Here is a 230,686-nt window from a genome sequence, read left to right as displayed (position 1 = left end):
GTCGATCTTCAACACTCATGTTGGCATCGTTCGCTGAAAGCTCGCGAAAGCGAACAATTAAGTGAATCGTGAGTGACATGGTCATTATGAGTAGTAGAGCGATAAAGTTTGAAGAAATGACGGTCGCAGGCCAATCGAGCCACCCCAAAAGGCCAACCATACCTAAGACGGCAATTGAACAAATGCCAAGTGGTAGCACGATCCAATGCAATTGTCGGAATATGAGGGTTAAGATAAGAATTAAAATGATAAAAATTGCACTACCAAAGACGACCAAATCATTTTGTACATATTCCATTAAGTCATGAGCTATCATCGGAACACCACCGAGAAATAGTCTGGTATCTTCGGGGCCCTCAGCAATTATTGTTCTAACTTTGTTAATAACGTCAGCAGTAACTTGACTGTAAGCAGAGTTTTCTGCCCCAACTTTAGCTTGAAGTGCTTGCTTTTCGAGTAATTGAGATTCGGTAAGCTTGGTATTGGCATGCTTGACTTGGAATTGAGTTAATTCTCGAATGCTTGATTTCAGAGATTGGGGAACATCCAGGTTTATTTGTAACGCTGTTAGAGAGCCATCTTCTGAGAGAATAAGGTTCTTATAGATAGGATTGTTGACCAATATTTCTTTTGCCTGTTTTAAATCGAACTCACCTTCTCGTAAAGTCGTTGTTTTATTTTCAACAGTAAAAATATCGGCTTCTTCTGGATCATAAAGCGGAATATCGAGAATAGATGTTACCGATTCAACGGCACCGATAGATACAATTTGTTTTTGCAAGTTAGCGAGGACATCAAGATTTTTCTGTTGAAATAGCTCATCTTTGGGCTCGAATAATAGAAAGAGATAATCATCGCTACCATATTCTAAATAGGTTTTGCGGTATTCTGTTAGAGATGGGTCGTTTTCCAGAAGCAATGAATCTGCGGAGGCATCGAGTCGAAAATCACCCAGCTTAATGGTTAATCCAGCAACAGCTAGCACAAGAAAAAATAAAGTCAGGGCAGTTTTCTGAATTGTTAATTCTGCAATCCAGTTACCAAGTTTTGAACGAAAATCCATCAAAAGTTCCTAATGTTGGAGTGATGCACCCCAAGTTATTAAATTTTTGTATGCTCAATTGGTCGAACGTTTTTACGCCGGCTATTTTAAGCGCTAACCGTGATTCTTGTAAATTCATACTGAACCTAAACTGAACGGTCGTGCAGGAAGGAGTCAAAGTCAGATTTTTAGCTCAATTCAGGATATAGAGGTATTGATCCCGACGATCATTTATTATCGACAGATATTTCAAATTGGCAGGAGCGTGATTCGCGGATTTAATTTTATTTTGATGCGAGTGGTGTTTTATTTAAGCAGCTCTGACTTGATTTCTACCTTGGTCTTTAGCATTGTATAAAGCTTGGTCAGCCCGATGAAAGAAAGTATTTCCTGATTCTCCTACTTGCCATTCAGAGATCCCAAGACTTGCTGTGACATCAATTTCAATACCTAGTGCAGTTATTTTGGTTGCTTCTAGTTCCATGCGGATTCGCTCTGCGGTCAAGCGTGCGCTCGGGAGATCTGTCGCACTCAGTAAGACGACAAACTCTTCACCACCGTATCGAAAGACCCGGTCTTCCTTACGTACGGCATTACCCAGTAAACTGGCAACTTGACGGAGTACTTCGTCGCCTGCCAAATGACCATAGGTATCATTAATCCGCTTAAAGTGATCGATGTCGACGACTAACATGCATAAATTGTGACGATGTCGCTCTGAACGACTTATCTCCGTATCCATCGCGTGATCGAAAGCATAGCGATTAGCCAGGCCCGTTAGAGGATCTCGCTGAGCATTTTGAATGGCTTCGCTGTACATTAATGCATTTCTCAATGGAAAGAGAAGAATACTAATAAGATGTTCGAGGCGAATTAAGTCGGTTTCGGAAAAAGATTTATGCGATGAGCACTCGATTTCGCCCAAAACCTGCTCTTCAATTGCCAAAGAGTAGCGACATAAATTTTCGTGTTTCTCACCATGATAGACAAACAATTGTTGCTCATCATTTCTAAAGGCGACGCTCTGGCATGGCACAATGAGTGATGCCTGTTCGCAAAAAGTTGTGAGAAGAACTTCAATATTCAGTGTTTGCTGTAATTTATACGCCAATAATTGACCTGAGGCGAGAAGCTCGTCTGACGGTTGGTCCATGCGCGGCGCTAGATATTCTAGCTTTGTCGCTTCTGAACCAATCGTTTTATGAAATGCGTGTTCCATAGTATTTACTTAAATCTAATTAACCTGGATTTGTATCTGCGAATTGCGTGCCAGTCTTATGCATTTAAGAATTTCTATAATTTAAACAAAGGGTTGGAGTGCTATTTGTTCTTACTGAATTAGATAGAGTCAATAATTTGACTGCTTCTTATTGGATTGTGTCGAGAAATTTGGCTGAATCTTGGGAAGAAGTGTCGGGATTGTGTCGAAAGCGGCAACTCAATGCCGCTATTCGTTATACTCAAACTTGAGATTATCCATCAAACCGTTGATTAGTAACTGATTTACTGTCTTCGGCCATTAAGTAGGTGTAAAGGGGCATCAGTGCGTCGGCTGTTTTTAAATCACCGGGATTTTCTGCCGGAAAAGCTGCTGCTCGCATTTTTGTTCTTGTTGCACCCGGATTAATAATATTCACTCGGATTGAAGTATTTTCCAACTCATCGGCCAGTACCTGTGCGAGTCCTTCTGTTGCAAATTTTGAAACGGAATAAGCGCCCCAATAGGCTCGACCTTTATTGCCGACTCCCGAGCTTGTAAAAATAATCGAACCTGAATCTGCTTTACGTATCACCGGTATTAAAAAGCGAGTCAATAAAAAGGTGGCATTGACATTGACCTGCATAACATTTTGCCAAGTTTCAATGTTATAAGCTTCTATCGGCGATAAGTCACCTAATTGACTGGCGTTATTGAGTAATCCATCCAATCGTCCAAATTCTTGATCGATAGTTTCAGCGATTTGCTGTGCTTGCTCAGCTGACATGTGTAAAAAGTTAATTGGTATGATAGCCGGCTGTGGTCCGTTAAAGGCCTCGATTTCGTCGTAAACTTCTTCTAACTTTTCGGTAGTACGACCAACAAGAATAACGGTTGCGCCAAGTTTGGCATAAGTCAGTGCTGCTTCTCGGCCAATGCCATCGCCAGCACCCGTCACCATAATTACTTTGTCTTTCAGGCATTGCTCTTTAGGTTGAAAGTCGACCGTCATGAATTAAAGACCTTACATTTTAATCTGCTTTGTATGAACTACAGTTTAACATTCTTGTTTAACGGTCGCACGATTTGTCAGGCAATATGGATGAGAAATTATTCGGTAAATATATCTGATTGAAATGTTTTAATTTTCCATGATGTCCAAAGTTTTCTGATGCCACTCAGTTCGTAAAACCGTTGTTCTTCGATACAACGTTTGTTCAATTTTCTCCAATCATACGCAAATTGAAAAAAAATCTTTGCCGGTAGTTGGCTCAGTTTAACTTGACTTTTATGAATAGGAAATGTGAGAAAAGAAGTGATGGACTCGTGTGATAATGCCGCCAACTGATGATTTAAAATACAGCGCTTGATGATCCAGTATTGTCCAAGAAATTTTGAGACTGGGATTAATTGCTCTTTTTCGTTTTGTGATGGAATGGCATGATTATTTAAAATGGCCAACAAGCTTTTGCCCAATATGTTGACTAGTGAATCATTGAGTAGCAGCTTGTCGTGACTCGAACACTTTAGCAACTCGAAAATAAGAGACATGATTAGCTCTATTACAATGTTAGTGTCGAGAGGTGCTAAAAAATTCAGTAAAGGGTGAGAGGATTCTTGTTGTTGAATGGCATGCAACCACCACTGTAGCTTTGCTTGATAAACATCCGGTTCAGAAGATTGAATACGACTGTTGGAAATTGCATCGACGAGTGCCAACTGTGTCCAAATGTCAGTGTTATTTTTTAAATAGAGCATCGCATAATATTCTTCACTGCCTGTTGGAAAATGTTCATTAATGCAATACTGAATTATATTCAAGTTGTCACCGATGATTGTTTTAGAGTGGAGTGTACCTTTTTCTGGTAAGCCTAACAAAAAAAGGGCAAGTTCACGATGTGATTACTTACCCAAAGGGGTGGAGAGGATAGTTTTTACTTTCTTTGAAAGGCTCCTTTAATGTTGGTTAGAGTTACTCGTTAGCCGCGAATGTCTGGTCTGATTGTGGAAAAAATCGAATACTAACGCGGCGTTCAAGTGCGTAGGCATCATAATCACCTTCGGGAGCTACCGAGCTTTTTTCGCCGTGAGCGGCTGAAATGATGCGTTCTTCGTTGATACCTTGCTCCATAAGTAAACTTTTTACAGATTCGATCCGTTGTTCTGATAATTTTTGATTTTCTTCCTGATTTCCTCGAGGATCGGCGAACCCATCTAACTTAATGGTCAATTGAGGATATCTCACTAAAAAGCTTGCAAGTTGTTCAATTCGTGAACGGTCTGTATCGTCGAGGCCCGTTTCTTTGGTAGAAAATAACAAGTCCATTTGCAGCATTTCCGATCCCTCAAAACTCGACTCATTGTGTGTTTGACTTTTTAGCTCCGATAGTTCGCGCTCTAGTTGACTGTTCTGAATATCTTTTTCTGTTAGCTCTATTTTCAAATCGTCGACTTGATTGGCTTTTCCAACTTCTTCTCCCAATAAACCTCCTATGGCAGCACCGATGACGAAGCCAACTGGGCCGCCAGCTGCCGCTCCAACCGCTGCTCCACTTGCTATGCCGATGCCTTTTTCTTTGTCGTGCTCAGCATGCGCTGAAGGTGCTTGAGTTAACGTTGCTAATACCATGGACGTGATAACTAGTGCTTTTTTCATTGTCTTTTCCTCTTTCAATCTGTAAAAATGTTCTCAAAATTTAATAGGGCCTTCCCTGGCTTATGGCGAAACTGGTTGAGGTTCCGCTATCCTTACTGTGGGTCGGTTATTGGTGCCTTATTGCTTGGCACAGGTTTATTAAAACGAATTCAGCGGGCTTTTTTATGGTTGTAAAGTGGCGAACCACTGGGAAATTGTGGCAAGAATATGGCGTCACATTGATGAGGGCAGAGAACAATGGCTAAACGAGTCGCCTTGGTCGAGGATGAGGCTGCAATTCGAGAGAATTATACACAAGCGTTAGAAAAATACGGATATCAGGTCGAAACCTATGCGAGTTTAGAGGAAGCTAAAACTGGGTTATCTCAGCGACTGCCTGATCTTGCTGTGTTAGATGTGGGACTTGGCGACGAACCGGAGGGCGGGTTTAAGTTATGCCAGTGGTTAAGGCAGCAATCAGAGTCTTTGCCTATTGTGTTTTTAACTGCTATGGACTCTGACTTTGATGTTATTTCTGGACTTCGTCTCGGAGCAGATGACTATATTACGAAGGATATTAGCTTACCTCACTTTATGGCTCGAGTTGCAGCTTTGTTTCGTCGTATTCAGGCGTTGGCAATGAAAGAAGAGCAATGTGAACAATTATCGGTTGGACCTTTGACCCTAGATTTAGATCGTATAAAAGCGTTTTGGAATGAGCAGCTGATTGATTTAACACTCACTGAGTTCTGGATGGTTCATGCTTTGGCAAAGTCTCCCGGTCATGTAAAAACTCGAGAGCAATTAATGGATACTGCGAATGTTGTCGTTGATGATTCGACAATTACTTCACATGTAAAAAGGATTCGAAAAAAATTCGCTCAGTTTGACTCGAGTTTTGATTGTATCGATACCGTGTATGGAATGGGGTATCGTTGGAAATCTTAGTTGATGATTAAACGATTCTGGACACTAAAACGAAAGCTGCTCGTTTTTTCAGTAGCGTTGGTTTCGATACCATTTTTAAGTATTGGTTTTTTAAAGCAACTTGAACAAATTTTGGTGGATAATCTGCTCAATAATTTATCAAGTTATGCCTCGTCAATTGCTTTTTCACTGAACGAGCAATCTTTCGCAGAACAAGAAGGCGTCAAGCCAGCAAATGAAACACATCGCTTTTTTGTCTCTTCTGTAGAAAACACGATTTCAATTGATGGCTTTTTAGAAGATTGGTTACCCATTGAAGGTTTTTCTCATTCATTTTCTGGCGTAGAGCCAAGCTTAAATAATAAAAAACTGAATAATGAATCGAAGTTTACTGTAAATTTTGTCAGTGACGATCAGTATTTGTTTGGTATGTTGCAAGTTCGTGATAAATCTATTGCTTACCGAGAAGCTTTAGAACACGGCTCGGTAAGTGATAAAGCTATTATTGAGCTTTTCAATTCAGAAGGTAAACGGATCAAGCTAACATTTTCTCCCTTTGCCGTTGGTGGTCTTCGTCCAATTATTGAGAATCCTGACAAAATTACGTTTTGGGTGTCTGGTGCACAATGGCAAGAGTTTTCAGACGGTTATATTATTGAGTTTAAAGTACCTCTGTTGCAGCAGTGGAGAGGCGTTCGAATTACCGTTTCAGATTACGATTCACAGTCTCAAAAGCGAGAGCTTTTTTCATCTGTTTTATCGGAGCAAAAAAGTAATTACGCATCTTCTATAAACTTATTTGTTTGGCCCGACAAACAGCTTGAGGAAAAACTGGAAGAATTACAGGTCGATAAAGGAAAACGCGTTTGGGTTTTGGATGCGAACGGACAAGTACAAGCACGTCGCGGAAATTTGATTCCTGATGTTGAGATGACAAAAGTTAACCCTTTAATACATTTTTTATTGGCTCCCCCCCTAAGTGGTTTTGCTGATCCCAGAGCAAGAGCTATTGAATTGAATAATCCTTCAGTTGAAAAAGCCTTAAAAGGTGAGGTCGGAAGAGAGTTAGAGTCTATCGCTGGAGCTGAAGCCGCTATTGCATTTGTTGCTTATCCGATTCAAGTTGATGAGAAAGTGATGGGAGTAGTCGCTGTTGAAGAAACGGTTGCCGCAATACAAATGATACAACGACGGGCAATGAATATATATGTTAATACGACGCTCGTTATTTTGCTTATTGTGATTGTTAGTTTAATTGTGGTGGCTTCGCGCTTAACTCACAGAATTATGCGACTTAATAACAGTACTATTAAGGCTGTCGATGAGCATGGGCGTATCAAGGCAACCATTCACCCAGAAACTGCATCTGACGAGATAGGCGAGCTCTCAAGAAGTTTTGCACAAATGAGTTTGCGATTAAAAGAATATAATGAATACATGGAAAAACTGGCGGCGCGATTGACTCATGAGTTGCGAACGCCCATCGCAGTGGTGCGATCTTCGATTGATAATATAGCTCTATCAGAAGATGAGTCAATTAGAGATGCCGTTATTCGAGCACAAAGTGGAATTGACCGATTAAGTGATTTGATTTCTAGAATGCGAGAAGCTGCTCGACTGGAACAGAGCGTTCTTTCTGCAGAGCGTGACAAGCTAAAGTTAGCGGAGTTTGTTAGTGAGTACATAAATCAAGTCTCAAGCCTTTTCACCGAACATCGACTGGTATTTTCGAGTCGAGGTCAGGAAAAACCATTATTATCATCACCCGAATTGATTGCTCAGCTATTGGATAAGCTTATCTCGAATGCTCGTGATTTTGCGCCTGAAAACAGTGACATTGAAGTTGCTTTGAGTTTCGAATCGAAGAGGGTTTCACTTGCTGTGATTAATGAGGGCTCTCAATTACCGGACGCGACAGTGGATGAGTTATTTTCGTCTATGGCTTCGAGACGCAGTGAAAAATATCGCAAACCCGATCAAACCCATCTAGGATTGGGGTTATATATTGTTCGTTTAATTGCAGAAGCACATCGCGGAAAATATTTTGCTCGTAACTTAGAGGAAAGGCGTGGTGTGATGATTGGTGTTGAACTGCCGTATCTCTAGCAGCATTTAAAGGTTTACCTAAGTAGAAAAATGAAGCTGAAATTAAAGGGACTTTGTCATTTTCTAATCATTGTCATTGCTGGAAGAGAATCGTTTGAAAGAGTACAATGCTGCACATTCAATCAATCAATTAATTATATTTTTTAGTGGAGCCCGATAATATGTTTGAGCGATTAAAAGCACTCCCTGCTGATCCTCTACTCGGATTAATAACTCTTTATCGTGATGACCCCAATCCTAATAAAGTTGACTTGGGTGTTGGTGTGTATCGAGATGAGCAAGGTCATACCGCGATAATGAAAGCCATACAACAAGCGCAGAAAACACATTTATCGACTGAAGACTCTAAAACTTACATTGGGCCAATGGGTGTACCTGGCTTTGTTGATGGAATTAAAAAGTTAATTTTGGGAGAGTCTTCAAAAGCGCTGAGTGCTGGAGCTGTGGCAGGAATACAAACTCCAGGCGGTTGTGGTGCCCTTCGTGTAGGATTTGAAACCTTACGACGGCTTGGTGATGACTTAACGGTTTGGGTAAGCGATCCAACTTGGGCCAATCACATTCCAACCATTCGAGCTTCTGGTTTTGAGACGCAAGCGTATCCTTACTTTGATGCAAATACTGGCTTGGTTAACTATGAAGCGATGGATGAACAACTCGCCAAACTTGGCAAAGACGATATCGTTTTGCTTCATGGCTGCTGTCATAATCCGACGGGCGCTGATTTAAGTTTTGAGCATTGGCAACGTATAGCGGAGCGTGCGGTAAAGCAGGGATTTATCCCCTTTGTTGATATTGCCTATCAAGGATTAGGCGATGGCTTAGAATCCGATGTTAAAGGCGTTCGTCATCTCTCGGAACAAGTCGATGAGATGGTTATAGCGTCATCGTGCTCAAAGAACTTTGGTTTGTATCGTGAGCGGACGGGCTGTTTAATTGTTCAAACGGAAAATCAAGAACGATCGGCAGCGCTTCAGTCTCAAATACAAGATGTTGCTCGAGCCAATTATTCTATGTCACCTGCCTATGGCGGCTTTCTCGTTGATCTAGTTTTAAGCTCTCCTGATTTACGAACAAGTTGGGAAGATGAATTAAACGCAATGGCTACCAGGGTAAAGTCGTTACGAGAAGGATTGCTCGCTGAAATAAAACAACGAAATGTGAGTCAAGATTTCGACTTTATTACTCAGCAAAAAGGGATGTTTAGCTATTTAAATATTACTAAGGAGCAAGTGCGACAGATGAGAGATGAGTTTAGTATTTATATGGCGGACTCAAGTCGCATTAATGTGGCTGGCTTAAACTTATCGTGCCTTGGTTATGTTGCTGATGCTCTGAAAAAAGCGTGTGGTTAAAAAGTTTTTGCGGGGCTACAGCCCCGCAATATTGTTTTAAATGTAATATATCTTAGTTACTTTAATAGCGTACAGAGCTAGTTTCTTTTATTAAATTTTAGTCGGTAACTGCTTAAGATAATTTAATAAAGCAGTTGCATCAGAAAAACAAAGCGTCGCTTTCCAGTTTTCGGGATTTTCTTTTTTAGAAAAATAGCCCCAAAGTGCGGCAACCGATGTCATCTTTGCGGCATTTGCGGCGATGACATCGCGCTCATCATCTCCCACATACCAAACATTTTGTGGTTCAATATTGATGATTCGACAAGCTTCGAGCAGGGGCATCGGGTGTGGCTTTTTTTCACTAAACGTATCGCCACTAATCACCACGCTGGCTCGTTCTTCCAAGCTTAATTGTTTAATGAGCGGTGTTGTTAAAAACTCGGGTTTATTAGTGACAATTCCCCATGGTAGACCATTTTTTTCGAGATACTCGATGGTGTCTTCAATGCCTTTAAATAAAACCGTTTTGCGGCATAGGTTTCTTTCGTAAATTGTTAAAAGACGATCACGTAAAATGTCATATTCACGATCGCCTGGATTTAAATTGAAGCCTAGCTTTAGTAAACCAGGAGCTCCTTTTGAAACGACCGGTCGAATCAACTCAAAAGCCAGCCGCTCTTTTCCTTGTGAATTTAATACTTCATTCAGGGCGAACGCCAAGTCTTGCGCCGTGTCAGCGAAGGTTCCATCAAGATCAAATAAAATAGCATCTGGTTGCAGCATATTAATTTCCATTAACTCTTATAGTGGCACAAATAGTTAACATCCACATTGCTGTCTGATAGCCAATAATTTTGAGTCAAAGGGTTAAAGTGCATACCTGTTAGGGTTTTTAATTTTAAGCTAGATTGTCTTGCCCATCGATCAAGTTCGGAAGGCTTTATGAATTTAGCGTATTCATGGGTTCCTTTTGGTAGCATTTTTAATACATATTCGGCACCGACAATGGCAAAGAGAAAACTTTTCGGATTTCGGTTTATTGTTGAAAAAAAGACATCACCTTCGGGTTTGACTATATTTTTGCATGCAGCAATAACTGATTCTGGTTCAGGAACATGTTCCAACATTTCGAGACAAGTTACGATATCAAATTTGTTTGCGTGCTCTTTAGCAAATTCTTCCGCTGTACTTTTATGATATTCAACATTTTGCTTTGATTCTAACTGGTGAAGACGTGCAACCGATAAGGGAGCTTCTCCCATATCAATTCCAGTCACTTCTGCACCCATGGCACTAAGAGCATCCGCCAATATTCCACCACCACATCCGACATCAAGAATTCTCTTACCTTGAACACCGCCTGAATGTTTTTGAATGAAATCTACACGCAATGGGTTAATATCGTGTAGGGGTTTAAATTCGCTGTTTTTATCCCACCAACGTTCAGCGAGATCTTCAAACTTTTTAATTTCACCTAAATCTACATTTTGATTTTGCATAGTTGTGCTCTATTAATGATTTAACTCTTTTCGCATGCGTGCTTGCCAGTGCTCGATAATATTTAGTAAGTCATTGTACTGAATATCCGTAAATTCACCATCGTTAAGCTGAAGCTTCCCCGACGTCCAAACATGACTGACTTGATCGCGCGAAGCAGCGTAAACTAGTTGTGAAACAGGATCGGTGACTGGCTGAGTTGCAATGTGGTTTAAGTTAATGGCACACAAATCTGCTGCTTTACCCACTTCAATACTACCGCAAACACTTTCTAAGCCAAGTGCTTTTGCGCCACCCAGTGTTGCCGCATGTAACGCGTCGTGTGCTGAAAAGCAACTTGCATCACCAGCCGTTACTTTCGCCAGTAATGCAGCCGAGCGCATTTCTCCAATCATATCAAGGTCGTTATTGCTGGCACAGCCATCGGTGCCTAACGCAATGTTGATGTTGCTTCGCTGAAATTGAGCAATGGGAGAGAAACCGCTGGCGAGTTTCATGTTCGACTCTGGACAATGCATGACGTGGACACCGTTGTCTTTAACCAGTTTTAAATCGTCGTCATTGATGCTGGTCATATGAACTGCTTGAAAAGAGGGTGATAATAACCCCAGTTGATGAAGTCGTGCGAGTGGACGTTCACCATGCTTATCGATAGATTCATTCACTTCGTGCTCAGTTTCGTGCACGTGCATATGAATACCAATATCGAGTTGATTGGAAAGAGTTGCTATTTTTTGTAAGGTTTCGTCGGAAACTGTATAAGGGGCATGAGGCGCTAAACTGAAGCTAACTAAGTTTTCACCTTTGAATTCATCGTAAACGGCGAGCCCTTTATGGAGATATTCTTCAGCATCTTTTGCCCAGGCTGTTGGAAATTCTATTATGGTGAGTCCAATCACGGCACGCATTGAATGATTGATAGCAGCTTGTGCTGCTTTGTTAGGCATAAAATACATGTCATTAAAGCAAGTGGTTCCACTTTTAATCATTTCTGCGATAGCCAATTGTGTACCCTGATAAACAAATTCGTCACTCATCAACTTAGCTTCGGCGGGCCAAATATGATTTTGCAACCATTCCATTAAAGGGAGGTCATCGGAATAGCCTTTCAGCAAGTTCATTGCTGCGTGAGTGTGTGAATTTACGAAACCCGGTACAAGAAGGTGGTCGGAAAGATCATACGTATTTTTTGCAACGAATTTTTGTTGCAATGTCTCTTGTGAATCAAGGGCGACTATCTTGCCCTTATCGATCGCGACACCGAAATGTTCATGGACGGTTTGGTTTGCATTTACCGGAGCAAGCCATCGACTAAATATTAAAGAATCAATCGGTTGAGTCACAACAATTTTCCATTATCGAGTAATAATTTTGCCGGAGTATATCATCTGTCTTCGTTGCGGCTAAAATTACTTTGTGTACTGAATAATAAACCTTTTTACGATGGTCATTTCTCGTTAGATTGCGCGTTAATTTGAACAAATTTTTGCATTTGAACAATTAATAATCAAGGGATGGCTTTTTTTGTGCAAAAAGAGTCCGGATACGCAAAAAACTCGGTACCGATGCTGCGAATCATGGTATAATCCGCCCTGTTCAAGGATTGGTCAGCTAACAATAACTAACTGAAAATAAAGGTTTTTTTGTATTTATGGGTGAGTTTGCAAAAGAAGTCCTTCCGATTAACATCGAAGATGAATTAAAAAATTCCTATCTAGACTACGCAATGAGCGTTATTGTCGGGCGAGCATTACCTGATGTGCGCGATGGTCTGAAGCCTGTACATCGCCGCGTACTTTATGCGATGAACGAATTAGGCAATGATTTTAACAAGCCGTATAAGAAATCAGCGCGTGTTGTTGGTGATGTGATCGGTAAATATCACCCTCATGGTGATACCGCTGTTTATGACACAATCGTCCGAATGGCTCAGCCGTTTTCGTTGCGATATATGTTAGTCGACGGGCAAGGGAACTTTGGTTCCGTTGATGGGGACTCTCCGGCGGCAATGCGATATACCGAAGTTAGAATGGCCAAAATGGCACATCGATTGTTGGCAGATCTCGATAAAGAAACGGTCGATTTTGAAGAGAACTACGATGGCAGTGAATCTGAGCCGACAGTTTTGCCAACTCGCGTTCCTAACTTATTGGTTAATGGTTCATCTGGAATCGCCGTTGGTATGGCAACCAACATTGCGCCACATAATTTAACTGAAGTTATTAATGGATGTTTGGCCTTAATAGATAATCCTGAAATTGAATTATCCGAATTGATGGAGCATATACCCGGACCTGACTTCCCTACCGCCGGAATTATTAATGGGCGAGCAGGCATTCTTGAAGCTTACCGTACTGGTCGTGGACGAATTTATATTCGAGCGCGAACTCATATCGAGACTGACGAAAAGTCAGGCAAAGATAGCATTATTGTTACAGAATTACCTTATCAGGTTAACAAAGCCCGACTCATTGAAAAAATAGCTGAGCTCGTCAAAGACAAGAAGATTGAGGGGATCACTGGACTTAGAGATGAGTCCGATAAAGATGGAATGCGAATGGTTATTGAACTTCGCAAGGGCGAAGTGCCAGACGTCACTTTAAACAATTTATATGCTCAAACGCAGCTGCAAACTGTGTTTGGTATTAATATGGTTGCTCTGGAAAATAACCAGCCACGAATCTTTAACTTGAAAGATATGCTAGATGCTTTTGTTAAGCATCGTCGTGAAGTGGTAACTCGTAGAACTATCTATGAGTTAAGAAAAGCACGAGAAAAAGCACACGTACTTGAAGGCTTGGCGATTGCTTTGGCCAACATTGATGAAATTATCGCGTTGATCAAGAAGTCTCCTAGCCCTGCGGTGGCGAAGGAAGAATTAGTTGCAAAGCCTTGGGCTCCTGGTCAAGTTGTCGATATGTTGGAGCGAGCAGGAACTGATGCCTGTCGTCCTGATGGCTTAGAGTCTCATTTTGGATTGGTTGATGGTCAATATCACTTATCACCAGAACAAGCTCAGGCAATTTTGGATTTACGATTGCACAAGCTGACTGGCTTAGAGCACGAAAAAATCATTGCTGATTATCAAGAATTGTTGGCAACGATAGCTGAGCTTCTAGCAATTTTGTCGAGTAATGAGCGATTACTCGAAGTGATACGTGAAGAGCTTGTTGCGATTCTTGATGAGTTTGGTGATGAGCGAAGAACCGAAATTACCGATAGTAGTGCTGACTTATTAATTGAAGATCTTATCACGGAAGAAGATGTGGTTGTAACATTGTCGCATCAAGGGTATGCCAAGTATCAACCACTAGCGGATTACCAAGCTCAACGCAGAGGTGGGCGAGGTAAGTCTGCCACTAAAATGAAAGATGAAGATTTTATTGAAAAGCTAACGGTCTGTAGCACACACGACACGATTTTATGTTTCTCTAGTAAGGGTAAAGTTTATTGGTTGAGAACCTTTGAGTTGCCTCAAGCGGGCAGAGGTTCACGCGGAAAACCCATCGTTAATGTGTTACCTCTCGATCCCGATGAGCGCATACAATCAATATTACCCGTTGACGGTTATGATGAAGACAAGTACGTCTTTATGGCGATGGCTTCTGGTACTGTTAAAAAGACGTCACTTGAGCAGTTTTCTCGTCCTCGTAAAGGCGGAATTATTGCCGTCAGTTTAGATGATGATGACGCATTAATAGGAACCGTCATTACAGAAGGCGATGACCAGTTAATGTTGTTCAGTGACGCTGGAAAAGTGATTCGATTCAGTGAGCAAGATGTTCGAGCGATGGGGCGAACAGCGCGCGGTGTTCGTGGTATGAAATTACATGAAGGACAAACCGTTGTTTCTTTGGTTAAAGCATCGCATGAAGGTGAAGTGCTGACAGCAACAGAAAATGGCTACGGCAAACGTACAGCCATGGACGATCATCCGGTGCGTGGTCGAGGTGGTCAAGGTGTTATATCTATCATTGCCAGTGACCGAAATGGAAAAGTTATCAGTGCAGTTCATTGCTGCGATGGTAATGAGATTATGTTAATTACCAGTAACGCTACTTTGGTAAGAACACGTGTTGATGAGCTTCGAGTGATGGGAAGAAACACTCAAGGTGTGCGTCTTATTCGATTGGATGATGGTGACTCATTGGTTGGCATGGAGCGTATAGAAGAGCTTGAAGATGCTGCTGATATTGAAGCGTTGGAAGACAATGAATCTTCAGCTGAAACTAATAATGACACAGCTGGTAGTGACGCGGAGTCAGGTGAAGAGAATTAAATAATTGTAGTGGTGATTTAATTCAAAGAATGCCGTAGTTCATGTCCTATTGATATTTAGGAATTGGATTTTATGAGGCATAATTAAAGAGTCGTTTTTTAACGACTCTTTTTTGTTTCTCGCTAAAAATTATTGAGTAAGTGAATATGCAAAAACATTGGCCTCCTTTTAATTTTAGTGCCGGACCTGCTATGTTGCCGAAAAAGGTTATGCAGATTGCACAACAGGAGTTTTTAGATTGGCATGGTACTGGACTATCGGTGATGGACTTTAGCCATCGGGGTAAAGAGTTTGCTTCCATTGCCGAAAAGGCTGAAACCGATTTAAGAGAGTTAATGTCCATTCCCGACAACTATAAAGTTTTGTTTTCGGCCGGTGGCGCTAGCTTGCAGTTTGCAATGGTTCCTCTAAATTTTTTAAGAACTCAGGCCGTTTACGTTAATACTGGAATTTGGGGCAAAAAAGCGATTGGTGAGGCAAGTAAATTCGGCAACGTGTCTGTTGTAGAAGCGTTGCAAAGTGATGATGGATTGCTGTCTATCGTTCCCGAAAAGCAGTGGGCTTTCTCTGACACTTTTGATTATTTTCATTTAACGACGAACGAAACTATAGGTGGCGTTGAGTTTTTAAATTTTCCTAAGCATGGAAAGGGTCGCTGGATTGCGGATATGTCATCGAATATCCTTTCTAAGATAATAAATATCGAAGATTTTGCTTTAATCTATGCCGGCGCACAAAAAAACATAGGGCCGGCAGGGCTCTCGATCATTATTGTCCGTGATGATTGGCTTCAAAAAGAATTGCCACCCACTGTTCCCAGTTTAATGCAATATAAAGTTTTGGCAGAAAATGACAGTATGTACAATACTCCTCCCACTTACTCATGGTATTTGGCGGGACTTGTTTTTGATTGGATAAAGCGCCAGGGCGGAGTTGAAGAAATGGAACGTCGAGCCGATGAACGATCGACGATCTTGTATGAATACATCGATAACAGTGAGTTTTATCGTAATCCCGTTAAGCCTCATTGCCGTTCGCGAATGAATATTCCTTTTATACTACAGGATGAATCTTTGAATGAGATGTTTTTGGCTGAAGCAGAGCAATTTGGATTGGTTAATTTAAAAGGTCATCGAAGTGTTGGTGGAATGAGAGCCAGTTTATACAATGCCATGCCCATTGAGGGTGTTGAGGCTTTAGTTGAGTTTATGAAAGACTTTGAAAAAAGAGCTTAGCACCGAATTTTGATTTAGGAATATTCCGTTTACTACTTGTGTTTTAACTCGGTTTGATTAAAATGGCGCCACTTTTTAAACAACTGGTGTGGCCATGTCGAATTCTCCGGTGATTACAATTGACGGACCTTCAGGTTCTGGAAAAGGAACAATTGCATTTCGTTTATCGAAAACTTTAGGTTGGCCGATCTTGGATAGTGGCGCAATTTATCGAGTGCTCGGTTTTGCTGCACACCGTTCGAATCTAACTCCTGACCAAACTGAAGAAATTACCGAGCTTGCCAGAAATCTTCCACTTGAATTTAAAACTGACGATGCATCTAACGAAGTTATCGCATATCTTAATGACGAACCCGTTGGTGATTTAATACGCACAGATGAAGCTGGTCAAAGAGCCAGTCAAGTTGCATCGATTCCAGAAGTTAGAGAAGCCTTACTGCAAAAACAACGTGATTTTAATAGGGCTCCTGGTTTAATAGCTGATGGAAGAGATATGGGAACTATCGTTTTTCCAGAAGCTGAAGCGAAAGTGTTTCTCACCGCAAGCGCCGAAACACGGGCGTCTAGGCGGTATAATCAGTTGAAACAAAAGGGAATTGATGCTAATCTAGCCGCCATTTTAGAAAGCATAAAAGCACGCGATGAGCGTGACCGCACTCGCACCGTGGCCCCACTGGTACCCGCGGGGGGTGCTTTTGTTGTTGATAGCTCATCTTTATCGGCTGACGAAGTCTTCTCACAAGTGCTTGATTATGTGACAGAAAAACTTCAGGAGAGTTCCTGAAGTTAACATTGAATTTTGGTACTCGCTGCACGGACGATAGTGAGTTTTTAAACAGCCCCGGTTTTTCAGGATGTGACTAACTGGACGAAACAAGGTCACTTTTTTACTAGTGACTCAACAATCTAGGAATCAGGTAATGAGCGAAAATTTCGCAGAACTGTTTGAACAAAGTCTTCAAGAAGTAGAAATGCGCCCAGGCGCAATCGTGACAGGTACTGTTGTTGCTATCGACAGCGAAATGGTAACTGTAAATGCTGGCCTCAAGTCTGAAGGGGTAATCCCTCGCGATCAATTCACTAACTCAGCGGGTGAATTGGAAGTTGAAGTTGGTGATGAAGTTGAAGTTGCATTGGATGCCGTTGAAGATGGCTTCGGTGAAACTCGATTATCTCGTGAGCGCGCGAAGCGTTTCGAGACTTGGAAAGAACTTGAGAAAGCTCACGAAGCGGGCGAAAAAGTTAATGGTGTTATCACTGGTAAAGTTAAAGGTGGTTTCACAGTTGAAATTAACAAGATTCGTGCGTTCTTACCCGGTTCTTTAGTTGATGTTCGTCCTTTAAGAGACACAACTCACCTTGAGAATAAAGAATTAGAATTCAAAGTTATTAAGCTTGATCAGAAGCGAAATAATGTTGTTGTTTCACGTCGTAGCGTTATCGAAGATGAAAACAGCGCAGAAAGAGACGAGTTACTTGCTAAGCTGAATGAAGGAGCTGAAGCAAAAGGTATCGTTAAGAATCTTACTGATTATGGTGCATTCGTTGATTTGGGTGGTGTCGATGGTCTATTGCATATCACTGACATGTCTTGGAAGCGTGTTAAGCACCCATCTGAAATTGTTCAGGTTGGTGATGAGATAAACGTTAAAGTTCTTAAGTTTGATAAAGACAAGCAACGCGTTTCTCTAGGTCTGAAGCAGCTTGGTGAAGATCCATGGGTTGATATCGCGCGTCGTTATCCTGAAGGAGCACGAATTTATGGTCGTGTTACTAACTTAACTGATTACGGTTGTTTCGTTGAAATTGAAGAAGGCGTTGAAGGTCTTGTTCACGTTTCTGAAATGGACTGGACTAATAAGAACATTCACCCAAGTAAGGTTGTTAGTCTTGGTGATGAAGTGGAAGTATTGGTTCTTGATATTGATGAAGAGCGCCGTCGTATTTCTCTTGGTATCAAACAATGTAAAGTTAATCCTTGGAATGAGTTTGCGTCTAAGCACGACAAGAATGACCGTGTTTCTGGCAAGATTAAATCAATCACTGATTTCGGTATTTTCATCGGACTTGACGGTGGAATCGATGGTTTGGTTCACTTGTCTGATATTTCTTGGAGCCTACCAGGCGAAGAAGCTGTTCGTGATTTCAAGAAAGGTGATGAGGTTGAAGCCGTTGTTCTTGCTGTCGATGCAGAGCGTGAGCGTATCTCGCTAGGTATTAAGCAAGTTGATGAAGATCCTTTCTCTAGCTACATGTCAGGAAACTCTAAAGGCTCGATTGTTAACGGTAAGGTTACTGAAGTTGACGCTAAAGGCGCTAAAATCGAGTTATCTGATAATGTCGAAGGATACCTTCGAGCTTCTGAAATCAGTGCAGAGCGTGTCGAAGACGCTTCTAAGCACTTGAATGTAGGTGATGAAGTTGAAGCTAAGTTCATCGGTGTTGACCGTAAAAACCGTGTAATTAACTTGTCTATCAAGGCAAAAGATCACGCCGAAGAGCAACAAGCAATTAAAGACTTCAGCAAAGAGCAAGGCGATGAGTCTGCTCCAGCGACTCTTGGTGACCTGTTGAAAGAAAAAATGGATCAACAAGACGCCTAATTACCTCTCTAATTGAGATTAAATGCACTTAATCCTTTGATTAGGTGCATTTTTTTTTGATCTCAAGGCCCGTTTTGTACTATTTTAAATAGACATAACCTTTTGAATAACAAAGGAAACGGGTTTTCCAATGACCAAATCTGAATTAATTGAACGTTTAGCCGCGCATCAGACGCAGCTTTCAGCTAAAGACGTTGAGTTGGTAGTTAAAAGCCTTTTAGAGCATATGGCTCAAGCCCTCGCTCGAGGTGAGCGGATTGAGATTCGAGGATTTGGCAGTTTCTCGCTCCATTTCAGGGCTCCTCGGACGGGCAGAAATCCTAAAACAGGCGATGCAGTGCGTCTTGCTGGCAAATACGTTCCTCACTTCAAGCCCGGTAAAGAGTTGCGTGACAGGGTTAATGAAAGTCTCCAGAATAATTAAATCACCGTTTATGTGAAATACATAAGGCATGTCATTGACCTGCCTTTTTTTATACCTGAAAATTACATTATTTATTCAATCAGGAGTTTTGTGTGCGAGGCGTCATATATTTTTTTATTTTCTTATTAGTTTGCACACTTTCTATTCTATTTTTTGCCCAGAATGATCAAGAAGTAGTATTAAGTTATTTTATTGGTCAAAGTAATATTCCACTCGCTTTTATTATGGTGGGATTTTTAGTGCTTGGTTATTTAGTTGGCTGGATAAGTTTAAGTGGCACCATGCTAAAGCATAAAATTCAAATCCGGCAATCTAAGCGTCAATTAGAGCAAAAGTCGAAAGAAGTAGAAAACTTACGCTCATTGCCCATCAGGGATGACTATTAGATGGCAGAAATGTGGTTTTATCTGTTGGTAGCTCTTTTGCCTGTTGCTGCGTACAGTGGATTCCGGTTCGGTCGTAAAAGTGCAGAACGAAAACTTCATAGACAAACAGCTGGCTTGTCTCGTCAGTATTTTGATGGATTAAACTATTTATTGGATGAGCAACCCGATCGAGCGATTGATACCTTTGTCAAAATGTTAGAGGTTGACTCTGAAACGGCTGAAACTTATTTAGCGCTTGGAAATATGTACCGAAAACGTGGTGAAGTCGATTTAGCAATACGGTCTCATCAGGTATTAATTGCTCGTCCCTCGCTTGATTCAAAAACTCGAAAAAAAGCGCTATTGGAATTAGGTCTCGACTACATGGCTGCTGGATTGTTTGATCGCGCAGAGAGTATATTTAAAGACTTAATTCAAGAGTCGAGACACAAGGCGACCAGTTTGCGACAGTTGATGCAAATTTATCAGCAAACGAAAGATTGGAGTAACGCAGTAACTGTCGCAGAGCAATTGCAAACGGTTGACAATAAAGATCATGCTGCAGAAATCGCTAACTTCTATTGTGAGTTGGCACAACAGCAAGTGTCTCAGAACCACGTTAAGGCAGCTTTTCAGTCATTAAAGAGAGCGATTAACATTGACTCAAAATGCGTCAGAGCGAATATGATTAGAGGGGAGCTATCGATTCAGGAAGGGCAATATAAACAAGCCCTCAAGTATTATCGAGAGTTAGTTAAGTTTAATCCAGAATTTGTCTCTGAAGTTTTAGAAGCTATAAAGTCATGTTATGAAAAGCTAAATGATCTGAAAGGCTATAAAAGCTTTCTTAGAAACACTTTACCTTATAGTGTCAGTGTTTCTGTAGTGCTTGCTTATGCTGACTTACTTAGAGAAGAAGAAGGAGAAGCAAAAGCGGCACAATTTATTTCGGATCAATTAGAGCAAAAACCTTCACTCAAAGGTCTTCTATCATTAATAGACATTCAGATGTCGCAAATTGGTTCTGCGGCTCGATCCTCTTTAGAAGTTTTGCATCGAATCATTCAACGCTCATTTGATTCAAAACCAACTTATCGATGTAGCCACTGTGGGTTCAGTGGTAAAACACTATTTTGGCAGTGTCCAAGCTGTAAATATTGGGGAGCCGTAAAACCCATTGTTGGCTTGGAAGGAGAGTAAATTAAAATGGCACAATCTTCAGACCCGAGCATTATTGTTGCATTAGACTTTAATCAAGAAAAATCAGCTTTCGATTTAATTGAGCAACTTGATCCTGAGCGTTGTCGCTTAAAAGTCGGTAAAGAAATGTTTACTCTTTTTGGGCCACAATTTGTGAAGCAACTTGTTGAAAAGCAATTTGATGTCTTTTTAGATTTAAAGTTTCATGATATTCCAAATACAGTTGCCAATGCGTGTAAAGCTGCTGCTGACCTTGGAGTATGGATGGTGAATGTTCATGCATCCGGTGGCGCGAAAATGATGACTAAAGCGAAAGAGGCGCTAACATCGTACGGTGAAATGAAGCCCAGACTTATTGCGGTCACTGTACTCACCAGTATGTCTCAGGATGAATTGGCTCAAACAGGAGTTAATCGAGCTCTGCAAGACCAGGTTTTAAGCTTGGCTGAGTTGTCGAAAGAATCTGGATTAGATGGCGTGGTTTGTTCTGCTCAAGAAGCTCGAATACTCAAATCACGTTTAGGAGCCGATTTTAAGTTAGTTACACCTGGAATTCGACCCGCAAATTCAGCTAAAGATGATCAGACAAGAGTTCTAACACCCGAACAAGCGATTACCCAAGGGGCGGACTATCTTGTCATTGGCCGACCTATCACTCAGTCTGGCAATCCGCTTAAAGCATTGTGCGATATTTCTGATTCTATTCAATCGCTATTGTCAGAGTAATATCTCATCAATACAATAGCGCCATCTGTTTGGAGATAAACAGATTTAAGTTGTTAACTATTGAAAGGGAATATTTATGAAACTTTTAAAATCTTTATTTTTAGCTGGAATGTTAACTTTGGGCGTGTCTATGCATGCTGACGCCAAGGATGTGGCAAATACTGATGTGGTTCAATCTGAAATCGTTCAGGTAAATATAAATACTGCGACACCAGAAGAAATATCAGAGTTATTGTCTGGAATAGGTGAAAAGCGAGCGCAAGCTATAGTTGAGTTGCGAGAGCAATTAGGTGGATTCGAGCGAGTTGAGCAATTACTTGATGTAAAAGGAATTGGTGAAGCTACTTTGAATAAAAATAGAGCAGCAATTAAACTTTAATTACGTCAAATTGAGAAAAAGGCCCAGTTTGGGCCTTTTTCATTTCTAACCCGATAATAATTAAGTTAATATTATTTGAAAGGTTGTACAAAGCAAGGACGTATTATGAAACTTTATCCTGTCATTCTTTCTGGCGGTGCAGGTACTCGATTATGGCCTGTTTCTCGTGATTTATTCCCTAAGCAGTTAGTTAATCTGACTGAGAATTCCAGTTTATTTCAAAAGACTTTAGAGCGCTGTGAGCTACTGAAATCGGTGAGTAGTCAATTTTCGATTGAACCGCCGGTTGTAGTCTGTAACGAGCAACATCGTTTTCTGATTGCTCAACAAGCACAGGAGCTGGGATGCGAATTAACCTCGATTATATTAGAGCCTTCTGCTCGGAATACTGCGCCGGCTTTAACTCTGGCCTCTGTTTTTTTGTCTAGTAAAGATCCTGATGCATTGATGCTTGTTTTACCGGCTGATCATGCTATTGAGGAACCATCTATTTTTGCAGAGAGTATCATTAAACTCTCGTCTGAAATTTCACAGCAAGCGAGTATAGGTGTCTTTGGTATAAAACCAGCATGGCCGCATACTGGATACGGTTATATTGAAGCAACAGAAAAATCAGGTAGCGAAGTTTTCGCTGTATCCTCTTTTAAAGAAAAACCCGATCAAGCTACCGCTGAATCTTATTTAAATGCAGGAAACTATTTTTGGAACAGCGGTATGTTTGTGACTAAAGCATCCGTTTGGAACCAATCCATAGAAGCTCTACAGCCTAAAATATTAGAAGCCTGTTCCAAATCTATGAAGGGTGCTCAAGAAGATTTAGATTTTGTGCGAGTTGATCAGTCTTCTTTTGAGGCATCTCCTTCTGATAGCATTGATTATGCTGTTATTGAAAATATCGAGTCACTTAAGAAGCTAAATATTTCTGTTCATATGATTTCTCTTGATTGTAGTTGGACGGACTTAGGTGCATGGTCAAGTGTATCGGATTATATGAGTGCTGATGAAAAAGGAAATGTTTCCGTTGGTGATGTGATGCAAGAGGATAGCACTAACACATTTGTTATGAGTCAAGAAAGACTTGTGGCAACACTGGGTGTTGACAATTTAGTGGTTGTTGAAACCCCTGATGCTGTGCTTGTTGCAAATAAAGATAAAGCTCAAGACGTTAAAAAAATTGTTGCCCGTTTGAAGTCGGAAAATCGGGATGAACATTTGGTTCATCGCCGTGTCTATCGCCCTTGGGGGAATTATGAAACAGTTGATTTTGGTGAGCGCTATCAGGTAAAGCGAATTGTCGTAAATCCAGGAGCCTCCTTATCGCTACAAATGCATCATCATCGAGCAGAACATTGGATTGTCGTTCATGGTACCGCAGAAGTAACCTGCGATGATAAAACGTTTTTGTTGACGGAAAATGAGTCAACCTACATTCCAATTGGTTCAACTCATCGATTGGTTAATCCTGGTAAATTTCCACTCGAATTAGTCGAAGTTCAATCAGGTAGTTATCTCGGAGAGGATGATATTGTGCGCTTCGATGATGTATATGGTCGTCAGAATGAGAAGGTTATTGGTTAACTTTCTCAAATCATAAAGTTAGTCTCTATTCGCAAATTCTTCTGAGCGGTTTTGGTTGGTATAGAACAGATAAATTATGCCAACAGCGAAGCCGCAGATTGCGCCCCAAAGATGTGCATCAATAGCAACATTGGATTGGATTAGTTCTTTTATCGATTCTGAGCTGCCATAAACTTGCTCATAGCCCAGTTTCATTGTCACACCAATGACTAGCAGAACAGATAGCAATTTGTTCTTTCTAAAATCGGCTAAGCCAAAAGCCACTATGGTTCCATGTAGCCCACCGGATAAACCAACATAACCCTCAAGATCGGGAGAAAAAGCGAACAGTAATAGTGTACATCCTAGAAGAGGCGTTAATAAAAATATCCATTGCCAAAGGGGGTCGCCAAGATCATTGTAGACAAACCAGATCAAAAACAAGCCTCCAATGTTCAATAATAAGTGTGGCCAGTTGGAGTGTAAAAAATTTCCGGTGACTAGTCGCCAGAGCTCACCGTCTGAAATCAAACTGCGTTGGTAGGAAAGAACTTCATGTAGCTGTTGATTAAAAGCAGCAAGCAATATTGCGATTGAAGCGATGATTAACGGTATTTGATATTGCCGAAGTAGTTGGCCCATGGCTTATCTCGCTTATCTGTTGAAATATTGATAATACTGTATGAAATTTTCTTACGGAAACAAAAAAGGCCGCAATAAGCGGCCTTTTCTAATTTGGCTCCCCCTCCCCGATTTGAACGGGGGACCTGCGGATTAACAGTCCGTCGCTCTAACCAGCTGAGCTAAGGGGGAATTGTCCGTCCCTCTCGGAACGGAGCGCAATATTATAAGATGACTTTGGGCGGGTCAACAGGCAATTTAAGAAAAATGCGAAAAAATTTAAATTTGTCGACAAATAATACACATTTGACCAAAAGATGATCGGAAATTATGAGTGTGTCTCGATGAGTGGTGACTGCTTAAGTTATAATGCAGGTCTATTGTGAAAATGTGAGTGCTTAATCGCGGATGTCGAAACCTTACAAGCTAAATACGCCTTTTAAACCCGCCGGTGATCAGCCAAAAGCAATTGAGCGGCTACTAGAGGGGTTAGATGATGGCTATGCGCACCAAACTTTGTTGGGTGTCACAGGTTCAGGTAAAACTTATACCATGGCAAATGTTATCGCTCGTTCTGGTAGGCCTACGTTAATCATGGCGCCGAATAAAACACTTGCTGCTCAGCTATACGGTGAAATGAAAGAGTTTTTTCCAGAGAATGCCGTCGAGTATTTTGTCTCTTATTATGATTATTATCAACCTGAAGCCTACGTTCCGACTACGGACACGTTTATCGAAAAAGATGCATCGATTAACGACCACATTGAACAAATGCGTTTATCTGCAACTCGGGCGATTCTAGAGAGAAAAGACGCCATAATTGTAGCCTCCGTTTCTGCAATTTATGGATTAGGAGATCCTGAGAAGTTTCATTCAATGGTGATGCATCTCAAAGTTGGTGATGAAATCGATCAACGTGGAGTCTTACACCGGTTAGCCGAACTACAATACACGAGAAATGATTTGGATCTTCAACGGGCGACTTATCGAGTCAGAGGTGACGTGATTGATATTTTTCCTGCTGAATCCGAGCGAGATGCGATTCGAGTAGAGTTGTTTGATGATGAAATTGAGCAAATCAGTCAGTTCGATCCTTTGACAGGTGAAATTATTAAAAAGATGCCAAGAGTTACTGTGTTTCCTAAAAGTCACTATGTTACAGGTCGACAAACGGTATTGGATGCGATTGAAGAAATAAAGGAAGAGCTTAAACAGCGTCTTACGACATTTGAAAAGGAACACAAGCTCATCGAAGCACAGCGTATTGATCAAAGAGTGAAGTTTGATATTGAAATGATGATGGAGCTTGGTTACTGCTCGGGTATTGAAAACTATTCCCGTTATTTATCTGGCAGAAAACCAGGTGAAGCACCTCCGACTTTATTGGATTATTTGCCGGATGATGCATTAATGATTATTGATGAATCTCATGTGACGGTCCCACAAATTGGAGCCATGTTTAAGGGCGATCGTTCTCGTAAAGAAACATTGGTTAATTACGGCTTTCGTTTGCCATCGGCGTTGGACAATCGTCCGCTCAAATTTGATGAATTCGAAAGAATCGCACCGCAAATAATATTTGTTTCGGCAACTCCCGCCGATTATGAAAAGGAGCAATCCGGACAAATTGTCGAGCAGGTAGTTCGTCCGACCGGCTTGCTCGATCCTGAAGTTGAAGTGCGACCCGTTTCAACGCAAGTTGATGATTTACTGTCTGAAATACAAAAGCGAGTGGCCATTAATGAACGAGTATTAGTCACAACCCTTACGAAGCGAATGTCAGAAGATTTAACGGATTATCTGATGGAGCATGGCGTTAGAGTCCGTTATTTGCACTCAGATATTGATACTGTGGAAAGAATGGAGATTATAAGAGATTTACGGCTCGGAGAATTCGACGTTTTGGTTGGTATCAATTTGTTAAGAGAAGGGCTCGATATGCCCGAGGTGTCTCTTGTTGCTATTTTAGATGCCGACAAAGAGGGATTTCTTAGATCTGAACGTTCTCTAATTCAGACAATCGGTCGTGCTGCTCGAAATTTAAATGGAAGAGCCATTTTGTATGGTGATCGTGTAACAAAATCAATGCAAAAAGCCATTGATGAAACAGAGCGTCGAAGAACAAAACAGAGACAGTTTAATAAAGAGCAAGGTATAACACCGAAGGGAGTAAAACGTGCAATTGCCGATGTAATGGAAATTGGCGGTTCTCGAGAGAGAGGAAAAGTTCGTCTGCAGAAGGTTTCCGATAAGAAAGGTAGTTATCGAGCTATGACCCCTGCACAGGCTGAAAAAGAGATTAAAATACTTGAGAAACAAATGATGGAGCATGCGAAAAACTTGGAGTTTGAGCAGGCTGCATCGGTCCGTGATAAAATTACGCAATTACGTGAACAAGCTTACGTTCACTAGTTAATGGTTTGGATATTGAGTTAAGAGTGAGGGAATCGTCATGAAGTCTGTGCTAGTTACTGGAGGAACCGGTTATATTGGGAGTCATACCGTTATTCAATTAATTGAAGCGGGGTTTGAGGTGGTTATTATCGATAATCTCTCTAACTCGAAAGAAGTCGTATTGGATCGAGTCGAATCCATAACGGGTGTTCGTCCAATATTTTATCCTTACGATATTCGGAATTTCGACGCACTAAGAGAGCTTTTTGATCAATATGATTTTGAGTCGGTCATTCATTTTGCGGGCTTGAAAGCAGTCGGTGAGTCTACTGAAATTCCCCTAAAATATTACGATAATAATGTTTCAGGCACAGTTACTTTATGTGAAGCGATGGCCGAAGCCGGATGTAAGAATATTGTTTTTAGCTCTTCTGCAACGGTTTATGGTGATCCCGCTTCTGTTCCAATACTTGAAAATTTTCCCACCAGCACGACCAACCCATATGGCTCGAGTAAGCTCATGGTTGAGAATATTTTACAAGACTTGCAGGCTTCAGATCCTGAATGGACGGTTTTTCTATTACGTTACTTTAATCCGATCGGTGCCCATAAAAGTGGGACTATTGGTGAAGATCCTCGAGATATTCCAAATAATCTTCTTCCCTATGTGACACAGGTCGCTGTAGGTAAGCTGGAGCAGTTAGCTATATTCGGAGACGACTACCCAACGAAAGATGGAACCGGAGTAAGAGATTATATTCACGTAGAGGATTTGGCTTCTGCCCATGTAAAAGCAGCACAACAGGCCTCTAATTTTAAGGGAACTAACATTTATAATTTAGGTACAGGGAGAGGATATTCTGTATTAGATATTGTTAAAACTTTTGAAGAAGTTACAGGACAGTCGGTCAATTATAAAATTTCCGAAAGGCGGCCTGGAGATATTGCTGAATGTTGGGCTGATCCATCTCTGGTTGCAAAAGAGTTAGGGTGGAAAGCTCACCGAGAATTGTCAGAGATGCTTGAAGATGCTTGGCGATGGCAATCTAACAATCCAAACGGTTATGATTCTTAGATAATAATTTTATGACTACAAATTAGACGTAATTATTTGAAAGTTATCGAGAAAATAAAAAGTGCTTGCAAGCACTTTGGCTTCTAGGTAATATACGCGCCTCTTTTGAGAGTCCTTCTCAATAGGCGCGTAGCTCAGTTGGTTAGAGCACCACCTTGACATGGTGGGGGTCGTTGGTTCGAATCCGATCGCGCCTACCATTTATCCCTTTAAAGCCAAACAATTACAAGTATCGTATAGGCTCGAGAGTTTTCCATATCAGTAAATGTCGCTCCCTCTTGGTTCAAGTTCAATTTCTTAGCTTCATTGCTTAATAATTGTTCATCGCTGTTTGCAAGTAATTTCAAGAATCAACAATTCCCGAAAAATGCCTCATTAAATGATACAAAAGTACAAATTAATTCTAGGTCATATTTACAAATTTTATACTGAATATTTACTACGTTGTCAGCTCGTATAGAGATATTGTGCGCCTCCCCAATAAGTTTTTGTTAAGAGGAATTAAATATGTTTAAGGAAAAGTGTTTCGCCGGTTTGGTATCACTATTTATATTAAGCGCATGTTCGGATGGTAATACTCCAGGAACCACTTCTGATGAATCCGATGATAATGATGTAACTTTGGAAAGCGTTTGGTCTGAAATTTCTGGTGTCTGGGCCACAGGGGTTGTTGTTGACGGGATAGATGTTTACATGTCTATTGAAAAGGGTAAAAAGAATTTAGTGTTTCATAATTCTGCAGAAGGATGTTATCTCTCTATTGACACAGAATTAGAGCATGAGTACGCAAAAACTTATGCTTGGTTGAAGGAATACGACTATCAGGAATATTTAGATAAACTGGAAGAAATGGCGTATGAGGGAGAAATCCTTCTTTCTAAGGCGGATTTTTCGAATGGCGAACTTGATGTGAAAGAAATTGAAGAGATTTGGGTCGAAGAAACTGAGCTAACCGTACGTCCTCTAGGAATAGAAATAAAAGATTTTTATTACGAAGCAACTGAAATAGGTATGTATAGTCTGGTCAAGTCGGATATACAGTCTTTCAGCGAGATGCCTATTTGTAACCTAGGTGATTTTGATATTTCGTTAGTAACACAGCACTTTCCCCAATAGTGTGTTAATGATTTTAGTGCCTAGAAGCCCAAGTATTTGGAATTCTAATTACTTGGACTGTAATAAGAGTAAAATACTTATTACTGCTAATTAGAGTTATAATACAGTTCTAATGGTTTTGAAAAAACTGAATTTAAACAAAGAGATAGCTTTAAGGGAAAGGTCATTTTGATACCGTGAGGGGACATTGGTTCGAATCCGATCGAGACTTCCATTTATCCCCTATATAACTGAATTTTCTTAGGGAAAAGTAGTCTCAGGTTTCTGTTAAAACCAGACAATTTTATGGTACTTGATATGAGTAAAGTGGTTTTGAGTATCATTTCAGTGAATTGCTCTGGTCATCGAATTTTGAGCTGTTATTTGATAGAATCTCAGAATTCAGTAATCCTCCGAATTTACGAGACTATTTGCAGATGAAAAAGCTCCTCCTAGCATTGATTCTTTCTTGCGGATCTTTATGCGTATTTGCAGATAAGGATGTAGAGAAAGTATTTGAACAGCAGCTTGAGTCGATTTTCAATGAGCTTAAGTCGAGCCCTCGTAAATATCAGTCAGCAACAGAATTAAAGCGATTGGCTGAGGATAAGATTATAAGTCGTTGGGACATTGAGGCGACTCTGCTTTTAATGATTGGCCGATCGCAATGGGCCGCGTTGACGGACTCTCAAAAAACACAATTATCTCGTTCTTTTAGTGATACCTTGACACGCTATTTTATGGAAGCTTATGGATTTTATGATGGGCAAACCGTTGCTTTGTCCTCGGTAAAGCTCAACAACGACAGAACTAAAGGTTGGGTTTCGATTAATATAGAGCTTGATTATATGCCTGATTTGGTAGTCGACTTAAGTATTGTGAATCGCTCAGAACGATGGTTACTCAGAGATGTTCGATTTCAAGGGATACACTATACGCACATGAAAAGAGACTATTATCAGGGAATGATTCAAAAGTTTGGCGTGGAAAAGTTGGTGGCCGATCTGAACAAGAAAAATAGGGATTATTTTAGCGCTTTAGGGATGAATTCAGATTCATGAGTAAGAAAGATTGGTATTTAGTCGCTACAAAGCCAAAACAAGAATCTCGAGCAAAGGAGCATCTTGCAAATCAAGGAATAGAGTTTTTTTTACCCGAGGTGGAGATTGAAAAGGCTGCAAGAGGCAAAAGAGTCGTCCGCAAAGAACCTCTTTTTCCTGGATATGTTTTCGTTCTTTTGTCCGATTCAGATGCCTTATGGAGTAAAGTTCGCTCCACGCGAGGGCTCCGAGATTTCATTCGATTTTCAGGTCGGCCTGCAAAGGTTGCCAGTTCAATAGTCGAACATCTTAAACTCGAATTAGATAGCCGAGACTTGAAGCTTTCCCAGATACCGCAAAAAGGCTCAAAAGTACTTTTAACAAGTGGACCTTTTCGAGGTCTGGAAGCTATTTTTGAGGTTTTAGATGGTGAGCACAGAGCTATTATCTTGTTGGAATTGTTAGGGAAAGCGCAGCGTATTACAGTTGAGTTAGGCGAGCTCAACGTCGGTTGAAGGATTTTCCTCATTTCTTTTGTTAATTATCCACGAATCAGTAGTTTGGCGTTTCATTGTTGTGAGACTTTCATTACAATAGCGGCTCGCAAAATGTCTCGTTTCGAGGTGCTCTGATAGCCTAAATTCAGGGGCGGTAGCGTGCCTAAACTACTGTGATTTGCTGCTTTTAGAAGTCTAGAAGGCGATAATAGAGTCTGAATAATTTAAGTTGAAGGCAAATAAACACTGCATGAAAAATATGAAAATTTTAAAAATTGGATTTTTGTTGGCAATAGGACTTTCCTCTTCGATTGCCGAAGAAATAGATGTTGCTAAGGCACAGCAAATGTGTCAAAACGCAACTGCTCAACAGAAGCAAATGGCAAAAGCAGCGGGCTATGACCTTGACTCATTGTGCTCTTCAGTAGCCAATTCTGCAAAAACCGAAACGCTTGATAATCCAAAGCTGGTTAATCCTAGAACTTCGACTACACGCAATACCGACACCAATTTAAATATTAACCAGAGTCCTTTGGGGCTATTCACTCCTGAGCAGATTGCTGCAATGTCTCCCGAGCAACTGTTGGAGATCACGCGACAAGCTCAAGATTCAAACCCAACTTTAAAATCAGAAAGTCCGTTGGACCTTCAACCTTTCGGATACGATTTATTTGCGGGTGAGCCGACCACCTTCGCACCGGCAACGCAAATCCCTGTTCCGGTAAACTATATCATTGGCCCGGGCGACACTCTCGAAATTCAATTGTTTGGAAAGATGAGTCAGCAATTGTCTTTGCTGGTCAATCGAGACGGTCAAATTAATTTTCCTGAATTAGGACCCATTTCTCTCACTGGATTGTCGTTTAGTGAAGCAAAGCAATTACTTCATAAGCGAATTAAAGAACAAATGATTGGTGTCGATGCAGCGATTTCTTTAGGTGAATTGCGGTCTATTCAAGTGTTTATATTAGGTGAAGCCTACAAACCGGGCTCTTATACAGTATCCTCTTTATCTACGATGACTAATGCGTTATTCGTTAGCGGTGGTATTAATGATATTGGTTCATTGAGAAATATTCAGTTAAAACGTAGTGGTCAACTGGTTTCATCGCTCGACCTATATGATTTATTGATGCGTGGAGATACTTCTAATGATGCGCGACTTTTTCCAGGAGATGTAATTTATATTCCTCCTGTTGGAAAAACTGCATCGATCAATGGCGCGGTAAAACGTCCTGCGATTTACGAACTTAAAAATGAGAAAGATGTAAAAGACTTGGTTCGTTTAGCGGGTGGATTGAGTGCTACTGCGTATAAGAATGAAGCTCAGTTAACACGAATTAATGAGAGTGGTTTTACTACGGTTTTAGAAGTAAACCTACCTCATAAATCGACCTTAGACCTAAAGTCAGGTGACTCCTTAGTTGTACAAGAGCGTGTGGATGTCAATCGTCAATCCGTTAAATTATCTGGCCATGTTTATCGTCCCAAGAAAGTAGCTTGGCGACCTAATTTGAAGGTGTCTGATTTAGTTCAAAGCTTTGATACTTTTAAACCTTTACCTCAACTGGATAGTGCGATTTTGCTTAGAAAAACATTGCCTCTTTATTCTCTTGATATTGAAGTTGTTAATTTATCTGAAGCGTTATCCAATAAAAGTTCTACCGCAAATAAAGTTTTGAATCCACAAGATGAGCTAATCATACTTGGCTATAGTGAGGAACGTGATTCAGTTTTAGAGCCTGTCATAGAGATGCTGAAAAAGCAGGCCAGCTCAAAGCACTCGACTAAAACTATTTCTGTTTCGGGCATGGTTCGTTATCCAGGGGAGTACCCTCTCGCTAATAATATGACAGTCTCAGAATTAATAAAGCTGGCAGGTGGTCTAGCTGAGTCTGCCTATACATTAAGTGGCGAAGTGACTCGAGTTTCACTTAAGGACCCAGAAAAGACATCGATCAAACACTTTGTTATCTCTCTTGATCAAGGATCGAATGAAAGTGAGTCGTTTATTTTACAGTCGAGAGATGTTTTAAATATTCGCCAGCGCCCTGAGTTTAGAGAGTTCGCTTCTGTTGAAGTCATGGGAGAAGTTAAGTTTCCGGGAACTTATCGAATTAAAAAGGGTGAGACATTAAAAGACTTGATGAAACGAGCCGGAGGTTTTACTGACTTTGCTCATATCGAAGCTGCTGTGTTTACTAGAGTTGAGTTGAAAGAACGTGAAACAAAGCAACTTAAAGAATTAAGAGAGCGACTTAAGTCTGATATTGCTAACTCACAGTTAGAGCAATCAAACACTGGTAAAAATGCAAACTTAAGTTCACTAGAGCAGCTTATGGAATCTCTCGGTACAACTGAAGCTCTAGGTCGTCTCGTTGTTGACTTAAAGGAAATATTATCTAGTGATAGTGAAAATGTTATTTTGAAAGATGGTGACATCTTAGTGATTCCTTCCTTTAGACAAGAAGTGAGTGTTGTCGGTGAAGTTCAGTATCCTACTTCTCACTTATACAATTCAGATTTAAGTTTTGAAGAATATATTGAACGAAGTGGTGGAGAAACAGACAAAGCCGATGACGAACGCATATATATTGTGAAAGCCGACGGCTCGGTCGTTCTTCCCTATAAATCTGGATGGATTAATGCAACAGGTGTATCTATTGAACCCGGTGATACGATTGTTGTCCCCCTCGATGTTGATGCGACTAATGATTTGGCGCTGTGGACAAATGTCAGTCAAATCGTTTATCAGTTGGCGCTTGGTGCTGCTGCATTTTCGAGCTTGTAGTCGGGGTGTTAAAGTTTTGAATATTTTAGTTATAGTTGTGAAAATCCGTTTAAGATTACTCATATCAATTTTTTTGATGAGTGTTTTTGTAAATTCTTACGCGGAGCCTTTTATTAAAACAGACGACATGTGGTTGAGAGCCGATATTGAAACTCTAGCAAATGTTGGAATAATTAGGTCTCCGATAACAACATGGCCTTTAACTTGGGGACCTATTTTAAAAGACTTAAAGAATGTTAAGTTAAATGAAGTCCCAGAAAGGTATCGCAGTGTTTTATTACGAGTGTTAAGGGAAGGCAGACGATCAACAGGACGAGACTCTTTTCTTACCGAGTTTAGAATGCATGCCGGACAGGAATCACAGCTGTTTCGATATTTTGGTGATAAAGCTCGTGATAAGCGCGAACTTTCAACTCGTACAGCAGGGATGACCAGTAACTTCGCATGGAATCTTGAGGTCACATTAGCCCCTGATTCTGTTGATGGTGATGATAAGCGATTTGATGGTAGCTACATATCTGCAATAGGGGGGAATTGGATTTTTGCTGTGGGGCAAATGGAGCAATGGTGGGGGCCTGGATTTCAGCATTCTTTAATTCTTTCCAACAACGCGAAGCCAGTACCGGCTATTTATTTAAAAAGAAATTATGCTGAGAGTTTTGAAACACCGCTTCTTAACTGGATTGGTCCATGGACGTTCAATGTTTTTGCTGGTCAACTAGATGATGCAAGAACGATTAATAATGCTAAGTTACTAGGAATGTCAGTCGCGTTTAAACCCATTGACTCATTAGAGATCGGACTAAGACGTACTGCTCAATGGGGCGGCGATGGTCGGCCAGAAAATTTTGACTCTTTTTTAGATATGTTAACAGGACTAGATAATTGTGATGAAGGTGGAAATACTTGCGATGATCGAGCTACTGAACCTGGCAATCAATTAGCCGGAATTGATCTAACCTGGCGTCCACATTTATCTATTCCCTCAAGTTTTTATCTACAAACCGTTGGAGAAGATGAAGCAGGTTATGCTCCTTCAAAAAAATCTTGGCTTTACGGTGTAAACTTTCAGCTTTCTGTTGGAGGTAATCCGTTAAGTGTAAATTTAGAATATACGGATACTAGTGTCGATGGAGATGGTAACATCCCAGGTGAAGAATTCAGTGGATATAATGTTTTGTATGAACATAGTCTTTATCGACATGGCTATCGATATCGTGGTCGAAGCATCGGTTCAACAATAGATAATGATTCTAAAATGACCTCGTTATTAATGACATATCAAACAAATGACTGGGGACAGTTTAGTCTGTTGAGTTCGCAAGTAGATTTAAATGTTGACGGAGAAGATGTTCCTTTACCTGGTGGGCATTCAATTCAGCAAACATATGCTGATTTTAATGAGTTTATTTTTAAGTGGATGTACCCAGTACGAAGTATTGGAAAAGTACTTTTTAAACTTACGAAGAGAAGTGAATCGTTAATTAATAATAGTTTTGAACATTTTGAAAAAGATTCATTTGCTATTAGCTGGAGTATTGATTTTTAATTCCATAGCGCAATTGCGCCGATTTATTATATGAGCGATTTATTCAAATTGAAAATTTATGATAGAAAATAAGTTAAAAAAATTAGAAAAAGAGAATGAGCAACTGAAAGCGCAGCTGGCAGACTTCTCATCAATGAACTCCAAGTATTATTTAGGTCAAGTGAGTTCGTATGAAGAAATTAATTTACGTGAGCTAATAAATGTAATTTGGCAAGGGAAGTGGATAATTATAAGTGTGGCTCTATTATTCTTTACTTTATCTATTTTATTGGCTTTTTCGCTTTCAAATGAATATAAATCGACTGCTATTCTTGCACCAGCGTCCTCTTCTTCATCTTCGCAACTTTCGAAGTTAGCAGGGCAATTTGGCGGATTAGCTTCATTGGCAGGAATAAATGTTAGCGGGAGTGGAAAGGGTGATAAAACCACCATTGCGATTGAAATAATTAAAACTTGGGGTTTTTTAGAGAAGTTTATTCAAAGTAACAACATAGAACCAGAGTTGTTCGCAGTAACAGGTTGGGATAGCTCGACGAACTCCTTGATTTATGACACTGAAATTTATAATCCAAATAAAGAAGAGTGGATCAGAAATAATTTAGAAGATAGTAATAAATTCTTTAAACCTAGCAGTTGGAATCTGTATAAAAGATTAAAGAAACGTATTAGCATCTCTCAGGATAAGACTTCTGGGTTGATAAATTTGTCGGTTGATTATTATTCCCCAAGTATTGCTAAAGAGTGGGTCGATAAACTAGTTGTAGCCATAAATTTGCATATTCAAAAGCAAGATAGAGAAGAGGCTGCAAAGAGTATTGCGTATTTAAATCGGAAAATTAAAGAAACCAATATAGCAGATATGCAATCTGTTTTTTATCAATTAATAGAAGAACAAACTAAAACATTGATGCTTGCTGAAGTGAGCGATGAGTATGTTTTTAAGGTCTTAAGTCCTGCAAAAGTCCCTGAAGAAAAGTTTAAGCCTAAACGAGTATTAATTTGTGCGTTAGGTACATTGTTAGGAGTGGTTTTAGCTGTGATATTTGTACTCATTTCTCATTTTAGGAATAAGGATAATCAGTGAAAAAAATTTTAATGGTATTTGGAACTCGACCAGAAGCAATAAAAATGGCTCCTTTAGTTCATGCTTTCGCAAATGATAATCGTTTCGAAAGTAGAGTTTGTGTGACGGCTCAACATAGAGAAATGTTAGATCAGGTATTGGATTTATTCGATATAAAGCCTGATTATGACCTTGACCTAATGAAAGCCGATCAAACTCTGTCGGATGTTACTGGCCGCATTTTGTCTGACTTAACTCCTATTTTAAAAGAGTTTATTCCTGATATTGTATTGGTTCATGGTGACACAGTGACAACTTTTTCGGCGTCTTTAGCTGCATATTATGAAAAAATTGCTGTTGGTCATGTTGAAGCTGGGTTAAGAACTGGAGACAATTATAACCCTTGGCCTGAAGAGGCAAATCGAAAACTTACAGGAGTTTTAGCAAAGTATCATTTTGCTCCTACTGTCACATCAAAGCAGAATTTACAGAAAGAAAATCATGCAAGTGAGCATATTTATGTTACTGGTAATACTGTAATAGATGCTCTGATGATAGTAAGAGAAAAACTTGAGCTGGACATCGAGCTTAATAATAAATTACGGGCTCAGTTCCCATTTTTGAATGACAAGCAAAAGTTGATATTAGTTACAGGTCATAGGCGAGAAAGTTTTGGTAACGGATTTGAAAATATTTGTGAAGCATTAGTTGATATAGCAATAAAGTATCCTGATGTACAAATAGTGTATCCTGTTCATCTGAATCCTAACGTGCAGGAGCCTGTGAATAGAATATTATCAAATATTGATAATATTAAATTAATAGCACCGCAAGAGTATCTTCAATTTGTTTATCTTATGAATCGAGCTCATATTATTCTTACTGACTCAGGAGGGATTCAAGAAGAAGCGCCGAGTTTAGGTAAGCCTGTTTTAGTAATGCGTAATACGACAGAGCGACCTGAGGCTGTTTCTGCTGGAACTGTTAAGCTGGTAGGAACTGATAAAAATCTTATAGTTGAAACACTTAACACGCTTCTAACAAAGCAGAACGCGTATAATCAAATGAGTTTTGCTCACAATCCTTACGGAGATGGCAATGCTTGCGAACGTATTTTAAAAGCATTAGCTGAATAAGTTTTTAGGAAATTTTATGTCGTTTAATACAGTATCTGTAATTGGAATGGGATACATCGGGCTTCCTACAGCGGCGATGTTTGCATCTCGAAGAGTAAATGTAATTGGCGTAGATATTAATCAACATGTCGTTGATACCATAAATAATGGAGAGATACACATAGTTGAACCTGGTTTGGATATGATTGTTCACGCAGCCGTAAGTGAGGGATATTTAAAAGCAGTAACCAAACCTGAGCCAGCAGATGCATTCTTAATTGCTGTACCAACTCCATTTAAAGATTCTGAAAGCTCTGTACCTGAGCCTGACTTAAGCTACATCGAGTCTGCAGCGAAAGCCATCGCGCCTGTACTAAAAAAAGGAAATATTGTTATCTTGGAATCAACATCTCCTGTTGGAGCTACAGAACAAATGATGGGCTGGTTAGCTGAAGCTCGAGAGGATTTAACGTTTCCTAAGCTGGTTGGTGATAAGGCAGATATAAATATCGCTCATTGCCCCGAGAGAGTTTTACCTGGGCATGTAGTTCGTGAATTAGTAGACAATGACAGAGTTATTGGCGGTATGAGCAAGAGGTGTTCAGAGAGGGCAATAGAGCTATATAAAATTTTTGTAGAGGGAGAGTGTATTGTAACGAATTCTCGTACTGCAGAGATGGCAAAATTAACAGAAAACTCGTGCCGTGACGTGCAGATCGCATTCGCAAATGAGCTATCAATTATTTGTGATAAGTTAGATATTGACGTTTGGGAGTTAATATCGCTTGCTAATCGTCATCCACGCATAAATATATTACAACCAGGCCCTGGAGTTGGAGGTCATTGTATCGCCGTTGATCCCTGGTTCATTGTAAGTAAAGCTCCAGACGAGGCGAAAATTATTCATACTGCTCGTAAAGTAAACGACTTTAAACCGGAGTGGGTATTAAATAAAGTGAAAGTTTGCATTGCTGAGTTTTTACAAGCTTACCCCGGTAAAACAGCAAGAGAAGTAACAATCGCGTGTTATGGCTTGGCGTTTAAGCCGGATATCGATGATTTACGTGAAAGCCCTGCACTACGTATAACCGAACAAATAGTAAAGTTTCATTCTGGCCCTGTTCTTGCCGTTGAGCCGAACATATCGAAAGGTGACATGAATATAAAAAATGTTAACTTGGTTGAGTTGACAGAGGCACAGTCTGAAGCTGACATTCATATTGTTCTAGTCGACCATAAGGAATTTAAAAATTCGTCAGTCAAGTCAGAGTATTTAATTGATACAAAAGGAATCTGGTAAATGGGTAATATATTATCGCTTATTGGGCGCACTGACCCTCTTTTTACGAGTGACGTAGAGCGAAATGAAACAGAGCTTTCAGAAATTGTTTCTGAGTCTAAATTTTTGGTACTAGGCGGTGCGGGTTCGATTGGCCAAGCTGTAAGCAAAGAAATTTTTAAGCGTAACCCCAAAAAATTACACGTTGTTGATATAAGTGAAAATAACTTAGCCGAGTTAGTCCGAGATATTCGTAGTTCTTTTGGATACATCGAAGGTGACTTTAAAACTTTAGCTCTCGATATTGGCTCTGCTGAATATGATGCATTTAATAAATACGATGGACAGTATGATTACGTACTCAATCTTTCTGCTCTTAAACATGTTCGTAGTGAAAAAGATCCCTTTACCTTAATGCGTATGATTGACGTTAATGTATTTAATACCGAAAAAACAATTCAACAATCAATTGATTCGGGGGTAAAAAAATATTTCTGTGTTTCAACAGATAAGGCAGCTAACCCTGTGAATATGATGGGAGCTTCAAAGCGCATTATGGAAATGTTCTTAATGCGTAAAAGTCAAGAAGTAGCAATCTCTACTGCTCGGTTTGCAAATGTTGCTTTCTCAGATGGTTCTTTGTTACATAGTTTTAATCAACGCATCCAAAAGCACCAGCCTATAGTAGCACCAAATGACGTAAAACGTTATTTTGTAACACCTCAAGAGTCAGGAGAGCTATGTCTGATGTCTTGTATATTCGGTGAAAACCGCGATATTTTCTTTCCTAAATTAAGTGAGGCTCTACACCTTATCTCTTTCGCTGACATTGCAATGAAATATCTCAAGCAACGTAATTTAGAACCATACCTATGTCAGAGTGAGGATGAAGCTCGAGAGCTGGTAAAAACTTTACCTGCAAAAGGTATATGGCCCTGTCTATTTACTACGAGTGATACTACGGGGGAGAAGGATTTCGAAGAGTTTTTTACAGGAGATGAAATTCTCGAACTGTCTCGATTTGAAAATTTGGGAGTCATAAAAAACGAACCCAATTTTAACCAGGAACTACTCGATATATTTGAACAAAAAATTGGACAAATGAAAGAGAATGGTTTGTGGAGCAAAGAACAGATTGTTGAGTTGTTTTTTACAATGATTCCTGACTTTGGCCACAAGGAAACAGGAAAATATTTAGATAGCAAAATGTAGGAGAGTGGTGTGAATAGTGAAGAGTTAGTCGCTTTTATTAGAGATATATATTCAACGAATGAATTCATACCTCTACATGCACCTACTTTTAATGGCAATGAAAGTCGTTACGTTCAGGAAACTATTGATAGTACATTTGTTTCTAGTGTCGGTAAATTTGTCGACGACTTTGAAAAAAAGATAGAAGCACTTACAGGCACTAAGAAAGCTGTTGCAACTGTAAATGGAACAGCTGCATTGCATACAGCGCTATACATGGCTGGTGTAAGAGCTGGTGATATAGTCATTACTCAAGCCCTCACGTTTGTTGCTACTTGCAATGCTTTGTATCACATGGGGGCTGAACCTGCATTTGTGGATGTTTCTCCTGAGAGTCTAGGGCTCTGCCCTAAAGCCTTAGACTCCTTTCTAAGTGAGCATGCCGAAGTCAATAACGGTGAATGCTTCTTGAAAAGTAGTCAGAAGCGCATTCGAGCTGTTGTGCCGATGCATACTTTTGGCCACCCTGTTGAACTTGATGAGATTATCGATGTTTGTCGTCGTTGGAGTCTATCTTTAGTTGAAGATGCTGCAGAAAGTTTAGGCTCATATTATAAAGGCAAGCATACCGGTTGTTTCGGTGACTTCGGTGCGCTAAGTTTCAATGGAAATAAGATCATAACGACTGGTGGTGGTGGGATAGTCCTATGCTCTACAGCAGAAAGCGGCAGTAGAGCTAAATATATAACGACTACGGCAAAGGTTCCTCATGCCTACGAGTTTTTCCATGATGAAGCTGGCTTTAATTACAGGATGCCAAATATTAATGCCGCTTTAGGGTGTGCCCAAATGGAGTCACTTGAATCTTTTTTAAAAGCAAAAAGACAACTAGCGGAATACTATTTAGAGTTTTTTACAGGTAGTGAATGTCAGTTTGTAAGCGAGCCTACTTACGCACGATCCAATTATTGGCTTAATGCGGTTATTTGCCCTGATGAATCCTCAAGAGAGCAATTACTAAAAGAAACTAATGAGATGGGCGTGATGACTCGCCCCATATGGAAATTAATGCATAGACTTCCCATGTATCAAAATGCTTTGAGAGATAGTTTAGAGCAGTCGGAACTTATCGAGTCTCGTTTAGTAAACCTCCCAAGTTCTCCAGTAGTAAATAGGTAAGATTGATGCTAAAGCGCATAGGAATTGTAACTGGAACCAGAGCCGAGTATGGCTTGCTATCTCGTACAATTGAGTTATTACAGTCTAACTCAGACTTTCAAACTGTCGTGTTTACATGTGGCACTCATCTAGCGCCAGAATTCGGTTATACAATACAAGAGTTGTCAGAACACGGCGTTCAAAACATTGAACCTGTCGAAATGCTTTTATCTTCAAAATCGAGAGCTGGAGTAGCAAAGTCGGTAGGCTTGGCCTGTATTAGTTTTGCAGATGCGTTTTCTAGGCAAGATTTAGATGGTGTGCTTTTATTGGGTGATCGTTATGAAGTTTTGGCGGCAGCACAGACAGCCATGTTCCTTGAAATTCCAGTTGTTCATATCCACGGTGGAGAGGTTACTGAAGGGGCATTCGACGACGCTATAAGACATTCGATCACTAAAATGGCAAACATACATTTTCCTGTTGCTGAGCAATTTGCTGAGAGAATTAAGCAACTCGGAGAGTCTGAGGATAGTGTGTTTGTTGTTGGATCCCCAGGTGTGGATAATATCTTAAACAGCCCAAGAATGAATCAAAGTGAACTAGAACAAAGTTTGGGATTCTCACTTAGCAAAAATCTCGCGCTGGTTACTTATCATCCAGTGACTAAAGCTTCGAATTCACAAGAAAACGATATTGAACCGCTAGTTTCTGCTATCCGTAATAATCCGAATTTACAATATGTAATTACTTTTCCAAATGCAGATGGCGGCGGCGCACAAATTATTGAACAGTGGAAAACTATTGAGCACTTAAATAATGTGCATATTGTGCCCTCTCTTGGCTTCATACGTTATTTATCTATCATGGAGCACGTCAGTTGCGTGATTGGTAATTCATCTAGTGGAATTATTGAAGCTCCAAGTTTCAATACTGTTACTCTGAATATAGGCACACGTCAACTGGGAAGGCCAAGGGCGCAGTCTGTTATCGACTTGGCAATGAATGAGCAAGTAATAACTGAGGTATTACAAAAAATCGCCAACTCCGAAGAGATTGTCAATTTTGAGAAAAATATTAATCCGTATGGAAAAGGCGGGACGGCTGAGCTGGTTGTAAAGCTTCTTTCAGAATTAGATTTACCTAGTTATCTAAATAAATCTTTTAGGGATATATAATTATGTTGAATCCGAATAGAGTATTGATTATTGCCGAAGCGGGCGTAAACCACAATGGTGATATCAACTTGGCGAAAAAGCTTATTGACGCTGCAGCTGAAGCTGGAGCTGACATTGTAAAGTTTCAAACTTTTAGAGCAAACAAGTTAGCTGCCTCATCGGCCGAACAGGCTAAATATCAAGCGGCTAATACTGGTGTCACGGAATCACAACTAGAAATGCTTAAGCGTTTAGAGTTGAAATACGAAGATCACCAAGAGCTAGTTAATTACTGTAACTCCAAAGATATTACGTTTTTATCGACTGCTTTTGATTCTGACAGCCTTAGGTTTTTAACTGAAGAACTTGGCCAGAAGCTGCTTAAAGTTCCATCTGGTGAACTAACTAATGCACCTTTAATTTTAGCTCATGCTTTAACTGGGCTGAATATAATTCTCTCAACTGGTATGGCTACTTTAGCGGAAATAGAAACTGCTCTCGGAGTCATTGCGTTTGGGTATCTAAATCCTAATGAAGAACCTTCGGAAGAAAAGTTCATTCAGGCCTATTTTTCTTCTAAAGGTCAGAGGTTATTAAGGGAAAAAGTGACTATATTGCATTGTACGACAGAGTATCCTGCTCCTTATGGGGATATTAACCTGAATGCAATGGACACAATTAAAAATGCTTTTAAACTAAACGTAGGTTACTCCGATCACAGTCAAGGGATTGTTGTTCCAGTCGCTGCAGCTGCTAAAAGAGCTCTGATAATTGAAAAGCATTTCACGCTTGATAAAACAATGGAAGGCCCAGATCATAAAGCGTCACTTGAACCGCACGAGTTAAAAGATATGATAGCCGCAATCAGAATAGTTGAACAGATCTCTGGTGATGGAGTAAAAGGACCAAGGCCTTCTGAAGTTAAAAATATTGATATCGCCAGAAAGAGTATTGTCGCCTCAAAAAATATTAGAAAAGGCGAACTTTTTTCTGCTGAAAACTTGACAATTAAAAGGCCTGGTAATGGTATGAATCCAATGCACTTTTGGGACTTAGTTGGTACGACCGCCGAACGAAATTACAATGAAGATGAGTTGATTTAATGAAAGTTGGATATTTTGCTGACGGACCTTGGTCACATGAAGCTATAAAGTTATTTACAGGTAACGAAAGTATTGAACTTTCGTTCATTGTGCCGAGGTTTGATACACAAGACCCCGTTCTAAAACAGTGGGCAGAAAAACTAAAGATTCCTTTTATTCCGCACCCTAATGTTAATAGCAAAGAGTTTTTGCAACAGGTGGCGGAATTTGAAGCTGATTTATTTGTATCCATGTCGTTTAATCAGATACTAAAAAGAGACATTATAGACATGCCTCGTCTAGGCTTCATTAACTGTCATGCAGGCGCCTTGCCATTTTATCGAGGTAGAAATCCTTTAAACTGGGTGTTGATAAATGGTGAGTCTAGTTTTGGAATTACGGCTCATTATATTGATGAGGGAATAGATACTGGTGATATTATTGAACAGAGATTGTACCCTATAACTGAAACTGATAACTACGGTTCTCTTCTTGAGAAAGCTATTAGTGAATGTGCTCATGTTCTGGCTGCTGCTATTGAAAAAATTCAATCAGGGAAAAGGAAAGGGACTAAGCAAGAAACAATTCATCCTGTTGGGACTTACTATGGGCGGAGATCTGTCGGTGATGAATTAATTGACTTTCGCTGGAGTGCTCGCCGGTTTTGTAACTTTGTACGGGCTATATCGAATCCTGGGCCAAATGCTCGGTGTTTCATTAACGAGCAAGAGTACGCAATTATTGAGGCAAGCATGATTGAGCAAGCGCCGGAATACATCTCAACCATAGGTGAAGTCGTGGGAAAAGATTCCAGTGGCGTAGTCGTTAAAGTTGGAGATTCGACTGTGTTATTGGCGAAGATGGCAAGAGTTATAGACAACGAATTAAAAGAAGAGTTTGTGCCCAGTTTTAGAATTGGAACTCGTATGCAAGTCAGTAGCTAAATCTAAAAATACGAGTCATTGAGAGTAAAAAAATGAATAACAGCTGGAAAAAAGTTCTTATTGGTGAAGATGCAAACGTTCGCGAAGCATTGAAAGTGATTGATTCGAATTCTATGAAGGTTGCTTTGGTAGTAGATGAATATTGCCATCTTAAGGGCTTAGTTGCTGACGGCGATATTAGACGCGGAATGCTCAATGGCATAGGTTTCAATGATTCTGTCACTTCTATAATGACTACTGAACCGCATACTGCACCAGTAGCCAGCAGTAAAGAGCAACTGAAAACTCTGATGCAAGAAAAGCAAATATTGGCAGTTCCATTGATTGATGAATACGGCTGCGTTCAAGGTTTGGTTACAATTAGGGATGCGTTAGATGTCGAAACTAAGAAAAATCCTGTATTTATAATGGCTGGTGGCTTTGGAACACGCTTAAGACCATTGACTGATAACTGTCCAAAACCTATGTTGAAAGTTGGTGGTAAGCCTATATTGCATATAATTATCGACATTTTTAAAAGAAGTGGTTTTACAGAGTTTTATATATCTACTCATTACCTTCCAGAGGTCATAATGGATTATTTTGGAGATGGCAGTGCATTTGGAGTGAACATCAAGTACGTGCATGAAGATACTCCGTTGGGTACAGGTGGTGCGCTGGGTTTACTTCCTTCCGATATGCCAGAGCTTCCTCTAATAATGATAAATGGCGACATATTGACTAATGTCAACTTTTCTCATCTACTTGACTTTCATGTGAAAAATGATGCGGAAGTCACAATGTGCGTTAGAGATTATGAAGTAAAAGTTCCATTTGGAGTTGTTGAAGGTAATGGAAACCTCATTACACGAATGGTAGAAAAACCAACTTATCGATACTTTGTCAATGCCGGTATTTATATTATTTCGCCAAACGTTTATAAAAAAGTTAATAGTATGGCCGTAATAGATATGCCGACTCTGTTGGAAAAGCATATAGAACAAGGGGATAAAGTTCTTAAATTACCAATTCACGAATACTGGCTCGATATAGGAAGAATTGATGATTTTAGTAGAGCTCAGCAAGATATAGAAACTATGGAGTACTAGAGATTGATTAACGGAAACGAAGTTATCGCTGTTGTTCCTGCCAGAGCAGGAAGTAAATCGATTCCAGACAAGAATATTAAATTGCTTGCAGGTAAGCCCTTAATATATTGGCCAATCAAATCTGCGTTAGATTGTGACTATATCGATAGAGTGATTGTCTCTACTGACGGTGAAAAAATTGCTGGTGTTGCGGCACAATGTGGAGCAGAAGTATACGAGAGGCCTGCTCATTTGGCTACCGACGACTCACTTGTAATCGACTGTTTAAGAGATCTCATTAGTACCTTAAAAAGCGAAGGCAGTGAAGCGAAGTATATGCTTTTACTTGAAGCAACCTCTCCACTGAGAAGTCAAAACGATATCGTTGAGTGTATAGAGCTACTCGAACAATACGATTCTGTTGCAACATTCACTGAGGCTGAGCTAAATCCTTGGAGAGCATGGAAATTAGAAAATGGTGAGGTAAAACCATTTATTGATGGTGCGATTCCATGGCTGCCTAGACAGAAACTTCCGCCAGCCATTCAACTAAATGGTGCCGTTTATGGTTTTAGAGTTGACTTGTTGCCTGAGGATTCTGTTTCACTACTATTTGGTAAACAAGGCGCTGTTCTTATGCCAGCAGATAGATCTATTGATATCGATAATGAAACTCAGTTTAGAATGGCCGAAGGTTTTTTATTAAGGAAAAATGAAAATGATTAGCTTGAAAAGTTTAATGTCATTAAAAGGGAAAGTTGCCCTTGTAACTGGCGGAGCTGGCCTACTTGGTGGCCAAATAGCAGAAGCTTTAGCAGAACTCGGTGCAGATATTGTGATTGCAAGCCGAAATATTGGAACATGTGAGGAGAAGTGCGCCGATATTAATAAGCATTTTCCCGATATTAAAACGCATGCTTGTACACTTGATTTAACTGACTCTGACAGTATTCATGCTTGTGTCGCTAATACGGTCGAGCAGTTTGGCAAAATTGATATACTTGTAACCTGTGCGTGGTCTGGCCGGAAAAATAGTTGGGAGTCGATTAACGATGAGGACTGGAACTATGACATCGAAGTTTGTTTAAACGGAGTATACAGACTAATTAAAGCATCAACGGATGCTCTAAAAGAGACTAAAGGTGTGATTCTTAATATTGGTTCAATGTATGGGCATGTAGCGCCTGACTACAGGCTGTATGAGGGAGTCCCTCAGGCAAACCCGCCTAGTTATGGAGCCGCGAAAGCTGGAATAATTCAGCTAACTAAATATTTAGGAAGTTTTCTCGCTAAAGATGGTATTCGTGCGAATTGTATTAGTCCTGGACCATTTCCATTTGAGCACGTGATTAATGAATTTCCTGAGTTTAAACAGCGCTTATGTGACAAAAATCCAATTGGAAGGCTTGGAATGGCACACGAGATTAAAGGTGCTGCAGCATTCTTATGCAGTGATGCTTCCTCGTATATGACCGGTCAAAACATTTGCGTCGATGGCGGCTGGGCAACATGGTAAAAATAGGAATCATTGGTTTTAGCGAAGGGAATGGACACCCATATTCTTTTTCTGCAATTATCAATGGTTACAATAAGGACGAGCTTTGTAAAACTAAATGGACTGGGATTTTAAATTACTTGCAGAAGAGAGATGATTGCGAATTGGCTGCGTTAGACGCCCAAGTGACGCATGTCTGGACACAAAATCAACCTTTGAGTGAAGAAATAGCGAGATCTTGTTTAATTCCTAATGTGGTAAATGAATATACCGACATGTTGGGAAGCGTTGATGCTGTTGTAATAGCTAGAGATGACTTTGAAAGTCACTATCCAATAGCTAAAGTGTTTCTAGAGACCGGTACACCTGTATTTATTGATAAGCCATTAACGTTGGAGCTATCTGAACTCGAGTGGTTTAGTCAATTTTTAGAAAATGGTTTGCTAATGTCTTGTTCAGGTTTTCGTTATGCAGGTGAGTTAGATCATGCACGACACCGTTTAGATGAATTTGGAGATGTTAAATTAATCCGTGCAGCCGTTATTAATGGCTGGGAAAAATACGGTATACACATGATTGATACTGCTTTGGGATTGAAAGATTTCGAACCCATTTCTGTTGACTGTAAGCACAATGGCAAGTATCAACAAATGTTGATTGAAATGGCTTGTGGCACATGCTTACAAGTAGATACTCTAGGTTCAGATATTGTCACCTTTTCATTTGATATTTTTGGAACTGAAAAGATATCAAAGTCCGAGGTTCGAGATAATTTCACTGCGTTTAAACGAACTTTGTATCGGTTTATTGAGCAAGTGAAAACCGGTACTCCAGCAATACCTGCAGGTATAACAGTGCGATCAATTAAAACGCTCGTCGCTGGCAAAATGTCTCTCAATCAACAAAGAAAAATTGAATTAAGAGAGCTGTAGAATGAAAAGCGTAAACGAATTATTAGATTTGAAGGGGCGCGTGTCCTTGATAACAGGTGGTGCCGGGCATATCGGACAAGTTATTGCCGAAGGGCTTGCGGAACAAGGTTCTAATCTCGTGTTGTTAGACGTTAATACAGAAAAGTTAAATGCTGTAGCTGAAGGACTTAAACATAAGTACTCTGTAAACGTTATGACGCTTGTAGTCAATCTCGAGGATGAAATTGAAATTAAGTCTGTCGCTGACAAAGTTGGAAAGGAGTTTGGAAAGCTAGACATAATGGTCAATAATGCTGCATTCGTTGGTGATTCATCTCTAGATGGCTGGGCTACAAGCTTTGAGAAGCAGTCTATAGACACTTGGCGTCGCGCAATTGAAGTAAACCTAACAGCTCCTTTTTGTTTGATTAAATCATGTGCGTCGTTGTTCGAAAAGAGCGGTGCTGCATCGATAGTAAATATCGGCTCTATTTATGGGATTTCGGGTCCTGATTTGAGCCTGTATGAAGGCACTGCAATGGGTAATCCAGCAGCATATGCTGCGAGTAAAGGTGGACTCACACAACTAACTAGGTGGCTTTCAACAGTATTGGCTCCAAATGTTAGAGTTAATACTGTTAGCCCGGGTGGCGTATTTAGAGGCCAGCCTGAATCTTTCGTCAACCGCTTCACTGAAAAGACTCCTCTGAAAAGAATGGCAACCGAAGAAGATATAAAGGGAACCGTTGTGTATCTTGCAAGCGATCTTTCTAAGTATGTAACTGGTCAAAATATTGTTGTGGATGGTGGCTTCACTGTCTGGTAGTGGTGCCTCATTAGCTACGGTTAAATAATTATCCCCTAAAATAGGTGCTGCTAATGAGAGTTCTCATTTTTTTAGATGAGTTTGCATACCCAAAAAATGCAAGTGAAATTCAACAAGACGACACCGTAATATATGGAAAAAATATCAATGTAGAAAGCATTAATTGTACTGAAGCTATTAGCTTATCTTCTGTCGAGCCTAATTCGATTCAACAGTTTGCGTCAGAATTTGATAATAAAATTGATGAGTTGTTTGGCGAAGAGGCATATCACTGTACTTCTCAAGTCAATGATTGGTTTAAGTTCCTTTTTATTGAATTTTTGCAAGTAGTGACCTTGTTAGATGAGCTTAATTATTCTTCGGTACACTTGTATGGCGGTCATTCCAGCTGTTCTTTTGTGTCTGTCTATTTAGCTGCAAATACAGAGGTTTCTCGGCCATTATTAAGCTCTAGAGCTAGAATGCTAAACCCTTTAATTGCTCAGTGGGTTAAATCAAAAGGGCAAGAGTCAAAGCTATATTGGAAAAAAGAGGGTATCTTTATGCTTCGACTTGTTAAGTGGATCCGCAATTTTGCTCTCCTTACTATCACGAGTTTCAACTTATTCTCTTCAGTTCAGTTCTCGAAGAGAAGGACTTTTGCCGCTAAACAGGCTGCTATTTTTAGGACAGGTGATCAGCTAAAAAATATTGAATATCTCAAGAATACAGTCACTGGCATCGAATTAGTTCGAGGACCTGGTTTTGGAAAAATACAATCTGAACAATACACTTCATTGATAGGTGTTCAGGAAATTGTACTGTCATTGTTCGATTTCATCGCTTGGAAAATAAAAGAGTTATTCTGCCTGGATTCTTTAGTAAGCCTAACGGTGTTAAATGGCGAAATTAAACTAAGTAAAAAGACTTTACTCAGTGAATCGAGCTGCCTTTTGACGTCTTTTGCTTATTATAGAGGGCTGAAACGATTTTTAGATTTGGGGAGTTACTCTCGGGTTTATTCACTAGAAATGACCAGTCGATATGCTCTTATCGACGCTTGCGTCACTGCTAAGAGAGATATAGAGTTGGTAGGGTTGCAAACAATTAGTATTGGCAATCTTTATGTTCCAAAGTTTCCCGCTCAGGATCTGCTATTTGCTAAATCGCGAGTTGATAATCTGCTTTTACAGAAGTTATATAAAAATGCTCGTATAGAGTATATTGGCAGTTTTACATTGTCATCGTTGGTGGAGCGTTGTGACTCGGAGGAACTAGACAAAAGTGTAATTTTTTATACGCAGCCTTACGGCATAAATGATAATGTCAATATAGTGAAATCAGTCTTGAAAGAATTACCTGATGAGTGGAAACTAATTATTAGAAATCATCCCAGAGATTCTTATAATTATGAAACAATTTCTGATCGAATTGCTTTAGATACAGAGTCGTTCTATTTAAACGGGTTAATTAAAGCAAGGGTTGTCATTTCTAAAACATCTTCGATTTTAGTTGAGGCGATTGAGCTGCAAAAAAAAGTGATACCCGTAGCAATCGATGCTTATTCACAATCTATTATCGAGTCAATTATAGGTAATAGTTGTAAATCAGTGAACAGTTTGGAGGCCCTTAAGGAAGAGTTGTTGAGTGCTTTCCAAAATGTCGATTATTCTGCGTGGAATTTGTCACACGTTTTAAAAGATATAACTGTCAAAAAAGAATTGCTGGTATAGGTATAACCGGTGATAGTAAAAAAAATATTGAGATATGTCATAGGCAAGTTTTTTGAACTTGCCATATTGTCATTAATATTGTTTTACATTGGCTATGTCGTCGAACCATCGGAATATAGCCGTATTTTACCGTTTTTACTAGTGATAAGCACAACAACAATAATTTACTCAGGTATTGGTTCTAGTTTTATAAAAGATGTGAAAATAAACGAGGTAAGTTCGTATGACATCTATCTCAAGCGTTACTTCAGTCAAACGCTAATTATAGGCATATGTTTAGCACTTTGTTTTTTGATTTTCAATGATAAGTCAGCTTTGTCGTTATTAATTTGTGGTGTTCTGTTCTTCAATGCATTTAGATCTTTTGGTCAATCTTACTACCGGTCATTATTAGAAGAAGTTTCATTAATTAAATTTAACTGCGCTTATCCAGTTGTGACATTGATGGTATTTGTCATTTTGATGCATTTAGATGCAGATATTATTGATTCATACATGATTGCAGTGTTTTTCGGACTGCTCTCTTCTGCTGCATATATTGTGTTTTTCATGGTTCGAAAGTTTGCAGCGCAGCACCTTACAATGTTGTATTTGCCTAGATTGAAGACTTGGTTAGTGCCACTGCAGCATTTAGTTATAAACGGAGCGATATTTATCTTTTTGTTTGTCGATAAGTTTATTGTAAACAAAACGATGCCAGAAGGTTTTATAGGGCAATATCAGTTGTATGACAACTTCAGTAATTTATTTTACATGGGGGTGTCTTCTTGTTTATACCTACTATCTCCATACTTGCTGTCCAGATATTCGAGCCCGGATGGCTTTGATAAAGGAGGTAAGTTTCAATTATATTATTTGTTAATAATTTTTATATTGTCAACACTTTATATCGCAGTTTCATCGTGGGTTATACACGCGTTTTTTAGTTCCTATGCTGACTATATCGAATTCTTTTATTTACAAATAACATTAAAAGGATGCGCGCTCACCATATTCTTACCAAGTATTTTTTATATGTATCTAAATAAAGAAAAAAACTTTTCAATGCTTTTATATAGTTTTATGTTGTCAGGTGCAGTTTTAATATGTCTATTTGGGTTTTTGAGAGAATTTGACTTTCAAATTGTGCTATTAACTATAGTGTTAACTATTGCTTCGTTCTCCGTATTTACCAATACAAGAGTGTTCATTTGGAATAAGACTAGTAATAATGGTTAGTGGTAAGCTTGAAATAGTAGTGGTAAACACATTCTTTGTTTTTGCGTTATTCCCATTTGTATCCCCCGTACCAGTAAATAGTGATGTTCAACCGATCGCGGGTTCGATTGCATTGCTCTACTTTTTGTTGAGGTCTGCTTTAACCGGTAAAGTTCCAGCTGGATTATTAGTTGGCATAGTTTTTTGCTGTTTTGCATTTATTTACATTAATCCTCTTGAAAACGTCGATCTACAGATAGGTAAGTTAATTGCTTTGCCACTAGCTCTGTGTACAGCATTATTTATATACCATTTTAGGAAATCCTTTTCCGCGCGTGTATTTAATGCAGCTATATTTATCTATTTTTTGTTTTCACTGATGTTCGTCATTTTTCCAAGTCAAATGATCTCCATTCAGTCTCTTCTAGTTCGAAATATTAATGTAACTGAACTTGGCTATAGAGGAATATCGACATTTTCAACAGAGCCCGGTCTGTTCGGAGGGTTATTGGTTGGTCTACTAGCGATAAATATTTATTTTCTGAAACTCAAGAAAATCAAAATAGGTATGTTTATAGTCAATACAATCTTTATCGTAATTATGATTGCAATGACTAAATCCGGTTCTGGTTACGCTTATTTGCTAATATTTATCGTTTTACTAATATTAAAAAATGTAGGGGTGGTGAAGTTTATTGCTTCTTTCGTTGTGCTTATAGCCGTGCTTACGACTACTAGCTTGAATCAACCAGATATGGAGTTCGACGAAGTTGGACGTGGTGCCCATACCATAATACGCTTATTCGCACAGCCTGAACTTTTCATTCAAGACCGTTCAATATTGTATCGAATCTACGCTGTTTATGTTGCAGGTATTTCGTTCTCACAGTCTCCCGCTGGGGTGGGTCATGGTGAAGTAAAGTCTATTTCGCAAGAAATTGTAGATAATGATTCATATCTAAGATATTTCTACGGTTCATATGGTGAGAATTTTCACCCTGTATCTTCTTTTGGTTTTTACCTTACCGCTTACGGTATTTGGTTCCTTACACCTTTATTTCTACTGTTTATTATAAAGCGGCCTATATTGCCATTTGCAGCTCTTATGATTTCTTTTCTTTTATTTTCATATTCTATTGCATTCCCTATTACTTGGTTCCTGTTCGCAATGGGAGTTCAATTAAATAACAAAAAAAGCGAGTATTATGTGCGGAATTAGTTTTTACTATAGCCAAGAATCAAGTTTCAAAAGTGAAATTCGGGAGAGCCTCGAACTGATAAGACACAGAGGGCCAGATGCCACCGGCGTATATGAAACTAAAATTGAAAATGCTTTTGTAGGATTAGGGCATAGTCGACTTAGTATTATAGAGTTATCTGATGCGGGAAACCAGCCAATGCACGATAGCAGAGGCTACTCAATAGTATTTAATGGTGAGGTATACAATCATCGCGAACTGCGCGTAGAGCTTGATAGAAAGGAATATCCTTTTGTGGGAAGCTCAGATACTGAAGTAATACTCAAGCTTTTTATAGAGCATGGAACAGACTCTTTTAAAATGCTTAAGGGGATGTATAGTTTTGTTATATTGGATTCAGTTAAAGGATGTGTGCATATAGTGCGAGATAGCATAGGAATAAAACCTTTGTACATTTCTAAGAATAAGAGCAGTATTTTCGCTAGCTCCGAAATTAAAGGTTTAAAGCCCTACATTAAAGATAGTTTGGAGATCGACCGCAATGATGTATATGCCTTTTTTAACACAGGCTTCCTATACGAACCCAATACAGGCTTTAAAGACATTAAGAAATTAATGCCTGGCTCTTTTATGACTATCGAGTTGGCAAGTTCAAATGTAGTTTATAATGAGATTCAACCTTTAGCAAAATACAATAATCATCAGAACTTTAAAGAAAAGCTTACTAACTCTGTTTCTAACCAACTTATTGCTGATGTGCCGCTAGGAGTATTTTTTAGTGGTGGTGCCGATTCAAGTATATTGGCAGGTTTAGCTGGAGACGCAGATCTTTTCTTTGCTGAATATGCTTCAGATCCTGCTTCTAATGTTGATAAAGAGTACTCTAGAAAAATTGCTAAACATTTGGACAAGAAGTTAGTATCTTATCGTTTTTCAGATGATGAATCAGATATTGAACAACTAATCGAGCAAGTGAAATTTGTAGCCACTAAATCAGAAGAGCTTGTGTCAGACTATACTTTCTGGGCGACTTATCAACTGTCAGAAGCTGCGAGAGAAAGTGGTTACAAAGTTATGTTAAGTGGTATGGGTGGAGACGAAGCTTTTGCTGGTTATCCAAGATATCATGTTTTAAATAAACACAGCTTGTTCAAGTTAGCTACGCCACTACTAAAGCTTATTCTAAAATTAAGGATATTTCCCAAGAGTTTAGACAAAAAGTTTGAGCGCCTTGTGTCTTACACGCAAGAAAGTAATTGGGGCGTGGCTTATTCTAGATTACTTGGCTATTTCAGTAGGAAAGAGTTACAGCAATTATTTGGTAAAGAAGAGGCTGAGTATTTCGACGTATTTAGTACTTCTATGAACAAACTAATGGCTGGTTTTAATGGTGTTTCAAAAAATAAAGTGAAAATGGGACAATACTTGGACCGCTTCGGTTTTCTTGCGCACAATTTAATTGTATCTGATAAGGCTAGTATGTTGGCGAGCATCGAACTTAGAGTTCCTCTTTTAGATGAGTCTTTGGTTGCTCATGGTATCGCCGAGAAAGCTGATAACTTGATTGATAACAAGGGTACCAAGAAACCTCTAAAGGAATTATTATCTGACTTTTTACCGAGGAACTTGATCGACAGACCCAAAACCGGTTTCAACCCGCCCATAGACGCGTTGGTTAAAAAAATTGGAAAAGAGCGGATATCTTCTGAGTTGTTAACTTCAATTGATTATATTGATAGTAGCTTTGCTAAAAAGTTAATTGATGATCATTTTAGTAAAAAGAACAATAACGCATATAAGATATGGCAATTACTCTATTTTAAGTTTTGGATTCAGAGTCAACAGTAGCTATAGTTGAACGAAGAATCATTACGTTAGAAGTTTATATGATTAGTAAAGCGAAAAAGATTTTTCACACAGTCAAGTATTTGCAATTTAAGCAAATCTGCTTTCGCGTGTATTATCGCTTTAAACGGCCGTCTGTAAAAGAGTTAGGCTCCGGTTCCATTCCTGTGCAGGAGTGGACATGGTCTTCTCCAGTATACAATCGACAGAGTCTTTTCGATGATAATAAGATCAGGTTTTTGTCCGCGGAGGCATGTTCTAGATCGAGTCACATATGGAATGACCATTCCTTTGAAAAGCTATGGCTATATAACTTACATTATTTCGACGATCTAAACTCTATAGATTGCTCCAATAGAGCGGATTTGCAAAAAGCATTTATTCAACGCTGGATTGAGGAAAACCCTGCATGTAAAGGAGTAGGCTGGGAGCCCTACCCAATATCGCTTCGCATTGTTAACTGGGTTAAATGGATGAGTAAGCAAAAGGATGTAAATTCTTTGTGGATACAGAGCTTAATACAGCAAGCAGATGCTTTGTCGCAGCAACTCGAATACCATATTTTGGGAAATCATCTATTTGCAAACGCAAAAGCATTGGTTTTTATTGGTTGCTTCCTTAATTCTGCCGCATCTGAAAGATTTCTAAAGCTTGGGCTTCGGCTGCTTGATAGAGAGGTTCCTGAACAGTTTTTAAAAGATGGTGGTCATTTTGAGCTTTCTCCTATGTACCATCAAATTGTACTATGGGATTTACTAGACTTAATTTGCCTAGCGGAGATCTGTCAAAATGACGAGTTGCTTGAACGGAGTATGGAGTGGAGAACTATAGCTGAAGGCGCTCTGCATTGGCTTGCTACTATGAGCCATCCAGACGGAGAAATAAGCTTTTTTAACGACAGTACTTTTGGTGTTGCACCAAAAAATCATATTATTCAACAGTACGCAAAGAAGCTGGGGATTGAGCGAAAAAATGTTCAGAGAAAGTATGCAGTTCATCTAGTTGACTCTGGTTATATTTCATTGGCAAATAATGCTTCAGACAAGTTAATCGTTGATGTTGGAACTGTTGGTCCAAATTATCAACCCGGTCATGCCCACGCTGATACATTGAGTTTTGAGTTAAGTCTTTTTAACAAAAGAGTTTTTGTTAACTCCGGTATTTCTGAATATGGGACTGGAAAAGAAAGACAATTCCAAAGAAGTACATCGGCTCACAATACCGTTGTAGTTGACGATAAAGATTCAAGTGAAGTTTGGGCTGGGTTTCGAGTTGCTAGGAGAGCATTAACCAAAAATATAGAGTTAAAAAACGAGGAAAACTCCAAGTTGATATTTGCAGAGCATGATGGATATATGCGTTTACCAGGTAAAGTAATTCATCGCCGTAGTTGGGATTACTCTGAAAATGAATTGATAGTAAAAGATAATGTAAGTGGAAACTTTACTAAGTGCTCTGCTCATTTTTTATTGCACCCCGAGGTGAGTATTGTAGAGTTAAAAAATAATGAACTGCTTTTACGTGTAAATGACTCTAAGAAAATAACGGCAACATTTTACAATGTTAAATATATTTTGATAGAAAAAGCTTATTGGTACCCTAGTTTTGGTGTGTCAATGGTAACAAATCGAATAGTTGTGGAGTTCGAAAGTAGTGAAGTTATTTCTAAATTTCGCTGGTAAAAATGGAGCGTTTAAATGAAGATTTTGATTTTATCCTTTTATTTTAAACCTGATTTATGTGCAGGATCTTTTCGTACGACCGCTCTTGTTGACAGTATGCTTCTTGAAGATCAAAAAATAAAAATAGATGTGCTTACTACAATGCCTAATAGGTATTCTAGCTACACTGCAGAAGCAGAAGAGTTTGAAAGGGATGAAAGAATCAATATTTTTAGGATTGAGTTGCCTTCACATAAAAGTGGAATGCTCGATCAGGCCAAGTCTTTTTTGAGGTTTTACTTGGAAGTGTTAAGGATAGTCAAAGACAGAAAATATGACTTGATTTTTGCTACCTCGTCAAGACTTTTTACTGCATTTTTAGGAGCAAGAATATCACGAAGACTAAGGGTTCCTTTGTATTTAGATATTAGGGATATATTTATAGATACAATAAATGATGTTTTGAATAACAGATTATACAAGCCATTAATTTTAGTAATAAAGATAATAGAAAAGTATACTTTTTCGAGAGTTCAAAAAGTAAATTTAGTCTCCCGAGGTTTCTTAAGCTATTTTGAGGAACGTTTTAACAGCTTGAATTATGATTTCTTTACTAACGGAATTGATGATGAGTTCTTGCTGGGCACTAAGCGATACGCTGAGCTCTCAAGTGAGCAAAGTACTAAAAAGAAAGTTATCCTTTACGCGGGTAATATTGGAGAAGGACAAGGATTACATAGGGTTGTACCGAAGCTAGCGCTAAAAGTCGGTGATGATTTTATGATTCGAGTAATAGGTGATGGAGGACGTAGAAAGGCTTTAGAGAACGCTGTGGAGAATCTGAATAATGTAGAGTTGTTACCTCCTATGACTCGAGAGAATTTAACCAAGGAATATGTTAATGCAGATGTGCTCTTCTTACATTTAAATGATTACAGTGCATTTGAAAAAGTACTGCCATCAAAGGTCTTTGAATACGCAGCAATTGGAAAGCCGATTTTAGCGGGAGTTTCTGGTTATGCTGCAACCTTCATAAACGAGAATATTTCTAATGCTGGAGTTTTTTATCCTTGCGATGAAGTCGCTGCAATTCAACAACTAAGTAAATTGAATTTTTGTAATGTTGATAGAGCTAATTTTGTTGAAAAGTATCGACGAAAATCTATTATGAAAAATATGGCTAATTCCATTATAAGCGAGGTGAAGTAGATATTGTGATTGCTTTAACTGGAGAAAGTGGTTTCGTAGGCTCATTTCTCGCTCAAAAGCTAGTAGAAGCGGGATATGATGGAGTTTCATTTTGCCGAAATGCAGGTTTTAAAAGTTTATTTGATAAAGCAATCGTTAGTGGTATTGACTCTAAAACCGAATACGCTGATAGATTATCTAAAGTTGAGTGCATAATTCATGTCGCTGCAAGGGCCCATATTTTAAACGAAGTAGCTCTTGACCCTCTATATGAATTTAGAAAAGTAAACACTTGCGGTACTTTGAACTTGGCTCAGCAAGCATCTAAAGCGGGTGTGAAAAGGTTTATCTATATTAGTTCAATAAAAGTTAACGGAGAAAAAACTGAGGCGGGTCAGGCTTTTACAGCCTCCACACCTCCTGCACCTAGTGACCCATATGGCATCTCTAAATATGAAGCAGAGCAAGGTTTGATGCGTATTGCTTCAGAATCGGGTTTGGAAGTTGTGATTATTCGTCCGCCGTTAATTTATGGTCCAGGTGTTAAAGCTAACTTTCAATCTATGATGAAGTGGTTAGTTAAAGGGATTCCATTGCCTTTAGGGGCGATAAATAATTCTCGTAGCCTCGTATCTATTGATAACTTGGTTTCGTTAATTATTCATTGTATCAAACATCCAGCAGCTGCAAATGAAATATTTATGGTTTCTGATGATGATGATGTGTCAACTACGCGTTTGCTTCAGCTTTTGTGTCAATATTTAGAAGTAAATACGAATTTAATTCCGATCTCGCAGAATTTTTTAAAAATTTGTTTTAATATGATTGGAAGACAGGATTTATACATTAAACTTTGCTCATCTTTAGAAATTGATATTTCAAAGACAAAAGAACTGTTAAATTGGAAACCCGAGGTTTCTATGGCAAGCACTCTGAAAAGTACTGCTACAGATTTTCTCAAAAACAACAAATAGGAAAGTATAAGTTGAATCCAGAATTAAATTTGATAGTCGTAGCACATCCTGATGACGAGATTTTGGGCTTTGGTGCTTCAGGCCATAAGTTAGTAAAACAAGGTGAAATAGTACAGTCAATTATATTATGTGGGAATGTTGATGCTAGGCATTTGAGGCCTACTGACGAAGAACTATATTTAGATTGTCTCAAAGCAAACGAAGTATTAGGCTTTTCAGAGCCTGTATTGGGTAGTTTTCCAAATATTCGGTTGAATACGGTTGACCATATAGAGTTAGTTCAATTTATTGAAAAGCAAATTCTTCAATTCAAACCAACTCGAATATTTACCCATCATCCTTCAGACTTAAATGATGATCATCACCAGATCTCTCGCGCTTGTTTAGCTGCAAGTAGGCTCTATCAAAGGAGAGATGACGTTCCTCCGCTAAAGTCACTACATTTTATGGAAATTCAATCCGCTACTGACTGGGCATATGAGAAAAACATGGAAGGTTTTCGACCAAATCTATTCGTTGAAATCGAAAATGAGTTAGATGTTAAGCTACAAGCATTGTCCAAATATAGAAACGTGATGCGTGAATATCCTCATCCAAGAAGTGTCGAAGCAATTAAAGGCTTGGCCGCGTATCGAGGCGCGCAAAATGGGCAAAATTATGCGGAAGCATTTCAAACGATTTTTCAGAGAGAGCTGGTGTAATGTATCGAGCTTTTGGGAAACGTCTTTTTGACTTATTTATTGTCATTTCCTCAGTAGTTTTACTCAGCCCATTAATGCTTTTAATTTCTTTATTAATTAAGCTCTTCGACCCTGGCCCCGTTATCTTTAAGCAGGTAAGAGTCGGAGTGGAAGCTAAAAAGTTTCAATTTTATAAGTTTCGTAGTATGCCCGTGAATACAGGAGATAAAGCATCCGATGAACTCGGTGAAATATCACTCACTTGGATAGGAAAGCTAATTCGTAGAACAAATTTAGATGAGTTACCGCAACTCTTTAATGTGCTGAAAGGTGAAATGAGCTTTGTTGGCCCAAGACCCCCGATTCCTTTACAAAAAGAGCTAATAGAGCTAAGAGCGAGTAACGGTGCATTGAGCTGTAAACCTGGATTGACAGGCCTAGCACAAATCAACTCTTTTGATGGAATGTCTGTTAGTGAAAAGGCAAAGTTAGATGGTGAATATGCAAATAAAATTACTTTCTTGGGCGATATCAAAATAATTTTGAATACATTTTTATATCTGCTAAAACCACCTCCTATTTATTGAGGAACGTCGATGAAATTTGGGTTTGTTACGTGCGTACAACTAGGTTTGTCTTGTATGGAAGCTATCTATGAAGTTGATGGTAAACTTGATTTAGCGATTACCTTGGAGGACGGACAGGCGAGAAATAAGTCTGGCCGTATTTATCTTGACGAGTTTTGTAGTACCAATAATATTCCATTAGTTAAGAGCTCACACATAAACAATGAAGTATGTATAGACATTATAAAAGAGTACGATCTTGACTGGCTTTTCATTATTGGCTGGTCTCAAATTGCTAGTAATGAACTATTGTCAGCACCAAAGAAAGGAGTGTTAGGTATCCATCCGACTTTATTGCCTGAAGGAAGAGGTAGAGCTGCTATTCCTTGGGCAATCTTAAAAGGTTTAGATAAAACAGGCGTGACTTTATTTAAATTGAACGAAGGTGTAGATACGGGAGATATAGTTGCTCAGGTAGAAATTCCTCTTGACGGTTCTACTGATGCTGCGAAATTGTATGATCAAGTAAATATTGCGCATGTGCGTCTGATAAAAGAAGTGTTTCATAAACTTAGAAATGAGAATATTGTATTAAAACCACAAGTTCATGAACTTGCAACTGAATGGCCAGGTCGAAAACCGGAGGATGGAGAAATCAATTTAGAAGGAAGTGTTTTTGAAGCTGAAAGATTGATCAGAGCGGTTACCCACCCTTACCCAGGGGCTTACTATTTTAATGATCAAGGTCAAAAAGTAATTATTTGGAAAGCATCTGTAGACGAGGGAAAAAACAATATGAGTCTTAAATTCTACGACGGTACTTTGATAGTTGAGGAATATGATTTAGTTAGTATGTAGATAACTCGAGTTTTTTATTTAATTAGTTAAACTTATATTTTGTAAAACCAGAACTGCGAAATTTAGAACTAAAAAATGAAGTTAGCGCCAAAAAGCTAGCTAGTGCTATAATTAAATAATCATATCCTAGGTACTAACGGGGGATATTTTGCTTAAGTTATTGAATAAAAGGAATTTAGAGTCTACTGTTACCCGAGCGTACACGGATTAGAAAATGATAAATATGATAAAAATGAATACCGCTATCCATTGGTTTATAAACTCTCCTAGGCCCGTTAAGCGGGCTATGACCGTCCTATTTGATCTCATGTGTATACCATTTTGCATTGCACTTGCGGCATGGGTAGAAGCAAGCGATGGGTTTGTTTGGACACCAAATGATATTGCAATTAGTTTACTGACAGCATCAATTTCAATAATTATTTTTGTTAAGCTTGGGTTTTATCGAGCTATCCTTAGGTATATTGGGACTACAACAATCTCTGTTTTGCTTATCGGTGTTTCTATCAGTGCAGCTATTTTTAGCAGTTTTTACTTACTATTCAATGGCAAATTTGCGTTAACTCAAGCGTTGTTTTATTGGTCATTCCTTACAGTGTTTATTGGTGGTTCTCGTTTAGCATTCAAAGCTTATGTTCAGCAAATGAATAAAGATGTATCTTCAGTTGCGATATATGGCGCAGGAGCGGCTGGTCGTCAACTAGCTTCTGCATTGGCCCATGGTGATAAGTATAAGCCAGCAGTATTTTTTGATGATGATATATCGCTTTTAGGCGCTGAGATAGATGGTTTGAAAGTGAACACGCCTCGAGAAATAGAAGCTATCATAGAGAAGTATCAATTAACCCATGTATTTTTGGCTTTACCTTCTGTAACTCGCTCAAGAAGAAATGAGATACTCAGAAAGCTAGAGCCTTTTCCATTGAGAGTAAAAACTATTGCTGGCATGGAGGATATTGTCAGTGGAAAAGTTAATATTGAAGAGTTAAAAGAATTAGATATTGAAGACCTTCTTGGAAGAGATTCTGTCGCTCCAGATGATTCACTTTTGGAAATGTGTATTACAGAAAAAGTTGTGATGGTGACAGGGGCGGGCGGTTCTATCGGCTCGGAATTATGCCGCCAAATAATACAGCTTAAACCAAAAACTCTTTTGTTATATGAGTTATCAGAGTATGGATTATATGCGATTGAGCGTGAGCTTAGAAAAATTATTAAGAAAAGACAGCTGGACATAGAGCTGTTTGCTTTGTTGGGTTCAGTTCAGCATAAAAATCGGATGGCAAAATGCATGGAGTCATTCGGAGTTCAAACTGTTTATCATGCCGCTGCTTACAAGCATGTTCCAATAGTGGAACATAATATCGTTGAGGGCATTCGTAACAATGTATTCGGTACTTTTCATGCTGCTGAAGCCGCTCTAAACGCGGGCGTTGAAAAGTTTGTTTTGATTTCCACCGACAAAGCTGTTCGACCAACAAATATTATGGGAGCCAGTAAGCGACTTGCTGAATTAGTTCTCCAAGGCATGAGCGAAAAAAGTAATTCAACTATTTTTACTATGGTTCGATTTGGAAATGTACTAGGTTCTTCTGGGTCTGTAGTGCCTTTATTTCGAGAGCAAATAAAGTCTGGTGGTCCTGTTACAGTAACTCACCCTGATATTATTCGTTATTTTATGACGATTCCCGAAGCTGCTCAATTGGTTATTCAAGCCGGAGCGATGGGAAGAGGTGGTGATGTCTTTGTTCTTGATATGGGAGAGCCTGTTAAAATAGCGACTCTTGCAGAACGTATGATCCACTTAATGGGACGCTCGATTAAGTCTTCTGATAACTCTCGGGGAGAAATTGAAATTCAATATTCCGGTCTTCGTCCTGGCGAGAAGCTCTATGAGGAATTATTAATTGGTGAAAATGTTGAAGGAACAGAGCATAGTCGAATAATGACGGCCAACGAAGAATATCTAGGCTGGGAAGAGATGAGTAAATCCCTAGAATTACTTGATAACTTATGTAATAACATGGATTGTGAAGGTATTGCACAGTTATTGTTGCGATTACCGACTGGATATAATCCTCAGCACGCGGTTTGTGATCTTTTGTGGAAAAGTCAGGCAGACCTTAAAAGTGGCGAGGAAAAAGTTGTTCAGTTTAAAACTCTCAGTTAGATATCTTAGTTAATTCATTATTTTAAGTTTTTATTAGAATTCAGTAAATCTGGCTGATATGATAATCAAAAATATCAGCTGAATTGTATTCTAATGATTTCAAAAAAAATCAATCACTTAAAAGCCCTCGAAATGGAGTCTATCCACATTTTTCGAGAGGTCGCAGCAGAGTTTGAAAAGCCGGTGATGCTTTACTCAGTAGGTAAAGATTCATCGGTGTTATTGCATCTCGCTAAAAAAGCCTTCTATCCTGGCAAAATTCCATTCCCCTTAATGCATGTTGATACTACCTGGAAATTTCGGGAGATGATTGAGTTTCGTGACCAAATGGCTAAGGATATGGATTTCGAATTAATCGTTCATCAGAATGAAGAAGGCAAGAAAATGGGTATTAATCCATTTGATCATGGCTCAGCCAAACATACGGATATCATGAAAACACAAGCTCTTAAACAGGCATTGGATAAATTTGGGTTCGACGCTGCTTTTGGTGGGGCTCGTCGAGATGAAGAGAAGTCTCGAGCAAAAGAGCGAGTATATTCATTTCGAGATAAAAATCACCGTTGGGATCCTAAAAATCAGCGTCCTGAGTTATGGAATATATATAACGGCAAGGTAGATAAGGGAGAAAGCATCCGAGTATTTCCATTGTCTAATTGGACCGAGCTTGATATTTGGCAATACATCTACTTAGAGGGAATACCGATTCCGAGTTTGTATTTTGCTAAAGAGCGTCCGGTTGTCGAACGCGATGGCACCTTGATAATGGTTGATGACGATCGTATGCCTCTAGGTGACGGTGAAGAGCCGATGATGAAAAAAGTTCGTTTTCGCACGTTAGGATGCTATCCATTGACTGGAGCGGTCGAGTCTGAAGCAGAGACGTTACCGGAAATTATTCAAGAAATGTTGTTGACCAAAACGTCTGAGCGTCAGGGGCGAGTTATTGATAGTGACTCAGCTGGCTCTATGGAAAAGAAGAAAATGGAGGGGTATTTCTGATGAGTCATGCATCGCCTCTAATAGAACAAGATATCTTGGCTTACTTGAAGCAACACGAAAATAAAGAGTTATTACGTTTTATTACTTGTGGAAGTGTGGATGACGGTAAAAGCACATTGATTGGGCGTTTGTTGCACGATAGTAAAATGATTTTTGAAGACCAGTTAGCAGCCATTTCAGAAGATAGTAAACGAGTGGGTACTCAAGGGGATGAAGTAGACTTGGCTCTTTTAGTCGATGGTCTTCAGTCTGAGCGTGAGCAAGGTATAACGATTGATGTCGCTTATCGATATTTTTCGACAGATAAAAGAAAGTTCATCATTGCTGATACGCCTGGCCACGAGCAATACACTCGAAATATGGCTACTGGAGCTTCTACTTGTGATCTGGCGATTATTTTAGTCGATGCCCGCAAAGGCGTTCAAACGCAAACACGTCGCCACAGTTTTATTTGCTCTCTTTTAGGAATAAAGCAAGTTATAGTCGCTGTCAATAAAATGGACTTGGTGGACTATTCACAAGACCGTTACAAAGAAATTCAGGATGAATATTTAGAATTAGCAGGTTCATTAGATATTCCCGACATTCGTTTCGTGCCTATCTCTGCATTGAAAGGTGATAACGTGGTTAATCCGAGTGAACATCTTTCGTGGTTTCGTGGCTCAACATTGATGGAGTATCTTGAGAAAACTGATATTGAATCAGCTCATCTAAACGACGATTTCCGTTTTCCCGTTCAGATTGTCAGTCGGCCGAACTCCGAATTTCGTGGATTTCAAGGAACCATTGCAGCAGGTAATGTTAAGGTGGGTGATACAATTCGTGTATTACCCTCAGGAACGATTTCGACCATCAAATCAATCGTAACTTATGATGGTGAGCTTAATGAAGCTTCCGCGCCGATGGCCGTCACATTGACTTTAAATGATGAAGTTGATGTCAGTCGTGGCAATATGATCGTTAAAAAGGACGCTTTGCCCCATGTGTCACCTCGTCTCCGTGCAAAGATCATTTGGATGCACGATGATCCAATGAAACCGGGTCGAGAGTATTATTTTAAGCTTGCAAGTAAACAAGTGACGGGTGAGTTCGAAAAAATTCGCCATCAAATCGATGTTAATACTTTGGAAGAAAACGACGCAAACTTTTTAGAGTTAAATGAAATTGGTTCGGTTGATGTAAGCCTATCGGAACCCGTTGTTTTTGATGCTTACCAGAAAAATAAGCAAACCGGTGGATTTATTATTATTGACCGGATGTCTAATTTAACTGTTGGAGCAGGAATGATCGAGTCTGCTTTAATTGGAAAGACTGAGCATCAACATGAAAAAGTGGCTTTGAGTCCTTTTGAAAAAGATCTTATTGAGCTGTTGAGAAAGCATTTTCCTGAACTGAATACAAAATTGAGTTAACTTTATATTAAGAAAAATTAAGAGCCCCTGGCAAGGGGCTTTTTTGTTGGTTGAAGATAAAATATGGGACATGGGAGAGTGTAATGAGCTCCAATATTGTTTGGCATAATGCAGCCGTTGAACATGATGAAAGAGTTTCTCAAAAAGGCCATGATGCTTGCTTATTATGGTATACCGGGTTGTCTGGTTCTGGAAAGTCAACTATCGCGAATGCGGTCGATCGCAAGTTATATGAATTAGGTTGCCACAGTTATTTATTGGATGGTGATAATATCCGTCATGGACTCAATGCTGATCTTGGATTTGATGATGCATCGAGAAAAGAAAATATACGACGAATAGCAGAAGTTTCGAAATTATTTATTGATTCAGGATTGATTGTAGGAACGGCATTTATTTCTCCATTTAAAGAAGATCGTGAGCAAGCAAGAGCATTTGCTGGTGACAAATTTATCGAGGTATACGTTGATACGCCACTTGGTGTTTGTGAACAAAGAGATCCGAAAGGACTGTATAAAAAAGCACGGCAAGGAGAAATAAAGCATTTCACGGGTATTTCCTCTCCTTATGAAACACCGGAGCAACCAGAAATCCACATTAAGACAAATGAACAATCCATAGAGGCTTCGGCTCAACAAGTGATTGATTTTTTATATACAAAAAAAATAATTAACAGAAACAGCTAAATAATTATGCAACCTTATCTGGTTTTGTCGGTTGTATTCGCGTGTTTCTTGGCGCTGCTATTTACGCGAAAAGAGCCAGAATTAATTTTTGGCGGTGGATTATTATCCCTTCTGTTATTTCAGGTTATTCCAGTTGAGCAAGCTCTGTCAGGTTTTTCTAATCCAGGGCTTATAACGGTTGCTTGCTTGTATGTGGTTGCTGCAGGTATGAATGAAAGTGGTGCCCTTAAACCTTTAATTCAAAAAATTACATCGGGTGTTAAGACGGTAGAGCAAGGTGTGATAAAAACAGCCGCGCCAGTAGCTTTGTTAAGTTCATTGTTAAATAACACACCCATTGTTGCTGCTTTAATACCCTCTATTTCGAGTTGGAGTAAAAAGAAAGGCTGGAGTAATAGCAGTTTTCTTTTACCCATCAGTTACGCAGCCATTCTAGGCGGAACATGTACTTTAGTGGGCACAAGCACAAATTTAATTATATATGGGTTTATTCAAGAATCAGAATTTAAAAATAATCTCGGGTTTTTCGACATTGCTTTGATTGGAGTTCCGATTACCATTGTTGGAATTCTATACCTTGCAATTTTTTCAAAAAGATTATTAAAAGAAAGACGTTCTCCACGAAGCTCATTAGGTAAAACGCGAGAGTATTGTGTGGAAATGCTCGTTAGTGCAGATGGTCCTCTAGTAGGGAAAACTCTGGAACAAGCTGAATTAAGAAATCTTCATGGCCTTTATTTGATTGAAATTATTCGAGGCGATTTAGTGATGGCGGCGATAGGACCATCAGTTTCACTTGTGGCAAATGATCGCTTGGTGTTTACGGGAGTTGTTGATTCAATCAGTGAGCTATTAGAAATTGAAGGCTTAAAGTTGGCTGAGCAACAAGTTTTTAAGTTGTCGGGAAATACTGGTCGCGCCAGATTGGTTGAGGCGGTAATCGGTCAGCATCATCCTTTGATCGGAAAAACGGTAAAACAAGGCCAGTTTCGTAAGCGCTATAATGCGGCGATTATCGCTGTTGTTAGAAATGGTTATCGGTTGAAGATGAAAACCGGCGATATCGTTTTGCGTCCTGGAGACACGTTATTGATGTTAGCTCGAAGAAGTTTTGTCGAGCAGTTCCTGTATTCTCGAGATTTTCTATTGGTTAACGGTTTGGAAGATCTTAATTTAGATAACGGCGAGAAACGACCTTGGGCCTGGATAAGTTTGTTCGCACTAGTTTCCTTGGGAGTAAGCGGCTTGGTGCCGGTGGTTGTCGCAGCAATGTGCTCAGCTGCAATGATGTTGGTAACAGGATGTATTAGTCTTAATCGAGCAAAGCAGAGTTTAGATTTACAAGTATTGTTGACAATTGGCCTGGCATTTGGGTTGGGAAAAGCATTAACGCTTTCAGGTGGAGCAAAAGTTATCGCCGACAATGTACTATTGGTATTAGGTAATCATCCTATTGGTCTATTAATAGCTGTTTACTTAATGACCGTCGTACTTACTGAGATGGTAACGAATAATGCGGCTGCCGTAATTTCATTTTCACTTGTTTCTGGCGTCGTTGAGGCGATGGGATATAATTTGATTCCTTACGCGATCGCTATCATGGTCGCCGCATCCGCAAGCTTTATTTCTCCGATGGGTTATCAGACCAACCTCATGGTTTACAGTGCGGGTGGATACCGAATGAGTGATTATTTAAGATTAGGGCTGCCACTGAGTATTCTTGTAGCGGTGTGTACCCTAATCTTGATACCCGCTTTTTGGAGCTTGAACTAGCTTTCTATTAAATCGGGCATCTTTTCAAAGTCACTATTAAATATAAAGAATCTCCTCATAAATCAAAAATATGACTTCTTTTCATAACCTTATGTAGCCAGAGCGCGCCTAGTTGATATAAAATCGCCAGTTGTCCAATCTATCTGACAGATTGGTAGAATTATATTTTTACTTTCAATGAGAAATCAAAGGTTTAGTAATGCCAGTAATTACCCTTCCTGATGGAAGTCAGCGACAGTTCGATAATCCCGTCACTGTATTTGACGTGGCAAATGACATTGGTCCAGGTTTGGCGAAAGCCGCTTTGGCCGGAGTAGTTAACGGTAAAGAAGTGGATACTACATTTACTATCGCTAAAGACGCTGACCTGGCAATAATTACCGAACGTGACGAAGAGGGCCTTGAAGTATTACGGCATTCTTGTGCTCATCTTCTGGCTCAGGCAGTTAAGGAATTGTTTCCTGAAGCCCAAGTCACCATTGGTCCTGTTATCGATAATGGTTTTTATTACGACTTTGCTTACGAGCGAGCTTTCACTCCTGAAGATCTTCAAGCGATAGAAATGAAAATGACTGAGCTCGCGAAAGAGGATTTCCAAGTCGAACGTTCGGTTATGCCGAGAGACGAAGCGGTCGAGTTTTTTCGTAACATGGGCGAAGAATATAAAGCAGAAATCATCGCGAGCATTCCGACTAATGAAGATATTTCTCTGTACAAACAGGGAGATTTTATCGACCTTTGCCGTGGTCCACACGTTCCGAGTACTGGAAAGCTAAAAGCTTTTAAGTTAATGCGAGTATCTGGAGCTTATTGGCGAGGTGACTCTAACAATGAAATGCTGCAACGGATTTATGGAACTTGCTGGTCGAATAAAAAAGATTTAAAGAAGTACTTACACCGACTGGAAGAAGCTGAAAAGAGAGATCATCGTAAGCTAGGTAAACAGCAACACCTTTTTCACTTTCAAGAAGAATCACCGGGAATGGTGTTTTGGCATAATGATGGCTGGTCAATTTTTAAAACATTAGAAGCTTACATTCGAGATGTTTTGAGAAAGTACGATTACCAAGAAGTAAAGGCCCCTCAGGTGCTAGATCGCAGTTTATGGGAAAAATCCGGTCATTGGGAAAAGTTTAAAGACGATATGTTCACTACTGAGTCTGAGAATCGCACATACGCTGTGAAACCGATGAACTGTCCTGGACATATATTGATCTATAATCAAGGCTTAAAGTCCTATCGAGACTTGCCATTGCGAATGGCTGAGTTTGGCTCGTGTCATCGTAATGAGCCATCAGGAGCCTTGCACGGCCTGATGCGTGTTCGAGGCTTTACTCAAGATGATGCGCATGTATTTTGTACCGAAGATCAAATACAAGATGAAGTATCGTTACTTATCGATATGATCTATCAAGTTTATGCTGACTTTGGTTTCAATAAAATAGAAATTAAGTTATCGACTCGTCCAGAGAAGCGTGTCGGTAGTGATGAAATTTGGGACAAAGCAGAAGAAGCATTAGCTGAAGCATTAAAGTCCAAAGATATTGAATATGAACTGCAACCCGGAGAAGGTGCTTTTTACGGCCCAAAAATTGAGTTTTCTCTTCGGGATTGCCTCGATCGTGTATGGCAATGCGGAACCGTTCAGTTAGACTTCTCTATGCCAGGTCGGCTTGGAGCTGAATTTGTAGGTGAAGATGGGAATAAGCAGACGCCTGTTATGATTCACCGCGCAATTTTGGGATCTCTTGAGCGTTTTATCGGAATTTTGATTGAAGAATATGCAGGAAAATTCCCGCCTTGGTTGTCGCCAACACAGGCCGTAATCATGAATATTACAGATAATCAGGCGGAATTTGCTCAAAAAGTCGCACTTTCATTGAATAATAAGGGCTTTAGAGCAAAAGTAGACTTGAGAAACGAGAAGATCGGCTTTAAAATTCGCGAGCATACTTTATCGCGCGTACCTTATCTGTTGGTTGTGGGTGATCGAGAGATGGAACAAGGTCGAGTTGCGGTAAGAACTCGAGCGGGTGAAGACTTAGGAGCTATGGAACTCGATGAATTCGAAGCTTTACTCAGCGAGGCTGTTAACGACCTGGGTCGAAAAAGTGTGTAATTTGAAATTATCTGGAGGAATGAGACATTAAAAGTCCAAAAGGCAAAGCCGGTCCACAAAGGGCCCAGCGCATAAATGAAGAAATAACAGCAAAAGAAGTTAGACTCATCGACGCTGACGGTGAACAAGCCGGCGTAATGAGCGGGCAGGAGGCATTAGCCGCTGCCGAGGAAGTAGAACTCGATTTAGTCGAAATCTCTCCTGATGCGAAACCTCCGGTTTGCCGGATCATGGATTACGGCAAATTTTTGTTTGAGAAGAAAAAAGCGGCAGCTGCGGCGAAGAAAAAGCAGGTGCAAGTGCAAATTAAAGAGATTAAATTTCGTCCCGGAACGGATATCGGGGACTATAACGTTAAGTTGCGTAATCTCATCAAGTTTCTAGAGCACGGTGATAAAGCGAAGATAACTGTTCGTTTTCGTGGTAGAGAGATGGCGCACAAAGAATTAGGGATGGAGTTACTCAGCCGAGTCGAGAAAGATCTTGAAGAATACGGTGAAGTAGAGTCTCGTCCAACTATGATGGGACGTCAAATGACCATGGTCATGGCGCCCACCAAAAAGAAGAAATAAGAATTTAAACTAAGTCTCCTTGCCGAGGCTGGTTTAAAACCATCCCTTGCGGTCTATTCGCAACCGACTGGGGATGACTCGAGGTAAGTCAGTTGATTTACCTCAATATCTGGTAGCTGTAGCGCGCAGTAGAACAGTTTGCTTAATTATTTAATCAATCGGCCTGCAGCATAATTAAGAGCTAAGATTTAGCTCAATCATTGGTAACAAATGCGGAGTTATTACCATGCCAAAGATCAAAACCGATCGCGGCGCAGCCAAGCGCTTTAAAAAAACTGGTAAAGGTGGCTACAAACATGGCCAATCTCACTTACGTCATATTCTGACTAAGAAGAGTTCTAAGCGAAAGCGTCATCTTCGTCACTTGAAGATGGTTGCTCCAGCCGACTGTGCTCAACTTGATCGTCAGTTACCGTATTTATAAGTGGGAGGTTTGAACCATGCCAAGAGTTAAACGTGGTGTCACCGCACACAAACGTCATAAAAAAGTTTTAAAATCTGCAAAAGGTTATTACGGTGCGCGTAGTCGTGTATTCCGTGTGGCTAAACAAGCAGTGATTAAAGCCGGACAATATGCTTACCGTGACCGTCGTCAACGTAAGCGTCAGTTCCGCGCACTTTGGATCCAGCGTATTAATGCTGCGAGCCGTGAGTGCGGATTGTCTTACAGCCGATTCATCAATGGCTTGAAAAAAGCGTCAGTTGAAGTCGATCGAAAAATCCTAGCGGATATTGCGGTTTACGACAAAGCCGCTTTTGCAGCACTAGCTGAAAAAGCTAAAGCTGCCCTGTCTGCGTAAGTAAGACATTATTCCAGATTTTTTTGGAATCCTTACGAGGGAAAGGGCCTTAGGTTCTTTCCCTTTTTCGTTTTAAAAGTAATTTAATTTCAACTGTTAGAATGTATTTGTTTGAATACAAAATAGAGTTCAAACAAATACATTTTAAAAAGTCGTTGTAAAGTTAATCGAGCACTCTGATAACAGGTATAGATGTCATGTCATCGTTAGAAAATCTTATCGCGGACGGAAAAAAGGCGGTTGAACAATCCGAAAATTTGCATGCTCTAGAGCAAGTAAAGGTCGAATTTTTGGGAAAGAAAGGGTTGATCACGTCTCAAATGAAACAACTTGGCGCATTGCCTAAAGAAGAGCGTCCTGCATTTGGACAAAAAGTTAATGTCGCAAAACAAGAAGTTCAGCAAGCCATCGATGCGCGTCGCGAAGTGCTCGAAAACGAACGAATTGCAGAGCAGCTCGAGAAAGAGTCAATTGATGTTACTTTACCTGGGCGGCAATCGGATGTCGGTGGAATTCATCCTGTTAATAGAACTCTCGAACGAATTGAAGAGTATTTTGCGCAAATCGGTTTTAGTGTTGAAGAAGGTCCTGAGATTGAAGATGACTACCACAATTTCGAGGCTTTAAATATTCCTGGTCATCATCCGGCAAGGGCAATGCATGATACTTTTTATTTTAGTGAATCGTTATTGCTACGAACACACACTTCTCCCGTGCAAATTAGAACAATGGAAAAACAAAAGCCGCCTGTGCGAATTATTGCTCCTGGTCGAGTTTATCGATGTGACTCTGACTTGACACATACTCCAATGTTTCATCAGGTTGAAGGATTGTTGGTCGATGAGAAAACAAGTTTCGCTGACTTGAAAGGTGTTTTGGATGAGTTTTTAAAGAACTTTTTTGAAAAAGATCTCGCTGTGAGATTTCGTCCTTCTTATTTCCCTTTTACTGAGCCATCTGCGGAAGTCGATATCCAATGTGTCATGTGTGGCGGCGATGGTTGTCGAGTTTGTAGTCACACTGGTTGGTTAGAGATTTTAGGATGTGGAATGGTGCATCCAAATGTCCTGAAGTCCGTTGGTATCGATAGTGAAAAATATTCTGGTTATGCATTTGGAATGGGCGTTGAGCGATTGACGATGTTGCGTTACGGAGTGAACGACCTAAGATTGTTTTTTGAAAACGATTTAACATTCCTTAAGCAATTTAATTAAACGGGTTCTTAAACAAAAGATTGAATCTTGGGCGTTGCCCGATAAACAGAATTTAGCGGAATATAGAAATGAGAATTAGTGAGAAGTGGTTAAGAGAGTGGGTCAACCCTGAAGTTTCAACGGATGTGTTGGCAGAGCAGTTAACCATGGCTGGGCTTGAAGTTGATGCCGTTGAAGTTTTTGGCGATGAACTGTCTGGTGTTGTTGTCGGTGAAATTGTTAAAGCGGAGCAGCATCCTGATGCCGATAAATTAAGAGTGTGTGAAGTTAATGTTGATGGTGAAGAAAACCTGCAAATTATTTGTGGTGCACCTAATGCTCGCGCAGGGCTTAAAGTTGCTGTGGCAACTATTGGAACAATATTACCAGGCGATTTCAAAATAAAGAAAGCGAAATTACGAGGCGTTGCTTCTTTCGGAATGCTTTGTTCTGAGAAAGAGCTTCAACTCTCGGAAGAGAGCGATGGCATCATGGAGCTGAATGAAGATGCGCCAGTCGGGCAGCAGCTTGTCGACTATCTTGATTTGAAAGATACCGTTATTGAAGTTGATTTAACACCAAATCGTGGAGATTGCCTTGGTATGAGAGGAATCGCGCGTGAGGTTGGTGTTCTTAATTCAACTCAGGTCGATGAGCCAGAATGTAAATCTGTTGCACCAACAATCGATGATAAATTTAGTATTGAATTAGAATCACCTGAAGCTTGCCCTCGCTATGTTGGACGAGTCATTAAAGGTATTAATCTTAATTCAAAAACTCCTGCATGGATGAAACAGCGTTTAGAAAGAGCGGGTGTCCGAGCGATTGATCCTTCTGTTGATATTACAAACTATGTATTGTTGGAACTTGGTCATCCTATGCATGCATTCGATCTTAACCAGCTCGAGGGCGGAATAAAGGTTAGGTTTGCGAAACCAGGCGAGAAGTTAGTACTTCTTGACGGTAAAGAAGTTGAACTTTCTAATGATACTTTGATGATAGCCGATCATAAGAAGTGTCTGGCTATTGCGGGTGTTATGGGAGGAGAACACTCGGGTATTAGTCCTGAGACGACAGATATCTTACTTGAGGCTGCATTTTTTCAGCCTATCGCTCTGGCGGGAAAGGCGAGAAGTTATGGTTTGCATACTGACGCATCGCATCGTTTTGAGCGAGGCGTCGACTACCAACTTCAACTTCAAGCAATGGAGCGGGCGACTCAATTATTAATTGATATTTGTGGTGGTCAAGCCGGACCTGTCCTCGATATTTGTTCTCAAGAGCATATGCCGACTAAAGCGCCTATTGAATTGAGAAGAGAACGAGTTGAAAAGTTACTCGGAATTAAAATAGGTGATCAGCAAATTGAAGATATCTTAACTCGTCTAGGAATGTCATTAACACCAAATGATTCGGGATGGTCGGTTACGGTTCCATCTTATCGTTTTGATATTTCTATCGAAGAGGATCTCATAGAAGAATTGGTAAGAGTCTATGGATACAACAATGTTCCATCTCAAATTCCTCGAAACGAAATGAAGATGGTGAATCAGCCTGAGCACAAGGTGCGCAAGTCTCAAGTTAGAAACTTATTAGTGGCTCGAGGTTATCAAGAAGCGATTACTTACAGTTTCGGTGAGCCTGAGTTACAGCAGGCAATCAACCCTGAAGTTCCCTCTATTGAATTATTGAACCCTATATCGTCTGAGCTTTCAGTCATGAGAACTTCTCAGTGGCCAGCATTAATTAAGGCGGCGGAATATAACTTCAATCGTCAGCAAGAGCGAGTTAAATTATTTGAAATAGGTCTCAGATTCGAAAATTATGAAAACGGGCTTAAACAGATACCGACAATTTCCGCTGTAATTGGTGGATCATTAGCGGATGAAAGTTGGGAAGGAAAGTCTCGACCAGTCGATTTCTATGATTTAAAGGGTGATTTGGAATCTTTATTAAAATTAACTGTAAATTCAGGCAGTTATCTGTTTAAATTAGAAAGTCATCCAAGTTTACATCCTGGACAGTCGGCACGAATTTATCAGTCTGATAAGTCGATTGGGTGGGTTGGTAAATTACATCCGAACAAGAAAAAATTGCTCGGTTTGGAGCAAGATTTGTACTTATTCGAGCTGGATCTTGATGCGATCATCAACCGAAAGTTACCTAAGTTCGCTGAACTTTCGCGATATCCTTCAATAAGACGTGATCTTGCTGTAGTTGTGGATGAACAAGTTGAAGTAGCGCAACTTATTGATTTAATTAGACAAACAGCTGGAAATCTACTAAAACATATAAACATATTCGACATCTATCGTGGCGAAGGTGTGGGTTCTGGCCGAAAAAGTGTTGCGCTAGCTCTGATTTTACAGCATGCTAAACGTACGCTTAAGGATGCTGAAGTCAGCGCAGTTGTCGATAGAACCGTAAAGCAGCTCGAGACACAACTTGGTGCCGTGTTGAGAGACTAACCTTGAGGGGTTGTTTATGGCATTGACCAAAGCGGATATGGCAGAGCGTTTATTTGAGGAATTGGGCTTGAATAAACGTGAAGCTAAAGAAATGGTTGAGACATTTTTTGAAGAGGTGCGACGTGCCCTGGAGAATGGTGAGCAAGTAAAGCTCTCCGGCTTCGGGAATTTTGACTTGCGTGATAAAAACGAAAGGCCCGGTCGTAATCCTAAAACCGGTGAAGAGATCCCTATTTCTGCGCGTCGTGTGGTGACATTCCGACCAGGACAAAAGTTGAAGGCCCGAGTAGAGGCGTATGCTGGAAGCGAGCAACAATAACGAGTTAAAGCCGATACCGGCTAAACGATACTTCACTATTGGTGAGGTGAGCGAGTTGTGCCAAGTGAAACCGCATGTTCTCCGTTATTGGGAACAGGAATTTCCACAGCTCAAGCCTGTCAAACGTCGTGGAAATCGTCGTTACTATCAACGCGAAGATGTGATGGTAATTCGTGAAATTCGCGAGCTTTTATATGATAAAGGATTCACTATTGGTGGCGCCCGCCAACAGCTTGAAAGCAGTGAAGAGTCGAGCAGCGAAAGCGGGTTATCGAAAGAGACAGTTAAGTTGCTGATTAATGAGCTTGAAGATGTCGTTCGAATTTTAAAAGCTTAGTTATTAACCACTGAAATCTCCTTTTTATACAAATAATTAACACTGTTTAACTATGTGGGGAAAAGTAATTGCTTTTTTCCGATAAATCATTATCATTGCGCGTCCGAGTCGATGTTTACTCGGATGCATATTCGGAGCGTGGCGCAGCCTGGTAGCGCACTTGCATGGGGTGCAAGTGGTCGGAGGTTCAAATCCTCTCGCTCCGACCAAATTCAAAAAAAGCCGACGAATTCGTCGGCTTTTTCTTTTCTCAAATTAATTCTAAGAAAACTCTAATTATTGATAGCTTGCTTTATGTTTAAAGACTGACTTTTATGGATTGCAGTAAGAAATACAAAACCAATAATTTAAATAAAATGATTAAATTAATTATTTGAGGCGAAAAAAAACCGCCAGCTTATGAAAACTGACGGTTTCTTTTGGAAAATCCTTTTTCTAAAAATGCCATTTGATCGGCAAGAATGTTTCTGTTCGACAAAGCCAAATATTCAAATTTATTAGGCTTGTAAGGTATTGCTAACAACTTCATTCCTGCTTGTTCTGGCGTGCGACATCCTTTTCGATTATTGCATGAGCGACATGCGCTTACGCAATTTTCCCAAGAGTCCCTTCCTCCCAACCCTTTAGGATAAATATGATCCCTGGTGAGTTGGCTCCTGGCAAATTTTTCTCCACAGTACATACACAAATTATGATCGCGAGCGAACAGCAGAGAATTGGTTAAGTGAGGAACGCGAGCGGCATCTTTATGAAGTTTTCCTTCAACAGCAATGACTGGTGCAAACTTTAATCTGGACTGCATTTGCGTTTGACGATTAATTCCTCCATGTATCACAATTTCAGGATTACCGAAGGTCCATAGTACTGCATCTTTTACATAAAGCGTTGCAGCCTCTTGTATTCCTATCCAGTTGATAGGCCTTCCAGCCTTATCCAATTTAAGTAGTTGAGCATTCACCGTTTCCTCCTCAAATTTCGTGTCCAGTTAATAGTGCTCAAAATTGGGGACAAGGTTTGCAATTCGATCAATGATTTAATATTTATACAAAGTCATTCTGCTGCCTGCCCTCATTAATTATCGATAATTTCGATTACGGTAACGATTTTCGATACTGCGAATTCCTGCTTCCATGCGTCGACGAGCTACCGGATTCGCCGAGTGAATTTTTATGATTGGCGGTATGAGTCCCCGTTCCATCACTGCGCGTTCCATCCACGTGATAACATCGTAACCTGTTCCGCGTTTATCATTACCTAAATCGTGGTCGAGGCTGATTTCATCAACACATGCCTGTCATGAGCAGTGCAATCGCATCTTGAGGCCAAAAAACACGTTTCCAGCCTTTAGGCGCATTGCGAACATCATCGAGAAACACTTTCATTTTGACCTCCTTAATAAACGTTATACGAGCTTCTGATTATTTATTCGATTCGTTGAGTCTCTTTTTCAATAGACTCGATGTGTTTACGTACCCAACGCATAAAAGTAAGTCCTTTGTCTTGCGCTAGAAATACTCCATCACCCGTATCTGAAATAGGAATTGGAAAATGGAATCCACATTCAGTTTTGTAAATTAATTCACCTTTTCGGTACTTAACAAAAAATACGACTTTATCCTTGAGCATGTCTTTTATGTTGTACATTTCATGATTTCCTTTTTTAAAAATGGTGGAGCCTGTTGGAATCGAACCAACCTATGTCGGCTTAAAAGGCCGATGTACAACCACTATGCCAAGACTCCGGTTAAATTGGCGGAACAGACGTGACTCGAACACGTAACCATTGACTTAACAGGCCAACGCTCTTCCTTTGAGCTACTGTTCCAAAATAAATTGCGATCCTTCGCAAAAGAATGTCCTTAAAAAATCATCCGTTGATTGTTTTTCCATTTATTCATGTATTTAGGGGTGACCATCCGGACTCGAACCGAAACCACAAGGAGCACAACCTTGAATCTAGAGCCTGGTTACCTTTCACTTATTATCACTGCCGGAGACTATTTTTTTATCCAGCAAGGCGGAAAGAGTGATTAATAGTTATTCTATTAACACGACTGACAACGCAGCTGGAAGGAAAAATAGCCCAGCTCTTCGGGTTACTTCTAAACTTTTATCACTCGTTGTTGTTCGTCGTTTATTGGGAATGACCCAACTGCTTTCCTCTCGCCTAGATTGAAAAAAGTTTAGAAGTAACAGTGAAAAATAAGTGAAAGGTAAACAAGCTCAAACCTGTTGAGCTATGGCCACACTTAAAGACACGAGTCATTAAAATAAAAAAAGCAAAAAGCGTCCTTGCTTATCACCGTGCATTACTGCTTTTCGGTGTTGCTTTCGTGGCGGCGTTGCGATTAACGCGTTTAAAAAATGGTATCCCTACGGGGATTCGAACCCCGGTATCCTGATAGAAAGTCAGGAGTCCTAACCGCTAGACGATAGGGATATTTTTGTTTCAAAGGAAGTTGGTCGGTTACGGAATCTAAAAGAATATGAAACATCCATGCATTTAAATATCTATTAGTCAGCGACAAAACTTCTCAAATTTGGCGGAGAGCACTGGAATATTTCGGACTTCCTGTCCTACACCTTCGGCCATCCTCTGGATGTTCAAATTTGCTCCTGGCAAATTAGTCAAACTAAAACCGTTTTCACTGTCTCATCGGTTAGCAACCGGGACTCAAACCATTCGAGATTACTCTCCAAAGCATGCCGGTAAGAATTTGAACCACGATCAGACAGTTTTGGAAACTGTTGCCGCTACCCATACTCTTTCCGCTAAGACTTCCTATAATTTGGTGGAGTGCCCCGGATTACTTCGGACTTCCTGACCTACACTTTCGGCCATCCTTCGAATATTCAAATTTGTTCCCGACAAATTTGTTGAACCAGGAAACCTATGGTCAGGACCGGATTTACAGTCCGGCACAGCCGACCCGTCTCTGTGCGCACTCCAAATGTATGCAAATTGTTAAAGAGCAATTGCCGTGGCAACTTGGCGTTGGCAATAAAAAACCCGAGGGCTTTGTGGCCACTCGGGTTGCTAAGCAATTCCTTAAAGGCCACCAGTGTGACCTTTTCAATTAAGAAAGATCACATGTGTATATCGTCTTTTTTCTGTTGCTGTAGTGATTCGTTTTGTAACGGATCACCTTTGTTCTCATTACTTGAATGACCAAGACGACGGTTATTCATTGATTGAAAATATCGTTCGCTATGCCAGTAATAACTCGGGCAAAGTCGTATTGTTTTCATGTGTTTTTGTTTATTCATAATTAAAAATCTAAAAATAGTGGCTCCGCTCGGAGTTATTCTGGACCTCCTGTCCTACACCTTCGGCCATCCTTCGGATGTTCAAATTTATTCCAGACAAATTTGTCAAACCGAGATCAGCCGATTATCTGTCGCTACGGGGTATAAGTCCGCTGTTTTACCGTTAAACTACAGAGCCAAAAATTTAATGACAATCTAAAGCTTTTTATCAATGCTCTAAATTAGCTCTTTATATTCGTTTAACTGTATTCATCTAATTTCTTCTCTAACGAAAAAATTTCAATAAAAAACCCGGTGGGTTTATTTCCTCACCGGGTTTTTTTATCCTGCGAGGCAATATAGGCCTCACTAAACTGTAAGACCTTAACGTTAATTTTTCTCTGAGCGAGACGCACAAGAGAAGCTCTTCAGTCCATGTTGACTGTCGAGTGATATTTGTATGCGTGCGTTAAAAAGTGTCATTGAAGTACTCAGTTAAATGTTTGTTAAATTGATGGAGCCCATTGTAACGGAGATATCAAATTTGTCAACGAAAATATTTGAAAAGTACAATAAAAACAAATAGTTATGGTTATTTTTTGGCGAGCGAAAGCCTCCAATTAATAATTGGATTAAACGGAATTAAAATGCTGGTCTGCCACTTATCATGCGGTAATTAACACTTCTTTTTCGCTATCAAAAATGTATCCTCAACTATAACTATTTTTTTATGGGCATAAAAAACCCGGTGTCCTCTCGGCTACCGGGTTTATCGATCTCTTTAAAGTTTTTGATCGGTTTTATTTATCCGGAAGCCGCAGCTCCCAGAATTGAGAGCGCTAATTCAAAGGTGAATACCCTTGTTCTGTATCCATATGCTTTTGACTGAGCACAGCAATACCGGCAGGTATTCGACCTGCTAGATTGCGTATATTCCAGGTGTTTAAAGCTGTCATATGATAATCTCTCAATATAAGTTGCTGTGTATTGTAACTGGTTGAGACTCGATTGTCGTATTATAAATGACTTGAGAGAAAAATATTTTGTAATAAAATTGCGAAGCTCAAGCGTTGTGAGAATAAGTATTTAGGATAGTAAATGAAAATTGAGGATTCGGATCGTTTGCGATTTCGTTTAATGACTAAGGAAGATTCGGAACTACTATGGGAACTGGATCAAGATCCTGAAGTGATGCGTTTCATCAATGGTGGAAAAATTTCTACTCGCTCCGACATTCAAAACACAATGATCCCTCGACTTCAAGCTTTCTCTAACTTTGAGAAGGGTTGGGGTTTATGGCAAGTTAACTTGAAAGAGAATGGCAAATTTCTTGGTTGGGTTTTGGTTCGACCTATGCATTTTTTTTCTGAGTTGCCAGAGTTTGAGAACATTGAACTTGGATGGCGTTTTAAACGAGAATTTTGGGGGCAAGGTTATGCAACGGAAGCTGCACAGCACATTATGAATGCTGTATCTAAAGATCCTACGATAAAATATTTTTCAGCAATTGCATTACCGGAGAATACAGCCTCAATAAAAATTATGACAAAGTTGGGAATGAGCTATATCAAAACGGACCACTATCACGATTCTTTAGGCAATCATACGGTTGTTTTTTATCGAAAAGAAAGTGAAGGCTATTTGTAATTTCAAAACACAAAAAAGCTGGGCAATTGCCCAGCTAAATTTTGGACCTAACTCGTTATTCTTATTTTTAATCCATTAAAACGATCCTGATAATGTAACTCCTTCGAAACTTTGGTAGCCCTGTAGCATGATGTACCACTTGCCAGCCTCAGGGCTAGGTATGGAAACTGTCTCATCATTACCACTGACATAGGGTCGATAATCAAACTGACTTTGGGTAGGTTGCGCTCCAAATCGAATATACATATCGGCATCACCTGTTCCACCTGAAATTTGGAAATCGACAAATTGTGTATTGGCAGGAATATCCATGACAAACATGATTTCGTCATTTCGTGCGCCAGATAAGTTTTCAATTGGCTGACCATTGATAAGAGGCGTTGCTCCATTACTATCCTCAGAGACTACAACCGTTTTACTGATTTGATCCGTTGTTCCATCATCATCACTAACAACTAGAGTGACCGTATAAGTACCGGCTCGATCGTAAGTGTGAGTTGGATTTGATTCTGTAGAATCAGAACCGTCGCCAAATGACCAAAGTCGCTCTGCAATTGTTCCATCACTGTCGCTACTAGCGTCTGTAAAAGACACTGTTAAGCCTGAGTTAGACGATGAAAATTCTGCAACAGGAGCTTCATTTGTATCGCTTGTAGAATAATCTGCAGTTAGTGTTAAGCCTGAGTAACTACTGTATCCTCGAATCATAACGTGCCAAATACCAGCATCAGGAGATGCAACTGATACAGTTTCATTGTTACCGTTTTTATAGGGACGATAATCATACTGACTTGTCGTAGGCTCTTGACCGTAACGTACATAAATATCTGCGTCACCAGAACCACCAGAAATTGCAAATTCAAGATCCGATGCATTGGCAGGAACGTCCATATAATAAAAGACTGTGCCGCCACGAGAGTCTGATAAGTTCTCAATGGTATCACCATTTCTCAAGCAGCCTTCTTCAGGAGCACAATCAGGGCGATCAGTGAGAACAATTTCTTTGCTTTCGGTATCAACATTGCCGTCATTATCGGTAACTGTTAATGAAACAAAGTAAGTTCCTGCAGTACCGAAGTCATGAGTTGGGTTTGCATCTGAAGATGTGTTGCCATCATCAAAATCCCAAGACCATTGAGTAATGGTTCCATCGCTGTCAGTACTGGTATCAGTAAAGCTCACAACAAAACCATTCGCTGAATGATTAAAACTCGCATCAGGAACTACGTCTGTGGTACTCACAGTTACTTGCTTAGAGATTGAGCTGGTACCACCATTGGTATCTGTAACGGTTAGTTCTACTGTATAAGAACCTGAATTGGTATAAGTGTGAGTTGGATTTTGCTCCATGGAAGATTGGCCATCGCCGAAAGACCACTCATGAGATTGAATTGGGTAGTCATCATCGCCTGCGCTTGATTCATCTGTAAACGAAACCGAAAGCTCATTTACAGAAAATGAAAATTCCGCAGCAGGTGGAGTAATTGTGATTTCTTTAATAAGCTCTCCGTCGCCATTGTTAATTAACTCACTAACTTTAGCGCCACCGGGATAGTAGTCGGCATTGATTTGGCCAGAAATCATATCTCTTGCCCAGTTAATCGCGAAGTCTTGCAAGTAAGTAATGTTTTGAGCACTTCCTTCGCCGCCGCAAATCCAAGCTGCAATACCTCCGGTTGAATTACCTTCTGCATCGAAATGTTTTGAACCGTTAGTCAGTTTAATTCCAACGTATTCATCTGATAAGGCACGTAAAGGAGAAACTGCGTTGTTATTTGAATTACAAGAACCAGAATTAGCTAAGATTGATAGTACTTTACGACCGTAATCGATAACTGCCTGGTTGTTGGGTTGCATCCCATTGTCTTTATCCACTGGGTCAAACATGATTAGACCACTGAATGCTTCGTGTCCTCTTTCAGCTAATCGACCACCTGTGTAACTCATCATAAGTCCTCCGGCAGAATGTCCCGCCAAGATAAGTTTCTCAGGAAGCTCATATCCATTAGGAGGTGTCAGTGGGCTATCAACTAGTGCATCAGCAATATCTCGAGCAAGTGAGCGATTACCACCTGTTGAGTTTGCGTTAATCGCTAACACCATAATGCCGTTATCCATATAAGTTGTTGCAATGTGATCCAGACGACTCTTATTTCTTTGGAAGCCGTGCTGCAACAAAATCCATCCTTGCGGCTCGTCGTCAGGTAAATACCAGGTTGCTTGACGGTTACCGGCAAGATCGACCGATTGATCAACTTTTTCGCCAGCAATAACTGGTGACAAAAAAGCAAGTTGTATAAACAAGATTGTCAGGTAATGAAATAGTTTTTTCATTGTTACTGTCCCCGTGCTTTGAGTAGAGTTTTATTTTTATGACGTTCTTAGAATCAAGAAATTATTTATATGTTTTTATGTTTCTATGAACAGTCTTGACGTTAATAAAATTCAAGGGGCGGTGTTTGCTGGCAAATCGCAATTTATTGTTTGGAAGTGTTAAACGGAAGTTATCTCAAATTGAATTTAAGTATTTGATATTGAAATATTTAAGAGACATTTTGACTCTAATTTTTGTTTTTTATAACGTTTGTTAGTCTTTGCGACTTTAGGTTCAGAGAATGACATTTAAAATCAAGTAGCGTGTCTCAGTTTTGTTTGATAGTTTTAATGTAAGGTTTAATATCTAAACAACTTGTTAGAAAGTTTAAAGTTGAGAAACTAAATTTGTATCTAATTTAAGCAGTCGGTTGTAAGTAACAAAAAACAAATAAAAAAGATTAGCTTGTATAGTCAGGTTTGATTCAAAAAATAAAGTTGCAAGATAGGACCCGAGGGCAAAATTGAATTAATGACTTAAAAAAAGCAAGCACTTGAAATAATAACTTTTATAAAAGAGTGTCAATCTATGAAAAGCTTCACTGATCTCAAATATGTTTATTGCATTATTCTCGTTTGTTCCAGTTGTATTAATGCATCCTCTCTCAATGAAGTGATAGAAAATGCCAAAAACAATCTGCATTCATCACCTCATATTGCAATGTCACTTTTAGACGAAAATGAACAGCAATTGAATAATGCATCCGATCAACAGTATTTCGACTTCCAATTTTTAAGAGCTCAATTGGGCTTTAAGGTGGGCGAGTACGATAAAGCTAATCATATTATCGAGCAAATGAATAGTAAGTTAAAGCAAGAGAAAGAGTTTCTTTCTTGGATCGCTTTGATGAATGCACTCAAGAAATTACAAAGTCAGGATCTTGGAGGGTTTGAAAAAATTCTTGAACCTCACTTAGATGATTTTAAGAATGAAGACCGTATTCAAATGCATGTTTGGTACTTATATATTGTAGGCGCGTATCAAGTTAGGAAAAATGAGTTCGCTGATGCGCTTAAAAACTTGCTGTCTGCTTTAGATATTGCTTTAAAGCAAAATAATATATCACTAGAACTGGCTATTAGACACCAGCTTGTGCAATTAAACTATTTCACTCAAGAATATCAACGCGCTATAAAATTAAGCGATGAGATGAATGAGATTGCTAAGAGATTAAATGATCGTTTTGTTGAAGTGCAAAGTATGGCAAACAAAATGAATATTTATTATATGAAAGCAGTCTTTGAGTTTCATTCAAATCCAGAAGTTCCTGTTGATGAAAATCAAGCTTATCATGATTATTTAAATAGAAGTGATGAATTACAAAAGCAAGTGTATGCACTCTCTGATGAAATTGGTGCATTTCGTTCAAAAGCTTGGGCATTAGTGACTCTACAAAGTCTTCATTTAGCGAAAGATGAATTTGAAAAGACTTTGGAAGCCAGTAATGAAGCTATTGCGCTTGCCGACTTACATGGGTTGCAATATGAAAGAGCAGTATCTTTTAATAATGCAGCGATAGCTTATCGGGCTCTGGATCAACATCAAAAAAGTCTTGAGGCTTTAAAGCAAGCTGAAGAATTTTACAAAGCGACCAATAATGAACAGGCATTAGTCTGGATACTGGATGATTATGCGAAAAGCTATGAACATGCTGGTGATCTAAAGAATGCTATTGAATATTACAAGCAATTTCATGGAGCTGACTTAGCGTTAAAGAGAAAAACAAACAACGAAACCGTTATAAAATTACAAGAGCAATTCGCTGCTAAAGAGAAGAATCAAGAGATTGAACGCTTGAATCAAGAAACATTACTCAATGAAAAACAACTTCAAACGGAGAAAATGGGACGATGGTTATTGATTGTAATTTTATTCGCTATAGTAGCAATTACAATGTCGTTATTACTTAAGCGTAAAAAGTTGAAAGAGTTGTTGCAAAAGCAGGCTGATTTAAACCAGGAGTTAAGTGAAATGAGTGCTGCAAAACAACGGTTCTTTACCAACTTATCTCATGAGTTGAGAACGGCATTGACTCTGTCAATTGGACCGTTAAAAAACGTGTTAGTAACTAAAGTCGTTGAAGATAATGAAGTAAAAGATGCAATGGAGTCCGCATTAGAAAATAACTTACATATGATGTCTTTGGTGAGTGAGGTTTTCAATATTGAACAAGTTGATTCGAAGACGTTACCGATTGATGTGTCACATATTGATGCTTCAACAACGATTGATGCTTGTGTTAACCGGTTTCAGCTGAAGCTTAAAGAGAAGTCGATTTCTATTAATAAGGATCTCAATGCAGATGACTTTTCAGTTTATTATGACATAGGGCATTTTGAAAAAATTATTTCTAATCTGATGTCGAATGCTATTAAATACAGTCCTGATAATAGCGTCATTCACATCAGACTAGATCGTGATGTAGACTATTTGACTATTGAAATTATGGATGAAGGTCCAGGAATGGAGGAGAGTGAAATTCCTCATGTCTTTAAACGATTTTATCAAGGAAAGCGCTCTTTAGATAAGACATTACCCGGAACAGGAGTTGGATTATCAATGGTTAAAGAGTTAATCGAGCTCCACAGCGGTGATATTTTAATTAAAAACGCACCTCCAAAAGGTTGTCAGGTCACGATCAAGATTAAAAATGGAAACTCACATTATTCAACGGCGCAAATGAAAAGTTTAAGTCGTCAATCGACAGATATTTCCCTACAAGAGCGAATGCAAGAATCTGAGAAAGTTTATGGTCAAGATAGACCCGAACTATTAAAACCTGAAGAAAGAGAGCAAGAAGATAGCGGAGATGAGAATAATCCTCTTAAAGAACATAGAAAAGTGGTTCTAGTTGTTGATGACAATGAGAATATCCGTCGGTTGTTAAGGACAATTTTGCAATCTGACTATCATGTCGTCGATGCGGAGAATGGAGTTCGCGCGCTCGAGCTGGCTAAATCAATTCAACCTGACCTCATTATAGCTGATGTAATGATGCCTGAGATGGACGGTTATCAACTCACACGTGAGCTGCGTGATGATCAACAGCTGGCGCACTTATCGATAATGCTGCTTACAGCTTTAAGTGATACACCTGATACTATTCGAGGTCTTGAACTCGGCGCCGATGACTACTTATCTAAACCTTTTGACAATGATGAGTTGAAGGCTCGGGTAAAAAGTCATTTAGCTCATAAACAAAGATTGTCGGAGGTATTATTCGAAAAATATAAGAATAATATCGAGCAACGCATTTCTACTCACGGTCTAGAAGGGCAAGAAAATAAGAGATGTAAAAAACTTGAAGCGGTTATCTCTGATAACTTAAGTTGTTGGGAATTTGACGTTGAACAAATGTATAAAGCTCTCAACATGACCCGAAGTACTTTATTTCGTTACACTAAAAGAATGTACGGTTGCTCACCCAAAAGTTTACTCAAGAAACGTCGGCTTGAAACCGCTTATCAAATGTTGCAGTCGAAGCAGGGGACTATTAGTGAAATTGCTTATGCGGTCGGTTTTCAGAGTTTATCAACATTTAGTCGAGCGTTTCGAGAGCAGTATGATATTCCTCCGACCAAAGTTCAAAGAGCATAATTAGTCTTTGAACTTTATTTGATATAAGTCAAGACGTCGGTCTTTCAAGTTGTTCACTGAGCCCTCAGTATTGAGCAACTTGAGCTTTGCAAGGTCGACGTCTGCATAAATCATCATCTCTGCATTGGCAGTTGCCTCAGTGATAACTGCATCGTGAGGAAAGTAAACATCGGAAGGTGAAAATACGGCTGATTGAGCATACTGTATATTTACATTATCCACTCTTGGTAGGTTTCCTACGCTTCCTGCGATTGCGACATAACATTCATTCTCTATCGCACGCGCTTGAGAGCATAACCGTACGCGTAAATAACCATTTTTTGTGTCGACCCAGAAAGGGACAAACAGAATTTGAACGTCTTGTTCCGCCAGTTTACGTGCTAGCTCCGGGAATTCGGAATCGTAACAAATTAAAATGCCGACTCGTCCAGCGTCAGTTTCAAATACTTTAATTATATCGCCACCATCTAAAACCCAGTCTCGCTTTTCGTGAGGAGTTATATGTATCTTATACTGTTCGTCAATATGTCCATCACGATGACAAAGATATGAAACATTGTAGAGCCGATTGTCATGCTCTGCGGGTAGACTGCCCGCAATGATATTGATGTTGTAAGTTACTGCCATTTGAGACATTCTCGTTTTAATTTCTTCCGTAAACTCTGATAAAAAGCGAATTGCCTCGACAGGTGACTTTTCAGGAGCTAAGCCCATTAAGGGAGCACTAAAAAACTCTGGGAATAAAGCGAAGTCGGATTGGTAATCCGATAATGATGATACAAAAAATTCAGTTTGGCTGAGTAAATCTTCTAATGAGCGAACTGTGCGCATTTGCCATTGTGCAACCCCAATTCTGACGATAGTCTTCTCAGCGCTGTGAACTGATTCTGTATCTTCATCATAAAAAATATTGTCCCATTCTAAAAGGGTGGCGAAGCCACGAGACTTTTTGTCTTCGGGTAAATATTTATGAAGTAAGCGCTTTATGTCGAAGTCATTAGCCAATTGAAATGATAAAATAGGATCGTAAATTTCTTTGCGAGTAACCTGAGCAATGTATTCGTCAATCGATAGCTCATCTGAGTAATTTCGATAACCAGGGATACGTCCGCCAGCTAAGATAGCTTTTAAGTTTAATGCACGGCAGAGTTCTCTTCTTGCTTCATATAGACGTCGACCAAGACGAAGACCTCGATAATCTGGATGTACAAAAACATCCAAACCATAAAGTGCATCGCCATGATCATCGTGTTTGGCAATTTCTTTGTCACTGACAATATCTTTATAAGTATGTCGTGAAGAATAGCGATTATAATTCACTTTTATGGTCAACGCTGCAGCGACTAGTTGCCCATTGTCTTCAATGCAAATTTGCCCATCAGGAAAAGCATTAATCAAAGCTTGTATGGTTGCTTTAGGCCAGGCTCCTCCAATATCGGGGTAAACGGTGTCCATTATAGCTGCGAGTGCAGGGTAGTCTTCTGGAGTAATTACTCGAAGGTTAAGAAGCGTTTCGGAATGTTCATTCATAATAGTTCTTAGAGCACTTAGGGTTGCTTTTATTTTAATTCTTTTTAGTTATTGTCACCAGAGTCTTTGCTCTCTGGTGACAATTTTTATTATTAGTCTAACAGTTTACGAATAACAAAATGCAAGATGCCTCCATTTGAAAAGTATTGGAATTCATTTTCTGTATCGATGCGGATGATCATATCGATTTCTGCTTTGGATTTTCCGCTTTCGTCTTTTACTGTTACAACAACTGATTTATCACCGGCTTTTATTGCTGGAATAGAAAAAGTTTCATTACCTTTCAAATCGTATTTATCGGCACCTTCATTGTCCCGAAATTGCAGCGGTAATATGCCCATTCCAATCAAGTTGGAACGATGAATTCTTTCGTAACTTTCTGCAAGAACTGCCTTAATTCCAAGTAAAGCAGGACCTTTAGCCGCCCAATCGCGACTGGATCCTGTTCCGTATTCTTTGCCGGCAATGACAACACTGGGTACATTGTTATTTTGATACTTTTGAGCTGCATCAAAGATCGACATTTGTTCGCCAGATGGATAATGAGTAGTATGACTGCCCTCGGTTCCTGGAGCTAATTGATTTTTTAACCGGACATTGGCAAAAGTTCCACGCATCATGACTTCATGGTTTCCGCGACGAGAGCCATAAGAGTTAAAATCTTTAACTTCAATGCCTATTGACTTAAGATACTCACCAGCTGGGCTACTTTCTGAAATGGCACCTGCGGGTGAAATGTGATCCGTAGTAATACTGTCGCCAACTTTCACAAGACATTGTGCATTGTCAATGGCATTGACATCAGGCGTCTTTTTATCCATTGAAGTGAAAAAGGGAGGTTGCTTTATGTAGCTTGATTCTGGCCAATCGTATATCGTTTTGTCTGATACTTCCAGTTTGTCCCAAATTTGATTGCCTTTGAATATATCGGCGTATTTTTCGCTGAATAAGTTTTGTGATACAAACTCATCGGCTATTTTCTTTATTTGAGAATCCTCTGGCCACAAGTCTTTCATGTAAACAGGCTTTCCATCTGCGTCATTGCCGAGCGGTTCCTTTGTTAAATCGATCTGCATATTACCTGCTAAAGCATAGGCTACAACAAGTGGTGGTGACGCCAAATAGTTGGCTGCGATATCGGAATGAATACGCCCTTCGAAGTTACGATTCCCCGATAAAACAGAACAAACCGGAAGCTTGCCTGTTCGGATTCCGTTTTCAATAGGCTTGGATAAGGGACCTGAGTTGCCAATGCAAGTGGTGCAACCATAACCAACGAGGTTAAAGCCGAGCGCGTTTAAATCATCCATCAGCCCTGCATTTTTTAAATATTCGGTAACGACTTGAGAGCCAGGAGCGAGCGATGTTTTAACCCATGGTTTTGTTGTTAACCCTTTCTCTCGAGCTTTTTTTGCTAAAAGTCCAGCTGCGATCAACACTGAAGGATTAGATGTGTTGGTGCAACTTGTTATTGCGGCGATAACAACGGCGCCAGGTTTTAAGTCGAACTTTTGATTTTTGTATTCGACACTGACTCCTTTACCCTGAGATTGTGAGGCTTCAGCATCCGCACTGGCTCCACCTTCATCGGAGAATGCGTTGGCGTCTGGGTCTATGGTGCTGATACGTTCGTCGAGCCATTCGTGAAATTTAGCTGACGCATCTGAAAGTGCAATGCGATCTTGTGGACGTTTTGGCCCTGCTATAGAGGGTTCTACTTTTGATAAATCAAATTCAATATTTTCGTGATAGGATGCATCGGCAGAATTTTTATCGTGCCATATACCAAGTTTTTGAGCATAGGTTTCAACGAGTTTTATTTGCGAGTCACTTCTACCTGTAAGTTTTAGATAACGCGTACTTTCTTTATCAAGCGGGAAGATACCGCAAGTAGCTCCGTATTCAGGCGCCATATTTGCAATGGTTGCCCGATCGGCAGTACTTAAATGTTCTAGTCCTGGACCATAAAACTCAACGAACTTGCCAACAACACCATGAGCACGAAGTCGCTCAGTAATTGTTAAGACCATGTCAGTCGCAGTAACTCCGGCGTTTAACTTACCACTTAATTTAAATCCAACAACTTTCGGAATAAGCATAGTGACGGGTTGGCCTAGCATGGCCGCTTCAGCTTCAATGCCGCCAACGCCCCAACCTAAAATTCCTAGTCCATTGATCATCGTTGTGTGTGAGTCTGTTCCGACAAGCGTATCGGGATAAGCCCACTGCTGGTTGTTGATTTCCGTATTAAATACACAGCGCGCCAAGTATTCAAGATTGACTTGATGGACAATACCACGGCCAGGTGGAACAACTTTAAAGTTTGTAAAGGCAGATTGTCCCCATTTTAAAAACTTATAACGTTCACTATTACGTTGGATTTCAATTTCTGTATTTTTCTCAAGAGCGTCATCAGTGGCGTAGTAATCGACCATAACGGAATGATCAATGACTAGCTCAACAGGGTTGAAAGGATTTATTTTGCTAGTATCTCCTTTAAGCCGATCCATTGCATTACGCATTGCTGCTAAATCAACAATTGCTGGAACGCCGGTAAAATCTTGCAATACGACTCTTGCAGGTACGAAAGCTATTTCGTGTTCAATCTCTTTATCTGTTTCCCACTTTGCTACTTGGTGGATATCGTCTTCGGCAACAAATGTTTCTGATTCATGCCGTAGTAAATTTTCTAACAATATTTTAATCGAGTAGGGAAGCCGTTTTAGATCATATTGTTCTTCTAGTTTTTCAAAACTCATCATGTTGACAGAGTTTCCTTCGAGATCGATTGTTGTGACCTTTCCTAGTTTATTACTCATATGATAAGGCTCCAGTTTATATTAATGTTTTAGAAGATGTGTTTATATGCGATGATCTTTTAAGAGTGTTGACTATAAAATAACGTTTATAATGTAACTTTGGCGAATTTGACTGCAGCAACTTAATACACCAGTATCAGGTTAGTTAATTTAATTAAAATTCTCAACCATTATGGAGTTAGCACATGGCCAAAATGCGAATTGAAAAGGATAGCCTCGGATCTATAAAGGTCCCGCATGATGCGCTCTATGGCGCACAAACTCAACGAGCTATAGAAAATTTCGATTACTTATCAAGGGCGATGCCAGATGGATTTATCACTGCCTTAGCTCAGGTTAAAAAAGCTGCTGCAAAAGCCAATAAGACATTAGGAGGCTTATCAGAGATCCATGAACAATTAATTATATCGGCATGCGATAAGATCCTTGGCAACGAAGCCATTAGAAATGAGTCCTTTCCCGTGTCAGTTTTTCAAACTGGTTCCGGTACCAGCACAAACATGAATATGAACGAAGTTATAGCTACACTTGCGAACCAAAGTGCAAAAAAGAATGACGAGTTAATTCATCCCAACGATCACGTAAACTTTGGTCAGAGTAGTAACGATGTAATTCCTACTACGATCCAACTGGCTTCATTAGTGCTTATTGTTGAACATCTACTACCTGCTATTGAGCAGTTAGACAAGAAGATATCTTCTCTAGAAGAGCGATTCAACAGAGTTATAAAAACGGGACGTACTCATTTGATGGATGCTATGCCAATATTTTTGAGTGATGAATTTGCGACTTGGCGATTTCAAATTTGTGAGTCTAGAGAGCGTATCGTAAGCTCGCTCAGTCGATTATCTGAAATACCGCTTGGTGGAACCGCGATAGGGACCGGAATTAATAGACATGAAAACTTTCCCGAGACTGTTGCTGATGAATTATCACAACAATTCGAGTTGCCAATTAAACCTTGCAGTAACTTAGCTTCGAGGATCGCTTCACAGGACCCGTCTCTTGAAATTCATGGACAACTCAAAGTATTAGCAACAGTTTTAATGAAGATCTCAAACGATATTCGTTGGATGAATTCTGGGCCGATATCGGGATTAGGCGAAATTCAGTTAAAAGCTTTGCAGCCAGGATCTTCAATCATGCCAGGCAAAGTTAATCCTGTTATTCCTGAAAGTATTGCAATGATGTGTGCAGAAATAATAGGTAATGATGCGACGATTACATTGGCGAACCAGTCAGGTAATTTTCAACTCAATGTCATGTTCCCGTTAATTGCGGATAAGTTGATTTCATCAATTTTATTGTTAAGCTCAGGGATTTTATCACTAGCAAACAAAACATTGTCGCATTTTGAAGTAAATGAAAGTTCGTTGAACGAACGGCTTTTCAAAAATCCTGTTTTAGTCACTGCGCTTAATACTAAAGTTGGATATGAGAAGGCTGCTGAAATCGCTAAGGTGGCTCAATCAGAAGGTCGGTCAATTATTGATGTTGCACAATCTCTTACATCATTGAGTGAGGAGCAGCTCCGGGAGCTTTTAACTCCCGAACGACTCGCTCGTCCATTCGATAAGAAATATTCTGATTGAAAATCACAGAACTCAACTGAATAGCAATTGAATTTGCAAGTTAAATGAATTTATTTTTTAATTCGATGGGTTCATTCGTTTGGCCTTTGAAAATACGGCTATTTAGATAACGTTAAACTCAATTAAAGCAATCGGTTTTGAAGCCAATTTGAAATGTCTTTTATTTGCTGAGGGCATACGGCGTGTTCCATCGGATAGCTTTTATATTCTACAGGATATTCTTTCGATTTCAGCAATGCAAAGCTGCTTTGTCCAAGAGACTCAGGAACTACAGGGTCGTAGGTACCATGATGAATTTCAACTGGAGTTTGCTTATTTTGTTCGCTGTATTGAATAGAATCTTTCGTTGCAAAGTAAGTTGACATAGCCAGTAGACCACCAAGCTTTAATTTTGAAGTGAGTACTGTTTCAAAGGCAACAGCACCACCTTGAGAAAACCCTGCAATGATGATTCTTTCTGATGAAATACCTCGTTTCATTTCATTGTCGATAAATTCTTCTATCTTTCGAGACGATGCGCGTAGTTGTGTTTCATCAACTTTACGATCGATTGTCATGTCTAAAATATCGTACCAGGCCGGCATGACATATCCATTATTAATGGTTACTGGAATTGATGGTGCATGAGGGAAAATAAATCGAAATTGAGTTGTTTGAGGTAACTGTAGTTCGGATACGATGGGCTGAAAATCATGACCGTCAGCACCTAGACCATGCAGCCAAATGATACTGGCATCGGGACGACTTCCTGTTTCAACTTCAAGATGTGGCAATAAACTCATAAACGACTCTAACTCGTAGGGTATCAATAGGTTGGCGTTATTATAACTTTTTAAAGTATGGAGTTCGACCTGAGTCATTTGTTACGTGCCAGTGATGTCGATTTTTAATTGACTAGCTGATTAATCAACTACCGGAGTGGCTTTGCGAAACGTGTGGGTTTTTAAGTCAAATAAGGAAGGATTAGTTGATTATTCTTCAATTGATTATTGAATGATCTGACAGCTAGATTAAGTTTATTTAAAAATTTCTTTGCGTTTATAAAAAACAACATTTAATACCTTTAACTTTTATATGTAAAAACCGAATAAAAACAACAAGATAGAAGTATATCAGGTAAGCCGACAGGTCTTGTAAAGTAATGATTTACGGTTTTGTGAACTAGTACTTCGTGAAGAATTACCCCGGATAGGCGGTATTATTTACTGATTTGAGATATATAAACTATTGTAAACTATGGGCTATCTCAAAGTCGGATGGTTGGTTTATGAAGTTTACAATTAGTTTTCACATTACTCTTCTGGCATTTAGCCTTCTAGTAACTGCCTGCCAGTCAAAAAACAATGGTGATTCTCAGGCCATTGTTGAATCAACTCATTTACCGAATATTAAGTGTCCTGCTCCTGTTCAAGTAGAAAACATTTGGGTTTTAGAACCAATGCTAGAACAGAACGGAAAGATTACAGAGGACATGTCGCCCAGTGAAAGGGAGCAGGCTATTCGTGAATATATCCAATTAAAGAATTCTCAATTTGAAAAATGTAAGAAAGGTACGAAGTAATGCATAAGTTTGTTTTAAATAGTTTTATTGGCGCAATGGCAGTAGCCAGTTTTTCTGCAAGTGCAACGGATAGCTCCTCTAATTATTCATTGAAAGACCCTGGTGTTATCAATGAAGAACGAATTGCTTATTGGTTAAAGAAAAATGGTAATCTTGCCTATGATGCAAATAGTAAAGAAGAGCGCACAGCAGTAAAGAAATTTGTTGGCAATGTAAAACAAGGCTATCGTAGACCTGAAATTATTGTTAAGTTTGAAGAGCAAGCTCGAGAGAAAGCGTCAGCTGCTTTTACTAAGCTGGGCGATGACACGCAAAAAACAGTTAAAGTTCTTTCTGTTTTAATTGATTTCCCTAATCTACCTCATGATGACAATGGACTGAGCCGAAGAGATACTGCAATGTATTATTCGGATTATACCGTAGATCACTATCAGAATATGCAGTTTGCGACCAATGGATATGAGGGGCCAAACGGTGAAACATTAAAAACGGCCTATCAATTCTATCAAGAAGAGTCAGGTGGAAGCTTCTTTTTTACGGGTGAAACATTTGGATGGGTAACGTCTGATAATAACGCTGCATACTATGGCGGCAACGCTGGTGAATACGATAATGACCAACGTCCAGGCGAACTTGTACAGGAAGCGGTTACCAAGGCTGTCGCTGAATTTGGTATTGATTTGACGGAATACGATGTCGAAGATCCTTATGATTTAGATAGAGATGGCAATATGCTTGAGCCAGATGGTTTTATTGATCATGTTATGATTTATCATTCAAGCATCGGTGAAGAAGCAGGTGGTGGAAACTTAGGCGCAAATGCGATTTGGTCTCACCGATTTTATGTTAATTACACAGGCAACATCCGATCTTCTGGGGTTTCTGTCGATGATTCTGCAATTAAACTTTTCGGTTATACCATTCAACCAATTGATGCTGCAATCGGGGTTGTTGTTCATGAGTTTGGACACGATCTTGGCTTACCAGATGAATATGATACGACCTATTCCGCAACTAACTCTCCGGTATCACACTGGAGTGTAATGTCGGCGGGATCGTGGGCGGGTAGTCCAAGTGGTACTCAGCCTGTAAGCTTTAGTCCTTACGCTCGTGACTTCTTACAGTCAAACTATGGCGGTAATTGGATTGATCAGTTGACTATCAATATGAATGACCTTCTCAATGGCGATCAAAATATTACTCTTGCTGAGGCAGTTGAGCATGACGCTGAGTACAATCAGATCAAAGTAAACTTGCCTTCTTCGGCTCCAGGTCTTGGCGGCAAAAGCTACTACATTCAATTGAGAAGCCACAATGGTGTTGATGAAGGGTTATCAACGCGTGGATTCGAAGATGGTGTCGTTGTTTGGTACCGTAATGATTCTTACGAAGATAACAATGTTGGTGATCACCCAGGTTATGGCTTGATAAGTGTTATTGATGCCAACTTGTCAACTTCGACTGGCCCAACAAGTAGCCAGCTTCGAGATGCCGCATTTACATTAAATGGCTACAATATTTTTAGAGATACTGATGATTATTCAAAGCCTGGTGCACCGACTGCTGGAGTTGTTCTTGAATCTCACGGCTTTGAAATGGAAGTAGTCAATATTATGGACGAAGGGCGTACTGCCTCAATTCAATTGAGAAATACTTTTGAAGCAATCATTGCTGACTTCACCATGACTACTGATAATCTTAAAGTTACATTTTCCAATGATAGCTCTGGTGGAAATGGTGCGCTGAGTTATCAATGGAGTTTTGGCGATGGAAGTAATTCGACTGAAGTTTCTCCTACTCACACGTATTCTAAAAAGGGAACTTATACGGTTGAATTAACCGTTACTGATGAGCAAGGTTTTGAAAATACAATAAGTAAATCTGTCACTGTATCTAAGCCTAGCTCCGGTGGTGGCGGTGGTGGAAGCTTCCCAGTCGCTTTGTTACTGGGGCTTTTAGCAATAAGAGCTTTCCGTAAATAAGGTAAAAGCAAGTGATTGTTCAAAACGCCGACATCAAGTCGGCGTTTTTTTTTGTCTGAGATTCAATTAAGCTGAATGTTTTAATTGAGCTGGATATTTACATGTCAGGTCCATTAGCTGGAATTAAGGTCTTAGACTTAAGTCGTATACTTGCAGGCCCTTGGGCGACTCAGGTACTTGCTGACTATGGTGCTGAGGTAATTAAAATTGAGCGGCCCAATGCAGGAGATGATACTCGACATTGGGGACCTCCATATCATATCACTCGCTCTAAGGAAGAACTCTCTGCATATTTTTTATCGACCAATCGTGGCAAGCAATCTGTGGCTGTGGATATTTCGACTCCAGAAGGGCAAGCCATAATTAAAAAGCTATCAAGAGAGTGTGATGTATTTATTGAGAATTTTAAGGTCGGCGGATTAGAGCCTTACGGACTTGATTACAATTCAATTAAAGGAGTTAACCCCCATATAATTTATTGTTCAATTACGGGATTTGGCCAAGATGGACCTTATGCGCAAAAAGCGGGATACGACGCGATCATTCAAGCAATGGGTGGTTTAATGAGCATTACGGGTGAACCCGATGATCAATTAGGTGCTGGACCGCAAAAAGTGGGTGTGGCTGTTTCTGATTTGATGACAGGAATGTATGCTGTTTCCGCAATTTTGGCGGCCCTTTATTACAGAGTCCACGGTGGAGAGGGACAATACATTGATTTAGCGCTTATGGATACTCAGGTCGCATGGTTAGCAAATCAAGGAATGAATTTTTTGGTGAGTGGCGAGTCTCCTGGGCGTCAAGGCACAGCTCATCCTAACATTGTTCCGTACCAGACTATTGAAGCGAGTGATGGTTATTTTATGTTGGCGGTCGGAAATGATCGGCAATTTGAACATTTTTGCCAAGTAATTGGACGTTCTGAATTAATTCAAGATGATCGATTTAGAACGAATAGGAACCGAGTTAATAATCGGGAACTTCTGATATCAATTATTCAATCGGTTACTCAACAGAAGCCTCGTGCTTACTGGTTGAAGCAATTAGATGATGTGAAGGTACCTTGTGGGCCTATTAATTCAATAAAAGAGGTATTTAACGATCCTCAAGTCAAGTTTCGTTCTATGCTGCAGAGCATTAAGTTGTCAATGAATGAGACGATTAACTGTGTAGGTAACCCTGTAAAATTTTCAAAAACGCCTATTGAATACCGAAAGGCACCACCAGTGCTTGCAGAGGATACGATTCAAGTCCTTAAAGGCGCTGGGTATAGTGAATCTACCATTCAGGATTTAATTAAATTAGGAGTCATTAACGGTTATGGTTCAGAGAATGGAGATTAATGTAAAAAAGCGAAGGCTCTCAAAATCTCAAGAAATTGTCTAAACTAATATCATTAATCAATACAGGTATTAGTTAATTGAGTGGATCTTTACAGCGAAAATTAATTCTATACATATCTGGAGCTTTGCTTCTTTTATTGGCTGGATTTGGGTTCTTGGCTACACAGAAGATTTCCCAGTTGACTCGAGAGAAGGTTGAGGCCCAGGTTGCTGAGTTGACCAAGTTGCGGGCCGAAGAAATTCGAGGCTTTTTTGTCGAGCGAGCAAGAGTTCCCAAAACAGTTTTAACGGATCCGAGAATTACTGAGTGGTTGACCGATTATGACGAAAGAGGTTCTGATATTAGTAATGATATTCAGTATCGATCATTCAACCGCTTATTTAATACCATTGTTCGAAATGATCCCACTATAAAATCACTATTTGTCGGCTCTGCAAAAACATTTGAATACTTCTATGAAGAGGGGAGAGTCGGTGTAGCTCAAAGCGGGCCTGAGGCAGGTGATATCACTAAAGGATATTTTACGAACAAAAGACCTTGGTGGCATGAAGCTCTCAAACAAGATCGATTATATCTGGGATCTCCGCAAGTCGACGCGACTGATAAAACGGTTTCTTCAACTTTACAGATGACTGTTTATAACCAAACCGGAGAGTTAGTTGGAATTGGTGGCGTTGATATTCTAATTACAACGATTGGCGAGTTAGTGAATCAAATTCGTTATCAAGGAAAGGGGCGTGCGTTTTTATTAGATGAAAATCAACACGTTGTTTATTTTCCGGTAGACGATACCGAGTTAGAGCTCAATGCGCCGCTCGCTGACTTTGATCATTTATTCACGACAACTAAATTTAAAACAGAAGGGTTTAAAAATTTATCGGAACATATTGCCAATAATGAGTTGGGTAAAGGTATTTCGATTATCTGGAAAAATGATAGGTATCAAGCTTTTTATGTGGCCATTCAGTCGGAAGAGCCTTTAATTAACTGGACTCTGGGACTATTGATTCCTAATGAGTTAATTGAGGAGCCGATCGTTCGAGCCCGAACAGTTTCTTTTTTATCGATCGTTGCGATCATCTTTTTGCTAACACTAATTACGTATTTTGTATCAAAGCAAATATTCAAGCCAGTTAAAAAAATAGCTATGACGATGAAAAATGTCGCTCAAGGAGAAGGCGATCTTACCCAGAGGTTAGAAGTATTGTCATCTGACGAAGTTGGAGAAATGGCAATTCAATTTAATCAGTTTGCCGATAAGATTCAGGAGCTTGTAAAGCATACAACGAGCTCCAGTGAGCAAGTGAGTCATGCCGCAGATCGAGTTTCCGATACAGCATCAAAATTGAATAAAGAAGTTTTAGAAGAGCGAGAACAGATGGCAAATGTTTCGCGTTCAGTCACTGATATGAGTAATAAGAGTGAAGCGATAAATAGACACGCCTTAAATGCTATTGAGTCGGTAAGTCAAGCGAGAGATTCTATCGATGTGGTTGCTCAGAATTCGAGTAAAACTCAAGATGTTATTAGTCAAGTGTCTCGATCTATTTCTGATGCTACAGAGTCCGTCGTCAATTTAAATGATGATGTTGGTGAAATTGGCACCGTTCTTGATGTTATTAAAAACATAGCAGAGCAAACAAACTTACTCGCTTTAAATGCTGCTATTGAAGCCGCTCGGGCAGGAGAGCAGGGGCGAGGGTTCGCTGTCGTTGCAGATGAAGTTCGGGTATTAGCAACAAGAACTCAGGAGTCAACCGAGCATATTCAAGCTACTATTGAAAAGCTTCAATCAGGTGCTATGCATGTCAAAGAATCGATGGAAAAAACAGATAAAATGAGCAGTCAAGGAGAACAGCAGGTTGAACTTGTTTTGCAAGCTATTTCGACAATTCAAGATGTAATTCAAAAAGTTAATCAGGTTAGTAGTGATATTTCCAGTGCTACCAGTGAGCAGAAAGTATTAGCACAAACCATTGAGAAAAGTTTGGATTCTGTTCATCGTTTGACGGATTTAATGGCGGAACACTCGGGATTAATGGATGATGATTCGCGCCAGTTAAACGATATTGCTACTGAGCTGCGACAAACCGTAAATCGATTTAAAATAGAGTAGCGTGAAGATATTTCTTCACGCTATCGACTCATTCATTGAGCCTAAGAATAGTGCTTTGTCAGGATTAATGTTTGTGACCTTTAGTTGTGCGCCCAGAATGTTCGATGAAACTCATATTTATCATTTTGGTTAAAAAAGGGTCCGATTCATTATCTCCAATATCCGCATAATCAGTCGTACGATATTGATGCCAAGATTTAAACTGACTGCGGATGAGACTCACCTCAAAGGTTTGATTTTTAAGTGACCATATTATCTCAGCGCTTTCGTATTTTTGAATGAGAGATTTAATAGCTTTCAATTTAGGAAGCCACTCCTATAGTTATTGGATAATCTGATTTAGAGAATTCTGAATAATGAATAGCGTATGTGATTTTTAATATGCGTTTGATTCGTGTTTTGGAGAAAGATATTGCTCTGCTTTGTTTACTAAAGAAGAGCAATTATTTTTCGAATGGTGTTAACGAGATTTACCAAGAACCTTGGCTTTCCATTTCCTTCCAAGGTGATTCTGGTTCTAGAGCATCGCCTTTTTGTAAAAGTTCGATGGAAATTCCATTAGGATCTTTTATAAATGCCATTCGTCCATCGCGAGGTGGTCTTAAGATCGTGACGCCCATTTCCGATAAATGTTGGCAGGTGGCATAAATATTGTCCACTTCATAAGCTAAATGTCCAAACTGATCACCGTTGCTGTAGGTACGATCGTCGTGGTTGTGTGTTAGCTCTACCTGGGGGCCATTTTCAGATTCGCCAATAAAATACAAACTGAATTTTGCCTCTGGGTAATCTTTTTGACGAATAAGTTTCAGGCCTAAACAATCGCAATAAAATCGTAAGCTGTCTTCGGGATTGGTGGTTCGAATCATTGAGTGAAGAAATCGCATGATTATTCTCCTGTTATAATTGTGTTTTATGTGAAACTTTGAGTTAGCCAAAAATAAGAGGCCTGAGTCATATCTGATTGAATACTAGATTTGCTGGTAAAATACAAAGAATCTGCTTTAATTATTGGTATGTGAGATTAGCAAGGCAATGGATGTTGCTTCATCTATAATGACAAAATATGGCGGTGCCAGTTGTCGGTGAATTATGAATAAAAAGGTAAGCTTTTTAAAACAACCTATCATAAAGGCTTGCTGCCTAATTATGATTGTTTTATCACCCTTGTCTTTTGCCGATTCGCCTAGGGTTCTTTGGGTTTTCTCTTGGCATAAAGATTTACCTTGGCAACAAGAGATCGAACGTGGGTTTGAAAGTCATTTTGAGTCGACATTATTAGATTCAAAGTTTTACTATGAGTATTTAGATTCAGCTCGGTTTAAAGATTTGTCTCACACAGATGCTTTTATTCGATACATAACATCAAAGTACAAGAATAAGCATCTTGACATTGTTTTCTTCGAAGGTGAACCAGCTTCTCAAGTTTACTTAAATAATGCACAGTTATTTGCACAGTCCCAAGTTATTCTAATTAATCCAGGTGTTGAAGTCGGTAACTTGCCAGATTCCACTGCTGTTATTTCTGCAAAGCTTGATTATCAAAAAGCGACCTCTTCTTTTCTTCAGTTGAATCCCAATAAAGATGTTGTGATTGTTGCAGGAGATGAGCCTGCTGCTCGAAGTCGCACTTCAGAAGTTAAAAGCTTTATCAAGGAGCAATCGCCTCATGTTAGTGTTGAATTGTTGGTTGGATTATCTTTGCCGACAGTAAAAAATAAAGTTGCGTTATTGAGTAAAAACTCTGTCGTCTTGTATTTATTAATGTTTGACGATGAAAAAGGTGAGCATTACATCCCTTATCAAGTTGCGGAGCAACTAGCAAGTAGCTCAAGTGTTCCTGTATACAGTTTTTGGACCTCTCTATTAAGAAGCGGTATTGTTGGTGGCTATATGATTGATGGTCAGCGAGTGGGAGAACAAGCAGCTTTGTTACTTGAAAGTGGAGTGAGTGTTGACAGTATCAATAGTTTTAATACTCAAACACATGGCTTCTATTTTGATGCAAGGCAATTAGAAGCTTGGGAAATTGATGAAGAGCTTCTTCCCGTAAATGCGACAGTTTTGTTTGCAAAGCGCAATATAATAGAAGAGTACTTCGTGCCAATAATGACCTCTTTTACTTTATTCATTTTGTTAGTGTTTGTATTTCGATATATCGAATTGAAAAAATATACAACACAGTTGAATGGAGCAAAAAATGCATTGCGAGCAACCAATGAATCATTAATGCTTGCACAAGAGGAGTTAACTTCAAAAAATAAAAAGCTGGAGGATTTATCGATAACAGACCATCTAACGCAATTGTACAATCGAACGTACCTTGAAAAAACTTTAGAAAGAGAACTTGAGCGAGCCCAGCGATACGGTAATCATTTATCGATTATTTTGGTCGACATTGATCACTTTAAAAAAGTAAATGACAACTTTGGCCATCAAATGGGAGATAAGGTCCTTCAAGCCGTCGCAAATGTATTAAAATCAAACTTGAGGTCAATCGATTCTGTGGGGCGTTGGGGTGGTGAAGAGTTTTTAATCTTGTGTCCAAACTCATCATTAAGACAAGCGACGTTACTCGCTGAAAAACTTCGCTCTGAAGTAGAGCGCGTTCCTATCAATCGTACAAGCCGAATTACTGCAAGTTTTGGCGTTGCTTGCTTTCATAATAATACCTCTGAGCAGCTTATTAACGAGGCTGATGTGGCTCTTTACCGAAGTAAAGATGCTGGTCGTAACTGCGTTTGCGCATAATGCGCATAAGAAGTAACCGACAACCTCAGTATTCCTAGAACTTCTACTGTTTATCTCTTGAGCGCATTTTATTGTTCGGTTACTCTTCGAGTTCCTTGGAGTGTAATAGAGCTGTCTACACAATGAAACATTATGATTTGATCGTTATCGGCGCAGGTGCGGCGGGATTGATGTGCGCGATTTCTGCCGGAAAGCGAGGCAAATCGGTTTTAGTTGTCGAGCATGCACGCAAAGTGGGTCGCAAAATATTAATGTCAGGCGGTGGCCGATGTAACTTTACCAACATGTATACGGAACCGGAAAATTTTCTATCTCGGAACCCTCATTTCTGTAAATCGGCACTCAGCCAATATTCTCAATGGGATTTTATTGATCTGGTTAATCATCATCAAATTCCTTATCACGAGAAAACATTAGGTCAGCTTTTTTGCGATAACAGTTCAAAAGATGTTGTTCAGATATTAGTTAAAGAATGTTCCGACAATGGTGTTTCGATAGCAACGCAATGTCAGGTCAGCAGTGTGGAGCAAATTCCAACGGGATTTAAGCTTCTCATTAATGACCAGCGGTATGAAGCTGGTGCGGTCTCGGTTGCTACAGGGGGACTCAGTATCCCTTCAATGGGGCCTCATGGATTTGGCTATCAGCTAGCTGAGCAATTTGGTCTCGATGTAATACCAACCTCTGCGGCATTAGTTCCTTTTGTTATGGGCGAGCGGTGGATGAAAAAATCTCGAGAACTCGCTGGTAATAGTTTAGACGTGGTTGCTGAAGTTTCGAACACTTCTTTTAGAGAAGCCATGCTATTTACTCATAAGGGATTAAGCGGACCTGCGATCTTACAGATTTCATCCTACTGGCAACCGGGAAGTGCCGTACATATCAATTTAATACCTGATGTCGATGCAACTTCCTGGCTTATAGAACAAAAGAGTAATGCGCCGAAAACTCAGTTAAAAACTGTTTTATCCTCTAAGTTTTCCAAGCGAATGGCGAGCTATTTTATAGATTCTTTTGATAATCGTATTGATAGTCAGAAATCTATGGCTGATTTTACTAATCAGGAGTTAGCAGCGGTGGGACAAAGTTTGAGTGAGTATACGGTCTATCCTGAAACTACAGAAGGATATAAAACAGCTGAAGTGACATTAGGTGGTTTGGATACGAATGCGCTATCATCGAAGACTATGATGGTTAAAGACATTCCGGGGCTAATATTTATCGGTGAAGTTGTCGATGTAACAGGACATCTCGGAGGTTTTAATTTTCAGTGGGCCTGGTCCTCAGGTTGGGCTGCTGGGCAACATCTCTAAACTAATGTATTAAGAGACTCTACGATAAAAGGTTAAAATGAAGCGATTTACATTTGGTTTTTGGCTATTACTGTTGTGGTGCAATATGGCACAAGCCGTTGATGATGCTCAACAGCTTTTTCAGAATTATAAACAACACCTTTATCAGTTAAGAACGATTGACATAGCTTCAGGAAGCAAGTCGTCTATTGGATCGGCTTTTGCGATTGATAGTGATGGTACGCTGGCTACTAATTATCACGTAGTCTCACAATTTATTCTTCATCCCGATAAATATCAATTAGAAGCATTGGCTTTTGATAAACAAAGTTTACCGGTAAAGGTGATAAATATAGATGTTATTAATGATTTGGCATTAGTGAAAATTGATGTTGAATCACCGCAGGAATTCTTTCTACTTGCGGAGTCTGAGCCGCCTAAAGGACAGCAAATATTTTCTTTGGGAAATCCTCGAGATTTGGGAATGACTGTTGTTCCAGGTACCTTTAATGGTCAAACCGAGCATACGTACTATGGCCGAATTTTATTTTCAGGGTCGATTAATCCCGGCATGAGTGGTGGCCCTGTTATTAGTCGAGAGGGCAAAGTAATAGGCGTCAATGTTGCAACGTCCGGCAATCAGATTAGTTTTTTAGTGCCATTAAGCAAGTTAAAGAAACTCGTTGGCTCTCAAGGCAATTCTGATGAAAGTTTATCAACACAAGCATACAGCCAATTGAAAGATAATCAGTCGACACTAATGTCGCAATTGCTGGATGGTAAATGGGAGCCATTAACCTTGGGTGAGGCTCAAGTATTTGGTGAGTTAACCGACTTTGTGAGTTGCTGGGGGGAATCGCAAAATAATCAAACGGAAACTTATACTGAGGTTTATCGTCGATGTAAAAACTCTGAGTATATTTATATCGCTCCAGATTTTTATACTGGAATTATTGAGCTTGAGTTCTTTTGGTATGAAACAGAAAAGCTAACAAATTGGCAATTCTATAAAATGTTGAATGATTCATTTGGTAGTGCGGGGGCTGGAAATATTGCGGGAGAAGATCACGTAACCGAGTATTCCTGCGCCCATAATTTTATTGAAAGCGCAAACTCAAATAAAATTAATAAAACAGTTTACTGCGTGCGTGATTATAAACAGTTTCCTGGGTTGCACGATGTTTTGTTTTTGGCGACGTCAATGAATCTCGATAAAAAAGCATTAGTTAGTCATTTCACACTATCGGGTGTAGAGCAATCTTATGCGCAACGATTTTTGAAACGATTTTTGGAGCAGATTCAATGAACCTTGTAATTGAAGAAATCAATCGCTCAAAAAAAGTTTTACAACGCTATCGCTTTAAAGATAAAAATTGCATTCGAATTGGGCGAGCTTTAGATAATGATATTATTTTAAATGAGCCTCACGTTTCGCCTTATCATGCCGAACTCAAATTAAACGATGTCGGCCAGTGGGTAATTCAGGATTTGAACAGTATTAATGGAATTCGGAATCATTCTCGAAAAGCGGTCGAAAATGGTTCCATTATCGAATCGGGCGATACGTACCTTTTGGGTCGAAGTTACATCAGCATTTGGCGTGAAGATCACCCGGTAGAAGAAGCCTGGCCTTTGCACTCGGTTGAAGATCTATTCCATCGAATCAGTGCGCCTTGGGTATTAGCACTATTGGTGATCGGGTTTGTGTATGGTGAGTGGCTGCTAGCTAATTTAAGTAATTATCGTGAGTTATCGCCCTCTCGTTTGACAAATCAAATTATTTATCAGTTGTTAGTCGCTGTAGGTTGGGCCACCGCCTGGTCGTTGAGCGGTCGAGTAATAAGGCATGAAAGTCGATTCTATAGTCATTTAGCTGTTACTTTTATTGCGGCTATCTTGATGCAGTGGGCGCCATTTATCTTAAAAATATTATCTTTTAACGGAGGATATGGCTTGTGGAATCGCGAAATTCTCTACTTTATTAATGGCGCGTTATTTTCTTTACTTTTATGGTGTAACTTCTACCTGTCAATGCCTCAGCGTCCAGTTATTCGCATTATCTGGTCGAATGCGCTTGCTTGGGGTGTCGTCTTGATTTATTTGTTGCCGCCAATATTTGATGCTCGTTCATTCCGAGCATTTCCAATGTATGACAGCAGCATTCTTCCTCCGTCAGTCTTTTGGGCAGATACAATGAGCCCTGAACAATTCCTACAACAAACAGAACAGCTGTATGGGAAAGATGAAAATATGCCAGATGAGGCAGAAAATAGTACAACGTCAAAAGACTCTGATACTCTTTGATTAATCTCTTTACTGAGATATTGTGATGGTAAATTTGCGATATTCCCCGCTTATGCTCACAGGGAGAGATAAACCGTTTGTAATTCAATTAGTTGCTATAAGTTTGGTGCAGGATCTATTATTATTGGTGGACTTGTCGAACGCACGAAAATAAGTACAACTATTAATCATCTCTTGGGGTATCGTGAGTGACTTCAATAAGCATTCCTGGTTATAAAATTATTAGGACACTCGGTGTGGGTGGCCAGGCGACTGTTTATCTTGCCATACAAAAAGGATTCGATCGCGAAATCGCCCTGAAAGTCATGTCTCCAGCGCTTGCTGCAGATCCTAGTTTTGGTGAGCGATTCATCCGTGAAGCTAAAATTGTTGCCAAACTTCGACATCCTGGAATCGTTACCGTTTTTGACGTAGGCGAGCACGATGGCTTTTATTATCTGGCCATGGAGTTTTTACCTGAGACTGATTTACGTACTCGTATCACAAAGGGAATGAAAGCGAAAGATGCTTTATGGGTGATTCAAAAAGTGGCTAAAGCACTCCATTATGCGCATTCTAAAGGATACATTCATCGCGATGTAAAATCAGAGAATATTCTATTTCGAGAAGATGGCGAACCGGTTCTGACTGATTTTGGAATCGCCAAAGCGTCCAATTCTTCAACCCAGATGACTCAACAAGGTAAATTAATTGGAACACCACAGTACATGAGTCCTGAGCAATGTCGAGGTCGCAAGCTCGATAGTCGATCCGACATTTATAGTTTGGGAATCATCCTTTACGAAATGTTGACCCAAAATGTTCCATTCGATGGTGAGGACTCTGTTGCCGTCTGTTTGCAGCATGTGACTAAGCCGGTTCCTCGATTGTCAGCGCGTCAAAAGCATTATCAGTGGTTGCTCGATCGGATGTTAGCAAAAAAAGTGACTGATCGATTTGACGATGCTGAAAAGTTGTCGCAAGAAGTCGAACAGTTTTTGGCAGGAGATATTACATTATCTCATCAGACATCGCCGTCTGTTGACGAAATTCGAGCGAGTCGTGATGATGAACACGCAGCCATATTTGATGATGAAGATGATATGGTGGCTGATAATCGGATGGTTAATCGGTCGTCCGATAAAAAAGCGGTTTGGCCCTGGATTGTCATTCCGTTATTGGGTGCGGTTGGAACTTTTGGTTACTTTAAACAAGAGCTATGGTTACCAAAAGCTCAACAATTATTAGGCATTGATAGTCGTTCTCAGTCTATTCCCAACAATGATTCAAACGATCCAAGTGGAAAAGGTAATAGTCAACAAGCTGATACTCGAACGACATCTTCCTCGAACGCTGAAGAGGAAGCGAGGCAGAAACAAATAGCTCAGCTTTTGGTAGAGGCCGATACGCTTGAGCCTTTACCTGATCTTGATCCCGCTCAGGTTAGGCAGTTGCTACAAAACTATGTGCGAGTACTTGTGCTAGATGAGGGCAACACGAAAGCGATTGCCGGCAAGGCCAGCACGCTGCAAAAAGCAGCCAACTATGCAGAGAGTAGTTTGAAAGATGGCAATGGTGATCGATTTCGACAGTATTATTCGATTATTGAGTCGATTGAACCAGAACACAGCTTGTTGCCAATGTTAGATAAAAAGTTTTCTGCCTTTCAACAGAACCAACAAGAACAAGAGAAAGTTGCAGAAAATCAGGAACAAATAGAATCTTTATTGGCTCAGGCAAATCAGGCGTTGACGACGAATCGACTAACCTCGCCCAAAGGAGAGAGTGCCTTAGATTATTATTCGAAAGTATTAAGCATTGATCCGAATAATGAATCTGCGATTGAAGGCATCGCTTCGATCAAAAATCGGTATGTGAAATTAGCTCAGCAATCCATGTTGAGTAAAAATATTGAGTCCGCATCAAGTTCGATCCAAAAACTAAGAGAACTAGATGCCAATGATGATCGTCTCGCAGAGTTGGAGCAACAGTACGAATCGGTAAAATCAAAAGTATTGGAAGAGCGTAAAGCGGCTGCTGCTGCTGCTGAAAAACAGCGTCAGGAGGAAAAGCGTAAGCAGCTCCTGGCAGATCCTCTAACACAGTTAAAAATTAACAGTAAATTGAACGCCGCTTCTGTCGCTTATTCTGAAGACCGATTGGTTGAACCCAAAAATGATAGCGCGTTAGCAAAGTATCAAGAGGTGCTTGATATCGATTATGCTAATAAGCGAGCGCAAGAGGGCATAAAGTTGGTTGAATCTAAACTTGTGGATTTAACCAAAAAATCAATCCAAGAAGGTAATAAAGTAGCCGCCAATAATTGGCTGTCACAATTAACCAGTTATTTTAAAAATAACTCCAATATTCCTGTGTTGAAGCAACAAATAAATGAATTAGATGTGACTTTAGAACCGGCCAAGCCAGAGGAGCTACCGGAAAATAATAATCTTGAAAATGCCGATGTGCCGACCAGTCCACCTGATGACAGTGGTGCAATCGAAACATCAGACAACAGCCAACAAGAAGATGATGGCACCAACCAGTAATGACCAGAGGTTACGCATGAAACGAAATTATTTAACACTCTTGAGCGTTTTAACTCTGAGCCTAGTATTAGCAGGCTGCGGCCCTAAGAAGCCAGCTATTACAGCACAGCAAATTGAACAAGCCCGTAATGATGGTACTTTGATAAACTTGTACGAGAAAGTACAAGCCGATCTTGCCAAGTCGAGCGGTTCTTCGAAAGAGTCATTGCAGAAAATTGCAAATGACATTGCAGAACAGCTAGCACAAGATAAGCAGCGCAAGATTTATCAAGATATTGAGAATAACCGCTTACCTTCGAATGTTGTTTCTATGTCTTTGCTCGAACAGTTAAGACAAGATGCAGAGCCTATGAAGTCTTGGGATGATGCTCGATACCAACAAACGCGCCAAAAGCTAATGGCTGAATCAACATTATCACAAGATGCTCTAGCCAAGCAGATGATAAAAGTCGCTAAAATACCTGTGTCTGATCAAGTAAAGCGAATTAATGCGATGAGTGTCGCGGCCAATATTGCTGGTGAGGGTAGCCAAGCTTACCAAGACTATACTGAGCAAAAGGAAAAAGTAATTGTTGATTGGATGGTTCGCGCTGACAATGCTATTGCGGCACGTAAATACACGCACGCTGCGAGTTTTCTGCGAAAAGTATTGGGACTCGATCCGGATAATGCAGAGGCGAAAGATAAGCTAGCAATATCTGAGCAAGAAGGATTCGAAAATTCTTTTAGAAAAGCCCTCGAGGATAGCAAGCCTGAGCTGGCTATGAGTGAATTAGAGCGGATTTCCAAATCGCCACTCTTTGAAAAAGTAAAGCCAACGCTTACCAACAGTATTTCTCTTTTAAATGATTTTTTTGTTAATCGCGCGTTGCAAAATGCGTCTCAAGGCGCATTAAAAGGGGCGTACCACAATTTCTCGAAAGCGCGCCGCATTCGTGAAATTATGGGAAATGAACCACAACATAAGGCAGAGCAGGATTATCTAACTAAGTTGATTAATTTTGCCAATGTTAAAGGGCGTAATAAAGAATACGGCCAGCAGTTAGCCTACCTAGAAGTGGCTAATAAGTTTAATCCACGACACCCGAAGCTTCAGTCAATTTTAGAGCAATCGCGAAAAGAGATTGTTGCTTATGCTGCAACTTCAATGTTTGTTGAGGACTTTGAGCAAACCGGTACGCATCACAGTGCAGGAAAATCTGTTGCCAAACAAGTGTACAGTTGGGTATTTAAGCAAATGCCCGGTGAAGTGATTTTAATGTCCGCCGAGCAAATTGCACAGGCTGATCGGGAATCTCCCGGACGACTGCTGACCTTGGAAGGTGATGTATTGCAAACCGGAGTCGACTCTGAAAGCAGTCAATCGAAAAAGAAAATGCGAGTTGTGACGGAAACAATACGCACCCCAAATCCAGAGTATAAGGAATGGAAAGAAGATAAGTCGGATAAGCCTGCACCTGCGAAATTTCTGATAGAAGAGAAAAAAGAAGATGTGACTATTAATGTCTTGCATCAACGAAAAACTGGGATTTTGAGCGTTAACTATCGATTAATTGATCAAAAAACCGGCCAAATATTAATTAACGAAACAGCAAGAGAAAAACTGGTTCTTGATGGTGAAGGGAATGAAGGAATCAGTATTGGTGAGTTTGATATGCCGTTCAAACGCCCTGAATTACCCTCCGACATTGAGATGATGGAAAAGATGTCTACTGCTGTAGCGCAAAAAATAGGTGACAAACTAAAATCTTTATTAAAAGAGCCTGATGTGCGCTATGAAAAGCTCGGGGATACTGCCGCGAGCAAGAATAATCACAGTATTGCGGCTAAAAATTACGCTTATGCAGCGGCAATTCGAGGTATTCAAAATCAATTGACTCCAGAATTACGAGAAAAGCTTATCTCTTCGATTATGGAGCATTAATCAATAAAAGAAGCTCGCTTTTAGAATTTAATACGAGAAGCGGGCTTTCTATATTGCACTGAATTCACCTGTCTTCTATAGTGAATTAAGCTCAAGCGTTAAAACGCCCTCTAAATTCTTTATCGGCTTTAAATATGTCTCGATCGATACATCGAGTGAGTCACACTATTTGTCTGTGAGTCATGATATGGTCTCGCTCGAGGAGATGGATTAGATGAAGTGTGTTCTTGATACAACAGTAAACTTAAAGCAATTGGTTACACCGGGAAGTGAAAAGCTCATGCTTCCAGTGAATGGCGAACCTTTGGTACGTCATCACTTTCGAGCTATGAGTGAAGCGGGTGTAACGTCTGTTTTTATTTTAATTGAGATTGAGTCTCCTGCGAGAAGTGCAATTGCGAGTGAAGCGATGAAGTTTGGCTTCAGTCCGACTTTCCTTGAAATTGAATCAGACGTTATCGCCAATCGAAAAGGAATTATGGCGGCAGAGCCTTACATGAAAGACCCTTTTATCTATTGGCCTGTTAACCGAATTATTTCCGACTCACTTGCGAGAGACATCGTCAAGCATCCCGTCAATAGTCATCAAATTGCAGCTTTGTTGTATACCGGAAAGTCCCATCCACAGATTAGTAAAAACTCAATCTTTAAGGTCGAGTTTAAAGCTGATGAAAAAACCGCGAAGCGTACAGGAAAAGAAACGACCCAAGGACACGATATTGGTGTTTATAAATGTGGTGCGATTATATTTAAATTGATAGAGAAGGTTTCTAAAGATAGACCTTTAAGTTGGAATCGAATACATGCTGCTTTAAGTCGTGCTGGGCGAAGTTTGGTTATGACCACCACCAGTGATCATTGGTCACTTATTGAGTCCAAACATGATGTTGATACGATGGAAAGACTTCAGGCGGGTCAAACTGTTGGGCGTATTGAAATTAATGAAATTGATAAAAAATTACTGGGTGGTTTATACAAGGCATTATTGCCACCAATGTTGAAATTGAATATTTTACACAAACAAGGCGCTGCGCTCTGGGTTTTGATTATGATCTTAGCGGCGAGTACTTTGCTTCTTGGAAAATGGTTGTTTGCTGTAATGGCAGGTATTATTTCAGCCAGCGTGGTAATAACTTACCCGTTAATAGAGTATATGAGCGATGAGGAGCCAGTGACGCAAAAACTAAGAGAAGTCACTTTGCCCATTTTAAGAATTGCAATTATTGTTATTTTAAGTTTGTCGTGTTTTCAAACTTACGGTCTGGATCTCTGGGCCTTGATGAGTATTTTACTCATTGGCGCAGAGATATTCTTTATTATTAAGCCGATTGAAATTCCAGATGAGAAAGTGCAGCTTATGGTGAGTAGTTACGCGATTCACGGCATATGGTTATTTGTTTCGACTCTATTTGTGTATCCTACCTTAATGCTAATGACTTTTGGCTTATTGTCCATCAGTATATCAATTACTAAAGGACAGATATTTTATCGTGAAATGGAACGGGAGTAGAGGCTGATTATTTGATGTTGACGTTGAGTATTTCATCGACATTAATCTAGTCTAAGTGTCCTAACAGTTTTTGGGTCGTTCTTAAAAGCTTCGCGTGTTGTTTGGCACTAATAACATCAATGTTTTGCGAGTTTTCTTTTTGTTTCTGTATTTGTTGATCAATGGCCCATTGAATATGTTCTTTGACCATTAAAGACGAAGTTTCCTCGAGGCGTGACCTCAGGGTTTGTATTATTTGTGGGCTGAAAGGAGCATTTCCTAGAGCAATGGAAATATTTCGAATCCAGCGCTCGTAACCAATTCGGCGAATTGGCGACCCTTCCATTTTGGATAAAAATTCCTTTTCCGACCAACGATACAAGTCGAGTAATTCGATGTGATCTAAGTTATGTCTGGCTGAGAAATCTTTGACATTAGTCGTTTTTGCGTAACGATTCCAAGGACAAACCAGTTGACAGTCGTCACAACCATAAATTCGATTTCCCATGAGAGGTCTTAATTTTTCGGGAATTGAACCAAAGTGTTCAATGGTGAGGTAGGAAATGCATTTACGAGCGTCAACGACATAGGGTTCAATAATAGCCTGGGTTGGGCAAAAGTTGATGCAAGAAGTACAGGAGCCACACTGATTGGCTGGTTTTTCGTCTGGCTCGAGAGGTAAGTTTGTCAAAATTTCACCAATAAAAAAGAACGAGCCTTCATGTTCATTGATTAGCATCGAGTTTTTGCCAATCCAACCCAGGCCTGCGTTTTCAGCATAAGCACGCTCAAGAATTGGGGCGCTATCTACAAAGACGCGAAAATTAATTTTTTCTGAGACGTCTTTTAAATGGGATGCCAGTTTTGCGAGTTTTTTTCGCATTAGCTTATGATAATCACGACCGAGAGCGTATCGAGAAATATTGGCTTTGTGACCATCAGCCAATGAACTTAAAAATCTCGCAGGTTGAGGAACATAATTTAGCCTGACGCTGATAACGGACAATGTATCATCAACGAGTTGAGTCGGATCACTTCTTATCGATTCTCGACTTGCCATGTAGGTCATGTCGCCGTGATAATTTTGTCTTATCCAGTTTCGATATCGGTCAATATGCTCAGTGATCTGCGTCGATGCGATACCACATTGTTGAAATCCTATTTCAATAGCTGCTTTTTTTAGGTTCGTTTTCAGCTGTGAGTGATCGGCATGAGGCATAAGAAAGTAGAGACGGTAGTGGGCCAAAATCTCATTATATCGATTGTATGCTGTATATTCTACGTGAGATCATTTGCTCTGAAGAATAGGCGTTAACGTATAATTCCTCAAATAAACTAAAAATTAAGATTGTAAAATAAGGTGATTCATATGATGCGAGCTTTTTCTTTATTAGCGTTTACGGTTCTATTGACTAGTACTGTAGAGGCGAAGAACTGGACCGGAGCTTTGTTTCCGGATTACTCTGTTAAAAATCAACTAGGCGAGTTAGTGACCAATGAGAAGTATAAAGGGAAATGGGTCGCCTACTATTTCTATCCCAAAGATGACACTCCTGGTTGCAGTATCGAGGCTGAGAATTTTGCTAAAAACTATGATAAATTAAAATCAATGGGTATAGAAGTTGTGGGTATAAGCCTGGATGATGTCGAATCACATGCTTCCTTCGCTAAAACCTACAATGTTAAATTTGATTTATTAGCAGACGTCGATAAGTCTCTGTCTAAGCAGCTGGACATGGTTAATATTTTGCCTTGGCCACACACTCGCCGGGAAACTTTTATTGTGGATGACAAGGGTAATATTGTTAAACATTACGAAGATGTGAACCCCCGTGAACATGTCTCACAAATAATGTCTGATTTTAAATCCCTAAAAGAGACATTAAAGTAATGATTAAATGATTTGGTGAATTATGTCACATGCAGATCTTTTAAAATCTCGTTGTGGAAATAAAATGTAAGCATGAGACATTTCTTACATGAGTTATCTAAAACATCTCTTACTCAAGTCAGGTTCCTTAACTACAATTGAGTTATCGTGTTTAGGGAGATATCTACATGAGAGCGACTGATTTTATTAAAAAATCGATAGACCGTTCATCGAGGTTTATCCAGCAGAACAGCCAATGGTTTTTTAAAACTCGAGAAGGTGAGATCTATGGACCTTATGAGTCAAAAGAAGAGATCTCCGACGCAGTCGATTTTTATATAGCGCTCATGGATCTCCACGAATGTGGTAGGAGAGAGCAAGTCGCATAAGTTTTTTGAAAAGCAGCCTTGACGCTGCTTTTTTATTGATCTTACCAACGTCATTGTTATTCAAGACTTTAAGATGATTGAATTAAAAAGGCTGATGTGAAAGACAATACTTTAGTTTGAAATTTTCTAGCCGCTTCAAATCAATTGATGGAGCAATCGATATGCGAGCAACGGACTATGCGAAAATCACTCACAAAAAATCTTCTAGATTTATCAAGAAAAATAAACATTGGTATTTTAAAACTCGCGAGGGTGAGGTTAAAGGTCCTTATGAAACAGAAGAAGATGCCTTCGATGATGTTGAGTTTTACATTGCACTAATGGCATTGCATGAATGCGGGAGAAAAGGTCGGAGTTTGTAATTTTATGTGCCATTCTCTAAACGATTGTTAGTGCGATATTAAAGATACTGTTTAAGAACTAAAAGAGCCGAATCAATTTCCGCGCAGGTTAGTTCTATGATGACTTTGGTTCCATTTTATTCATCGCTAAACCTGGTTTTATCTTGAACGATAATTGTTTCAACGGAGTCAATGGTGACGGTGTTGTTAAGCGAGACGATTCTATGATCACATCGAACTTGAACTTGTCTTATAAAATGACGGAAGACTTAGACGTTATTATGCAGATCGTTAACTTGACTGATGAAAAGGTCCTGTTGATAAAACATTATCAGATAGTGCTGCGCAGTTAAATGGCTGGCCATGGATTAATCCCTCGGTTTATCCTTTGACTGGATGCGAAGTATTCTTAGAAGTACGTTACACTTTATAAGAGTTTTTCTGATTTAAAAAGCCGCTCTTTTGAGCGGCTTTTTATTGGAAATTTCAAATAAAAGTGTTTCAAATAACCCCTATTTCCCACTAAATAAAGAATTTGTTAGAAAATACTTTTACCTTATTATTTCTAGAAAAAGGAGTCACTATTAAGAGAGAGGTTAAACATTGCTTCCGTCATCTGATGGCATCAATTTATTGGAATTGTTTAATCATGTTGTGAGTTAAAAACACGTATAGTTGTCAGTATTTAAAACGATATGGTTATATATTGAACAGCAATCTTGTAATGAATCTGAATATGTGAATATTCACACTAAAATTTTGGTATCATTTGGTACCAACTACAGGGTAACTTTCTGGATTCGATTATTAAATAGTTGTTAAAAGTTGAATGATTCAAGTGTAATATTTACACAAAAATGAATTTTATACGCCTTGTTTTGTTACAAGTGTTGAATATATATTGAACTTCTATGCTTCCTGATATTCCTGTCTCGAATTTTCAGGTAAAACGAATTAGCAGTAAAACGAAAAAGTTCCATTAATATGTTCTCAAATTGATATTAAGGGTAGTTAATGATGGACTGTTGCATTAATTTGAGGTAAAAATAATCTCCACCTGAGAATAAGAATAATAGCCAGGTTTTTCAGTATAGAGTAATAACCGAGGATAAAAGATGTACAAAAATAGAACAATTGCTTCGGCAGTAAAATATGCGCTACTCGCATCCTCTGCATCAGGGTTAATGGCATTTAATGCTTTTGCCGCAGAGTCAGATTCAAATGAAGAAGCCGAAGAAGATAACCGCGTCGTCGTTACTGGCTCGCGGCTCAAGAAAAATCAAGCAGAAACTGCTCAACCTGTAACCATTATTGAAGTCGAAGAACTTGAGCAACGTGGATTCACCAACGTTTTCGATGCTCTTAAAGGTTTGACTCAATCAACAGGTGCTATTGTTGGTGAACAAAACGCAAACTCAGCGGGTGGTACTGCTGGTCAAGCTGTCAACATTCGCGGATTTGGCCCAGGTAGAACTTTGGCATTAATTAATGGCCGCCGTGTTACTGATAATCCAACGTCTTCATACACTGGTGGTTCTTACTTCAACTGGGCAATCATTCCTATTGCTGCGGTTGAGAGAATTGAAGTGTTAACGGGTGGCGCGTCAGCGATTTACGGTTCAGATGCGGTAACGGGTGTTATTAACGTAATCCTTAAAAACGATCTTGATGAAATCATGGCTGGCGTTCGTTACGGTGAAACACCAGAAGGTGGCGGTGAGTCTGTAAGATTTCAGTTGATTGGTGGGGATGTAAGCAGTGATCATTCATTGACTTACGTTATCGAATACCAAGATCAAAACGCAATTCAAGGTAAAGATCGAAAACATCTTGATTCAGCTTTTGATAATCCTAACTTTCCCGATGCTCCTGTTTCTTACAACTTGAACTCTTGGTTGCTAGAATATTCGACGTTCACATTCGTCAACCCAACCGATGAGCAATGTGCGACACAGGATGCTTTTTCATCGCCTTATCCATTTAACCCAGGACTTGGTGACGTTTGTGTCGACGATAATGTTGGTGAGTTTACAATCCGTAATCCACGGAAGCGTAGTTCTGCGATCGTGAACTACACTTACAACCTTGATTTGGATACTCAATTCTTTGCTCGTGGATTGTACTGGGACTCAGAAACTAACAACCAGATTTTCCGAAAGTTTGTTCAAGGTATCGTTCAAGATCCAGTTTCTGGTGCTTTCTATAATTACCTAAGAAGCTTCGACCCTCAAACAGAAGTTGCTCCGAGCTCATTCACAGAGCAACAAACTTTTGTGTTGGCATCTGGCTTAAAAGGTGTCATGGGTGAATACGAATATGAAACAGGCATCAACTTCAGTCGTTCGACGCAAGACGATCGTACTCGTCAGTTTAGACAATCAGCTTTACAAGAAATTGCAGAGTTAACGGACTTTAATCCATGGAATCCTTTAGACATGAGTCAGTTGTCTGATGATTCTATTGGTTTCAGAACTTCTGATGCTGTTTCTAAATCTCTGGGAATCGATTTCTCTATTTCTGGCGAGTTGTTTGATTTGCCAGCTGGTCCTGTAGCGTTTGCTGCCATTGCAGAATATCAGCGTACTGAGTATGAAATTGTTGTTGATGCAATTGCTCGTGAAGGCCAAGACGTTAATGGTGGTTGGTCGAACGGTAGTGCCGATTTCGGTGCTGGTGACCGTGAGCGTTACGCACTAGGATTTGAGTTCTCGATTCCATTAATGGAAGGTTTAGAGCTTGGTTTAGCAACTCGTTACGATGATTACCACGATGGTTCATCAGTAGGTGGTCGACTTTCTAGTCAGGCGAATATTGCTTACCGACCACTAGACAGCCTATTGATTCGTGGTTCTTATGCAGAGTCGTTCCGTGCTCCTGATATGCACTATCTTTTCCGTGAGAGACAAGATGCGTTTTTATCTGGCGTTGTTGATGTTGCGGAATGTCGTTATGCCGACGAAACGGGTGCTGATGCTGGTGCATTCCCGAACTGTTTAGGATACGCTCAAACTGGTTCCGTTAGATACTTAGGTGAAGGTAACCCTGAGCTTGAAGAAGAAACCGGCGAAAACTACGGTCTAGGCTTGGTTTATGACATCACTGATGACTTGTCTTTCACTATTGATTACTTCAAAGTCACTTTAGATAATCAAGTTTCGGTTCAATCCAGTACTACATTGTTAGTTAATGAAGCGAATTGTCGATTAGGTACGAATCGCGCCGGAACTCAAACATTCGATCCTAATTCTGACGAGTGTCAAGAAGCTTTTCGTGTTGTTGAACGTGAAGATGCGGTTGACGCAAATGGCGATGGAATCATTACTCCAGATGAGTTAGGTGATATCACTCGTGTTCGTCCAAGTTACATCAACGTGAGCAGTTTGACTCAGTCTGGTGTCGACATGACGATTAATTACGATTTACAAACTGAATCTGCAGGTGACTTCACGTTCCAACTTGGAACAACCAATGTTAACACCTACGATTTCATGTTAGATGATACTGAGCGTGATATTAAGGATTCTATTCAAGAGCCAAAAGAGCGTATTAACTTCACTGCAAGTTGGTCTTACGATGATTTCTCTACAACTTTATTCGTAACCAAAATCGGTTCAGTCTTGAATGACCAGTGTTTCAATGGAATTAATGCAGATGGTGTTGAGTTCTATGATCCTGCTGCAACTGATTGTAATGAAGATGCTGCAGACGGAACAGGTGTTGTTAAGCGAGGCGACTCGATGATTACAGCAAACTTGAATCTGGCTTATCGATTGACTGAAGACTTAGATGTCATTATGCAGATTGTGAACGTGACTGATGATAAAGGTCCTCAGGACAAAACATTATCGACAAGCGCTGCGCAATCAAGCGGATGGCCATGGGTAAATCCGACCGTTTATCCATTGACTGGACGCGAAGTATTCTTAGAAGCTCGTTATACGTTCTAAGATTCTTTAAAGGTTGATAAAGCCGCTCTAATGAGCGGCTTTATTGTTTTAATAAATATAAAATGTAACGAGTTAATTATGAATGTAATTAAACAATTAAGACTTGCATTAACGACACTGTTGGTATTTTCCTTTTTGGGTAATGCAAGTGCCGCATCTATTGATGATTTCGTCAGACCACCTAGCTTTTCTCAAGTGAAAATTTCACCCGATGGCAAACATCTGGCTTCTACATTTGAGCATGGTACGCAAACAAAAATCGCCATCATGTCACTGAAAGATCAGTCGGTTAAATCTGTCTTGAGTTTTGGCGAAGATAACCATGTTGTAGATTATGGATGGCTCACGAATAAACGATTAATGTTAAGAAAAGGTCGAAAAATAGGTTCGTTTGGTAGTGTCGTTGGAACTGCAGATATAATTGCCATAAATATTGATGGTTCTAAAAATAGAGTTATATTTGGACCCTCTAACGGTGATATGGGCTATGGAACAATCGCATCTAGGTTGCCGGAAGATGATGAACATATTTTGATTAGTTCAAACTTTGACAAAAAACAGTATACCAACCTTTATAAAGTGGATATGTTTACTGGCAAGAAAAGAAAAGTCCAGCAATCAGAGTTTAGATATGCATCGAATTTATGGGACGATGATTTTGTCTATCGCTTTGCAACTAACACTGATGAAAATGGAATTGAACATGTTTATTTTCGTGAAAGTGAAAAGGATAAATGGAGAAAGATAGATTCATTTGCAACGTATAAAGATGAGAAGGGTGGATTGGATCCTCTAGATTTTACTGAGGATGGAAGTAAGGTCTTTATGCTTGAAAATAAAGAAGCCCCAACAGAGGGTGTCTATTTGTACGATATCGCAACGAAAAAGAAAGAGCTACTATTTCGTCATGACTTAGTCGATGCCAGTCCTTTTTGGATACGGTCTTTAGAGAAGAAGGATACAAATATTCTTGCAGGTGCTGTCTATATGGATGGCAAACCTAAAAGAGTTTACTTTGATAAATCTAATCCAAGCTCTCAAATGTTAATGTCCTTGGAGTCTGCATTTAAGGATCATTATGTCAACATCACAAGCGCGACTGCTGATGCCTCAAAATTGGTACTTTACGTTGCAAGTGATGTCGATCCCGGTACTTATTATCTATACGATACAAAAACGAAAAAGGCACAATTTTTGGTTCGTCCCCGTGAATGGATTAATCCTGATGAAATGTCTCCGATGCAACCCATCTCTTTCAAAGCCCGAGATGGCTTAGAGCTACACGGATATTTGACCATTCCTAAAAGCTCGAATGGTAAGAATTTACCATTGATTGTTCACCCTCATGGAGGCCCGCATGGTCCTCGTGATCGTTGGGGCTTTAATCCAGAAGTTCAGTTTTATGCATCACTGGGTTACGCCGTTTTACAAGTGAACTTTCGCGGTTCCGGTGGTTACGGAAGAGAGTTTGAAGCGATAGGCTTTGGTAAGTGGGGTCAGGAAATGCAAGACGATTTAACTGACGGTACACTTTGGGCGATAGAGCAAGGCTACGCAGACAAAGATAGAATTTGTATTGCTGGAGCATCTTATGGCGGATACGCTTCACTCATGGGTGTAGTAAGAGAGCCAGACTTGTATAAGTGTGCATTCGGTTACGTTGGTGTTTATGATCTTCCTGATATGTTTGAGCGAGGTAATGTTGCCGAACGACTTGATTGGGGAACCGGATACCTTAAGACGGCTCTCGGCGATGATGAAAAGAAGTTGAAAGCGGTATCACCACGATATCAAGTTGATAAAATAAAGGCGGATGTATTTTTGGCGACAGGTGGTCGTGATTTACAAGCGCACTATCAACAAACTTTCGATTTACAAGATGCATTCGAAGAAGTAGGCAAAGAAGTTGAAGTCTTGTTTTACAAAAATGAAGGACATGGATTTCGAGATCCTGAACACACTAAAGTTTTATATACAAAGCTCAAAGCATTTTTTGAAAAAAATATAGGAAAGGGCAAGTAGCATTCTATTAGTGCACAGGCCATAAACTTGTGCATAACAGAATAAAGCTAATTTTCTGAATTTAAAAGGCCATCATAGTGATGGCCTTTTTTGTAGTTCTTATTTATCAAACTTTAGTTGACGTATATACGAATATAAGTCGCGTTGTTTGTCCCTGTCGACTCTGAAATAGCGTTGTTATAATCAATAATCGCACCAATAGCATAGTATTGACCTGAGTTTAAATCGGAAGGAATCGTCAATGTTCTTTGAAAGGTGTAAGGAACATTTCTATTCAAAGATAACGATCCTGTTCCGATGCGTCGATCAGCTGTAGAGATAATCGTATTTGTCGAGATGTAATAGCCCATCGCTGGGGATTGACTATTCTTACCATTATTTTCAGCCGTTAACTCTAAGCGAACCGTTTGGCCTTTATTGACTCGATAGACCCATTCGCCGCTATTTCCAAATCGTGACAAATTTCCACCTGAAGAATTGTAAAGTCGAGTAAGTTGATGTGTACTGTATTCTCCGCTGGTGCCGAGGTATTTGTGGTGAGTCAGAGAAACATCTTCCATATAGTTTGGGTTCGTACCGTATAAAATCACTGAGCCGTTTGCAGCATCTTCCCCAAGATAAGCGCGTGTTGAATTGCCATTGGCGTGGATGTGATCCCAGTCTTGCCCCATGATATTGTAGTAGCGGTTTTCATGTAATAAGCCCATGGCATGGCCAAATTCATGGGTTGCTGTAGCACGAAAAGGACGAAATGAGCCGCCGTATGTCCAACTGGAAGATTTATTATTTGAACTTGTATAGCTTACATTGTTGTTAAAAACAACATCAACTTCATCAATTCCGTAGTGCCAGCCGAATAACCAGTAACAATGTGACCAGGTAAATGCGACCGCTGGTGCACCATCAAGAGCGTCTGAGTCATTGGTAAACCAGGTTTCATTTTGTCCATTGTCAAATTTGACAGAAGTGTCACCGGTTTGCAGAGAGAAGTTAAACGGACTTGGATTATCGTTCACTCGGGAAATTACAGTTTGCAAAGCACTTAAGTATGAGGAGCCAGATGGAAAGCTAACATTGCTGGCTCTCATGGTCACATTGTTACTTCCCCACTTTACTTTCTTTCCGTCGCAGGTTCTCCATGCCGCGGCATCTGTTGTGTTCAGTAATATACTACTCGCGAATAAAACAGCTGTTGTGAAAATCGTTTTCATAGTGAATTCCTCCTTGATTACTTAGAACGATCTGGGTTATTGATAACGGGATCTCCGCCTGTTTTGCGGATCATTTCTTCTTCCCATAAGTCAAAGTGTGATTTTTTTATTGAAGAATTTTTCATTTGGTTCTTTGTGATTTTTTTCGTAGCAGTTTCTTGCGCTACCGTTGGTCTAAAGAGAGAAGTGGAAAAGTTTTTCTTCTTTGATGCTGATCTAAATGAGCCTGGTTTTAATGTGCCATTCGATTTCTTTAAGGATAGTCGCTGTTTTAAATCAGCGACAAAGCTTTCTGTGTCAATCATTACATCAGACTTGCTTAAAACAATTTTTGATTCGCCTTCAATTCCGCTTTGAGCTCGCCCGGAACCTGCTTTACGATTCGTTGCTTTTAATTGAGCTGCCAATGAAAGTTGACTCAATTTATACTCATCTTTGTCAGTCAGCAGTAAAGGCTGACCATCCTCATTGGTCACTAATCCATTTACGTCACGAAAACGTCCATTACTGCAGTTAACAAGCGGACAAATTGAAGTGTTATTTTTTCTGACAAACAAAACATCACTTTCACCTTTCTCAAATGTGGGAACATCAGACACATGAAGATAGCGCTTAACTTTTCCTATTTGTTGCTTCCCACCAATAAACCGTAACGTAATCTCGTTAGTTTTCGATTGCCCTGCCAGCAGGCGGTCGACTTTGTAGGTCACAAACGTGTGTGGTAAGCCTTCTGTTGAGTCTTTATAAGTGACATCGACAATAGTTCCTTTAAAAATTAAATCTGATTTTGTCATCAGATGGTCGAGGTCTATATTAGCTTTTGCGAGTGTTATTTGACTGGCCAGTGCAAGTGTTAAAGAAGCTCCTAGAGCTTTAAATGATTTCATAACTCAGTTCCTTTAAGTTGATTTAAGTCATACCGATTCGGTTTTTACGTTATCGGTGATTACAATTTAAGGAAAGTAAACTGAGATATAACAGGGTGATTATTGACCTGTTGTTGTGAGATATTCTCCTTTAAAAAACTAGGTTATTGAGTTGTTGATTCGTAAGTCTATGAGAATTAGATAAATTAATGTCGCGTTAATTCATTGTAATCGCTCTAAAAATTGGTGAGTTAGATTATTGGCAATAACGATAAGTAGGTAAAGTTTTTGTAAGATAAGGAGTCTGTTTAAAGTACTAGGAAAATTTTCTCTATGAGATGAATTTTAATATGAATAGTCAATATAAAAAAACAGTGCTACTTATGTAGCACTGTCAAGCGCTTGATGAGCCAATGTGTTGGAATATGAACACTTTGGCTTTCTCAAATTAAATTATTCTGAAAGAACTTCTTCTTGTGTCGTTACTGTTACCGAAAAGCTAGATGTTTCGTAGCCGTTGATTGACACATAGTATTCACCTTCACCTTCAAGATTACACGTTTCGTTACTATGAGCTCTGTATGGACGACAGTTATAACTGCTACTCGTTGGTTGAGAGCCTTTGCGAACATAAAGATCGGCATCGTTATCGCCTGTCATTACGACTTGAATAGTTTCTAAAGTAGAGTAAGGGCCAAAGTGCAACCACTCTCTTGACTCGACAATGCCTGCTTCTTCCGTGACGACTTCTGCAATGACGACTTCGGTTTCATCTGTTGGATCACTGTTATCCGTATTATCGGTATCCGTAAAATCAACAACTGTACAAGTTCCATAAGTTTCACTATTTAAATAGTCGATGATTTCATTGGTATTGGTATCGACACACTCCAAACCAGCAGCGCATCGCGAGCCATAACTATCATTACATGTGCTGCCTTCTGGTTGCACATAAGGTGTGAAGTTTACAAGCGCGAAAAGATCTTCTGTAAAGCTGTAAACGTCACGGCCAAAATCAAGTTCTAAATTATTTAAGTCATAATATCCATTTCTAGAGCCGCCCCAACCCCAATTTACATGTACCTTACCTTCTTCATTAATGCCATCAATAATATAGGCGTGACCAGCACCGGCATTAGAATCAAATCCAACGAGTACGACTGGACGACCATTGCGAATTTCGTTGGTAATCAACTCATACCATCCTTCGTTCCCAAAGTCGCTACGGTACGCAGTTTCAATGTTAGGTAAGTTAAAGTGACGGCGGAAGTCACTAATGATTGAAGGATTTGCAAGTTTAGCGGCAGAACCATCTTTTCCATAGGTTACACTGACAGACGCTCCAATGTGATAAAGCAATGTTGAAATTGCTTCTACATTTTCGTCTGAGCTTGCATAATTTAAATTGGAAGTCATTGCACTCCAGTTGTAACGTTCAAGGAAGAAGTCGACTTCCACTAAATCAGAACAACCGTAAACAGATCCACCTGAGTTACAGTAAGTATTATTACCAATGCCTTTCTTTGGGTAATCAAAATGTTTAAGTACTTGACCAAAAGCAACGGCAATACAGCCAACGTGAGCGCGTTTGTTTTCGAATAAAGGAGTCTTGTTATTGTATGTGAAGTTTGGGTTGTAACCACCGCTCTGATTCCAGGTGGTGGATATAAGAGGTTCAACAACTGTGTCTGCAAAAGCAGATAATGAAAAACAAGATGCTGTTAGAGCAACCAAAGCTTTTTTTAATGCGCCATTTTTCATGGTTGGGTATGACATATTACGATTCTCCAATTTATTCTATAAGCTCTCACTCAATTGAGAGCAAACTGCGTAATTTCTTCGTAGTCAGATTATTTAACTACCTTGCTGTTGGGCGCACACTTTACAGCGACTTGAGTTTTTATCTAGTAAATAAGTACCATCAAGTATGTTAATAATCACGTTGATTCATAACGTTTATTTGAAATTAGCAAGTTTGGTTTTTCTGAATGTTTTAAATATTTAAAGTTGTTTTTTTGCAACCCACTCTTTTAAGTTTTAAGGTTGTATATGAGTCGTTTGAACGTTATTAAGTGAAGAGTTATTGCTTTCTGGATTGTGTGAAAAAATCCTCAGAAAGGAATTTATAGAATACCTATTTGACTGACTATTTAACTAGCTTTTTTGTACTCTATACTACTTGTATAATGCAAAAGTCTTTTATTGACTGCATTGTGAATTTAGACTTGCTTAGCGCCTATTTATTGAATTAAACCGCGCTTTTCTGGAATCTATTATTTATCTCGAAAAACACTAGTATTGAGATAGTTCGTTGATTTGTTAATTATTACATTAGGTTATTCATATATTGCTTTTTAGGAACACTGATAGTTTGTGATGTAAATAAGTTTGGATGAAATCAAAAATTTGAACTCTAATTTCAAAAATAGGAACCCAAAATCAATAGAAAAATCAATTCGCGTTTAAGTTACTATAAAAATTTCCATTCTTTTATATTGCTAAGTAGGCTTAAAATTCGTGAGTTTAGACTCCTTTCTTATAGGATGGTATCCCTTTTTCATTCTCTCAACCGTTGTTCTGGTTGTTGTAACAACGGAATACAGCATTAGAAAACCGATAATCATCGGGGGAGTGAAAAATAAAATTATTGTCCAAATCACGTTTAGCTCCTTGAATTATTTCATAGCAAAACTTGTATATTGTTAGATAGTAAATCGAATAAGTTCTCTTACTGGCTAAATATATATCTTATGGAGATTTCGTGCTGTGCAAATCGTGTGAATGGGTGTGACTTGTTAAGAATTGTATTAAATACAATAAGTTAGGATGTGTTAGAAAGAGAAAATGAATACTGTAATTACTTGTTTAAACTCAGAATGCTTCGCAAATTATTAGCTCAGATACAAGAAAGTAGTGTAAGAAAGGTGACTTCTTTTAATCTTTTGTAGGTAAGGCTGCATAAAGAATCAGCTAAATAAATTGAAGTGCGAAGTATTAAATTGGTATGATGTATATACAAGTTGGTTGGGAATATTCACTGCGATTTCGCAAAGGAAGACCTCAGTGAGTGTGTGACCAGTTCAATATATTTACGCTCTGCTTCAAACACTTCTCTAACAGAAGGGTAGGGACCCAGGTAATCTCCTTCACGAGTTTTAAAGTACCAAAAAGAGCCTTCCATCACATATCGTGAACTGCGAATATATTTTTTATTTTCTAAATCCGTTGATCTCATAACTAACATCCATAACTCAAGCTATGTCGCCATGTTAACGAGATATTGAGGTATTAGTTACCGAGTTTTGCTCAGTTTCATGTGAGAGATCGCCCACCCAGGTGACAAAATGGGAATAAATCTCAAATTTTTACTCACTCATAAGTTTGATGATTTGTTACCACTGGATTGGCATTAAGAATGCGAGTTTTTGCCATAACTCCATAGAGCAACACAAGGCCAATAAAAAATGTTGGTGCGAAAAACAATACTATTTTCCAAATCATAATTAACCTGCCTTTGGCGATCTCAAAATTAATCGCATAGTTATTTTATGTGAACACAGCCTTACGCCAATGATTAAAACGATAAAGAGGCGCGAAAGCTTAACTATTATTTTGTGTATTGGACTTGGTTGTCAGGGTGTTGCGAGAAATGTTTGAATTATTATGATTTAGATATTAGTCCATTTTAAAGTGATGTATTGAGATATTAAGATTAAATTTCAGATGTTTTTACAATTAATTGAACGAGTTCTCTTTTTTAACAGAAGACGATTAATTAGAGATGAACTAACAGCTTTGTAAATTTTCAAAGTGCTATTAGTAGGAACGAGAATATCTGCAAGTGAAGATAAACGTTGTGTTAAAGTTGTAATGTCATTCATTCTTTTAAAAACTGAAAGAATAGTGTCACTTAGTCTAATTATGATTGCTTCGACATCACGAGTTGATGTCTGTTAAATCCTTAATTGGAGTCCTCTCTAACATTTTAGAGTGTTGTAAACTTGCTGTTTTCTCGGGTTTTTGGGCAAGCAATTTGGATGTGCGATATTGAGTGAAAAGATGAGTGAATAGAGTTTATAAGGTCTGGTTTTTTACCTCTTAAATCACACCCTAAATAAAACCGAGCTTTAGCCCCGCATTTGCGGGGCTTCTTTGTTATTTAATTTGTGGAATATTCGTAGCTAAAATACTTTTATTTTTGACATAAGAACTTAATAATTGGACGACATGATAAGCATGACCTCCGTCGAGAGACTGTGGTCGGCCCTTTGCAAAAAAAATAATACCTATCGGTGATTTGCCCCAACAGAGTTGGGGCTCTTTTATAATGCTTGATTATGCAATGTATGTAATAAATTATTAAACGAATTGTCATAACGCAATCCGTCTATTGGTCTAGTATTAGGGTGTCCACATCCCCAAAGGTGGGCGTCATATCATGATCCGGCCCATTGGCCTTTAACCTCGCTTATGCGAGGTTTTCTTTTCTAACCTATCGCTAAGGTTATTAGCATTGCGACGGATACAGAAACGGTGCCAAGAGTTGCTGTCATTTTGTGGCGAAATCGCTCCGAAAGAATCGACAAGCAAAAGAAAATGGCGCCCCACATAAAAAACAAAAGTGAAAATAGTCCTAAGATTGCGTTTGTAGCTAATTCCATCATATCACCTGCTTGCTCTATCTATGCGATGTCTTTTAATTCAGAAACAAGAGCTAAGTAGACTTTCGCTTGCTTCTCGACGTCAAAAAATGAGTCGAATGGCCCGAGTGGTGATTGATCTTGAAACTTTAAGTACCACCCATTTTCGTCGTTATAAATAAAATAACCTTCTAAAATGGCCTTTGGGCTCTTAGTCGCGTTATTCATAGTCACTTCCTTAATAAAATATTGAAAACCTAATGATGGAATTGAGTACCTTCATAAGATTTTGAGATTATAAATGTGACATACGTCACATTTAAATGTGGAAAATTAACGGATTTGTACATGCTGTTGTGTGTAGCACTAAGCTATTGACTTTAAGGAGTCGCTTGCTTTAGCTCTAAGTCTTTGAGCTTTCTAGCTTTACTGGAAAGATATATACAGCACCGTCGCTATTTGCGAGGTTAAATAGCCGAAGGTATAGGTGATAGATGTTAAAATTTACGTTGGGATACCGTATTTTTAACAGAAAAATATTCATTAAGTTTGATGGATAACAGATAAGCACGGACTTGTGAGCCAGCCATAAACGAAACTTTCTGTGTTTGAATTAACATTCCTGCAAAGACAGAGTGGAAATATTTACCGCAATCTCCAATTGCTATATCTAATGTTCTCCCCGATAATTGCTCGAAATTTGAGCTGATGAAGATAACTGGCTTTAGTTTTTTGAGTAGTAAGGCAGTGCAGAGGTTGCGATGATTACATTTAGTGAAGTTTGGTTTTGGTTTCGGTTTGTTGTTTGTCCGGTTTCAATTTTAATATCCGGGTATTTTGTTGGAAGTATCGCAGGTCAAGTTATTTACTCTGGCTTGTCTCAATTAACTAACTTACAAACGGTTGAGCTTGTTATAGCATCTTTATCATTCTTTTTGAGCACATTGGGTTTTTGGTCTGCGTTCAGTAAAGTACCTCTCAATTTTTTTGACCGTTAATAATCTTTTTCTTTCCTACTATTCCCAGCAGTGTTGCTATTAAAAAATAAATTATTTCATGAATAGCCATAAGCAAATATACGGTCAGGACTTATGACCCATTCATTTTCTAATCATTTAAAAATTTTTCGATTGTAAAAGTAAAAGGACTCTTTTCATGATTCTAAAAATAATTATTCTTGCTGCTTTATTAAAGGTCCTGGATGTTACTGGAAAACCTGCATTATGTGCCGGTATTTATGGCGGCCTTGTTGCTATCTTATCTTTATTAAGTGGCTATGAATTAAATGCTATTTTAATAGTTGTGCCGATAGTAACGATTATGTCATTTCTGTATTTTTGGTTGCTTGATTATTTTGCCAACGGGTTAGCTTATTGGGGAATTGCGATCGGTGGATTAATTATTGGTTGGATCTAATCGATACTACTAGGAATAGTAAGGAAACAATTTGTAACTTCTATCAATGTGGGGCTTCCCATTTTAGTAAAGAAACTAACGATAGGTGAGCTAGATTTTTAAAGGTCAGTCAATCAGGTACTGACCTTTTTAATGATATAGTTTTCAGCTCAAGCTTCCATGAGCATTTCAGGTTTAAACACATCCTTTTTTAACGTCGTGCCAACGAACCATTTGCATACTACATCGTTTTCATCGGCACCAATGGTTTTGTATTTTTCTTTCGCTGTATCAGGCAAGTCTCGAACATAGTTAAAAATCGTCATTCTCACACCACCGGACTGCAGTCTTACAGAATCACCTCTTCTCATTACTAGCCTCCATCATTTTATTTGTTTACTGGAAGAATTGAGCACTGAATTAGTCGAGAGAGAACTTATAGAAAAAAATGAGATGTCGCTGTGCAAATGTGGTGAACTTAACGTGAAAATTAAAATCTCTATAAAAATCAATGATATAGAAATTCTCTGTAACAAGCCAATTTTTGAGTGAGATAAAAGAAAAGTGAAGAGTGATCTGGGACACCTAAAAAGTCTCAATAAATGGTACTTACGTACAATTGTGGGTTGTTTGAAATCTATACAAAGTTATTGGGCTGACCCTTAATGCCAAGCAATAACGACTTAGGAATGACATTCTTAGGTTAAAAACAGGCCTTGTGAAAAGTTTTTATAAAAATGCCATTACTCATTTTTTCTAGATTAATTCTGCAGAATTGAAGTTGTTACTGTTAGAAAAAAGGCTATGTATGTGTGCTGGGTAGGGAACAGAGTTCGAGCCTATTTCATTACCGAGAAGAGAGCACTGTACCTAGAGTGCTACTTTAAATCTCAAAGTGAAAACAAAGCGGTAAGAGTTGATAATGAGTAACTTTCGGTTACTTAAAATTATACTTTTACACAGGGCTTTGTAATTAAACGACTAAGTAGCTTTAATCAGTTCCTGTCATTTTTGAAATGGAAAGATAGAATGAAAAATTTATGTGTATTCGTTATCGCAATATCTTTGGTCGCTTGTTCTTCAAGTCAAGGTTTTAACCGAGATTACGTGAATCGCTCTTTAGAGCGTGACACTATGCCTATAACGGATGAAGAAATAAGAAAAACGTTTGAACTAAAATCAGAACTCAAAAAACCGTTTAAGCTCGCAGTGTATACGAAAGTCGAGTCATGGGGTGTACACTGGAATGAAAATGATAAAAGGGAATTGTTGAAACTGGAACAATACCTAAAGAATGCTGGAATTGTTTCCGATGTGGTGTATTTAAATTCCTCCATGTTTGAAGGGCAAGGGCTCCCCGCCATTCGTCTTTCTGCAGCTAGGACAGGAGCTGATGCAGTCTTGGTTGTTCATGGCGCGGGAGATATCGATAGGTACAATAATGCGTTAGGAGTAACTTATTTCTTGTTGGTTACGCCTTATTTTGTGCCAGGTACTGTCAGTGACGGATTATTTATGTTTAGTGCTTCAATGTGGGATGTTCGCAATCAATATTTATATTTTACAGCAGAGGCAGAGGCTGAAGCCTCTGCCGAGGGCCCTGCTTTTCATCTACATGACCCACATGTCTTGGAAGATGCCAAAAAGGATGCTGTTGTTTTGTTGAGAAAAGAACTCGAGGAAAAGTTTTCGTCAATTAAGTAATCAGGAAGAATTTTTAGTTAGTCGATGTCAAAGAGTTGGCACGACTAACTTCTTGGAAAGACCAAGTCTGAGCTAGGATAAATTAATGGAAATTGCGCCAATTAAGTTCTCAATTTTAAACAGGAAACGTCCATGTTTCACAGACTGCTCGTCAACGTTTAAATTTGATTTGCTTTTTTAAATCACGCTTCCATTAACATTTCAGGTTTGAAAACATCTTTCTTTAAGGTTGTGCCGACAAACCATTTACACACCACATCCTCCTCGTCGGCTCCAGTGGTTATGTATTTTTTTTTGGCCGTGTCTGGAAGATCACGAACAAAGTTAAATATGGTCATTCTCACGCCTCCGGATTGTAGTCTTACTGCGTCGCCTCTCCGCATAACTTTCCTCCAAGCTTTCATTTTTAGTTATTTCTTTATTAGAAGAGTGATTTCAGTCACTTTCAATTTTAAAAATATAGAAGTGGGAGATTAAATGCTGTGCAAATCTCGTGAAGAGAATGTGATTTGTCATGAATGTAGCAAAAACAATAACTTACCAGCTGAAATTTTTCTACTATTTTAGTATAAAGATAAGGAGTATTTATATGTGGAATTCGATATGTCAAAAAGTCTCACAAAGACGCAATTTTTTGTTGAATATACAAGTTGTTAGTCATCTTCAATACGAGTCCGTTTAAACCGGATCATGTCTTTGTAAGTGCATAATAATACATCTACAGGTTGTATCGAGCTTTTATTAAGACTGAGTTGAGAATCTGCGACTTACTTGTAAGATTAAATAACCATCGTCAAAAGCATTCCGATAGAAACCGATGTGGTTCCAAAAGTGGCTGTTGCGCGATGGCGAAATCTTCTTGAAATTATCGATAAACCAAGGCACATGCCACCCCAAATAAAGAACAAAATGGATAAAACTCCCAACACAGCCTGAAAAACTAATTCCACTGTTTTATATCTCCAACGTCTGCTATACAACGTCTTTTAATTCATTAGACAACACGCAAAAAACTTTTGCTCTTTTTTCGACATCGAAATAAGATTCGAAAGGACCCAATATCGAATCTCCGTTTAGTTTCAAAAACCATCCATCCGTGTCGTTATATATCAAGTAACTTTCAGGTGTGTTAAACGTTTCTTTTTTGGCTGCTTCCATAGCGCTCTCCTTAATTATTCGTTTTATAATTCCTAGTCGGGGCTTCAATGCCTCCATTGTTCTCATATTATAAGTGAGAAATTATTCTGATTTAAATACTCAAAAGTTACTTCATCGGTTTTAGCGATTATTCATATACTGGTCATTTGTTTTGTTATTAAGTATCTGCCTACTTCTAGTATTATTTAACGTGTAGTGTGTAATAAAGGAGCTAGTTCTTAGGGGCAGAGTTCAAAAAAACGATTTAAATCAAATATTGAGATATGTGTTGTTGTAGCTGGGTCTGCTGTATGAATATTCTCATGTATTTATCCATCCGCCGGGTGACTTATAGGCAGACGATTATTGGCAGTATCCAATAAATAAAAGGCCTAAAGCCAGAGTATTTTGAATAAATAAAGTAATTATTAGGTGAGTACTTTAATCGCGTTCTCGGCTGGTGTGAAATAGTATTTATCCTAGCTGTAGTATTATTACTGGCAAAGCGACTCTCTAGTTTAAAGAGAAATAAAAAACGTATAAAAAATAATTGTTTTTCATAATTTAATTAAGTGTGTTCTATAAATCTAATTGAAATAGGAAAATCTTAATTATACGTATCAGCGTTATTAATTCTAGAATGAACTTATAAATTATCAGCCTTACGTTCTCAATTTTATATAAAATATGCAGCGATTTGAGCTTCTTCTAACTTTTTAGTTAAATGAAATTATCAGTTAGGTATTTTAAATTATGCCAGTAGATTAAGTATGGCGGAGAGACTTCGCGCATAGTAATGGACGTGGCGATAAGTGCCTGGGATTCACAGTTAAATGATATGGAATTTTTTAACATTACTTTTCTTTAGTATGACAGACGGTGTCTCTCAATAATAAATGCTCTTATATTTTTGATCTGACGTCTCAGTATTTGACTCCTTCTGCATATAATAATCTATAGATGATAAATAGTATTTTGATTACTATCTTTCCGCTCGTTTTACTTCGATAGGCAAATCATTGAAAAGTTGGCTACGTGTACGAAAGTCAGCTTTTGCGTAGGAGTGATGCATAAGTGAGGGTTCAAGATTGCTTTTAATATGGATTGTTATTCTGCATAAAAGTGTTTTAGCTCGGATAGTTAATAATTGATTTCTCACTTAAATTATGCGTTTGAGTCAAAACAAAGTCTCAAACATCAATTCACTATAAATCAAAAATATAACAAGTGGAGGATTCTATGAGTTCTATGAAAAATCTTTTTCTATTAATATCCAAATTCGTTGCCTTGATTGGCTTATTATTTTCGGCGACCATTAATACAGCTTCAGCGATGGACTGTGAAGATACAAATGGTGCGACTGGGCTACTTGACTGCTCAATTGAGCATGACGGAAAAACTCGTCTTTATACATTAATTGTTCCAGAAAATGTCGATTCCGTTGACATTCCACTCGTCGTCGATATGCACAGTTATTTATTAAATAAAAGCCTTCAAAGATTTTACAGTGGTTGGCAGAGTAAAGCTGAGCAAGAAGGCTTTATTGTCGCGTTTCCTCAAGGCGTAGGTAATTCTTGGAATGCTGGCATGTGCTGCGGTGATAATGAGGAAGATGATGTAGGTTTTATCAAAGCATTGGTTGCTCAAGTCGGTAGAAACTACCTGATTGATCCTGAAAAAACTTTTGCAACCGGATTTTCAAATGGTGGCGCTTTGAGTCATCGCTTGGCGTGTGAAGCGAGTGACGTGTTTGCAGGAATAGCTGCGGCGGCTTTTCCTCTTGCACGTGTTCCAGAAGACTGTACGCCAGCTCGTTCAATTAACGTCGTGCACTTTCACGGTTTAAATGATAATGTTGTACCTTTTGGTGGTGGTGGGAACTTTAATGCATTTCCATCTCGAGATAGCTTTCAGTATTGGTCGAACATTAAAAGCTGCCAAGCAGAACCTGTCATTACCTATGAGAAAAATGGTGCGGTATGTGAAACTTATAATAGTTGCCAAGACAATACCAGCAATACATTATGCACTATCAACGGTAGCCATCTTCTTTATAACAATAATGATCAGCTCAATATTCCAGATGTTGCTTGGGCATATTTGAACGATGCGTTTAAAGGAGAGCAAGAAGTTTTGGCGAATGGCACGAAAGGAGCGTTTTTATTGTGGCGATGGGTTCAGTTAAATTGGAGTTCTGAAACTGTCGGTATGGTTGATATCTATCGAGATGGAGAACTTGTGGCTAGTCGGACAAGTGAAGAATCTTACCGCGACTTTGTAAATACCAATAACAGTAGCGTATACCAATACCAAATTTGTAAAGCGGGTGGAACCGATTTGTGCTCTGAAGTCTTTAATATCAAGTTTTAGATAAATACAATTACAAAACGGGGGTATGGCAAAAGCAACGATTGGCTTTTGTCGTACCATTTTAAAACTTATTTCTTTTTCTGATTTCTAACTAATTAGAAGTTTTTGAAATCACTTTTTATTGATTCAGTCACCGACATCTAAAGAAATTCTTTATAATTCATATATTCTCAGCTTAGTAGATTTATATAAGGCAAGGAAGATTAATGAAATACATTATATTTATAGGTTTAGTTTTTATATTATCCGCTTGTGTGACCTTTCGTGTTGTTGGAGATTTCCCAGTATATGGTCGAGTAGTTGATAAGATTTCTCAAGAACCTATAGCGGACGTCGAAATTGTACTCAAGCACGTAGCTGTGACTTTTAAATCAGGCTCAACTACTAAAACGCTAGCCAAGGTGGTTACTGATTCAGAGGGAAGATTTTTCATTCCTGAGAATAAAACTTTAATTAAAGGAGGAACTGGAGGTTTAGCCGGGTATATTGCTGACTGGCCTTCGCTAGAGTTGAGAAGAGAAGGTTTTTGTACCCGTTACTCAAAAATGAGCGATAAAGAGAGTTATCAAAATATGACTATTCAATTAGACAGAAAAGATGATAATTGCCTTTGACTGAGTTTTTGAATCGTATTGCTAGTTGTAAATTATGATATCAGTTTAAAAAAACTGCTAACACGTATATTAAGCATTTTAATCTCTTATATTAATGCATTATCTGCGACGAGTATTGAGATAGAGTATTTTTTAAACCTACAGACTTATAAAAATAATGAAAACACATTTCTCGAGAGACTACGTCAAAAATAAATGGGCGATTATGGGCAATCGGTATAATAATGCCATCGTCATTGAGTAAACAAATTACACGTTCGTCATCATTCAAAGTTATCCAGTCAATTTCAGATAATCCACCAGTAGGATTAAAGTCCTTAACAATAGCTCTAAGTGTTCGGATGCTTGGCGGTAAAGGCTTGTAATTTAAGTTAAGAAAACCGTTAAATTTGAGCAAAATCTTTTTTTGGCCAGCTTTCAGATCAATCAATAACTTACAGCTTTTTCCGTCAGAAATAGTGATCATTGAGCCATTTAGCTGATATCTAAGAATCATTAAGTTCTCCTTTGGACTACTTGTATAAGTAGTATAGGGCGGGAGTACGGATTCGTCTATATGAGCTTTAAAATTTTTATTTCGGAGAGAAAGGGGCTGTTAATTAGTGACTATATCCATTCAGTGCAAAGAATAAATATCTCAAAGGCCATTAGATATTTCGACAAATTATTTCGAAAGTGTGTTCGGGGGATAGCAGAGCTAAAGCGCCTAACTCTCCGACGGCTTTTGGTTGTTTGATATATACTGTTCGAAATATTCAATAAACTTATTGAATACACTATCACTGTAGCCATCATTTCCTTCCTCAAAGACACCTGTTTCTTGAGAATGAATCACTAATTTTTCAGGAGATATCACCCAAAAATGAGGATATCCTTTCGCCTTTGGTAATTGAGAAAAAAATTCTTCATTACGATTTTCATCGCCATAATAAACTTTTAAAGGTACAAATGTTTCTTTTAATCTATTGTAAACTTTCGTATTGCTCTTAAAGTAGTCGTCTAACACATAACACCATCGACACCAATCACCACCGGCAATAACTAGAATTAATTGATTGTCTTTCTTTGCAATCTCGATTGCATTATCTAATTGCTCAAAAGGATCTTTAAGTGGATCATATCCAATATCTTTAGCAAGAACGTTTGGTGCTTGTAAAATAAGAAATATTAAAAAAAAGTATATTTTCATGATGATTACTCAGAACTTATAAAGTTTAAAAGTGCCCGAAAAAATGAAGTGCGTTTACGCTCCCCAACTTTTGTCAATTAAGTCTATTTCTTTTTAGAAAGTACTTTTAAAGGTGCCACAATTACATTTTGAATATCTAAGTCCGGCTTTTCTTTTAATAAAAATAAGCACAACTAAAGAATTTAATATTTTCATGATTGTCTCGATAAATTAATAAGTTCAGTTAGTAATTACATTTACCAAAGAGCATTTAATGTCTATACATAGCCATTGGTGATTAAAATTTTGGCGCATTATCCGTTATTTACGAGAGTATATCAAATGGAGATGGTGGTTTTTTGGTCTTTACGCTTCCTCCTTTGATACGATTTTCAAACTGTAATTAAGGTATAATAATCAATGGCTTATAACAAACCTTTTTGAAAAGTCAGAGACGTCGCGAGTTTAAGTCAAAAAGAGACGCTTTAATTGCTTAATAACTTACAAAGTTCATATTATTAGAGCTCCGTCTGAGTAGTGGCCCGTTATGTCCGTTTACGAATAGTTATGAAGTTACTTCAGTCCTGCTGGACCAATGCATTCAGCCAAATGTGCTAGCGTGATGTAGATTGATTTTTCGGTTCTTTGGGACAGTTACATCCAATGTTATGAACACAGATGAGTATGGAAGAAACAATTAGATTAATTGGACAATTAAAATTAAGCGGCTTCAATCTTGAAGGAAGCGTAGCGTTTCCTATTTTAGGAGATGGAGTATTATTAACAATTGGACTTTCCGGAGATTTAGAGATACATGATTCTCAAATGGAAACACTGGATTGGTTTTACCAATCTATTGAGCTGCTGTACCCACAAATTGTATACGCTATATTCGACTATTACAAATCAGTACTACCTAATTATCATTTAAATTTAGGTGACCATGCGAGCGAATTAATGCCTCCAATTTCAAATTCAGAAGAGATATGGAAATATGTGACCGAGCCAGGAGTATTTATTTTTCTTGAAGATGAAGGTGGTAATTTGCTTTTGGAATACGAATCCAGTTTTGATGTTGAGCATGGTTTTAGGGTCGTTTTCGAGAACCGCAAACTAATAGGTATTGGCATTGACTGATAAAGTTCATAATAAGAAAATCGCTCGCATGATTTGAGATGTTTCTTAAGCAACCCTTTGTTAATCTTGTTAACGGCTAACGAGCTGAATAATTAAAATCCTTCGTGTGACTTGAAGTAAAGAAGTTGGTTATGCGAAAACGAATTTTCAGAATTAATCAATTAGACGGACGTTTCGATACAAACAAAAAGGTATGAATTGGTATTTCAAAACGGGGAAGGAAATCTTTTCGGCACATAAATAAAAAAGGGCCCACCTGATGGTGAGCCTTTAATAATTTGGCGCGCCCGGAGAGATTCGAACTCCCGACCAATTGGTTCGAAGCCAACTACTCTATCCAGCTGAGCTACGGGCGCGTTGCGGACGTAAATCTATCGAAATCTGTGGCAATTAACAAGTAAAAACTGGAGTTTTTCTTAGCAAAGATGGATTAATGGCCAATTTATAAAGCGATACCAGCTATTTGATGGATTTTGGATCAAATTGGGGACTGATTCTGTGGTTTTCATTGGTTAAACTAGGGCTATCTAATTTAACGCATGGTTAAAACATTACAATGATAGCGCTGCCTTATATTGAGCCTGTTTTTCGTCCACCCAGTGAGTGGAAGTCATTTATTCTACAAGTCACTAACGGCTGCTCGTGGAATAAATGTACATTTTGCGATATGTACACTCAGCCACAGAAAAAGTTTCGGCCCAAGAAACAAGAAGAGATTGAGAAAGAGTTGGCGATGGTGGCTCAGTCGGGGGCACATGTCGGTCGAGTATTTTTGGCCGATGGCGATGCAATGGCGTTATCGACACGACGGCTGACAGAAATATTGTTAGCCATTAAGAAGTATTTGCCGTCGGTGACGCGAGTGTCTTCTTATTGTTTGCCGCGGAATCTAAAAAATAAGTCTGTCGAAGAATTACAAGAGCTTCGCTCGCTCGGATTGAAGTTGGCTTACGTAGGCTGTGAGTCGGGCGATGATAAAGTTTTAGAATGTATAGAGAAAGGTGAAACTTACGAGACATCGTTGTCGGCGCTCACTAAATTGAAAAGTGCTGGCATTAAATCGTCAGTAATGATTTTGAACGGTATGGGTGGTGTTAAATACTCTGAGCAGCATATGATCAATTCGGCGCGTTTGATGAATGAAGCGCAACCTGAGTTTTTGTCGACGTTAGTTGTTAGTTATCCACTGGGCGATAAACGGGTTGTAGAAGGATTTGGAGGCGACTATCAACTCCCAGATACTCCCGGTTTGATTCGAGAGATGCAGATTCTATTGGAAACTCTGGAACTTGAAAGCACGGTGTTTCGTTCGGACCATGCGTCGAATTATTTGGTTTTAAAAGGAGTTTTGAATAAGGATAAAGCGGCCCTGTTGCAACAAGTGAACGCAGCGTTGACCCAACCCGGCAGTATTTCGTTGCGACAAGAATGGCAAAGAGGGCTTTAAGATGTTGGATTCAGAGGTTCTTTGTTATTGCTCTTCAGGCCGGTTATTTCAAGATTGTTGCCAGCCCTTTTTGACTCGGTCCTGTATTCCAAAAACCGCTGAGCAGTTGATGCGCTCTCGATTTTCGGCCTTTTGTGTTGGCAATGGTGAGTACCTTGTAAATACTCACCACCCCGAAACACTCGGTGGGCTAACGGCTGAGAAGCTTTCTAATGCCTCTGATGAGTGGCGTTGGACGCGGCTTGATGTGCTTTATCATAATGTGACTGGAGCGACTCAATCTGAAGTGGCATTTAATGCTTGGTATTTGGAAAAAGAGCAGTTGATGTGTCACTCGGAAGTTTCGACTTTTGTATTGCTCGATAATGAATGGAAGTATCAAAAGGGGAATTTTGAAAACCGTGCCGCTAAAGACGTTAAATATGGAAGAAACGATCCCTGCCCATGCGGCCAAGGAAAGAAATATAAAAAGTGTCATGGACATTAGTCAATAAATTTAGTCGACCTGTTCTCAGCCTACGCAATAAAAAGGAATTTTTAGATAGCAAAAAGGTCTAAATTTTTGCGGAAAGGAAGAACCAAATAACTGATTGAATGTTAAGGACATTATTCGACATTAGTTGAACTGGTATTTGTTAATGAGATGTTGGGTGGATGAATACATGAACTGGTTCACACTTAAATCTGAAATCTACTGCTACACCTAATGTAAGGAAAGGCCCGCATGAGTTAGTTGTAGAAAGAGGGCAGTATCGTGGCATTTTTTACGAAAAGACTGAGCCGCTTAACACCGGATCAATATTTGCCTCAGTCGGGCAATCCATCGGATCCATCACTGAGTTGGTCGGTTGCACTGAATTTGGCTTTGTGGATAAAAATTGGCTCTAAACTGGCGCAAACTTTGTCTTTGTACGTCGAATATTTGGATGCGCGAGGCAAACAGTCCATTTTGATCGACAGTCTTTTGCACGATAAAGAAGAAGAAATTTTATTTTCCAATTTGGTAAAAATACCAATAAAAGGTGCGATTAAAAGCGTAGAATTAAAGTTAATGCATCAAGATCCACACATTGATTTTGAAATCAATGAGTTATTTGTGAGAGTGATTGATGCACCACCTGACCCTGAGTTACGACGCAAAACTGCGTAAATTGCAAAATGAGAATGCAGTCTAAAAAATAAACAATAAGCATTGCAATTTATCTCAGGCTATAACAATATTTCGAGGCTTCCCGTTTGAGGCTTCGGTTTAGCAAAAAATAATAACGTCGAAATTAGTAACTGAACAACCGAGAATTTGATCATGAGTCAACTAGATCTACATCAGGGGCATACCCACACGATATATCTCGAACCGCATCAATATTTGCCGTCTGTTTCTTTGAAAACTGATGGTCCTTGGTCCGTAGCGCTGAACATATTGGCGAGTTTCCGCTTGTCGGATTACATGGATGGTGATGTGGCTCTCTTTTTTGAATACCAGGATTTACGTGGCAAGCATCGATTGCCAATCGATTTCCATCAAGCAGCGTTCGAAAATGCATTATTATTTTCCAACTTAATTCATGTTCCTATTCGAGGAAATATTGAGGATGTTTGTTTAAAAGTTGTCGGTGTAACGCCGGGCGTAGAGCTTGAAACAGAATTACTTCACATACAAGTTGAAGACTCTAGAAGCTTTGTTAACAGCCAGTCCCTAAGAAAAGTGCTATAACTTAGCTGAGATAGACTATACAACTGAGAAAATTAAAGGTTGACTAAAACGTTATTTTGAAATAACTTTGCAATTATGAAAACGATGAATAGAAATTTTACAGCAAAACTTTGGAACGCTCGTTGGTGGTGGGACATCACCTGACGGGTATTTTTGTTGGTAATCGTATTTCACCAAATTTCAAAAGCCCGTCTAGTAGACGGGCTTTTTTTATGCGTAATTAATTATTTTGGAATTAGAACAGTGACAAATTTTCAAGCAGTGATTTTAAATACAACTTGGTGGTGGTGGCACTCACATAGGCGCATGTGCGGGTGATTGCTGCCTATTGAATTTATGAAGCCCGCTATTGAGCGGGCTTTTTTTTGCTCGAAAGAAATCAACACGCAATTAACGAATTTAAGAACTGACATTTAATAATATTTTGGAGAAAAACATGATAATCGTACTTAAAGCTGAAGCAACGAAAAAAGATGCTGATGAAATTTTAAATAAAATCGAGAGCGCAGGGTTAAAGCCTTTATATATGCCGGGTACTGAGAGAACGGTATTAGGAGCATTGGGAGATGAGCGTGTTTTACAGGGCTTAAACATTACTGCGCACCCCATGGTGGATGATGTGAAACCGATTCTTGCTAATTACAAACTTGTGAGTCGAGAGTTATACCCTGCAGACTCTGTTGTTCATATTGGTAATGTTCCTTTTGGTGGAGAAAATTTTTCGATTATTGGTGGACCCTGTGCCGTAGAAGATTTGGAGTCATTTCGTCAGTCGGCAACGGCTGCTGTTTCGGCGGGAGCTGTTGCCTTGCGTGGTGGAGCTTTCAAGCCACGAACCAGTCCTTATAGTTTCCAGGGTGGCGGAATTGAAGCATTGAAAGTGATGCAACAAATCAAAACGGAACTTGGTGTGCCTGCCGTTACGGAAGTAATGGATACTGCCGATATTGATGTAATTTGTCAGCATGTTGATGCGTTACAAATTGGTGCGCGTAATATGCAAAACTTTAATTTGTTAAAAGCGGTTGGGCGTACAGAGACTCCGGTTATTTTAAAGCGAGGTATTGCGGCAACCATTGAAGAGACTCTTTTAGCAGCGGAATATATTGTTGATGCTGGTAATCCAAATGTCATTTTGTGTGAGCGCGGCATCCGAACATTTGAAGCGGCCACTCGAAATACGTTAGATTTAAATGCTGTTGCTTTAATGAAGCGCAAATCACATTTACCAGTGATTGTTGATCCTTCACATGGAACTGGAATACGAGAGTTGGTTGGTCCATTAGCGAAAGCGGCGGTAGCGGTAGGTGCCGATGGCGTTATTATTGAAGTGCATCACGAGCCGAAAAATGCTTTATCGGATGGTCAGCAATCGTTATTTCCTGAGCAGTTTGCGCAGCTAATGAAAGAACTGGATGCCTTTATACAAGCTGCGGGCCGACGAACAACCGTTAAAAAGGCTGCGGCGTGATGGATATTGTCAAAACACTTTCAAAACAGTTGAATGTATCGTGCGATGTATCGGATGTTTATCGAACTCTGTGTTACGAAAATGAAAGTGACCAAGATAAAGCACTCAACATGAGTGCTTTACTTGAAACAGCATCGATTAGCACAAAAGAACATACTCGCAGCATTGTTGTTTTCTCTTCTGCATTACGCATTCGATGCTTTGGTGAAGAAGTTACCATAGAAGCTTTAAATGGAAATGGAAAGCAATTGCTTGCGGTACTCAGTGAACATTTTCAACAATGCCATTTAATTAAAGACGGGATTCGACTCACTTACGATCATAAAGCATTAAAAGCATCAATTGATGAGAGCGAAAAATTATCGAAAGCAAATGTGCTGGATGTTTTACGTCAAGTTTTAAAAACCGTAAGAACGGAAAGCGCTGATGACCGAACAACCTTGCTCGTTGGTACATTCAGTTTTGATTGTTACCAGCTATTTGAGGACTTACCAGCGCTCGAACAAGAGCAAACGTTTCCTGATTACGATTTTTACTTAGCTGACCGACTATTAATTGTCGATCACATTAATCATTCGTCGCGCTTGATATCGAAAGTCTTTGTGAGCCATGAAGACAAGTCTTCATTTTTTGACTACCAACAGCAACTAAGTATTGATGAGCAAAATATTACGGCTCTTCAACCAAAGAAGAGAATGAATTTCACTCCTTCGAAAAGAACTTCAGCTTGTGAAATTAATATTGATAATCAGACTTACACATCTTTGGTTAACCGCGCTAAAGAACATATAGTCGCTGGTGATGTTTTTCAAATGGTACTAGCGCGAGATTTTTCGATGCCATGCTCAGATGCTTTATTAGCTTATCAGGCACTTCGGTTGAGTAATCCCAGTCCTTATATGTTTTTTGTGTCAACACCAGAATACCAGCTGTTAGGTGCTTCACCTGAAAGTGCCGTTAAGTACACAGTAAGTAATAACCGTTTGTCTATTTATCCCATCGCTGGAACCCGACGCCGAGGATTAACAGAAACTGGCTCCATCGATAATGATCTAGACGCCAGAATTGAGCTGGAATTGAAAAACGATGAGAAAGAAAAAGCCGAACATTTGATGTTAGTAGATCTTGCGCGAAACGATGTGGCTCGAGTCAGCCATTCGGGTTCACGAACCATTGACCGCTTGTTAGAAATCGACCGTTACTCTCACGTTATGCATTTAGTGTCAAAAGTTTCTGGCTCATTGAAAGATAATTTAGATGCACTCAGTGCCTATCAAGCTTGTATGAATATGGGAACTTTGTCGGGTGCGCCTAAAGTTAAGGCCACTCAACTCATTCGTACCTTCGAGAATAAATACCGCGGTGTTTATGGTGGTGCTATGGGCTATCTTAATGCGGCTGGCGACATGGATACCGCGATTGTTATTCGAAGTGCGTTGGTACAAAACAATGTAGCGATGGTATCTGCAGGAGCTGGAATCGTTTTTGATTCGCAACCTGAATTTGAAATTAAAGAAACTGAAAACAAAGCTGCGGCTGTTTTATTTGCAATTGAAGCAGCAAATGCTTTGTTTGAGCAGCGAACGGAGGTGAACTAATGGCTCGTGTTTTGTTCATCGACAACTTTGACTCTTTTACTTATAACTTGGTAGATGAGTTCGAGACTCTCGGTCATGCGGTAACCGTAACACGAAATAATGTTGCGTTATCGGAGCTTATTCGACTGAGTGACATCCATGACCTTATCTTATTGTCACCTGGACCAGGAAATCCTCAATCAGCCGGGAATTGTTTGACGTTACTGGATCATTTAATGGGTAAAAAGCCCATTATGGGAATTTGCCTCGGGCATCAGTTATTAGTTGAACACCAAGGTGGACGTGTTGTAAAAGCACCGCTGCCGGTTCATGGCAAGTTTGCGCAAGTTGAACACAATAACAATAAATGCTTTTCTGGTCTTAATAATCCATTGAGTGTTGGTCGTTATCATTCTTTGGTGGTTGAAAAGGTTCCGGAAAACTTTCAGGTTTTAGCGTCTGTAAATGATTTGGTTATGAGTGTTTATGACGAAAAGAATAAACTACTTGGTTTTCAATTCCACCCTGAGTCAATTTTAACGCTTCAGGGAAAAAAGCTGATCCAACAAAGTATCGACTTATTATTGAATAACAATACAGAGTATCAAGTGGAGGCACTGGTATGAATGCGTTAATGGAAAGTTTGTATCAAGGTAATCATTTAGATAGTGAACAGACAAGCGACATGATTCGCCGAATTGTTGAAGGAGAGTTATCGGAAGCCGAAATTTCGGCATTATTAGTGGCGTTAAAAATTAAAGGTGAATCGGCAGAGGAAATTGCTGGCGCCGCCAGTGCGCTGCGAGCATCGGCAACACCATTTGCGCGTCCCAGTGATCTTGTTGTTGATACCTGTGGAACGGGTGGTGATGGATTAGGTACGATCAATATCTCAACCATTGTTGGCTTAGTTGCTGCGGAGTGTGGTGTTAAAGTCGCCAAGCATGGTAATCGCTCAGTGTCCTCGAAAAGCGGATCTTCGGATGTTTTACAGCGGTTAGGTGTTAAGTTAGATGCTAGTCCACAGATTGCTGCTAAAAGTTTGGAGCAATTGAACTTTTGCTTTTTGTTTGCACCGATGTACCACCCGGGCGTTAAACATGTCATGCCGGTTCGTACTGCACTAAAAACTCGTACTTTGTTTAATCTTATTGGACCTTTGGCTAATCCAGCATTGCCTGATGTTCAGTTAATGGGGGTGTACGATCCAAATTTACTGGTTACTATGGCTGAGGCTTTACAACGACTGGGGTGTCAAAAAGCTTTTGTTGTAAATGGTGGTGGATTAGATGAAATGGCATTGCATACCGAAACCAAAGTGGCCTATTTAAATGAGGGAAGTATTGAACAATTAACGATTGCTCCCGAACAAGCGGGTTTGGATCGCGTTGATTTACGTGAGTTACAAATGGACGATCCGGTAGAAATAGCGGCTGCATTACTTTGTGTGTTGAAAGGACACGGTAAGAAAGCGCATATTGATGCGATCGCATTTAATACCGCTGCTGTTCTATTTCTTACCGATAAAGTGAAAACCTTAAAGAGTGGAGTCGATATGGCAAAAGAAGTTATTGCGTCGGGCCGCGTTGCAGAACGACTCGAAGCCATTGTGGAGATGTCTCATGGCTGATCGTTCGGATGTATTGAATACGATAGTAATCAATAAACAAAAAGAATTAGCTCAACGCAAAGAGTTAGTAGCGTTAAATGATTTAAAAGCGACAGCAAAACCGTCGAAGCGTTCACTCGAGTCTGTACTAGCGAAGCCTGGAAACCGTTTTATTTTAGAATATAAACGAGCATCACCATCACGAGGCGATATTTGTAAAGACTTAACGATTGAACAGTGTTTAAAAGCTTATGAAGCTTCAGCTGACGCGTATTCTGTTTTAACCGACAAACGGTTTTTCAATGGGAATCATATTTTACTGAAAGCCTTAGCTGAGCGAACGGACAAGCCAGTATTGTGTAAAGATTTTTTTATTGATCTTTATCAGGTCTACGAAGCGCGTGTGTATGGTGCCGATGCGATTTTACTCATGCTGTCAGTGCTGGATGATGAGCGCTATCGAGAGTTAGCAGAAGTCGCTCATAGCTTGTCATTGGACATAATTACTGAGGTTCATACCGAAGAAGAGTGTCGCCGGGCCGTTGCTCTGGATGCCAAAATTATTGGTATTAATAATCGTAATTTAAAAACGCTTGATACACGGTTGGAAACTACCGAGCAACTCAATAACTTAATACCTGAAGGATGTTTGGTGATATCTGAATCGGGTATTAGCTCTCGTGCAGATATAAACCGGTTAGCGCAATACGTTGACGGTTTTTTAGTGGGCTCGTCATTAATGAGCGCAGAATCAATAGAGCTAGCGACGAAGAAACTGGTGTATGGAGAAGTAAAAATTTGTGGGATTCAAACTGCAGAGTCGGCTCAGCTTTGTGTTAATCGTGGTGCGTCTTACGTCGGTTTAATGTTTTATAATAAATCTCCTCGATACATTGACGCGACAACTGCTGAGTTTATAACGCATCAGATAAATGGAAACTATGTAGGAGTATTTGTGAACGAGTCTCCTTCTCGAATTATTGATCGTGTATCTCGCTGCCAGCTATCCGTTGTTCAGTGTCATGGAACTGAAACGTTGTCACAGATTCGAGCATTAAGAAAAATTCTTCCTTCTAAAGTTAAAATCTGGAAAGCTCTGGGGATCGATGAGGCATTGTCGTTTAATGAATTACGGTCTTGGTTAACGGTTGTCGACAAAGTCGTCGTTGATTATCAGACTGTGCGTTCATATGGAGGTAATGGTAAGCGTTTTGATTGGGAACTTCTATCTGAACTATTTAATTCAGTTGAGCAAGACAGAATTGTTATTGCAGGTGGCATTAGTGCTTCTAATGTCACTGACTTGCAAGAGTTTACAAAATCAACGCTCGACTTGAGTAGTGGCGTTGAAAAATCTCGAGGCGTTAAAGACACATCCCGCATTGCCGAATTTTTTGAGCAGTGTCGAATGAATGGAAAGCAAGGTATATAAGTTATGTCAGTTACTGAACAAAACGAAAAACAGATTACAGCTTCTGAGCAAAATCCAGACTCAAGTAATAAAATTAATGACGTTCAATTTAATAGTGGTTATTTTGGTGATTACGGTGGCATGTTCGTTCCCGAAATCTTAGTGCCTGCATTGGAACAACTGGAAGCGGCGTTTTATGAGGCCATTGAAGATCATGACTTTATGGCAGAGTTTCATCGCCTTTTAAATGACTACGCGGGTCGTCCAACGCCATTATATGAATGCCGTAACTTAACCTCGACTTCTGAAGGAAGAATCTTTTTAAAAAGGGAAGATTTACTTCATGGCGGGGCTCATAAAACTAATCAAGTACTTGGACAAGTTTTATTGGCTAAACGAATGGGTAAAAAGCGTATTATTGCCGAAACTGGAGCTGGGCAACATGGTGTGGCGACGGCGTTAGCTTGTGCATTGATGGATTTGCCCTGCGAAATTTATATGGGTGCAAAAGACTGTGCCAGACAACAACCTAATGTTTATCGAATGGAGTTAATGGGGGCAAAAGTTATTCCTGTCGATAATGGCAGCGGCACATTAAAAGATGCCATTAATGAAGCGTTAAGAGATTGGGCAGCAAGTTACGAGGAAACTCATTACTTACTAGGAACTGCAGCTGGAGCTCATCCTTTTCCTACGATTGTGCGAGAATTCCATAAAATGATTGGTGAAGAAGCGAAAGCGCAAATTAAGGAGCAAACAGGACGTTTACCGGATTACGCCATTGCTTGCGTAGGTGGTGGATCGAATGCAATCGGACTGTTTGCCGACTTCATTGAAGAAAGTGAAGTAAAGTTGGTTGGCGTTGAACCCGCTGGAAAAGGTTTGGAGTCTGGCCATCACGGTGCGACGCTTAACTTGGGAAAACTAGGCATTCTGCATGGTTCCCATACTAAAGTCATGTCTGACGATGAAGGTCAAATTGAAGAATCTTATTCAGTATCTGCCGGATTAGATTATCCGGGTATTGGTCCGCAACATGTTTATCTGCAGGAGATTGGTCGTGCGACTTATGAGAGTGCGACAGATGATGAGGCGTTAAATGCTTTCAAATTGCTGTCGCAAAAGGAAGGGATTATCCCTGCATTAGAATCGTCGCACGCGTTGGCTTACGCCCTTAAATTAGCGAAGCAATCTACGCCGGAAACTTTAATTTTAGTCAATCTCTCTGGGCGTGGTGATAAAGATCTGGAGTATGTGCGTGGATTGGAAAAAATGAAAGAGAAAGGGGAGTAGCATTATGAGTCGTTATCAATCAATGTTTGAGCGATGCAAAAAGGAAAACACGATTGCATTTATTCCTTTTGTTATGTTGTGTGACCCGGATTTAGAGACCTCTCTCGAAATTATTAAATGCTTGGTTGAAGCCGGCGCTGATGCTCTGGAATTAGGTATACCTTTTTCTGATCCGGTGGCTGATGGTCCAGTTATTCAACAAGCCGCCATTCGTGCGCTTGAAAATAAAGCAACTCCTAGTCGGTGTTTTGAGTTATTGGCAAAGGTCCGTTTGTTGTATCCTGAAATACCCATTGGTTTATTACTTTATTCGAATCTTGTTTACCGACGTGGTATCGATACTTTTTATGAGGAATGTAAAAAGGTAGGTGTTGATTCGGTACTGATTGCTGATGTGCCATTACGGGAAACCAACTTTTTCGACTCGGTTGCAGCAAAGAACGACATTGAGCCAGTTCATATTTTACCGCCTTTACCAAGTGAACAAACTCTGATGAAAGTTTCGCAAAGTAGCAAAGGGTATACTTATGTGCTTGGTCGAGCGGGCGTTACTGGCGCTGATGTTGCAGCGAAAATGCCTTCAGAAGAGACCATGCAACAGTTGAAAGATTACAATGCGGCGCCGGCAGTGATGGGATTTGGAATTTCAAAACCTGAGCAAGTGACGGCTGCAAAGCAACATGGTTTTAAAGGTGCTATATCGGGTTCTGCAGTGGTTCGAATTATCGAGCAAGGACTGGATGATAAACGTAAGATGTTAAGTGAACTGTCCGGCTTTATTGGAGCTATGAAAGCAGCGACTTAAATTGATTCTAGAACTTTCAAAATAAAGAGCGACTGGAATTTGCTCTTTATTTTGGTAATCCATCATGTAGCTTAAATTGTCCAAAGTAATCGATATTGTATGTTTTATTCGTTTTTAAATCGCGGGCTAAAGTTGAGTGAATGGTTAAAGAAATGTTGGCACTGATCTCCTTGTCTGTGATATCGATTATCTCTATTATACCTTCAGCTTCAGTTCCAAAATATCCTCCACAATGATGAACCGATGCCGTATTACTTATACTGTAAAACACCTTTACTTTATCCGAAGGAAGTTTGTATTTTCCGACTCGATTGCTATTTAATTCGACGCTGAGCTTTTCAAAAGTTTCATCATGCATCGAAAAACTGCCAAAATTCTCCCTTTCGAGTGTTAATATCAGATTTCTGCCTAGGTGAGCCCTATGATTTGATATCAGCAGTTTATAGCAGTTAGTGTATGGAAATTCATAGTCTGGATTTGTTTTATCAAGTTCACTTTTATCTCTAGGTAATACAATGTCAATTGTAGAATCTTTAATCGCAAAGGTTTTCTCCGTATCCTTATTAAAATAAAGTAGGGTTAAATAAGTGATAAGGAAAACCGCAGTTCCAAAACCAATCCCCCAAAAAAAGGCGGCTAAAATAAATTTTTTCAATGCTTGCTGTACCTGTTTAATATTGTTTGTATAGAGTTTTTGTAATGAAAGTACTCAATATGATAAATTATTAAACGTAGCTTAGTTAATATGAGGGTTCTCTTTCGGGTATTGTCTTTCTACTTTTTATTTGGCTTTTATTAATGCTATCTAGTTATTTTTTATAACTTATCATTTGAAAGGTTGAGGCGTCACTTTTGATTTTAAGGTTTCTTTTGCAGCCTCGATATAAAATCTTCAAGGTCATCAGGCATCTCTTCATATTTCTTTCCTTTAGCAGGAAGTGCGTCCCAAAAAGCTTTGGAATTGCAACACAAATGGGCAATCACGGGAATATCTTGAGAGTCAAACAGTCCCATGGGAATCCAGTAATATTTTAAATCTCGAAGTTTATTGGGGACTGGACAGCCACACGTGCTACAAAAGTCTGAAGTAAACCCGGTGTCTTTTTTCCAGTGAGTTATTGAGTTCATTCCCGACAACCACTCGAAATCTTTTTCTTTGACTATTGTGGCCGTATTAGAGGTTGAACCCGATTGTTTTTGGCAGAGCTTGCAATGGCACTGGTATAATCCTGTTACTGTCGTGTTTATTACGAATTTAACTGTTCCGCAAAGACATGTGCCTTTCATATTATTTTCCATGATATTTAAATATTTATATTAGAATTATCATTGTCCTGTATAGTTTCACCATTTCACTAAATTTTCATTTAAAAAATAACTTAGTTTCTTTTTTATTGACATGCGAAACAGTTTCCAGTGTAATGTTTATAGACTAGGGAAATTACAATTTCCATATAATAAAATCAAAAAAAGCCGACTTTACGTCGGCTTTTTTTTGTGCCAATAAAAAGTTATCTACAAGATGAAGGAGAATATTATGAGTGCCAAGGGTAGAAATAAAGATTTATTGACTATAGGGGCAAACCAAACAGGAGATATGTACCATTTAAAAGCTGCTCTTGCCCTTGAGCCAAATAACTCGGTAGTTATTTGGAATTCTGATCAGTTCGTTAAAACCGCTGATGATATAGCAAAGTATTTGAGACCATCTGCCAATAGTTTGGACCTAGTGAATGGAGATGCGATGAAAAATAAAGGAATTCATGTCGGAAAAGCAACCTCACTTATCGCTGAAAAGCTTCAAGACCCATTGCAAAACTTTCAGGTACTCGATCAAAAGATACGGACAGGAATGGCTACCGGCGTCGATGGTTTATCGGCTAAATACGCTGAAGATCTCAATAAAATAGGATTTAAACAAGGAATTCCTTATGTTTTAGTGAATTACAGAAACGTTGCAGATAAACCCGGTGGAGTGCATCCAGAACACGATACTGGAGACAAAGGATTTAAGCAGTTAATGCAAGCAGCAAAATCTACTGGTGCTGTTCCTGTACCAATGGGCGATCCTCCTGAATATCTGTTAAAAGAATTATTAAGAGAAGGAATAATGACGGAAGGACAGGCGAATTTAAGCAATTATTGGAAGCTTGACTCAGCCAAGGGTGGAAGAAATCAAGAAACGGGATTAATTCAGCATTTGGCAAAAAACTTTAATGTGGTCAGTGGCATCGGAATGCGTAGCGGTACCCTTGATATGTTGGCCTTTGTTGGTATTCCTATTGTCTCGTTGGATAAAGATCCAAAGGGAAAAGAGGGTTCTTGGCTTCGAACAACTAAGTTAGAAAGTGCCTATGGCTCAGGAAGGTATGGAACACTTTACGTTAATCGATTGCAAGCAGATAAAGGACAAGGAAAAGTCTTAAATGATGGAGAATTTAGTAAAGACGATTTTCAAAATATCTCAAGTGCACTGCGCATCCGAAGATATTCGGACACGGGATTTAAACCTGTGGACTTTATTCCGATAGATAATACTCATCCTTTTAAAAATGCTGGACTTGCGAAACATTTATTAGATCAGTCTCGTGAAATGCTTAAACGTGAATTCGAGCGTTCAAAGCAAAAACAAATTGCTCAGTCGGATAAGGTTCCTCAGGTTTCAGGTAAAGTTAAAGGTCAAACTCTTCGTAAATCATCTGATTCGGAATCTAGTTCTGAGCCTTCCTCTGAAAGCGATCCTAGTCAAAACCTTCGGAGACCACTCCAAAATGCACCTCTTCAATCAGCTACTTTGAGTGAATCGAGTTCTGAATTAAATCAGAGTGCTTCTGCTCAAAAAGATTCGGAACAACGTCGTAGAGAAAGAAATAGACGTGCTAAACAACGAGCGAATGCAAGGAAAAAACTTTTGAAATGAATAGGTAAGTAGTCAGTAAACTAAATATCGTCAGTTCTTTTTAAGTCTAGTAAATAAGAAAGTCTCTAGCCACCTCCGTCCTATGTCATTGAGCATGCTTAATGATGCAATTTTGGTTGCTTCCCTAATTACGTTTAGAAAATCAATCTGGCTCGAATGCAGATAAATTATCGGTTGACTGAACTTCGGCGCGCTCGATTTTCTCGATGGTCCTGAGTAGTTTGGTATGTTCCGTTGATCCCTCGCCTGATCGTAAATAAAGTTTTGTTGCATGCAATAGATCGTGCATTAACGTCATTCGGTAATTTAGGTTGAGCAAACTTTTGGCCAGAAAGTTGGGATCTTTATCTTCTTCACGCATTTTTGCTGCGGTTTCTAGCGCTACTTTGAGTTCATCGTTGCTAGGCATGCCCATTGTGTATCTCCATTAGGGATATATTGTTTATTATAGACAATTATTCACTTATTATGGCAACGCTTATTTTGGAGTATCTATATGACTGATTTTTGGGCGAAAACAGAAGCTGTATTGCGTGAAATGGAAGCCGATGAAGAGTACGATTTATTTGCGATTGGCTACGTGATACCGCAAGTGCCTTTGGCCGAAGCGGTTTGGGAAGAAGCGTCAGATCCTGCAACTACATTGATTGATTATGTAAGCGGCTCAATGGACGAGGATGAAATAAGCGAGGATGATCGCAAACTGATTCAGAATGTTTTACAGTCAGCCATTAATAATGGGCAAGTTAATTCTCATTAAATCATTTTATGCACATTATGAGTAATATATTGCTCATTATATAAGTTTCTTGTAGTGGGAGAAATATTGCCTATAATAAATATTATAGCTATTTAATGAGAAATATAATGCCCGCAATGAATAAAATTGGTCTAATACTGGAAAGCGTAGCAGAAAGCCTCAAACGAGAGCGTTTAGAGCAAAACCTTAGCCAGCAACAAGTTGCGGAAGTCGCGGGCATCTCCCGTCGTACTTTAGTTGACGCAGAAACGGGCAAAAATATCTCACTCGCGACTTTAGTTAAAGTGCTTATTGCGTTGAAAGCCGAAGATCGTCTGGAATCCTTAATGCGTTTACCTGACGCGAGTCCTGTTGAGTTGGCAAAGTTAAAAGGAAAACAACGGCAACGAGCATCGGGCTCTCGAGTGGAAGCCAATGATGAACTGACCGAAGAAACGAAAAATAAACCAAGTAACGAATCTGATAAATGGACCTGGTAATGTTTGGCGCGAATCGAGTTGAAGTTGCTGATGTATTGTTGTTTGGTAAAGAGATAGCTGCCGTTTCTTGGGATGAACAGCGGGGTGTTGCAAACTTTGAATATTTAGCGGATTTTCTGCAGCAAGGCTTAGAGCCCTCACCGTTGAAAATGCCTGTATCGCAGCGCATTTATAATTTCCCCAATTTAGAAAAGCACACTTACTATGGATTACCTGGATTATTGGCCGATTGCTTACCGGATAAGTTTGGTAATGCACTGATTAATGCCTGGTTAGTTCGGCAAGGGCGAACCGGAGCATCATTTTCGCCGATCGAACGATTGTGTTATGTCGGGTCGCGAGGCATGGGAGCATTAGAATTTCGACCGACACTGAAACGCGCAGAAAAGAAATCTCGAAAGTTAGAGATTGGCGCTTTGGTTGAATTGGCGAGCGATATTTTATTACAAAGGCAAAATCTTTCGGCCAATATAAAATCGAATCACGATAAAGAAAAAGCGTTTGAAGATATTATTCGAGTGGGAACCTCTGCAGGTGGCGCGCGAGCTAAAGCCGTAATTGCCTGGAGTCGAAATAGTAACGAAATCCGTTCTGGTCAAGTGACGGCACCTGAAGGATTCAGTTATTGGATTTTAAAGTTTGATGGCGTGGATAATAATCGTGATAAAGAACTGTCGGATCCAAAAGGTTTTGGTCGAGTGGAGTTTGCTTATTATTTAATGGCAAAAGAAGCCGGTATTACCATGATGCCTTGCGAATTAATCGAAGAAAATGGTCGCGCGCATTTTGTTACTAAACGATTCGATCGTTTTGATAATGGCGACAAGTTGCATGTTCAAAGTTTGTGTGCGATGGATCACCTCGACTTTAATATGGCGGGTGCGCACAGTTACGAGCAAGCGTTTGACGTGATGATGCAACTCAATCTAACAAAAAGTGAAGTGGTTGAGCAGTTCCGTCGCATGGTGTTCAATGTGCTTGCTCGGAATCAAGATGACCATACTAAAAATATTGCGTATGTTATGAATGCGACGGGGCAATGGCGCTTATCACCGGCATTTGATGTTTGCTTTTCTTATAACCCTAAAGGAGAGTGGACGCATCAACATCAAATGAGTATTAATGGTAAACGTGACCATTTCAATAATGATGATTTTATGCGTGTGGCTGAAGGAGCGCTCATTACAAAAAATACCGCGAAACAAGTGATTGCCGATGTTGAGTTGGCAGTAAAACGTTGGTTAGAGTTTGCTAGAGAAAGTAATGTGAATGATGATTTTGCAAAGTACATCCAACAGTGCTTAAGAGTTGAGCGTTGATTGGCTCGTTGAGCGAGTAATTTTGGTGCTATTAAAGAGTATTGGACAGCAGAAGCCAAAGTTCAGGGTGAGGTCAAGGGTAAATTGGCTAATTGCCTTGCCCAGTGTATAAAATCGGATTTATTATCTGAGCTGCTCCAAGCCCTTTGATCAAAGCCTGATTGACCATTTGAACGCTTAGCCCAGCCGCGGAACATGGCAGAAGGGTGCGCAATGTGACCGGGTTCGGTGAAATAGTAGGTCGACTTCCCGTTTTCAATGACGTAATGAATAACTTTGTCTTCTCGCTTTGACGAGACAATATCAGAACGACCAGAAACTTTCATTTGAAGCTCGTCTAAACTGCCTGGCCTGACCGAAATTAATTCGGGTTCAGTCATATTTTCTGCCAACATCATGCTAGAACAAGTTAGTAATATTGCCAAAAGTAGTGGTTTCAATGTCATTCGCTCCTATGCCCATTTTAGTAAGTTACGCATAAAACATGTATTTGGATTGATTGAAGACTGGGATTTTCGACAGTATCAGGGCGTAATAAAAAAGCAGTAATGTATCGCAATAAGATAAAATCTAAGAAACTTGTGAAATATATTGGATATTGTGGTTCAACTATGTCTAAATTTGTTCACTATTAAATTTAGTCGGTTTAAATCTTGCTATTAAAGGAAGATTCAATGATTGAATATCTACAAAGCCAGTTTGCTAATCTTCAATTTACTCTGTTAGATTACTGGATTATTGGTTTAAACATCATGACGTTACTGGGTTCACCCTGGTTGGGACTTTGGTCTGCGAATAACCGTACGCAAAAAGAGTTAAGTCGACGTGTTTCTGCCCTTCGCGCCATTAATATTTTTATATTGATGACCTATCTGGTAGCGGGAATATTTGAGTTTAAACTGGGACAAGCTTTTTCACAGATCAGTTTAACCATTATCGTAGCTTTTGGTGTTAATCATGTATTACAACTTTGGGTGTTATCACGCTTTGGGACTGAGAGGGAAGTCAATGGCAAGATAGTGATAGCTCGATCTTACACTAGCGGAATGATTGGTGTATTAACGTTTATAATCGTTGTGGCACTGGCTTTTATTGCGGTACTTAACATTCTTGATCTAGATAACTGGTTACAAACATCTTCCATCATTGGTGCATTTTTACTCCTCTTGTATGCCAGCAAAGACTATTTATTAAATGACATTATTAGTAGTTTATTGTTTCACTATAATCGATCTCTAGAACCTGGCAATGTAGTAAGAATTCGCGAATTAAATATTTGTGGTGTGATTCAAACGATTACATTAGCGCAAACGACTTTGCGAGATTTGGTGCAAGGATACGAAATTACTGTCTCTAATTCTAAGTTACGAAACAGTGTTATAGAAAATTTGTCTCACACTTCGGGTGCTCTGAAAGATTATATTGATTTCAAAATTGGCTACGACAGTGACCCTGAAAAAGTAGAGCGAGTGTTACGAGAAAGTTGGGAACAACTCAATGAGGAGGATAATAACTTAGATAAACAACCTCCGACCATCAAAATTATTGAAAACGGTGATCATTGCGTGGTTTGGCGTATGATTTACAGCGTTAGCAATCCCTATAAAATTCTTGAAGTGCGACATAAGCTTAATCAAGTGGCTTTGGTGCACTGTCACAAGCATAAAGTATTTTTAAATACCCCTCTCACTCACATAGTCGATGGAAATATTTCATCTAAGACTACATAAATAACTGAATTAAAAGTAAAAATATATATTTTTGTTGTTAGTGTTGTAGCTTTCTGGAGCTTGCCTTAATTCTTTTATTGACGAGGTGCGACAGTTGTCGCATACTTGCGTCATCTGTAGCGTGCTTGCTAGAGATCGTTGTCTCGCAAATTAATGAGTGCAAATTAAAGATGAATATTAAAAAGACTCCATCGGAAGTGTTAACAAAGCCATCGCCTACCGAACTCGCATTGCTCAAAGTGTTATGGCGAAGGTTTCCGCTAAGCGCTCGTGAAATACATAATTTGGTTGAGCAACAATTAGATTGGTCTTATTCATCCACTCGCAAAACATTAGAACGGATGACTGAAAAGGGCTTTCTCAAAGTTGAAGAAGTTCATGGCATTCGTGTGTTCACTCCACAAGTGAGTAAAGTAAAGACGTTAGCTGGTTTTATTAAAGATTTTACGCGCAGTGTGCTTGAAGTTGACGGCGCGTTACCGGTAGCCATGTTTGCTGAAAGTAAGCTGTTGGATGAGAGTGAATTATCAGAGTTAGAGCAGCTGCTTGAGCAAGAGGTCGAGCATGATGACCGGTGAATGGATACATCTTATAGAATCTTTCGCTACTGCTTCTGTGTTTAGTCTTATCGCAGCGGGAATGGCTTACTCTCTCGCTCGCCTTTTGGCTTATCAATGGCCGTGGATTGATGCCTGGCGTGGATTTTGGGTTGTCGTTTTATTAACGAGTGCGGCAACTATTTTCTATCACTTTATTCCTGCAACCAATGAATTCATTGGGGTGGTCCAGTTACCATCGATTGACTGGATTCAAGTGGCGGACTCTTCTGACTTTGAATCACAAAAAGATGATATTGAAGACTTAACGCAGGTAAGCTTTTTTACAATAACGCTTACTTTATGGTTTGGACTGTGCGTAATAGGTGCTTTATATAACAGTGTTATTCTGGCTTATAAATTAATTCACTTGCACCGCTTAGTGAGGCAGTCAAAAAGTATAGCTGCGATCTCGTCACAGTTCGGCAATTGCAGTATTCCGTTACTTAGACGATTAGAAAAACGCTACGCTCTTACGATTCGAATATCGAATATGACTATTTCGCCATTTATTTTTCAAGGTTCAACGAACTACCTGATTCTGTCCGAATATGCATTGGAAAAACTATCAAGAGATGAATTGCGATTAGTTATTCAGCATGAGCTAACCCATTTGAAACGCCAAGACGGTCGACTTGTATTATTTTTTCAATGGTGCGTTGGACTGTTTTGGTTTAATCCATTTTTGCGACTCATGTATCAACAACTCCAGTGGGCAATTGAGAGCAGTTGCGATCGGAGTGTGCTAAGTCGCCAATCAAATTTGCGGAGGATTTATGCGCAAGCGATGCTCAAAATCCTCCGCAAATCGGCAACCAGTGACGCCAATCAAGTGGTTGCCGCCTTCTCATCGAAATCACTAAGGAGAATAACAATGAGAATTCAACATATCATGAGCCCTTCGCCAGTCAGAATCAAGCGTTCTACCCAGAAGATATCTTTACTGGCGTTTTGTTTGGGATTTAGTTCGCTCGCGATGAGTATTTATCCGGCAGCGCATGAGTCAAGCAATTCGGAATCACTCACGATGATTCATCCGGTTAAAAAAGCACGTTTGTCTTCTAACTACGGAGATAATAATAGGTTTCACAAGTTTCATCGTGGTGTTGATTTGGCAGCCAGTCTGGATACCCCAGTCGTAGCTGCTGCATCCGGTCGTGTGGTAACCTCGACTGAGCATCTTGAGGGCTTTAAGAACTATGGAACTATTATCATTATTGATCATGGAAATGGTGTCCAAAGCTTGTATTCGCACTTAAATGTATTGAATGTGAAAGAGGGCGATCAAGTTGAGCAGGGCCAACTTATTGGGCGAGTGGGAGAAACTGGTCGAGCAACTGGACCGCATGTCCACTTCGAAATACTAAAAGATGGCAAGCGTGTCGACCCAAATCAATATTATCCTTTTAAATCATAATCGAGGAACTACCGATTATCACTAGCCTGGCAATTATTGCCGGGCTTAAGTAAGGAAAATAAATGATACCCAATAATGTCTTTTGGTTATTTATTCTATTGATGATAAATCAAGCTGCTGATTGCCAATCTGTTGCTCTCACTTTCGATGATGGATTAGATCCGAGTCGTCAACCACAAGCCAAGAAATGGAATCAATCCATCCTGACTCATTTAAGTCAAGCAAAAGTAAGAGCTCATTTTTTCGTTACAGGAGAGAGAGTTAATTCGACTGATGGTTTACGGTTAGTTAAAGATTGGAGTCAGTACGGACATTTTATTGCTAATCATACCTACAGTCATTGGTATTTCCATTCTGAAGACATTTCGATTGAACAATTCGTTCAAGATATTAAAAGGAATGAAGAGTTACTGGAACATCTGGATAACTGGAATAAGCGTTTTCGCTTTCCTTATTTAAAACAAGGTAATACATTTGAAAAGCGTGATGGTGTACGAGACTGGCTGGCGCTTAATGGTTATGAAATAGGCTCTGTAAGCATTGATGCCAGTGACTGGTATTACGATCAAATTTACCGCACGCTGTTACATGCCGGTGAAGAAGAGAAAATAAAGCAACTGCGTGATCGTTATCTTGAGCATCTTTGGGAACGCGCTAAATATTATGACGAGCTTTCACAAAAACTGTTGAATCGAAGCATTCGTCATGTGCTCTTATTACATACGAATGCCATCAATGCGGCTTTTCTTGGTGACGTTATTAATATGTTCAAACAAAAGGGCTGGTCGCTTATTGATTCTGAAAAGGCTTTCCAAGATGAGGTTTACGAGCAGCAGCCAGACATATTACCCGCAGGTGAGAGTATATTATGGTCAATTGCAAAATCGCGGAATGTTGAAGGATTACGATATCCTGCCGAATCGAAACGATATGAAATGCCGAAGTTGATTAAGTATGGAATTATCATTCGTAAATGACTCGAGTTTTAGTCGTTAACGCAATAAAGTATGTTCCTTCGATTTGACAAATACAATTATTTCATTCTATTGATACGAGCTTTCAGTTACTCACATTCTAGTGAGTCACAGTTAATACTATTCATTTTCCCCAGTTTACGTTGATAAGTTTGTGGATAAATGGATCCAGCCCAGATCATAAGCGTCGTATGTTGAAACGATTAAAAATTGATAGCCATGATCATGAAATGATCGGTTTCTTATTTTGGAATATTCGTAAAGCATTTATTTAATTTTTTTTATATTCAGGAAACGATTTCAAATGATCGTGCATTCTTTTTGTTTGACTTTTATTCTAAAGACATTCTTACGCTTGATGATTAATCCACTTAGTCAGAGTTGGCTCGTTGCTTTTCCCCAGAATAAGTTAATAAGCTTGTGGACAAAATGATCCTCGCCTTATGTTGCAAGGCTTCGATGACTTCGTGCAAATTTTGTTAAGCACTTTACTGTTTCTTCATTAATTGTTTGACTGATGTTCAATGAGGCAAAATAGAGACATCATCGATTTAAATTTACTCAATAACTCAGATTCTTAAGTTGGTTGGTAATGCAATTGGCGCAATTTTTGTTTAGTTATCGTTGCGGATCATTATTCGAGCTAGAAATTGCAGTGCTAGGTCTCGATTGTCCCCAGTTTTGGTTGATAAGCTTGTGGAAAAGAAGGTTTAGATCAGTGATATCGGGGGCTCTGTTAATATGATCAATATTAAAGCAATTAAAGTTAACAAATGAATTAAGATGAAACTTTAATCGAACTGAATTTTTTGGCGTAGCTGTTTGCGTTGCCCGTGTTTGGATTTTGAATCCATCCGTTTTTGTTGAGATGCTTTTGACGGCTTTGTTGCTTTACGCTGCTTTTGAACTTTTGTTGCTTCTAAAATTAATTCTCTGAGTCGTTCTATGGCATCGACTTTATTTTTTTCTTGTGTACGAAAACTTTGTGCCTTGATATTGATTATGCCGTCATTAGTGATTCGAGAATCAGAATAGGAGAGTAGGCGTTCTTTATATTCCTCTGGCAATGAGGATTGGTTAATGTCGAATCGCAAGTGGATGGCTGTGGACACTTTATTGACGTTTTGCCCGCCTGCACCTTGCGAGCGGATGGCGTTCATTTCTATTTCTGAGCTTGATATGCAAATATTTTCTTTAATTTCAATCATCTTGTTTCAAATAAATAGCTGTTCAGTGTGAATTGTTTAACGTTTTTGAAGATAGGTGATCTCACTAAACCCTGTAATTAGACCGCTTATCCATTGCTGCTATTGGTTTTATTTATTTTGTCGTAGTTTAGCAGAAAAGAGTCGTTTAAAAATCAAACATTGTGCTCAAATTTAGGATATTGCTATGGTTATTGTTCGATGGATGTTTATTTGTTCTCTGGCTACTCTCACATTAATTGGCTGTGGTGGATCAAGTGGCGGCGGCAACTCTCAGCAAGATTCTGAAGCTCCGGTAATTACGCTACTTGGCCAAAATCCAGTACAACTGTTTATTCATTCGGAATATCAAGAAGCCGGTGCAACCGCGCAAGATAATATCGATGGTAATGTTTCGGTAACGATCAGCGGCGCTGTTGATTCTAGTGTCGCGGGCAATTACACGTTAACCTATACTGCGACGGACAACGCGGGTAATACAGCTTCTGCAGAACGCGAGGTTGAAGTATTAGGAGAGCGTTTATCGAATCTATCTTGTTTGCCGCCCGAGCCTGTAAGCACTGACCCTGGCGATGTTTCATTTGAACCTAGTTTTCCATCTTTGCCATTTATGGGGGCACCGCTAGCGATGGTTCAGCCTTTGTCCGATAGTTCATTCTGGCTAGCTGCTTTGCGTGACGGCCGTATTGTTCGATTTGATAATTCTCCGACAGTTGATAGTTTCGATTTAGTGTTGGATATAACAAGCCGAGTGACGACGCAATTAGAGATGGGATTGACTGGCCTGGCAATTCATCCTGACTACCCGACCAGCAATTATGTTTATATTGTCTACAATGATGGCCAAAATAGCGGCCGCTCGACGATTTCTCGATTCACCATTAATACTAGCAATCAAACCATTGATGCCAATTCAGAGTTAAGACTTATTACATTGCCCCAGCCAGCGAATAATCATAACGGTGGTGATATTGCTTTTGGACCAGACGGCTTTCTATACGCAAGCTTTGGCGATGGTGGATGGGATGCAACTGAGTCACAAGATTTATCAACACTGCACGGTACGATTATTCGTATTTCAGTAACCGAAAGTGGTTATGACATTCCTGAATCAAATCCATTGAATACGGGGCAGGAGGTTTGTGACTCAGGAAGCAGTCAGGCAGGAAATTGCCCTGAGATCTACGCCTATGGATTTCGTAACCCGTGGCGATTCAGTTTTGATGCGTTAACTGGTGAACTTTGGGTTGCTGACGTTGGTGAGTCAACTTTTGAAGAGGTCGATCGTGTCACAGCAGGAGGAAACTATGGTTGGCCAATTATGGAAGGTGACCAATGTTTTGATGGAGGCGATTGTAATCCAGACGATTTTGAATTACCGGTTACTCAGTATCCTAGATCGGTTGGTGTCTCCACGGTGGGAGGTTATGTCTATCGAGGTGATGACTCGCCCAGTTTAGCAGGCCTCTATTTATGGGGAGATACATTTTCATCGCAATTTTTATCCGTTTCGGCAAATGCTCCTGAAGGCAGTGACTATACATTGACATTCAATAGTCAAAGAATTATTGCAGGAATGGCGCAAGGAATTGATGGTGAGGTCTATTTATTAAACCTACAAGGTGATGCAGGGGATGAAGTTTTTAAAATAACGGCAACGGGCGGCGCGACCGTCACCGAGATGCCGGAAAACCTAAGTGATGTAGGATGTTTCGACACCGTCGAAAAGTCTTATACTCAAGGCGTAATGAATTATCAGATTCAATCAATATTGTGGTCTGACGGTGCCAGTAAAGACCGTGCTTTTGCTATTCCTGATGACGAAACGATCGAAATTACCGAAGAGGGCGATTTTATATTTCCGGAAAATTCAATATTGATCAAACACTTTTTAAATAATAATTCTTATTTGGAAACTCGTTTATTGGTTAATCTTCCTGGTGGTTGGCAGGGTTTTAGTTATGAGTGGAACGATGAACAGACAGAGGCGGTACTGCTCACTGAAGGTAAAACAAAAGATGTTGGTGATTTTATTCATACCTTTCCAAGTCAAGCGGAGTGCGCGGTATGCCATACTCAAGCCGCAAATCACAGTTTAGGATTAGAAGTTACTCAGTTAAATCGGGTGGGTCCGGTTGCGACTAATAACCAACTTGATTTACTGTCTGATATTGGGTTTCTTTCATCATTGATTGATAGTGAGTTAGAGGACTCTCTGGTAGCGCTTTCGGATATCAACTCAACTGTCGAACAGAGAGCTCGTAGCTATTTACATAGCAATTGCTCAAACTGTCATCGTCCCGGAGCGCAGGGTAGCTTTATCGATTTACGTTATTCGACGACATTGCAAGATACAAACTTGTGCGATGTTGCTCCAACAGCCGGTGATCTGGGCGTTGACAATGCACGAAGACTTGCTCCCGGTGACGCTGCTCGGTCTATTGTATTACTGAGAATGCAAGCTTTGGATGGTAACCGAATGCCACCATTAGCTTCACTGAGTGTAGATGAAGAGGCTACTGCAGTCATTGAACAGTGGATTAATGAATTATCGAGTTGTATCGAATAATAACTGACTTCTTCCTTGTCTTTGATGTTGATGTGTAAGTTTATTAACCGAAGGATTCTTCATGGTAGTGTGAGCTTTTGGCTTATAATTTTTCGGTAAGCCATAAGTCTATATTCGTTACCAATCTAATTATGAAGCGTTATATTTCTTTTAGGCACCCCTTTAATCCGAAACATTTCGTTTTTATATTTTGGGGAACTAAATACTTTGTATTAGAAAACTGTATTTACTTCTAGACGTTTCGAAGGGGGATATATTAAAGCAGTAAAGTTTGAATTAATGATCCTTTTTCCAATATTGTTGCGGAGTATATTTGATTTCCTCTATTGGCTGTGGTTTACCAAATAGAAATCCCTGATATTCTTCGCACATTGACTCTCGAATAAACTCCAATTGCTCCTCAGTTTCAACACCTTCTGCTACGACTTCAATATCGAGACTGTGTGCCATATTAATGATTGCTTTACAAAGCATTGCGGATTTCTTAGTTTGACTAAGTTGTATTATAAACGATCGATCAATTTTCAAAACGTCAATCGGCAACTGTTGTAAATAAGCCAGCGAGGAGTAACCTGTTCCAAAATCATCTAAAGCGATTTTAACTCCAATGCGTTTTAAGTCGTAAAGCACTCTGCGTGTGTGCTCGAGATTTCGAATTAGAGTTCCTTCTGTAATTTCTAACTCCAAACTCTCAGGAGGTATTTTAGCCGATTTAATGGCTTGCTCTACAATGTTTATGAGATCTGATTGTTGAAATTGCATTGCTGCAATATTCACCGATACATTAACGTGGTGTCCTTCATTGTGCCATTTGGAACATTGTTTACAGGCATCAAATAATATCCAACTGCCCAAATAAATAATTTTCCCGCTCTCTTCTGCAACCGGTATGAAATCGCCGGGAGAAACTAATCCTTTTTCTGGATGTATCCAGCGAATGAGCGCTTCGAAACCGCTAATCGTATTACTTTTAACATCAACTCTGGGTTGAAAGTAAGTTTTAAATTCATCATTGGCGATTGCGTTCTCTAAGTCTCTTTCGATTCCCATGCGGTGCACAAGCGATGCGTTCATATCTTTATGATAAAAGCAGTAATCAACATCTGGGTTTCTCTTCGCTTCATACATGGCAATATCAGCATGTTTCAATAACTCATCCGTCGTTTTGCCATCTTCCGGGTAAATTGAAACGCCAATGCTAACAGAGGTGATTACTGATTGAATCGTTAAGTCGAAAGGTTGCGACATTTCCTCAATCAATCGATTTATGGTTCTAATGATGTCGTCGTGATCGGCAACTCGTTCTAAAATTATTGTAAACTCGTCACCGCCCAGTCGGGCCGTATTATCTGTATCTCGTAAAATATTTCTTAATCGATGTGCGACAGCTTGTAACAACTGATCACCAGTAGCATGTCCCATTGAATCGTTGATCATCTTAAAGCTGTTTAGATCAAAAAAGATGAGTGCGATTTTGTCATTAAAACGTTTGGCGAGACTGAGCGCATGTTTCATTTGCTCATGAAACATGGAACGATTGGGCAATTCGGTCAATTGATCAAAGTTTGCGAGGTGTCGTAATCGGTCTTCGGTTAATTTAAGCTCATTAATGTCTTTCGTTGTCCCTGCTATCATTGCTGGTTTGTCATTTTCATCTCTCTCGACTATTCGACCGCGAGACAGCACCCAGTGCCAGGTCTTATCATCCTTATCGAGAATTCTAAATTGTGCTTCATAATGTTCACAGTGCCCATTTATATGTTGCACAATCATCTCATCAACTAAGGATTGATCTTCTGGGTGAATGCGATCAAAAAGATCATTTGATTGGATGCATTCTTCTTTAGGGATTTCATTAAGCTTAAGTTTTGACGTTCGATGAATTAAGTTGGTTTTTAAATCCCAACGCCAATATTGGTCACCGCTTCCCCAAAGAACATCTCTTAAGTTTTCTTCACTTCGCTTGATAGCCTCCATCGCAGCAAGTTCCTGTCGACGCTTAGAACGACGCGCACAATAAATTAATACAATGGTTGTCACTGCTAGAACCAGATAAATAAACTTAGCAAGGCTTGTTTTCCACCAGGGTGGATGCATTTTTATATTTAAGATTGTTTTGGCTTTAGACCACTCACCGAGCTGGTTGGTTGATCGTACTTTTAATTGGTAGCTACCATCGGGAAGATGAGTGTAGCTCGCGCGATTGATATTCTTTGGGCTAAGCCAGTTTTTATCGTACCCCTGAAGTTTATACTCGTAATGGAGCAAGTCTGACGTTAAATAGTCTAGCTGACTAAAATGGAAAGTAAGCAAACTGTCATCTGGGAAAAATTCCAGTTCTGGCACATCGGCTAGAGGTTTAAATCGAGTGTCGGGTTTGTGCATTCTTTCAACTTTGGTAAGCCGAATAGGGTAGTGCTCATCAATAAAGCTTAAAATTTGCGGGTCAAAGCCAATAATTTCTGTTCCGCAAAGGTATAAAAAATCATTGGGTGTTAGCCAGCTGCAATTCTCAATAAAACGCAAACTCTTACTGCTTACTTGTGGATAAATTTGTAACTTATAAGATTCTGCATCGATTTGTCCTATAAGTTCGTTGGTCGAAAACCAGAGTTGGTTGTCTTGAAAAATAAGGTCTAACACGTTATTTGAGGGCAAGCCATCTTCTACGGTAATTGTTTTTAGAATTTCATTGGGATTATTAATCGGAATGACATGAATTCCATTGTTGGCTGTTGCAACCCAAATATTATTCTTCGAGTCAAGCTGTAAGTCATGGATGATTTGAGACCGAAAGTAATGTTTTATTTCTTTAATTATTGAATAATTATTTTCAAACGTTACTTGATATAAACCTGTTGGGCTGCCCAGCCATACCGTCTCGTTGGTGGTGTTTAGTATAATATTAAAGTATTCGATATGGCTGGTAATTGAATGTTGTGAAGCATCGTATATCAAACGTGAGTGTTCTTTCTTGGCATCGACTAAGAATATTCTTGCTGCGCTACTGGATATTAAAAAATTTTCGTTAGGTAATTTTGCAAGGCTGTAAAAAGGTATTTTTCCTAAGGTATTGGGCGATAACCACTCAGCTTGGTTGGAGTTTTTATTAAACTTTAAAGCTCCTGCATCGGTTATTAAAATCAAATAGTCGTCGTCGATGCTATCGAGTCGCCAAATTGTATTGGTATTGAGAGGTTTACCTTCTTTTGTTGTAATTTTTATCGGGTTGACATGATTGGTGATGGTATCCCACTTTTCCAAACCTTGGCTGGTACCTATCCAAGCAATGCCTTCTTTGTCTTCTGTAATAGAAGCAACATTGCCACTGCTTAAACTATTTGGGTGATCGGCAATTTGCCTTAGTCGTTGAAATGTTATTGTTTGTGGATTAAATATGGCAGCGCCATTAGATGTAGTTATCCACACGGCTCCTGTATGGTCTGCTGTAATCATTTCCACCGTATCGCCAGGTAAAGCGCTATTATCAGACGGGCGATGTTCTAATGAAAATTGGAGTTTTGTAACAGGATCATAAACTGTTATTCCTTTGTCCCAGTAGCCAATCCAGATTCTACCTGAAGGCGCCTTATAAACATACCAAACACTTTTTGTTTTTAGCTCGAGTGGTGTTTCGAGGGAGCTTTCATGCACTTCTGCTGTTTCGGTATTCGTGTCGTATTTGTAGATTCCTAATTGATCTGTTCCAAACCAAAGTGTGTCTTCATCAATTATATCGGAAGAGGTGATGTAGACGTCTGTCATATGAGGGACTAGTTCATTACTCTCGGGTTTGTCTAATTCGACATAAAACAAACCACCGTTGGTTCCAACCCAGACTTTATTTTTGTGCTCTAAAAGAGTCAGAACTTTACCGGAAGGAACCAATTTGTCATTGACGACTTTGCGTGAATAACCTTTTGATTCTTTAGTTTGAGGATTGTACTTTATAACTCCATTTAATGTGCCTAGCCAAAGATTTCCATTTTTATCTTGAATGATTTCTCTGATATCTATATTCAAAACACCATTCGATTTAAAGTCAATTTTTTCTAATTCAGCTGTTTCGCTGCTGTATTTAAACAACCCAACATTGGTTGCTAACCATACGTCTTTATTGGAATCTTCGATAGCGGAGTGAACGGCCACATCCAACGGTGAAGACTCTTTATTATCACTCTGTATTTTCAAGGGTATAAACTGGTAACCATCGTACAGTTGAGCTCCCGATTGAGTGCAAAATAATAGGAAGCCAGAACTCAATTGCGTAATGTGATAAATGTAAGTCGTTCGATAAGTTGAATTTTCGGGCAATCTTTTAACCACAAGCTCAGGGACGGCATAAGCATTGGAATGACTATTGCTACTGCCAAGGAGAAATATCAGGGCTGTTAATGTGAGTCGAAAAGTTACAGAGCTCAAATGGAATCTCATTACGAGCGGTTAATTTGCAATGTATAGGTCAGTATAGACCACTTTTCTTAGTTTGAGAGGCTATCTTTTACTTAAAAAACAAGCAAATGCGAGAGCTATTTAGTAAAAGTAGGAGGTTTAATCAAAGTCCTTTATTGAAAGAGGATACTGTAGAATTACGACGAGTAAATGCATGAAAAACAGGGGCTTTGACAAGGATATGAATTCGAAAAGCCCCGGTTGGATTACGTCCCACCCCTTATTTTTAAACTTTCATAGTGGAAAGTTAAACCCTCTTCATTAGCGATGGGCATGGCTAACTTGGCAAGTTCTTTGCGACCGTTGTCACTAACTGTTTGTATCGTTTGAATTTTTAAGAAGGTTTGAACGTTTAATCCTCCGGATTGCCGGGCGTAGCCAATAGTCGGGAGCGTGTGATTGGGCCCTGAACAGTAATCGCCCATGGCGACTGCACTGTTGGCACCGACAAAGAGTGAGCCGAACTGCTTTAATTGCTTAGCATCAATGCGTTTATCGCAAAGCATTAAGTGCTCCGGAGCAAAAGCTTCACTTACGTTGATCATCTCCTCAACATTCTCTGCCAAGATTAAGGCAATTTGCTGATTGTCGATGAGTGCTTGATACTTGTTGTTTGACTTTAGAAATTGTTCAACCTCTTTTAGCCATTGTTCGCTATCGCTCACCAAAACAGATAAGGCCACAGGATCGTGTTCAGATTGAGCAAGAGCATCCAAGGCTAACCATTCAATCGGTTGGTTATTATCGCACAATGCTAACATTTCGCTGGGACCGGCTAAGCCATCAATTTTAATCTTACGTTGCAATTGAGCTTTAGCTTCGTTGACGTAAGCATTACCAGGCCCGACGATAATATCAACCGGATCTATTGAAGAGTAACCAAACGCCAAAGCAGCAATGGCCTGAACACCTCCAATTTGAAAAAACTGAGTTGCGCCAGCGAGTGAAGCAGCTGCAAGCAAAGCAGGGTGCGCCGATGGCGAAACGGCAATGCGTTGTTGACAGCCAGCAACTTTCGCTGGAATTAAAGTCATCAATGCCGTCGAAATAAGTGGAAATCGACCGCCTGGAATGTAACAGCCCGCTCGTTCAATCGGTGTGATAACTTGCCCAAATTCGCCACATTCATCACTGAATTGTTGGCTAGTGAGTGTTTGACTTTGAAAGCGAGCAAAACGTTTGATTCGCTTTGCTGCGTGACGAATCGCTGCTTTTAACTCTGGTTCTAATTCATATTCATCAAATGGCTTTAGTTCAATTTCTCTGGGAGATTCGCTATCAAATTGTTGTGCGTATTTATCGATGGCGGTATCACCATTTTTTTTAATGTCAGACAGCATTTTTTGAACGGTATCTTGTATCGATTGTTCATTCGATAATTCGGGTCTTTGCCAGTCTTTCGCTTTAATTATCATTGATTCAACTCTCACTTTACTCTTAACACTATCTGGAAATAAGAGTATTTACTTTATTTCTCTATCATTAAACCGGCTGCGCAGTTCATGGGTTATGTCGGTAATAGAAACACCCTTTGCCAATGCATCGGTTAAGGCAAAAAATATCAGGTCGGCAGCTTCCCAGCGGACTTCTTCAAAGGTTTCCGCTTCGATCAACTCTTCAGCTTCTTCTTTAATTTTTTCTGCCCGTAATTCTGCTGACTGAAATAGCTTGGTTGAAAAAGATTTTTCCGGTAATTGCTCTTTTCGCTGACTTAATAACTTCTCAAGTCGATCTAATGAAAACTCATTTCGCTCGCTGGAAAAGCAACTGTAGCGGTTAAAGTGACAAGCGGAACCGGTTTGTTTGACTTTAAATAATAAAGTATCTCCATCGCAGTCAAAGTCAACATTAACCAGTTGTTGGATGTGACCTGAGGTTAGACCTTTTTCCCATAAAGATTCACGACTGCGACTCCAATAGACGCCTGTTCGTTTTGTTAACGCTTGTATTAAAGAGTCTCGGTTTGAATAAGCGAGCATCAATACTTTATTCGTTTCAACATCTTGAACAATAGTTGGAATAAGAGGCGATTTTTCGAAATCGAGCTGTGCCAAAAAGCAATCGTTTAGATTCAAGACTCCGGTATAAATCGACATGCCTATTTGTCCACTAGCCCCAAATTGCGTAAACCAAATAATGTCATCGAGTGTTGAAATGCCACCCGCGATGGTGACAGGCACTTTGGATGCTTTTAAAACGCCTTCAATGCGCTCGCGATCCAATCCTTGCAGCAAGCCCTCTTTTTCCACTTGTGTGTATAAAAATTCAGAGCAGTTTTTAGCGAGCTCTGGGATGAGGTCCAAAACTTTGACAGACTCTGTTTCTTGCCAACCTGAGGTTGACCAATAATCACCTTTTGCATCGATGGCAAATATTAAACTTTCTCGTGGTAGTTTTTTAACCCAGTCATCGCGACATTTTGTGCCAATAATTATTTTAGTAGCACCCGCTTTAATGTATTTTTGAGCGGTTTCCAAGTCACGAATACCACCGCCCACTCGACATGGACGTTTCTTTAATAGTTCTATAATTAAAGACTCATTGCTTCCTTTTCCGAGTGCTGCATCAAGGTCAATAATGGCAACTTCACCGTATAAAGAAAACTCTTCTAGTAACTCGAAAACATCTTCACGCTCTAAAACTTTTTCTTTGCCTTGTTTTAATTGAACTGCTTTGCCGTCCATTAAGTCGATGGATGGAATTAACATAATTGAAACACCTTATTGTCGAAATCTTTATTAACTATATACGAACGTTTATACCATTCGCGTTTAAATATTTTTTCACCTGACTAATGGTGTAGTCACGACTATGAAACATGCCTGCAGCTAAGCAGGCGTCAGCTCCTGCCTGAAACGCTTCGAGAAAGTGTTGTTCATTTTTAGCACCTCCTGAAGCAATTACTTGGATTTTGCTATTTGTTGCTACTTCCCCTGTGAGTCGATTATCAAAGCCACTTCCTGTTCCATCTTTGTGCATACAAGTCAGCAATATTTCTCCAGCACCGCGTTGTTCAACTTCTCTAACCCAGTTGTTGAAACTTTTCTCAACTCGCGTTCGTCCACCGTGGATGTAAATAACCCGCTTGTTATTTTCTTGATTGACATCAATGGCAACAACCACACACTGGCTACCATAATCAGTCGCTACTTGATCGATGATTTCCGGATGAGTCACTGCCGTCGTGTTAAGTGCGATTTTATCTGCTCCTGCATCTAAAAATGCTTTGACGTCATCGATAGTTTTTAAACCACCACCAACTGTAAAAGGAATACTTAAATTTTTTGCAATTTCGGTGACGTTTTTTAAAGCTGTTGGACGGTTGTCGGAACTGGCCGATATATCTAAAAAAACAATTTCATCAGCACCTTGTTGTTCATAATCTATTGCTAACTCAACAGGATCGCCCATGTCACGTAAATTCACAAAGTTGGTTCCTTTGACGACTCGACCATTATCGACATCTAGACAAGGAATAATTCGGGCGGTTAATTGATTCATTTTTTCAGTCATAGGATTTCTCTAATTCATTCAGGCGTATATTCAGTTTCTCTAACCATTGTTCAGCACTGAAGCCATCAAACTTTGGCCGTACTGGCTTGATTTTTCTGGATGAAACTGAAAACCAACTACATTGTTGTCCTTGACGGCGGCGCAAAATGTTTCTCCGTAGTTGGTTGTAGCGATACATTGTTCTGACTCTCTTATTGCATAACTATTAACAAAATAGGGAATTCCCTCGGGCAGTTCTGTCGATTGTATTTTCGCCCATCCCACCATAGGCTGTTTGGGGAAATTTAACTTTTGTGCGGTTCCTTTGAACCAGCCAAGTCCAGAGGTTCCAGGCGCTTCTTCACTCGCTTCAAAAAATATTTGCATGCCAACACAAATTCCCAACAACGGTTTGTTGTTCTCTCGCCAATGATTTAAAAAATTGAGCCAACCGTTGATTGAAAGATTTTTCATCACGCTTCCAAAGTGACCTTGGCCGGGAATAACTAATTGGTCACCTTGAATATCATCCGGAGTTTGGGCAATGATAGCCGTTCGACCGATGCGCTCTAAGCTCGCTTTGAGGCTGAATAAATTACCGGCTTTGGTATCGATAATAGTAATCGCTTGGTTCATAATTAATTCACTTAAAAACTCTTTAATGGTGCTTACAGCACACCTTTTGTCGAAGATTCATCATTTGTTTTAACAAGGGCTTCTTTTAATGCGTAAGCTAATGCTTTGAAGCAACCTTCGATTAAATGGTGATTGTTTCGAAATGTCATTGGTTTTATATGCAGAGTGATTTGCGCTTGCATTGCCAATGTGTAAAAAAAGTGTTCGAACATTTCGGTGCTAATTCCACCTAAAATTTCTCGAGTAAATTCAAGTTCTCCAACATAGTAAGCACGACCAGAGAGATCAACAGCACATAAAATCAGTGCTTCATCCATTGGCAATAATCGCTGACCGTAGCGCTGAATACCACCTCGTTGGCGCCAAGCTTGCTGTAATGCCTGACCCAAAACAATCGCGACATCTTCAACAGTGTGATGATCGTCAACGTCGAGATCTCCCGTAACCTTAAGTTTGAGATCCCAGCGTGCATGACTTGCCAATGCTGTGAGCATGTGATCAAGAAAGCCAATGCCCGTATCAATGGTCAATTGTTGTTGGCCATCAACATTTAATGTTAAGGCAATATTGGTTTCTTTCGTCTTGCGCTCGATGGTTATTAGTGAATCGTTAGACTGTGTCATAAGTGAATGCCTTAAATTTAAATAGTGGGCTGTGTGATGAATAAATCAATTAAGTCATTAACGCTATCCACAACCAAATCTGCGCCTGCATCCAAAAGAGCATTCTCATTTTCTAAGCCGATGCCTATAGCCAGAGAGTCACTGCCCAGTGCTGCTTTTATATCATCTGGTGTGTCACCAACCATCCAACTGGACATAGCTTTATTCTGTCGTTTAAGTTGAATAATGCCTTCCGGATCGGGCTTACTCTTTTCAACATCATCATCACTCATTCGAAAAGCATTTTCCCAATATGAAAACCGCTCTGCAATATTAGCTTGGCCGATAAGAGCTTCAGCTCCAGGACGACCGGTAACGATGCCAATGGTTTGTTGACGTGTCTCTAAAGATTTCGATAGTTCCTCGGAGACTAAGATGGTTTCATTGGCAATAAAACCGTCGTTTTCTTTGCCGAGATAATAACCTTGAAAGCACTCGATGACCGTTGATAAATCAATTTCTTGGTTGTTTTCGCTAATTAAAGCTTTAGACAAAACCCAGTCGTTATTGAAACCGCCTTGTGAACGTAATCGATTAATATCGTCATCGGATATGCTCTTTCCGGTAAATTCTTTCACCGTCGCTTTAATAGCATTATCGTAGCTCGTTGATGTGTCGATTAAAACACCATCCATATCGAAACATAGAATATCGGGTTGGAAAACGTTTTTTAATGCGGTCATTAATTTTTCCAACTGGTAAGGAATAGTGATACGAACACATCCGTTTAGATAACTTTCGGTAAAGTTACGAACTAAGATCGTTTGACGTTTTAAATACTGTGTGAGTAGTTTCGCTTGCTGTGGTTTTAAACGGAGACAAATAAAGTTTCCTTCTGCAGGAATAAAGTTGACACCAACTTCTTTAAGCCAGTTTGTTAATCTTGTTCGATTACACTTAATTGTAGCGGTGTAGTTATCTTTGTCTTGTTGCGCTTGGGCGTCAAAAGCCATAGATGCAACCGACAATGAGGGTGCAGGCACATTGAATGGCATAGCTCGTTGAGTAAACTCACTAATAATTGATGGCTGGCCCAATAAATAGCCGAGGCGAATTCCCGCTAATCCATAGGCTTTAGATAGTGTTCTTAGTATGACTAAGTTATCGAAACGACTAATTAAATCAATCGCACTTTCCTCGTTGCTAAATTCGATATAGGCTTCATCGAGAAAAACCAATGTGTTATTGATTTGAGCTTGCTCAAGTAATTTTAATAGTAACGTTCTATCTACAGTTTCACCGGTTGGATTATTAGGGCTGGTCAATACTAATACAGCGTTCGTATTATCACAAACAGCTTGTTCAACGGCGTCCCAATTAATCGTTAGATCGCTATTGGGTTCAATTTGTAGATTATCGACTCTCCAGCTATCAATGCCCCAAGTGTATTGACTGAATGCCGGCAAAGGCAAGATCATCGCTCCTTGGTGATCATTAATGTTTCGCTCTTTGATGTAACGCATTAACAAGTAGATAGCTTCATCACCACCATTTGAGCAAAACACTTGATCGGATTGCAAGCCATAGTGCTCTGCTATTTTTGATTCAAGTTGCTGACGGCTTGGATAACGCCAAAGAATTTCCAAATCTAACGAAACTTCTTTAAGCCATTGTCCCGGGAAGTCACTGCGTTCATTAAAGTCGAGTTTCAACATTGCTCTATTGCCTTTTCTATTACAGTGATTTTCGTATCGGAGTTTCTAAAATATCGGTAGCGCCTGCTTGAATTAAAGCAGGAATTAAATTTTGTATTGCTTTTTTCGGGACTGCTGCCTTAACCGCAAATCCTTCTTCGTTATACAAACGACTTACCGTTGGTGAACGCATTGCAGGTAATAAATCAACAATAGCTTCAACATTGTCATTGGTGCAGTTCATCTCAAGCAAAACACGTTCGCGTCCATTAAGTACGGCTTGCATTAAGGTTAGCAAATTGTCGATATCTTGCCGTTTACCTGGATCCTTTAAAGCCTCTTTGTTGGCAATAAATTGAGTTGAGCTTTCCATCACTGTATCGACAATTTTTAGTCGGTTAGCGCGAATGGTTGTCCCTGTGCTGGTGTTATCAATGATCATGTCGGCGTCTTCTGGTGGGAAAACTTCCGTTGCACCATAGCTACGTAGTAATTGGTAGTCGAAGCCATTTTTGTCGAGATAATCGGTTGCGATACGTTTGTATTCTGAGGCAACGATAACCTTACGTTGCTTTACTTCGTTCCAATCCCATTCTTCTGGAATGCACGCAACGATTTTGACTGGATCAAAACCTAGGTCTTTGATGACTTCGACATCGCTGCGTCGTTCGTACATCCAGTCAAGACCGGCAAAACCTAAATCGTGTTGGCCTAGCTCAACAAGCGAAGGGATGTTTTGGCTTTTGAGAAGTTTAACTTCAAGATCAAAGCCATAAGCGGTTGGGCGGTAATTTCGATCGTCACCTACTAATGTGATGCCAACATCATTAAGGAGTTGTATTACCTTGGTATTGATGCGGCCTTTCGGTAAAACCAATTTTAAAGTCATTGTCATTTCCTCAATTTTTTAATTCAATATTTCTTTAACGCATAAAGAAAAAGCCCCGAGTACTGTTGTAAACGGGGCTTTACTGTTAATTTATTAATTTATTGCATAAACAGAAGCACCGTCACCCGAAAGGATGATGGTGATGAGAATGTGTGATTGCTACGTCTGTCGTTTTCATGGGTTGTATAGTGCCATTTTGGGCTCTTGTTTGTCAACTGTTTTATTGTAAACCTATTAAAATAGCGGTCTTGGTCTTTGTTGAGATATAATTCATAGGTTTTTTAGTGATGGTTGTATATACATAAAGGTGTCTCTTTGCGAATGAAAAGAAGAATTGAACCTACCAATCAAATAGATGCTTCTTTAACGCTACCAGGTAGCAAGTATCTTGCTAACCGGTTAGTGGTTATTGCTGCTTTGGCAGAAAATGATGTTCGATTGAGCAATGTTGTCGACAATGACGATATTAATGCTGCAATCGACGGATTATCACGTCTAAAATATCACCTGGAGCGCTCAGGCGATTCGGTTATGTCTCAGCCAAGAAGTCACGCACTCAACCGACCAACCGAGGTTTTTACCGCTCATAGCGGCACTTTTTCACGCTTTGTTACTGCTGTAGCCGCTCTTGAAAGTCATTTGGTCAGAGTTGTTGGCTCTGAGAAGATGAACAGTCGACCCATGGCTGAACTATTTGATGCACTAGAGCAATTGGGCGTTGCGATAGATTCGCCGAATGGCCAATTGCCCGCCAATATCACTGGTCCGGTTACAAATTATCACTGTAAGGTTGATGGGAGTAAAAGTAGTCAATACATCAGCGCACTACTTTTAATGGCGCCACGATTAAATCACGAGTTTGTGTTAGAGCTTGTGGGTGAAGAAGTTTCGACTCAGTACATTGATATGACAGTGGACTTAATGCGTCAATTTGGTATTCGAGTGAATAAAGAAGGAAGGCAATATCGGATTGAAAAGCAATCATCGTATCAAGGCAAGTCTCTGATTATTCCTCCCGATCCTGTGAGTAGTTCTTATTTTATGGCCGCTGCCGCTATCAACGGTGGTCGAATAGCACTAGAAACCTTCGATTTTGATTCGCTACAAGGTGAGGCTCAGTTTTGTAAGGTGCTAGAAGCGATGGGATGTTTGATTGAGCGAAAAGGTGAATCGTTATCAGTGAGTCGACTTGGATCATTAATTGCCGTCGATTATGACATGGGCGAAATGCCTGATGTGGTTCAAACTATGGCGGCTGTCGCTTGTTTTGCTGAAGGCACTACAATTATGCGTAATATTGCACATCTGGCGTATAAAGAGTCGGACCGTATCGTTGACACCGCGACAGAATTGCAAAAACTGGGAGCAAATGTCGAATTTGGCTCCGATTATTTGGCTGTAACGGGTGGAGCTCAATTATCAGGAACTGATGTTGATACTTATGACGATCATCGAATGGCGATGAGTTTAGCGTTAGTGGGCAGTCGCATTCCAAATGTTATAATCAATGATGCCAATGTGGTGAGTAAATCCTTTCCCAACTACTTTGACAAGTTGGCCGAAATTGGTATTGATTCAACGATTCTTTAGTTTGCTGGTTGGCAGCTATAAAACATTTTATAAAAACACTTTAAGTCAGGAAATATTTAGTATGGCAGGTGACACGTTTGGTCAATTATTTCGATTTACTAACTGGGGTGAGTCGCATGGAAAAGCCATCGGTGGTGTAGTTGAAGGTTGTCCCGCTGGATTGGAGTTATCTGAAAATGATCTTCAGCCGGCGTTAGATCGTCGTCGTCCAGGCCAAAGTAAAATTGTGACACAACGAAAAGAAGCCGATCGTATTGAAATTTTGTCGGGAACTATTGAAGGTAAAACGACAGGTACACCCATAAGTTTAATCATACATAATACCGATCAACGTTCCAAAGATTATTCCGAAATGGCTAAGCTTTATCGCCCCAGTCATGCTGATTTTACTTACCAGCAAAAATACGGCATTCGTGATGTGGCCGGCGGTGGCCGTAGTTCGGCTCGTGTGACTGCACCAACGGTAGCAGCAGGTGCCATTGCACAAAAATTATTAAAAGAAGCATGTGGACTGGAGATTATTAGTTTCGTGAGATCAATTGGTGAGCTGGAAACCCATTGTGATCCGCTTGATGTAACTTTAGCGTCTGTTGAAGCAAATCCAGTACGTTGCCCCGATGCTACGGTGGCAGAGCAAATGATTAAGCATATTGAGCAGGTGCGCAAACTAGGCGATTCAACCGGCGGTGTTGTCGAGTGTGTGATTAAACAAGTTCCTGTGGGTTTTGGAGAGCCGATATTTGATAAGCTGGAAGCCGATTTGGCGAAAGCTATGCTAAGCATAAATGCCAGTAAAGGATTTGAAATTGGAAGTGGATTTGCAGGCACTCAACTGTTGGGTTCGCAGCATAATGATCCTTTCATCAATGATAACGGCAACGTTAAAACATCATCGAATTTTTCTGGCGGAGTACAAGGTGGTATTAGCAATGGTATGCCCATTATTTTTCGCGTAGCTTTTAAACCGACCGCGACAATTATTCAAGATCAAAATACTGTTGATGTCGAAGGAAATCCAACGACGTTTAAAGCAAAAGGGCGACACGATCCTTGTGTCTTACCACGCGCCGTGCCGATCGTTGAAGCGATGGCGGCATTGGTTATGTGTGATCATTGGTTGCGTGCAAAAGCGTATCAATAATTTTATTAATTGAAGCAGACGAATGGATAAACATTGGTAAGTGCGATTAAAAGAACTGTTTTGAATCACTTTTTTGGTAATTGCTTGAGAGATTGACAAATACAAAGTATCTTATTTTAAAAAACACCAATCGTTAAATGGAGGTTGCTGTGAAAGAATGGATACCATTAATGCAATCGCTTATCTGGCCTATTTTTATCACTGTTGTTATTTATAAATTTCGCAGTCGGTTTGACGAAATTCTAGAGGCTGTAAAAGTGCGCATTGAAAAAGGAAGTCCATTCAATGTTGGACCTGGCGGTATCAATTTAGGATCGGCGCCACAGTTACCGGATGATCCTGAGCCGGAAGAAATGATTGATGATGGTGTTGAAGTATCGGCTGCTCCAGAGTTAATTGAGAAAGAGCAGAAAATTGAACAAAGCATCGATAATAATCCGATTGAAAAATTACAATTAGTTCACACCTCGCGATTTTTAAAAGTCAAAAATGGACGAGATTATTATCGCATCGTCGTTTCTCTCGATCCTTACAACACGAAAGCATTGTCGCAAGTTGAGAAGGTTGTTTATTTTTTGCATAAAACTTTCCGGAATCCTGTACGAGAAGTGACTGATTCTAAATCCAATTTTGAATTGCGTACTGCGGCTTGGGGGGAGTTCACCATTAGGGCAGAGGTGTATGTGAAGGGAAGTCATGAACCTTTAAGATTGAGTCGTTATCTAGATATTAATACGCGAAAATAAACTGATCTGAATGCTGTACTATCCCAATTGTGAAATTACTTTCGGTTCGCTGATGATAATGGATTAACATGAATGAGCCTTTATATTCATAACGAACAACCATTGATTCGTTAATACCAAAATACACTCAACAGGAAATGACGAATTGCCAGTGAATATCCTAGAATGAAATAAAGACATCATACTGTTGTACAGGAGGTTAAATATGAAGTCTAAATTTCTTTTGGTCGCTTTTTTCGCGAGTCTTCCGACAATTGCCGATCACTCATGGAGTTCCTATCATTGGGCTCGAACCACATCTTCTTTCGATCTAATTGTTGTTAATAGTACCACAAATGACTGGGATCCCTTTGTGACACAGGCTGTTGCCGATTGGTCGAACTCTGCAGTACTTAATATGACTGAAGCAAGTGGTTCAACCAGTAAGAAGGATCGTCGACAGTGTCGCGCACCTGATGGGCAAATTCGTATTTGTAACTTGGAGTATGGCCAAACAGGTTGGCTCGGGATTGCCGGCATCTCTTTAGACTCGAATGGTCATATTATTTCGGGTTATACAAAAATGAACGACACCTACTTTAGTTGGGATTATTACAACTCAGACAATTGGAAGTTAAGCGTTACTTGTCAGGAGTTGGGTCATAATGTTGGGCTCGGTCATCAGGATGAGATTTTCGATAATCAATCGTTGTTTTCCTGTATGGATTATCAAGATCCTCCGTACGAATATCCCAATGCGCACGATTACGAACAGTTAGAAACCATGTATCAACATACTGATAGTTATAACTCTTATTCCTCTGGCGGTAATGATGGTGGAGACGGCGGTGACGGAGGTGATGGCGGTTGTAACTCACCTCCCGGAAAAGGATGTAATAAAGGTGAGCTTGGCAACAATAGTGCTATTGGTTGGGGTGTTTCCTTAGGTCGTCGCGGTAATTTAGAGACATTTATTCGAGTTGACGCGAATGGTATTCGTCATATCACCCATGTTCGTTGGGTTGATGAGGAAGCTCACAAACATCAGCACTAATTATTACTTCTAGTCTTCTTAAACAGCTCAGTATGTTTGATAGCTGAGCTGTTATTTGTCTTAAAAGTTTCATTTGAATTTAGGGACTGGTTTCATGAATTGTGTTTTTTATTTTTATGAATGGATTTAAAATAGGTTAAAACTATTTATCGCTTCTCAGCATTGTCCTTAAAATAAAAATAACTATGCAAATCTACTTCTCAATATTCTCTCGCTTTTTAATTTTAGGCTGCACAAGTTTCGGCGGGCCGGCAGCACATCTTGGGTATTTTCATAAGTTATTTGTCCAAGAGCTTAAGTGGTTATCTGAAGATGATTACTCTCAGATTGTTGCTTTAAGTCAGATATTACCTGGGCCAGGATCGAGTCAAACAGGATTTGCTATTGGACTGCATCGCGGTGGTTTGGCTGGAGGTATTCTCGCATTCTTAGGGTTTACTTTACCTTCATTTATTTTAATGGCGATATTGGCTGTTTATCAGTCTCACTTTACGGATAGTTCAATTTATACTGGGGTCGTTAGTGGCTTAAAATTATTAGCAGTGATCGTTGTGGCTGACGCCGTAATATCAATGGCGAGAACATTTTGTCAAACGCGTTTGTTAATTGGTTTGACCATTGTAACGACTGCGGCATTACTTCTGTTTCCCAGTTTATGGATTCAATTGCTCTTGCTTCTCCTAATGGCAGGTGTTGGAGCGATTTGGGCTCAACCAAAAGTTGGATCGTCGCGTTCAGTAGACGAACGAATTAACGCAAAGAGTGGTTTGATAACGAAGAATGCTTATCTGAGTTCAAAACTTTGGCTGGTTTTATTCCTTATTTTATTTTCCTTCAGTTTAATTTCTCTCGCTTTCGACTATCCTCAGCTTCTTTCAATATTCTCTCAGTTTTATCAATCGGGGAGCTTGGTGTTTGGCGGTGGACATGTTGTGCTTCCATTGCTGCAACAAAGTATGGGCGATACGATTTCTTCAGAGCAATTTATTACGGGGTACGCAGCAGCTCAGGGTGTTCCCGGTCCAATGTTTACTCTAGCTACCTATTTAGGAGCGATTGTTCATGTTGATAATCCATGGATTGGTGCTTTGGTTGCAACACTGGCTATTTTTTTACCGGGCTTTCTGTTGATTCTTGGAGTAAGGCATCAATGGAAAGAATGGTCGAAAAAGCCATTAATTGCAGGAGCAATCAATGGAATTAACGCGGCAGTTGTCGGTCTTTTGGCTGCAGCCTTTTATCAACCCATACTAGTCAATGCGGTGGATGATTCTTTTGATTTGTTAATTGCAATTATAGGATTGCTATTATTGAGAAAGAATAAAGTCCCATTGATTTATCTATTATTGATATCAGTTATAGTCGGTGTATTAAGAACATTCCTAGCAATTTATTGATTCATTGAGTCATTCGGCTTTAATTTTTGAGTGTCATAACCAATAAAAATCAAGGAAAAATTTGAGAGCGCCAATAAACTGATGATTGTTAATTAGTTTTTTGGTTAACTTTAATATTCCTGCTGGTTAAAGCTAATCTTTGTTAATTACTTCCTCTTTTTGCGACTCTTTTTGACTTGATATCGACTACATTTATAAGTAGAGATTAAGTTTTACTGCATTGACTTGACGATGTTACCTCTGTTTTTCAATTTATACTGTGGGGTGTGATCAAAGGTGTCTAATTTTTTGATATGAGTACATTGATAGCGGTTATTGGTGGGCTCGGCGTTTTTATTCTAGCTGTGAGTATGATGACAGATGGCCTAAAGCAAGCGGCAGGATCATCACTAAGAGCCTTACTCGCTGTTTGGACTAGCTCTGCAAGGCGGGGAGTGTTTTCTGGCTTTTTAATGACGGCAATTGTTCAATCTTCTAGTGCGGTAACGGTAGCGACGATTGGCTTTGTTAATGCTGGCTTGTTGACTGTCAGGCAAGCGCTGGGGGTTGTTTATGGTTCTAATGTTGGAACAACGATTACCGGTTGGCTTGTTGTTTTAACGGGATTAAAAGTTGATATACACGCGATTGCTTTACCGTTAATTGGTATTGGCATGTTTATCAGGATGGTGAATAAGGAGGGGAAGTTTCCTTCCATTGGATTGGCCATTGCTGGTTTTGGATTATTCTTTTTAGGCATTGATATATTAAAAGGAGCGTTTGAAACATTAGCGGTAAATTTTGAGTTATCGCAAGTTTCTGCTGATGGTTTTCAAGGTGTGTTAATGTTTCTTTTCGTTGGCATTGTGATGACGGTGGTTACTCAGTCATCGAGTGCGTCCATTGCGTTGACTATTACAGCATCAACAGCGGGAGTTATTCATATTGATGCTGCTGCTTCGATGGTGATTGGCGCCAATGTTGGAACGACATCAACCGCTATTATTGCGACGATCGGTGCAACACCCAATGCAAAACGAGTGGCTCTCGCTCAAGTACTTTTTAATGTTTCTACGGGTATGATTGCCTTATTGTTATTTCCAGTCATGTTTATGTTTATACATGGTTTTAGTCAGTTATTTTATTTATCGACTGAGCCAAGTGTTGCGTTAGCACTATTCCATACCGTCTTTAATATTCTTGGAGTATTAATTATTTTGCCGGTGAACAATCGATTAGCCAATTTTTTGGAGTCTCGATTTGTGAGTTATCAATCTGAGCCCTCCAAATTGAAGTATCTTGATAAAACATTGGTTAATACACCAGTACTTGCCGTTAATGCTTTGATTTTAGAGCTTCGCTCAATGGCAAAGCGAGTATTAGAACTGACAAATGTTTGTAGTTCAAAAGAAAAGATTGCTTTACCTTATGTTTATAGTCAGCAAGAAATTATAAAGCATTTATCGGCTGAAATATCTCGGTTTATTGTGCACATCGAAAGAAACACCATTTCTCAAGAAACAGCAAGTCAGTTGCTCATACTCATGCGAGTGGATGAATATTTATTGAGTTGTGCTAATAACCTTGTGTTAACCAGTGAACAAAAAAAGCAACTGAGCGAGCTCGGAGTTTCTGAACTGAATAGTACCAAGAGCTTTGAGTCTTTTATTATAAGCGTATTTAATCGGCCATATTCGCTGGATGTCGAGCACAGTTTACGAGAATCTCAAAGTAAACACGATGAAGCAAAAGCGAGTTTATTATCTGAATCAGTCGCAGGAAATATTTCATTTCATGGTTTAGCCAATGCGCTAGAGTTTCTAGCTAAGCAATTAAGAATGACTCAGCAGTGGTTAAAAGCGACACGACTATTAAAAAAACTTGAGTTAGAAACAGAAACGATAGACAAGATAGGTGAAGGAGAAATTGATGTTGCTGATATTAAGGATGGAGATGCTGAGTTAAATGATAAATTGAGTAATCGTCAAATCAATTAATTACAAAGCTGTGAAATCGTTCAATCAAATTTCCAAATAAAGAGCCTATCAGTACTGACAGGCCCTTTTCCAGAAGAGGCTACTCAATAAAAAGTTATTTTGATAGTTTGTTCATAATATCGATTGGCAATGGAAAGACAATCGTTGATGTTTTGTCACCAGCAATAGATGATAGTGTGCTTAAATATCTTAACTGAATTGCTTCTTGCTGTTGTGACAGTTTTTTTGCGGCTTCTAAAAGTTTTTCTGAAGCCTGCAGTTCGCCTTCAGCATGAATTACCTTGGCACGCCGTTCTCGTTCAGCTTCTGCTTGTTTTGCAATTGCACGAATCATACTTTCATCAAGATCGACGTGCTTAATTTCGACGTTCGATACTTTAATTCCCCAGCCATCCGTTTGTTTATCAAGAATATTTTGTATGTCTTCATTGAGCTTGTCTCGAGACGCGAGCATTTCGTCCAGTTCGTGTTGTCCTAAAACGGAGCGCAACGTCGTTTGTGCGAGTTGGCTGGTAGCGTCAAAAAAGTTTTCAACGTTGATGATAGCCTTTTGTGAATCGATGACGCGAAAATAAAGAACGGCATTTACCTTGACTGACACGTTATCTTGAGAGATAACATCTTGTGTGGGTACGTCCATAACAACGGTACGCATATCGACTTTGACCATTTGTTGCAGAACGGGGATAACAATGATGAGTCCCGGTCCTTTCACTTTATAAAAGCGACCGAGCATAAAGATTACACCACGCTCGTACTCTCGTAGAATACGAAATGCACTGAACAAAATAACAAGAAAGATACCTGCAATAATAAAAAATGCTTGTGTAGCCACTTAATTCTCCTTAGGAGTTACGGTTACGGTTAAGCCATCAACAGATACGACTTTGAGTGCTTGTCCTTTGGTAATTGGAGTTTGGCTCACTGCTTGCCAAATTTCTCCTCTTAAATAAACGCGACCTTTACCAGTAAAACTTTCGACCGCACTGGCTTCGGAAGACAATAGCTCATCAACGCCACTCACTAAGGGTTGTTTGGTTGATCGAAGTGCGAGATAAATGATACCCGCTGTAATTAATCCTGTTGCGAACCCGAAACCAATAATGAGTGCTGTCGATATTTGATAATAGGGCATTTCGGTATCGATCAATAAAAATGAACCGACGATTAATGCGATCAATCCTCCCAATCCTAATGCACCGAAACTGGGCGCGTAAGCTTCAGCAATGATTAAACCAATGCCCAATAAAATGAGACCGGCTGCCGCATAATTAATGGGTAGCATCTGAAGTGCATAAGCGGCTATAAATAAACATATCGCGCCAGTTATTCCAGCAACAAACCCGCCCGGTTGATAAAACTCAAGAATGATGCCCCAAATACCAACCATCAGAAGTATATAAGCAACGTTTGGGCTTGTGATGACGGATAAGATTTCATTTTTCCAGTCGGGCTCATAAGTGACTAATACTGGATTGCTAAGTTTTATTGTGTGTGTTTTCTCTTGCACAGTGACTGCTCGACCATCGACTTGTTCCATTAGTGATTTGATGTTGGGAGCTATTAAGTCGATGACCTTTTTTTCTAAAGCGTCGTTAGCGGGTAAATTGGCTGCTTCTTGAACCGCTTTTATCGCCCATTCTTCATTTCGATTACGCAATTGCGCTAAACCTCGAATATAGCCAATCGCATCGTTAACGACTTTTTGACGCATATTGTCGGGTTTGGTTTCTTTCTCCTCAGATTTCTCGTCTGGATTGACAGGATTGCTACCGATAGAGACGGGGGTTGCCGAACCTAAATTGGTAGCAGGTGCCATGGCAGCGACATGGCTGGCGTAAAGAATGTAAGTGCCTGCACTGGCCGCTCGAGCACCACTGGGAGAAACGTAAGTGGCGACAGGGACATTAGAATCTAAAATGGATTGAATGATATCTCTCATCGAGAAATCGAGGCCGCCAGGTGTATCCATTTTTAACACGACCAAACTCGCTGAAAAATGATTGGCTTTTAAGAGCCCTTTTTGAATATAGTCGGCAGTTGCCGGGCCTATTGCGCCATGAACATTAAGTACAATAACGGTGTCATTTTTTTCGCTTGCGCCCGAGAATAAAGTGATCCAGCTTACTAACAAAAGCAAAATCAGCCGATTCATGATACTCATCCATAACTCAATGTGTCTTTCTAAAGTATAGATTATTCAATCAAGCTTCAATGTTTGATCAGTAATTCACCTATTTTGTTCGAGCGTTGTAATTTTCTTTTTTATTTGAATCGACATAATCGTGGCGGTGAAAAAAAGAATAACGAGTAAAAGTTCGATAATTGCGATATAGAGTTCGGACTCGCTGGTCATTATAAATACAATGGCGTGACAAAAATAAATCATATTAATGAATTGCGACCAAGCATAAGTGTAATAGCGTTGTTTGAAAATTCCAGGCCCCGGAAAAAGCAAGGGAATCACCCAGATTAATGCAACGAGCCAACTTGCTAAGGTTTCTGAAGGATAAATAAAGGGCCAGGCGAGCAGCAATAATAAAAGCAAGCTATAACTGACTAGCGTCAGTGAATGCCAAACATTGAGTTTTTGATTGAGAGTCATAAAAATTAATGAGTTTTTAATTGTTGAGCAAGTCGAGCGATGCGCTCTCCTTGGGCTTTACATAAGCGTTTTTCTTCGTCACTGAGTGGGCGATCGTTGTTACTTCCTGCAAAGTGCGATGCGCCATACGGGGTTCCGCCCGTTGCTGTATGAAGCAAATCCGTTTCGGAGTAGGGGAGCCCTGATACTAGCATTCCATGATGAAGTAGCGGAATCATCATCGAGAGTAATGTTGCTTCCTGACCACCATGTAAGCTGCTGGTAGAGGTAAACACGCTGGCGGGTTTTCCCGCTAAGGAGCCTGCTAACCATTGTTCGCTGGTTTGTTCCAAAAAATACTTTAGTGGTGTGGCCATATTGCCAAAACGAGTAGGACTACCCAGACATAATCCATCGCATTGCTTTAATTCTTTCAGTGTTACATAAGGATCGCCGGTACTGGGAACATCACTTTCAACTTGCTCGCTGTTGGCTGAGACGCGCGGTACAGTGCGAAGGGTTACATTCGCACCGGCCGATTCTGCCCCACGGGCAATTAACCGAGCCATCTGTTTTGTCGCTCCGCCCGACGAGTAGTAAATGATTAAAACGTTAGCGGTCATAGAATATCCAATACATTTTCTGGCGGTCGACCAATCGCAGCCTTAGTTTTGGTAAATACAACGGGACGTTCAATGACTTTTGGATTCTCGATCATACGTTTAATTTGTTCTTTGGCCGATAATGTATCATCATTTAAACCAGACTCTTTGTATTCAGCTTCTTTTTTTCTCATCAAATCTTGAGGTTTGATTGCAAGAAGTTTGAGTACTTGAGTGAGTTCTTTCTCACTGGGCGGATTTTTTAAATACTCGACTATTTTGGGTTCAACGCCATTTTTTTGCAGCAGCTCAAGCGTTTGGCGAGATTTTGAACAGCGTGGGTTGTGGTAAATGGTATACTCTGACATAGTCAAACCTTTTAATGCATGAGTTAATTTCGAGCGCTATTGTAGGCTGAATTCGAGATGGAAGAAAAGCTTGTTTGGTTGAAACAATTTATCGCATTTACGTTCGATCGATTTGGTAAAGATCATTGTCGAACGATTGCTGCAGAGCTGACTGTAACAAGTTTGCTTTCCATGATTCCGTTTTTAACGGTGGTATTGGCGTTATTGTCGCTTTTTCCACAGTTTCAAGAAATGGAAGCAGATGTGCAGCAATTAATTTTTACTAATTTAATGCCAGAGTCATCACAGACGGTCGAAAACTTTATCAATAAAGCCATTAAGAACACTCAGGGCATGACTTTAGTGGGGGCGGTCTTTTTATTAGTCACTTCAATGATGTTAATGCATACCATTGATCAATCATTTAACAAAATTTGGCAGGTTAAAAAGAAGAGTTCTCCTGTTCGTGTTTTTCTGGTTTACTGGGCTGTGCTAACAATGGGACCTTTGTTATTGGCAATGAGTTTAGCCGTTAGTTCTTATTTTGCGTCTTTACCATTGGTCTCCGACGTTGTTCAAAGTAAAAACAGTATAATGGCTCGAATTATTCCGCTCTTTATGGCATTTGTAGCCTTCACTGTGATGTTTATTGCCGTACCGAATCGGCGAGTTAAAATAAAACACGCTGCAATAGCGGCTATTTTTACAGCGTTTGCTTTTGAGTTGGTTAAATATGGATTCGGTTTATTTGTTAAAACGTTTTCGACTTATCAATTGATCTACGGAGCGTTGGCATCGGTGCCTTTATTCATTATTTGGATGCAAGTTTCATGGATGATTCTTTTAATCGGTGCAGAAATATGTCATGCGCTAGGCGTGTTTCAACCTGAAAGTAAAAAAGTTGCCAGTCATCCGTTTGTATTGGCTGCGCGAATTTTAAAACTTCTCGTAAACTCTCAAGCGCATCGTGAAGTGGTTGATATGAAGCGTATCCAGCAAGAATTACCGAATGTCCAATTGGATAGTTTAGCTAAAGTCATCGACAGACTCGAAAAGGCTAATTTAATCATTGAACTTGATGGCGGTGGTTTTACTTTATCCGGAGACTCGCAAAGTTATCAGTTATCTGAAATTATTGAGGCCGGTATTGTCGAATTGCCCGATGAAAAAGCGATTGAGCGATTGGCTCAGGACGATAAAGAATTAGCGGATAGAATTGCTGTAGGGCGCTCTGCTTTAATAAAGAAACTCAGTGATCCCCTGGTAGCCGAACCGAATCAAGGTTAATTTCGTGATCGTCATGTTTTTCAGGTTCTTCTTCTTGATAGTTAGGTACACTAGTCCATGGAATGGAGCCGTCGTTGAGTTCTGAATCGTGCTCTTCTGGTTCGATAACTTCTAACACTTCTGTTATTTGATATTGAAAAAACTCAACACAAGGTGTCACCATGGTTTCTTTTCTTGCTTTGATATTTTTCACCTTGGCTTTGGTTTTGAGCGTAAAATCACGACCGGCACGATAAGAGCCACGAGAGGCAATTAGCGATAACGGGGTTTTAGCTGTAATTTCTCGTGGTCTCAATAGCAACGCAGGCTGACCTTGTGAATTTTTATTGGTCGACATTTTATTGAAGATACGACTTGGTTCGACCGCGCCATCGATAAATTCTAAACCTGCACTCGTGCCATGGTTATCGTCACCAAACTGCCAACGGCAAATAGCTGGCCGCCAACGAAACGACGGTTTTTTATCGATGTATTCTCGAATAATGACAATTTCTCCAACTCTCAACAAATGAGCAATATTATTAACGCTGGATATGCCGATTCCGCCATCACTCACATTCGATGCTTCCCATTGCATAGGGATGCTGTGTTCATCTTTTAAGAATGACTCAATAGTTTCTGCTTCCCAATGCGTGGCATTCGGTGACAGGCGATGCTTTTCGAGTAATTTATAAATTGAGGATATTCCCCAGATGATATCCAGGCGAGTAATGACGGGATAGCGGCGTCCTTTTCTTTCGACGCGCGCATTCCAGTGGGCAGACATATGTTCCAGTAACGATTGAGCGGTCGTAAGGCGGATGTCTTTATAAAAACCTTCTGGCATAGTGTTTTTACGTGACAGCTCATCCAATTGATATTTCACTTGTCTGATAATATCGAAGGTAAGTAAGAAACAGACGTCTTCGTCGAGTGGGTCACCTTTAAATTGTGCGGCAAACACTGGTTTGAGTTGACTGTTTTGATTAATGACAAAACATTGCGTGTCAGAAAAATCGTTGGGGTCATCGGAGTATTCACTTAAATATACCCAGCGTTCCAGATATTTAAACAATTGCCAGTGTTCACCGGGAGACAAATGATAAGGATCGGATGCGGATAACAAGCAAGTGCGCGCAAAAGTGGCTTCAATCGATGGTAAGCATTGATGAAGTCCTTCTTTAAATATTTCGATATCTTCAATTTCGCGGTGTTGTGCAAAGCCATACAAACCATTACATTCTCGCCACAAGTAAATGGGAATTGGACTGTAAGATTCGTAATGCTCCATCAAAAGCAGTCCCAGGTAGTGCAGAGACAAATTGATCGATTTAATTAAATCTTTATTTTTTCCCCACAGTTTTTTCTTGTGAATTTCAACATCAGTAATAATTTTGTGGGCAAAGGACATTTCACGAGTTAAATGATGGAGATTCTCATTTTCTTTTCTTCGACCTTCCGCACTGGTGACATGAGCCGCTATTGGACGGTAGGTCTCAAAAATTTGAGCATAAGTTTTATCGAACTGGTTGACCAGTTCCTTTCGTGTGCTAATGCTTATTTCTGTTCGGTTCAGGCTGGCAATCGCACGACAAACTTCTGGCACTGTTCTCGCCATATCGCCATAGGGTAAAGATTTCAGCCATTGCTTCAGCTTGGAGGGGTCAGTTTCGACCAACAAGTGCTGTCCTTGCTGTTGCGCAGGGTAAGTTAACCTTGGTGAATCCATTCTCTTTCACTTATCTTGTATTCGTCATTAATACATTGCATAGTTTATCCCATTTGATTTTTGTAACCGCTATCTAATTTGAGTCAAATGATGAAAAATAGTTGATTTAACAGGGAGTTAGCTCAATTATAGATAGAAATGTTCAATCTAAAACATATCGGGAGACGCTAAACTTTGTTTCTGCATAACTCTAATAATAGAACAGGTTTACGCTTGTTACTGATTTTTATCGGCTTTTTCAGCTTATTTTCGTGTAACGGACGCCAAGATGACTCGAGATTTCAGTTGCTTGATGGCGATGAAAAGCAAGTCTCAGATTATCAGGGACGTTGGTTGCTAGTAAACTTTTGGGCTGAGTGGTGTAAGCCCTGCCTGGAAGAAGTGCCTGAACTCAATGCTTTGCACCGCCGCAAAGAAGAGTTCAACTGGGATTTACTCGCTTTTAGTTATGAGCCTGTCAATAACGAACAATTAAATCAAGCGATTACCAAATATGGAATTGAATACCCAATGGTTGCAACAATGCCACAACCTGTCGTTCCCTTCGAGCGACCAAGCAAATTGCCTGCTATGCTTATAATCTCCCCCGATGGAGACGTGCTTGGGCCGCTATACGGAAAACAGGACTTAGAATCTGTTGTAGCGGCAATAAACGAAATAAAACAGCGTCTTTAATTTCTTATTTTGTGCGCAAGTGCTAGTTTTATAAAGGTATTTTTCAGCATAATGCGCTAATAATAATTTGAAGACAGTCATTATTTTAATAGGTGGAAGTTAGCATGCGCTTGTTGCGTGAATCGGTCTTATTGGCATTTCTTTTAATCATGGGCATATGCCGCCTTCAAGCTGCTGAGCAAGAGACTCCCGTTGCAGATTCCCTGGAAGATCTCAAAAAGCAAGTACTGTCGATTAATCGTGAGCTTTTTATTTTAGAGGAGGACTTATTGTTTCCAGCCTCTACGCAAGTAGCTTTTTTCGTTTCAGTGGATGTCGGTTACTTTTTTAAGCTTGATAGCATCAAACTAAAAGTCGATGGTGAGTGGGTGACGCAATATCTGTACACCGATCGAGAGATGGACGCTCTAAAAAGAGGTGCTGTGCAACGTCTTCATGTGGATAATTTCACCACTGGAGAGCACGAGGTGGTTGCTGTGGTCGTCGGATACGGTCCAGAGAAACGCGAATATAAATTGGCTGTTACAGATACTTTCGAAAAAGACACCGATGCCAAGCTCATTGAGATTCAAATTAGAGATGATGCTACCAAAGAGCAGCCCGCGCTTGCTGTGAAACAGTGGAATTAGAGACAAGCACAGAGGTCGTGGTGAGCATAAATGCAATTACATAACTTGCGTTATTTATCAGCCGTTATCATTTTTTCGGCATTGAGTTTTTGTGCGTTTCCCTCTTTTAGCGAAGAGCAACGAACCTCGGCACTGCTATCACTCAATTCTGATGCAAAGATTAAACTCAAAGAACTAGCCTTTGGCGAAATTCTGTACGATTACTATCAAAGAAACTACTTTTCGTCGTTAACTCGTTTAGATGTCGCGGAATATCGAAACGAAGTTGTCGAGCACGTCGATCACATAAAATTACTACGCGGTGTTATGTTTTTAAGCTATGGAATGCTTGAATCGGCCGAGAAAATTTTTGTTGAGTTGCTGGATGAAAATTCGCAAAACGAAAAGCTAGCGCAAGTTCGTTTTTATTTAGCCAAGACTCATTATCTAAATGGAAAAATTGAGCAGGCAGAGTCCCATCTTGAACGAACCTTCGAATTTTTGCCTGAAGAACTGGTGGATGAGGCATTACTTATTCGGTCGCAAATTGCATTTCAAAAAGGTGATATTGCGGCATCAAAAGCATTTTTAGAAGAAATATCTACCGAATCTGAAAAAGGAAAGTATGCGCAATTTAACTTGGCGGTGTATTTATTACAGGCGGGAGACTTAGAGAAAGCGGTTAATTTATTTGATAATTTATACCCTAATCGTGAGTCTAATGATATTGAGCGTTCGTTATTTGATCGTGCAAATTTAGCGCTTGGTTATTATTATCTTGAAAAAAAACAAGCGGAAGACGCGCGCCAGCATTTAATTAATGTACGACTCAATGGGCCATTTAGTAATCGAGCAATTTTAGCTTTAGGTTGGGCTTATTATGAGGGTGAAGAGTTAGCGAAGGCGATAGGTCATTGGCAAGAATTGACAACACGTGACCCTCGAGATCCGTCCGTTCAAGAAGCCACGATGGCGTTGGCGTTTGCGTATTATAGAAATGGGGCCAAGAAGGAAGCTCTTGAAGCTTTTGTAACTGCAGCAGCTAATTTTGGTGAGCAGCTGACTTTAATTGAAAAAGCAAAAACGGACATCAAAGCAGAGTTATTCCAACGTTGGTTAGACAGTCGAGGAATTTTTGGTGATAAGGTCTTTGAGCAATGGGCTGAAGGTGACGTTCCGGTGACTGGCCACGCGATTGAATACTACTTGCAAGAAGTCGTAACTACCAATGAGTTCACTCAATTCTTTCAACGCTTTCAAGAAATGTCTCACTTAAAGAACGTACTGAATCGTTGGCAACGCCAATTACCGGTATTCGAACAAATGCTGGCGAATCACGAACTACGTTATCAAACATTAAAACCAAAGATCGACGAGCAAGCATCGCAAATGCTAAAACAAAACTTTGCTGAGCAATACGAAAGTTTGGCATCAATCGCAGAGCGACAAACACTCAGCGATGATTTATGGTTATTGGCCAATCAAGAAGAACTTGAAGTTTATCATGATTTAATGCGCGTTAAGAAAACCATGGACGCATTGCCAGCGGATCAATTTGACATGGAAGATCAAAGAGAGCAATGGCGGCGAATATATGGTGCCGCTCTCTGGAATTTAGCGGAAAAGTACGGCCCGAAAAAATATCGATTAGAAAAACAGCTTAAAGAAACCCGGGCTGCGTTAGCAGAACTCAAACAACAAACCGTATCGATTCGTACTTCAGGTCAAAAGGCTTCCAGTCGGTTTTTAAATTATGATAAGCGAATTATTGATCTTAAAAATCAGATTTTAAATTTGTTACTCGCAATAGAACTTCGTGTTGAGCAGTCTCGAAAGTCAATGGAGCTGGTTTTATTACAAAAGCTTGAAAAAAGAGAGCAAGAGTTAGATTTTTTATTAGCGCAAACGGAATTGTCGATCGCCAAAATACAAGATGAAGCTATCAATCGCATGTTGGAGCAACGGCAATGAAGCGCTGCTTATTTGTATTAGCGGTATTGTTACTGTTGAATGCTTGTGCTCTCATTGGATTGGGGCGTCAGGGGATTGGGAAAATTCCATTAAGTGAATTGGAACCCACCGTTGAGTTTGTTGAAGAAAAAGAAGTTGAAGTGCCTCAGTCTGACATTGGTAGCGTCGATGCTGACCAAGTGATTTCATCTTATCTTCGACTAATGGAATCTCCTCATGGTGAAGTTCGCCGCCAGGCAATGCGCCGGTTAGCAGATTTGAATATGCGATTAGCGGAAGAAAAGAATGCTGAACTTGCGGAGGGTAAAACATTAGAGTCTTTACCAAAAGCGATGCGAGATTCTAGTTATGCTCGAGCTGCAGAATTGTATCAACAGGTTATTTCTGATTTTCCAAAACAAGCGGATGACGCGACAATTCGTTATCAGTTAGCACGAGCTTTGGCGCTTGATGGTCGTTCCGATGAGTCGTTAGTTGAACTCGATAACTTAGCTGATCAACATGAGCAAGCTGATGAGCTGGTTGAAGTTCAATTCCGGCGAGGTGAGGCTTACTTTTTACGTCGTGAATATCGAGAAGCAGCAGATGCGTATAAGAATGTTTTGTCGATGGGAAAAGATACCGAATTTTATGATAAAGCGTTGTATAAAAATGGTTGGTCTCGATTCAAACTTTTCGATTATGAGGGCGCACTGGAAAACTTCTTTCCGTTGCTTGAACGTTTGAAAGAGGGTGCGGACGTTAATGAAGATGTGAAAATGGTGACTCAAGAGTTAATTAAAGACACGAGTCGAGCTATTTCATTATCGTTTTACCAATTGGAAGGACCGACATCGGTTAGCCGATATTTTGCAGAAAAAGGTCGCACAGAATATGAACATGAAATTTATGATGATCTTGCTGCACTGTATTTAAAACAAGAGCGTTTTCAGGATGCGGCAAAAACTTATGATGCATTTGTCCAGCAAAATCCATTACATCCGAAAGCTGCTTTCTTTCAGTTGAATGTTATTAAAACTTATGTCGAAGGTGGCTTCCCTTCATTAGTATTACCTGCGAAAGAGTCTTTTTTAAAGCAATTTGGTGTGAAGAGTGAGTATTGGACACAAGCTGATGATAATTTAAAGGCGACCTTGAAGCCAAATGTCATTACTAATTTGGAAGAAGTATCGAGTCATTATCATGCGAAAGCACAACGAGAAAAAAGTAAAAGTAGCTATTTAGTCGCGGCCGACTGGTATAGCCACTTTCTTGAACTATCACAAGATGAAAAGGACGTTGCCCCCTATCATTTCTTAATGGCTGAAGCTTTTTATGATGCGAAGGAGTATCAAAGAGCCATTAAAGAATTTGATATCATCGCTTATCAATATCAAACTTATGCAAAACGTGAGCAAGCGGCTTACAATATCTTGCTTGCTTATCAAGCACTAGAGCAACAAACGGATCCTAAGAATGTTGCTGCTATAAATCAGTATAAAGAACAAACTATTAACTATACTTTGTTATACGCCGAGTATTTTCCTGAATCGCAACGTTCTGCTGAATTGTTGTTAAGAGCATCGGAACAACTATTAACTTTTAATCGGGTAGATGAATCTATTCAAGCGTCAGAAAAATTATTAGCTTTACCCGGAGTAAAGAAAAAGGAGCTGACAGATCGGGCAAAAGTTATTATTGCGAATGGTTTATTTGATCAAAAGAAATACAAAGAAGCCGAGCAGGCGTTGTCCAGAGTTCTGGTTGAAGTTACTTTAAAGCCAAAGGATCGACAAGAGTTTCAAGAGCGTCGAGCAGAGTCTATTTTTAAACAAGCTGAAGCATTCCAAGAAGCGAAACAAATTGATCTAGCGATCGCTGAATATCAACGCTTAATTTCGGTTGAACCAAATTCCAGTATTCGGCCGAAAGCAGAAATTGAAGCTGCTGTTTTGTTAATGCAGCAAGAAAAGTGGCAAGAGGCGAAAAACGCACTTGAAGGATTTCGAGGTCGTTTTAGTCAACATCCATTAGCTGAAGGTCTTGATGAACGACTTGCGTTTGTTTATGAAAAGTTATCGCTGTGGTCGGACGCGGCATCGGCTTATCAAAGAATTGCCAGTAAAACGAAAGATCCCAATAAAGCGCGTGAGATACAATGGTACGTTGCAGACTTGTATTTAAAGGCTGGCAACTCCAGTGCGGCGATTGTGGCTTTTAAAACGTATTACGACAAACATAAAGAGCCTTTCGTGCAATCGATGGAGGCACAAGCAAAATTAGTCGAGCTTTACCAAAAAGCAGGCAACGACTCACAAGTGACATTTTGGCGAAACAAAATTGTCAGTAGTTATCGAACTGCGGGCGCCAAAAATACTGATCGAACACGATATTTGGCAGCTCAATCGGCTTTCGAATTGGCTGAACCTATGTATGAGCAGTTCAAGCAAATTAAATTAACGTTACCTTTGAATAAATCATTACCGAGAAAGCGGGCAATGATGGACAAGGCATTAAAGGCTTACGGTGATATTGGTAAGTTTAAAGTTGCCGAATTTACTACTGCCAGCACACACCGAGTGGGGGAGTTGTATTTAAACTTGGCAAAAGACATTATCAATTCTGAGCGACCACCTGGGATGAGTGAGTTGGAGCTTGAGGAGTATCAATATTTAATTGAAGATCAAGCTTTTCCAATTGAAGAAAAAGCAATTGAAATATTCTCTTCTAACTCTGGCCGTGCGGCACAAAGTATTTATGATGAGTGGGTTAAGAAGTCATTTGAAGCTCTCTCAGGTCTTCAACCTGCACGATACAATAAACAAGAGTTGATTGAATCGTGGTTTGGAGGAAGTTAACGATGCGTTTTATTGGAATTTTTATACTCGTTCTCATACTGGCCGGTTGTGCCGGTAAGGGGCGTATTTCGGATGATGAAGCGGCTAAACTACCCGAGTTTATGTTAGAGGAATTACCGGGTGGATTATCGGATATTTTGAAAAAAGCGAAGAGTGAAGCCAATGAAGGCGAATTAGATCGTGCTGATGAAACGCTCGATTCAGGCAAAGATAAATATGCCAACTATCCGCAAATTGAACTGAATCAAGCTTTGCTTGATATTCAGCGTGAAGAACACGAGGATGCTCTTGAGCATATTGAGAAAGCATTAGTTGCAAGACCAAACTATCCTCCTGCACTTAATCTAAAAGGCTATGTGAGCCGCCTAGAAGGTGATTTTGATACAGCAAAAGCAGCGTATCAACAGTCAATCAGTGTGGAACCCAAATACACTAAGCCTTATTTAAACCTTGGCATATTAGCTGATTTGTATTTGCAAGATTACGAGTTAGCACTCGATTCTTTTGAACGCTATCTTGAGCGAGTTGACGAAGACGAGAAAGTTTCCGGCTGGATTGTTGAGCTGAAACGCAGGATGCCATGAGGAGAGAGCACATGAAGATGCGATTTATTTTTGTTTTATTTTCAATCGTAGCGATGTCTGTTGGAGCTGCAGAAGAGCAAAATACATCAGAAAATGCAACAACGGTTGTTCGCGATGCGGGACTCGGATTGACAATTAAAGGCAATAAAGAGCTTCCTAATGTACTTTATATTGTACCGTGGCGTAAAGGACCGAGAAATGACGTTTCACCGATTCAAGGTCGAATAGTTGATGAAGTTTATGGGCCGATTGAAAGTCACGTTTTTGAGCGTCGAGTGAAATTATTTAGACAATTACAACCTGACGAAGATGCAACTGTAGTTTCTGATAGCGATGAGTGATATTTATCTCATTTTTCGAGGATTTAAGCAAAATCTTTGATGGCTTGTTATATACTGGTTAATTAACAATTTTAATAGAAGCGGAGAGTAAAACATGATGGGGTTGGCATTGCTTGCGTTAGCAGAAAGCGCAACAACCGCTGCGCCGGCAGGAGAGAAAGGTTTTTTTATGACTGTCGTCGAGTTCTTCCAACAAGGCGGAGCATTTATGTATCCTATCTTGATTGTCATGGGATTAGGCGTTGCCATAGCGATCGAGCGATACATTTACCTTGAGCTGGTTAAGCGAAAAAATCAAAGTGTGTGGAAAAAATTGTTGCCTATGCTTAATAAAGGCGATTTCCGTCAGGCTTTGAATACGGCATCTAATTCAAATGCAGCACTTGGCAGAATATTAGCTTATGGATTAAGTAAATTTAGTCAGGCGCGTCGTCACGATGATTTAGAGATGGCGATGGAAGAAGGTTTGATGGAAATTATGCCGCGTTTGGAAAAGCGAACTCAATATTTGGCAACCTTTGCTAATATTGCGACTTTACTCGGCCTATTAGGAACTATATTAGGTTTGATCGCAGCTTTTACCGCTGTAGCGAATGTTGATCCATCGGAGAAAGCAAACTTACTTTCTGCCAGTATTTCCGTTGCGATGAATACTACTGCATTTGGATTGATGGCGGCGATTCCTTTGTTATTAGCCTTTACATTCTTGCAGACGAAAACAACAGAAATTATTGATAGTTTAGAAATGGCATCCGTTAAATTTGTTAATGTGATTCGTTCAGCCAAGCCTGCTGAGTCACAAGCAAAACGTCCTGCCGCTAAACCAGCAGCCAGACCCTGATTTTTCGAGGTAAATTATGTGGCAGCGTCGAGCCAAACGCTCAAAAGAAGTTAACGCCGAACTTAACATAACCGCTTTTATGAATTTAATGGTGGTGCTCGTTCCGTTTCTATTAATAACGGCGGTCTTCTCACAAGTCTCTATTTTGAATTTGAATCTACCTGGAACTGGGGCAGCGCAAGATCAGCCTGATGAACCAGAGAAAGCGCTTGAAGTTGTCGTTCGAAAAAATCGACTGGAGCTGATGGAAAGGGCGTCAGGCAGTTTAATTGTTATTAACCAAAAAGACGGCGAATACGATTTTGAGAAACTCAATAATTCGTTACAGCGGTTGAAAGCGACTAGTGATTTTGCTGATAAAACATCCATTACTTTATTGCTCGAGGAAAACATTGAGTATGACGTCTTAATTCAAACAATGGATTCCGTAAGAGCGATGAAAATAGAGGAAGAAAATGATTCCTCAAAAACCATTGTTTACGCCGAACTCTTTCCTGATATTTCAATTGGTAGTGCGCCAGAGGGGAAGAACTGATGAAGTTATCGGTACGTGCGAAGCGAATGGAACGCCATCACAAACGTCATAGCAAAGGTGGGTTAAACCTTGTGTCACTGATGGATATCTTTACCATATTAGTCTTTTTCTTACTGGTAAATTCTTCCACGGTTGAGCAGTTGCCTTCAACAAAAACTATTGAGTTACCTAAGTCAACTTCTGAAAAAATACCAGAAGAAACTTTATTAATTATGGTCAACAACGACAATTTAATTGTACAAGGCCGAAAAATTTCTGACGCCAAAACGATTATGGCGAGTAAAAGCAATATTATTCAATCGTTGAAAAAAGAGTTGGAGTTTCAAACAGCGCAACGATTAGCGATTAATCCCTCACAAACTGATTCAGGCGAAGTTACGATAATGGGGGATCGAGAAATTCCCTATAAGCTGCTCAAACGCATTCTTTATACTTTGAGTGAGTCGAACTATAAAGACATTTCTTTGGCGGTAGTACGACAAACCAAAGACAAAGCGGCGACGGAGTAAATAGTATGAGTCGCTACTTCTATCAAATGCCTCCGTTGCTTCCTTGGGAACGTTCCGATGAAGAGATTCAACGTTTTCGCAAAATATTACTTATCGTTTTGGGGATTAGCTTGCTGTTTAGTATTGTGATTCCATGGATCGATGTACCAAAAGATGTGAGAGTGATCAATAAAGTTCCCGACCGGCTGGTTAAGCTGGTTATTGAACAGAAAAAAGTGAAGTTGCCTCCACCGCCTCCTCCCGAGCCGGTAAAAGAAGAAAAAAAGGAAGAGAAAAAGCCTGAGCCGAAGCCAGAACCAAAACCTGAGCCGAAGCCAAAGCCCAAACCTAAGCCGAAACCAAAGCCAAAGTTTGAGCCAGAGCCTACGCCTGAGCGAGAAGCTGCAAGAGAAGCAGCAAAAGAAAAAGCCTCGGCCGTTCAAAATGCATTTTCTGGCTTATTAGACAATAATGTTGCCAATGATTTGGCGAACGATAGTAATTTGCAACAATCGGGTAATCGAGCAACAGAAACAACGCGTGATTTACTCGGTGATTCAGCCACTAAGTCGACAGGCGGTTTAAAAGTGGCTAAAGCGAGTCGGTCGAAGGGAAGTGGGCCTGCCCTTAAAGGATCGGGATCGACACAAGTTGAAAGTAAGATTAAAGAGATTGATCGTAAAGTTGCCGAAGCGAAAAGTGGTACTAAATCTGGACAACGCTCGAGTGAAAATATTCAATTAGTTATTGATCGTAATCAGTCGCAAATTTATGCGGCTTACAATAGAGCATTGCGTCAAGATCCGACACTTCGAGGTGTTGTGGTTTTCCGAATTAAAATATTACCTTCCGGTGAAGTTGCTGATGTGAAAGTGGTTAGCAGTGAACTGAATGACCCGAAATTAGAGCGACGCATTATGTTTGCCATTAAGCGTTTGAACTTTGGTAAACAAAATGTAGGCGTCTGGGAACAAAATTATCCGATTACGTTCCTACCTCAGGGGTAATATTTTTGAGCATGAATCAATAATAATAAAAATTATGAAATTAGCGTTTTTGATTTTATTCGGTTTGCTTTTATTATTTTCGCCAGTTACATGGGCGCAATGGCATAAGCATACTTTTGAAGTGATGGGAACTGAAGCTAAAGTAGAACTTTGGGAACCCGATGAGGTTAAAGGTAAAGAATTAGTTAATGCGGTGGTCGATGAAATGGAACGCATTAATCAATTGATGAGCCCCTATATCGAAACCAGTGAGCTTTATAAAATTAATGATTCTGCAGCAGATAAGTCAGTAACGATCTCTCGTGAGTTATTCCAGTTGTTGCAAAAGTCGATAGATTTTTCCTTAAAAACGCAGGGCGCATTTGATATTACGTTTGCTAGCGTCGGCTATCAATATGATTATCGAAACTCGGTTGCTCCATCTGATGATTTTATAAAACAATCCACGCCACTTATTAATTTCAAATCTATTCAACTTGATGCGCGAACCAGTTCGGTAAAATTTTCCGTAGAAGGGACTCGTATTGATTTGGGAGGAATTGCTAAAGGTCACGCTGTTGATTCTTGCATTGAAATTTTAAAAAAGGCAGGCATTAAAAATGCTTTTGTGAAAGCAGGAGGGGACAGTCGTTTGATCGGTGATAAACGCGGCCGCCTTTGGACTATTGGTATTCAACATCCCCGTAAGGAAGATGCGGTATTAACCCAAGTTCCTCTAGAAAATGTAGCAATTTCAACATCCGGTGATTACGAACGATTCTTTATTCGGGACGGAGAGCGCATTCATCATATCATTGATCCCAAAACGGGACGTTCATCCCGTGAAAGTATCAGCGTATCAATCATTGCTGAAAATTCCACGACTGCCGATGCGCTATCTACCAGTGTGTTTATTATGGGGTTTGAAAAAGGACTGGCAATGATTAATGAGCTTAAGGATGTTTCTGCCATTATCATCGATAATCAGGGGAAGTTTCATTACTCTGACGACCTTAGTGAGCGATAATTAGCCACTTATCCAACCATTAAATTGCTCAAAAATCTCAAAAAGTCATCGAAATTTAATTCAGACGACTAGCCGTCAATTTTCACGAGCATTGTTTGATATAATTCTGCTAATATGATCAAACTTTTATTTATGGATATTGCTTTTTGAGAATTATCAAGGTGTTATCTCAATTTTTGTGTCAAACTTTACAGTGGAGACTCGGTGTGCGCTTTGCAGCTGTATCTCTGATGATGTTTTGTTGGCCAATATTGTCGAGCGCAGGCGCGACAGTTGGGATATATCTCGATACTCCTGTTCAAAATCGTATTTCGAATCAAGAGGATCGTGTTCGATCTTCGGGCCGCCAAGAAGAAGACTCTTTTCATTGCCAAGGTGCGCTTGTGGGTCCTCAATGGGTTTTGACGGCCGCACACTGTGTCGATGGCATGCCTTTGGAGCGACTGAAGTTAGTGGTTCGCTCTGAAGAAAATGAGCTGCATAATCAATCGTTTATTGGCGATGATAACCCCGCAATCGCAGGTCGTGACATTTTTACAGTTGGACAACGAATTATTCATCCTGATTGGAATTCGAAACTTGTCGAAAACGACATTGCATTATTAAAACTGGATCAACCGATTGATAAAGTTCCATTCCCTATTGCTGACGCTCTGACATTGGAATCTAATATTCAAGCTGGGGCATTGGCCGAGTTGAAGCAAGTTTTCGACACAAATGGCGACCTGATAACAAAACCTTTCTATCTTAAAAATTCAGATCTGTGTTCCGCGTCGATGATGGAGGAGTGGCGACGTCAAGGGCGTTACGACATAGAGCCTATTGTATTGGATGACTCTTTATTTTGTGCTCAGGCACAAAAAGTAACTGAGTCCATTTGCCACGGAGACAGTGGCAGCCCTCTTATGATAGAGCATAATGGAGAGTGGCATTTAGCGGGTGTGGCGAGCTGGTCCTACGGTTGTCAGTCGTCGGGATTCTCTGGAGTATTTACTAATCTTTCTTTTTATGCTCATTGGATTAAACAGCATATTCATGGTTTATCGGTACAGTCGTCGATTGAATTTGGCGTCGTGCCTGTCAATCGTCCAGTTCATACCTGGGTTTCCATTTCAAACTCTGGTCAGTTTGATACTTTGCTAACATTTCAGTGGGAAAACAATGATCATAATTTTTCGCTGGTTGAAAATAAATGTGAATCAGTTTTGTACATTGGTGAGACATGCTTAATCAAAGTGGAGCTGAATAGTACATTTGCTGAATACCAAAAAGCGATGTTAACTATTTTTGATGAAAGCGGAAATTTGGTTCGTGAAGTTGTTGTCTCTGCTGAAGTTTTGTCTTTAAGAGAAGAGTGGACGTTTGATAATGGACATTCAGCTTATTGGTATACTGCGCCCGATTCTTATTGGCAGGTTAAAGAAAACAGCATCCAATATCGTAAGCTGGATAATGAGAATTTAAACGATTCTGGAAATAACGCAAATCAAGAAAATAATAAGAATAATGATTATGCATTAATGATGGTTGAAGGATCAGGTGAGTTACTTTTCTCGCTAGAGCAATACAATGCAACTTATTGTAATGATACACGTTGTGAGCCTTTAGCGGTTTATGTTGAGCAGAAAAGAATTAGTCCCTTGAGTCAAAATCCGGCGCTTAAATTGGAGCAGTCAGGATGGCACTCTCTGGTATTTTCGGCACCCAAATCTGATTTTAATTCTGGCGAGCTGGATGTTAAAAACTTTAAATTCAAAAACGAAAGCGAATTGAATAATACCTCGAGCGCTGCTGGTAGTATGAGTTTGGCTTTTGGTCTGTTTTCATTGCTACTTGCTTTTAGAAAGCGTTAATACCAAATTGTCGATCTTGACAGCTTATTTGTCGTTTTAATTGTTTGAACAGTAAAAATAAAAAGGGGACTTTCGTCCCCTTTTTAGTGCTTGCCGTTTTACAATTCTAGTTAGAATTGATTATCTGGAATATCCATTAAGTTGTCGGCACCACTTTTGATATTAGCGGCATGCATTTTAACTCGAGGTAATATTCGCTCGAAGTAGAAGCGACAAGTGGCCAATTTGCTCTCTGCCAACTCTTTATTGTCAGAATCTTTTCGTGCTGTATAGGCTAATTGTAACCAGATAAAGCCAAGGTAAATGTAACCTGAGTACATAAGGTAGTCGTGTGCCGCTGCGCCCACTTCTTCTCTATTTTTGCCTGCTTTTCGCGCGACGGTTAGCGTTAGCATAAACCATTTGCTGAGTAACTTTTTCAAGTCAGAAGCAAAAGGTTTAAGTGCCTTATCCGATGATGCGTCTTTACAGAAGTACTTAATTTTCTTTTGAATGCGGCGTAGAGTTTTGAATTTATCCATCAAAATTTTACGACCTAATAGATCAAGCGCCTGTATACCGTTAGTGCCTTCGTAAATCTGAGTGATACGAACGTCGCGGGCGAATTGTTCAAGACCCCACTCGCCAATATAACCGTGACCGCCTAAAATCTGCATGCCGATGTTTGTTGTTTCGTGTCCTGCTTCGGTCATAAAAGATTTACAAATCGGCGTTAAGAAACTTAATTCTTTGTGAGCTTTTTCTTTTCGCTCTCCTTCGGCTCGTAATTCTGTATCAACTAAAGTGGCGACGTAATAAGCGAGTGCCCGGTTTCCTTCGGCAAAGGCTTTTTGAGTGAGTAACATTCGACGAACGTCAGGGTGAACAATAATAGGGTCGGCTGATTTTTCAGGAGCTTTTGGACCAGACAAAGCCCGCATTTGTAAGCGATCTTTTGCGTAAGCCAGGGCATTTTGATAAGAAACGCTGTTTAAAGCTTGGCCCTGTTGGCCGGTTGCTAATCGAGCAGCATTCATCATGGTGAACATGTAACGTAAGCCTTGATTTGCTTCACCAATTAAATAGCCTTTTGCAGAATCAAAGTTTAATACCGCGGTTGCTGAAGCTTTGATGCCCATCTTGTGTTCAATTGATCCACAAGTAACAGGATTTCTTTCGCCTGGTTGACCATCATCTGTCAGTGTGAACTTAGGGACGATGAAGAGGGAAATTCCTTTCGTTCCTTCTGGAGCATCGGGGAGGCGAGCTAAGGTTAAATGTACGATATTATTTGTCATATCGTGTTCACCAGCGGAAATGAAGATTTTCGTTCCTGTGATGTTGTAACTGCCATCGTCGTTGGGTTCTGCTTTCGTTTTGAGTATTCCTAAGTCAGAACCGCAATGTGGCTCGGTTAAGCACATGGTGCCCGTCCATTCACCGCTAATTAACGCCGGTAAGTATTTTTCTTTTTGTTCATCAGAGCCATGCGCATGAAGTGCTTCGATGACACCTTGGCTTAATCCTGGATACATTCCCCAGGCCATGTTGGCGGATGAAATCATTTCTGCGAGAACGACAGAAATTGAGTAGGGTAATCCCTGACCGCCATATTGCGGGTCTGAACTGACACTAGGCCATCCATTCGCGCAGTATTGCTGGTAAGCTTCTTTGAAGCCTTCTGGCGTGGTGACCGTGCCATTGTCAAATTGACACCCTTGTTCATCACCTTTTTGATTGATCGGGAGTAAGACTTCTTCACTGAACTTCGCGCCTTCTGTAATGATGGCGTCGATTAACTCAGGATCGGCTGCTTCGTCGTAACCGTATTTTTTGTAGTGGTCAGAAACTTTTAACCACTTGTGAAGTAAAAATTGAATGTCTTCAATGGGTGCTTTGTATTCAGGCATGGATCAAATCTCGATAGTCATTTTAGGTAAACATATCTGGTCTGACCATTAGCGTCAAGTCACAAATGTCGACACACTTGTGACATCCCATTTTCGTTATTTTCGGTAACGCCGTTCGCGCAGAATAAATTGGATTTGATCTATTTTGGCCTGAATTCTTGTCGTCGCATAAGGATCGTCCGATGTTTGACCCAGAGCGAGTTCAAATTGGGCCAATGCGCCTTCTAAATCGCCCATCGAGTATAACAATTGCCCTTGTGATTCATGCACTTCGTCAACCAGGCCTGCCATGCTCTGTGCTTTACCCAGAAGTTTGAAAATTTGTGGTTCAGCATTCTTTTTGTAAGCGTGTTCCAGCAGTATCGCGCGAGCTGCCATAGGCTGTTCATTTTCAATGAGCGCTTTGGCATAGGTCATGATTAAAGGATAACTGGTCGGCGTGGTTTTTAGTTCCGATTCAAGGAAGGGAATGGCTTTCGCTGGCTTACCAGACTGTATGTAAGTTTCGGCCAGACTAACAAGATAAATAAGATTGCGTTGGCGACCAATGTATAACTGCATTAGAAGATCAATGGCGGTCTTGTAATCTTCATTAATGGCTGATTGCAAGGCAAAGAAATATTGATCAACTTCTGATTTTAAAGACTTATTAGCCAGTCGCTTTTTGTTTTCTTGATAATTTTTTGAGTTGGGGCGTTCATCACTTAAAGCAAGGCGCGCTTTTATCAGGTGAAAATCGAGAGAGTCTGGATTTCTTGGCTCTGGCATATTGCGTGCTCGAGCTCGCGCATCAGATATACGAGTTTGGTTGACTGGGTGAGTCATCAAAAACTCAGGAGGCTTTCTGAGGTAGCGTGTTGACTGCTGCATTTTTTCAAAGAATGCAGCAACTGCGCCGGGATCAAACCCCGCGCGGCTCATGGCCTGAATACCAATACGATCGGCTTCTTTCTCATTTTCGCGGGTGTGATTGATCAAAGCTTGTTGCATGCCTGCTTGAGTCGTAGCCATCATTCCGACGCCTGCTTCTGGATTTTGACTCGCGATTAATATAGCGCCGATAAATGACGCGAGTGTCGGAAACGACAATTGATTTCTAAGTTCAAGACGGCGCGCTAAATGTCGTTGTGTCACGTGGGCGATTTCGTGTCCCATCACTGCGGCGAGCTCGCTTTCATTCTCAGCAGCAGTAATCAGTCCGGTGTGTGTTCCAATGTAGCCGCCGGGCAAGGCAAAGGCATTGAGGGTGGAATCTTGAATTAAGAAAAAATAAAAGCGTCTGTCTTGCGCTTCAGGGTTTTGCTCAACCAATCGAAAACCAAGGTGATTGATGTAATCGATGGAAAGAGGGTCGTCAATCAACGGTAAATATCGCCGAACCCCCAAGATATACTCATCTCCAATCGCTTGTTCTTGAGAGATCGATAACGTTCTCGACGTACTACTCCCCATATCTGGGAGTTTATTACTGGCAGCTTCTATTGGGGCTGACCAAACAGCCGTGTATATAATTGCCGAACTCAGAGCAATTGAGCCAAGTATTTGAATGCTAGTTAAAATTTGTTTGAACATAGAGTACTTTCTAATCTCATTTGTACATTGGATGAGCCTTCAGGCTGAAAGTTCCTTATATCTTCTGAGGCGCCAATTTTCGGTGCAAAGACTTCAATTATGGGTTTACAATAGCTGCTCCTAGAGTAGCACCAAGAAGATGCCTTGAAAACAAAGCCCGATGCCAATTATTTTGATTATCGACAACTGCGGTGCCCATTGTCTTTAGTTCGTGCTAAATTAGCGCTGAAGCAGGGTAAAAAGGGGCAGTATTTTACGTTTTGGGTTTTAGACAATTCGTTTTATACGGACCTGAAAAAGTTAGCTCAAAAATACTGCTTTGAAGTCACAAGTCACAAAGAAAAAAGCGAAGGTTGGCTGGTTGAAATAAAACTACTGCAAGACTCGCCTTTTTCAAATCGTAAGGTTACTGGAAATTAATAATGACAAAGTTGTTTATCCGTTGGTTTAGAAGAAACTTTTCTGATCCGCAAGCTGTTATTTTGTTAATGCTTTTGCTCGCTGGATTTGGTTTGGTTGTAACCTTGTCCGATATTTTAGCTCCTGTTTTTATCGCGATTGTTCTTGCGTATTTGCTTGAGTGGGCCGTACAAGCTTTGGAGCGTAAAGGCGTTAAAAGAACGCTGAGTGTCTCGATTATTTTTGTCGGTTTTATCACAATTGCTTTGGCCACGGTGTTAGGACTGATTCCTGTTATGTGGGAGCAGCTCGAAAATTTATGGAATGAGTTTCCTGATATGTTGGCAGAAGTTAAAACAACCATAGAGCAATTGCCACAAAAATACCCCGAGGTGATCAAAGAATCACAAGTTGAAAAGTTATTAGCGCCATTTGCTGACGGAGTGGCTGACGGTAAAGACAAAGCAAGTCCAGATCTGTTTGATGAGGGCAAGAAAATTATCGTTTCCGTTTTGAATTCGCTGGTAAATGTGGCAGCCTTGTTGGTTTATTTAATTTTAGTGCCACTGATGTTGTTCTTTTTTATGAAAGACAAACAGACGATTATTGAATGGTGTTTACGGTGGTTACCGAAAGAGCGCTATCTTGCCAATCGCGTTTGGACTGAAGTAAATGCTCAAATTGGTAATTATGTGCGAGGTAAAGTTGTCGAAATCTTTATTGTCGGCACGGTCAGTTTTGTAGTGTTTACTTTTATGGACTTAAGGTATTCGTTGTTGCTAGGCATTTTAGTCGGTTTTTCTGTTTTGATTCCTTACATTGGCGCCGCTGTTGTCACGCTTCCTATTGCCCTGGTTGGTTTTATTCAGTGGGGATTTGATAGTCAGTTTTTATGGCTCATGTTTGCTTATGGTGTTATTCAGGCTTTGGATGGCAATGTATTAGTGCCTGTGTTGTTTTCTGAAGCTGTAAATCTGCATCCGGTTGCCATTATTATTGCAGTATTGTTCTTTGGCGGTATTTGGGGTTTTTGGGGAGTGTTTTTTGCCATCCCTCTTGCAACCTTGGTTAAAGCGGTCATTAGCGCCTGGGGTGACGTGAAGTCTGATGAAGACGAGGAAGTAGAAGCTGCGGCTTAAGCGCAGCTTCGTGGTTTTAATTTGCTGTTACGAAGTGAACTTAAAGTTCATCCGATGCAAAGTCTGCAAGTCGTGATCGCTCACCGCGCTGTAACGTAATGTGGCCCGAGTGGCCCCATTTTTTGAAACGGTCAACAACATAAGTCAAACCGGAACTCGTGTCTGTTAAGTAAGGTGTGTCTATTTGTGCAACATTACCTAAGCAGATCATTTTGGTTCCCGGCCCAGCTCGAGTGACGAGCGTTTTCATTTGTTTTGGCGTTAAATTTTGAGCTTCGTCAATGATGACAATTTTATTGAGAAAGGTTCGTCCGCGCATGAAGTTTAGTGAGCGAACTTTTAACCATTTTCGAAGTATGTCTTGTGTGGCTTGTTGACTCCAGTCATCTTCAATGGTTCCTGGTGCTAACACTTCTAAATTATCCATTAGCGCGCCCATCCACGGCGTCATTTTTTCTTCTTCGGTGCCTGGTAAAAATCCGATATCTTCGCCGACAGAAATGGTTACTCGAGTCACAATAACTTCTTTGTAGAGTTTCTGTTCAATCGTTTGTTCTAAAGCTGCAGCCAGGGCCAATAATGTTTTTCCTGTTCCGGCAGGGCCTTGTAAAGTAACAAAATCGACTTCGGGGTCCATCAATAAATTGAGAGCGTAACTTTGCTCACGATTTCGAGCCGTTATCCCCCAGACACTTTGATTTTCCGTACGAAAATCTTTGGCGAGCTCCATGGTCGCTTCTTCACCGTTTATGGATCGAACAACGGCTTCAAAATTGTCGCCTTGAGTCGAGTAAAGAAACATATTGGGCGACCAACGCTGAACAAGAGGTCCGTTAATGCGATAAAACGTTCGACCTTCTTCTAGCCAGGAGTCCATTTCTCGACTGTGTGAATCCCAAAAGTCATCTGGGAGTTCTTGAGTTCCGGTAAATAAATTTTCGATTTCATCGAGAACTTTATCGTTGTAGTAGTCTTCAGTGTGGACACCAATTATTTTTGATTTAATGCGAAGATTAATGTCTTTAGAAACTAAAGTTACCTGGCGATCGGTGTATTTGCTTTTTAAGCGAAGCGCGATATTTAGAATGGTGTTATCGACTTTGGTTCCTGGCAATGTGTCAGGGAGAGCGTCTTGATGCTCTCTTATTTGAAAGAAAATGCGTCCTTCGCGCGTTTTTTCATCGTTGGCGTAGGGACTATCTGCAAGTCGAATACCTTGCTCGATTTCTTCTCCCGTTGCTCCATTCATTAATTCATCAAGATAGCGACTGACTTGACGAACATTGCGTGCAACTTCTGAGACGCCTTTCTTACCGGCGTCTAGTTCTTCGAGCACCACCATTGGGATATAAATGTCGTGTTCTGCAAAGCGAAAAAGAGCGGTGGGATCATGCATTAGCACGTTCGTATCGAGAACAAATATTCGTTTGCCTTCAAACTTCTTTCGGGTCATCTACACACCTCTCTATACAATGGACAGGACAGTGCGGCAACGGAACCTTTTTATCAACGTTTAAGTTGCACGTGACTAAAGTGCTTTAACCGCTGCCAATACTTCTTCGACATGACCTTTTACCCGGACCTTTCTCCATTCATTTTGGAGTTTGCCATCTTCGTCGATTAAAAATGTGCTGCGCTCAATACCCATGTATTCTTTGCCATACATTTTTTTGAGTTTAATAACATCGTAAGCTTGGCACATGACTTCTTCTTCATCGGACAGTAAGTCAAACGGGAAAGATTGTTTTTCTTTGAATCTCTCATGCGACTTCATTGGATCGCGTGACACGCCTAGAATCGCACAATTTGCATTTTTAAATTTTTTAAAGGTATCGCGAAAGTCTTGCCCTTCGGTCGTGCAACCTGGAGTAGCATCTTTGGGATAAAAATAGATGACTAATTTTTGACCTTTGAAATCTTTTAGCGCAAGTTTTTTGTCGCCGGTCGCGGGGAGGTTAAAGTTCGGTGCTTTTTTTCCAATCGCAGGCGTTTTGCTCAATGCCTGTTTCTCCAAATTTTTCTTACCATAAACTCAATCTACGCCAATAAATTTGACCTTGCAAATTTTTATGACGAATTTTTTAAAGGTGTGATAATTCCGGACAAATTTTCATCAAGACAAAATTGTTCAAACTTTGTGCGGATTTCTTCAACATTGAAATCATCAGGCATCGTCACAGTCAATTTTACTTCACCCATAAGATCTTCACTGTGAGGCGCTAAATAAGTTCGACAATTTAATTCGTCGATATTTATTTTATTGTCAGAAAAGAATTGAGTGAGACGTTTGATAATTCCTCGATCTTCGACCGTTGAAATGGTTACTCGGTAGGCTGTCGTTTGCTTATTTTCTTCCAGTGATTCGGTACGTTTTAACATCGTTAAAAGCCCAAGCTGATGGGCTCTTAAAGGCAACTGGTGCTCTAACTTTGCTAACGCATTCCACGGACCTGTGACTTCGATAATAACCGCAAATTCTTTGCTCATTACCGTCATATGGCCTTCCAATATGGTGGCCCCAAACTCTTGAATAATGTGTGCGAGTTCATTCGCAATGCCTCTACGATTTGAACCTATCGCAGAAATAACTAATCGTGCACTCATATTAATTCTTACTGGTTTTGAGATGGCTGCGCAGTTTAAAGCTTAAAATCAAAATTGTCAGCACTTTAACTTGGATCAAATACTATACACACTCTTATGGTTGATTTATATACAAAAGAAGGCAAGTTTGAGGATAAGTTGTTCACTTGTTTTCGATTAAAAGAACATCAATTAAGTTCATAGATGGACTGATGAATAACCATAGCTTGTACTCGGGCGGGACCATGAGTAACATAGCGGCTCTTAACGACACATCCAAAACCAACATTGATTAGAGGCTTGTATGTTACGCGGCAGTATAGTGGCCATTGTTACCCCTTTCACTCAGGCGGGAAAAGTCGATTTTGCGGCTTATCGAGACTTAGTGGACTGGCATAAACAAAGTGGAACTCACGGTGTCGTTGTTGCAGGAACGACAGGCGAATCGGCATCATTAACGGATGCTGAAATTCATCGGTTAGTCGAAATTACTTTAGAGTTTTCCGATGATTCCTTTCAAGTCTTGGTGGGGAACGGAGCGAATTCGACACAGGCAACTCTGCAAAATACACAAGCATTGAATGGTTTCGCGGTTGATGGTTTTTTGACCGTTTGTCCGTATTATGTCAAACCCAGTCAAAAAGGGTTAGTTGAGCATTTTAATGCGGTAGCGGATATCGCTCAGCATCCCATTTATCTATATAATGTGCCAGCGAGAACGGCCTGTGATTTGACGAACGAATCTGTATTTCAACTGGCGCAGCATCAAAACATTATTGGCTTGAAAGATGCCACAGGCGATTTAGAACGAGCTAAGGAACTTATTACCCATAAAGGGAGTCAGTTCTCTTTGTTGAGCGGTGATGATCCAACTTCCCAGTCTTTTATGGAAATGGGAGGCGAAGGTGTTATTTCGGTGACCGCTAATATAGTTCCACAGCAGATGGCGTTACGTTGTAATCATACTCTGGCGGGTGAAATAGAGAAAGCCAGGGCTGTTGATGCATCGGTGGCAGCGCTGCACGAACTTTTGTTTGTCGAAGCAAACCCAATTCCTGTGAAATGGGCTTTGGCTGCAATGAAAAAAATTGAACATAGTTTAAGGTTACCGTTGACTTCGCTTGAAGTGGGGCAAGAGGCGCTTAAACGCGAATTAGTGCGCTTAGCTTTGGCGAAGTGAGGAGAGTTAGATGAAGTATTTGTGGGTTTTTCTTGTAGCGTCAACCAGTTTGTTATCGGGCTGTAGTTGGCTGTACGGTGAAGATGGCTTAATCCATGATTCGACGAATGATTATTTGAAAGCAAAACAATCGCGTTCTCTCGAGATACCTGAAGACTACGATAAATCTCGTTTAAGTAACGAGTTACCCGTACCGCCTCTATCGTCACAGGCTCGAAAAAATAAAGCAGGAGAAGAGCTTGACCGTATGCCGCCCATCCAAATTTTGGCTGTAAGCCAAGGCATGCGAGTGAATCGTGCAGCAAATAATCCTGCGGTTTTTTGGTTGAAAGATAAAGCTGAATTAAAACAACAAATTGAACAGTTTTTTAATTATAAAAACGTTTCAATCAATAACGTGGGTACAGATATTCAGACCGATTGGGTTGTCGAGGATAATGAAGCTTGGTGGCGCGCAGTTTTCGGTACCGTTCTTCCAAGATTTGAACGCTCAAAATATCGAATCAACTTAGCGGAAGGTGAACGTAAAGGAGAAGTCAGTATTGAAGTGCAACATATACAGTACCAACGAATGCCTTACGAAGAAGATAAATGGATAAAGTTACCGACTTCAGAAAAAATTGCGACGCGCTTCTTGAACGAATTTGTTGGATACATGGACTACCTCGATCGTCTTGAGAATGCGAAAATGTTGCAGCAGATGCGTCGAGGATTTGTTGTTAAATTGGCTAAAGATGCAAATAACAATGCAGCGCTTTTGGCAGAGTCGGATTGGCGCACTGTTTGGTTAAAAACTCCTAAAATTTTAGAGCCTTTTGGTTTTACATTGACCGATAAAGATCGTGCTCAGTCCACTTATTTCTTTAATTTTGTGCCTAATGAACCAGGATTCTTTGCTTCCATGTTTGGTGGTGAAGAAGGGGTAGCACTTGATCTTGAGGAAGGTCCTTACCAAGTTATTGTTGGTGGTCGTGATGAAGGAGCGGTTACCGTGTCTTTTGTTGATGTTGATGGTAATCCATTATCGGATGGCAAAATGGCAAAAATATTTCCGTATCTCTCGGAAGCTTACGGTCGGACTGAACGAGTAAAGAAACGGTAAGCTCTTGAGTGAATTTCGATGCGTTTCTCTTGGTTCTGGGAGTAAGGGAAACGCAATTCTGATCGTTGCCGGCGAAGCAAAAGTTTTAGTTGATTGTGGTTTTGGAATCAAAGAGCTAATTAAACGATTGGACAATAAAGGAATTAATGTCGAATCTTTGTCGGCCATTCTGGTGACACATGAACACAGTGATCATGCGAGCGGTGTTGCGCGAGTGGCGCGTAAATTTGGAATTCCTGTTTTTTTGAGTCGCGGAACTCATTTACACCGTTCATGTGAACCGATTGATAATGTTGAATATCTAACTGGTGAATCAGAATTTTCTATTGGCGAATTAAAAGTATTGCCCTTTACCGTTCCTCATGACGCACGCGAGCCTATTCAATTTGTTTTTTCATATCAGAATAAGCGTTTAGGCTTAATTACGGATACCGGGCGAATAACGAGCCATATCGTTGATGTTTTATCAAACACACATACTTTGTTACTTGAGTTTAATCACGATCCTGTAATGCTGAGAAAAAGTAAATATCCAGCCGCTCTCAAACAACGAATTGCTGGAGATTATGGGCACTTAAGTAACCAACAAGCGTTGTCATTACTTGAAGCGATGGATAAATCACAGCTCAAACGTGTTGTTGCAATGCATTTAAGTGAAGAGAATAATTGTCCTGACTTGGTAAAGACCAGTTTTGATGCTTGTGATTTTGGCATCGAGTTTATTATTGCTGATCAAGGCGAAGGAACGGATTGGATCCTGGTTAGCTAGTTCGTGAATGTAAAGTTTGTTGATATTGATTGAAATAAAAACGCCGGCAGTTGCCGGCGTTTTTATTTTTTAAGTCTTAGAATTGAAATGAGAAAGGCACTTCAAATTCAAATTCATCGTCTTTCAATTCTGGCGGAACGCCTTGGAAAGGAGCTGAGCGCCGAACCATTTTAACAATGGCTTTGTCCAGTGTACGAGAGCCGGTACGTTCAACCAGTTCAACATCTAATAATTCACCGAAGCGATCGATTTTTATTTTAGCAACACCATCACCTTGATCACCATTCAATAGTGCCCGGCGGGGATATTCCTGATTCTCGCGAACTTCCGCAATAAGATCTCGAACGTAAGAACCGCGTATTAAATCTTCATCAATAAAATCTTCTTCTGGCTCAGGTTTTGGTTCTGGCTTTGGCTCAGGTTTCGGTTCAGGTTTCTTAGCCACTTCTTTCTTAGGCTCAGGTTTCGGTTCAGGTTTCTTAGCCACTTCTTTTTTGGGTTCCTGCTTTGGCTTCGGCTTCGGTTTTGGCGTAGGCTTTGGTTTTGGCGTAGGCTTAGCAGCAACTTCAGGCTCTGGTAGCTTAAATCGGCCTTTTTGGGGTTGTAGTCCTGAAAAACGATTGAGTAATGAGCGTTGTTCACTTTCGCCCGCAGCGCCGGTGATACCTACTTTAAAGGCTTTCGATGGCGGAACCGAACCTGTCCAGGCATCAAGAAGTAGGCTAAAGAATTTAGGATCGTCTATTTTTTCAAATAACACGTCATTTAGGTAAACATTGGTACCTTTCCCCGGCATGTAGTCGAGTTGAATTTCATCGCCTTTAACAAAGTTATCGTTAAATATGCGGCCGAAAGTAACGATTTCTCGGGTTAGTGGTTGCCAAACTTCACGGTCATTGTTCATCGCAATGCGTTCTTTAAAGTGCCGAGAAACTTTTCGATAAGAATAAGTGTCAGGTATATACCGTACAACCATTCTTTTGGGTGTTGAAGCCTCTTTAAGTTTGTCAATTGACTCAACACCAAGAGGGGAATACAACGCACCAATGTAAATTTCAGTGCGAAATTCTGTTGCTAAGCCGATACCTCTTAGCTTGAGGCTTGTTCCATCCTCTAGTGTGATGGTTTCATTGGCCTGCAACGATAAAGAGTATAATGTCGCGACAAACAACAAACCGATTTTACGACCCAATGTCATGCTACTCTCCACATTCATTTGTCTGGCTGCACAAGCGCTAGCAGCCTAAAGTTTACGCTCGTGTCCATTCTATGCTGGCAATCGTCCTGGAATATGGTTCCGTGAATCTGTTACTGAATTATAGAATTAAAAGACACCCCGGCAATGGCAGAGATACTAATGTGAACAGCCTCACTATAGTCATATAACCAAAAAGTTTTTGTTTTCTCAAGAGAATTTCACAAAATAAGCAAATAATTTACTATTATTTTCAGAAATATGCGGTATATCAGCTCGAGAAATCATAACCAGTCGTTTTCTTTCAAAGCCGTCGTTCAACAGGGGCTAGCGGAGGATGGTGGCCTTTTCGTTCCCGAAATACTCCCTGATTTGGGCGAAGTTTCGGCTCATAACGCCGGTTACCAAGCGTTGGCTTCCTCCATTTTTTCTTATTTCATGGCGCCCGATTTTACCTCTGAGGAGGTCGAATTGCTGGTGAGCCAGAGTTATCAGACGTTTGATTCAAATAATATTGTAGAGCTTGAACGCTATGATAACCATTGGGTTCTTGAACTTTTCCACGGACCGACTTTGGCGTTTAAAGATGTTGCACTGCAATTTCTTGGTCGTGTTTTGCATTCTTTGCTGGAGCGAGGTAATCAGAACTTGACTGTCGTTGGTGCGACGTCTGGAGATACTGGTGGTGCCGCCATTGCTGGGTTGTCGGGAATTGATCGATGTCGTGTATTCATGTTCTACCCGAAAGGTCGAGTCTCAAAAGTTCAAGAACTGCAAATGACTTGTGGTGTTGGCGATAATGTTTACCCGATTGAACTAAACAGTAGCTTTGATGAAGCGCAAAGTTTAGTTAAAGCGTTATTCTCTGATCGTGAGTTTAATCAACGACATAATTTGACGGCTGTCAATTCGATTAACTGGTGTCGAATTATGGCGCAAATGGTTTACTATTTTTATGCTGTTAGTCAGTATAAGCAAAAAACATCATTAGCAACGAGCGTTTCGTTCTCGGTGCCGACAGGTAATTTTGGTGATGTGCTCGCAGGTTATTATGCTCATCGTTGTGGATTGCCAGTAAATAAATTTATTGTCGCCTGTAACAGTAACGATTTATTGGCGAGAGTTTATAACGAAGGTGTTTTTCGCCCAGCTGAATCGCATTTAACATTAAGCCCTGCAATGGATATTCAAGTCGCGTCTAATTTTGAGCGACTGTTATTCGAATTGTCGGGGCGAAATAGTGATTATATTCAATCAAAAATGTTGCAGTTAAAGCAGCAAGGTGAATTTGCGATTGAGCCTGAAATGATGGAACGTTTACGTGAAAAGTTTGAGGTTTACGCCATTTCTGATGAAGAAACGGGTAATAAAATGCGCGAGTTAGCTGACAAAGGTTTGTTGGTTGATCCTCATACAGCGGTCGGTATTTGTGCTGAGGAACGCTCTTCATGCGAAAATGTGATTTGTTTGTCGACTGCGCATCCTGTTAAATTTTCGGAAACCATTGAAACTTACACCGGTAAAGCGGTCACAATGCCCGAATCAATAACGAAATTACACTCCAAACCTAAAAAATCATTTACCTTGCCAAGCGACTTACGCTTAATTCGTGAGTTTATCGATAACAGGAAATAACTATGAATTCGTTTAATCCATGGCTTGTTGCCAAGTTTGGCGGCACCAGTGTGTCGTCTTTAGAGTCCATTCAGAATATTGTCAAACTTGTTAAAGAGCGAACTCAGCAAAAGAAACGCGTGTTATTGGTTGTGTCGGCATTCAGCGGTGTTTCGAATGAATTAGAAACGATGGCGACCAAACCTGAATCGATCAGCTTGGAAGTTGTTTGTGAGTCTTTACGACAAAAGCATTTGGCGTATCTTTCACTACTGTCGCTTGATAAAGATAAATCTTTAGTGAAGTGGATTGATGAGACAATTAATGAAATAAAAGAACAGTACAATGCATTATTGAATGAAGAGCTAACAACTTACTATGCTATCCAAGCTCGAATACTCGCTTATGGTGAGCAACTTAGCTCAAACATTTTATATCATTATTTAAAACGCGAGTTAGCCTGTGGGTTGGAGTTAACCGATGCTAGAGAGTGGCTTGCGGCGGATGTTAGCAATCACCGCTCAGTTGCTGACCGTTATTTAAATGCTGAATGTCAGGTGACTTTTGCTCGTGATAAATACGAGCAATTGTCGAAACTCTCCGATGTTGTTATTACTCAAGGATTCATAGCGTCCAATAATTGTGGCGAAACGGTGGTTCTTGGACGCGGAGGGTCAGACACTTCTGCGGCTTATTTTGCCGTTATGCTTAATGCTGCGCGGTTAGAAATTTGGACCGACGTGCCCGGAATGTTTTCAGCAAATCCAAGGCATATTCCAGAAGCACGTCAATTGATAGAACTCGATTACAGTGAAGCTCAAGAAATTGCATCGACCGGAGCTAAAGTTTTGCATCCTCGATGCTTAAGGCCCGTGCGCCAAGCTCAAATACCTGTTTTTGTTGGCTCTACTTTTGATACCGATAAGAAGGGAACTTTAATTGGAAATTTTCAGCAAACCGAACCTCAAGTGAAAGCCATTTCTGTTCGCGAAGGTGTTTGCTTGGTGGCAATGGAAACTTCCGACATGTGGCAAACACCAGGGTTCTTGGCGGAAGCTTTTAACATTTTTTATAAGCATGGATTATCGATTGATCAGGTCTCAACATCTGAAACAAACGTTACCGTGACTTTGGATAATTTGGTTCAGGACATCAGCGAAAGTCGTATTAAGTTACTAATTCAAGAGCTCGAATCCATTTGTCGCGTGACAGTTTTACAAAATTGTTCGGCGATCAGTATTGTAGGTCGATCGATTCGTATGCTTATTGCACAACTTAGTCAGGCGTTTGAAGTTTTTAAGAACCGCTCGGTTCACATGCTGACGCAAGCGGCCAATAATTTGAACTTTACCTTTGTTATTGAAGAGTCTGAGGCACCGCAGTTAATTAAACAAATGCATGAGAATTTAATTTCTCAGGTACCTTCGAATACTCAAATTGGCGAAACTTGGTCAAGCTTGTTTGGGCATAGAGACAGTGATAGAGACACCTTTGGAGCAAAAAGTTGGTGGTATTCTCGTGCCCGGGAATTAGAGTCTATTGTTCAACAAAATGGACATTGCTATGTTTATTCGCTTGGAAAAGTGCAAGAACAAACCGAAAAGTTAAAAAAGTTAAAGTCAGTCAGCCGACTATTTTATGCTGTAAAAGCCAACTCAAACCAAGCCGTACTCGAGCAAATAGAAAAGTCGGGGATGGGATTGGAATGTGTATCGATTGAAGAAGTTAACTATGTACTTTCTTTATTTCCAACTATTGATCGCAAACGAGTACTGTTTACACCAAACTTTGCTCCGCGATGCGAATATGAACAAGCGATTGAGCTGGGTGTGTTTTTAACAATCGATAATTTGTTTGTTTTCAAACAGTGGCCTGATTTAGTGCGTGGTAAGCAGGTTTTATTAAGAATAGATACTGGCTCAGGAAGAGGCCACCATAAGCATGTTAAAACGGCCGGTAAAGAAGCAAAGTTTGGCATTCCGATGGAAGCGTTAATTGAGTCCTTGCCTCTATTAGAACAATTGAACGTTGAAGTTGTTGGTTTGCATTGTCACGTCGGTAGCGGAATTCTTTCGCCCGATAATTGGTATGAAAATGGTCAAATTCTCTTGAGTCTTATCAATCACTTTCCTGATTTAAAATATTTGGATCTCGGAGGTGGTTTAGGCATCGTAGAGAAACCTCAACAGCAGGAGCTGGATTTAGCTGCGGTAGACCAACTGCTGATGAAACTAAAATTATTGTTGGGTGGAATTGAACTTTGGTTGGAGCCCGGCCGATTTGTTGTAGCAGAGTGTGGCGTGCTTTTGGCTCGCGTAACTCAATTAAAAGGAAAGTCAGGAGCTGGATATTTGGGAATTGAAACGGGTATGAATTCACTCATTCGTCCCGCGTTGTACGGTGCGTATCATCCAATTGTTAATTTAACTCGAATGAAACAACCAGCGAACCAAAAGTACACGGTTGTTGGACCGATTTGCGAATCTGCCGACAAGCTAGGTATCGATCGAATGCTACCTGAGTCCTTTGAAGGAGACTCTATTTTAGTCGCGAATGCAGGCGCCTATGGTTATACGATGTCGACTCATTACAACATGCGAAAGCCCGGTGAAGAGTGCATTTTCGAACATCTCGTATAGTTATGGGTTATATAAAAATGTGACAAGTAGAAAATATTAGTATAAATTAAACTTATAAAGCGTGTTATAACAGTGGGTAATAGTTGTAAAAAGCCTGTTCTGATGGAATAGACACTTCGGCTCTCGCAGGGAGTTTCCACAAGGTCACAAGTCTATGGGGTAGGTAGTACCGTGCGACACAGAGGAATTTTAAAGCTCTTAAGTGGTTTAGCAATACTGGTTTCGACTTTCTCGTTTGCCGCATCTAACGAAGAGCTCTATGAGGTTCAGAAAGTTAATGTTGCTGGTAACGAGCTTTTCTTGAACGGAATGGGCGCAGTCAAAAAGCACAGCACAACTTACTACATCGCTGCATTGTACGTTAAAAATAAGTCGCGAATTGATACCGACATTATCTTTGATGAAGATGCCAAAAGAATGACACTAACCTTTGCACTTGACCGAGTTTCCGGACGTAGTTTTGGCCGCGAAATGGCAGGTAGTCTGAAAATCAATAATGTACCCGATGAATTACAAGCGTATCGTGGTGACTTAAGAACATTCATCGGTATGTTCAAGGGTATCTACTCTAAAGGTGACATTTTAACTTTCGATTTTATTCCTAAAACGGGCGTTATTGTGAGGCACAACGGAGAAATTTTAGGACAAATTCGCAATCGCGGGTTCGACAAAATTTTGTTTAAAGCTTGGTTGGGTGAAAAGCCCTACAGTGCTAGTTTCAAGAAAGGTCTCATAGGAGCGAACGAAGATAAGTATGCGATAGAGTTATTGCGACAATATGTGGAAGTAAAAAAGAATTGATTCGAAAACAGTTCAGCAAAGCCCGGCAATGCCGGGCTTTTTTGTTTCTATCTCAAAAAATCGTTTAAATATCCACTAAAGTGGATAACTATTGAGCGGAAAACCAGTAAATTCGGGTTATTCGTTTACATTTTATGTTGGCATCCTTATGCTTGCTGTTCGAATTAATTTAGGTAGTTTAGTCATGGTACAAATTAACTCGGCATTCTCTGCTGGAAACATAGAAGTCATAAAGTCCGATGGTGATTCCAATGTTCAGTTGGCTATCAAGGCAGACAATCAATCAGAATTTAAACAATGGTTTTTCTTTAAAGCGAATAACGCTTTAGGTAAAACAGTTAATTTTGAAATTAAAGATGCTGACAAAACGGCTTACCCAGATGGCTGGCAAGATTACAACACTTGCTGCAGTTACGATGGCGTAAATTGGTTTCGAATTCCAACTCAATTTGAAAATAACACCTTATCTTTTACTTTAAGTTTCGAGCAATCATGCGCTTATTTTGCTTACTTCGCGCCTTACAGTTATGAGCGACATTTACAATTGGTTCAACAATCGGAACTTCACCCTTTGTGTTCTCATAAAGTTTTAGGTGAAACATTAGATGGTCGTGAAATGAACTTGCTGACGATTGGTAATCCAAAAGCAAAGAAAAAAGTTTGGATGATCGCGCGGCAACATCCTGGAGAAACCATGGCAGAGTGGTTTATGGAAGGTGTGATTGCGCGTCTTTTAGACGAAACGGATGGGGTAGCCCAACAGTTGCTACAGCATTGCTGTTTTTATCTGGTTCCAAATATGAATCCTGATGGTACCGAAAGAGGTCATCTCCGGACCAATGCTATTGGGGTAAATTTAAACCGCCAGTGGGATAAAATGGATCACGAAACTTGCCCCGAAGTTTGTTTGGTGAAAGAAGCCATGGAAGAAACAGGCCTTGATTTATTTATTGATGTGCATGGCGATGAAGGATTACCTTACAACTTTATTGCGGGGTGTGAAGGTATTCCTAGATTTGACGCAGATTGGGCTAAGCAAGAACAAATGTTCAAAGACAATTATATGGCTGCAACGCCAGAGTTTCAGGATGAATTTGGGTATCCAAAAGATGAACCGGGGCAAGCCGATCTTAGCATTGCAAGCAGTTGGGTTGGTCAAGAATATGGTTGCTTGGCAATGACGCTTGAGATGCCGTTTAAAGACAATGCGAACTTGCCCGATGAAGATTTTGGCTGGTCTCCAGAGCGAAGTATGATGTTGGGCGAGTCAATTTTAATTCCAATTTATCACCATTTTAAGCAGTAGGGAGGATTCACGAATGGAAAAGAAAATTTTAATTTTAGGTGCGGGATTAGTCGCAGCTCCGGCAATTGAATATTTGGCACGCCGCGAGGAAAATAAGATAACCATCGTGTCGAATATTTTGTCAGAAGCTCAAGCTCTTGCTGGTGATCGAGATGGCAATACAGCCGCAGCGGCTGATGTAACCGATAAAAGTCAAATGTCTGACTTAATAGCTTCGCATGATTTAGTCATCAGTTTGGTGCCGTATATTTTCCATGTCGCTATTGCCGAGTTATGTATTGAACATAAACGTCCATTGGTTACTGCATCTTATGTAAGTCCAGAAATGCGGGCATTAAATGAAAAAGCAAAGCAGGCTGATGTTTTAATTTTAAATGAAATTGGGCTTGATCCTGGAATCGATCACTTAACCGCCATGAAGGTTATTGATGAAGCACATGATAAAGGTGCTGGTGTTAAAAGTTTTGCATCTTGGTGTGGTGGTCTTCCTGCTCCAGAATGTAACGATAATCCTATCGGCTATAAGTTTTCCTGGGCTCCTCGAGGCGTATTATTAGCGTTACGAAATGAAGCCAGTTTTTTAAAGCACGGTAAAAAGGAAACGATTCAACCTTCTCAATTATTGGCCAGTGCTCAACCTGTCGATCTGGGAACCGATTTCGAATTGGAAGGGTATCCTAATCGAGACTCAACGCCTTACCGTGAGGCATACAATATGCCTGAAAATCAGAATTTAATTCGTGGCACTTTGAGATACAAAGGATTTTCTGAAGTATTCGATTGTGCTCATCAGGTAGGATTGTTGAGTACTGAAGATAAGCCGGATGTCGCTTTAAGTTGGAGCGATTGGATCAGTGCGTCGTTAGAAAAGAATTCAATAAAGCTATCCAGTGAAGTTCAAGATGCATTTGAATGGTTGGGATTATTCGGTGATGATAAATTACCCGATGCGCCATCTATTCTAGATGCTTTTTGTCAGTTGTTATTGTCGAAACTCAGCTTTAAAGAAGGCGAATATGACATGATTGCGCTTCAACATAAATTTGAAATCGAGTATCAAGGTAAATCGGAATATTTGAGTTCGACTTTAGTGGTAAAGGGTGATCCTAATGGTTATTCAGCGATGGCTAAAACTGTGGGGTATCCCGTCGGCATTTCCGCGCAATTGATATTAGACGGTGAGATAAATGACAAAGGTGTTCACATTCCAGTGTTGCGTCATTTTTATGAGCCGATTTTAGATTGTTTGGCAGAAGAAGGCATTGAGTGTGTTGAAAAAGTCGAGCCAAAAATGGACGAAAAATTTTTCGCTTAAATGTGATTGTTGAGGGTGTGAAAACCGATGCCCAGTTACACATTTCATCTCGCGATTGCAAAAGATGAATGGTTAAGAGTGTACAGTGATTATTCGCGTTATGTTTGGTGTCGTGCAGTGGACGGCACTCGACTCAAAATTCCTGTAAAACACTTTTTACCTTACGTAACAGCGATGGGAGTTTCTGGCTCATTTGTACTAGATATTGATGAATCGAATAAATTCCTTTCGATGAAAAAAATAAGCGACTAAATTGATGCGCTGCAAAATGCAATTTTGCGATATAACATGCTGATTTGTAAGAAAAATAATATTTTAAAAAAATCACTTTAAACTGGTCGGAGGATTTTTAATAATAAAGTCCATACGAAAGGCTTGTTGTCGACTTTACAAGGCTTTAACCTGCCATCGTAATATCCGATAGTAAGGTGAGTTTTGAACCAGGTTACAACGGCGATTCACCATAAAATTAAAAAAACGGGGAAGGTAAAAAACATGACAAGAAAAGGGCTTAATCAAATTGCTCAATCCTCGTCGCCTAAATGGGCCAAAGTAGCGTCTGCAGTTGCAGTGGCTTTGGCTGTGCCGGCTACACAAGCGGTGGGAATTTCATGGGGCGACTGGGAAGGCAGTTTTGACTCGACAATTTCAATCGGTTCGAGTTGGCGTATCGAAGAGCAAAGCGCCAACTTAATTGCTAGAGGCCAACCATTTGATAACGGTGGCATTGGTAATCGTTTTTCTTATAACGGTGACGACGGTAACCTTAACTTCCATAAAGGCGATGCTTTTTCACAAGTCATTAAAGGTGTCCATGATTTCGGATTGCAACACTCCAGTGGCGTCGGTTTTTTTGTTCGAGGTTTATGGGCCTACGATCATAAATATGAAAATGGTGATTTCCGATACTACGGCCAACAAGAAAATCCATTCTATGAAAACGATCCTCGCGTCGAAGGATTTTCAGATGAAGCGTTAGATATTCATGGTACAGATACTCGTCTGTTAGACGCGTACATTTACAATACATGGTACTTTGATGATTCTGTTTTACAGGTTCGTTTGGGTGAGCAGGTTGTAAACTGGGGTGAAAGTACTTTTATTCAACATTCCATTTCAGAAGCAAATCCGATCGACATCACTCGTCTGCGAGTTCCTGGCTCAGAATTAAAAGAAGCGTTCATTCCAGTACAAACGCTTTGGGCTTCATGGGACCTTTCTGAAAATGTAACTTTAGAGGGTTACATGCAGTTTGAATGGGAAAGCATTCGTCTTGACGAAGCGGGAACTTATTTCTCGACATCTGATTTCGCCGGTGATTCTGGTGAATACATATGGCTTGGATTTACTTTAAATCCTTCCTTTGAAGATCGACTCGAAGCAACGCTTATTAATGCTGCTCGACGAGTTGATGATCCTGATCGAGCGCAAGCCAGCGATGACGGTCAATTTGGTATTCGTCTTGGTTGGTATGCGCCAGAGTTAGGTGGAGCCGAGTTTGGTTTTTACTACATTAACTATCACAACAAACGCCCCGTCATTTCTGCAAATAAGTTTGATGTTGCTAACGATGGTATTATCGGTACGCTTGAATACATCGAAGACATTGAACTCTATGGTGTGAGCTTTAACACAGCGACGGATGGCGGGTTATCTATCTCTGGTGAAATTTCTTATCGACAAGATGAGCCATTACAAGTAGATGACGTTGAGTTGCTATTTGCAGCCCTCGAAGGTGTCACCGCCACTGTACCGCTTGGAACCTCTCAGTTAAATGGTGCTGTTGCTCCGGGCGAATATATTGCAGGTTACCGATTGTTTGACACTATCCAAGGTCAGGTCACTATGGCTAATCTGTTTGGTCCAGGGCTAGGTGCTGAACAGTGGACTGGATTGGTTGAAATTGGTTTTAACCAAATTCAAGATTTTCCAGGTGTTGATGAACTTCGTTTTGAAGCACCGGGTACTTATCGAAGTGGAAACCCAGATCGCGCCGGCTTTGAAGGTGTCGAAGAAAATAGTTTTGCTGAAGAATTCTCTTGGGGATATCGCGCCGTTCTTAAAGCTGATTACAAAGGTTTTATCGGTTCGTGGAATATGGCCCCAAGAATCGTGTTTCAACATGATGTGTCAGGTATTACTCCAGCACCAATCAGCAATTTTGTTGAAGGCCGAAAAGCATTGGCATTTGGTCTAGAGTTCGATTACTTAAAGCGCTACAAAGTTAATTTTGGTTATAACCGTTACTTCGGTGGCGGAACACAAAATCTATTATCAGACCGTGACTTTGTATCATTGAACGCGAGTTACTCATTCTAAACAAGGTTGGACAGATGAACAAAACATTAACAAGTATTCTATCTGGTGCTATGGCTCTTGCCATGGCACACAGTGCATACGCAAAAGTTGCACCCAATGAGGCGGCTAAACTAGGCGCCGAGCTTACTCCGCTAGGTGCGGAAAAAGCCGGCAATAAAGAAGGTACGATTCCAGAGTGGACAGGCGGTATCACAAAACCTCCAGCAGGTTATAAAGTTGGTGATCATCATCCGAACCCATTCCCGGATGACAAAGTTTTATTCACAATCACTGCCAGTAATGCAGACAAGTACAAAGACAACTTGTCACCTGGCATTATGGCGATGTTTAAAACTTACCCTAAAACTTTCAGTATTCCTGTTTATCAATCACGCAGAACTTACTCTGCTCCACAACGGGTTTATGAAGCAACAAAATTGAATGCAACTCGTACCGAGTTGGTACCTGGTGGTAATGGTCTTAAAAACGCAGCTGTTGGGACTCCATTTCCATTTCCGCAAAATGGTTTAGAAGCGATTTGGAACCATATTGTTCGTTTCCGTGGCGTAACGGTCACTCGTGATACTGGCCAAGTAACACCAACTCCAGATGGTGATTACACTTTGGTTAAATTCCGAGACGAATTGGATCAAATCTATACTGCGGAAGGCATGACTCCTGAGAAATTGTCTGAACTCAATATGCTGTTCTATTTCAAACAGTGGGTATTGTCTCCTGCACGTCTTGCCGGGACTGCATTGTTAGTTCATGAAACATTCAATCAAATCAAAAAACCTCGTCAGGCTTGGACCTACAATACCGGTCAACGCCGTGTACGTCGTGCTCCAAACGTAGCTTATGATGCTCCAGGAACAGCTGCTGACGGTCTTAGAACGACAGATGATTTCGATATGTTCAACGGCGCACCTAATCGCTACAATTGGAAGTTGTTGGGCAAAAAAGAAATGTACATTCCTTATAACAGCTACGATCTTCATTCCGATAAGTTGACCTACGATGACATAATCAGACCCGGTCACATAAATCCTGCGCATACGCGTTGGGAACTTCACCGAGTGTGGGTTGTTGAAGCAACGCTGAAAGAAGATACACGTCATCAGTACGCAAAACGTGTTTTCTATATGGATGAAGACAGCTATCAAATCGCTGTAACTGATATTTACGATACGTCAAATGAATTATGGCGAGTTGGTTTTGCTTACGCTTTAAACTATTATGAAGTACCAACCCTGTGGTCAACGTTAGAAGTTATTCATGACTTGAAAGCAGGTCGATATATTGCAATTGGACTCGATAATGAGGATGCAATGTACGACTTCACTGCTAAAAAGACTGAAGCAGACTTCCGTCCTGCGGCGTTGCGTCGAGCCGGTCGACGATAAGGTGTAAACGATATTAAAAAAGGCCGGATTTCATCCGGCCTTTTTTAATCCACGCTAAAATGCGTGCAAAACGTACGATTATCAATCAATATCGCTTAGTTTGAATGTTGTCTAATGAAAATAGGGCAATGTTCGATCTAGAATTGACTTCAAATTAACCTTTGTTGCTCAGTGTTAAGAGGTAACAATGATTCACAGCTTAAAATTATTATTGCTATTGTCGCTCACTCTATTTTCGATGGCGCATGCTGCTCAATCCATTGAGGCGCAAAAGGCGGATAAATCGTTATTGTTAGATATTGCTAAGTTACCTGAAGATAAATTAGTCGCCGTTGGTGAACGTGGCCATGTCTTGCTTTCGGATAATCAGGGAAAAAGTTGGCGGCAAGTTATTACGCCAACACGTTCTACTTTAACAGCCGTCACTTTTGTCGATGACAAAATAGGTTTCGCTGTGGGGCATCAGCAGGTCATTATAAAAACAGCTGATGGTGGCGAAACTTGGGAACTCCAATTTGAGAATTCTGAAGATATTTATTATCCAGCATTATTTGACGTTTGGTTTAGTGATGCCGAAAAAGGGATTGCGGTTGGCGCTTATGGTCTTTATTTATCAACGAATGACGGTGGTGAAAATTGGGAGTTTGTCGACCAGGAGTCGTTAGGCGATCCTGATTTTGGTTTACCGCATTTTTATAGCTTGGATTACGATAGCAAGAAAAATCGACTGTACATGGCTGGAGAGCTCGGATTTTTAGCCGTTTCTGAAGACCTAGGTGAAAACTGGGAGTCGTTGGAATCTCCTTATGAAGGTTCATTCTTCAATGTTGGCGTTACACCATCGGGTAGTTTGCAAGTAATGGGGCTTCGTGGACATTTATTTCGATCCGCGGATGATGGCGAAAGCTGGGAAGAAATAGAAACCAACAGCATTGCCTCGATTAATAACATGCTTAGTATCGGTGGATCTCAATTAGCTTATTTTTCAGTAGATGGCGTGATGTTATTTTCAAATGATGATGGTATGTCGGTTAAATCTGTACAAACGGTTGATCGTAACGGCTTGATGAATGGCGTCAAAACAGGGATTAATACTCTGGTTGTGGTCGGAGCGAAAGGTATTGATCGTTTCGATATGTCTGGCCAAAAAATAATACAATAACTGGGAGTGACTTTACTCATGCAGCAGTCAGCTCTAAATAATTTTATTAATAATACTTTTTTTAAGCATCGTGGTGTTGTTCTTTTTTTCTTTTTGATCGTCACCGTTGCTATGGGATATTTCGCATCAAATTTAAAAGTTGATGCCAGTTTTGAAAAAAATATTCCGCTCGAACATCCTTACATGGAAACTTATTTAAAACATGAGGCGGAATTCGGCGGTGCTAACCGAATTATGGTGGCATTGGAAGACACGTCTGGTGATATTTTTAATGCGTCTTTTTTCGATGCATTAAATAAAGCAACGGAGCGAGTGGTTTCAATTCCCAGTATTAATCAACCACAAGTACAATCTTTGTTTACTCCAAATACGCGTTACATTGAAGTGGTTGAAGATGGTTTAGAGGGCGGGCCGGTTATTCCTGCAACCTTTGACCCCTCTAATCAAGATTCTCTTGAAAAAGTTCGTAAAAATGTTCTCAAAGGTGGATTTGTTGGTCGGTTGGTTGCAAATGATTTTTCAGCCGCAATGGTATCAGGCCAAATATTTTCCGTTGATCCTATTTCAAAAGAGAAAACTGATTTTATCGCTGTCGCGAAAGCCCTTGAAGATATTCGAACCGACTTAGAGTCGGAGTTTCCAAATGTAAAATTACATATCATCGGCTTTTCAAAAATGATTGGCGATATTTCTGCCGGAGCAGAAGGTGTCTTCATGTTCTTCGGTATTGCGTTTTTAATTACAGCGGTATTGGTTTATTTATATTCGCACAGTATTCAATTATCCGTGTTACCTCTTTTAACCTCTGTCGTTGCAGTTGTTTGGCAATTGGGTTTGTTAACCGTGATGGGATTTGGTATTGATCCTATGTCAATACTGGTTCCATTTTTAGTGTTCGCTATCGGCGTAAGCCATGGTGTGCAAATGATCAATGCGGTGGGCAAAAATGTTGCCGGAGGAGCAACATCTCTCGACGCATCTTGCGCTGCCTGTAGTCGATTATTCATTCCAGGAATGGTCGCACTGCTCAGTGACACTATTGGATTCTTGACTCTCTTGTTTATTGAAATAGACATCATTCGAGAGCTTGCGATTACGGCTAGTATCGGTGTCGCAGTTATTATTTTAACTAACTTAATTTTGTTACCTGTCTTGCTATCTTATGCGAAATTTGGATCGGGATTTGCTGAAAAGGTAACAAAAGGTGCACAACGTCAAACTGTTTTATGGCATAAGTTAGCTAGTTTTGCTCGCATTCGAAACGCAAAAGTAACTGTTGCTGTTGCTGCTCTTTTAGCAGTTGTTGGCGCATATTTTGCGAATGATATGAAAATTGGTGATTTACATGCTGGAGCTCCAGCGTTAAGAGCTGATTCTGTTTACAATAAAGACACGGCCTACATTACGGATAAATTTTCTATCGGCACTGACGTTATTTCGATTATGGCAGAAACAAAAGTCGATGGTTGTACCGATTACACCGTAATGAAAACCATCGACGATTTTCAGTGGCACTTGCATAATTTAAGTGGTGTTCAGTCTACTCTAAGTATCACAACCATTTCGAAGACTTTGAACTCAGGCTTTTTTGAGGGCAATCTAAAGTGGAAAGTTTTACCAAGAGAGACCAATACCTTGGCTCAATCGATTCGCTATGTGGAAACATCGGCAGGTTTATTTGATAAAGATTGTCAGTTTATGCCTGTTCTGGTGTTTACCAAAGATCACAAAGCTGAAACGATTGAGCAAGTGATCAATGCAGTTAAAGACTACAAAAGTAATAATTCTTCAGAGTTAGTTGATTTTAAACTGGCCATGGGTCCTGTGGGTGTTATGGCTGCAACAAATGAAGCGGTGGAAGCTGCGCAATATCCGATGTTGATAGGGGTATATATTGCCGTCATATTGTTGTGTTTAATCAGTTTCCGATCGATTCGATCGACGCTGTGCATAATTATTCCATTGGCGATAGTTTCTATTCTGGCTCAAGCTTTAATGACTTGGTTAGAGATTGGTTTGACGGTGGCAACTTTGCCAGTTATCGCTTTGGGTGTTGGTATCGGGGTTGATTACGGAATATACATTTTCTCGAGGATGTTAGATTTTATCCGTAATGGAGAATCAATTAATGAGGCATTCTATAAAACTTTGAACCTCACCGGTAATGCTGTATTTTTTACAGGTATCACGTTGGCAATTGGCGTCAGTACCTGGATATTTTCTGCATTACAATTTCAAGCCGATATGGGTATTCTTTTAACCTTCATGTTCTTGTTTAATATGCTTGGTGCGGTCATATTATTACCTGCACTTGCATCTTTATTCTATCGACGTTAGTCCTTTAATTTTGGGTAGTGGTTTGTCCACTACCCAATATCATTATTTTTCTTAAAAAACATTAAATTGCATGATGCGAAGTGTTTGTTATTAGCCTAGAATTATCCCTTTGACGATCGCAAAAATTTTTACGCTCAAATCGATTAAATTCAAAGTAGGAAGGACAAGCATTTATGACGCAGGCACCTAATGAGCATCAACCTGTGCTCCTCGAAAACGTCATTAAACTCATTGAAAGCAAATTCAAAAAAGAGCAAGCAAACGTAGTTAGTCGCTTTGCACAATTCTTTTACGGTAGTATCTCTCCTGAAGATCTTAATGATCGAGCTGCTAACGACCTTTATGCCTCAGTGCTCAGTTTATGGAACTTTATTAATCAAGGCGCTTCAGACGATGTCTGTGTTCGCGTCGTTAATCCGGAATTTGAAAGTCATGGCTGGCACTCCAATTACACCGTAATCGAGCTTGTTCATCCTGATATGCCGTTTTTGGTTGATTCTGTTCGTATGGAATTAAATCGGTTGGGCTTGGGAATTCACTTACACATTCACTTACCCATCGCGGTAGAACGTGATAAGGGCCACAAAATCGCAAATATTGAACTTGCGAGCGAAAATGACGATCGTTCTTGTATCACACCGATGTATCTTGAGGTGGATCGTCAAGTTAAGCAGGAAGAGCTTGATCACATTCAAGAGAATTTAGAGCGAATTTTAAAGGATGTTCGAACGACTGTTCGTGATTGGTCACCGATGAAAGACAAACTTCAAGAAGTGACTTCTCGTGTTGAAAATTACAAATCGAACGTGTCGGACGAGAAAAAAGCAGAGACATTGGCGTTTCTAGATTGGATTTCTGGGAACCATTTCACACTTCTTGCTTACACATCGTATGATTTAAAAGAGTCCGATGGAAAAACTTATTTAGTACCTCAAAAAAAATCGACACTTGGTTTAGCAACCTTGCCCCATTGGTCGCCCAAAAAATATTCCCTGTCCGATTTGCCTAAGGGCGCCCAGCGACTTATTTTGGACAGTTCAACGTTATTGGTTCTAACAAAGTTAAGTGCGATGAGTACCGTTCATCGTCCAGCGCACATCGATTACATCGGAATTAAACGTTTTGATGAACAGGGCAATGTTATTGGTGAGGATCGATTCTTAGGTTTATATACGTCGGCGGCATACAATGTTAATCCAATGTCGATACCAGTATTGAGGGAAAAAATTCAAGCTGTTCTTGATTGCTCAGGTCTTCCACAAGGTGGTCACGATTCAAAAGTATTACGCAATATTTTGGAAACTTATCCGCGTGACGAGCTATTTCAGATTAGTATACATGACTTATTAGGAACAGCAGTCGGTGTGATGCACATAAAAGAACGAGCGTTAATTCGATTGTTCGTTCGTCGTGACCCCTATGGTCGGTTTTTCTCATGTTTGGTTTATGTTCCGAGAGAAATTTATACTACGAAGTTGCGCTTGAAATTTACGAGCATTCTTGCCGAAACTTTTCAAGCCAGTGGTGAAATCAACTTTACGACAACTTTTTCTGAATCCATTTTGGCGAGAATTCAATTCACTGTTCCGGTGGATAATGCTGAGAATATTGAGTACGACATTCAATCTATGGAGCAGGAATTAACCGAGGCTGCTCGTTCGTGGGATGATAATTTTACGGATGCGTTAAAAAGCGAATATGGTGAAGCGCAAGGTGGCCGTTTAGCGGTGACTTACAATGAAGCTTACCCATCTGGTTATAAAGATGAAATCTTGCCACAAACAGCGGTTTTGGATGTTAAGCATTTAGAAAGTTTATCGCCAACCAAAAGTTTGAGCATGCTGCTTTATCGTCCGCAAGAAGATACCGAAGGGATGCTAAAGTTTAAGTTGTTTCATCGCGATCAACCGACACCCTTGTCCGACGTCATGCCGATGCTTGAAAATATGGGGCTCGAAGTTCTGGGCGAAACACCTTACAAAGTAGATTTAAAAAATCGAGCGGTTCGTTGGATTATGGATTTCAGCATGATGCACTCGTCGGGTAAAGAGCTAGTGCTAAGTGACATAAAATCAAAATTTCAAGATGCTTTTTTACAAACGTGGAATGGTCGGGCTGAGAATGACGGGTTTAATCGATTAGTTTTATCCGCTGGATTGGATTGGCGTGAAACCTCTATTTTGCGTGCTTATGCTAAATACTTGTGGCAAATCGGATTTACGTTTAGCCAAAGTTACATAGAAGAAACGTTAGCAAAATATCCACTTATCTCTCGTAAGTTAGTCGAGTACTTTGCACATAAATTTGATCCTTCAATTGAAAGAGATGCTGAAAGGCAACGAGAACTTAATAAAGAAATTGAGGGTATGCTCGACCAAGTGAGTAACTTGGATGAAGATAAGATATTAAGTCGCTTTATGAAAGCGATTGATGCAACTTTGAGAACTAACTTTTATCAGTTGGATAAGAATGGTGAAGCAAAAGAATACATTTCATTAAAGTTAAATCCGAAGAAAATACCCGATGTTCCTCTTCCGATACCTATGTTTGAAATTTTTGTTTACTCACCTCGAGTAGAAGGCGTTCATTTGCGAGGTGGTAAAGTCGCTCGCGGTGGATTGCGTTGGTCCGATCGTCGTGAAGATTTCCGAACTGAAATTTTAGGACTGGTAAAAGCACAACAAGTTAAAAATACGGTCATTGTACCGGTAGGGTCAAAAGGCGGCTTTGTTTGTAAAAAGCTACCCACCGAAGGTGGACGCGAAGCCTTTTTTAAAGAAGGTGTCGAGTGTTATAAAACATTTATTAGCGGACTTCTCGATATTACGGACAATTACATTGATGAAGAAGTTGTTGCTCCCGAAAATGTCGTTCGTTATGACGAGCCTGATCCTTATTTAGTTGTTGCAGCGGATAAAGGAACTGCAACCTTTTCTGACATCGCGAATGGTCTATCGCAAGAGTATGGGTTTTGGTTAGGCGATGCCTTTGCCTCGGGTGGCAGTGTTGGATATGACCATAAGAAAATGGGTATTACCGCACGCGGAGCCTGGGAAAGTGTTAAACGACACTTTATGGAAATGGGGCACAACACACAGACTCAGGACTTTACGGTTGTCGGAATTGGCGACATGGGCGGTGATGTTTTTGGTAATGGTATGTTGTTGTCAAAACATATTCGACTCATCGGTGCCTTTAATCATTTACATATTTTTATCGATCCAAACCCAGATGCAGCAGCGAGCTGGGAAGAGCGAAAACGGCTGTTTGAAAACCCGGGTTTAAGCTGGGAAGACTATAATTCAGAGTTAATTTCAAAAGGCGGTGGAGTTTTCCTTCGATCGGCCAAGTCCATTAATCTGACGCCAGAAATGAAAAAGATGTTGGGCGTTAAAAAGGCCTCAATGGCACCTAATGAATTGATCAATGCATTGCTAAAAGCGGAGTATGATTTGCTTTGGAACGGCGGTATTGGAACTTATGTTAAGGGGATCGATGAGCATCATTCTGAAGTGGGTGACCGAGCCAATGATGGCTTACGAATTAACGGCAGTGAGTTACGTTGTAAGGTTGTCGGAGAGGGTGGAAACCTTGGTTTAACTCAGCTCGGTCGAATTGAATTTATGCGCAACGGTGGCCGATGTAATACCGACTTTATTGATAATGCGGGTGGTGTTAACTGTTCGGATCACGAAGTAAATATCAAAATACTGCTCAATAAAGTCGTTGAAGCAGGCGATATGACCAGTAAGCAACGCGATAAGTTGTTTATGGATATGACCGACGAAGTGGCCGAAATGGTATTGCTTGAAAATTATTTACAAGCGCAATCCATTAGTTGCACCGAAGCTCGAGCGCCATTTATGTTAAAAGAGCAAATGCGATTTATTCATGCGTTAGAGCGTGATAACAAGTTGAATCGTGCACTTGAGTTCATGCCTAACGATGAAGAAATGACTGAGCGCATGGCACAAGAGGAAGGGTTGACGCGAGCAGAGTTAGCTGTTTTGTTAGCTTACGGAAAAATGGAATTAAAAGAATCTTTATTAGCACCTGAAATTACTCAAGAAGCTTACTTTGAGCAGGTGTTGATAGACTACTTCCCAAAACCGATTCGTAAAAAGTTTGTTAATGAAATAAAGCAACATCCACTGCGAGATGAAATTATTTCAACGGTACTTGCCAATAAAATGGCCGATTATCTCGGCAGTAATTTCGTTTATCGAATCATTGATGAAACAGGTGCGACACCTGCGGATGTTGGTAT

At 39.9% G+C, this 230,686-nt stretch carries 194 protein-coding genes and 8 tRNA genes (2 of these 202 running past the window's edge); 139 read left to right on the top strand and 63 right to left on the bottom strand.

What is annotated here, in order from left to right; translation table 11 throughout:
• The 5 genes from FAX86_RS11670 to FAX86_RS11650 all read right to left on the bottom strand — a co-directional run.
• On the bottom strand, positions 1-1,063 hold the 5' portion of the coding sequence (locus tag FAX86_RS11670) for an efflux RND transporter permease subunit (RefSeq protein WP_144393589.1). 1,463 nt of this gene lie to the left of the window's left edge; the window shows 1,063 of its 2,526 coding nt (coding positions 1-1,063); the start codon lies at positions 1,061-1,063; its stop codon lies off the left edge, out of view.
• A gap of 289 nt (positions 1,064-1,352) precedes the next feature.
• Positions 1,353-2,261, bottom strand: coding sequence for a GGDEF domain-containing protein (locus FAX86_RS11665; RefSeq protein ID WP_144393588.1), 909 nt, complete (start codon positions 2,259-2,261; stop codon positions 1,353-1,355).
• A 253-nt stretch (positions 2,262-2,514) separates the two neighbouring features.
• Entirely contained in the window at positions 2,515-3,252 is a 738-nt protein-coding gene (locus FAX86_RS11660) for a YciK family oxidoreductase (protein ID WP_144393587.1), read from the bottom strand.
• 98 nt (positions 3,253-3,350) lie between these two features.
• Positions 3,351-4,061: a hypothetical protein gene (locus tag FAX86_RS11655; RefSeq protein WP_144393586.1), complete on the bottom strand. Its 711-nt coding sequence runs from the start codon at positions 4,059-4,061 to the stop codon at positions 3,351-3,353.
• A gap of 151 nt (positions 4,062-4,212) precedes the next feature.
• Entirely contained in the window at positions 4,213-4,896 is a 684-nt protein-coding gene (locus tag FAX86_RS11650; RefSeq protein WP_144393585.1) for an OmpA family protein, read from the bottom strand.
• Between the two features lie 237 nt (positions 4,897-5,133).
• On the opposite strand from FAX86_RS11650, the gene pdsR reads away from it, so the two are divergent.
• The 3 genes from pdsR (at position 5,134) to FAX86_RS11635 (ending at position 9,263) form a co-directional block, all read left to right on the top strand.
• Positions 5,134-5,823 carry a proteobacterial dedicated sortase system response regulator gene (gene pdsR / locus FAX86_RS11645; protein ID WP_144393584.1) on the top strand — a complete coding sequence of 230 codons (690 nt, stop codon included), beginning with the start codon at positions 5,134-5,136 and terminating at the stop codon, positions 5,821-5,823.
• A gap of 3 nt (positions 5,824-5,826) precedes the next feature.
• Positions 5,827-7,908 (top strand): ATP-binding protein, encoded by a 2,082-nt coding sequence (locus FAX86_RS11640; protein WP_144393583.1) that lies wholly within the window; start codon positions 5,827-5,829, stop codon positions 7,906-7,908.
• 161 nt (positions 7,909-8,069) lie between these two features.
• On the top strand, positions 8,070-9,263 hold the full coding sequence (locus tag FAX86_RS11635) for an amino acid aminotransferase (protein WP_144393582.1): 1,194 nt from the start codon (positions 8,070-8,072) through the stop codon (positions 9,261-9,263).
• Positions 9,264-9,353: 90 nt separating this feature from the next.
• Here FAX86_RS11635 and FAX86_RS11630 read toward each other — a convergent pair whose 3' ends face one another.
• The 3 genes from FAX86_RS11630 to FAX86_RS11620 are packed head-to-tail and all read right to left on the bottom strand — an operon-like array spanning position 9,354 to position 12,085.
• Entirely contained in the window at positions 9,354-10,028 is a 675-nt protein-coding gene (locus FAX86_RS11630; RefSeq protein ID WP_144393581.1) for an HAD family hydrolase, read from the bottom strand.
• 11 nt (positions 10,029-10,039) lie between these two features.
• A complete protein-coding gene (gene ubiG / locus FAX86_RS11625) occupies positions 10,040-10,744 on the bottom strand; it encodes a bifunctional 2-polyprenyl-6-hydroxyphenol methylase/3-demethylubiquinol 3-O-methyltransferase UbiG (RefSeq protein ID WP_144393580.1) in 705 nt (234 codons plus the stop codon).
• Between the two features lie 12 nt (positions 10,745-10,756).
• Positions 10,757-12,085, bottom strand: a complete 1,329-nt coding sequence (locus tag FAX86_RS11620) for a TRZ/ATZ family hydrolase (RefSeq protein WP_144393579.1) — start codon at positions 12,083-12,085, stop codon at positions 10,757-10,759.
• A gap of 308 nt (positions 12,086-12,393) precedes the next feature.
• Between FAX86_RS11620 and gyrA the strand changes: the two genes are divergently transcribed.
• From gyrA to FAX86_RS11570, 10 genes are all read left to right on the top strand, one after another.
• Positions 12,394-15,021 carry a DNA gyrase subunit A gene (gene gyrA, locus FAX86_RS11615; RefSeq protein WP_144393578.1) on the top strand — a complete coding sequence of 876 codons (2,628 nt, stop codon included), beginning with the start codon at positions 12,394-12,396 and terminating at the stop codon, positions 15,019-15,021.
• A gap of 146 nt (positions 15,022-15,167) precedes the next feature.
• Positions 15,168-16,256 carry a 3-phosphoserine/phosphohydroxythreonine transaminase gene (serC, locus tag FAX86_RS11610; protein ID WP_144393577.1) on the top strand — a complete coding sequence of 363 codons (1,089 nt, stop codon included), beginning with the start codon at positions 15,168-15,170 and terminating at the stop codon, positions 16,254-16,256.
• A gap of 94 nt (positions 16,257-16,350) precedes the next feature.
• Entirely contained in the window at positions 16,351-17,040 is a 690-nt protein-coding gene (gene cmk / locus FAX86_RS11605) for a (d)CMP kinase (protein ID WP_144393576.1), read from the top strand.
• Positions 17,041-17,149: 109 nt separating this feature from the next.
• A complete protein-coding gene (gene rpsA, locus FAX86_RS11600) occupies positions 17,150-18,859 on the top strand; it encodes a 30S ribosomal protein S1 (protein WP_281286411.1) in 1,710 nt (569 codons plus the stop codon).
• A 130-nt stretch (positions 18,860-18,989) separates the two neighbouring features.
• Positions 18,990-19,283: an integration host factor subunit beta gene (ihfB, locus tag FAX86_RS11595; RefSeq protein ID WP_144393574.1), complete on the top strand. Its 294-nt coding sequence runs from the start codon at positions 18,990-18,992 to the stop codon at positions 19,281-19,283.
• Between the two features lie 92 nt (positions 19,284-19,375).
• Entirely contained in the window at positions 19,376-19,669 is a 294-nt protein-coding gene (locus FAX86_RS11590) for a LapA family protein (protein ID WP_144393573.1), read from the top strand.
• Positions 19,670-20,848, top strand: coding sequence for a lipopolysaccharide assembly protein LapB (gene lapB, locus FAX86_RS11585; protein WP_144393572.1), 1,179 nt, complete (start codon positions 19,670-19,672; stop codon positions 20,846-20,848). It begins immediately after the preceding gene.
• Positions 20,849-20,854: 6 nt separating this feature from the next.
• Positions 20,855-21,574: an orotidine-5'-phosphate decarboxylase gene (gene pyrF / locus FAX86_RS11580; protein ID WP_144393571.1), complete on the top strand. Its 720-nt coding sequence runs from the start codon at positions 20,855-20,857 to the stop codon at positions 21,572-21,574.
• A gap of 76 nt (positions 21,575-21,650) precedes the next feature.
• On the top strand, positions 21,651-21,953 hold the full coding sequence (locus FAX86_RS11575; RefSeq protein ID WP_144393570.1) for a ComEA family DNA-binding protein: 303 nt from the start codon (positions 21,651-21,653) through the stop codon (positions 21,951-21,953).
• 105 nt (positions 21,954-22,058) lie between these two features.
• Positions 22,059-23,531, top strand: a complete 1,473-nt coding sequence (locus FAX86_RS11570) for a mannose-1-phosphate guanylyltransferase/mannose-6-phosphate isomerase (protein WP_144393569.1) — start codon at positions 22,059-22,061, stop codon at positions 23,529-23,531.
• An 18-nt stretch (positions 23,532-23,549) separates the two neighbouring features.
• Here the strand turns inward: FAX86_RS11570 and rrtA are convergent, their stop codons facing one another.
• Positions 23,550-24,152 (bottom strand): rhombosortase, encoded by a 603-nt coding sequence (gene rrtA, locus FAX86_RS11565; protein WP_144393568.1) that lies wholly within the window; start codon positions 24,150-24,152, stop codon positions 23,550-23,552.
• A gap of 94 nt (positions 24,153-24,246) precedes the next feature.
• Positions 24,247-24,323, bottom strand: a tRNA-Asn gene (locus tag FAX86_RS11560).
• Positions 24,324-24,539: 216 nt separating this feature from the next.
• On the opposite strand from FAX86_RS11560, the gene uvrB reads away from it, so the two are divergent.
• The 45 genes from uvrB (at position 24,540) to FAX86_RS11335 (ending at position 74,800) form a co-directional block, all read left to right on the top strand.
• Complete coding sequence (gene uvrB, locus FAX86_RS11555; protein WP_144393567.1) at positions 24,540-26,543, top strand: excinuclease ABC subunit UvrB; 2,004 nt, start codon at positions 24,540-24,542, stop codon at positions 26,541-26,543.
• A 40-nt stretch (positions 26,544-26,583) separates the two neighbouring features.
• The gene (gene galE, locus FAX86_RS11550) at positions 26,584-27,600 is read left to right on the top strand and encodes a UDP-glucose 4-epimerase GalE (protein WP_144393566.1); all 1,017 of its coding nucleotides are present in this window, start codon (positions 26,584-26,586) and stop codon (positions 27,598-27,600) included.
• A gap of 123 nt (positions 27,601-27,723) precedes the next feature.
• A tRNA-Val gene (locus FAX86_RS11545) sits at positions 27,724-27,800 on the top strand.
• Positions 27,801-28,107: 307 nt separating this feature from the next.
• A complete protein-coding gene (locus tag FAX86_RS11540; RefSeq protein WP_144393565.1) occupies positions 28,108-28,716 on the top strand; it encodes a hypothetical protein in 609 nt (202 codons plus the stop codon).
• Positions 28,717-29,132: 416 nt separating this feature from the next.
• Positions 29,133-29,756 carry an ABC transporter substrate-binding protein gene (locus FAX86_RS11535; protein WP_144393564.1) on the top strand — a complete coding sequence of 208 codons (624 nt, stop codon included), beginning with the start codon at positions 29,133-29,135 and terminating at the stop codon, positions 29,754-29,756.
• A complete protein-coding gene (rfaH, locus tag FAX86_RS11530; RefSeq protein WP_144393563.1) occupies positions 29,753-30,250 on the top strand; it encodes a transcription/translation regulatory transformer protein RfaH in 498 nt (165 codons plus the stop codon). Before FAX86_RS11535 ends, rfaH begins: the two co-directional genes overlap by 4 nt.
• 691 nt (positions 30,251-30,941) lie before the next feature.
• On the top strand, positions 30,942-33,023 hold the full coding sequence (locus FAX86_RS11525; protein WP_425467782.1) for an SLBB domain-containing protein: 2,082 nt from the start codon (positions 30,942-30,944) through the stop codon (positions 33,021-33,023).
• Complete coding sequence (locus FAX86_RS11520) at positions 32,965-34,572, top strand: capsule assembly Wzi family protein (RefSeq protein WP_246128585.1); 1,608 nt, start codon at positions 32,965-32,967, stop codon at positions 34,570-34,572. Before FAX86_RS11525 ends, FAX86_RS11520 begins: the two co-directional genes overlap by 59 nt.
• Positions 34,573-34,630: 58 nt before the next feature.
• The gene (locus FAX86_RS11515; protein ID WP_144393560.1) at positions 34,631-35,656 is read left to right on the top strand and encodes a Wzz/FepE/Etk N-terminal domain-containing protein; all 1,026 of its coding nucleotides are present in this window, start codon (positions 34,631-34,633) and stop codon (positions 35,654-35,656) included.
• Between the two features lie 11 nt (positions 35,657-35,667).
• Complete coding sequence (gene wecB, locus FAX86_RS11510; RefSeq protein ID WP_144394033.1) at positions 35,668-36,771, top strand: non-hydrolyzing UDP-N-acetylglucosamine 2-epimerase; 1,104 nt, start codon at positions 35,668-35,670, stop codon at positions 36,769-36,771.
• A gap of 16 nt (positions 36,772-36,787) precedes the next feature.
• On the top strand, positions 36,788-38,050 hold the full coding sequence (gene wecC / locus FAX86_RS11505) for a UDP-N-acetyl-D-mannosamine dehydrogenase (RefSeq protein WP_144393559.1): 1,263 nt from the start codon (positions 36,788-36,790) through the stop codon (positions 38,048-38,050).
• Entirely contained in the window at positions 38,051-39,241 is a 1,191-nt protein-coding gene (locus FAX86_RS11500; protein WP_144393558.1) for a UDP-N-acetylglucosamine 4,6-dehydratase, read from the top strand.
• Positions 39,242-39,250: 9 nt separating this feature from the next.
• Positions 39,251-40,399 carry a LegC family aminotransferase gene (locus FAX86_RS11495; RefSeq protein ID WP_144393557.1) on the top strand — a complete coding sequence of 383 codons (1,149 nt, stop codon included), beginning with the start codon at positions 39,251-39,253 and terminating at the stop codon, positions 40,397-40,399.
• Between the two features lie 5 nt (positions 40,400-40,404).
• Complete coding sequence (gene neuC / locus FAX86_RS11490; RefSeq protein ID WP_144393556.1) at positions 40,405-41,556, top strand: UDP-N-acetylglucosamine 2-epimerase; 1,152 nt, start codon at positions 40,405-40,407, stop codon at positions 41,554-41,556.
• A 2-nt stretch (positions 41,557-41,558) separates the two neighbouring features.
• The gene (gene neuB / locus FAX86_RS11485) at positions 41,559-42,638 is read left to right on the top strand and encodes an N-acetylneuraminate synthase (protein ID WP_144393555.1); all 1,080 of its coding nucleotides are present in this window, start codon (positions 41,559-41,561) and stop codon (positions 42,636-42,638) included.
• Positions 42,638-43,561: a methionyl-tRNA formyltransferase gene (locus tag FAX86_RS11480; RefSeq protein ID WP_144393554.1), complete on the top strand. Its 924-nt coding sequence runs from the start codon at positions 42,638-42,640 to the stop codon at positions 43,559-43,561. Before neuB ends, FAX86_RS11480 begins: the two co-directional genes overlap by 1 nt.
• A 32-nt stretch (positions 43,562-43,593) precedes the next feature.
• Positions 43,594-44,649, top strand: a complete 1,056-nt coding sequence (locus FAX86_RS11475; RefSeq protein WP_144393553.1) for a nucleotidyltransferase family protein — start codon at positions 43,594-43,596, stop codon at positions 44,647-44,649.
• 3 nt (positions 44,650-44,652) lie between these two features.
• Positions 44,653-45,354 carry an acylneuraminate cytidylyltransferase family protein gene (locus FAX86_RS11470; RefSeq protein ID WP_144393552.1) on the top strand — a complete coding sequence of 234 codons (702 nt, stop codon included), beginning with the start codon at positions 44,653-44,655 and terminating at the stop codon, positions 45,352-45,354.
• Positions 45,347-46,144 (top strand): SDR family NAD(P)-dependent oxidoreductase, encoded by a 798-nt coding sequence (locus FAX86_RS11465; protein ID WP_144393551.1) that lies wholly within the window; start codon positions 45,347-45,349, stop codon positions 46,142-46,144. Before FAX86_RS11470 ends, FAX86_RS11465 begins: the two co-directional genes overlap by 8 nt.
• The gene (locus tag FAX86_RS11460) at positions 46,138-47,055 is read left to right on the top strand and encodes a Gfo/Idh/MocA family protein (RefSeq protein ID WP_144393550.1); all 918 of its coding nucleotides are present in this window, start codon (positions 46,138-46,140) and stop codon (positions 47,053-47,055) included. Before FAX86_RS11465 ends, FAX86_RS11460 begins: the two co-directional genes overlap by 7 nt.
• A gap of 1 nt (position 47,056) precedes the next feature.
• Positions 47,057-47,860, top strand: a complete 804-nt coding sequence (locus FAX86_RS11455) for an SDR family oxidoreductase (protein WP_144393549.1) — start codon at positions 47,057-47,059, stop codon at positions 47,858-47,860.
• Between the two features lie 53 nt (positions 47,861-47,913).
• Complete coding sequence (locus FAX86_RS11450; protein WP_144393548.1) at positions 47,914-49,572, top strand: hypothetical protein; 1,659 nt, start codon at positions 47,914-47,916, stop codon at positions 49,570-49,572.
• Between the two features lie 9 nt (positions 49,573-49,581).
• The gene (locus FAX86_RS11445) at positions 49,582-50,790 is read left to right on the top strand and encodes a hypothetical protein (RefSeq protein ID WP_144393547.1); all 1,209 of its coding nucleotides are present in this window, start codon (positions 49,582-49,584) and stop codon (positions 50,788-50,790) included.
• On the top strand, positions 50,783-51,988 hold the full coding sequence (locus tag FAX86_RS11440; protein WP_144393546.1) for a hypothetical protein: 1,206 nt from the start codon (positions 50,783-50,785) through the stop codon (positions 51,986-51,988). Before FAX86_RS11445 ends, FAX86_RS11440 begins: the two co-directional genes overlap by 8 nt.
• A complete protein-coding gene (gene asnB / locus FAX86_RS11435; RefSeq protein ID WP_144393545.1) occupies positions 51,975-53,816 on the top strand; it encodes an asparagine synthase (glutamine-hydrolyzing) in 1,842 nt (613 codons plus the stop codon). The genes FAX86_RS11440 and asnB overlap by 14 nt, the downstream gene beginning before the upstream one ends.
• Positions 53,817-54,178: 362 nt before the next feature.
• Positions 54,179-55,495, top strand: coding sequence for a heparinase II/III family protein (locus tag FAX86_RS11430; protein ID WP_246128583.1), 1,317 nt, complete (start codon positions 54,179-54,181; stop codon positions 55,493-55,495).
• A 15-nt stretch (positions 55,496-55,510) separates the two neighbouring features.
• A complete protein-coding gene (locus FAX86_RS11425; RefSeq protein WP_144393543.1) occupies positions 55,511-56,683 on the top strand; it encodes a glycosyltransferase family 4 protein in 1,173 nt (390 codons plus the stop codon).
• A gap of 5 nt (positions 56,684-56,688) precedes the next feature.
• On the top strand, positions 56,689-57,636 hold the full coding sequence (locus FAX86_RS11420) for a UDP-glucose 4-epimerase family protein (protein ID WP_205859182.1): 948 nt from the start codon (positions 56,689-56,691) through the stop codon (positions 57,634-57,636).
• A gap of 11 nt (positions 57,637-57,647) precedes the next feature.
• Entirely contained in the window at positions 57,648-58,337 is a 690-nt protein-coding gene (locus FAX86_RS11415) for a PIG-L deacetylase family protein (protein ID WP_144393541.1), read from the top strand.
• Positions 58,337-58,903, top strand: a complete 567-nt coding sequence (locus FAX86_RS11410; RefSeq protein WP_144393540.1) for a sugar transferase — start codon at positions 58,337-58,339, stop codon at positions 58,901-58,903. The genes FAX86_RS11415 and FAX86_RS11410 overlap by 1 nt, the downstream gene beginning before the upstream one ends.
• 54 nt (positions 58,904-58,957) lie before the next feature.
• On the top strand, positions 58,958-59,740 hold the full coding sequence (locus FAX86_RS11405; protein WP_205859181.1) for a formyltransferase family protein: 783 nt from the start codon (positions 58,958-58,960) through the stop codon (positions 59,738-59,740).
• Between the two features lie 214 nt (positions 59,741-59,954).
• Entirely contained in the window at positions 59,955-61,910 is a 1,956-nt protein-coding gene (locus tag FAX86_RS11400) for a polysaccharide biosynthesis protein (protein ID WP_246128581.1), read from the top strand.
• Between the two features lie 93 nt (positions 61,911-62,003).
• On the top strand, positions 62,004-62,912 hold the full coding sequence (cysD, locus tag FAX86_RS11395; RefSeq protein ID WP_144393538.1) for a sulfate adenylyltransferase subunit CysD: 909 nt from the start codon (positions 62,004-62,006) through the stop codon (positions 62,910-62,912).
• Complete coding sequence (gene cysN, locus FAX86_RS11390; RefSeq protein WP_144393537.1) at positions 62,912-64,324, top strand: sulfate adenylyltransferase subunit CysN; 1,413 nt, start codon at positions 62,912-62,914, stop codon at positions 64,322-64,324. Before cysD ends, cysN begins: the two co-directional genes overlap by 1 nt.
• Before the next feature lie 83 nt (positions 64,325-64,407).
• The gene (cysC, locus tag FAX86_RS11385; protein ID WP_144393536.1) at positions 64,408-65,010 is read left to right on the top strand and encodes an adenylyl-sulfate kinase; all 603 of its coding nucleotides are present in this window, start codon (positions 64,408-64,410) and stop codon (positions 65,008-65,010) included.
• Positions 65,011-65,016: 6 nt separating this feature from the next.
• Positions 65,017-66,783, top strand: coding sequence for an SLC13 family permease (locus FAX86_RS11380; protein ID WP_144393535.1), 1,767 nt, complete (start codon positions 65,017-65,019; stop codon positions 66,781-66,783).
• Between the two features lie 199 nt (positions 66,784-66,982).
• A complete protein-coding gene (thrS, locus tag FAX86_RS11375) occupies positions 66,983-68,902 on the top strand; it encodes a threonine--tRNA ligase (RefSeq protein ID WP_144393534.1) in 1,920 nt (639 codons plus the stop codon).
• Positions 68,903-68,928: 26 nt separating this feature from the next.
• On the top strand, positions 68,929-69,474 hold the full coding sequence (gene infC / locus FAX86_RS11370) for a translation initiation factor IF-3 (protein WP_144393533.1): 546 nt from the start codon (positions 68,929-68,931) through the stop codon (positions 69,472-69,474).
• A 226-nt stretch (positions 69,475-69,700) separates the two neighbouring features.
• The gene (gene rpmI, locus FAX86_RS11365) at positions 69,701-69,898 is read left to right on the top strand and encodes a 50S ribosomal protein L35 (RefSeq protein WP_144393532.1); all 198 of its coding nucleotides are present in this window, start codon (positions 69,701-69,703) and stop codon (positions 69,896-69,898) included.
• 16 nt (positions 69,899-69,914) lie between these two features.
• On the top strand, positions 69,915-70,274 hold the full coding sequence (gene rplT / locus FAX86_RS11360) for a 50S ribosomal protein L20 (protein ID WP_144393531.1): 360 nt from the start codon (positions 69,915-69,917) through the stop codon (positions 70,272-70,274).
• A 197-nt stretch (positions 70,275-70,471) separates the two neighbouring features.
• A complete protein-coding gene (pheS, locus tag FAX86_RS11355; RefSeq protein ID WP_144393530.1) occupies positions 70,472-71,488 on the top strand; it encodes a phenylalanine--tRNA ligase subunit alpha in 1,017 nt (338 codons plus the stop codon).
• Positions 71,489-71,556: 68 nt separating this feature from the next.
• Complete coding sequence (pheT, locus tag FAX86_RS11350) at positions 71,557-73,935, top strand: phenylalanine--tRNA ligase subunit beta (protein WP_144393529.1); 2,379 nt, start codon at positions 71,557-71,559, stop codon at positions 73,933-73,935.
• A gap of 16 nt (positions 73,936-73,951) precedes the next feature.
• Complete coding sequence (ihfA, locus tag FAX86_RS11345; RefSeq protein ID WP_144393528.1) at positions 73,952-74,254, top strand: integration host factor subunit alpha; 303 nt, start codon at positions 73,952-73,954, stop codon at positions 74,252-74,254.
• Positions 74,232-74,591, top strand: a complete 360-nt coding sequence (locus FAX86_RS11340; RefSeq protein ID WP_144393527.1) for a MerR family transcriptional regulator — start codon at positions 74,232-74,234, stop codon at positions 74,589-74,591. The genes ihfA and FAX86_RS11340 overlap by 23 nt, the downstream gene beginning before the upstream one ends.
• A 132-nt stretch (positions 74,592-74,723) precedes the next feature.
• Positions 74,724-74,800 (top strand) — tRNA-Pro (locus FAX86_RS11335).
• Positions 74,801-74,988: 188 nt separating this feature from the next.
• Here FAX86_RS11335 and FAX86_RS11330 read toward each other — a convergent pair.
• The 9 genes from FAX86_RS11330 to FAX86_RS22200 form a co-directional block, all read right to left on the bottom strand.
• Complete coding sequence (locus tag FAX86_RS11330; protein WP_144393526.1) at positions 74,989-75,549, bottom strand: HNH endonuclease; 561 nt, start codon at positions 75,547-75,549, stop codon at positions 74,989-74,991.
• 117 nt (positions 75,550-75,666) lie between these two features.
• On the bottom strand, positions 75,667-75,867 hold the full coding sequence (locus tag FAX86_RS22840; protein WP_342778955.1) for a cyclic-phosphate processing receiver domain-containing protein: 201 nt from the start codon (positions 75,865-75,867) through the stop codon (positions 75,667-75,669).
• Between the two features lie 4 nt (positions 75,868-75,871).
• Positions 75,872-75,973 carry a cyclic-phosphate processing receiver domain-containing protein gene (locus FAX86_RS22835; RefSeq protein WP_342778954.1) on the bottom strand — a complete coding sequence of 34 codons (102 nt, stop codon included), beginning with the start codon at positions 75,971-75,973 and terminating at the stop codon, positions 75,872-75,874.
• Between the two features lie 40 nt (positions 75,974-76,013).
• Entirely contained in the window at positions 76,014-76,235 is a 222-nt protein-coding gene (locus FAX86_RS11320) for a hypothetical protein (protein ID WP_144393525.1), read from the bottom strand.
• 23 nt (positions 76,236-76,258) lie between these two features.
• A tRNA-Lys gene (locus FAX86_RS11315) sits at positions 76,259-76,333 on the bottom strand.
• A gap of 8 nt (positions 76,334-76,341) precedes the next feature.
• Positions 76,342-76,416, bottom strand: a tRNA-Asn gene (locus FAX86_RS11310).
• Positions 76,417-76,956: 540 nt separating this feature from the next.
• Positions 76,957-77,031: transfer RNA gene (locus FAX86_RS11305), tRNA-Glu, on the bottom strand.
• Between the two features lie 647 nt (positions 77,032-77,678).
• A complete protein-coding gene (locus FAX86_RS11300) occupies positions 77,679-77,858 on the bottom strand; it encodes a hypothetical protein (protein WP_144393524.1) in 180 nt (59 codons plus the stop codon).
• 20 nt (positions 77,859-77,878) lie between these two features.
• Positions 77,879-78,036: transfer RNA gene (locus FAX86_RS22200), tRNA-Ile, on the bottom strand.
• Positions 78,037-78,935: 899 nt separating this feature from the next.
• On the opposite strand from FAX86_RS22200, the gene FAX86_RS11295 reads away from it, so the two are divergent.
• Complete coding sequence (locus tag FAX86_RS11295) at positions 78,936-79,484, top strand: GNAT family N-acetyltransferase (protein WP_144393523.1); 549 nt, start codon at positions 78,936-78,938, stop codon at positions 79,482-79,484.
• Between the two features lie 75 nt (positions 79,485-79,559).
• Here the strand turns inward: FAX86_RS11295 and FAX86_RS22750 are convergent, their stop codons facing one another.
• Positions 79,560-81,818, bottom strand: a complete 2,259-nt coding sequence (locus FAX86_RS22750) for a PKD domain-containing protein (RefSeq protein ID WP_144393522.1) — start codon at positions 81,816-81,818, stop codon at positions 79,560-79,562.
• A gap of 568 nt (positions 81,819-82,386) precedes the next feature.
• Here FAX86_RS22750 and FAX86_RS11285 point away from each other — a divergent pair.
• A complete protein-coding gene (locus FAX86_RS11285) occupies positions 82,387-85,455 on the top strand; it encodes a response regulator (protein WP_144393521.1) in 3,069 nt (1,022 codons plus the stop codon).
• On the opposite strand, the gene FAX86_RS11280 is transcribed toward FAX86_RS11285, so the two are convergent.
• Together FAX86_RS11280 and acnA are read right to left on the bottom strand one after the other, a co-directional pair.
• On the bottom strand, positions 85,456-86,985 hold the full coding sequence (locus tag FAX86_RS11280) for a bifunctional GNAT family N-acetyltransferase/carbon-nitrogen hydrolase family protein (RefSeq protein ID WP_144393520.1): 1,530 nt from the start codon (positions 86,983-86,985) through the stop codon (positions 85,456-85,458). It abuts the gene before it with no gap.
• Positions 86,986-87,077: 92 nt separating this feature from the next.
• Entirely contained in the window at positions 87,078-89,804 is a 2,727-nt protein-coding gene (gene acnA, locus FAX86_RS11275) for an aconitate hydratase AcnA (protein ID WP_144393519.1), read from the bottom strand.
• 185 nt (positions 89,805-89,989) lie between these two features.
• Here acnA and FAX86_RS11270 point away from each other — a divergent pair, with 185 nt between their 5' ends.
• Positions 89,990-91,396 carry a class II fumarate hydratase gene (locus FAX86_RS11270; protein WP_144393518.1) on the top strand — a complete coding sequence of 469 codons (1,407 nt, stop codon included), beginning with the start codon at positions 89,990-89,992 and terminating at the stop codon, positions 91,394-91,396.
• Between the two features lie 122 nt (positions 91,397-91,518).
• Here FAX86_RS11270 and FAX86_RS11265 read toward each other — a convergent pair whose 3' ends face one another.
• Entirely contained in the window at positions 91,519-92,178 is a 660-nt protein-coding gene (locus FAX86_RS11265; RefSeq protein ID WP_144393517.1) for an alpha/beta hydrolase, read from the bottom strand.
• A gap of 485 nt (positions 92,179-92,663) precedes the next feature.
• Between FAX86_RS11265 and FAX86_RS11260 the strand changes: the two genes are divergently transcribed.
• The 4 genes from FAX86_RS11260 to FAX86_RS11245 all read left to right on the top strand — a co-directional run bounded on the left by FAX86_RS11260 (position 92,664) and on the right by FAX86_RS11245 (position 98,399).
• Positions 92,664-92,957 (top strand): hypothetical protein, encoded by a 294-nt coding sequence (locus FAX86_RS11260; RefSeq protein WP_144393516.1) that lies wholly within the window; start codon positions 92,664-92,666, stop codon positions 92,955-92,957.
• Entirely contained in the window at positions 92,957-94,939 is a 1,983-nt protein-coding gene (locus FAX86_RS11255) for an immune inhibitor A domain-containing protein (RefSeq protein WP_205859180.1), read from the top strand. Before FAX86_RS11260 ends, FAX86_RS11255 begins: the two co-directional genes overlap by 1 nt.
• Before the next feature lie 101 nt (positions 94,940-95,040).
• Positions 95,041-96,282, top strand: coding sequence for a CaiB/BaiF CoA transferase family protein (locus FAX86_RS11250; protein ID WP_144393515.1), 1,242 nt, complete (start codon positions 95,041-95,043; stop codon positions 96,280-96,282).
• A 155-nt stretch (positions 96,283-96,437) separates the two neighbouring features.
• The gene (locus tag FAX86_RS11245; protein WP_164503553.1) at positions 96,438-98,399 is read left to right on the top strand and encodes a methyl-accepting chemotaxis protein; all 1,962 of its coding nucleotides are present in this window, start codon (positions 96,438-96,440) and stop codon (positions 98,397-98,399) included.
• Between the two features lie 470 nt (positions 98,400-98,869).
• On the opposite strand, the gene FAX86_RS11235 is transcribed toward FAX86_RS11245, so the two are convergent.
• Entirely contained in the window at positions 98,870-99,286 is a 417-nt protein-coding gene (locus FAX86_RS11235) for a VOC family protein (RefSeq protein WP_205859179.1), read from the bottom strand.
• 205 nt (positions 99,287-99,491) lie between these two features.
• Between FAX86_RS11235 and FAX86_RS11230 the strand changes: the two genes are divergently transcribed.
• The 7 genes from FAX86_RS11230 to FAX86_RS11200 all read left to right on the top strand — a co-directional run bounded on the left by FAX86_RS11230 (position 99,492) and on the right by FAX86_RS11200 (position 110,708).
• Positions 99,492-101,150: a GGDEF domain-containing protein gene (locus FAX86_RS11230; RefSeq protein ID WP_144393512.1), complete on the top strand. Its 1,659-nt coding sequence runs from the start codon at positions 99,492-99,494 to the stop codon at positions 101,148-101,150.
• A gap of 122 nt (positions 101,151-101,272) precedes the next feature.
• A complete protein-coding gene (locus FAX86_RS11225; protein WP_144393511.1) occupies positions 101,273-102,463 on the top strand; it encodes a BaiN/RdsA family NAD(P)/FAD-dependent oxidoreductase in 1,191 nt (396 codons plus the stop codon).
• Between the two features lie 37 nt (positions 102,464-102,500).
• On the top strand, positions 102,501-103,748 hold the full coding sequence (locus FAX86_RS11220; RefSeq protein ID WP_144393510.1) for a S1C family serine protease: 1,248 nt from the start codon (positions 102,501-102,503) through the stop codon (positions 103,746-103,748).
• Entirely contained in the window at positions 103,745-104,746 is a 1,002-nt protein-coding gene (locus FAX86_RS11215; protein WP_144393509.1) for an FHA domain-containing protein, read from the top strand. The genes FAX86_RS11220 and FAX86_RS11215 overlap by 4 nt, the downstream gene beginning before the upstream one ends.
• 188 nt (positions 104,747-104,934) lie before the next feature.
• Positions 104,935-107,274 carry a serine/threonine protein kinase gene (locus tag FAX86_RS11210; protein WP_144393508.1) on the top strand — a complete coding sequence of 780 codons (2,340 nt, stop codon included), beginning with the start codon at positions 104,935-104,937 and terminating at the stop codon, positions 107,272-107,274.
• Positions 107,275-107,290: 16 nt separating this feature from the next.
• The gene (locus FAX86_RS11205; protein WP_144393507.1) at positions 107,291-109,198 is read left to right on the top strand and encodes a hypothetical protein; all 1,908 of its coding nucleotides are present in this window, start codon (positions 107,291-107,293) and stop codon (positions 109,196-109,198) included.
• A gap of 214 nt (positions 109,199-109,412) precedes the next feature.
• Positions 109,413-110,708, top strand: coding sequence for a hypothetical protein (locus FAX86_RS11200; protein ID WP_144393506.1), 1,296 nt, complete (start codon positions 109,413-109,415; stop codon positions 110,706-110,708).
• Positions 110,709-110,754: 46 nt separating this feature from the next.
• Here FAX86_RS11200 and queG read toward each other — a convergent pair whose 3' ends face one another.
• A complete protein-coding gene (gene queG, locus FAX86_RS11195; protein WP_246128580.1) occupies positions 110,755-111,933 on the bottom strand; it encodes a tRNA epoxyqueuosine(34) reductase QueG in 1,179 nt (392 codons plus the stop codon).
• Between the two features lie 123 nt (positions 111,934-112,056).
• Here queG and FAX86_RS11190 point away from each other — a divergent pair, with 123 nt between their 5' ends.
• The 6 genes from FAX86_RS11190 (at position 112,057) to FAX86_RS11165 (ending at position 119,256) form a co-directional block, all read left to right on the top strand.
• Positions 112,057-112,578 carry a peroxiredoxin gene (locus FAX86_RS11190; protein WP_144393505.1) on the top strand — a complete coding sequence of 174 codons (522 nt, stop codon included), beginning with the start codon at positions 112,057-112,059 and terminating at the stop codon, positions 112,576-112,578.
• 167 nt (positions 112,579-112,745) lie between these two features.
• Positions 112,746-112,946 carry a DUF6316 family protein gene (locus tag FAX86_RS11185; RefSeq protein WP_144393504.1) on the top strand — a complete coding sequence of 67 codons (201 nt, stop codon included), beginning with the start codon at positions 112,746-112,748 and terminating at the stop codon, positions 112,944-112,946.
• Between the two features lie 161 nt (positions 112,947-113,107).
• On the top strand, positions 113,108-113,308 hold the full coding sequence (locus tag FAX86_RS11180) for a DUF6316 family protein (protein ID WP_144393503.1): 201 nt from the start codon (positions 113,108-113,110) through the stop codon (positions 113,306-113,308).
• Positions 113,309-113,451: 143 nt separating this feature from the next.
• A complete protein-coding gene (locus FAX86_RS11175; protein WP_144393502.1) occupies positions 113,452-113,640 on the top strand; it encodes a hypothetical protein in 189 nt (62 codons plus the stop codon).
• Positions 113,641-114,402: 762 nt separating this feature from the next.
• Entirely contained in the window at positions 114,403-117,234 is a 2,832-nt protein-coding gene (locus FAX86_RS11170) for a TonB-dependent receptor plug domain-containing protein (RefSeq protein WP_144393501.1), read from the top strand.
• A gap of 78 nt (positions 117,235-117,312) precedes the next feature.
• Positions 117,313-119,256, top strand: coding sequence for an alpha/beta hydrolase family protein (locus tag FAX86_RS11165; RefSeq protein WP_164503552.1), 1,944 nt, complete (start codon positions 117,313-117,315; stop codon positions 119,254-119,256).
• Positions 119,257-119,369: 113 nt separating this feature from the next.
• Here FAX86_RS11165 and FAX86_RS11160 read toward each other — a convergent pair whose 3' ends face one another.
• The 6 genes from FAX86_RS11160 to FAX86_RS11140 all read right to left on the bottom strand — a co-directional run bounded on the left by FAX86_RS11160 (position 119,370) and on the right by FAX86_RS11140 (position 126,201).
• Positions 119,370-120,467, bottom strand: coding sequence for a CARDB domain-containing protein (locus FAX86_RS11160; RefSeq protein ID WP_144393499.1), 1,098 nt, complete (start codon positions 120,465-120,467; stop codon positions 119,370-119,372).
• A 17-nt stretch (positions 120,468-120,484) separates the two neighbouring features.
• Complete coding sequence (locus FAX86_RS11155) at positions 120,485-121,354, bottom strand: hypothetical protein (RefSeq protein WP_144393498.1); 870 nt, start codon at positions 121,352-121,354, stop codon at positions 120,485-120,487.
• 432 nt (positions 121,355-121,786) lie between these two features.
• Complete coding sequence (locus FAX86_RS11150) at positions 121,787-123,109, bottom strand: C10 family peptidase (RefSeq protein WP_144393497.1); 1,323 nt, start codon at positions 123,107-123,109, stop codon at positions 121,787-121,789.
• 1,258 nt (positions 123,110-124,367) lie between these two features.
• On the bottom strand, positions 124,368-124,568 hold the full coding sequence (locus tag FAX86_RS11145) for a DUF6316 family protein (RefSeq protein ID WP_144393496.1): 201 nt from the start codon (positions 124,566-124,568) through the stop codon (positions 124,368-124,370).
• A 1,252-nt stretch (positions 124,569-125,820) separates the two neighbouring features.
• Positions 125,821-125,997, bottom strand: coding sequence for a hypothetical protein (locus FAX86_RS22195; RefSeq protein WP_164503551.1), 177 nt, complete (start codon positions 125,995-125,997; stop codon positions 125,821-125,823).
• Positions 125,998-126,015: 18 nt separating this feature from the next.
• Positions 126,016-126,201 carry a hypothetical protein gene (locus tag FAX86_RS11140; protein WP_144393495.1) on the bottom strand — a complete coding sequence of 62 codons (186 nt, stop codon included), beginning with the start codon at positions 126,199-126,201 and terminating at the stop codon, positions 126,016-126,018.
• Positions 126,202-126,734: 533 nt separating this feature from the next.
• Here FAX86_RS11140 and FAX86_RS11135 point away from each other — a divergent pair.
• Together FAX86_RS11135 and FAX86_RS11130 are read left to right on the top strand one after the other, a co-directional pair.
• Positions 126,735-126,971: a hypothetical protein gene (locus tag FAX86_RS11135; protein WP_144393494.1), complete on the top strand. Its 237-nt coding sequence runs from the start codon at positions 126,735-126,737 to the stop codon at positions 126,969-126,971.
• Positions 126,972-127,128: 157 nt separating this feature from the next.
• The gene (locus tag FAX86_RS11130) at positions 127,129-127,389 is read left to right on the top strand and encodes a hypothetical protein (protein ID WP_144393493.1); all 261 of its coding nucleotides are present in this window, start codon (positions 127,129-127,131) and stop codon (positions 127,387-127,389) included.
• Positions 127,390-127,538: 149 nt separating this feature from the next.
• On the opposite strand, the gene FAX86_RS11125 is transcribed toward FAX86_RS11130, so the two are convergent.
• On the bottom strand, positions 127,539-127,739 hold the full coding sequence (locus FAX86_RS11125) for a DUF2158 domain-containing protein (RefSeq protein ID WP_144393492.1): 201 nt from the start codon (positions 127,737-127,739) through the stop codon (positions 127,539-127,541).
• A gap of 658 nt (positions 127,740-128,397) precedes the next feature.
• Here FAX86_RS11125 and FAX86_RS11120 point away from each other — a divergent pair.
• Positions 128,398-129,072: a hypothetical protein gene (locus tag FAX86_RS11120; RefSeq protein WP_144393491.1), complete on the top strand. Its 675-nt coding sequence runs from the start codon at positions 128,398-128,400 to the stop codon at positions 129,070-129,072.
• Between the two features lie 182 nt (positions 129,073-129,254).
• Here FAX86_RS11120 and FAX86_RS11115 read toward each other — a convergent pair whose 3' ends face one another.
• From FAX86_RS11115 to FAX86_RS11110, 3 genes are all read right to left on the bottom strand, one after another.
• Positions 129,255-129,455 (bottom strand): DUF2158 domain-containing protein, encoded by a 201-nt coding sequence (locus FAX86_RS11115; RefSeq protein ID WP_281286409.1) that lies wholly within the window; start codon positions 129,453-129,455, stop codon positions 129,255-129,257.
• 396 nt (positions 129,456-129,851) lie between these two features.
• A complete protein-coding gene (locus FAX86_RS22190; RefSeq protein WP_164503549.1) occupies positions 129,852-130,022 on the bottom strand; it encodes a hypothetical protein in 171 nt (56 codons plus the stop codon).
• Between the two features lie 22 nt (positions 130,023-130,044).
• A complete protein-coding gene (locus FAX86_RS11110) occupies positions 130,045-130,230 on the bottom strand; it encodes a hypothetical protein (RefSeq protein WP_144393489.1) in 186 nt (61 codons plus the stop codon).
• A gap of 1,218 nt (positions 130,231-131,448) precedes the next feature.
• Here FAX86_RS11110 and FAX86_RS11105 point away from each other — a divergent pair.
• Together FAX86_RS11105 and FAX86_RS11100 are read left to right on the top strand one after the other, a co-directional pair.
• Positions 131,449-132,579: a CE1 family esterase gene (locus tag FAX86_RS11105; protein WP_144393488.1), complete on the top strand. Its 1,131-nt coding sequence runs from the start codon at positions 131,449-131,451 to the stop codon at positions 132,577-132,579.
• Between the two features lie 206 nt (positions 132,580-132,785).
• The gene (locus FAX86_RS11100) at positions 132,786-133,193 is read left to right on the top strand and encodes a carboxypeptidase-like regulatory domain-containing protein (protein WP_144393487.1); all 408 of its coding nucleotides are present in this window, start codon (positions 132,786-132,788) and stop codon (positions 133,191-133,193) included.
• A gap of 91 nt (positions 133,194-133,284) precedes the next feature.
• On the opposite strand, the gene FAX86_RS11095 is transcribed toward FAX86_RS11100, so the two are convergent.
• Positions 133,285-133,689: a hypothetical protein gene (locus FAX86_RS11095; protein WP_144393486.1), complete on the bottom strand. Its 405-nt coding sequence runs from the start codon at positions 133,687-133,689 to the stop codon at positions 133,285-133,287.
• Positions 133,690-133,899: 210 nt separating this feature from the next.
• Complete coding sequence (locus tag FAX86_RS11090) at positions 133,900-134,382, bottom strand: thioredoxin family protein (protein ID WP_144393485.1); 483 nt, start codon at positions 134,380-134,382, stop codon at positions 133,900-133,902.
• 657 nt (positions 134,383-135,039) lie between these two features.
• On the opposite strand from FAX86_RS11090, the gene FAX86_RS11085 reads away from it, so the two are divergent.
• Positions 135,040-135,498 (top strand): DUF6985 domain-containing protein, encoded by a 459-nt coding sequence (locus FAX86_RS11085; protein WP_144393484.1) that lies wholly within the window; start codon positions 135,040-135,042, stop codon positions 135,496-135,498.
• Positions 135,499-135,777: 279 nt separating this feature from the next.
• Here FAX86_RS11085 and FAX86_RS11080 read toward each other — a convergent pair.
• Positions 135,778-135,854: transfer RNA gene (locus FAX86_RS11080), tRNA-Arg, on the bottom strand.
• Positions 135,855-136,054: 200 nt separating this feature from the next.
• On the opposite strand from FAX86_RS11080, the gene FAX86_RS11075 reads away from it, so the two are divergent.
• The 11 genes from FAX86_RS11075 to trpA all read left to right on the top strand — a co-directional run bounded on the left by FAX86_RS11075 (position 136,055) and on the right by trpA (position 146,825).
• Positions 136,055-136,945 (top strand): radical SAM protein, encoded by an 891-nt coding sequence (locus tag FAX86_RS11075; RefSeq protein WP_205859178.1) that lies wholly within the window; start codon positions 136,055-136,057, stop codon positions 136,943-136,945.
• A gap of 1 nt (position 136,946) precedes the next feature.
• The gene (locus FAX86_RS11070; RefSeq protein WP_144393483.1) at positions 136,947-137,432 is read left to right on the top strand and encodes a YchJ family protein; all 486 of its coding nucleotides are present in this window, start codon (positions 136,947-136,949) and stop codon (positions 137,430-137,432) included.
• 267 nt (positions 137,433-137,699) lie between these two features.
• Positions 137,700-138,095 carry a hypothetical protein gene (locus FAX86_RS11065; protein WP_144393482.1) on the top strand — a complete coding sequence of 132 codons (396 nt, stop codon included), beginning with the start codon at positions 137,700-137,702 and terminating at the stop codon, positions 138,093-138,095.
• A gap of 153 nt (positions 138,096-138,248) precedes the next feature.
• Complete coding sequence (locus tag FAX86_RS11060) at positions 138,249-138,659, top strand: hypothetical protein (RefSeq protein WP_144393481.1); 411 nt, start codon at positions 138,249-138,251, stop codon at positions 138,657-138,659.
• Positions 138,660-139,095: 436 nt separating this feature from the next.
• Entirely contained in the window at positions 139,096-140,130 is a 1,035-nt protein-coding gene (gene aroF, locus FAX86_RS11055) for a 3-deoxy-7-phosphoheptulonate synthase (RefSeq protein WP_144393480.1), read from the top strand.
• Positions 140,130-141,728: an anthranilate synthase component 1 gene (locus FAX86_RS11050; RefSeq protein ID WP_164503547.1), complete on the top strand. Its 1,599-nt coding sequence runs from the start codon at positions 140,130-140,132 to the stop codon at positions 141,726-141,728. The genes aroF and FAX86_RS11050 overlap by 1 nt, the downstream gene beginning before the upstream one ends.
• On the top strand, positions 141,728-142,333 hold the full coding sequence (locus tag FAX86_RS11045; protein ID WP_144393478.1) for an aminodeoxychorismate/anthranilate synthase component II: 606 nt from the start codon (positions 141,728-141,730) through the stop codon (positions 142,331-142,333). Before FAX86_RS11050 ends, FAX86_RS11045 begins: the two co-directional genes overlap by 1 nt.
• A complete protein-coding gene (gene trpD, locus FAX86_RS11040; RefSeq protein ID WP_144393477.1) occupies positions 142,330-143,337 on the top strand; it encodes an anthranilate phosphoribosyltransferase in 1,008 nt (335 codons plus the stop codon). Before FAX86_RS11045 ends, trpD begins: the two co-directional genes overlap by 4 nt.
• A complete protein-coding gene (trpCF, locus tag FAX86_RS11035) occupies positions 143,330-144,748 on the top strand; it encodes a bifunctional indole-3-glycerol-phosphate synthase TrpC/phosphoribosylanthranilate isomerase TrpF (RefSeq protein WP_144393476.1) in 1,419 nt (472 codons plus the stop codon). The genes trpD and trpCF overlap by 8 nt, the downstream gene beginning before the upstream one ends.
• A 3-nt stretch (positions 144,749-144,751) precedes the next feature.
• A complete protein-coding gene (gene trpB / locus FAX86_RS11030) occupies positions 144,752-146,020 on the top strand; it encodes a tryptophan synthase subunit beta (RefSeq protein ID WP_144393475.1) in 1,269 nt (422 codons plus the stop codon).
• A gap of 4 nt (positions 146,021-146,024) precedes the next feature.
• The gene (gene trpA, locus FAX86_RS11025) at positions 146,025-146,825 is read left to right on the top strand and encodes a tryptophan synthase subunit alpha (RefSeq protein WP_144393474.1); all 801 of its coding nucleotides are present in this window, start codon (positions 146,025-146,027) and stop codon (positions 146,823-146,825) included.
• A 46-nt stretch (positions 146,826-146,871) separates the two neighbouring features.
• Here trpA and FAX86_RS11020 read toward each other — a convergent pair whose 3' ends face one another.
• Both FAX86_RS11020 and FAX86_RS11015 read right to left on the bottom strand, forming a co-directional pair.
• A complete protein-coding gene (locus FAX86_RS11020) occupies positions 146,872-147,480 on the bottom strand; it encodes a hypothetical protein (protein ID WP_144393473.1) in 609 nt (202 codons plus the stop codon).
• Between the two features lie 203 nt (positions 147,481-147,683).
• Positions 147,684-148,112, bottom strand: a complete 429-nt coding sequence (locus tag FAX86_RS11015; protein WP_144393472.1) for a GFA family protein — start codon at positions 148,110-148,112, stop codon at positions 147,684-147,686.
• 250 nt (positions 148,113-148,362) lie between these two features.
• Here FAX86_RS11015 and FAX86_RS11010 point away from each other — a divergent pair, with 250 nt between their 5' ends.
• Entirely contained in the window at positions 148,363-149,745 is a 1,383-nt protein-coding gene (locus FAX86_RS11010; RefSeq protein WP_144393471.1) for a hypothetical protein, read from the top strand.
• A gap of 142 nt (positions 149,746-149,887) precedes the next feature.
• Here the strand turns inward: FAX86_RS11010 and FAX86_RS11005 are convergent, their stop codons facing one another.
• A complete protein-coding gene (locus FAX86_RS11005; RefSeq protein WP_144393470.1) occupies positions 149,888-150,160 on the bottom strand; it encodes a hypothetical protein in 273 nt (90 codons plus the stop codon).
• 81 nt (positions 150,161-150,241) lie between these two features.
• Between FAX86_RS11005 and FAX86_RS11000 the strand changes: the two genes are divergently transcribed.
• From FAX86_RS11000 to FAX86_RS10990, 3 genes are all read left to right on the top strand, one after another.
• Positions 150,242-150,505: a hypothetical protein gene (locus FAX86_RS11000; protein ID WP_144393469.1), complete on the top strand. Its 264-nt coding sequence runs from the start codon at positions 150,242-150,244 to the stop codon at positions 150,503-150,505.
• 107 nt (positions 150,506-150,612) lie between these two features.
• The gene (locus FAX86_RS10995) at positions 150,613-150,984 is read left to right on the top strand and encodes a helix-turn-helix domain-containing protein (protein WP_164503546.1); all 372 of its coding nucleotides are present in this window, start codon (positions 150,613-150,615) and stop codon (positions 150,982-150,984) included.
• A complete protein-coding gene (locus FAX86_RS10990) occupies positions 150,984-152,303 on the top strand; it encodes a type II toxin-antitoxin system HipA family toxin (RefSeq protein ID WP_144393467.1) in 1,320 nt (439 codons plus the stop codon). The genes FAX86_RS10995 and FAX86_RS10990 overlap by 1 nt, the downstream gene beginning before the upstream one ends.
• A 62-nt stretch (positions 152,304-152,365) precedes the next feature.
• Here FAX86_RS10990 and FAX86_RS10985 read toward each other — a convergent pair whose 3' ends face one another.
• The gene (locus FAX86_RS10985) at positions 152,366-152,749 is read right to left on the bottom strand and encodes a hypothetical protein (protein ID WP_144393466.1); all 384 of its coding nucleotides are present in this window, start codon (positions 152,747-152,749) and stop codon (positions 152,366-152,368) included.
• A 228-nt stretch (positions 152,750-152,977) separates the two neighbouring features.
• Here FAX86_RS10985 and FAX86_RS10980 point away from each other — a divergent pair, with 228 nt between their 5' ends.
• The 4 genes from FAX86_RS10980 to FAX86_RS10965 all read left to right on the top strand — a co-directional run bounded on the left by FAX86_RS10980 (position 152,978) and on the right by FAX86_RS10965 (position 157,023).
• Complete coding sequence (locus FAX86_RS10980) at positions 152,978-154,033, top strand: mechanosensitive ion channel domain-containing protein (protein WP_144393465.1); 1,056 nt, start codon at positions 152,978-152,980, stop codon at positions 154,031-154,033.
• Positions 154,034-154,203: 170 nt separating this feature from the next.
• The gene (locus tag FAX86_RS10975; RefSeq protein ID WP_144393464.1) at positions 154,204-154,611 is read left to right on the top strand and encodes a BlaI/MecI/CopY family transcriptional regulator; all 408 of its coding nucleotides are present in this window, start codon (positions 154,204-154,206) and stop codon (positions 154,609-154,611) included.
• Positions 154,598-156,046 (top strand): M23/M56 family metallopeptidase, encoded by a 1,449-nt coding sequence (locus FAX86_RS10970; protein ID WP_144393463.1) that lies wholly within the window; start codon positions 154,598-154,600, stop codon positions 156,044-156,046. The genes FAX86_RS10975 and FAX86_RS10970 overlap by 14 nt, the downstream gene beginning before the upstream one ends.
• 62 nt (positions 156,047-156,108) lie before the next feature.
• Positions 156,109-157,023, top strand: coding sequence for a polysaccharide deacetylase family protein (locus FAX86_RS10965; protein ID WP_144393462.1), 915 nt, complete (start codon positions 156,109-156,111; stop codon positions 157,021-157,023).
• 788 nt (positions 157,024-157,811) lie between these two features.
• Here the strand turns inward: FAX86_RS10965 and arfB are convergent.
• Positions 157,812-158,228 carry an alternative ribosome rescue aminoacyl-tRNA hydrolase ArfB gene (arfB, locus tag FAX86_RS10960; RefSeq protein ID WP_144393461.1) on the bottom strand — a complete coding sequence of 139 codons (417 nt, stop codon included), beginning with the start codon at positions 158,226-158,228 and terminating at the stop codon, positions 157,812-157,814.
• A gap of 184 nt (positions 158,229-158,412) precedes the next feature.
• Here arfB and FAX86_RS10955 point away from each other — a divergent pair, with 184 nt between their 5' ends.
• Positions 158,413-160,794, top strand: coding sequence for a PQQ-dependent sugar dehydrogenase (locus FAX86_RS10955; RefSeq protein WP_144393460.1), 2,382 nt, complete (start codon positions 158,413-158,415; stop codon positions 160,792-160,794).
• Between the two features lie 276 nt (positions 160,795-161,070).
• Here FAX86_RS10955 and FAX86_RS10950 read toward each other — a convergent pair whose 3' ends face one another.
• From FAX86_RS10950 to hisG, 8 genes are all read right to left on the bottom strand, one after another.
• A complete protein-coding gene (locus FAX86_RS10950) occupies positions 161,071-165,216 on the bottom strand; it encodes an EAL domain-containing protein (RefSeq protein ID WP_164503545.1) in 4,146 nt (1,381 codons plus the stop codon).
• A 236-nt stretch (positions 165,217-165,452) separates the two neighbouring features.
• Positions 165,453-166,661, bottom strand: a complete 1,209-nt coding sequence (hisD, locus tag FAX86_RS10945; protein ID WP_246128579.1) for a histidinol dehydrogenase — start codon at positions 166,659-166,661, stop codon at positions 165,453-165,455.
• Between the two features lie 48 nt (positions 166,662-166,709).
• Complete coding sequence (gene hisI / locus FAX86_RS10940; protein WP_144393457.1) at positions 166,710-167,954, bottom strand: phosphoribosyl-AMP cyclohydrolase; 1,245 nt, start codon at positions 167,952-167,954, stop codon at positions 166,710-166,712.
• 34 nt (positions 167,955-167,988) lie between these two features.
• Complete coding sequence (gene hisF, locus FAX86_RS10935; protein ID WP_144393456.1) at positions 167,989-168,759, bottom strand: imidazole glycerol phosphate synthase subunit HisF; 771 nt, start codon at positions 168,757-168,759, stop codon at positions 167,989-167,991.
• Between the two features lie 39 nt (positions 168,760-168,798).
• On the bottom strand, positions 168,799-169,374 hold the full coding sequence (gene hisH / locus FAX86_RS10930; RefSeq protein ID WP_144393455.1) for an imidazole glycerol phosphate synthase subunit HisH: 576 nt from the start codon (positions 169,372-169,374) through the stop codon (positions 168,799-168,801).
• A gap of 32 nt (positions 169,375-169,406) precedes the next feature.
• Positions 169,407-169,997 carry an imidazoleglycerol-phosphate dehydratase HisB gene (gene hisB, locus FAX86_RS10925; protein WP_144393454.1) on the bottom strand — a complete coding sequence of 197 codons (591 nt, stop codon included), beginning with the start codon at positions 169,995-169,997 and terminating at the stop codon, positions 169,407-169,409.
• Between the two features lie 17 nt (positions 169,998-170,014).
• Positions 170,015-171,691: an aminotransferase class I/II-fold pyridoxal phosphate-dependent enzyme gene (locus FAX86_RS10920; RefSeq protein WP_144393453.1), complete on the bottom strand. Its 1,677-nt coding sequence runs from the start codon at positions 171,689-171,691 to the stop codon at positions 170,015-170,017.
• Positions 171,692-171,710: 19 nt separating this feature from the next.
• Entirely contained in the window at positions 171,711-172,559 is an 849-nt protein-coding gene (gene hisG, locus FAX86_RS10915; RefSeq protein WP_144393452.1) for an ATP phosphoribosyltransferase, read from the bottom strand.
• A 321-nt stretch (positions 172,560-172,880) separates the two neighbouring features.
• Between hisG and aroA the strand changes: the two genes are divergently transcribed.
• From aroA to FAX86_RS10885, 6 genes are all read left to right on the top strand, one after another.
• The gene (gene aroA / locus FAX86_RS10910) at positions 172,881-174,149 is read left to right on the top strand and encodes a 3-phosphoshikimate 1-carboxyvinyltransferase (protein WP_144393451.1); all 1,269 of its coding nucleotides are present in this window, start codon (positions 172,881-172,883) and stop codon (positions 174,147-174,149) included.
• A gap of 61 nt (positions 174,150-174,210) precedes the next feature.
• A complete protein-coding gene (aroC, locus tag FAX86_RS10905; protein WP_144393450.1) occupies positions 174,211-175,290 on the top strand; it encodes a chorismate synthase in 1,080 nt (359 codons plus the stop codon).
• Positions 175,291-175,439: 149 nt separating this feature from the next.
• Positions 175,440-176,036 carry a pYEATS domain-containing protein gene (locus FAX86_RS10900; protein WP_164503544.1) on the top strand — a complete coding sequence of 199 codons (597 nt, stop codon included), beginning with the start codon at positions 175,440-175,442 and terminating at the stop codon, positions 176,034-176,036.
• Positions 176,037-176,241: 205 nt separating this feature from the next.
• Complete coding sequence (locus tag FAX86_RS10895) at positions 176,242-177,069, top strand: zinc metalloprotease (protein ID WP_144393448.1); 828 nt, start codon at positions 176,242-176,244, stop codon at positions 177,067-177,069.
• Between the two features lie 185 nt (positions 177,070-177,254).
• A complete protein-coding gene (gene chrA / locus FAX86_RS10890) occupies positions 177,255-178,466 on the top strand; it encodes a chromate efflux transporter (RefSeq protein ID WP_144393447.1) in 1,212 nt (403 codons plus the stop codon).
• Between the two features lie 293 nt (positions 178,467-178,759).
• A complete protein-coding gene (locus FAX86_RS10885; RefSeq protein WP_144393446.1) occupies positions 178,760-180,442 on the top strand; it encodes a Na/Pi cotransporter family protein in 1,683 nt (560 codons plus the stop codon).
• A 94-nt stretch (positions 180,443-180,536) separates the two neighbouring features.
• Here the strand turns inward: FAX86_RS10885 and FAX86_RS10880 are convergent, their stop codons facing one another.
• The 5 genes from FAX86_RS10880 to arsC form a co-directional block, all read right to left on the bottom strand.
• Positions 180,537-181,277 (bottom strand): slipin family protein, encoded by a 741-nt coding sequence (locus FAX86_RS10880; RefSeq protein ID WP_144393445.1) that lies wholly within the window; start codon positions 181,275-181,277, stop codon positions 180,537-180,539.
• A complete protein-coding gene (locus tag FAX86_RS10875) occupies positions 181,278-182,597 on the bottom strand; it encodes an NfeD family protein (RefSeq protein ID WP_144393444.1) in 1,320 nt (439 codons plus the stop codon).
• 75 nt (positions 182,598-182,672) lie between these two features.
• Complete coding sequence (locus FAX86_RS10870; protein ID WP_144393443.1) at positions 182,673-183,047, bottom strand: DUF2069 domain-containing protein; 375 nt, start codon at positions 183,045-183,047, stop codon at positions 182,673-182,675.
• 5 nt (positions 183,048-183,052) lie between these two features.
• Positions 183,053-183,649 carry an NAD(P)H:quinone oxidoreductase gene (gene wrbA, locus FAX86_RS10865; RefSeq protein ID WP_144393442.1) on the bottom strand — a complete coding sequence of 199 codons (597 nt, stop codon included), beginning with the start codon at positions 183,647-183,649 and terminating at the stop codon, positions 183,053-183,055.
• Positions 183,646-183,996 carry an arsenate reductase (glutaredoxin) gene (gene arsC / locus FAX86_RS10860; protein WP_144393441.1) on the bottom strand — a complete coding sequence of 117 codons (351 nt, stop codon included), beginning with the start codon at positions 183,994-183,996 and terminating at the stop codon, positions 183,646-183,648. The genes wrbA and arsC overlap by 4 nt, the downstream gene beginning before the upstream one ends.
• 57 nt (positions 183,997-184,053) lie before the next feature.
• On the opposite strand from arsC, the gene FAX86_RS10855 reads away from it, so the two are divergent.
• Positions 184,054-185,262, top strand: a complete 1,209-nt coding sequence (locus FAX86_RS10855; protein WP_144393440.1) for a YihY family inner membrane protein — start codon at positions 184,054-184,056, stop codon at positions 185,260-185,262.
• Here FAX86_RS10855 and FAX86_RS10850 read toward each other — a convergent pair.
• Complete coding sequence (locus FAX86_RS10850) at positions 185,225-186,970, bottom strand: hypothetical protein (RefSeq protein ID WP_144393439.1); 1,746 nt, start codon at positions 186,968-186,970, stop codon at positions 185,225-185,227. The genes FAX86_RS10855 and FAX86_RS10850 overlap by 38 nt on opposite strands.
• A 174-nt stretch (positions 186,971-187,144) precedes the next feature.
• Between FAX86_RS10850 and FAX86_RS10845 the strand changes: the two genes are divergently transcribed.
• The 12 genes from FAX86_RS10845 to FAX86_RS10790 all read left to right on the top strand — a co-directional run bounded on the left by FAX86_RS10845 (position 187,145) and on the right by FAX86_RS10790 (position 199,716).
• Positions 187,145-187,645, top strand: a complete 501-nt coding sequence (locus tag FAX86_RS10845) for a TlpA family protein disulfide reductase (protein ID WP_144393438.1) — start codon at positions 187,145-187,147, stop codon at positions 187,643-187,645.
• 104 nt (positions 187,646-187,749) lie between these two features.
• Positions 187,750-188,274: a hypothetical protein gene (locus FAX86_RS10840; protein ID WP_144393437.1), complete on the top strand. Its 525-nt coding sequence runs from the start codon at positions 187,750-187,752 to the stop codon at positions 188,272-188,274.
• 30 nt (positions 188,275-188,304) lie between these two features.
• Positions 188,305-190,224 (top strand): tetratricopeptide repeat protein, encoded by a 1,920-nt coding sequence (locus tag FAX86_RS10835; RefSeq protein ID WP_144393436.1) that lies wholly within the window; start codon positions 188,305-188,307, stop codon positions 190,222-190,224.
• A complete protein-coding gene (locus tag FAX86_RS10830) occupies positions 190,221-193,061 on the top strand; it encodes a tetratricopeptide repeat protein (protein ID WP_144393435.1) in 2,841 nt (946 codons plus the stop codon). Before FAX86_RS10835 ends, FAX86_RS10830 begins: the two co-directional genes overlap by 4 nt.
• 2 nt (positions 193,062-193,063) lie before the next feature.
• On the top strand, positions 193,064-193,645 hold the full coding sequence (locus FAX86_RS10825) for a tetratricopeptide repeat protein (RefSeq protein ID WP_144393434.1): 582 nt from the start codon (positions 193,064-193,066) through the stop codon (positions 193,643-193,645).
• An 11-nt stretch (positions 193,646-193,656) separates the two neighbouring features.
• Entirely contained in the window at positions 193,657-193,986 is a 330-nt protein-coding gene (locus FAX86_RS10820; RefSeq protein WP_144393433.1) for a hypothetical protein, read from the top strand.
• A 94-nt stretch (positions 193,987-194,080) separates the two neighbouring features.
• Positions 194,081-194,827, top strand: coding sequence for a MotA/TolQ/ExbB proton channel family protein (locus FAX86_RS10815; protein WP_246128577.1), 747 nt, complete (start codon positions 194,081-194,083; stop codon positions 194,825-194,827).
• A 16-nt stretch (positions 194,828-194,843) separates the two neighbouring features.
• The gene (locus tag FAX86_RS10810) at positions 194,844-195,362 is read left to right on the top strand and encodes an ExbD/TolR family protein (protein ID WP_144393432.1); all 519 of its coding nucleotides are present in this window, start codon (positions 194,844-194,846) and stop codon (positions 195,360-195,362) included.
• On the top strand, positions 195,362-195,871 hold the full coding sequence (locus tag FAX86_RS10805; protein WP_144393431.1) for an ExbD/TolR family protein: 510 nt from the start codon (positions 195,362-195,364) through the stop codon (positions 195,869-195,871). Before FAX86_RS10810 ends, FAX86_RS10805 begins: the two co-directional genes overlap by 1 nt.
• Positions 195,872-195,876: 5 nt before the next feature.
• Entirely contained in the window at positions 195,877-196,857 is a 981-nt protein-coding gene (locus FAX86_RS10800) for an AgmX/PglI C-terminal domain-containing protein (protein WP_144393430.1), read from the top strand.
• A gap of 34 nt (positions 196,858-196,891) precedes the next feature.
• Positions 196,892-197,863: an FAD:protein FMN transferase gene (locus FAX86_RS10795; protein ID WP_144393429.1), complete on the top strand. Its 972-nt coding sequence runs from the start codon at positions 196,892-196,894 to the stop codon at positions 197,861-197,863.
• 206 nt (positions 197,864-198,069) lie between these two features.
• Positions 198,070-199,716, top strand: a complete 1,647-nt coding sequence (locus FAX86_RS10790) for a serine protease (protein WP_144393428.1) — start codon at positions 198,070-198,072, stop codon at positions 199,714-199,716.
• A 110-nt stretch (positions 199,717-199,826) separates the two neighbouring features.
• Here the strand turns inward: FAX86_RS10790 and FAX86_RS10785 are convergent, their stop codons facing one another.
• Together FAX86_RS10785 and FAX86_RS10780 are read right to left on the bottom strand one after the other, a co-directional pair.
• The gene (locus tag FAX86_RS10785) at positions 199,827-201,605 is read right to left on the bottom strand and encodes an acyl-CoA dehydrogenase C-terminal domain-containing protein (protein WP_144393427.1); all 1,779 of its coding nucleotides are present in this window, start codon (positions 201,603-201,605) and stop codon (positions 199,827-199,829) included.
• A gap of 96 nt (positions 201,606-201,701) precedes the next feature.
• On the bottom strand, positions 201,702-203,177 hold the full coding sequence (locus tag FAX86_RS10780; protein ID WP_144393426.1) for a M48 family metallopeptidase: 1,476 nt from the start codon (positions 203,175-203,177) through the stop codon (positions 201,702-201,704).
• A 144-nt stretch (positions 203,178-203,321) separates the two neighbouring features.
• Here FAX86_RS10780 and FAX86_RS10775 point away from each other — a divergent pair, with 144 nt between their 5' ends.
• Both FAX86_RS10775 and FAX86_RS10770 read left to right on the top strand, forming a co-directional pair.
• Complete coding sequence (locus FAX86_RS10775; RefSeq protein WP_144393425.1) at positions 203,322-203,597, top strand: sulfurtransferase TusA family protein; 276 nt, start codon at positions 203,322-203,324, stop codon at positions 203,595-203,597.
• A gap of 2 nt (positions 203,598-203,599) precedes the next feature.
• A complete protein-coding gene (locus FAX86_RS10770; protein WP_144393424.1) occupies positions 203,600-204,715 on the top strand; it encodes an AI-2E family transporter in 1,116 nt (371 codons plus the stop codon).
• Positions 204,716-204,755: 40 nt separating this feature from the next.
• Here FAX86_RS10770 and FAX86_RS10765 read toward each other — a convergent pair whose 3' ends face one another.
• The 3 genes from FAX86_RS10765 to FAX86_RS10755 form a co-directional block, all read right to left on the bottom strand.
• Entirely contained in the window at positions 204,756-206,168 is a 1,413-nt protein-coding gene (locus tag FAX86_RS10765; RefSeq protein WP_144393423.1) for a PhoH family protein, read from the bottom strand.
• Positions 206,169-206,243: 75 nt separating this feature from the next.
• Complete coding sequence (gene bcp / locus FAX86_RS10760) at positions 206,244-206,714, bottom strand: thioredoxin-dependent thiol peroxidase (RefSeq protein WP_144393422.1); 471 nt, start codon at positions 206,712-206,714, stop codon at positions 206,244-206,246.
• 68 nt (positions 206,715-206,782) lie between these two features.
• Entirely contained in the window at positions 206,783-207,319 is a 537-nt protein-coding gene (locus tag FAX86_RS10755) for a glycine cleavage system transcriptional repressor (protein WP_144393421.1), read from the bottom strand.
• 283 nt (positions 207,320-207,602) lie between these two features.
• Here FAX86_RS10755 and dapA point away from each other — a divergent pair, with 283 nt between their 5' ends.
• From dapA to FAX86_RS10740, 3 genes are read left to right on the top strand one after another with little or no spacing between them, the layout of a single operon-like run.
• Complete coding sequence (dapA, locus tag FAX86_RS10750; protein ID WP_144393420.1) at positions 207,603-208,478, top strand: 4-hydroxy-tetrahydrodipicolinate synthase; 876 nt, start codon at positions 207,603-207,605, stop codon at positions 208,476-208,478.
• A 10-nt stretch (positions 208,479-208,488) separates the two neighbouring features.
• A complete protein-coding gene (gene bamC, locus FAX86_RS10745; protein WP_144393419.1) occupies positions 208,489-209,580 on the top strand; it encodes an outer membrane protein assembly factor BamC in 1,092 nt (363 codons plus the stop codon).
• Positions 209,581-209,584: 4 nt separating this feature from the next.
• Positions 209,585-210,349: an MBL fold metallo-hydrolase gene (locus FAX86_RS10740; protein ID WP_144393418.1), complete on the top strand. Its 765-nt coding sequence runs from the start codon at positions 209,585-209,587 to the stop codon at positions 210,347-210,349.
• A gap of 76 nt (positions 210,350-210,425) precedes the next feature.
• Here FAX86_RS10740 and FAX86_RS10735 read toward each other — a convergent pair whose 3' ends face one another.
• Complete coding sequence (locus tag FAX86_RS10735) at positions 210,426-211,547, bottom strand: TonB family protein (protein ID WP_164503543.1); 1,122 nt, start codon at positions 211,545-211,547, stop codon at positions 210,426-210,428.
• Positions 211,548-211,805: 258 nt separating this feature from the next.
• On the opposite strand from FAX86_RS10735, the gene thrC reads away from it, so the two are divergent.
• The 11 genes from thrC to FAX86_RS10680 all read left to right on the top strand — a co-directional run.
• Complete coding sequence (gene thrC / locus FAX86_RS10730) at positions 211,806-213,179, top strand: threonine synthase (RefSeq protein WP_144393416.1); 1,374 nt, start codon at positions 211,806-211,808, stop codon at positions 213,177-213,179.
• A 2-nt stretch (positions 213,180-213,181) separates the two neighbouring features.
• The gene (locus FAX86_RS10725) at positions 213,182-215,797 is read left to right on the top strand and encodes a bifunctional aspartate kinase/diaminopimelate decarboxylase (RefSeq protein ID WP_144393415.1); all 2,616 of its coding nucleotides are present in this window, start codon (positions 213,182-213,184) and stop codon (positions 215,795-215,797) included.
• Between the two features lie 171 nt (positions 215,798-215,968).
• A complete protein-coding gene (locus tag FAX86_RS10720; RefSeq protein ID WP_144393414.1) occupies positions 215,969-216,598 on the top strand; it encodes a chalcone isomerase family protein in 630 nt (209 codons plus the stop codon).
• A gap of 91 nt (positions 216,599-216,689) precedes the next feature.
• Positions 216,690-217,904 (top strand): M14 family metallopeptidase, encoded by a 1,215-nt coding sequence (locus FAX86_RS10715; RefSeq protein ID WP_246128575.1) that lies wholly within the window; start codon positions 216,690-216,692, stop codon positions 217,902-217,904.
• A 13-nt stretch (positions 217,905-217,917) separates the two neighbouring features.
• Positions 217,918-219,219 (top strand): saccharopine dehydrogenase C-terminal domain-containing protein, encoded by a 1,302-nt coding sequence (locus FAX86_RS10710; protein ID WP_144393413.1) that lies wholly within the window; start codon positions 217,918-217,920, stop codon positions 219,217-219,219.
• A gap of 27 nt (positions 219,220-219,246) precedes the next feature.
• Positions 219,247-219,471: a DUF2835 family protein gene (locus FAX86_RS10705; protein ID WP_144393412.1), complete on the top strand. Its 225-nt coding sequence runs from the start codon at positions 219,247-219,249 to the stop codon at positions 219,469-219,471.
• A 243-nt stretch (positions 219,472-219,714) separates the two neighbouring features.
• Positions 219,715-221,538 (top strand): DUF1302 domain-containing protein, encoded by a 1,824-nt coding sequence (locus tag FAX86_RS10700; protein WP_144393411.1) that lies wholly within the window; start codon positions 219,715-219,717, stop codon positions 221,536-221,538.
• 14 nt (positions 221,539-221,552) lie between these two features.
• Complete coding sequence (locus tag FAX86_RS10695; RefSeq protein ID WP_144393410.1) at positions 221,553-222,920, top strand: DUF1329 domain-containing protein; 1,368 nt, start codon at positions 221,553-221,555, stop codon at positions 222,918-222,920.
• A 187-nt stretch (positions 222,921-223,107) separates the two neighbouring features.
• The gene (locus FAX86_RS10690) at positions 223,108-224,082 is read left to right on the top strand and encodes a WD40/YVTN/BNR-like repeat-containing protein (protein ID WP_144393409.1); all 975 of its coding nucleotides are present in this window, start codon (positions 223,108-223,110) and stop codon (positions 224,080-224,082) included.
• Positions 224,083-224,100: 18 nt separating this feature from the next.
• Positions 224,101-226,419 (top strand): efflux RND transporter permease subunit, encoded by a 2,319-nt coding sequence (locus FAX86_RS10685; protein ID WP_144393408.1) that lies wholly within the window; start codon positions 224,101-224,103, stop codon positions 226,417-226,419.
• A 173-nt stretch (positions 226,420-226,592) separates the two neighbouring features.
• A protein-coding gene (locus tag FAX86_RS10680) for an NAD-glutamate dehydrogenase (RefSeq protein ID WP_144393407.1) crosses the window boundary here: on the top strand, positions 226,593-230,686 show its 5' portion. 889 nt of this gene lie beyond the right edge of the window; the window shows 4,094 of its 4,983 coding nt (coding positions 1-4,094); it begins with the start codon at positions 226,593-226,595; the stop codon falls past the right edge of the window.

Source organism: Pleionea sediminis (genome assembly GCF_007570825.1).
GTDB lineage: Bacteria > Pseudomonadota > Gammaproteobacteria > Enterobacterales > Kangiellaceae > Pleionea > Pleionea sediminis.
This window is presented reverse-complemented; position numbering and strand designations above follow the sequence as displayed.

What these genes read in the sequence shown, in the direction of transcription:
- FAX86_RS11665 (WP_144393588.1), bottom strand. Translation starts at nt 2,261, where the DNA reads ATGGAACACGCATTTCATAAAACGATTGGTTCAGAAGCGACAAAGCTA.
- FAX86_RS11660 (WP_144393587.1), bottom strand. Translation starts at nt 3,252, where the DNA reads ATGACGGTCGACTTTCAACCTAAAGAGCAATGCCTGAAAGACAAAGTA.
- FAX86_RS11650 (WP_144393585.1), bottom strand. Translation starts at nt 4,896, where the DNA reads ATGAAAAAAGCACTAGTTATCACGTCCATGGTATTAGCAACGTTAACT.
- pdsR (WP_144393584.1), top strand. Translation starts at nt 5,134, where the DNA reads ATGGCTAAACGAGTCGCCTTGGTCGAGGATGAGGCTGCAATTCGAGAG.
- FAX86_RS11640 (WP_144393583.1), top strand. Translation starts at nt 5,827, where the DNA reads ATGATTAAACGATTCTGGACACTAAAACGAAAGCTGCTCGTTTTTTCA.
- FAX86_RS11635 (WP_144393582.1), top strand. Translation starts at nt 8,070, where the DNA reads ATGTTTGAGCGATTAAAAGCACTCCCTGCTGATCCTCTACTCGGATTA.
- FAX86_RS11630 (WP_144393581.1), bottom strand. Translation starts at nt 10,028, where the DNA reads ATGCTGCAACCAGATGCTATTTTATTTGATCTTGATGGAACCTTCGCT.
- ubiG (WP_144393580.1), bottom strand. Translation starts at nt 10,744, where the DNA reads ATGCAAAATCAAAATGTAGATTTAGGTGAAATTAAAAAGTTTGAAGAT.
- gyrA (WP_144393578.1), top strand. Translation starts at nt 12,394, where the DNA reads ATGGGTGAGTTTGCAAAAGAAGTCCTTCCGATTAACATCGAAGATGAA.
- serC (WP_144393577.1), top strand. Translation starts at nt 15,168, where the DNA reads ATGCAAAAACATTGGCCTCCTTTTAATTTTAGTGCCGGACCTGCTATG.
- cmk (WP_144393576.1), top strand. Translation starts at nt 16,351, where the DNA reads ATGTCGAATTCTCCGGTGATTACAATTGACGGACCTTCAGGTTCTGGA.
- ihfB (WP_144393574.1), top strand. Translation starts at nt 18,990, where the DNA reads ATGACCAAATCTGAATTAATTGAACGTTTAGCCGCGCATCAGACGCAG.
- lapB (WP_144393572.1), top strand. Translation starts at nt 19,670, where the DNA reads ATGGCAGAAATGTGGTTTTATCTGTTGGTAGCTCTTTTGCCTGTTGCT.
- pyrF (WP_144393571.1), top strand. Translation starts at nt 20,855, where the DNA reads ATGGCACAATCTTCAGACCCGAGCATTATTGTTGCATTAGACTTTAAT.
- FAX86_RS11575 (WP_144393570.1), top strand. Translation starts at nt 21,651, where the DNA reads ATGAAACTTTTAAAATCTTTATTTTTAGCTGGAATGTTAACTTTGGGC.
- FAX86_RS11570 (WP_144393569.1), top strand. Translation starts at nt 22,059, where the DNA reads ATGAAACTTTATCCTGTCATTCTTTCTGGCGGTGCAGGTACTCGATTA.
- rrtA (WP_144393568.1), bottom strand. Translation starts at nt 24,152, where the DNA reads ATGGGCCAACTACTTCGGCAATATCAAATACCGTTAATCATCGCTTCA.
- uvrB (WP_144393567.1), top strand. Translation starts at nt 24,540, where the DNA reads ATGTCGAAACCTTACAAGCTAAATACGCCTTTTAAACCCGCCGGTGAT.
- galE (WP_144393566.1), top strand. Translation starts at nt 26,584, where the DNA reads ATGAAGTCTGTGCTAGTTACTGGAGGAACCGGTTATATTGGGAGTCAT.
- FAX86_RS11540 (WP_144393565.1), top strand. Translation starts at nt 28,108, where the DNA reads ATGTTTAAGGAAAAGTGTTTCGCCGGTTTGGTATCACTATTTATATTA.
- FAX86_RS11535 (WP_144393564.1), top strand. Translation starts at nt 29,133, where the DNA reads ATGAAAAAGCTCCTCCTAGCATTGATTCTTTCTTGCGGATCTTTATGC.
- rfaH (WP_144393563.1), top strand. Translation starts at nt 29,753, where the DNA reads ATGAGTAAGAAAGATTGGTATTTAGTCGCTACAAAGCCAAAACAAGAA.
- FAX86_RS11520 (WP_246128585.1), top strand. Translation starts at nt 32,965, where the DNA reads ATGTCAGTCAAATCGTTTATCAGTTGGCGCTTGGTGCTGCTGCATTTT.
- FAX86_RS11515 (WP_144393560.1), top strand. Translation starts at nt 34,631, where the DNA reads ATGATAGAAAATAAGTTAAAAAAATTAGAAAAAGAGAATGAGCAACTG.
- wecB (WP_144394033.1), top strand. Translation starts at nt 35,668, where the DNA reads ATGGTATTTGGAACTCGACCAGAAGCAATAAAAATGGCTCCTTTAGTT.
- wecC (WP_144393559.1), top strand. Translation starts at nt 36,788, where the DNA reads ATGTCGTTTAATACAGTATCTGTAATTGGAATGGGATACATCGGGCTT.
- FAX86_RS11500 (WP_144393558.1), top strand. Translation starts at nt 38,051, where the DNA reads ATGGGTAATATATTATCGCTTATTGGGCGCACTGACCCTCTTTTTACG.
- neuC (WP_144393556.1), top strand. Translation starts at nt 40,405, where the DNA reads ATGCTAAAGCGCATAGGAATTGTAACTGGAACCAGAGCCGAGTATGGC.
- neuB (WP_144393555.1), top strand. Translation starts at nt 41,559, where the DNA reads ATGTTGAATCCGAATAGAGTATTGATTATTGCCGAAGCGGGCGTAAAC.
- FAX86_RS11480 (WP_144393554.1), top strand. Translation starts at nt 42,638, where the DNA reads ATGAAAGTTGGATATTTTGCTGACGGACCTTGGTCACATGAAGCTATA.
- FAX86_RS11475 (WP_144393553.1), top strand. Translation starts at nt 43,594, where the DNA reads ATGAATAACAGCTGGAAAAAAGTTCTTATTGGTGAAGATGCAAACGTT.
- FAX86_RS11465 (WP_144393551.1), top strand. Translation starts at nt 45,347, where the DNA reads ATGATTAGCTTGAAAAGTTTAATGTCATTAAAAGGGAAAGTTGCCCTT.
- FAX86_RS11460 (WP_144393550.1), top strand. Translation starts at nt 46,138, where the DNA reads ATGGTAAAAATAGGAATCATTGGTTTTAGCGAAGGGAATGGACACCCA.
- FAX86_RS11455 (WP_144393549.1), top strand. Translation starts at nt 47,057, where the DNA reads ATGAAAAGCGTAAACGAATTATTAGATTTGAAGGGGCGCGTGTCCTTG.
- FAX86_RS11450 (WP_144393548.1), top strand. Translation starts at nt 47,914, where the DNA reads ATGAGAGTTCTCATTTTTTTAGATGAGTTTGCATACCCAAAAAATGCA.
- FAX86_RS11440 (WP_144393546.1), top strand. Translation starts at nt 50,783, where the DNA reads ATGGTTAGTGGTAAGCTTGAAATAGTAGTGGTAAACACATTCTTTGTT.
- asnB (WP_144393545.1), top strand. Translation starts at nt 51,975, where the DNA reads ATGTGCGGAATTAGTTTTTACTATAGCCAAGAATCAAGTTTCAAAAGT.
- FAX86_RS11425 (WP_144393543.1), top strand. Translation starts at nt 55,511, where the DNA reads ATGAAGATTTTGATTTTATCCTTTTATTTTAAACCTGATTTATGTGCA.
- FAX86_RS11410 (WP_144393540.1), top strand. Translation starts at nt 58,337, where the DNA reads ATGTATCGAGCTTTTGGGAAACGTCTTTTTGACTTATTTATTGTCATT.
- FAX86_RS11405 (WP_205859181.1), top strand. Translation starts at nt 58,958, where the DNA reads ATGGAAGCTATCTATGAAGTTGATGGTAAACTTGATTTAGCGATTACC.
- FAX86_RS11400 (WP_246128581.1), top strand. Translation starts at nt 59,955, where the DNA reads ATGATAAATATGATAAAAATGAATACCGCTATCCATTGGTTTATAAAC.
- cysD (WP_144393538.1), top strand. Translation starts at nt 62,004, where the DNA reads ATGATTTCAAAAAAAATCAATCACTTAAAAGCCCTCGAAATGGAGTCT.
- cysN (WP_144393537.1), top strand. Translation starts at nt 62,912, where the DNA reads ATGAGTCATGCATCGCCTCTAATAGAACAAGATATCTTGGCTTACTTG.
- cysC (WP_144393536.1), top strand. Translation starts at nt 64,408, where the DNA reads ATGAGCTCCAATATTGTTTGGCATAATGCAGCCGTTGAACATGATGAA.
- FAX86_RS11380 (WP_144393535.1), top strand. Translation starts at nt 65,017, where the DNA reads ATGCAACCTTATCTGGTTTTGTCGGTTGTATTCGCGTGTTTCTTGGCG.
- thrS (WP_144393534.1), top strand. Translation starts at nt 66,983, where the DNA reads ATGCCAGTAATTACCCTTCCTGATGGAAGTCAGCGACAGTTCGATAAT.
- rpmI (WP_144393532.1), top strand. Translation starts at nt 69,701, where the DNA reads ATGCCAAAGATCAAAACCGATCGCGGCGCAGCCAAGCGCTTTAAAAAA.
- rplT (WP_144393531.1), top strand. Translation starts at nt 69,915, where the DNA reads ATGCCAAGAGTTAAACGTGGTGTCACCGCACACAAACGTCATAAAAAA.
- pheS (WP_144393530.1), top strand. Translation starts at nt 70,472, where the DNA reads ATGTCATCGTTAGAAAATCTTATCGCGGACGGAAAAAAGGCGGTTGAA.
- pheT (WP_144393529.1), top strand. Translation starts at nt 71,557, where the DNA reads ATGAGAATTAGTGAGAAGTGGTTAAGAGAGTGGGTCAACCCTGAAGTT.
- ihfA (WP_144393528.1), top strand. Translation starts at nt 73,952, where the DNA reads ATGGCATTGACCAAAGCGGATATGGCAGAGCGTTTATTTGAGGAATTG.
- FAX86_RS11340 (WP_144393527.1), top strand. Translation starts at nt 74,232, where the DNA reads ATGCTGGAAGCGAGCAACAATAACGAGTTAAAGCCGATACCGGCTAAA.
- FAX86_RS22835 (WP_342778954.1), bottom strand. Translation starts at nt 75,973, where the DNA reads ATGAAAGTGTTTCTCGATGATGTTCGCAATGCGCCTAAAGGCTGGAAA.
- FAX86_RS11320 (WP_144393525.1), bottom strand. Translation starts at nt 76,235, where the DNA reads ATGTACAACATAAAAGACATGCTCAAGGATAAAGTCGTATTTTTTGTT.
- FAX86_RS11300 (WP_144393524.1), bottom strand. Translation starts at nt 77,858, where the DNA reads ATGAATAAACAAAAACACATGAAAACAATACGACTTTGCCCGAGTTAT.
- FAX86_RS11295 (WP_144393523.1), top strand. Translation starts at nt 78,936, where the DNA reads ATGAAAATTGAGGATTCGGATCGTTTGCGATTTCGTTTAATGACTAAG.
- FAX86_RS22750 (WP_144393522.1), bottom strand. Translation starts at nt 81,818, where the DNA reads ATGAAAAAACTATTTCATTACCTGACAATCTTGTTTATACAACTTGCT.
- FAX86_RS11285 (WP_144393521.1), top strand. Translation starts at nt 82,387, where the DNA reads ATGAAAAGCTTCACTGATCTCAAATATGTTTATTGCATTATTCTCGTT.
- FAX86_RS11280 (WP_144393520.1), bottom strand. Translation starts at nt 86,985, where the DNA reads ATGAATGAACATTCCGAAACGCTTCTTAACCTTCGAGTAATTACTCCA.
- acnA (WP_144393519.1), bottom strand. Translation starts at nt 89,804, where the DNA reads ATGAGTAATAAACTAGGAAAGGTCACAACAATCGATCTCGAAGGAAAC.
- FAX86_RS11270 (WP_144393518.1), top strand. Translation starts at nt 89,990, where the DNA reads ATGGCCAAAATGCGAATTGAAAAGGATAGCCTCGGATCTATAAAGGTC.
- FAX86_RS11265 (WP_144393517.1), bottom strand. Translation starts at nt 92,178, where the DNA reads ATGAGTTTATTGCCACATCTTGAAGTTGAAACAGGAAGTCGTCCCGAT.
- FAX86_RS11260 (WP_144393516.1), top strand. Translation starts at nt 92,664, where the DNA reads ATGAAGTTTACAATTAGTTTTCACATTACTCTTCTGGCATTTAGCCTT.
- FAX86_RS11255 (WP_205859180.1), top strand. Translation starts at nt 92,957, where the DNA reads ATGCATAAGTTTGTTTTAAATAGTTTTATTGGCGCAATGGCAGTAGCC.
- FAX86_RS11250 (WP_144393515.1), top strand. Translation starts at nt 95,041, where the DNA reads ATGTCAGGTCCATTAGCTGGAATTAAGGTCTTAGACTTAAGTCGTATA.
- FAX86_RS11235 (WP_205859179.1), bottom strand. Translation starts at nt 99,286, where the DNA reads ATGCGATTTCTTCACTCAATGATTCGAACCACCAATCCCGAAGACAGC.
- FAX86_RS11230 (WP_144393512.1), top strand. Translation starts at nt 99,492, where the DNA reads ATGAATAAAAAGGTAAGCTTTTTAAAACAACCTATCATAAAGGCTTGC.
- FAX86_RS11225 (WP_144393511.1), top strand. Translation starts at nt 101,273, where the DNA reads ATGAAACATTATGATTTGATCGTTATCGGCGCAGGTGCGGCGGGATTG.
- FAX86_RS11220 (WP_144393510.1), top strand. Translation starts at nt 102,501, where the DNA reads ATGAAGCGATTTACATTTGGTTTTTGGCTATTACTGTTGTGGTGCAAT.
- FAX86_RS11215 (WP_144393509.1), top strand. Translation starts at nt 103,745, where the DNA reads ATGAACCTTGTAATTGAAGAAATCAATCGCTCAAAAAAAGTTTTACAA.
- FAX86_RS11205 (WP_144393507.1), top strand. Translation starts at nt 107,291, where the DNA reads ATGAAACGAAATTATTTAACACTCTTGAGCGTTTTAACTCTGAGCCTA.
- FAX86_RS11200 (WP_144393506.1), top strand. Translation starts at nt 109,413, where the DNA reads ATGAAGTGTGTTCTTGATACAACAGTAAACTTAAAGCAATTGGTTACA.
- FAX86_RS11190 (WP_144393505.1), top strand. Translation starts at nt 112,057, where the DNA reads ATGATGCGAGCTTTTTCTTTATTAGCGTTTACGGTTCTATTGACTAGT.
- FAX86_RS11185 (WP_144393504.1), top strand. Translation starts at nt 112,746, where the DNA reads ATGAGAGCGACTGATTTTATTAAAAAATCGATAGACCGTTCATCGAGG.
- FAX86_RS11180 (WP_144393503.1), top strand. Translation starts at nt 113,108, where the DNA reads ATGCGAGCAACGGACTATGCGAAAATCACTCACAAAAAATCTTCTAGA.
- FAX86_RS11170 (WP_144393501.1), top strand. Translation starts at nt 114,403, where the DNA reads ATGTACAAAAATAGAACAATTGCTTCGGCAGTAAAATATGCGCTACTC.
- FAX86_RS11165 (WP_164503552.1), top strand. Translation starts at nt 117,313, where the DNA reads ATGAATGTAATTAAACAATTAAGACTTGCATTAACGACACTGTTGGTA.
- FAX86_RS11160 (WP_144393499.1), bottom strand. Translation starts at nt 120,467, where the DNA reads ATGAAAACGATTTTCACAACAGCTGTTTTATTCGCGAGTAGTATATTA.
- FAX86_RS11155 (WP_144393498.1), bottom strand. Translation starts at nt 121,354, where the DNA reads ATGAAATCATTTAAAGCTCTAGGAGCTTCTTTAACACTTGCACTGGCC.
- FAX86_RS11150 (WP_144393497.1), bottom strand. Translation starts at nt 123,109, where the DNA reads ATGTCATACCCAACCATGAAAAATGGCGCATTAAAAAAAGCTTTGGTT.
- FAX86_RS11145 (WP_144393496.1), bottom strand. Translation starts at nt 124,568, where the DNA reads ATGAGATCAACGGATTTAGAAAATAAAAAATATATTCGCAGTTCACGA.
- FAX86_RS22195 (WP_164503551.1), bottom strand. Translation starts at nt 125,997, where the DNA reads ATGATGGAATTAGCTACAAACGCAATCTTAGGACTATTTTCACTTTTG.
- FAX86_RS11140 (WP_144393495.1), bottom strand. Translation starts at nt 126,201, where the DNA reads ATGAATAACGCGACTAAGAGCCCAAAGGCCATTTTAGAAGGTTATTTT.
- FAX86_RS11135 (WP_144393494.1), top strand. Translation starts at nt 126,735, where the DNA reads ATGATTACATTTAGTGAAGTTTGGTTTTGGTTTCGGTTTGTTGTTTGT.
- FAX86_RS11130 (WP_144393493.1), top strand. Translation starts at nt 127,129, where the DNA reads ATGATTCTAAAAATAATTATTCTTGCTGCTTTATTAAAGGTCCTGGAT.
- FAX86_RS11125 (WP_144393492.1), bottom strand. Translation starts at nt 127,739, where the DNA reads ATGAGAAGAGGTGATTCTGTAAGACTGCAGTCCGGTGGTGTGAGAATG.
- FAX86_RS11120 (WP_144393491.1), top strand. Translation starts at nt 128,398, where the DNA reads ATGAAAAATTTATGTGTATTCGTTATCGCAATATCTTTGGTCGCTTGT.
- FAX86_RS11115 (WP_281286409.1), bottom strand. Translation starts at nt 129,455, where the DNA reads ATGCGGAGAGGCGACGCAGTAAGACTACAATCCGGAGGCGTGAGAATG.
- FAX86_RS11110 (WP_144393489.1), bottom strand. Translation starts at nt 130,230, where the DNA reads ATGGAAGCAGCCAAAAAAGAAACGTTTAACACACCTGAAAGTTACTTG.
- FAX86_RS11105 (WP_144393488.1), top strand. Translation starts at nt 131,449, where the DNA reads ATGAGTTCTATGAAAAATCTTTTTCTATTAATATCCAAATTCGTTGCC.
- FAX86_RS11100 (WP_144393487.1), top strand. Translation starts at nt 132,786, where the DNA reads ATGAAATACATTATATTTATAGGTTTAGTTTTTATATTATCCGCTTGT.
- FAX86_RS11095 (WP_144393486.1), bottom strand. Translation starts at nt 133,689, where the DNA reads ATGATTCTTAGATATCAGCTAAATGGCTCAATGATCACTATTTCTGAC.
- FAX86_RS11090 (WP_144393485.1), bottom strand. Translation starts at nt 134,382, where the DNA reads ATGAAAATATACTTTTTTTTAATATTTCTTATTTTACAAGCACCAAAC.
- FAX86_RS11085 (WP_144393484.1), top strand. Translation starts at nt 135,040, where the DNA reads ATGAGTATGGAAGAAACAATTAGATTAATTGGACAATTAAAATTAAGC.
- FAX86_RS11075 (WP_205859178.1), top strand. Translation starts at nt 136,055, where the DNA reads ATGATAGCGCTGCCTTATATTGAGCCTGTTTTTCGTCCACCCAGTGAG.
- FAX86_RS11070 (WP_144393483.1), top strand. Translation starts at nt 136,947, where the DNA reads ATGTTGGATTCAGAGGTTCTTTGTTATTGCTCTTCAGGCCGGTTATTT.
- FAX86_RS11060 (WP_144393481.1), top strand. Translation starts at nt 138,249, where the DNA reads ATGAGTCAACTAGATCTACATCAGGGGCATACCCACACGATATATCTC.
- aroF (WP_144393480.1), top strand. Translation starts at nt 139,096, where the DNA reads ATGATAATCGTACTTAAAGCTGAAGCAACGAAAAAAGATGCTGATGAA.
- FAX86_RS11050 (WP_164503547.1), top strand. Translation starts at nt 140,130, where the DNA reads ATGGATATTGTCAAAACACTTTCAAAACAGTTGAATGTATCGTGCGAT.
- FAX86_RS11045 (WP_144393478.1), top strand. Translation starts at nt 141,728, where the DNA reads ATGGCTCGTGTTTTGTTCATCGACAACTTTGACTCTTTTACTTATAAC.
- trpD (WP_144393477.1), top strand. Translation starts at nt 142,330, where the DNA reads ATGAATGCGTTAATGGAAAGTTTGTATCAAGGTAATCATTTAGATAGT.
- trpCF (WP_144393476.1), top strand. Translation starts at nt 143,330, where the DNA reads ATGGCTGATCGTTCGGATGTATTGAATACGATAGTAATCAATAAACAA.
- trpB (WP_144393475.1), top strand. Translation starts at nt 144,752, where the DNA reads ATGTCAGTTACTGAACAAAACGAAAAACAGATTACAGCTTCTGAGCAA.
- trpA (WP_144393474.1), top strand. Translation starts at nt 146,025, where the DNA reads ATGAGTCGTTATCAATCAATGTTTGAGCGATGCAAAAAGGAAAACACG.
- FAX86_RS11015 (WP_144393472.1), bottom strand. Translation starts at nt 148,112, where the DNA reads ATGAAAGGCACATGTCTTTGCGGAACAGTTAAATTCGTAATAAACACG.
- FAX86_RS11010 (WP_144393471.1), top strand. Translation starts at nt 148,363, where the DNA reads ATGAGTGCCAAGGGTAGAAATAAAGATTTATTGACTATAGGGGCAAAC.
- FAX86_RS11005 (WP_144393470.1), bottom strand. Translation starts at nt 150,160, where the DNA reads ATGGGCATGCCTAGCAACGATGAACTCAAAGTAGCGCTAGAAACCGCA.
- FAX86_RS11000 (WP_144393469.1), top strand. Translation starts at nt 150,242, where the DNA reads ATGACTGATTTTTGGGCGAAAACAGAAGCTGTATTGCGTGAAATGGAA.
- FAX86_RS10995 (WP_164503546.1), top strand. Translation starts at nt 150,613, where the DNA reads ATGCCCGCAATGAATAAAATTGGTCTAATACTGGAAAGCGTAGCAGAA.
- FAX86_RS10990 (WP_144393467.1), top strand. Translation starts at nt 150,984, where the DNA reads ATGTTTGGCGCGAATCGAGTTGAAGTTGCTGATGTATTGTTGTTTGGT.
- FAX86_RS10985 (WP_144393466.1), bottom strand. Translation starts at nt 152,749, where the DNA reads ATGACATTGAAACCACTACTTTTGGCAATATTACTAACTTGTTCTAGC.
- FAX86_RS10980 (WP_144393465.1), top strand. Translation starts at nt 152,978, where the DNA reads ATGATTGAATATCTACAAAGCCAGTTTGCTAATCTTCAATTTACTCTG.
- FAX86_RS10975 (WP_144393464.1), top strand. Translation starts at nt 154,204, where the DNA reads ATGAATATTAAAAAGACTCCATCGGAAGTGTTAACAAAGCCATCGCCT.
- FAX86_RS10970 (WP_144393463.1), top strand. Translation starts at nt 154,598, where the DNA reads ATGATGACCGGTGAATGGATACATCTTATAGAATCTTTCGCTACTGCT.
- FAX86_RS10965 (WP_144393462.1), top strand. Translation starts at nt 156,109, where the DNA reads ATGATACCCAATAATGTCTTTTGGTTATTTATTCTATTGATGATAAAT.
- arfB (WP_144393461.1), bottom strand. Translation starts at nt 158,228, where the DNA reads ATGATTGAAATTAAAGAAAATATTTGCATATCAAGCTCAGAAATAGAA.
- FAX86_RS10955 (WP_144393460.1), top strand. Translation starts at nt 158,413, where the DNA reads ATGGTTATTGTTCGATGGATGTTTATTTGTTCTCTGGCTACTCTCACA.
- hisD (WP_246128579.1), bottom strand. Translation starts at nt 166,661, where the DNA reads ATGATAATTAAAGCGAAAGACTGGCAAAGACCCGAATTATCGAATGAA.
- hisI (WP_144393457.1), bottom strand. Translation starts at nt 167,954, where the DNA reads ATGTTAATTCCATCCATCGACTTAATGGACGGCAAAGCAGTTCAATTA.
- hisF (WP_144393456.1), bottom strand. Translation starts at nt 168,759, where the DNA reads ATGACTGAAAAAATGAATCAATTAACCGCCCGAATTATTCCTTGTCTA.
- hisH (WP_144393455.1), bottom strand. Translation starts at nt 169,374, where the DNA reads ATGAACCAAGCGATTACTATTATCGATACCAAAGCCGGTAATTTATTC.
- hisB (WP_144393454.1), bottom strand. Translation starts at nt 169,997, where the DNA reads ATGACACAGTCTAACGATTCACTAATAACCATCGAGCGCAAGACGAAA.
- FAX86_RS10920 (WP_144393453.1), bottom strand. Translation starts at nt 171,691, where the DNA reads ATGTTGAAACTCGACTTTAATGAACGCAGTGACTTCCCGGGACAATGG.
- hisG (WP_144393452.1), bottom strand. Translation starts at nt 172,559, where the DNA reads ATGACTTTAAAATTGGTTTTACCGAAAGGCCGCATCAATACCAAGGTA.
- aroA (WP_144393451.1), top strand. Translation starts at nt 172,881, where the DNA reads ATGAAAAGAAGAATTGAACCTACCAATCAAATAGATGCTTCTTTAACG.
- aroC (WP_144393450.1), top strand. Translation starts at nt 174,211, where the DNA reads ATGGCAGGTGACACGTTTGGTCAATTATTTCGATTTACTAACTGGGGT.
- FAX86_RS10895 (WP_144393448.1), top strand. Translation starts at nt 176,242, where the DNA reads ATGAAGTCTAAATTTCTTTTGGTCGCTTTTTTCGCGAGTCTTCCGACA.
- chrA (WP_144393447.1), top strand. Translation starts at nt 177,255, where the DNA reads ATGCAAATCTACTTCTCAATATTCTCTCGCTTTTTAATTTTAGGCTGC.
- FAX86_RS10885 (WP_144393446.1), top strand. Translation starts at nt 178,760, where the DNA reads ATGAGTACATTGATAGCGGTTATTGGTGGGCTCGGCGTTTTTATTCTA.
- FAX86_RS10875 (WP_144393444.1), bottom strand. Translation starts at nt 182,597, where the DNA reads ATGAATCGGCTGATTTTGCTTTTGTTAGTAAGCTGGATCACTTTATTC.
- FAX86_RS10870 (WP_144393443.1), bottom strand. Translation starts at nt 183,047, where the DNA reads ATGACTCTCAATCAAAAACTCAATGTTTGGCATTCACTGACGCTAGTC.
- wrbA (WP_144393442.1), bottom strand. Translation starts at nt 183,649, where the DNA reads ATGACCGCTAACGTTTTAATCATTTACTACTCGTCGGGCGGAGCGACA.
- arsC (WP_144393441.1), bottom strand. Translation starts at nt 183,996, where the DNA reads ATGTCAGAGTATACCATTTACCACAACCCACGCTGTTCAAAATCTCGC.
- FAX86_RS10855 (WP_144393440.1), top strand. Translation starts at nt 184,054, where the DNA reads ATGGAAGAAAAGCTTGTTTGGTTGAAACAATTTATCGCATTTACGTTC.
- FAX86_RS10850 (WP_144393439.1), bottom strand. Translation starts at nt 186,970, where the DNA reads ATGGATTCACCAAGGTTAACTTACCCTGCGCAACAGCAAGGACAGCAC.
- FAX86_RS10840 (WP_144393437.1), top strand. Translation starts at nt 187,750, where the DNA reads ATGCGCTTGTTGCGTGAATCGGTCTTATTGGCATTTCTTTTAATCATG.
- FAX86_RS10835 (WP_144393436.1), top strand. Translation starts at nt 188,305, where the DNA reads ATGCAATTACATAACTTGCGTTATTTATCAGCCGTTATCATTTTTTCG.
- FAX86_RS10830 (WP_144393435.1), top strand. Translation starts at nt 190,221, where the DNA reads ATGAAGCGCTGCTTATTTGTATTAGCGGTATTGTTACTGTTGAATGCT.
- FAX86_RS10825 (WP_144393434.1), top strand. Translation starts at nt 193,064, where the DNA reads ATGCGTTTTATTGGAATTTTTATACTCGTTCTCATACTGGCCGGTTGT.
- FAX86_RS10820 (WP_144393433.1), top strand. Translation starts at nt 193,657, where the DNA reads ATGAAGATGCGATTTATTTTTGTTTTATTTTCAATCGTAGCGATGTCT.
- FAX86_RS10815 (WP_246128577.1), top strand. Translation starts at nt 194,081, where the DNA reads ATGATGGGGTTGGCATTGCTTGCGTTAGCAGAAAGCGCAACAACCGCT.
- FAX86_RS10810 (WP_144393432.1), top strand. Translation starts at nt 194,844, where the DNA reads ATGTGGCAGCGTCGAGCCAAACGCTCAAAAGAAGTTAACGCCGAACTT.
- FAX86_RS10805 (WP_144393431.1), top strand. Translation starts at nt 195,362, where the DNA reads ATGAAGTTATCGGTACGTGCGAAGCGAATGGAACGCCATCACAAACGT.
- FAX86_RS10800 (WP_144393430.1), top strand. Translation starts at nt 195,877, where the DNA reads ATGAGTCGCTACTTCTATCAAATGCCTCCGTTGCTTCCTTGGGAACGT.
- FAX86_RS10795 (WP_144393429.1), top strand. Translation starts at nt 196,892, where the DNA reads ATGAAATTAGCGTTTTTGATTTTATTCGGTTTGCTTTTATTATTTTCG.
- FAX86_RS10785 (WP_144393427.1), bottom strand. Translation starts at nt 201,605, where the DNA reads ATGCCTGAATACAAAGCACCCATTGAAGACATTCAATTTTTACTTCAC.
- FAX86_RS10780 (WP_144393426.1), bottom strand. Translation starts at nt 203,177, where the DNA reads ATGTTCAAACAAATTTTAACTAGCATTCAAATACTTGGCTCAATTGCT.
- FAX86_RS10770 (WP_144393424.1), top strand. Translation starts at nt 203,600, where the DNA reads ATGACAAAGTTGTTTATCCGTTGGTTTAGAAGAAACTTTTCTGATCCG.
- FAX86_RS10765 (WP_144393423.1), bottom strand. Translation starts at nt 206,168, where the DNA reads ATGACCCGAAAGAAGTTTGAAGGCAAACGAATATTTGTTCTCGATACG.
- FAX86_RS10755 (WP_144393421.1), bottom strand. Translation starts at nt 207,319, where the DNA reads ATGAGTGCACGATTAGTTATTTCTGCGATAGGTTCAAATCGTAGAGGC.
- dapA (WP_144393420.1), top strand. Translation starts at nt 207,603, where the DNA reads ATGTTACGCGGCAGTATAGTGGCCATTGTTACCCCTTTCACTCAGGCG.
- bamC (WP_144393419.1), top strand. Translation starts at nt 208,489, where the DNA reads ATGAAGTATTTGTGGGTTTTTCTTGTAGCGTCAACCAGTTTGTTATCG.
- FAX86_RS10735 (WP_164503543.1), bottom strand. Translation starts at nt 211,547, where the DNA reads ATGACATTGGGTCGTAAAATCGGTTTGTTGTTTGTCGCGACATTATAC.
- thrC (WP_144393416.1), top strand. Translation starts at nt 211,806, where the DNA reads ATGCGGTATATCAGCTCGAGAAATCATAACCAGTCGTTTTCTTTCAAA.
- FAX86_RS10725 (WP_144393415.1), top strand. Translation starts at nt 213,182, where the DNA reads ATGAATTCGTTTAATCCATGGCTTGTTGCCAAGTTTGGCGGCACCAGT.
- FAX86_RS10710 (WP_144393413.1), top strand. Translation starts at nt 217,918, where the DNA reads ATGGAAAAGAAAATTTTAATTTTAGGTGCGGGATTAGTCGCAGCTCCG.
- FAX86_RS10705 (WP_144393412.1), top strand. Translation starts at nt 219,247, where the DNA reads ATGCCCAGTTACACATTTCATCTCGCGATTGCAAAAGATGAATGGTTA.
- FAX86_RS10700 (WP_144393411.1), top strand. Translation starts at nt 219,715, where the DNA reads ATGACAAGAAAAGGGCTTAATCAAATTGCTCAATCCTCGTCGCCTAAA.
- FAX86_RS10695 (WP_144393410.1), top strand. Translation starts at nt 221,553, where the DNA reads ATGAACAAAACATTAACAAGTATTCTATCTGGTGCTATGGCTCTTGCC.
- FAX86_RS10690 (WP_144393409.1), top strand. Translation starts at nt 223,108, where the DNA reads ATGATTCACAGCTTAAAATTATTATTGCTATTGTCGCTCACTCTATTT.
- FAX86_RS10685 (WP_144393408.1), top strand. Translation starts at nt 224,101, where the DNA reads ATGCAGCAGTCAGCTCTAAATAATTTTATTAATAATACTTTTTTTAAG.